This is a genomic window from Burkholderia sp. NRF60-BP8 (assembly GCF_001522585.2).
Lineage (GTDB): Bacteria > Pseudomonadota > Gammaproteobacteria > Burkholderiales > Burkholderiaceae > Burkholderia.
On sequence record NZ_CP013374.1, the window covers coordinates 402,237 to 631,405 of the forward strand.

210 protein-coding genes, 2 pseudogenes and 2 riboswitches (2 of these 214 cut by a window edge) are annotated in these 229,169 nt (G+C 67.2%); of the genes and pseudogenes, 91 read left to right on the plus strand and 121 right to left on the minus strand.

The features are described from left to right. The 7 genes from WS54_RS31400 to WS54_RS31430 all read right to left on the minus strand — a co-directional run. Positions 1-126, minus strand: the 5' portion of a protein-coding gene (locus WS54_RS31400; RefSeq protein ID WP_059781680.1) for a type II and III secretion system protein family protein. The gene continues 1,809 nt to the left of window position 1, outside the view; only the first 126 of its 1,935 coding nucleotides appear in the window; it begins with the start codon at positions 124-126; the stop codon falls past the left edge of the window. A gap of 103 nt (positions 127-229) precedes the next feature. Next, entirely contained in the window at positions 230-1,069 is an 840-nt protein-coding gene (gene cpaB, locus WS54_RS31405) for a Flp pilus assembly protein CpaB (protein ID WP_034209045.1), read from the minus strand. A 35-nt stretch (positions 1,070-1,104) separates the two neighbouring features. After that, the gene (locus tag WS54_RS31410) at positions 1,105-2,505 is read right to left on the minus strand and encodes a hypothetical protein (protein WP_059781682.1); all 1,401 of its coding nucleotides are present in this window, start codon (positions 2,503-2,505) and stop codon (positions 1,105-1,107) included. A gap of 43 nt (positions 2,506-2,548) precedes the next feature. Further along, positions 2,549-3,088 carry an A24 family peptidase gene (locus WS54_RS31415; protein ID WP_059781684.1) on the minus strand — a complete coding sequence of 180 codons (540 nt, stop codon included), beginning with the start codon at positions 3,086-3,088 and terminating at the stop codon, positions 2,549-2,551. A gap of 28 nt (positions 3,089-3,116) precedes the next feature. Continuing rightward, on the minus strand, positions 3,117-3,323 hold the full coding sequence (locus WS54_RS31420) for a Flp family type IVb pilin (protein WP_034209042.1): 207 nt from the start codon (positions 3,321-3,323) through the stop codon (positions 3,117-3,119). An 82-nt stretch (positions 3,324-3,405) separates the two neighbouring features. Further along, positions 3,406-3,597, minus strand: a complete 192-nt coding sequence (locus tag WS54_RS31425; RefSeq protein WP_034209041.1) for a Flp family type IVb pilin — start codon at positions 3,595-3,597, stop codon at positions 3,406-3,408. Between the two features lie 141 nt (positions 3,598-3,738). Then, positions 3,739-3,930 carry a Flp family type IVb pilin gene (locus WS54_RS31430; protein ID WP_059781685.1) on the minus strand — a complete coding sequence of 64 codons (192 nt, stop codon included), beginning with the start codon at positions 3,928-3,930 and terminating at the stop codon, positions 3,739-3,741. Positions 3,931-4,983: 1,053 nt separating this feature from the next. On the opposite strand from WS54_RS31430, the gene WS54_RS31435 reads away from it, so the two are divergent. From WS54_RS31435 to WS54_RS31460, 6 genes are all read left to right on the plus strand, one after another. After that, positions 4,984-6,222 (plus strand): glycosyltransferase family 87 protein, encoded by a 1,239-nt coding sequence (locus WS54_RS31435; protein WP_034209471.1) that lies wholly within the window; start codon positions 4,984-4,986, stop codon positions 6,220-6,222. Next, positions 6,219-7,598, plus strand: coding sequence for a glycosyltransferase family 87 protein (locus WS54_RS31440; protein WP_059781687.1), 1,380 nt, complete (start codon positions 6,219-6,221; stop codon positions 7,596-7,598). Before WS54_RS31435 ends, WS54_RS31440 begins: the two co-directional genes overlap by 4 nt. 24 nt (positions 7,599-7,622) lie before the next feature. Then, a complete protein-coding gene (locus WS54_RS31445; RefSeq protein ID WP_034209038.1) occupies positions 7,623-8,666 on the plus strand; it encodes a glycosyltransferase family 2 protein in 1,044 nt (347 codons plus the stop codon). 12 nt (positions 8,667-8,678) lie between these two features. Next, positions 8,679-9,062 carry a GtrA family protein gene (locus WS54_RS31450; protein ID WP_059781689.1) on the plus strand — a complete coding sequence of 128 codons (384 nt, stop codon included), beginning with the start codon at positions 8,679-8,681 and terminating at the stop codon, positions 9,060-9,062. Between the two features lie 293 nt (positions 9,063-9,355). After that, the gene (locus WS54_RS31455; protein WP_034209036.1) at positions 9,356-9,859 is read left to right on the plus strand and encodes an inclusion body family protein; all 504 of its coding nucleotides are present in this window, start codon (positions 9,356-9,358) and stop codon (positions 9,857-9,859) included. Between the two features lie 69 nt (positions 9,860-9,928). Then, on the plus strand, positions 9,929-10,447 hold the full coding sequence (locus WS54_RS31460) for an AidA/PixA family protein (RefSeq protein WP_059781691.1): 519 nt from the start codon (positions 9,929-9,931) through the stop codon (positions 10,445-10,447). A 136-nt stretch (positions 10,448-10,583) separates the two neighbouring features. On the opposite strand, the gene WS54_RS31465 is transcribed toward WS54_RS31460, so the two are convergent. Together WS54_RS31465 and WS54_RS31470 are read right to left on the minus strand one after the other, a co-directional pair. Beyond that, positions 10,584-11,525 (minus strand): ABC transporter substrate-binding protein, encoded by a 942-nt coding sequence (locus tag WS54_RS31465; RefSeq protein ID WP_059781692.1) that lies wholly within the window; start codon positions 11,523-11,525, stop codon positions 10,584-10,586. Positions 11,526-11,624: 99 nt separating this feature from the next. Further along, positions 11,625-12,746 carry a TauD/TfdA family dioxygenase gene (locus tag WS54_RS31470; protein ID WP_059781694.1) on the minus strand — a complete coding sequence of 374 codons (1,122 nt, stop codon included), beginning with the start codon at positions 12,744-12,746 and terminating at the stop codon, positions 11,625-11,627. A gap of 414 nt (positions 12,747-13,160) precedes the next feature. Here WS54_RS31470 and WS54_RS31480 point away from each other — a divergent pair, with 414 nt between their 5' ends. Continuing rightward, on the plus strand, positions 13,161-14,603 hold the full coding sequence (locus WS54_RS31480) for an MFS transporter (protein ID WP_059781696.1): 1,443 nt from the start codon (positions 13,161-13,163) through the stop codon (positions 14,601-14,603). 53 nt (positions 14,604-14,656) lie between these two features. Then, complete coding sequence (locus tag WS54_RS31485; RefSeq protein ID WP_034209031.1) at positions 14,657-15,925, plus strand: ATP-grasp domain-containing protein; 1,269 nt, start codon at positions 14,657-14,659, stop codon at positions 15,923-15,925. Positions 15,926-15,958: 33 nt separating this feature from the next. On the opposite strand, the gene WS54_RS31490 is transcribed toward WS54_RS31485, so the two are convergent. Then, positions 15,959-16,834, minus strand: a complete 876-nt coding sequence (locus WS54_RS31490; protein WP_059781698.1) for a LysR substrate-binding domain-containing protein — start codon at positions 16,832-16,834, stop codon at positions 15,959-15,961. 150 nt (positions 16,835-16,984) lie between these two features. Between WS54_RS31490 and WS54_RS31495 the strand changes: the two genes are divergently transcribed. Then, the gene (locus tag WS54_RS31495; RefSeq protein WP_059781699.1) at positions 16,985-17,929 is read left to right on the plus strand and encodes a hypothetical protein; all 945 of its coding nucleotides are present in this window, start codon (positions 16,985-16,987) and stop codon (positions 17,927-17,929) included. A 37-nt stretch (positions 17,930-17,966) separates the two neighbouring features. Further along, positions 17,967-19,217 (plus strand): ATP-grasp domain-containing protein, encoded by a 1,251-nt coding sequence (locus WS54_RS31500; RefSeq protein ID WP_059781700.1) that lies wholly within the window; start codon positions 17,967-17,969, stop codon positions 19,215-19,217. Between the two features lie 20 nt (positions 19,218-19,237). Here the strand turns inward: WS54_RS31500 and WS54_RS31505 are convergent, their stop codons facing one another. Continuing rightward, positions 19,238-19,852 (minus strand): NIPSNAP family protein, encoded by a 615-nt coding sequence (locus WS54_RS31505; protein ID WP_059781702.1) that lies wholly within the window; start codon positions 19,850-19,852, stop codon positions 19,238-19,240. 96 nt (positions 19,853-19,948) lie between these two features. On the opposite strand from WS54_RS31505, the gene WS54_RS31510 reads away from it, so the two are divergent. Together WS54_RS31510 and WS54_RS31515 are read left to right on the plus strand one after the other, a co-directional pair. Continuing rightward, entirely contained in the window at positions 19,949-20,854 is a 906-nt protein-coding gene (locus WS54_RS31510; RefSeq protein ID WP_059781704.1) for a LysR family transcriptional regulator, read from the plus strand. Between the two features lie 173 nt (positions 20,855-21,027). After that, positions 21,028-22,935, plus strand: a complete 1,908-nt coding sequence (locus tag WS54_RS31515; protein ID WP_082725096.1) for a DUF3857 domain-containing protein — start codon at positions 21,028-21,030, stop codon at positions 22,933-22,935. Positions 22,936-23,016: 81 nt separating this feature from the next. Here the strand turns inward: WS54_RS31515 and WS54_RS31520 are convergent, their stop codons facing one another. Next, complete coding sequence (locus WS54_RS31520; RefSeq protein WP_059781707.1) at positions 23,017-23,937, minus strand: LysR family transcriptional regulator; 921 nt, start codon at positions 23,935-23,937, stop codon at positions 23,017-23,019. An 81-nt stretch (positions 23,938-24,018) separates the two neighbouring features. Here WS54_RS31520 and WS54_RS31525 point away from each other — a divergent pair, with 81 nt between their 5' ends. The 6 genes from WS54_RS31525 (at position 24,019) to WS54_RS31550 (ending at position 29,290) form a co-directional block, all read left to right on the plus strand. Beyond that, positions 24,019-24,969, plus strand: a complete 951-nt coding sequence (locus WS54_RS31525; protein ID WP_059781709.1) for a ketopantoate reductase family protein — start codon at positions 24,019-24,021, stop codon at positions 24,967-24,969. After that, the gene (locus tag WS54_RS31530) at positions 24,966-25,358 is read left to right on the plus strand and encodes a VOC family protein (protein ID WP_059781711.1); all 393 of its coding nucleotides are present in this window, start codon (positions 24,966-24,968) and stop codon (positions 25,356-25,358) included. Before WS54_RS31525 ends, WS54_RS31530 begins: the two co-directional genes overlap by 4 nt. Positions 25,359-25,360: 2 nt before the next feature. After that, a complete protein-coding gene (locus tag WS54_RS31535) occupies positions 25,361-25,819 on the plus strand; it encodes a MaoC family dehydratase (protein ID WP_034209024.1) in 459 nt (152 codons plus the stop codon). Next, a complete protein-coding gene (locus WS54_RS31540; protein ID WP_059781724.1) occupies positions 25,819-27,042 on the plus strand; it encodes a CaiB/BaiF CoA transferase family protein in 1,224 nt (407 codons plus the stop codon). Before WS54_RS31535 ends, WS54_RS31540 begins: the two co-directional genes overlap by 1 nt. Next, a complete protein-coding gene (gene aroE, locus WS54_RS31545; protein WP_059781713.1) occupies positions 27,039-27,872 on the plus strand; it encodes a shikimate dehydrogenase in 834 nt (277 codons plus the stop codon). Before WS54_RS31540 ends, aroE begins: the two co-directional genes overlap by 4 nt. 185 nt (positions 27,873-28,057) lie before the next feature. Beyond that, positions 28,058-29,290, plus strand: coding sequence for an MFS transporter (locus tag WS54_RS31550; protein WP_059781715.1), 1,233 nt, complete (start codon positions 28,058-28,060; stop codon positions 29,288-29,290). Positions 29,291-29,598: 308 nt separating this feature from the next. Here WS54_RS31550 and WS54_RS31560 read toward each other — a convergent pair whose 3' ends face one another. Both WS54_RS31560 and WS54_RS31565 read right to left on the minus strand, forming a co-directional pair. Beyond that, positions 29,599-30,675: a PLP-dependent cysteine synthase family protein gene (locus WS54_RS31560; protein ID WP_236872821.1), complete on the minus strand. Its 1,077-nt coding sequence runs from the start codon at positions 30,673-30,675 to the stop codon at positions 29,599-29,601. A gap of 103 nt (positions 30,676-30,778) precedes the next feature. Continuing rightward, positions 30,779-31,645, minus strand: coding sequence for an NmrA family NAD(P)-binding protein (locus WS54_RS31565; RefSeq protein ID WP_059781719.1), 867 nt, complete (start codon positions 31,643-31,645; stop codon positions 30,779-30,781). A 210-nt stretch (positions 31,646-31,855) separates the two neighbouring features. Here WS54_RS31565 and WS54_RS31570 point away from each other — a divergent pair, with 210 nt between their 5' ends. Then, entirely contained in the window at positions 31,856-32,788 is a 933-nt protein-coding gene (locus WS54_RS31570; protein WP_059781721.1) for a LysR family transcriptional regulator, read from the plus strand. 132 nt (positions 32,789-32,920) lie between these two features. Here WS54_RS31570 and WS54_RS31575 read toward each other — a convergent pair whose 3' ends face one another. Next, entirely contained in the window at positions 32,921-33,883 is a 963-nt protein-coding gene (locus tag WS54_RS31575; RefSeq protein WP_059781722.1) for a helix-turn-helix domain-containing protein, read from the minus strand. A 41-nt stretch (positions 33,884-33,924) separates the two neighbouring features. Between WS54_RS31575 and WS54_RS31580 the strand changes: the two are divergent. Together WS54_RS31580 and WS54_RS31585 are read left to right on the plus strand one after the other, a co-directional pair. After that, positions 33,925-34,158: pseudogene (locus WS54_RS31580) on the plus strand (NADP oxidoreductase coenzyme); the annotation flags it as partial. Positions 34,159-34,527: 369 nt separating this feature from the next. Then, positions 34,528-34,761, plus strand: coding sequence for a hypothetical protein (locus tag WS54_RS31585; RefSeq protein ID WP_011549124.1), 234 nt, complete (start codon positions 34,528-34,530; stop codon positions 34,759-34,761). Positions 34,762-34,839: 78 nt separating this feature from the next. On the opposite strand, the gene WS54_RS31590 is transcribed toward WS54_RS31585, so the two are convergent. The 7 genes from WS54_RS31590 to WS54_RS31620 form a co-directional block, all read right to left on the minus strand. After that, complete coding sequence (locus WS54_RS31590) at positions 34,840-35,577, minus strand: transporter substrate-binding domain-containing protein (protein ID WP_059780706.1); 738 nt, start codon at positions 35,575-35,577, stop codon at positions 34,840-34,842. A gap of 206 nt (positions 35,578-35,783) precedes the next feature. After that, a complete protein-coding gene (locus tag WS54_RS31595; RefSeq protein WP_034209015.1) occupies positions 35,784-36,695 on the minus strand; it encodes an ABC transporter ATP-binding protein in 912 nt (303 codons plus the stop codon). Positions 36,696-36,740: 45 nt separating this feature from the next. Beyond that, positions 36,741-37,715, minus strand: coding sequence for an ABC transporter permease (locus tag WS54_RS31600; protein WP_050015417.1), 975 nt, complete (start codon positions 37,713-37,715; stop codon positions 36,741-36,743). A 64-nt stretch (positions 37,716-37,779) separates the two neighbouring features. After that, on the minus strand, positions 37,780-39,651 hold the full coding sequence (gene atzF / locus WS54_RS31605; RefSeq protein WP_059780705.1) for an allophanate hydrolase: 1,872 nt from the start codon (positions 39,649-39,651) through the stop codon (positions 37,780-37,782). Next, on the minus strand, positions 39,648-43,259 hold the full coding sequence (gene uca, locus WS54_RS31610) for an urea carboxylase (RefSeq protein WP_059780704.1): 3,612 nt from the start codon (positions 43,257-43,259) through the stop codon (positions 39,648-39,650). Before uca ends, atzF begins: the two co-directional genes overlap by 4 nt. Positions 43,260-43,458: 199 nt before the next feature. Continuing rightward, the gene (locus WS54_RS31615) at positions 43,459-44,115 is read right to left on the minus strand and encodes an urea amidolyase associated protein UAAP2 (protein ID WP_059780703.1); all 657 of its coding nucleotides are present in this window, start codon (positions 44,113-44,115) and stop codon (positions 43,459-43,461) included. Between the two features lie 11 nt (positions 44,116-44,126). Continuing rightward, on the minus strand, positions 44,127-44,882 hold the full coding sequence (locus tag WS54_RS31620) for an urea amidolyase associated protein UAAP1 (RefSeq protein WP_059780702.1): 756 nt from the start codon (positions 44,880-44,882) through the stop codon (positions 44,127-44,129). 57 nt (positions 44,883-44,939) lie between these two features. Then, a riboswitch (guanidine-I (ykkC/yxkD leader) is annotated at positions 44,940-45,071 on the minus strand. Positions 45,072-45,503: 432 nt separating this feature from the next. After that, positions 45,504-45,625: riboswitch (guanidine-I (ykkC/yxkD leader) on the plus strand. Positions 45,626-45,764: 139 nt separating this feature from the next. On the opposite strand from WS54_RS31620, the gene WS54_RS31630 reads away from it, so the two are divergent. Both WS54_RS31630 and WS54_RS34315 read left to right on the plus strand, forming a co-directional pair. Then, a complete protein-coding gene (locus tag WS54_RS31630) occupies positions 45,765-46,787 on the plus strand; it encodes an ABC transporter substrate-binding protein (RefSeq protein ID WP_034209009.1) in 1,023 nt (340 codons plus the stop codon). A 38-nt stretch (positions 46,788-46,825) separates the two neighbouring features. Further along, positions 46,826-47,044, plus strand: a pseudogene (locus tag WS54_RS34315) (alpha/beta hydrolase); the annotation flags it as partial. A 261-nt stretch (positions 47,045-47,305) separates the two neighbouring features. Here WS54_RS34315 and WS54_RS31640 read toward each other — a convergent pair. The 6 genes from WS54_RS31640 to WS54_RS31660 form a co-directional block, all read right to left on the minus strand. Beyond that, complete coding sequence (locus WS54_RS31640) at positions 47,306-47,740, minus strand: hypothetical protein (RefSeq protein WP_236872822.1); 435 nt, start codon at positions 47,738-47,740, stop codon at positions 47,306-47,308. Between the two features lie 300 nt (positions 47,741-48,040). After that, entirely contained in the window at positions 48,041-48,997 is a 957-nt protein-coding gene (locus WS54_RS31645) for a class I SAM-dependent methyltransferase (protein ID WP_236872823.1), read from the minus strand. Positions 48,998-49,513: 516 nt separating this feature from the next. Continuing rightward, positions 49,514-50,236: a hypothetical protein gene (locus WS54_RS33820; protein WP_159086716.1), complete on the minus strand. Its 723-nt coding sequence runs from the start codon at positions 50,234-50,236 to the stop codon at positions 49,514-49,516. 231 nt (positions 50,237-50,467) lie between these two features. Continuing rightward, a complete protein-coding gene (locus WS54_RS31650; protein ID WP_236872824.1) occupies positions 50,468-50,983 on the minus strand; it encodes a GNAT family N-acetyltransferase in 516 nt (171 codons plus the stop codon). Positions 50,984-51,628: 645 nt separating this feature from the next. Continuing rightward, entirely contained in the window at positions 51,629-52,240 is a 612-nt protein-coding gene (locus WS54_RS31655; RefSeq protein ID WP_059780699.1) for an ATP phosphoribosyltransferase regulatory subunit, read from the minus strand. Positions 52,241-52,793: 553 nt separating this feature from the next. Then, positions 52,794-53,915 carry a sensor histidine kinase gene (locus WS54_RS31660; RefSeq protein WP_059780711.1) on the minus strand — a complete coding sequence of 374 codons (1,122 nt, stop codon included), beginning with the start codon at positions 53,913-53,915 and terminating at the stop codon, positions 52,794-52,796. Positions 53,916-54,327: 412 nt separating this feature from the next. Between WS54_RS31660 and WS54_RS31665 the strand changes: the two genes are divergently transcribed. Then, positions 54,328-55,446, plus strand: a complete 1,119-nt coding sequence (locus WS54_RS31665; protein ID WP_059780698.1) for an extracellular catalytic domain type 1 short-chain-length polyhydroxyalkanoate depolymerase — start codon at positions 54,328-54,330, stop codon at positions 55,444-55,446. A gap of 42 nt (positions 55,447-55,488) precedes the next feature. On the opposite strand, the gene WS54_RS31670 is transcribed toward WS54_RS31665, so the two are convergent. The 6 genes from WS54_RS31670 to WS54_RS31695 all read right to left on the minus strand — a co-directional run bounded on the left by WS54_RS31670 (position 55,489) and on the right by WS54_RS31695 (position 62,179). Continuing rightward, positions 55,489-57,258 carry a histidine kinase gene (locus WS54_RS31670; RefSeq protein WP_059780697.1) on the minus strand — a complete coding sequence of 590 codons (1,770 nt, stop codon included), beginning with the start codon at positions 57,256-57,258 and terminating at the stop codon, positions 55,489-55,491. Positions 57,259-57,342: 84 nt separating this feature from the next. Further along, positions 57,343-58,755: an HD domain-containing phosphohydrolase gene (locus WS54_RS31675; RefSeq protein ID WP_059780696.1), complete on the minus strand. Its 1,413-nt coding sequence runs from the start codon at positions 58,753-58,755 to the stop codon at positions 57,343-57,345. A 121-nt stretch (positions 58,756-58,876) separates the two neighbouring features. Further along, complete coding sequence (locus WS54_RS31680; RefSeq protein WP_059780695.1) at positions 58,877-59,326, minus strand: GNAT family N-acetyltransferase; 450 nt, start codon at positions 59,324-59,326, stop codon at positions 58,877-58,879. A 396-nt stretch (positions 59,327-59,722) separates the two neighbouring features. Then, the gene (locus WS54_RS31685) at positions 59,723-60,127 is read right to left on the minus strand and encodes a hypothetical protein (protein WP_059780694.1); all 405 of its coding nucleotides are present in this window, start codon (positions 60,125-60,127) and stop codon (positions 59,723-59,725) included. Between the two features lie 167 nt (positions 60,128-60,294). Further along, positions 60,295-61,533: a dicarboxylate/amino acid:cation symporter gene (locus WS54_RS31690; RefSeq protein WP_082725049.1), complete on the minus strand. Its 1,239-nt coding sequence runs from the start codon at positions 61,531-61,533 to the stop codon at positions 60,295-60,297. Further along, positions 61,517-62,179, minus strand: coding sequence for a GntR family transcriptional regulator (locus tag WS54_RS31695; RefSeq protein ID WP_059780692.1), 663 nt, complete (start codon positions 62,177-62,179; stop codon positions 61,517-61,519). Before WS54_RS31695 ends, WS54_RS31690 begins: the two co-directional genes overlap by 17 nt. A 148-nt stretch (positions 62,180-62,327) precedes the next feature. Between WS54_RS31695 and WS54_RS31700 the strand changes: the two genes are divergently transcribed. The 3 genes from WS54_RS31700 (at position 62,328) to WS54_RS31710 (ending at position 64,960) form a co-directional block, all read left to right on the plus strand. Continuing rightward, positions 62,328-62,792, plus strand: a complete 465-nt coding sequence (locus WS54_RS31700) for a GNAT family N-acetyltransferase (RefSeq protein WP_059780710.1) — start codon at positions 62,328-62,330, stop codon at positions 62,790-62,792. Positions 62,793-63,408: 616 nt separating this feature from the next. Next, positions 63,409-63,699 (plus strand): hypothetical protein, encoded by a 291-nt coding sequence (locus tag WS54_RS31705; protein ID WP_059780691.1) that lies wholly within the window; start codon positions 63,409-63,411, stop codon positions 63,697-63,699. Between the two features lie 94 nt (positions 63,700-63,793). Further along, positions 63,794-64,960, plus strand: a complete 1,167-nt coding sequence (locus WS54_RS31710; RefSeq protein ID WP_059780709.1) for a porin — start codon at positions 63,794-63,796, stop codon at positions 64,958-64,960. A gap of 139 nt (positions 64,961-65,099) precedes the next feature. Here the strand turns inward: WS54_RS31710 and gcvA are convergent, their stop codons facing one another. Both gcvA and WS54_RS33885 read right to left on the minus strand, forming a co-directional pair. Next, positions 65,100-66,056 carry a transcriptional regulator GcvA gene (gcvA, locus tag WS54_RS31715; RefSeq protein WP_059780690.1) on the minus strand — a complete coding sequence of 319 codons (957 nt, stop codon included), beginning with the start codon at positions 66,054-66,056 and terminating at the stop codon, positions 65,100-65,102. A 36-nt stretch (positions 66,057-66,092) separates the two neighbouring features. Then, positions 66,093-66,275, minus strand: coding sequence for a hypothetical protein (locus WS54_RS33885; RefSeq protein WP_162499612.1), 183 nt, complete (start codon positions 66,273-66,275; stop codon positions 66,093-66,095). On the opposite strand from WS54_RS33885, the gene WS54_RS31720 reads away from it, so the two are divergent. The 5 genes from WS54_RS31720 to WS54_RS31745 all read left to right on the plus strand — a co-directional run bounded on the left by WS54_RS31720 (position 66,196) and on the right by WS54_RS31745 (position 71,787). After that, entirely contained in the window at positions 66,196-67,407 is a 1,212-nt protein-coding gene (locus tag WS54_RS31720) for an MFS transporter (RefSeq protein WP_059780708.1), read from the plus strand. The genes WS54_RS33885 and WS54_RS31720 overlap by 80 nt on opposite strands. A gap of 5 nt (positions 67,408-67,412) precedes the next feature. Further along, a complete protein-coding gene (locus WS54_RS31725) occupies positions 67,413-68,309 on the plus strand; it encodes an oxidoreductase (protein ID WP_059780707.1) in 897 nt (298 codons plus the stop codon). A 193-nt stretch (positions 68,310-68,502) separates the two neighbouring features. Further along, positions 68,503-69,237 (plus strand): ABC transporter substrate-binding protein, encoded by a 735-nt coding sequence (locus WS54_RS31730; protein WP_059780689.1) that lies wholly within the window; start codon positions 68,503-68,505, stop codon positions 69,235-69,237. 287 nt (positions 69,238-69,524) lie between these two features. Next, a complete protein-coding gene (locus WS54_RS31740) occupies positions 69,525-70,832 on the plus strand; it encodes a dicarboxylate/amino acid:cation symporter (RefSeq protein ID WP_059780688.1) in 1,308 nt (435 codons plus the stop codon). Positions 70,833-70,845: 13 nt separating this feature from the next. Then, the gene (locus tag WS54_RS31745; RefSeq protein WP_059780687.1) at positions 70,846-71,787 is read left to right on the plus strand and encodes an amino acid ABC transporter substrate-binding protein; all 942 of its coding nucleotides are present in this window, start codon (positions 70,846-70,848) and stop codon (positions 71,785-71,787) included. Between the two features lie 88 nt (positions 71,788-71,875). On the opposite strand, the gene uvrA is transcribed toward WS54_RS31745, so the two are convergent. Next, positions 71,876-77,770, minus strand: coding sequence for an excinuclease ABC subunit UvrA (gene uvrA, locus WS54_RS31750; RefSeq protein WP_059780686.1), 5,895 nt, complete (start codon positions 77,768-77,770; stop codon positions 71,876-71,878). A gap of 252 nt (positions 77,771-78,022) precedes the next feature. Further along, positions 78,023-78,238: a DUF3820 family protein gene (locus tag WS54_RS31755; protein WP_059504060.1), complete on the minus strand. Its 216-nt coding sequence runs from the start codon at positions 78,236-78,238 to the stop codon at positions 78,023-78,025. 212 nt (positions 78,239-78,450) lie between these two features. Here WS54_RS31755 and WS54_RS31760 point away from each other — a divergent pair, with 212 nt between their 5' ends. After that, positions 78,451-78,639 carry a hypothetical protein gene (locus tag WS54_RS31760; RefSeq protein WP_059504075.1) on the plus strand — a complete coding sequence of 63 codons (189 nt, stop codon included), beginning with the start codon at positions 78,451-78,453 and terminating at the stop codon, positions 78,637-78,639. A gap of 197 nt (positions 78,640-78,836) precedes the next feature. Here the strand turns inward: WS54_RS31760 and WS54_RS31765 are convergent, their stop codons facing one another. Together WS54_RS31765 and WS54_RS34485 are read right to left on the minus strand one after the other, a co-directional pair. Further along, positions 78,837-79,499 (minus strand): OmpA family protein, encoded by a 663-nt coding sequence (locus WS54_RS31765; protein ID WP_059780685.1) that lies wholly within the window; start codon positions 79,497-79,499, stop codon positions 78,837-78,839. 115 nt (positions 79,500-79,614) lie between these two features. Next, complete coding sequence (locus WS54_RS34485; RefSeq protein ID WP_108042048.1) at positions 79,615-84,171, minus strand: YadA-like family protein; 4,557 nt, start codon at positions 84,169-84,171, stop codon at positions 79,615-79,617. A gap of 1,476 nt (positions 84,172-85,647) precedes the next feature. Between WS54_RS34485 and WS54_RS31780 the strand changes: the two genes are divergently transcribed. Then, positions 85,648-86,481, plus strand: a complete 834-nt coding sequence (locus tag WS54_RS31780; RefSeq protein ID WP_034208986.1) for a response regulator transcription factor — start codon at positions 85,648-85,650, stop codon at positions 86,479-86,481. Next, positions 86,474-88,816: a sensor histidine kinase gene (locus WS54_RS31785; protein ID WP_059780683.1), complete on the plus strand. Its 2,343-nt coding sequence runs from the start codon at positions 86,474-86,476 to the stop codon at positions 88,814-88,816. Before WS54_RS31780 ends, WS54_RS31785 begins: the two co-directional genes overlap by 8 nt. A gap of 58 nt (positions 88,817-88,874) precedes the next feature. Here the strand turns inward: WS54_RS31785 and yjfF are convergent, their stop codons facing one another. Genes yjfF through WS54_RS31805 form a run of 4 tightly spaced genes read right to left on the minus strand, consistent with a single transcriptional unit; the run spans position 88,875 to position 93,531 of the window. Continuing rightward, positions 88,875-89,957, minus strand: coding sequence for a galactofuranose ABC transporter, permease protein YjfF (gene yjfF / locus WS54_RS31790; RefSeq protein WP_059780682.1), 1,083 nt, complete (start codon positions 89,955-89,957; stop codon positions 88,875-88,877). Then, positions 89,954-90,997 (minus strand): ABC transporter permease, encoded by a 1,044-nt coding sequence (locus WS54_RS31795; protein WP_059780681.1) that lies wholly within the window; start codon positions 90,995-90,997, stop codon positions 89,954-89,956. The genes yjfF and WS54_RS31795 overlap by 4 nt, the downstream gene beginning before the upstream one ends. Beyond that, complete coding sequence (locus WS54_RS31800) at positions 90,994-92,508, minus strand: sugar ABC transporter ATP-binding protein (RefSeq protein ID WP_059780680.1); 1,515 nt, start codon at positions 92,506-92,508, stop codon at positions 90,994-90,996. The genes WS54_RS31795 and WS54_RS31800 overlap by 4 nt, the downstream gene beginning before the upstream one ends. Before the next feature lie 60 nt (positions 92,509-92,568). Continuing rightward, positions 92,569-93,531, minus strand: coding sequence for an ABC transporter substrate-binding protein (locus tag WS54_RS31805; protein WP_059780679.1), 963 nt, complete (start codon positions 93,529-93,531; stop codon positions 92,569-92,571). 375 nt (positions 93,532-93,906) lie between these two features. Between WS54_RS31805 and WS54_RS31810 the strand changes: the two genes are divergently transcribed. Further along, entirely contained in the window at positions 93,907-94,935 is a 1,029-nt protein-coding gene (locus WS54_RS31810; RefSeq protein ID WP_059780678.1) for a DNA topoisomerase IB, read from the plus strand. A gap of 286 nt (positions 94,936-95,221) precedes the next feature. After that, a complete protein-coding gene (gene proP, locus WS54_RS31815) occupies positions 95,222-96,691 on the plus strand; it encodes a glycine betaine/L-proline transporter ProP (protein WP_059780677.1) in 1,470 nt (489 codons plus the stop codon). Positions 96,692-96,744: 53 nt separating this feature from the next. Here proP and WS54_RS31820 read toward each other — a convergent pair whose 3' ends face one another. The 4 genes from WS54_RS31820 to WS54_RS31835 form a co-directional block, all read right to left on the minus strand. Further along, positions 96,745-97,569, minus strand: a complete 825-nt coding sequence (locus WS54_RS31820; protein ID WP_059780676.1) for an alpha/beta fold hydrolase — start codon at positions 97,567-97,569, stop codon at positions 96,745-96,747. 150 nt (positions 97,570-97,719) lie between these two features. After that, positions 97,720-98,712: a LysR substrate-binding domain-containing protein gene (locus tag WS54_RS31825; protein ID WP_059780675.1), complete on the minus strand. Its 993-nt coding sequence runs from the start codon at positions 98,710-98,712 to the stop codon at positions 97,720-97,722. A gap of 617 nt (positions 98,713-99,329) precedes the next feature. After that, positions 99,330-100,190 (minus strand): diiron oxygenase, encoded by an 861-nt coding sequence (locus tag WS54_RS31830; RefSeq protein ID WP_034209463.1) that lies wholly within the window; start codon positions 100,188-100,190, stop codon positions 99,330-99,332. Between the two features lie 29 nt (positions 100,191-100,219). After that, a complete protein-coding gene (locus WS54_RS31835; RefSeq protein WP_059781821.1) occupies positions 100,220-101,167 on the minus strand; it encodes a fatty acid desaturase family protein in 948 nt (315 codons plus the stop codon). A gap of 420 nt (positions 101,168-101,587) precedes the next feature. On the opposite strand from WS54_RS31835, the gene WS54_RS31845 reads away from it, so the two are divergent. Genes WS54_RS31845 through WS54_RS31955 form a run of 23 tightly spaced genes read left to right on the plus strand, consistent with a single transcriptional unit; the run spans position 101,588 to position 125,313 of the window. Then, positions 101,588-103,351 carry a fatty acyl-AMP ligase gene (locus tag WS54_RS31845; protein WP_236872829.1) on the plus strand — a complete coding sequence of 588 codons (1,764 nt, stop codon included), beginning with the start codon at positions 101,588-101,590 and terminating at the stop codon, positions 103,349-103,351. Next, positions 103,348-104,058 (plus strand): ABC transporter ATP-binding protein, encoded by a 711-nt coding sequence (locus WS54_RS31850; RefSeq protein ID WP_059781824.1) that lies wholly within the window; start codon positions 103,348-103,350, stop codon positions 104,056-104,058. Before WS54_RS31845 ends, WS54_RS31850 begins: the two co-directional genes overlap by 4 nt. Further along, on the plus strand, positions 104,030-105,247 hold the full coding sequence (locus WS54_RS31855; RefSeq protein ID WP_034208973.1) for an ABC transporter permease: 1,218 nt from the start codon (positions 104,030-104,032) through the stop codon (positions 105,245-105,247). The genes WS54_RS31850 and WS54_RS31855 overlap by 29 nt, the downstream gene beginning before the upstream one ends. Next, positions 105,244-105,987, plus strand: coding sequence for an outer membrane lipoprotein-sorting protein (locus tag WS54_RS31860; RefSeq protein ID WP_059781826.1), 744 nt, complete (start codon positions 105,244-105,246; stop codon positions 105,985-105,987). Before WS54_RS31855 ends, WS54_RS31860 begins: the two co-directional genes overlap by 4 nt. Next, on the plus strand, positions 105,977-107,305 hold the full coding sequence (locus tag WS54_RS31865) for a hypothetical protein (protein ID WP_059781828.1): 1,329 nt from the start codon (positions 105,977-105,979) through the stop codon (positions 107,303-107,305). The genes WS54_RS31860 and WS54_RS31865 overlap by 11 nt, the downstream gene beginning before the upstream one ends. A 13-nt stretch (positions 107,306-107,318) precedes the next feature. After that, positions 107,319-108,422: a hypothetical protein gene (locus tag WS54_RS31870; RefSeq protein WP_059781829.1), complete on the plus strand. Its 1,104-nt coding sequence runs from the start codon at positions 107,319-107,321 to the stop codon at positions 108,420-108,422. Between the two features lie 58 nt (positions 108,423-108,480). Further along, positions 108,481-108,735, plus strand: coding sequence for an acyl carrier protein (locus WS54_RS31875; RefSeq protein WP_011350104.1), 255 nt, complete (start codon positions 108,481-108,483; stop codon positions 108,733-108,735). A 7-nt stretch (positions 108,736-108,742) separates the two neighbouring features. Next, positions 108,743-109,618: a hypothetical protein gene (locus WS54_RS31880; RefSeq protein ID WP_059781831.1), complete on the plus strand. Its 876-nt coding sequence runs from the start codon at positions 108,743-108,745 to the stop codon at positions 109,616-109,618. 1 nt (position 109,619) lies between these two features. Next, the gene (locus tag WS54_RS31885; protein WP_034208968.1) at positions 109,620-110,249 is read left to right on the plus strand and encodes a hypothetical protein; all 630 of its coding nucleotides are present in this window, start codon (positions 109,620-109,622) and stop codon (positions 110,247-110,249) included. Between the two features lies 1 nt (position 110,250). Continuing rightward, entirely contained in the window at positions 110,251-111,234 is a 984-nt protein-coding gene (locus tag WS54_RS31890; RefSeq protein ID WP_052100393.1) for a ferritin-like domain-containing protein, read from the plus strand. A gap of 1 nt (position 111,235) precedes the next feature. Continuing rightward, positions 111,236-112,225 carry a 3-oxoacyl-ACP synthase gene (locus tag WS54_RS31895; RefSeq protein WP_034208967.1) on the plus strand — a complete coding sequence of 330 codons (990 nt, stop codon included), beginning with the start codon at positions 111,236-111,238 and terminating at the stop codon, positions 112,223-112,225. After that, on the plus strand, positions 112,215-113,390 hold the full coding sequence (locus WS54_RS31900; RefSeq protein WP_059781833.1) for a PLP-dependent decarboxylase: 1,176 nt from the start codon (positions 112,215-112,217) through the stop codon (positions 113,388-113,390). The genes WS54_RS31895 and WS54_RS31900 overlap by 11 nt, the downstream gene beginning before the upstream one ends. Before the next feature lie 20 nt (positions 113,391-113,410). Next, positions 113,411-114,994: an acyl-CoA ligase (AMP-forming), exosortase A system-associated gene (locus tag WS54_RS31905; protein WP_059781835.1), complete on the plus strand. Its 1,584-nt coding sequence runs from the start codon at positions 113,411-113,413 to the stop codon at positions 114,992-114,994. Then, positions 114,991-116,082, plus strand: a complete 1,092-nt coding sequence (locus WS54_RS31910) for a hypothetical protein (RefSeq protein ID WP_059781836.1) — start codon at positions 114,991-114,993, stop codon at positions 116,080-116,082. Before WS54_RS31905 ends, WS54_RS31910 begins: the two co-directional genes overlap by 4 nt. Continuing rightward, positions 116,082-117,929, plus strand: a complete 1,848-nt coding sequence (locus WS54_RS31915) for an acyl-CoA dehydrogenase (protein WP_059781838.1) — start codon at positions 116,082-116,084, stop codon at positions 117,927-117,929. Before WS54_RS31910 ends, WS54_RS31915 begins: the two co-directional genes overlap by 1 nt. Before the next feature lies 1 nt (position 117,930). After that, on the plus strand, positions 117,931-119,169 hold the full coding sequence (locus WS54_RS31920; protein ID WP_059781840.1) for a citrate/2-methylcitrate synthase: 1,239 nt from the start codon (positions 117,931-117,933) through the stop codon (positions 119,167-119,169). A 28-nt stretch (positions 119,170-119,197) separates the two neighbouring features. After that, positions 119,198-119,860, plus strand: a complete 663-nt coding sequence (locus tag WS54_RS31925; RefSeq protein ID WP_027786439.1) for a class I SAM-dependent methyltransferase — start codon at positions 119,198-119,200, stop codon at positions 119,858-119,860. A 3-nt stretch (positions 119,861-119,863) separates the two neighbouring features. After that, complete coding sequence (locus WS54_RS31930; protein WP_059781842.1) at positions 119,864-120,937, plus strand: TauD/TfdA family dioxygenase; 1,074 nt, start codon at positions 119,864-119,866, stop codon at positions 120,935-120,937. An 11-nt stretch (positions 120,938-120,948) separates the two neighbouring features. Continuing rightward, entirely contained in the window at positions 120,949-121,962 is a 1,014-nt protein-coding gene (locus WS54_RS31935; RefSeq protein ID WP_059782027.1) for an ATP-binding cassette domain-containing protein, read from the plus strand. Next, the gene (locus WS54_RS31940; protein WP_059781843.1) at positions 121,955-123,034 is read left to right on the plus strand and encodes an ABC transporter permease; all 1,080 of its coding nucleotides are present in this window, start codon (positions 121,955-121,957) and stop codon (positions 123,032-123,034) included. Before WS54_RS31935 ends, WS54_RS31940 begins: the two co-directional genes overlap by 8 nt. 37 nt (positions 123,035-123,071) lie before the next feature. Then, complete coding sequence (locus WS54_RS31945; protein WP_034208960.1) at positions 123,072-123,614, plus strand: hypothetical protein; 543 nt, start codon at positions 123,072-123,074, stop codon at positions 123,612-123,614. Positions 123,615-123,616: 2 nt separating this feature from the next. Continuing rightward, complete coding sequence (locus tag WS54_RS31950) at positions 123,617-125,035, plus strand: FAD-binding oxidoreductase (protein WP_059781846.1); 1,419 nt, start codon at positions 123,617-123,619, stop codon at positions 125,033-125,035. Positions 125,036-125,067: 32 nt separating this feature from the next. Beyond that, positions 125,068-125,313, plus strand: a complete 246-nt coding sequence (locus tag WS54_RS31955; RefSeq protein ID WP_059781848.1) for a hypothetical protein — start codon at positions 125,068-125,070, stop codon at positions 125,311-125,313. A gap of 22 nt (positions 125,314-125,335) precedes the next feature. Here the strand turns inward: WS54_RS31955 and WS54_RS31960 are convergent, their stop codons facing one another. The 4 genes from WS54_RS31960 to WS54_RS31975 form a co-directional block, all read right to left on the minus strand. Beyond that, a complete protein-coding gene (locus tag WS54_RS31960; protein WP_059781849.1) occupies positions 125,336-126,427 on the minus strand; it encodes a lactonase family protein in 1,092 nt (363 codons plus the stop codon). A gap of 94 nt (positions 126,428-126,521) precedes the next feature. Beyond that, entirely contained in the window at positions 126,522-127,874 is a 1,353-nt protein-coding gene (locus WS54_RS31965) for a TRAP transporter large permease (RefSeq protein WP_059781851.1), read from the minus strand. A gap of 4 nt (positions 127,875-127,878) precedes the next feature. Further along, positions 127,879-128,451: a TRAP transporter small permease gene (locus tag WS54_RS31970; protein WP_059781852.1), complete on the minus strand. Its 573-nt coding sequence runs from the start codon at positions 128,449-128,451 to the stop codon at positions 127,879-127,881. Next, positions 128,448-129,434 carry a TRAP transporter substrate-binding protein gene (locus tag WS54_RS31975; RefSeq protein WP_059781854.1) on the minus strand — a complete coding sequence of 329 codons (987 nt, stop codon included), beginning with the start codon at positions 129,432-129,434 and terminating at the stop codon, positions 128,448-128,450. Before WS54_RS31975 ends, WS54_RS31970 begins: the two co-directional genes overlap by 4 nt. Positions 129,435-130,033: 599 nt before the next feature. Between WS54_RS31975 and WS54_RS31980 the strand changes: the two genes are divergently transcribed. Beyond that, positions 130,034-132,199, plus strand: coding sequence for a glycoside hydrolase family 28 protein (locus WS54_RS31980; RefSeq protein WP_059781856.1), 2,166 nt, complete (start codon positions 130,034-130,036; stop codon positions 132,197-132,199). A gap of 90 nt (positions 132,200-132,289) precedes the next feature. Further along, positions 132,290-132,484 (plus strand): hypothetical protein, encoded by a 195-nt coding sequence (locus WS54_RS31985; protein WP_034208952.1) that lies wholly within the window; start codon positions 132,290-132,292, stop codon positions 132,482-132,484. A 35-nt stretch (positions 132,485-132,519) separates the two neighbouring features. Here the strand turns inward: WS54_RS31985 and WS54_RS31990 are convergent, their stop codons facing one another. The 4 genes from WS54_RS31990 to WS54_RS34070 form a co-directional block, all read right to left on the minus strand. After that, on the minus strand, positions 132,520-133,494 hold the full coding sequence (locus WS54_RS31990) for a helix-turn-helix transcriptional regulator (protein ID WP_230624949.1): 975 nt from the start codon (positions 133,492-133,494) through the stop codon (positions 132,520-132,522). A gap of 391 nt (positions 133,495-133,885) precedes the next feature. After that, positions 133,886-134,137: a hypothetical protein gene (locus WS54_RS31995; RefSeq protein WP_034208950.1), complete on the minus strand. Its 252-nt coding sequence runs from the start codon at positions 134,135-134,137 to the stop codon at positions 133,886-133,888. A 338-nt stretch (positions 134,138-134,475) separates the two neighbouring features. Further along, positions 134,476-135,528: an ankyrin repeat domain-containing protein gene (locus WS54_RS32000; protein WP_082725103.1), complete on the minus strand. Its 1,053-nt coding sequence runs from the start codon at positions 135,526-135,528 to the stop codon at positions 134,476-134,478. A gap of 104 nt (positions 135,529-135,632) precedes the next feature. Then, positions 135,633-136,037, minus strand: coding sequence for a hypothetical protein (locus WS54_RS34070; protein ID WP_179950229.1), 405 nt, complete (start codon positions 136,035-136,037; stop codon positions 135,633-135,635). A gap of 248 nt (positions 136,038-136,285) precedes the next feature. Here WS54_RS34070 and WS54_RS32010 point away from each other — a divergent pair, with 248 nt between their 5' ends. Then, positions 136,286-137,344, plus strand: coding sequence for an NAD-dependent epimerase/dehydratase family protein (locus WS54_RS32010; RefSeq protein ID WP_179955229.1), 1,059 nt, complete (start codon positions 136,286-136,288; stop codon positions 137,342-137,344). On the opposite strand, the gene WS54_RS33825 is transcribed toward WS54_RS32010, so the two are convergent. Both WS54_RS33825 and WS54_RS32020 read right to left on the minus strand, forming a co-directional pair. Further along, the gene (locus WS54_RS33825; protein ID WP_159086717.1) at positions 137,308-137,604 is read right to left on the minus strand and encodes a hypothetical protein; all 297 of its coding nucleotides are present in this window, start codon (positions 137,602-137,604) and stop codon (positions 137,308-137,310) included. The genes WS54_RS32010 and WS54_RS33825 overlap by 37 nt on opposite strands. 6 nt (positions 137,605-137,610) lie before the next feature. Then, on the minus strand, positions 137,611-138,099 hold the full coding sequence (locus WS54_RS32020; protein WP_034208948.1) for a RidA family protein: 489 nt from the start codon (positions 138,097-138,099) through the stop codon (positions 137,611-137,613). Between the two features lie 227 nt (positions 138,100-138,326). Between WS54_RS32020 and WS54_RS32025 the strand changes: the two genes are divergently transcribed. Beyond that, positions 138,327-138,626: an H-NS histone family protein gene (locus WS54_RS32025; protein WP_034208947.1), complete on the plus strand. Its 300-nt coding sequence runs from the start codon at positions 138,327-138,329 to the stop codon at positions 138,624-138,626. Between the two features lie 172 nt (positions 138,627-138,798). On the opposite strand, the gene WS54_RS32030 is transcribed toward WS54_RS32025, so the two are convergent. After that, positions 138,799-139,131 carry a cupin domain-containing protein gene (locus WS54_RS32030; protein ID WP_059781858.1) on the minus strand — a complete coding sequence of 111 codons (333 nt, stop codon included), beginning with the start codon at positions 139,129-139,131 and terminating at the stop codon, positions 138,799-138,801. Positions 139,132-139,257: 126 nt separating this feature from the next. On the opposite strand from WS54_RS32030, the gene WS54_RS33830 reads away from it, so the two are divergent. Next, positions 139,258-139,632 (plus strand): hypothetical protein, encoded by a 375-nt coding sequence (locus tag WS54_RS33830; protein ID WP_155294496.1) that lies wholly within the window; start codon positions 139,258-139,260, stop codon positions 139,630-139,632. A 61-nt stretch (positions 139,633-139,693) separates the two neighbouring features. Here WS54_RS33830 and WS54_RS32035 read toward each other — a convergent pair whose 3' ends face one another. Next, positions 139,694-140,617, minus strand: a complete 924-nt coding sequence (locus tag WS54_RS32035) for a LysR family transcriptional regulator (protein ID WP_059781860.1) — start codon at positions 140,615-140,617, stop codon at positions 139,694-139,696. Positions 140,618-140,684: 67 nt separating this feature from the next. On the opposite strand from WS54_RS32035, the gene WS54_RS32040 reads away from it, so the two are divergent. Beyond that, positions 140,685-141,302 carry a LysE family translocator gene (locus WS54_RS32040; RefSeq protein WP_059781861.1) on the plus strand — a complete coding sequence of 206 codons (618 nt, stop codon included), beginning with the start codon at positions 140,685-140,687 and terminating at the stop codon, positions 141,300-141,302. Positions 141,303-141,335: 33 nt separating this feature from the next. Here the strand turns inward: WS54_RS32040 and WS54_RS32045 are convergent, their stop codons facing one another. Further along, a complete protein-coding gene (locus tag WS54_RS32045) occupies positions 141,336-141,968 on the minus strand; it encodes an FMN-dependent NADH-azoreductase (protein ID WP_059781863.1) in 633 nt (210 codons plus the stop codon). Positions 141,969-142,100: 132 nt separating this feature from the next. Here WS54_RS32045 and WS54_RS32050 point away from each other — a divergent pair, with 132 nt between their 5' ends. Continuing rightward, positions 142,101-143,024, plus strand: a complete 924-nt coding sequence (locus WS54_RS32050; RefSeq protein WP_059781865.1) for a LysR substrate-binding domain-containing protein — start codon at positions 142,101-142,103, stop codon at positions 143,022-143,024. A 6-nt stretch (positions 143,025-143,030) separates the two neighbouring features. On the opposite strand, the gene WS54_RS32055 is transcribed toward WS54_RS32050, so the two are convergent. Continuing rightward, the gene (locus tag WS54_RS32055; protein ID WP_059781867.1) at positions 143,031-144,293 is read right to left on the minus strand and encodes a saccharopine dehydrogenase family protein; all 1,263 of its coding nucleotides are present in this window, start codon (positions 144,291-144,293) and stop codon (positions 143,031-143,033) included. A 313-nt stretch (positions 144,294-144,606) separates the two neighbouring features. Between WS54_RS32055 and WS54_RS32060 the strand changes: the two genes are divergently transcribed. Then, on the plus strand, positions 144,607-145,014 hold the full coding sequence (locus WS54_RS32060) for a DUF3224 domain-containing protein (protein ID WP_034208940.1): 408 nt from the start codon (positions 144,607-144,609) through the stop codon (positions 145,012-145,014). Positions 145,015-145,023: 9 nt separating this feature from the next. Here WS54_RS32060 and WS54_RS32065 read toward each other — a convergent pair whose 3' ends face one another. From WS54_RS32065 to WS54_RS32085, 5 genes are all read right to left on the minus strand, one after another. After that, positions 145,024-146,589 carry a methyl-accepting chemotaxis protein gene (locus WS54_RS32065; protein ID WP_059781869.1) on the minus strand — a complete coding sequence of 522 codons (1,566 nt, stop codon included), beginning with the start codon at positions 146,587-146,589 and terminating at the stop codon, positions 145,024-145,026. Positions 146,590-146,779: 190 nt separating this feature from the next. Then, a complete protein-coding gene (locus WS54_RS34335; protein ID WP_059781870.1) occupies positions 146,780-147,190 on the minus strand; it encodes a VOC family protein in 411 nt (136 codons plus the stop codon). Between the two features lie 103 nt (positions 147,191-147,293). After that, positions 147,294-148,139 (minus strand): MBL fold metallo-hydrolase, encoded by an 846-nt coding sequence (locus WS54_RS32075; RefSeq protein WP_059782034.1) that lies wholly within the window; start codon positions 148,137-148,139, stop codon positions 147,294-147,296. Between the two features lie 18 nt (positions 148,140-148,157). Next, positions 148,158-148,484, minus strand: coding sequence for a hypothetical protein (locus tag WS54_RS32080; protein WP_034208937.1), 327 nt, complete (start codon positions 148,482-148,484; stop codon positions 148,158-148,160). Next, the gene (locus WS54_RS32085; RefSeq protein WP_034208936.1) at positions 148,477-149,007 is read right to left on the minus strand and encodes a hypothetical protein; all 531 of its coding nucleotides are present in this window, start codon (positions 149,005-149,007) and stop codon (positions 148,477-148,479) included. Before WS54_RS32085 ends, WS54_RS32080 begins: the two co-directional genes overlap by 8 nt. 170 nt (positions 149,008-149,177) lie before the next feature. Here WS54_RS32085 and WS54_RS32090 point away from each other — a divergent pair, with 170 nt between their 5' ends. Then, positions 149,178-150,071: a LysR substrate-binding domain-containing protein gene (locus WS54_RS32090; protein WP_034208935.1), complete on the plus strand. Its 894-nt coding sequence runs from the start codon at positions 149,178-149,180 to the stop codon at positions 150,069-150,071. Positions 150,072-150,159: 88 nt separating this feature from the next. Here WS54_RS32090 and WS54_RS32095 read toward each other — a convergent pair whose 3' ends face one another. Next, positions 150,160-151,065, minus strand: a complete 906-nt coding sequence (locus WS54_RS32095; protein ID WP_059781872.1) for a LysR family transcriptional regulator — start codon at positions 151,063-151,065, stop codon at positions 150,160-150,162. 117 nt (positions 151,066-151,182) lie between these two features. Here WS54_RS32095 and WS54_RS32100 point away from each other — a divergent pair, with 117 nt between their 5' ends. Beyond that, positions 151,183-151,773: a flavodoxin family protein gene (locus tag WS54_RS32100; protein WP_059781874.1), complete on the plus strand. Its 591-nt coding sequence runs from the start codon at positions 151,183-151,185 to the stop codon at positions 151,771-151,773. Between the two features lie 74 nt (positions 151,774-151,847). Next, the gene (locus WS54_RS32105; RefSeq protein WP_059781876.1) at positions 151,848-152,903 is read left to right on the plus strand and encodes an aldo/keto reductase; all 1,056 of its coding nucleotides are present in this window, start codon (positions 151,848-151,850) and stop codon (positions 152,901-152,903) included. A 206-nt stretch (positions 152,904-153,109) separates the two neighbouring features. Here the strand turns inward: WS54_RS32105 and WS54_RS32110 are convergent, their stop codons facing one another. After that, positions 153,110-153,811 carry a carboxymuconolactone decarboxylase family protein gene (locus WS54_RS32110; RefSeq protein WP_442861325.1) on the minus strand — a complete coding sequence of 234 codons (702 nt, stop codon included), beginning with the start codon at positions 153,809-153,811 and terminating at the stop codon, positions 153,110-153,112. Positions 153,812-154,053: 242 nt separating this feature from the next. Then, on the minus strand, positions 154,054-154,464 hold the full coding sequence (locus tag WS54_RS32115) for a (R)-mandelonitrile lyase (protein ID WP_059781878.1): 411 nt from the start codon (positions 154,462-154,464) through the stop codon (positions 154,054-154,056). Between the two features lie 130 nt (positions 154,465-154,594). On the opposite strand from WS54_RS32115, the gene WS54_RS32120 reads away from it, so the two are divergent. Further along, positions 154,595-155,503, plus strand: coding sequence for a LysR family transcriptional regulator (locus tag WS54_RS32120; RefSeq protein WP_059781879.1), 909 nt, complete (start codon positions 154,595-154,597; stop codon positions 155,501-155,503). A 61-nt stretch (positions 155,504-155,564) separates the two neighbouring features. Here the strand turns inward: WS54_RS32120 and WS54_RS32125 are convergent, their stop codons facing one another. Next, positions 155,565-156,248, minus strand: a complete 684-nt coding sequence (locus WS54_RS32125; protein WP_059781881.1) for a TetR/AcrR family transcriptional regulator — start codon at positions 156,246-156,248, stop codon at positions 155,565-155,567. 52 nt (positions 156,249-156,300) lie between these two features. On the opposite strand from WS54_RS32125, the gene shc reads away from it, so the two are divergent. Further along, complete coding sequence (gene shc, locus WS54_RS32130; RefSeq protein WP_034208929.1) at positions 156,301-158,337, plus strand: squalene--hopene cyclase; 2,037 nt, start codon at positions 156,301-156,303, stop codon at positions 158,335-158,337. A gap of 174 nt (positions 158,338-158,511) precedes the next feature. Here the strand turns inward: shc and WS54_RS32140 are convergent, their stop codons facing one another. The 13 genes from WS54_RS32140 to WS54_RS32200 all read right to left on the minus strand — a co-directional run bounded on the left by WS54_RS32140 (position 158,512) and on the right by WS54_RS32200 (position 171,665). Continuing rightward, positions 158,512-159,174, minus strand: coding sequence for an ankyrin repeat domain-containing protein (locus tag WS54_RS32140; RefSeq protein WP_034208927.1), 663 nt, complete (start codon positions 159,172-159,174; stop codon positions 158,512-158,514). Between the two features lie 90 nt (positions 159,175-159,264). Further along, positions 159,265-160,434, minus strand: coding sequence for a class C beta-lactamase (gene ampC, locus WS54_RS32145; protein WP_059781884.1), 1,170 nt, complete (start codon positions 160,432-160,434; stop codon positions 159,265-159,267). 397 nt (positions 160,435-160,831) lie between these two features. Beyond that, entirely contained in the window at positions 160,832-161,644 is an 813-nt protein-coding gene (locus WS54_RS32150) for an alpha/beta fold hydrolase (protein ID WP_059781885.1), read from the minus strand. A 70-nt stretch (positions 161,645-161,714) separates the two neighbouring features. Further along, positions 161,715-162,182 carry a hypothetical protein gene (locus WS54_RS32155; protein ID WP_059781888.1) on the minus strand — a complete coding sequence of 156 codons (468 nt, stop codon included), beginning with the start codon at positions 162,180-162,182 and terminating at the stop codon, positions 161,715-161,717. 372 nt (positions 162,183-162,554) lie between these two features. Continuing rightward, the gene (locus WS54_RS33890; protein ID WP_162499613.1) at positions 162,555-162,884 is read right to left on the minus strand and encodes a hypothetical protein; all 330 of its coding nucleotides are present in this window, start codon (positions 162,882-162,884) and stop codon (positions 162,555-162,557) included. A 5-nt stretch (positions 162,885-162,889) separates the two neighbouring features. After that, positions 162,890-164,077 carry a beta-propeller fold lactonase family protein gene (locus tag WS54_RS32165; protein WP_059781890.1) on the minus strand — a complete coding sequence of 396 codons (1,188 nt, stop codon included), beginning with the start codon at positions 164,075-164,077 and terminating at the stop codon, positions 162,890-162,892. Between the two features lie 123 nt (positions 164,078-164,200). Continuing rightward, positions 164,201-165,703: a M81 family metallopeptidase gene (locus WS54_RS32170; protein WP_059781891.1), complete on the minus strand. Its 1,503-nt coding sequence runs from the start codon at positions 165,701-165,703 to the stop codon at positions 164,201-164,203. Then, positions 165,700-166,989 (minus strand): Zn-dependent hydrolase, encoded by a 1,290-nt coding sequence (locus tag WS54_RS32175; RefSeq protein WP_059782038.1) that lies wholly within the window; start codon positions 166,987-166,989, stop codon positions 165,700-165,702. The genes WS54_RS32170 and WS54_RS32175 overlap by 4 nt, the downstream gene beginning before the upstream one ends. Before the next feature lie 34 nt (positions 166,990-167,023). Beyond that, positions 167,024-167,725: an ABC transporter ATP-binding protein gene (locus WS54_RS32180; protein ID WP_059781892.1), complete on the minus strand. Its 702-nt coding sequence runs from the start codon at positions 167,723-167,725 to the stop codon at positions 167,024-167,026. Then, positions 167,722-168,489, minus strand: coding sequence for an ABC transporter ATP-binding protein (locus WS54_RS32185; protein WP_059781894.1), 768 nt, complete (start codon positions 168,487-168,489; stop codon positions 167,722-167,724). Before WS54_RS32185 ends, WS54_RS32180 begins: the two co-directional genes overlap by 4 nt. Beyond that, a complete protein-coding gene (locus tag WS54_RS32190) occupies positions 168,486-169,529 on the minus strand; it encodes a branched-chain amino acid ABC transporter permease (protein WP_059781896.1) in 1,044 nt (347 codons plus the stop codon). The genes WS54_RS32185 and WS54_RS32190 overlap by 4 nt, the downstream gene beginning before the upstream one ends. After that, entirely contained in the window at positions 169,526-170,386 is an 861-nt protein-coding gene (locus WS54_RS32195) for a branched-chain amino acid ABC transporter permease (protein WP_059781898.1), read from the minus strand. Before WS54_RS32195 ends, WS54_RS32190 begins: the two co-directional genes overlap by 4 nt. Before the next feature lie 70 nt (positions 170,387-170,456). Beyond that, a complete protein-coding gene (locus WS54_RS32200) occupies positions 170,457-171,665 on the minus strand; it encodes an ABC transporter substrate-binding protein (RefSeq protein WP_034208916.1) in 1,209 nt (402 codons plus the stop codon). 227 nt (positions 171,666-171,892) lie between these two features. Here WS54_RS32200 and WS54_RS32205 point away from each other — a divergent pair, with 227 nt between their 5' ends. After that, positions 171,893-172,747, plus strand: a complete 855-nt coding sequence (locus tag WS54_RS32205; RefSeq protein WP_034208914.1) for a FadR/GntR family transcriptional regulator — start codon at positions 171,893-171,895, stop codon at positions 172,745-172,747. Between the two features lie 171 nt (positions 172,748-172,918). Here the strand turns inward: WS54_RS32205 and WS54_RS32210 are convergent, their stop codons facing one another. From WS54_RS32210 to WS54_RS32220, 3 genes are read right to left on the minus strand one after another with little or no spacing between them, the layout of a single operon-like run. Then, on the minus strand, positions 172,919-174,358 hold the full coding sequence (locus WS54_RS32210) for an aldehyde dehydrogenase family protein (protein ID WP_059781900.1): 1,440 nt from the start codon (positions 174,356-174,358) through the stop codon (positions 172,919-172,921). 30 nt (positions 174,359-174,388) lie between these two features. Then, a complete protein-coding gene (locus WS54_RS32215; RefSeq protein WP_059781902.1) occupies positions 174,389-175,786 on the minus strand; it encodes an aspartate aminotransferase family protein in 1,398 nt (465 codons plus the stop codon). Between the two features lie 50 nt (positions 175,787-175,836). Next, positions 175,837-177,225, minus strand: a complete 1,389-nt coding sequence (locus WS54_RS32220; protein ID WP_059781904.1) for an APC family permease — start codon at positions 177,223-177,225, stop codon at positions 175,837-175,839. Positions 177,226-177,476: 251 nt separating this feature from the next. Between WS54_RS32220 and WS54_RS32225 the strand changes: the two genes are divergently transcribed. After that, positions 177,477-178,571 carry an AraC family transcriptional regulator gene (locus WS54_RS32225; RefSeq protein ID WP_059781906.1) on the plus strand — a complete coding sequence of 365 codons (1,095 nt, stop codon included), beginning with the start codon at positions 177,477-177,479 and terminating at the stop codon, positions 178,569-178,571. Positions 178,572-179,053: 482 nt separating this feature from the next. Here WS54_RS32225 and WS54_RS32235 read toward each other — a convergent pair whose 3' ends face one another. Further along, positions 179,054-179,236 (minus strand): hypothetical protein, encoded by a 183-nt coding sequence (locus WS54_RS32235; RefSeq protein ID WP_059498731.1) that lies wholly within the window; start codon positions 179,234-179,236, stop codon positions 179,054-179,056. On the opposite strand from WS54_RS32235, the gene WS54_RS32240 reads away from it, so the two are divergent. Genes WS54_RS32240 through WS54_RS32255 form a run of 4 tightly spaced genes read left to right on the plus strand, consistent with a single transcriptional unit; the run spans position 179,235 to position 182,695 of the window. Beyond that, positions 179,235-179,951, plus strand: coding sequence for an ABC transporter permease (locus WS54_RS32240; RefSeq protein ID WP_059781908.1), 717 nt, complete (start codon positions 179,235-179,237; stop codon positions 179,949-179,951). The two genes, WS54_RS32235 and WS54_RS32240, sit on opposite strands and share 2 nt — an antisense overlap. Continuing rightward, complete coding sequence (locus tag WS54_RS32245) at positions 179,948-180,859, plus strand: glycine betaine ABC transporter substrate-binding protein (RefSeq protein WP_059781909.1); 912 nt, start codon at positions 179,948-179,950, stop codon at positions 180,857-180,859. Before WS54_RS32240 ends, WS54_RS32245 begins: the two co-directional genes overlap by 4 nt. A gap of 10 nt (positions 180,860-180,869) precedes the next feature. After that, the gene (locus WS54_RS32250; RefSeq protein WP_034208907.1) at positions 180,870-181,523 is read left to right on the plus strand and encodes an ABC transporter permease; all 654 of its coding nucleotides are present in this window, start codon (positions 180,870-180,872) and stop codon (positions 181,521-181,523) included. Then, the gene (locus tag WS54_RS32255) at positions 181,520-182,695 is read left to right on the plus strand and encodes an osmoprotectant ABC transporter ATP-binding protein OsmV (RefSeq protein WP_034208906.1); all 1,176 of its coding nucleotides are present in this window, start codon (positions 181,520-181,522) and stop codon (positions 182,693-182,695) included. The genes WS54_RS32250 and WS54_RS32255 overlap by 4 nt, the downstream gene beginning before the upstream one ends. A 336-nt stretch (positions 182,696-183,031) precedes the next feature. Here WS54_RS32255 and WS54_RS32260 read toward each other — a convergent pair whose 3' ends face one another. After that, the gene (locus WS54_RS32260; protein WP_442861326.1) at positions 183,032-183,523 is read right to left on the minus strand and encodes a sugar ABC transporter ATPase; all 492 of its coding nucleotides are present in this window, start codon (positions 183,521-183,523) and stop codon (positions 183,032-183,034) included. A gap of 168 nt (positions 183,524-183,691) precedes the next feature. Between WS54_RS32260 and WS54_RS32265 the strand changes: the two genes are divergently transcribed. Further along, a complete protein-coding gene (locus WS54_RS32265) occupies positions 183,692-184,672 on the plus strand; it encodes a bifunctional helix-turn-helix transcriptional regulator/GNAT family N-acetyltransferase (RefSeq protein WP_059781912.1) in 981 nt (326 codons plus the stop codon). 183 nt (positions 184,673-184,855) lie between these two features. On the opposite strand, the gene WS54_RS32270 is transcribed toward WS54_RS32265, so the two are convergent. The 13 genes from WS54_RS32270 to WS54_RS32335 form a co-directional block, all read right to left on the minus strand. Beyond that, complete coding sequence (locus tag WS54_RS32270) at positions 184,856-185,413, minus strand: hypothetical protein (protein WP_059781915.1); 558 nt, start codon at positions 185,411-185,413, stop codon at positions 184,856-184,858. A 42-nt stretch (positions 185,414-185,455) separates the two neighbouring features. Then, positions 185,456-186,703: an MFS transporter gene (locus tag WS54_RS32275; RefSeq protein ID WP_059781917.1), complete on the minus strand. Its 1,248-nt coding sequence runs from the start codon at positions 186,701-186,703 to the stop codon at positions 185,456-185,458. 278 nt (positions 186,704-186,981) lie between these two features. Next, positions 186,982-187,311 (minus strand): H-NS histone family protein, encoded by a 330-nt coding sequence (locus WS54_RS32280; RefSeq protein ID WP_034208901.1) that lies wholly within the window; start codon positions 187,309-187,311, stop codon positions 186,982-186,984. A 325-nt stretch (positions 187,312-187,636) separates the two neighbouring features. Next, positions 187,637-188,986 carry a reverse transcriptase family protein gene (locus tag WS54_RS32290; protein WP_059781919.1) on the minus strand — a complete coding sequence of 450 codons (1,350 nt, stop codon included), beginning with the start codon at positions 188,984-188,986 and terminating at the stop codon, positions 187,637-187,639. Positions 188,987-189,373: 387 nt separating this feature from the next. Beyond that, positions 189,374-190,129, minus strand: a complete 756-nt coding sequence (gene hutC, locus WS54_RS32295) for a histidine utilization repressor (RefSeq protein ID WP_059781920.1) — start codon at positions 190,127-190,129, stop codon at positions 189,374-189,376. Positions 190,130-190,179: 50 nt separating this feature from the next. Continuing rightward, a complete protein-coding gene (locus WS54_RS32300) occupies positions 190,180-191,673 on the minus strand; it encodes an HAL/PAL/TAL family ammonia-lyase (protein WP_059781922.1) in 1,494 nt (497 codons plus the stop codon). A 7-nt stretch (positions 191,674-191,680) separates the two neighbouring features. Continuing rightward, positions 191,681-192,472 (minus strand): ABC transporter ATP-binding protein, encoded by a 792-nt coding sequence (locus WS54_RS32305; protein ID WP_059781924.1) that lies wholly within the window; start codon positions 192,470-192,472, stop codon positions 191,681-191,683. Positions 192,473-192,501: 29 nt separating this feature from the next. Next, complete coding sequence (locus tag WS54_RS32310) at positions 192,502-193,248, minus strand: ABC transporter permease (protein ID WP_034208896.1); 747 nt, start codon at positions 193,246-193,248, stop codon at positions 192,502-192,504. Positions 193,249-193,260: 12 nt separating this feature from the next. Then, on the minus strand, positions 193,261-193,983 hold the full coding sequence (locus WS54_RS32315; RefSeq protein WP_059781926.1) for an ABC transporter permease: 723 nt from the start codon (positions 193,981-193,983) through the stop codon (positions 193,261-193,263). 89 nt (positions 193,984-194,072) lie between these two features. Then, positions 194,073-194,933: a transporter substrate-binding domain-containing protein gene (locus WS54_RS32320; RefSeq protein WP_034209453.1), complete on the minus strand. Its 861-nt coding sequence runs from the start codon at positions 194,931-194,933 to the stop codon at positions 194,073-194,075. A 215-nt stretch (positions 194,934-195,148) separates the two neighbouring features. Further along, positions 195,149-195,565: a hypothetical protein gene (locus tag WS54_RS32325; RefSeq protein ID WP_059781928.1), complete on the minus strand. Its 417-nt coding sequence runs from the start codon at positions 195,563-195,565 to the stop codon at positions 195,149-195,151. Positions 195,566-195,663: 98 nt separating this feature from the next. Beyond that, positions 195,664-196,623 carry a dTDP-4-dehydrorhamnose reductase family protein gene (locus WS54_RS32330; protein ID WP_059781930.1) on the minus strand — a complete coding sequence of 320 codons (960 nt, stop codon included), beginning with the start codon at positions 196,621-196,623 and terminating at the stop codon, positions 195,664-195,666. Positions 196,624-196,917: 294 nt separating this feature from the next. Continuing rightward, positions 196,918-197,331 carry a DoxX family protein gene (locus tag WS54_RS32335; RefSeq protein WP_059781932.1) on the minus strand — a complete coding sequence of 138 codons (414 nt, stop codon included), beginning with the start codon at positions 197,329-197,331 and terminating at the stop codon, positions 196,918-196,920. Positions 197,332-198,309: 978 nt separating this feature from the next. Between WS54_RS32335 and fliD the strand changes: the two genes are divergently transcribed. Next, complete coding sequence (gene fliD, locus WS54_RS32340) at positions 198,310-199,824, plus strand: flagellar filament capping protein FliD (protein ID WP_059781933.1); 1,515 nt, start codon at positions 198,310-198,312, stop codon at positions 199,822-199,824. Between the two features lie 123 nt (positions 199,825-199,947). On the opposite strand, the gene WS54_RS32345 is transcribed toward fliD, so the two are convergent. The 4 genes from WS54_RS32345 to rbsK all read right to left on the minus strand — a co-directional run bounded on the left by WS54_RS32345 (position 199,948) and on the right by rbsK (position 204,346). Beyond that, positions 199,948-200,595, minus strand: coding sequence for a hypothetical protein (locus WS54_RS32345; RefSeq protein WP_059781935.1), 648 nt, complete (start codon positions 200,593-200,595; stop codon positions 199,948-199,950). Between the two features lie 453 nt (positions 200,596-201,048). Then, positions 201,049-201,996 (minus strand): dihydrodipicolinate synthase family protein, encoded by a 948-nt coding sequence (locus WS54_RS32355; protein WP_059781936.1) that lies wholly within the window; start codon positions 201,994-201,996, stop codon positions 201,049-201,051. Between the two features lie 43 nt (positions 201,997-202,039). After that, positions 202,040-203,359, minus strand: a complete 1,320-nt coding sequence (locus WS54_RS32360) for an MFS transporter (protein ID WP_059781938.1) — start codon at positions 203,357-203,359, stop codon at positions 202,040-202,042. A gap of 60 nt (positions 203,360-203,419) precedes the next feature. Continuing rightward, the gene (gene rbsK / locus WS54_RS32365; protein WP_059781941.1) at positions 203,420-204,346 is read right to left on the minus strand and encodes a ribokinase; all 927 of its coding nucleotides are present in this window, start codon (positions 204,344-204,346) and stop codon (positions 203,420-203,422) included. A gap of 242 nt (positions 204,347-204,588) precedes the next feature. On the opposite strand from rbsK, the gene WS54_RS32370 reads away from it, so the two are divergent. Then, positions 204,589-205,659: a LacI family DNA-binding transcriptional regulator gene (locus tag WS54_RS32370; RefSeq protein ID WP_059781943.1), complete on the plus strand. Its 1,071-nt coding sequence runs from the start codon at positions 204,589-204,591 to the stop codon at positions 205,657-205,659. Positions 205,660-205,675: 16 nt separating this feature from the next. Here the strand turns inward: WS54_RS32370 and WS54_RS32375 are convergent, their stop codons facing one another. The 4 genes from WS54_RS32375 to WS54_RS32390 form a co-directional block, all read right to left on the minus strand. Then, positions 205,676-206,746 carry a lysozyme inhibitor LprI family protein gene (locus tag WS54_RS32375; RefSeq protein WP_108042050.1) on the minus strand — a complete coding sequence of 357 codons (1,071 nt, stop codon included), beginning with the start codon at positions 206,744-206,746 and terminating at the stop codon, positions 205,676-205,678. A gap of 130 nt (positions 206,747-206,876) precedes the next feature. After that, positions 206,877-207,101: a hypothetical protein gene (locus WS54_RS32380; protein ID WP_059781947.1), complete on the minus strand. Its 225-nt coding sequence runs from the start codon at positions 207,099-207,101 to the stop codon at positions 206,877-206,879. Between the two features lie 44 nt (positions 207,102-207,145). After that, the gene (locus WS54_RS32385; RefSeq protein ID WP_218929462.1) at positions 207,146-208,267 is read right to left on the minus strand and encodes a Fic family protein; all 1,122 of its coding nucleotides are present in this window, start codon (positions 208,265-208,267) and stop codon (positions 207,146-207,148) included. A 93-nt stretch (positions 208,268-208,360) separates the two neighbouring features. Then, positions 208,361-209,278, minus strand: coding sequence for a LysR family transcriptional regulator (locus tag WS54_RS32390; RefSeq protein WP_059781948.1), 918 nt, complete (start codon positions 209,276-209,278; stop codon positions 208,361-208,363). A 127-nt stretch (positions 209,279-209,405) separates the two neighbouring features. On the opposite strand from WS54_RS32390, the gene WS54_RS32395 reads away from it, so the two are divergent. Next, complete coding sequence (locus WS54_RS32395) at positions 209,406-210,131, plus strand: pirin family protein (RefSeq protein WP_034208884.1); 726 nt, start codon at positions 209,406-209,408, stop codon at positions 210,129-210,131. A 61-nt stretch (positions 210,132-210,192) separates the two neighbouring features. Next, the gene (gene wrbA / locus WS54_RS32400; RefSeq protein ID WP_034208883.1) at positions 210,193-210,795 is read left to right on the plus strand and encodes an NAD(P)H:quinone oxidoreductase; all 603 of its coding nucleotides are present in this window, start codon (positions 210,193-210,195) and stop codon (positions 210,793-210,795) included. Positions 210,796-210,884: 89 nt separating this feature from the next. Here wrbA and WS54_RS32405 read toward each other — a convergent pair whose 3' ends face one another. The 6 genes from WS54_RS32405 to WS54_RS32430 all read right to left on the minus strand — a co-directional run bounded on the left by WS54_RS32405 (position 210,885) and on the right by WS54_RS32430 (position 215,093). Further along, positions 210,885-211,190, minus strand: a complete 306-nt coding sequence (locus WS54_RS32405) for a hypothetical protein (protein WP_059781949.1) — start codon at positions 211,188-211,190, stop codon at positions 210,885-210,887. 223 nt (positions 211,191-211,413) lie between these two features. After that, positions 211,414-212,148, minus strand: coding sequence for an LrgB family protein (locus tag WS54_RS32410; RefSeq protein ID WP_034208881.1), 735 nt, complete (start codon positions 212,146-212,148; stop codon positions 211,414-211,416). Next, on the minus strand, positions 212,145-212,516 hold the full coding sequence (locus tag WS54_RS32415; RefSeq protein WP_059781950.1) for a CidA/LrgA family protein: 372 nt from the start codon (positions 212,514-212,516) through the stop codon (positions 212,145-212,147). Before WS54_RS32415 ends, WS54_RS32410 begins: the two co-directional genes overlap by 4 nt. Before the next feature lie 261 nt (positions 212,517-212,777). Beyond that, positions 212,778-213,818 carry an alpha/beta hydrolase gene (locus tag WS54_RS32420; protein WP_059781951.1) on the minus strand — a complete coding sequence of 347 codons (1,041 nt, stop codon included), beginning with the start codon at positions 213,816-213,818 and terminating at the stop codon, positions 212,778-212,780. Between the two features lie 58 nt (positions 213,819-213,876). After that, entirely contained in the window at positions 213,877-214,302 is a 426-nt protein-coding gene (locus WS54_RS32425) for an organic hydroperoxide resistance protein (RefSeq protein ID WP_034208878.1), read from the minus strand. A 224-nt stretch (positions 214,303-214,526) separates the two neighbouring features. Then, positions 214,527-215,093 carry a TetR/AcrR family transcriptional regulator gene (locus WS54_RS32430; RefSeq protein WP_059781952.1) on the minus strand — a complete coding sequence of 189 codons (567 nt, stop codon included), beginning with the start codon at positions 215,091-215,093 and terminating at the stop codon, positions 214,527-214,529. A 291-nt stretch (positions 215,094-215,384) separates the two neighbouring features. On the opposite strand from WS54_RS32430, the gene WS54_RS32435 reads away from it, so the two are divergent. The 3 genes from WS54_RS32435 to WS54_RS32445 all read left to right on the plus strand — a co-directional run bounded on the left by WS54_RS32435 (position 215,385) and on the right by WS54_RS32445 (position 219,239). Further along, a complete protein-coding gene (locus tag WS54_RS32435; RefSeq protein ID WP_059781954.1) occupies positions 215,385-217,238 on the plus strand; it encodes an ABC transporter ATP-binding protein in 1,854 nt (617 codons plus the stop codon). Between the two features lie 122 nt (positions 217,239-217,360). After that, a complete protein-coding gene (locus tag WS54_RS32440; RefSeq protein ID WP_059781955.1) occupies positions 217,361-217,873 on the plus strand; it encodes a DUF4262 domain-containing protein in 513 nt (170 codons plus the stop codon). A gap of 193 nt (positions 217,874-218,066) precedes the next feature. After that, positions 218,067-219,239, plus strand: a complete 1,173-nt coding sequence (locus tag WS54_RS32445) for a porin (RefSeq protein ID WP_059781957.1) — start codon at positions 218,067-218,069, stop codon at positions 219,237-219,239. Positions 219,240-219,451: 212 nt separating this feature from the next. Here the strand turns inward: WS54_RS32445 and WS54_RS32450 are convergent, their stop codons facing one another. From WS54_RS32450 to WS54_RS32465, 4 genes are all read right to left on the minus strand, one after another. Next, on the minus strand, positions 219,452-219,916 hold the full coding sequence (locus tag WS54_RS32450; protein ID WP_059782042.1) for a hypothetical protein: 465 nt from the start codon (positions 219,914-219,916) through the stop codon (positions 219,452-219,454). A 226-nt stretch (positions 219,917-220,142) separates the two neighbouring features. After that, positions 220,143-220,610 carry a hypothetical protein gene (locus WS54_RS32455; protein WP_059781959.1) on the minus strand — a complete coding sequence of 156 codons (468 nt, stop codon included), beginning with the start codon at positions 220,608-220,610 and terminating at the stop codon, positions 220,143-220,145. A gap of 58 nt (positions 220,611-220,668) precedes the next feature. After that, positions 220,669-221,337 carry a hypothetical protein gene (locus tag WS54_RS32460; protein ID WP_059781961.1) on the minus strand — a complete coding sequence of 223 codons (669 nt, stop codon included), beginning with the start codon at positions 221,335-221,337 and terminating at the stop codon, positions 220,669-220,671. A 220-nt stretch (positions 221,338-221,557) separates the two neighbouring features. Further along, on the minus strand, positions 221,558-222,535 hold the full coding sequence (locus WS54_RS32465; RefSeq protein ID WP_059781963.1) for a LysR substrate-binding domain-containing protein: 978 nt from the start codon (positions 222,533-222,535) through the stop codon (positions 221,558-221,560). A gap of 57 nt (positions 222,536-222,592) precedes the next feature. Here WS54_RS32465 and WS54_RS32470 point away from each other — a divergent pair, with 57 nt between their 5' ends. The 3 genes from WS54_RS32470 to WS54_RS32480 all read left to right on the plus strand — a co-directional run bounded on the left by WS54_RS32470 (position 222,593) and on the right by WS54_RS32480 (position 225,679). After that, positions 222,593-223,492, plus strand: a complete 900-nt coding sequence (locus tag WS54_RS32470; protein WP_034208871.1) for a DMT family transporter — start codon at positions 222,593-222,595, stop codon at positions 223,490-223,492. Between the two features lie 642 nt (positions 223,493-224,134). Then, on the plus strand, positions 224,135-225,289 hold the full coding sequence (locus tag WS54_RS32475; protein ID WP_059781964.1) for a branched-chain amino acid ABC transporter substrate-binding protein: 1,155 nt from the start codon (positions 224,135-224,137) through the stop codon (positions 225,287-225,289). An 87-nt stretch (positions 225,290-225,376) separates the two neighbouring features. Beyond that, positions 225,377-225,679 (plus strand): hypothetical protein, encoded by a 303-nt coding sequence (locus tag WS54_RS32480; protein ID WP_059781966.1) that lies wholly within the window; start codon positions 225,377-225,379, stop codon positions 225,677-225,679. A 96-nt stretch (positions 225,680-225,775) separates the two neighbouring features. On the opposite strand, the gene ydiJ is transcribed toward WS54_RS32480, so the two are convergent. Further along, a complete protein-coding gene (gene ydiJ, locus WS54_RS32485; protein ID WP_059781968.1) occupies positions 225,776-228,823 on the minus strand; it encodes a D-2-hydroxyglutarate dehydrogenase YdiJ in 3,048 nt (1,015 codons plus the stop codon). Between the two features lie 153 nt (positions 228,824-228,976). Here ydiJ and WS54_RS32490 point away from each other — a divergent pair, with 153 nt between their 5' ends. Further along, positions 228,977-229,169 carry the 5' end (the start) of a LysR substrate-binding domain-containing protein gene (locus WS54_RS32490; protein ID WP_059781970.1) on the plus strand. The gene runs 698 nt beyond the window's last position, so 193 of the gene's 891 nt are visible here — the first part of the coding sequence; it begins with the start codon at positions 228,977-228,979; its stop codon lies off the right edge, out of view.

Sequence of the window (229,169 nt, forward strand, 5' to 3'; positions counted from 1 at the left end):
GCCTTCCTGCGCGAGTGCGCCATACACGGTCAGCCATCCCGAACAAAGGATCGCGGCCATCGTCGTACCCCGTGCGACGCGTGTGCGTAGCGGGCCGGTACCTGTGCGTTGCGGTTTGATCTTCATTTCGTCTGATCCCCCGAGAGACCGGCGCCGTGCCGGTTATCGACTTCCAAGGCCGCCACGCGTTGCCGGCGGCCGATCTGTTGGTCTGTCTATATGGATGACTTCAGAAACATTCGACGCTGCCTTTCACGCCGGTCAGCACGCCGACGCAATCGCGCCGCGCTTCCGGCGCCGCATGCGACGCGACGTGCACGCGGACCGGCCGCGCGCGAACGGGCGCCGGCTGCGCTTCGGGTGCGGGCGCCTTGCCGAGCAGCGTCAGCTTGGTCGCGCCGTCCGTGTTCAGCGTCTTCTGGTCGACCTGATTGCGCAGCACGAGCGACAGCGTGCCGACGCTGCGTGCGACGTCGAGCCGTTCGGCCTGCTCGGGCGTGACTTCCAGCGTCACCGCGTTGACCACCTTCGGCGCCGTGTCGTCGCGGCTCACCTGCTGCGCGACGGCGAGCACGAGGATGTGCTCGAGCACGATCTTGGAGATGCTCTGCCCGTCGGTCTTGCCCTGCTGTTCCTGCGTGTTGACGATCACGTCGACGTAGTTGCCCGGCAGCGCGAAGCCGGCGACGCCGACCACGTCGTTCACGCGCACCGTGATCGCGCGGCTGCCGTCGGCGATCACCGCGGACAGCCCGCCCTTCGTGCCGACCGGCGCGAGCTTCGACTCGATCACCGGCTCGCCGCGCGCGAGGCTGGTGCGCACGACGCGCCCTTCGAGCGCCTTCGTATCGGTGAACGCGCCGGTCGGCACGCTGCCCGACGGCCAGCTCACCATGTGGATCTGGTTCGGGCCGAGCGGCTCGCCCAGGTTCAGGTCGGTGCTGGCGACCGCAACGGACGTGACCGAGCTCGTGGACGTCTGTACCAGCCAGTGGGACGCGAACACGACCGCGGCAAGACCCGCGATCATCGCGACGACCAGCATCATGAGCGCTCGACTGTTTTTCATGGCAATGCTCCTCGACGAATCGTGAAAGAAACCGCTCAACCGGTGACGAACGTACGGCCTCCGCGCTCGACGGGCGGCGGATGGCTGCCGTCCCGCTCGGGCGCCGCACCGAAGTAACTCGCCCATGCGTCGTACAGCGCGTCGTGCGTCACCTCGGGCGGATCGCCGCGATAACGCGCGCCGGCGGCCACGAGGCGCAGCAGGTCCGCCGGAAAGCACGCGAGAAACGCCTTGCCGGTCGGCAGGTGCAGCCGATGCAGCAGGAAGTCGAACGCATCGCTCGCCGACACGAGCCCGAGCGATGCGCAGGCCGCGTCGTACACCGCGCGGTAGTCGTCGATCGACATCGCGCCGACGTGCAGCTTCGAGCCGAGGCGGCGCATGAACGCGTCGTCGCAGAACTGCTCCGGCGCCAGGTTGCTCGAGAACACCGGCCAAACGTCGAACGGCAGCACGAAGCGGTTGCCGGATTCGAGCGTCATGAAATCGACGCCGCGATCGAGCGGACGCAGCCAGCGATTGAGCAGGTCCCGCGGCTCGACGCGCTGGCGGCCGAGATCGTCGACGACGTACATGCCCATGTTCGCCTTCATGTGCGGCGGCGCCTGGTAGAAGCCGGCCGCTTCGTCGCGACGCAGGTCGAGCTCGTCGAGCGTCAGCTCGCCGCCCGACATCACGACCGGCCGCCGGCACAGGCGCCAGCGGCGATCGACCGACTGGCCGCCGCCCGCGGCTTGCGCGTCGACGTGCACGAGCGGGTCGTAGACCTGGATCACTTCGCCGGCCGCGCAGATCGCGTGCGGCACCGGCACGCGGCCGTGCATCAGCGCGCCGAGCCGCTCGGCGAGAAAGGTCTTGCCGCTGCCGGCCGGGCCGTAGATCAGCAGCGGCCGGCCCGCGTTCAGCGCGGCGGCCGCCGCATCGAGCACCGCCGTGTCGATCACGACGCCTTCGAACGCCGCCCACACGTCGCTCTGGCCGATGTGCAGCTTGTGCACCGAATGCGCGGCCACGCTCGCGAGATACGCGTCGAGCGTCACCGGCGCCGGCCCGCTGTAGCTGCTGCGTTCCCGTTCCTCGAGTGCGAGCACGCGCCCCGCATCGGTCAGGCGGAACGTCACGTCGAGATCGGTCGCGCCGCGATGGGTCAGCTCGACGAGATGCTCGCGCACCAGGAACGCAAAGACCTCGTCGAGCACCGCGAGCGGCAGGCAGTGCCGCTCGACCAGGTCGCGGTACGACGGGCGGCCGAGCACCAGCGTCGACTTCAGCACGAGGCCGGCGACGAACGCCATGCCGAGCCCCGTTTCGGCGAGCGAGCGGGGCGCCGACGGCAACTGCGCGCCCAGCTTCGTATGGACCTCCCGCGACGGCGGCGGATCGGGCAGGCGTGTCACCTGCGCGTCGCGTCTCGGTTCGGTGTGGTTCGTGTTCATGATCGTTGCGTCCTCGTTGCGTCCTCGTTGCTCATCCACCGCGCTATGCGCACGACGCGAACAGCATGCCCAGCGTGCCGGCCGCGATCGCCACGCCGTACGGCAGCGTGCCGACCGAGACGATCTCGGCGGGGCCGTCGTCGGCCTCGGCGCGCGCCGCTGGCGAGCGCTGCACGATCAGCGTGCGCACGTTCGCCCACATCCGGCGCGTCCGCCCGCGCAGCAGCGCGTAGGCGACGGAGCCGATCCCGCCGGCCAGGAACGTGGCCAGCGCGATGTAAAACGTCATTTCCGCGCCGACCCACGCACCGATCGCGAGCATCAGCTTCACGTCGCCCGCCGCCATCCCGCGCAACAGGTAGAATGGCAGCAGCAGGCCGAAGCCGGTTGCGGCCCCGGCGAGCCAGCCGAGCACGCCCGCCGGCACGCCGTGCAACAGACACTGCGCAACCAGCGCGCCGGCCAGGCCTAGCAGAACGAGACGGTTCGGAATGCGACGGGTCGCGATGTCGGTGCTGGCCGCAGCGATCGCGAGCAGCGTCACGCACAACGGAACCGGGTAAGGCGGCGCAACGGGAAACATGGCGAACCTCGCGGATCGAATCGGTGGATCAGGAAGCCATCGCCAGCGCGGTGGTCACGGCGGCCGTCGCGGCCGCGGCGATCATCTCGTACGCGTCGCCGAGCGAGCCCTTCAGCGTGACGACGCTGCCCAGTACCGCGATCGCGAACATCGACGCGAGCGACGCATATTCGATCGACGTCGCGCCTCGTTCGTCGGCGATCCAGCCACGTGCGGCACGCATGACGGCTTGCATGACGGTCTCCGGTTTCCGGTTGATCGGATCGCCGGGGACGGCTCGAGCGCTGCACCGGCCGAGCCGTCCGCGGCACGCTCCATCAGATGGCTGCGACCGCCGAATCGAGGTCGTCGGCGATCGTGCTGAACACGGTCTTGAGGTCCTTGCCGACCGTCGACAGCGCGGCGATGATGCCGATGGCGATCAGGGCGGCGATCAGGCCGTATTCGATGGCCGTCACGCCGTCTTCATCGCGTACGAAACGGCTGACTTGCTGAACGAGCTTGGACATGATGATCTCCTTGCGTAGTCACTTTCAAAGCCCTCGCGTGCCGGCAGGATCGAATGATCCGGCATCGATACGTCGAGGCAGGTTGTTGATGCCGTGTGGTGTCGACGAACAATTCGGAGGAGCCGTTCGCCGTACCGTTCGTCAAATCGCTGCCACGATCGAATCCAGATCGTCTGCCACCGTGCTGAAGACGGTTTTCAGATCCGTACCGACCGTCGTCAGCGCGGCGACGATGCCGATCGCGATCAGTGCGGCGATCAGGCCGTATTCGATGGCCGTCACACCGTCCTGATCGTCGACGAACCAGGCGATCTTTTCGATGATTCTCGACATGAGCACTCTCCTTTCGGACTACTATGAAATACCCTTCGTCGGTCAGGACGTCGGGGGCTGGCACCACCGGCACTACTCTGGAAATCGGAAGCCGACGATCAGTCGCGGAAACGGGGCGGACCGCCCCTGTCCGTGCGAACAGGTACCGGCGAGACGGAGCACGAGAGACGCGTGTACGGTTCGACCGGCCGGACGAACCGGGCAGGTCGAGCGACCGGAGCGGCACGGCGGCCGTTCGACGCATGGAATTCGATTGAACGAGAGACGAGCTCCCGGCAAAGCAGCAATGTGTCTTTAACGCGGCTTGCGAACCGCGATGCGCTGTGGTCTTTCATTTTTATTCCCCATGTACTGCCATGCCGATTTCTTATTGCCCTGAAGCAACCGGGTCTCTCGGGCCGTTCGACGACGATTCCCGCGGGTGACCGAACTGGAGCGGCGTGTTCCCCGACGCGCTCCGGCCGGTCTTTTCCCCAGGTGATTCACGAACCGGTTGCGCGGCGTTTCTGTCTGAACCGTCCGGTCGTCAAATCGTCGACTGCCGTGCCAACGCTTACGCAAAGAGCGGACCATCCCGGGCGAAATCGAGGCGCGGCAAGGGTTCCGGCGATCCGCACGCCCTCCCGCCAAACGTCCGGCTGCCTAAATGTTTCAACTTTGATATATGCGGTTCGAGCGCATGCGGTCGGCGTGAAACCCCGTCGCCGCGCTGCACAAAGGGCCCAAAAAATTTTCTCGGGATTTTCCCGAACGCGGCGGGCCGCGCGTGCGGATCGGGTCCGGCGGCATGCACGGCCCGCAAAAATCGCGGAATGTTTCAAGCCGGAAACACGAATTCCGGCGGCAGCGTTTTCTCATACCAGAAATGGCGGTTTTCAACCGCATCGCTGAACACATTCAATGTCGGCCGGCCGTGCGCGGTTTGCATCGAGCGATTTTTTCTTCAACAATGAATTCACCGGACAACGCCGTTTCAGAGCGATCGATCCGCAGGGGCACGACAACATCAAACGGCTGCGACAGACCACGCGGCCACACGACAGACGGGGCATCATGTACACAGCCAATCGTGGAACGCGCGATCGCGCAATACGCTGTGCTCAATGGCTGACGGCCGACCGGATCATTCCGTACAGCTGCATCATGCTGATGCTCTTCGTGGCGCTGGTAATCGTCTGGGGCGTCGTGACCGACGGCTTCACGTCGAACGCCACCGCGCGCCCCGGCACCGACTTCTCGGTCTTCTGGACCGCATCGCATCTCGTGTTGCAAGGCCATGCCGCATCGGCCTACGACCCTTCGTCGTTCGCGCGGGCCGAGTTCGCGCACTTCGGTGCGTCGCTGCAAAGCCGGCCGCTTCCCTGGCTCTATCCGCCGACGATGCTGCTGTTCGTCGCGCCGGTTGCCCTCGTGCCTTTCCTGCCCGCTTACTTCCTCTTTTTCGCGGGCAGTCTTTTATGCTACGCGTTCGCCGTCTTGCACTTGTCGGGGCTGCGCGCGCATCTTCCCGTGCCGCGTGCCGCTGCGCTCGTCGTCGCCGCGTATTCGGCAGCGTGCGTGTCCGCGCTGTTCGGCCAGAACAGCATCCTGACCGCCGGCCTCGCCGCGCTCGCGCTGCATCTGCTCGGCAAGCGTCCGGTCGTGGCGGGCGTGCTGATCGGACTGCTCGCGATCAAGCCGCAACTCGCCGTCGTGTTCCCGTTCGTGCTGATCGCGACGCGTGCGTGGCGCACCTTCGCGGCGGCGGCGACCAGCGCGGCGCTGTTCGCCGCGGCCGGCGTCGTGCTGGCCGGCCCCGCCGCGCTGCACGGGGTGAGCCAAGCGATGTCGACGGTACGCGCGCAGCATTTCATGCTCGCGTCGTACTGGCTCGCGTCGCCGACGCCGTTCGCCGCACTGCGGCTCGCGGGCGCATCGGTCGCGGCCGCGCTGGCCGCGCAGGCGGCGGTCGCGCTGCTCGCGATCGCCGCGGCCGTCAGCGTATGGCGTCGCACGCACGACATGCGCCTGCGTGGCGCGGTGCTGGCGGTCGCCACGCTGCTGACGACGCCTTATCTGTGGCATTACGAACTCACCTGGCTCGGCATCGCGCTCTTCTGTCTGATCGCGCACGGTCTCGACGAAGGCTGGCTGCCCGGCGACCAGGGCATCCTCGTGATCGCGTGGCTGCTGCCGGTCTTCGAGATGTTCAATCGGCTGATGAAGCTGCCGCAAATCGGGCCGGTCGTGCTGCTCGCGGTGCTGTTGGTCGTCCTGCGTCGCACGGCACTGGCGACACGAGGCCAGCAATGAAAACGCCCTCGTTCGCCCGCCATGCGCATTCCGCCATCGACGTGCATCCGGAACTGCCGATCGCGGGCCCGCGCCGCCGTCCGCACTGGCTCAATCGCGACCGCGTGCGCCTCTATGCGGGCGCCGTGCTCCTGACGGAGCTGCTGTTCATTGGCATCTACCTGGTTCGCATGATCGTGTCGAACCACGGCGCACCCGAGCCGCTGTCGCCGGATTTCTCCCCAATCTGGAGCGCCGCGTGGCTCGCCGCGCACGGGCACGGCGCCGATGCGTGGCATTACGCCACGCTGTTCGCGATCGAGCAGTCGGCGACACCGACGATGACGCTCGCGGGTGGCACGCAACCGTGGCTCTATCCGCCGACGATGCTGCTGCTCGTGCTGCCGCTCGGCTGGCTGCCGTACACGCTGGCGCTCGCACTGTGGCTCGGCGTCACGCTCGCGCTGTTCGCCGCGGCGATCCGGGCGACCGTGCAGCGCGATGCCGCGTGGCTGTGCGCACTGGCGTTCCCCGGCGCGTTCCTCACGGTGATCGTCGGCCAGACGAGCCTCTTCGCGGCTGCGCTCGCCGCCCTCGGCCTGCTCGCGCTGAACCGCCGTCCGGTCGTGGCCGGCATCTGCTTCGGCTTGCTGACGATGAAGCCGCAGCTCGCGGTGCTGTTCCCGCTCGCGCTGCTGTGCGCCGGCCAATGGCGCGCGCTGGCCGCGTGGGCCGCGACGATCGTCGTCGGTGCCCTGCTCGCGACGCTCGCGTTCGGCGTCGGCCCGTGGCTCGCGTTCATGCACACGATCGCCGACGTCTACACGATCGTCGGCACCGGTCATGCGCAGCTCGCGCGCATGCCGACCGCATTCGCGCTCGCGACGCTGGCCAGCTGGCCCGCGCTCGTCGCGCGCGGCCTGCAATTGCTGTCGGCCGCGGCTGCCGCGATCGCCGTCGTCTTCGCGTGGCGCGGCGCCTGTTCGTACGCGCTGCGCGCCGCGACCCTCGCATGCGCGTGCCTGCTCGTCAGCCCCTATCTGTACGACTACGACCTGACGTGGTACGGCATCGTGATCGCGTGGTACGCGCGCTATGCATGGACGCACGGCTGGCGGCACTTCGATCGCGAATGGCTGATGCTGCTGTGGCCGATGCCGCTCGCGGGCCTCGCGATCGTGCCGCATCTGTCGTTCCAGTTCATGCCGCTCGTGACGCTCGCGTCGCTCGCGCTCCTCGTCGGCCGGATCGCCCGGGAACGACGCGACGCGCCGTCGATGCCCGATGCGCGCGACAGCTCGACCGAGACCGCATTCGCCCATCCCGTCCGACCGCATCACCGCCCGGCGCACGGCATGCGCCGCACCGGCCGCCCGACGTTCGGCGCCAGCCGGTAAAGCGACATCACAAGGGGAATCATCATGCGGGAATCCATCTACACGCCGCTCGTCTCGCTGGTCGTGCCGTTCTACAACGAAGGCGAAGCCGTCGAGCGCTTCTTCGACGTCGTGATTCCGTTGTTGAGCGCGATCGACGCGATCCGCTTCGAGATCGTCTGCGTGAACGACGGCAGCCGCGACGACACGCTCGAACGCCTGGTCCGGATCGGCGCCGCCGAGCGGCGCGTGCGCGTCATCGATCTCACCCGCAATTTCGGCAAGGAGGCCGCGCTGACGGCCGGCCTCGACGAAGCCGCCGGCGACGCGGTGATCCCGCTCGACGCCGACCTGCAGGATCCGCCGAGCCTGATTCCGGTGCTGATCGACCACTGGCGCGACGGCGCGGAGGTCGTCGCGGCCAAGCGCAGCAACCGCGCGTGCGATTCGTTCGCGAAGCGCACCGCCGCCGCGATCTACTACCGCGTTCACAACCTGCTGTCGGACGTGAAGCTGCCGGAGAACGTCGGCGATTTCCGGTTGATGGACCGCAAGGTCGTGAACGCGCTGCGCAACCTTCCCGAGCGGCACCGCTTCATGAAAGGACTGTTCGCGTGGGTCGGCTACAAGACCGTGATCGTCGAGTACCAGCGCGATCCGCGCAGCGCCGGGCACTCGAAGTTTTCCGGCTGGAAGCTGTGGAATTTCGCGCTGGAAGGCATCACCAGCTTCAGCACCGTGCCGCTGCGCAGCTGGACCTACATCGGCGTCGGCATCGCGGCGCTCGCGTTCCTGTACGGCACCTTCATCATCCTGCGCACGCTGCTGTTCGGCAATCCGGTGCTGGGCTACGCATCGCTGATCTCGGTCACGCTGTTCATCGGCGGCATCGAGCTGATCGGGATCGGCGTCGTCGGCGAATACGTCGGGAGAATCTACGACGAATCGAAGCAACGGCCCGTCTACCTGATCCGCCGCCGGTACCAGGCGCACGGCAAGGTGATCGAACTGCCGGTCGCGCGCGACGCCCGCCGCCAGCCGCCCCGCCGGCGCGCGCAGCCGGCCAGGGCGCGCATCGGCGCGCGCTGACGTGCGCTTGCCATGATCGGCCTGCTCCAGGCCGAGCGCACGCGGCTCGTGCGCTTCGGCGTGTCCGGTCTCTGCTCGACCGCGATCCACACGCTGGTCGCGACGGCGCTGTTCGCGCTGCTCGATGCGACGCCGGCGAGTGCGAATGCGGTCGCGTTCCTCTGCGCGACCGCGTTCTCGTATCTGGCGAATACGCTGTGGAGCTTCTCGTCGACGGTGCACGCCCGCAACGCGCTGCGCTTTCTCGCGGTCACGCTCGCCGGCTTCGTCGAAACGATGCTGCTCGCGCGCGCCGCCGAGGCGCTGGGTGCGTCGCGCGCGATGGGCGTCGTCGCGATCGCGCTGCTGATCCCGCCGACGACGTTCGTGCTGCACCGGCTCTGGACGTACCGGTAAGCGCCTTTTCCCGTTCCCGCCAATAATCGGACAATCAATTAACAGATTCAATGTCGCTATATTTATGTAACGCATCGATTCGATTGATTCCGATTTCAAAATTAACCCGATAAATTATTTTATCGACCTGTTTACTTTTACAGCTTCCACGTTCAATCAAACGGGATAACCTGCATTCGCCGTCGCTTCTGCATGCGTCGAAACCGGTGAAAACCCTTGCAGCACAATGCGATGGCGGCCGCACGAAGCAATTCGCGCAACGATAAGTTCCATTACTTTAAACGGGAGCTTCTATGTCACGCGTTACCGATGTGCTCGTCTCGTTCGATACCGAAACCATTCTCCAGAAATATCCGAATCCCAGCCGGGATCCGAAAAACCCGACGCTGATCGACTGGAAGCACGTGTACATGGTCACCAACCAGGACAACGTGGTTTCCGGGCAGGCGGGCGGCGAGCTCGACCTGAAAGCGCAGGTGGGCGACCTGATCCGCTGGCGCGAAACGAGCCTGTCGCTCGGCTTCGAAAAACAGGTCATTTTCTACGGCTTCATCGCGAATCAAGGCAAGGACCTGATCTCGCCGCCGACGCCGCGCAAGGCCACCGCGTCGATCCCGATTCCGAATCCGAGCTCGCCGTCGACGCCGACCTGCCAGAAGGTCGACAACTATTACTGGTCGTCGGAAACGCTGTCGGAGGGCCGCGTGACCTACCACTTCTACTTCCAGATCATCGATCGCAACTGTCAGTCGCTGGGCTGCTATCAGTGGGATCCGTTCATTTCGATCCACAACTGATCGTCGATCGCGGCAAGCGGGTGGCCGCGCGGCCGCCCGTGTCATTCCCTTGTTGCGGAGGAAGCGCTCATGTCTGGTCTTCGTTGCGATGTTCTCGCGATCGTCGACGCCGCCACGCTGCTGTCGGCCCATCCCGATGCGAGCCGGAACGCCGATACGCCAACCGTCATCGACGGCCGGCACATCTACGTGATAAGCCCCGTCGACAGTCGGCTCGGTCACAACGACAGCAAGTTCTTCGCCGGCCTGCAACCGGGCGACCAACTCCATCTACGCGAAACCGCGCTCGCGCTACGTGCGGAGGTAACCGTGCTGTTCGTCCGGTTCACGCTGAAGGACGCCGGCATCGTCGCGCCGATCGAAGCGGAAATCCGCGACGCCGCCATGCCGGTGCCGGACGGCGACGACCTGCTGCATCCGTCGTGTCGGCCGATGAAAGACCACTTCTGGCGCAGCGAGGTGCTCGCCGCGGGCGCCACCACGTGCACGGCCGATTTCGCCGTGCTCGATCGCGACGGCGCCGTATCGGGCTATTTCCGCTGGGAAACGGCGATCGAGATCGCCGCCAGCCGGCCCGACACGAAATAGCCGGGCGTCACGCCATAGCGGATCGCGAAGGCTATTTCACGCTGCCGCCGCGTATCGGCTTCAACGCGATCGGGGCGGAGGACGGCGCCGACAACGACTACGACGATGTCGACGTGGGCGGCGTCGCGTGCCGTGCTCAGGTGCGCGGCAACCCCGGCGGATTGGTCTGCGACCGGTCGATCGCCTCGGCGTCCAGCCGCCAGTGATCGAGCGCCTTCCGATAGCTGCCGTTGGCGATCAGCGCATTGATCGCGAGCGTCAGCGGCTCGGCGAGGCCGCTGCCCTTGCGGGTCGTGATCGCGATGTCCGCGGTGCGCGGCCAGCCGCCGCTGACGGTGCCGATCAGCTTCGCATCGCCACGCAGCGACGCCTGATACGCGAGCATCGAGTTCACGCTGAAGATCGTGTCGATGCGGCCCGACTGCAGCGCGACCCAGCGCTCGGCCGCATCCGCGTAATACTGGATCTCGACGGGCGCGAGACCGTGCGCGACGTTCTGCCGGTTCCATTCGAGCAGGATCTTTTCCTGGTTCGTGCCCGAATCGGTCACGACACGCAACCCGGCGACATCCTTCGGCTCGCGGATCGCCGCCAGCTTGCTGCCGATCTTCACGTAGAAGCCGAGCTGGTCCTTCCGGTAGGTCGAGAAATCGAATTTCTCCTTGCGCTGCTCGGTGACCGTCACGTTCGAGATCACCGCGTCGACCTTGCCGGACTGCAGCGCGAGCGGCCAATCGGCCCACGCGAGCGGCACGATCTTCAGCTTACGGCCGATACTGTCCGCGATCAGTTGCGCGAGATCGGGATCGAAGCCGACCACCGTGCGTGCGTCGGTCGCATAGGTGCTGAGCGGCGGCAGATTCGGTGCGATGCCGATCGTCAGCGTGTTCGCTTCGGCAAACCGGAAGCCGGCCGGCAGCGCCTGCTCGACCGCCGGGTTCACGGCGCCGCGCTGCCGGGCCGGCTGCTCGGGACTCAGGTCGAACGACGTCGCCTGCGCGGCGACGGCGCTCCCGGCAATCAGCGCGACGGCCAGCACGCGGGCGATGCGCGCAACGGGAAAAACGGTTCTTCTCATGTCTTGTGGAATCCTGTATTGATTCGACGATGCAGGAAACGAAGCGTGCGGGCAGCGGGCCGGCAACGTTCGGCGCCAGTCGCTGCCACGCCGGGTCGCTCACGCAGGCGCCGCTTCGAGTTCGACCGCGGCCGCGCGCGGCGGCGCGGCTTGCACGGCCGGCGACGGCTGCCTCGCCTGCGCCGATTCGCCCGCGTACAGCGCTTTCGGGTCGAACACGCGCGCCTGCAGCGGCGTGAACGCGCGGAAATTCCACAGGCTACGCGCGACGAACACGCGCTGCACCCAGCGGAACGCGCGATCGTTCTCGTCGTACTGCGGATCGAAGCGATCGCGCGAATGCAGCGTGAAGTGGTTGTTGATCAGCACCAGCTTGCCGGGCGACACCTGCACGCCGAACGACACTTCGCGCACCGCGCGATACAGGTTGGCCAGCGCTTCCTGCGCGCGCGCATTGACCGCCAGCACCATGTCCGGATAGAACGCGACCGTCACGCGCGGCGCATCGAGCGGCCCCGACAGCACGGCGCTCAGGTCGGTGTTGTCGCGCGGCGTCGGCGTCGCGCCGCGCCACCGGTACGGCACGCGAATGATGTAGTGCTCGCCGTAGAGTTGCGCAATATCGTCCGGCGACAGCAATTGAAGCGCGCGGCGCGCATCGGCGAGCCGCGTGTACGGGCCGCCGCCGGCCTCGCTGCGCACGCCGAGCAGCAGCAGCGCGAATGGCGACGTGTCGCCTTCCGGCATGTGCGCCTGCGCGGCGTTCTCGATATGGAAATCGAGTTCGACCTCGGAGCCGAGGCCCGTATAGTCGCGCGCGGTCGCCTTGTGCGGCGTCAGGTTGTTCACCAGCTCGCGGCCTTCGTGCGCGATCGAGTACGGCTCGCCGGCCAGCGTGCTCAACGCGACCAGCACGTTCTCGCTCAACACGCCGGCCTTGAAGGAGCGGCCGGTTTCCTCGAATCGCGGGCTGCCGGTCACGCCGTCGTCGATCGGCAGGTTGTCGATCTCGATCGAGCCGTGCGCGTCCGCGGTCGGCGCCTTCGCCCGATCGAATGCGTCGACGATCCGGTCGGGAAACGCGTTGTAGGCCAGCTTGCGGACCGCGCTGATATAGCCTGCGCCGCCGGCCGGATCGTAATCCAGCGCGCCGAGCGTCTTGCGGATGTGAGCGGATTCCACTGCCGTCAAAGCGATGCGTTCATCTGCGAGATAGGTCATAAGTCTCTCGTATAAAGATCTGGTTCGAAGAGCGGCGTGGCATCGCCGCCGCGCTCCGCCGTCCTCGGGGCGAAGCGCTCGACAAGACTAGGAGACCCGCATTGCATTGCGAAATGATATTAATTCGATTGCAAACGAACATTATCGATATAAGTTCAGCAATCCGGCCGGAACCGGTTCACCTCGCTCGAGCGGCCCTTTAACAGGAATACTTGTTAAAAAATCGCTGCTTATTATTTGTATTCGCTAACGGGTCGATGCTATTTTTCCGTCGGATTCGACGCCGCGACCGGCGCCCGACGGGCAGCCGGCTTCCCTCGTCCGCCTTACGGAAACCCGCCCGATGAACCGATACCGCCAGCCGTCCCACGCGCCCTATACGCCCTACACACCCCATACGCCCCGGGAGTCGCGATGAGCGATCGTGCCCCGGCGCTCGACCGCGTCGAGCGCACGCCGATCGCCGCCGCGGAATCGCCCCGCGCATCGCTGCGCGCCATCCTCCCGACCGTCGCCGCCGCGAGCCTCGGCTTCGCGATCGTCCAGCTCGACGTGACCGTGGTCAACGTCGCGATCCCGAGCCTCGGCCACGCGTTCGGATCGAGCGTCCACGGGCTGCAGTGGATCGTCGATGCCTATACGCTGTCGTTCGCCGCGCTGCTGCTGACGTCCGGCACGCTGGCCGACCGTTTCGGCAGCCGTCGACTGTTCGCGTACGGCCTTGCGCTGTTCCTGCTCGCGTCGCTCGGCTGCGCGCTCGCGCCGTCGCTGGCGGCGCTGGTTGCCGCGCGGATCGCGCAAGGCGTCGGCGCCGCGATGATCCTGCCCACGTCGCTCGCGCTCATCACGCATGCGTGCGCCAGCGATGCCGCCGCGCGCGTGAAAGCCGTCGCATGGTGGAGCGCGACGGGCGGCGCGATCAGCGCGGCCGGACCGACGCTCGGCGGCCTGCTGATCGATTCGCTCGGCTGGCGCGCGATCTTCTTCATCAACCTGCCGATCTGCGCGCTCGGGCTGTGGCTCACGCTGCGCCACGTGCAGGATTCGGCTGCCGCGCGCACGCGGCTGTTCGATCCGGCCGGCCAGATCGTCGCGGTGCTCGTGCTCGGACTGCTGACGGGCGGCATCATCCGGGCCGGGGCGTACGGGATCGGCGATCCGTATGCGGCCGGCGCACTGATCGCGTCGGTCGCGCTCGGCGCGTCGTTCGTCGCGATCGAGCGGCGCGCGAGCGCGCCGATGCTGCCGCTCGCGTTCTTCCGGATCGCGCGCGTGCCGAGCGTGCTCGCGATCGGCGCGATCACGAATGCGGCGTTCTACGGGCTGATCTTCTCGCTGAGTGTCTATTTCCAGAACGCGCGCGGCTTCACGGCGACCGAATCGGGGCTCGCGCTCGCGCCGCTCACGATCATCATGCTCGCCAACATCGCGAGCGCTCGGCTCGCGGTCCGCTACGGGTTTCGCGCGACCGTCATCGTCGGTCTCGCCGTGTCGCTCGCCGGCTATGTGTGGCTGTGGCGGACACTCGCCGCGCACGCGCCGTACGCGTTGCTGGCGCCCGGGCTCGCGGCGATGGCGATCGGCGGCGGCATCGCGATTCCCGCGCTGACGTCGACGATGCTCGGCAGTGTCGAGGCCGGGCGCTCGGCCACTGCGTCCGCGATCCTCAATACCGCACGCCAGGTGGGCGCCGCGATCGGCGTCGCGACGCTCGGCGCGCTGGTCGCCGGCCAAGGCGCGGCCATCGCGACCGGCGCGGCGCGCGCGTTCGCCGTGGCGGCCGTGCTCGTCGCGGCCTGTGTCGTGCTGGCGGTGCGCTGGCCCGGCGACCCGGCCGATACCGGCACGCGGGCCTGAGCACGCCGGCGCCCCGCATCCTTCACCCGATCCCCCATCCGAGCGAGGAATCCATGCAGCATCGCTTCATCGATACCGTCCTGATCGTCGACGGCGCGTCGACCGCCGCTTACCTGGCCCCCGCGTTTCGCGCATACGGCATCCGTTGCGCGCATGTGATCAGCGACCCCGATCTGCCGGCAATCTACCGAAACCAGTTCGTGCCGTCCGACTACATCCGGCAGGTCCAGCATCGCGGCGACATCGACGCGACGCTCGCGCAACTGAGCGACCTGCGCATCGGCGCGGTGCTGCACGGCCTCGACGCGGCGCTCGAGCTGGCCGATACGCTGGCCGAGCGGCTCGACGTGCCGTTTCGCAACCCGCTCGCGACCTCCGCCGCGCGACGCGACAAGTTCGCGATGAACGAACGCATTCGTCAGGCCGGGCTGCGCGCGCCCGCGCACTTTCACAGCACGTCGGTCGACGAAGCGCTCGACTGGGCGCGCGCGCACGGCACGTTGCCGCTCGTGGTGAAGCCGGCGCGCAGCGCGGGCGTGGCCGGCGTGAAGATCTGCCGGACGCTCGCGCAGGTCGAGGCCGCCGCGCGCGACGTGCTGGCCACCCGTTCGCTGTACAACCAGCCGAACGACGACATCGTGATCCAGAGCTATTCCGAGGGGCAGGAATACATCGTCGACTCGGTGTCGTTCGAGGGCCGCCATCGCGTGGTCAGCCTGTGGGAGGTGCATCGCGACCGCACGCACGCGCCGCGGCTCGACAAGATGCTGGTGCTGAACCACACCGATCCGCGCTACGCGCCGCTGCTCGACTATGCGGCCGACGTGCTCGACGCGCTGGACGTGCGCTTCGGGCCGACCCATCTGGAGCTGTTCGATACGGCCGACGGCCCGACGATCGTCGAGCTGAACGCCCGTCTGCACGGCAGCCTCGATCCGCGGCTGACGAGCGCGGTCAGCGGCGAGAATCACGTGTCGGCCGCCGTCGAAGCCGTGCTGCATCCGGAGCGGCTGTTCGGCGACGTCGCCGCGCCGACGGATTTTCGCGGGTACTGCGGGCACGTGCTGTTGCTGTCGTCGCGCAACGGCGTGCTGCGGCAGGATTTCACGTGGCAGGCGATCCAGGCGCTGCCGTCGTTCGTCGGGCTCAAGCAGTGGGTCAAGGTCGGCGACTCGCTGCGCGTGACCACCGACCTGCAGACGGCGCTCGGCACGGTCGGCCTCTACAGCCCGACCTTCGAGCGGCTGCTCGAGGATTGCCGGCGGATTCGCGAAATCGAGGCCGACTTCTTCGCGGACGAAGGCGCGGTCGCGCCGGCCTAGCGCGTGTTCACGCCAGGGCCGCGCAGTCTCGTATCAGCGTGCGAGCAGCGCACCGGCCTGCCGGCCGAGCACCGCGCGCAATGCGTCGAGTTCGGGCAGCGCAGGCGCTTCGTCGGGCGTGACGAGGTAGGTGGTCACGCTGCCGAGATCGTCGAACGCATGCGTGCGCAGCTCCTTGCGCGCCACGTGCTCGGCCGTGATCCGCTTCGGCAGGATCGCGACGCCCATCCCGGCCGCGACGCAGCCGAGGATCGCGCCGAACGTGCCGAACGACGACACCGATTCGATCGCGACACCGCGCGCCTTCAGCCAGTGCTCCGCGACCGCGCGATACGGGCAGCCGTCGTGAAACGCGAGCAAGCGCACCGTGTTGTCGGCCAACAGTTGCCGGCGCGTGACGGTCGCCGCGCTCGCCAGCACCATGTCTTCCGCGAACGCGGGCTCGTAACGCAGCCCGGGCCGCACGACCGCGCGCGCGGTGAGCGCCGCGTCGATCCGGCCGCGCAACAGCGCGTCGGCCAGGTCCGGCTCGCTGCCGATCTGCACCACGAGGCCGAGCGCCGGATCGCGTTCCTTCAGCGCGGCGGCCAGCGCCGGCAGCCGCGTGGCGGCCGTGCTTTCCATCGACCCCAGCCGCAAGCCGCGGGCTACCGGCGTTTCGCGCACCACCTGCGTCGCTTCGTCGACGAGACGCAGGATGCGGTCGCAATACGGAATCAGCCGGCGCCCGGCATCGTTCAGCACCAGCCGCTTGCCGTGTCGATCGAACAGCGGCGCGTCGAGCGACTCTTCGAGCTGGCGCAGCCGCGCCGTGACGTTCGATTGCGTGCAGCCGAGCCGTTCGGCCGCGCGCAACGCGCTGCCTTCCTGCACGACGGTCCGGAAAGTTTCGAGGAGAGGGATGTTCATATCACTTTCTCTTGTTACAGATTCAGTTTATATCATTTTACTTCTCCAATCATCCGGATTAGCCTAGGCTGTCCGCTTCCAGGGAATCCGCATGCCATCCGCCGCCCGCTTCGGCTTCACTCCGGCTCGCCACCGGCCCGAGGTTCGCCCGTGCGCGCACTGATCGCCGCGTTGGTGCGGCGCGGCCCGACCGTGCTCGCGTGCGGCGTCGGCCTCGGGCTGCTGGCGCCGCCGCTGGCCGACCTCGCGCGGCCGCTGATGCCCGCGACCGTGTTCCTGTTCGTGCTCGGCACGCTGCTGCGCGTCGAGCCGAGCGCCGTGCGCGCGGTGGCGCGGCGTCCCGCCGTGTCGCTGCTGCTGCCCGCCATGACGATGATCGCGTGCCCGGTCGCGCTCGGCATCGCCGCGCGGCTCGCCGGCCTGCCGTACGACTGGGTCGTGGCGCTGGTGATCGCGTACTGCGCGCCGCCGTCGAGCGGCACGTCGACGATCGCGCGCATGCTGTCGCTCGACGCCAGCGTCGCGCTCGTCGCGACCCTCGCGTCGATGGTGTTCGTGCCGCTGACCGCCCCGTTGCTGACGGCCTGGTTCAGCCACGACGCGGCGGTGTCGATCTCGCCGTCGAGCCTCGCGCTGCGGCTCGCGCTGCTGATCGGCAGCGCCGAAGGCGTCGCGTTGCTCGTGCGGCGCTTTGCCGGCGCGCGGCTCGCGCGCCACGCGACCCCGATCGACGCGATCGTCGTCGCCGCGCTGCTGATATTCGCGCTCGGCACGATGGCCGGCATGCAGCAGTCGATCATCGACGCCCCGCACCGCGCACTGACCGCGATCGCCCTCGCATTCGCCGTCAACGCGGGTTTCCAGATCGTCGCGTACGGGCTCACGCCCGGCGACGTCCGCACGCGCCTGAACGTCGCGCTGATCGTCGCCAATCGCAACGTCGGGCTGATGTGGGCGGCGCTCGGGCTGGCCGCGACGCCGACCATAGCGCTCGTGTTCGCGTGCGCGCAGTTGCCGATCTATACGCTGCCGCGCGTCGTCCAGCATCTGCTGCCGCGCCTCGAAGCGCAGCAGCTGCGCCGGCGCCCCCGCTAGCCGGCTTCCCTCTTCCGCCCTCGATCAAGGATTCGTCATGAAGCGACTCATCGTGATCGGCGCACGCGCCACCGGCAGCAGCGTCGCGCTGGTGCGCGCCGCCCTCGCACGCCAGGCGGCCGTGACCGTCGTCACCGCGCCCGGCCATCGTCTCGACGGCGTGTTTCCCGACGGCGTCGAGACGGTCAATCTCGCGCCCGACGCCAACCAGCTCGCCGGCTGGCTGCGCGCGCGCTTCGCGGACGAACTGGACACGCTGCGCGTGACGACCGCGCACGACACCTATGCACGCACCGCCGCATGGGTCGCCGATGCGCTCGGGCTGCCCGGCCCCGATGCACGCCACGTCGCGCACGCGGTGTCGAAGTCGAACCAGAAGGCATTGCTCGCCGCGCACGGGATCCCGGCCGCGCAGTTCGTCGCGGGCACGCTGGCCGCGCCGGCGGCGCTCGCGGCCGCGGCTGCCGCGTTGCGCTTGCCGGTCGTCGTCAAACCGTCGGAAGGCTCCGCGAGCGACGGCGTGCGCCGCTGCGAGGACGTGGCCGCCGTGCGCGCGCAGCTGGACGCGCTCGCCGCCATGCAAGCCGATGACGCTTCGCGTGCGACCGAACGCGTCGTCATCGAGGAATTCCTGGAGGGCAGCGAATACTGCGTCGAGTATTTCGACGGTCGATACGTCGGCGCGCTGCGCAAGCTGAAGCGGCACGGCGCCGGTTTTCTCGAGCGCGGGTATACATCCGAACTCGATCTCGACGCCGACACGCTGCATGCGCTGATCGACGTCGGCACGCGTGCGACGGCCGCCGCCGGGCTCACGTGGGGGCCCGTGCATCTCGACTGCATCGTGCACGACGGCGTGCCGCACGTGATCGAACTGAATCCGCGCATCGCGGGCAGCTTCATCTGCGACATCGTGCGCGACGGCTACGGCTTCAACGTGGTCGAAGCGTTGCTCGACAAGCTCGATGGACGGACGGTGACGATTCCCGAGCTTTTCGAGCCGCACGCGTATGCGCGCGCCGAATTCCTGCTCGACAGCGATCCCGGTGCGTGGCGGTTCGCGCAGGCCGGCGAGATCGACGACGGCGCGGTCAGGATCAGCTATGGGCCGCAAGTGCTGCCCGATCGCGAACGGCGCGCGTTTCTTTATGTGCGCGTTGCGTTGCCGGCTGTGCATGGTTCAGCGGACGACGCGGGTTCCGCGGCCGAGCGCCGAGCCGTCGTGCAGCCGACGCGGGCGGCGGCTCCGTCTCCCGCTCTGAATCCTTCCGCCGGAGAAATAGCGTGACACGCGCGCCGGCAGCGCATTCAGTGCAGCGGCGACCACGCCTCCGGCAAGCCGATCGTCGACGTCGCGCTTTCGATCTGCTCCGGACCGCCCGTCGGAGGCCAAAGACCCTCCGCATAGTGCCGCTTTCTCAACGCCATGCGTTCTTCCAGACTCGAGAATCCCCAAATGTGCGTGATGCGCGGCGGTCCATCTAGCGCGTACAGGTTGCAAACGAGATGCGACGTATAGGCGTGGGCCGGACCTATCGCACGCTCCCACGCGGAAATGGTCGGCGCAATACCGCCGGCTTTCAGCCAGTAGCGGCGAATCTCGTGGAAGCCGCCGAATGCCGCCGGTTCGACGTCGGGCAGAAAAGGAAACAGCGCATAGCTTTCCATCGCCAATCGAACGGACGCGCTTTCAATTCCGAAAGGTCGCTCGGCGCGCAATGCCCGATTGCGTTCATGCTGCAATTCATCCATCGTCTCGAAGCCACGCAGCACGACAATCCGCGACAGCTCGCCGATTTCCGTGCGCCATGCGCCCAGCAGGCGCCCTCGCGCGTCGGCATCCGACACCCAGCGATGCGCACGGCCGGACACCGTGTCCTGGTCCGTAAGCGGACACGCCAACGTCGTGAGTTCATACGGCATTTCAGTTCTCCTGTCGTTCGGATATCGCAATCTATTTCCAAACCGGTGGCCGATAAACGCGCGTCGCCTTGAAACAGAATCCAGTACCATTGCGCAATGGATCTCCTCAAGGCGATGGCCGTATTCGTCCGTATCGTGGAAACGGGTAGCCTGACCGCAGCCGCGCAAGCGTCCAACCTGTCGCCGACCATGGTCGGCAACTACCTTCAGGCTTTGGAAAATCGGCTGGGCGCGGTCCTCGTGCACCGCACGACCCGTAAGCAGAAAGTCAGCGCGTTCGGCCACGCTTACTACGAGCGATGCGTCGAAGTCCTCGGCCTGGTCGACGACACGGAACAGCTTGCGCTCGCTCACCTCCAGCAGCCGCGAGGGCGTTTGCGCGTGACCGCGCCCGTCGTGTTTACGAACGAGTGCCTGGTTCCCGCGCTCGCGGACTATTACCGGCGCTACCCCGAGGTCCAGCTCGATATCGTCGCAACCGACTCGCTCGCCGATCTGTTCGACGACGGTTTCGAGGCAGCCATTCGCATCGGTGCGCTCGCCAACCCGGATGTGGTGGCGCGGCCGCTGGCGCCCTATCGGCTGGTGCTGTGCGCGTCTCCCGCTTACGTTCGCGAACACGGTGCGCCGACTACGCCGCAAGCGCTTGCCGAGCATCAATGCCTGACGTATGCGTATCCGCCCCGATCGGAATGGCACGCGGCGCAACCTCGATGGATGCTGGAAGGTCCGGACGGGCCGACGAGCATCGCCGTGGACGGCAGGCTGAAAATCGACAGTGCGGACGCGTTGCGCCGGGCGACATTGAGAGGGCTCGGTATCGCGATGCTTCCGTCCATGTTGATACGCGACGACATTCGCGACGCGCGCCTCGTCGAGCTCATGCCGGACTTCGCCGGGCCGGAACGGCCGATGAATCTGCTTTATCTGCAGGAGAGGCGGAAATCGCCGAAGCTTCGTAGCTTCACTGAATTCGTGGTCGAACGGTTCGGCGCCGGATAGGCGAATCGTTTACGAGAGACCCGGCGATCAGCTGACAAAAACCTGTCGACGCAAGCAGGACTGGCAAATCGATGCCGAATACGCGCCGCGATCCGTAGCGGCATCCTCGTCGTCGTGGTAGTTTCTTGCGTCCTCCTCGCCGGAGGAAAACAACAATTCGAAGGGCTATCCACATGCTGATTACGCGAGACCGTCGATCCATTTCAATCGGCCGCATGATTCGGGCACACGTCGCCGTGGCGGCAATCGTCACGCATGCAACAGTCGCGTATTCCGCCGATTCCTCTCCCGCCTTCACCGTCCTGTCCGACGACAATGTCTACACCGTGAATCGCGACGGCTCGTCGACCCACGATCAAGCAAGATCGATCCGCGTCGAGACGGAACGGGGCGTCAGATCGTATGGTCAGGTTTCCTATCGATATAGCCGCGAGTTGCAGAAATTCGACGTGCTCGAGGCCTACACCACCACGCGCGACGGCGTGCGGATCGACGTTCCGGCCAGCGCAATCTTCACGCGTCAAAGTGCGTCGAGCGTCCACGCCCCCAGCTTCGACGACAACCTCGTCAAGACGATCGTCTTTCCCGGCGTCGAGCCCGGCGCGACCGTGACCATGCGCACGCGCGAGACGCAGGTCACGCCGCTGTTCCCCGGGCACTTCTCCGCCGACGACACGTTTCCGACCAACAAGCCGATCCAGAGCGCCAGCATCACGATCGACGCGCCCGCGTCGATGGCGCTGCATGCGGATGTCGTCGACATGCAGGGTGGACGGGAGGCAGCCGACGTCGACGGCCGGCAAATCTGGCGCTGGACGATCAAGGATGCGCGTGCGCAGCCATTCGAAGCGAATGCGCCGAGTATCGACGACCGCAGCCCGCGGCTCGCGGTCACGACGTTTCCGGACTACGCGGCGCTCGGACAGGCATACGCCGCCCGTGCGCACGCACAAGCGACGGTCACGCCCGACGTGCAGGCGCTGGCCGATCTCGTCACGAACGGAATCGTCGACCGGCGCGATCAAGCGGATGCCCTCTATCGATGGGTGAGCCGAAACATCCGCTACGTTGCCGTGTTCCTCGGTTTCGGCGGCGTCGTTCCGCACACCGCACAGGACGTCCTGCAGGCGCGCTACGGCGACTGCAAGGACCATACGACGCTGCTGCAGGCGCTGCTGGCGGCAAAAGGCATCTCGAGCGGCACGGTACTCGTGAATGCGGACAGTCGCTATTGGCTGCCTTCGGTGGCGAGCCCGCTGGCCGTATTCAATCACGCGATCACCTACGTTCCCGAATTCGACGTCTACCTCGACTCGACGGCCGGTACGGCCCGATTCGGCACGCTACCTTTCAACGAGGCAGGAAAGCAGGCGTTGCTGACGGGCATCGGCAATGCAGAGTCTCGCTTGATCGTGCTTCCCGTTGCACACGCCGATGCCGACACGGTGACGGTCACCACGCACACCACGCTCGACCCGTCCGGTACCGTTCGCGGCAACAGCAAAGTCGAAAACCGCGGCGAATACGACTGGACCGCCCGCTCCGTGTTCGCCCGGTTGCCGGCAGGTTCCGAACCGGTGTTTGCGCAAGCATTCCTTACCGCGAGCGGATCGGAGGGCACCGGCCGCTACCGTCACGGCGACATCGGCGATCTCCGAACCGCGTTTACGTTTTCCAGCGTATTCGAACTACCGGACTACACCCCGCTCCCCGGCCCCGGCGCGATGCGTGTCCCAAGAGGACTGGGCGGCTTCGACACGGTCGCCAGTGCCTTTGACTGGACAGGACCGACCAAACGCAACACCCCGCTCCTGTTCAAAGCCGGGCGCTTCAGCGAAATCACGAAACTGGAGTTGCCGACGTCGATGAAGGTGTTGGGCCTTCCGAAGCCCGTCACGGTGACTTCGTCGTTCGGCACTTATACGTCTTCCTATGCAATGGAAGGCAGCACCGTCAGCGTGACCCGGTCGCTCGAGCTGAATTCGCCGCGGCCGTATCTGCAGCCGGACGAGTACCCCGAATTCCGACGCATGGCCAGGTCGATCAAGCACGACCTCGCCGCGCAGATCGTCTATCGATGATCGGCTTTCGGGCGCGGCCGAATCGGAAGCGCCCGAAAGCCGCGCCGCCTCCGGCGTCCATCGCGAACGCCGAAGCCACAGTCAATGCGAAGCACCGAACAATCGAATCACGACACCTCGCAGCCACCGGTTGCCGGCCTCGTGGTGATAGCGCGCGTGCCAATGCTGCCGCACCGCGAACCCGTCGACCGGGATCGGGCATGCATGCACCGCCAGATCGTTGACCTGGGCCAGCGTCTCGCCGATATGACGCGGTAGCGTCGTGATCAGGTCGGTCGTCTGCACGATCGCCCCCAAGCCCAGAAAACCCGGCAATTCCAGCACCACGTCCCGCTCGATGCGCGCCTGCCGCAGCGCCTGTTCGAGGAGTTGCGCGCCGGTTCCGGCCGTAATCGCGACATGCCCTTCCGAACGATATTGCTTTACCCCGAGCCGGCCGCGAATCCTCGGGTGATGTCGATTCACCAGACAAATCCAGTCCTGGTCATACAGCTTCTGCTGATAAATGCCGCCGCCGAGCCACGGCACGTAGCCGATCGCGAGATCGGCTTCGCCCGATTCGAGCGCCCGCTCCGTATTGCCGTCGATCCGTGCGGCTTCCAGCCGGACGCCGGGCGCCTGCGCGCGAACATGGGCCAGCAGCCGCGGCAGCAGCGTGACGTGGCTCGCATCGGTCATGCAGATGCGAAAGCGCCGCTGGGCGGTCGCGGGATCGAAGGCGATTTCCCACGCGGTGAAGCGCCGCAGCGATTCGAGGATTTCCCGGCATGGCCCGATCAGCGCGTCGGCTTGCGGCGTCGGCGCCATGCCGCCGGGCGTGCGAATGAAGAGCGGATCGTGCAGGTGCTCCCGCAAGTGCCCGAGCCAGATGCTGACGGTCGGCTGGCTCTGGCCGAGCTGCTCGGCGACGCGCGTGACGCTGCGCACGTCGTACAGGAGATCGAATAGCTGAAGCAGTTTCAGGTCCGGCAGATCGGCTGGCATCGGCGCGTTATTGTTCATGGCAATGGCGCCATTGTATCCATTGCATTGTCGACATGAGCGCCGGCTTCTATCGTGAGGCCATACGTCAAGGAGACAGCATTGAAAATCGCGATTCTGGGAGCCGGCGCACTGGGTTGCGCGATCGGCGCCACCCTCACCGAAGGCGGTCACGAGACCTGGTTGATCGACCGCTCGCCCACGCACGTCGATACGATGCGTCGCGACGGCCTGCGGGTCGACGACGCCCGCGGCTCCCGGCACGTACGCGTTCATGCGACGACGCAGGCTGCCGAAGTCGGCGCGGCCGACCTGGTGGTGGTGCTGGTCAAGTCGTTCCACACCGACGCGGCCATCCGCGGCGCCCGGTCGCTCGTCGGGCCCGATACCGTCGTGCTGTCGCTGCAGAACGGCCTCGGACACGAGGAAATCCTGAGCGACGCCGTCGGCCGCGAGCGCGTACTCGCGGGCAAGACTTACGTCGGCGGCGTGCTTCGCGGGCCGGGCCATATCGAATCCGGCGTCATCGGCAAGGCCACTTACATCGGCGAACTCGACGGCCGCATCACGCCGCGCGTACGGGCGATCGCCGACGCGTTCGATACCGCCGGCCTCGCGACGACGATCAGCGACAACATCGTCGGCACGATGTGGGACAAGCTGCTCGTCAACGTCGCGACCGGCGCGCTGACCGGCGTCACCGGCCTCACCTACGGCCAGCTTTACGACGAGCCGCTGCTGAAGGCGACGTCGCTCGCGGCTGTCGCCGAGGCGATCGCGGCGGCGCAGGCGGCCGGCGTCAGGCTGTCGATGACCGATCCCGAACAGGCGTGGACGCTCGCCGCCGAGGGGCTGCCCGCGGCCTTCAAGACCTCGATGTTGCAAAGCCTGGAGAAAGGCTCGATCACCGAGATCGACTTCATCAACGGTTCGGTCGTGCGCGCCGGGCAGCGCTACGGCGTGCCGACCCCGGTCAACGCCACGCTCGTCGCCTGCATCAAGGGGCTGGAGCGCGCGATGGCCGATCGCCGGCGCGAGGAGGCTGCCGCATGAATGCCACGAAAGCCTATCTCGAACACGTTGCGATCTGGGTGAAGGACATCCGCTGGCACATCCGCTTCTTCGAGGACGTGCTCGGCATGACGCTGCGCGAAGTGGACGGCACGCTCGACGCGCCGCGACAGTACTGGACGCTCGGCGGCCTGCAGTTCATCCACGCGCCGGAACACGACGGCCCCGAAGGCAGGCTCGCGCATCTCGGCGTGATGTGCGAAGACCTGGAGGCCGCGCTGGCCACCGCGCGGCGGTTCGACGTGACGGAGATGCCGCAGGGACGCAACTGGCTTCGCCTGCCCGACGGGCTCGCCGTCGAACTGATTCAGGCCCGGCCGGCTTCCTGCGTCGCGCAGGCACTGGCGATCGACCCGCGCGCGGAGGCATGACCATGACGATCGTCGAGAAATACTGGGACGACGCCCGCGAGGGCGACACGTGCACGAGCCCGAGCTACGTCGTGACCAAGGAACGCATTCTCGCGTATGCCGACCTCACCGGCGACCATACGCCCGTTCACGTGGACGAGGATTACGCGAACGCCAGCCATTTCGGCTGCCTCGTCGCGCACGGGCTGTTCGGCCTGTCCGTCGCCGACGGCCTGAAGACCCAGAGCGACTATCGGTTCCTGCCGGGCATGTCGCTCGGCTGGACCTGGGATTTCCTGCTGCCGATCAAGGTCGGCGACGTGCTGCACGTGACGTTCCGCGTCGGTTCGATGCGGGCGAGCAAGAGCCGCCCGGACTGGGGCATCGTCGTGCTGCCGTCGGAACTGATCAATCAGGACGGGCAGGTCGTTCAACGCGGCGAACATCGTCTGATGGTGCCGCGCCGTCCGGAGGCACGATGATGCAGGCTCGTCCCCTCGAAGGCATTCGCGTCGTCGACTACAGCCACTTTCTCGCCGGCCCGTATGTCGGGCGCTGTCTCGCCGCGCTCGGCGCCGAAGTCATCAAGGTCGAGCGTCCCGGCGCCGGCGACGCCGGGCGCCAGCACGCGACCGTGCTCGACGACCAGCAAAGCGGCTACTTCCTGCAGCTCAACATGGGCAAGCGCGGCGTGAGCGTCAACATGAAGGACGCGCGCGGCAAGGCGTTCATGCAGCGGCTGTGCGACTCCGCCGACGTCTTCATCGAGAACTACCGGCCGGGCGCGCTGGACAAGCTCGGGCTCGGCTATGCCGAACTGTCGGCGCGCAATCCGGGCCTCGTCTACTGCTCGATTTCGGCGTACGGGCACACCGGTCCCGACGCGCATCGCGCGGGCTTCGGGCTGATCGCCGAAGCGAAGAGCGGGATCATGCAGATGGTCGGCACGCCCGGCGAGCGGCCGCCGCTGCTGCGCATTTCGCTCGGCGACATGTACACCGGCATTCATGCGGTCGCGGCGATCAATGCCGCGCTGCTCGGGCGCGTGAAGAGCGGCCGCGGGCAACACGTCGACATGGCGCTGTACGACACGCTGGTGTCGATGCACGAATACGCGGTGCAGTGCTACACGCTGCAGGGCGTGCTGCCCGAGCAGACCGGGCACGACATGCCGACGTCGACACTCTACGGCGTGTTCCGTGCCGCTGACGGCGATCTCGTGATCGCCGCGCAGGTCGACGATGCGTGGAAGCGCTTCGCACAACTGATCGCGTCGCACGGCGGCCCGGCGGGTTTCGGCGCCGACACGCGGTTTCACGACAGCACCGGCCGCAACGCACACCGCGCGGAGATCCTGTCGGTGGTCGAGCCGTGGGTGGCCGCGCGTTCCGTCGCGTCGGTACTGGACCTGCTGGACGGCATCGACGTGCCGTGCGCGAAGGTGCAGCGCATCGACGAGGTGTTGAACGATCCGCAGATCCAGGCCAGGGGCATGGTCGTCGAGCAACAGCATCCGCGCTACGGGACGCTGCGTCTGCCCAACCTGCCGTTCCGGTTTTCCGATTGCGATACGACGATTCGCGACGTCGCGCCCGATCTCGGGCAGCACAACGCGGAAGTCGCGCGTTCCCTCGGGTTCGATTCGGCCGAAATCGACGCGATGCAGGCCGATGGCGTCCTCTATTCGAAAGCGAGCCAACGATGACTGATCGATACGCGGTGATCGGCAATCCGATCGGACACACGAAATCCCCGCTGATTCACGGCCTCTTCGCGCAAGAGACGCGACAGAACCTCCGCTATACGGCGATCGAAGGCCCGCTCGAGCCGGCAGGTGCTTTTGCTGCAACGGTGCGTGCGTTTTTCGATGGCGGCGGCAAGGGCATCAACGTCACCGCGCCGTTCAAGCTCGACGCGTTCGCGATGTCGGACGAACGCAGCGAGCGTGCGCGGCTCGCGGGCGCGGCCAACGCACTCAAGTTCGACGGCGGCCGCATCCTGGCGGACAACTTCGACGGCATCGGGCTGGTTCGCGATATCGAAGCGAATCTCAATCTGCCGATGGCCGGCAAGCGCGTGCTGGTGCTCGGTGCGGGCGGCGCGGCGCGCGGCGCGCTGTTGCCGTTCCTCGAAGCCGGCCCGGCGGAACTCGTGATCGCGAATCGCGACGTCGACAAGGCGCGCGCACTGGCCGCGCAGGTGGCCGGGCGCGGTCCGCTCGTGGCCGGCAGCTACGCGGACCTCGCGCGGATGGGACGTTTCGACCTGGTCGTCAATGCGACGTCGGCCAGCCTGACCGGCGACCTGCCGCCCGTCCCGCCGAGCGTGTTCAGTCCGACGGGAACCGCCTACGAACTCGCCTATGGCAAGCGGCTCACGCCGTTCCTCCGGCTCGCGAAAAACGCGGGCGTGCACGGGATCGCGGACGGCGTCGGCATGCTGGTCGAGCAGGCGGCCGAGGCGTTCGCATGGTGGCGCGGCGTGCGCCCCGCGACCAGTGCGGTGATCGACCGGCTGGCCGTGCCGTTCGACTGAACACGCGATGGGGTGTCGGCATGCAGCCGATCCCGATGCGCGACGGCATCGAACGCGGCAGGGGCGGCAGGCGCGATCGGGTAGACTCGGCGCGTCCATACGAACGAGCCACGTCGCGCGACGTTGCGTTGCCGCCGCCCGCTTCCCCCGCCCCTTCCCCGCCCTAGACCGTGCCGAACCCCGTCATGCCGGACACCACGCGCCCCGCTCGCCTGAACTTCGCGCTCATGTTGCCGCTGTTGCTGGCGGCCCAGCCGGTGGCGACCGACAGTTATCTGCCTGCGCTGCCTGAAATCGCCGCGACGCTGGGCTCCGCCAGCGTCAGCCTCACGGTGTTCGCATTGATATTCGGTGTCGGACAGTTGCCGATGGGCAGTCTGTCGGACCGGTTCGGCCGTCGCCCCGTCTTGCTGGCCGGCCTGACGCTCTATGCGCTGACCGCATTGGCGGCGGCGCTCGCGTCGACCGCCGCGATGCTGGTGACCGCGCGTGCGATGCAGGGCTTTGCCATGGCCGCGATACTGGTATGCGCCCGCGCGACGGTGCGCGACCGGTATTCGGCGGGCGACGGCCCGTACGTGATGGCACGCGGCTTCATGGGAATGGGGATGATGGCGTTCCTCGCCCCGATCGTCGGGGCGTACGTCACGCAGCACGCCGGCTGGCGATGGGTACTCGCGGGGATGAGCCTGTATGCGTTCGGCTTGCTCGTCATGTGCGCGTACGGCTTCGAGGAAAGCGCCGCGAGAATCGCGCCGCGCCGGAACTCGGCCGGGGACGTGCGCGAGATATTCGGCAATGCTCCGTTCAGGGTATGGACGCTGCTGGCCGCGTCGACGTACACCGGCATGTTCTGTTTTCTGCTGCTTTCTCCGACGATCTATATCCGGCAGTTCGGCATCTCGCCGCAGCGATACGGCTGGATCCCCGCGAGCGGGACGCTCGTCTACGTCCTGAGTACCTTTGGCTGCCGGCAGTTGCTGCGACGTCAAAGCATGCTGCGCACGGTGCGTCAGGGTGCAACGTTGAGCCTGTCAGGGGCGGTGATCCAGGCTTTGGGGTGTGCGCTGCTTCCCGGCAGCATCTGGCCGCTGCTCGTCGGGCATGGCGTGTATTGCCTCGGCCACGGAATCCATCAGCCGTGCGGGCAGGCAGGCGCGGTCAGCGGCCTGCCTCATCTTGCCGGTCGCGCGGTATCGTGGTCCGGCTTCATCATGATGTTCTTCGCGTTCGGCGTGGGACAGACGGCGGCGGTTTTCACCGATCCGCGCTATCAGTCGGGCGCGTGGCCGATGGTGGCGCCGATGCTCGTCGTCGGCGTCACGCTGGTCGCGATCGCGTTTGCGTGGTTGCCGAAAATCGGCGATGCGACTTTGGTCGCGGCAACGGTTCCGGCGCGCGCGGTGGAGGGTCGCTGAGTTGCGGTGGAGAATCGGCGGGTGAAGATCGCACGGCAGCGCCAGCAGATGCCAGTCGAACGCGAAACCCGTCGCGCGATAATCGGCCACGCGCTCGTCGCCCCCACGATGCTGGAGGTAAGGTCGGTACCGCGTCGTCGCGTTCGGTGCCGCGCAGCGGATCTCGAACAGGCACGGCAACCGCGAACCAAAGCGCCGCGCCGATCAGCCGATCCGGCGCGGACGAAACGCTCTCGGCTATCGGGAAAGCGGGAGGTACTGCGTTTTTCATGCACGCGGATCTCGCCGACCCAAGCCCCCCCAAACCATCAGCCCATCGTTTGCGCGAACGACTTCAGATACTTCATGCCCGTGTCGCACATGATCGTCACGATCGTGGCGTCCGGGCCGAGCCGTTCGGCGAGTCGCAATGCGCCGGTTACGTTGGCGCCGGTCGACGTACCGCAGAACAGCCCCTCCTCGGCGGCCAGCCGGAACGCCATGGCTCTCGCGTCCTCCGTCGAGACGCGCTCGAGTTCGTCCGCGATACCGTCGCGCCAAAGCGGCACGACATAGCCCGCGCCGATTCCGTCGATCTTGTGCGCCCCGGTCGGCCCACCCGACAGCACCGCCGATTCGGCCGGCTCGACACCGGCGATCCGGATGCGTGCGTCATGCTCGCGCAAGCGCCGCGAAATCCCGCGCAGCGACGCAGCCGTACCGACGCTCTGGACGAAACCGTCGAGACGGCCGCCGGTCTGCTCCCAGATCTCGTCGGCCATCTTCGTATAGGCGCCGAGCTGATCGGTGTTTTCCATCTGTGCGGTGAGGTATGCGCCCGTCTCGCCGGCGATCCGATGCGCTTCGCGAATCATGTCCTTCGTCAGCTTCTCGGTTTGCTTGCCGTTGTCGCTCGGGACGAGCGTCAGCTTCGCGCCGAGCAGGCGCATGTGATCGAGCTTCTCCTTCGCGAACGCATCCGATGAAACCAGATGCAGCGGATGCCGCTTGACGGCGCACACCAGCGCGAGCGACACGCCCGTGCTGCCGCCGGTGTACTCGACCACCGCGCCGCCGGCCGGCAGACGCCCATCGCGCTCGGGCGCTTCGATCATCGCCAGCGCGATCCGGTCTTTCATGCTGCCGGTCGGATTCTGGCTTTCGAGCTTGACGAACAGACGCGCGCCGTTCTTCGGGACAACATATCGTAACGGGACGAGCGGCGTGTTGCCGATCGTGTCGAGGATGCTGCCGGGAGTCGATTTCATGTTGATCTCTGAAGTGAACGAACCGGTACGAGCAGGCGGATGGCGGTTGAACAGATCCGGGAATGCCGGAAATGCTTCGCAGTCTAGACGCACGACGAGGCCTTGCGCCATAGTCATAAATGACATTAATGGCGGCATTTACGACATCCCTTCGGCATGGAAACCGCTCTCCGCCTGATCGGAAATCCGATGCATGGGCGGGCGCGGCGCAAGCGCACCACGCGTCGCCCGCCGCATTCGTTCAGACCGTACGCGACGCCAGCTCGCCCAGCACCGTGTCCAGCGCGACATGGCCGCGCAAGATATCGTCAGGATTGCTGTCGAAATCGATCCAGCCTTCGTTGAAGCCATCCAGCATGCGCATGCGCGGGAGCGGATGCTTCATACCCTGCGCGCGAAACAGCGCTTCCCACGTTCGCCTGTCGACGGCTTCCGCGCGCACGTCCCGGCCCAACACGCGAGCGAAGGCCAGCGCGAGATCGTGGGGGCTCACCCGGCGCGGGCCTTCGAGCTCGACGACACGCACCCCGCTCCACGTCTGCTGCAGCAGTTCCGCCGCAACACGGCCCACGTCCGCGGTGGCGACCATCGGCACGGGCTTGTCGAGCGGCTGCAGGTAACTGGCGACGACGCCCCCGTCGCGCGCGGACGCGACATCCCACGCGGCGTTCTCCATGAACCAGCCGGGCCGCAGGAACGTCACCGGCATCGGCATCTCGCGCAGCGCCTGCTCCATCAGCGTGAGTTGCGTGAGCAGATTGGTCTCGTGGGCCTGCGCGCCGATCGTCGACAGGCAAACGACCTTTTCCGGACGCGCCGTCAGAAGCGCGGCGGATACGGCTTCGATCACCTTCCGCGCCTCGGGAAACCCGGGCGCCGGATCGAACACCGGCGGCAGCAGGATGAAAACGCCCGACGCGCCGGCGAACGCGGCGGCAAGCGACGCAGGGTCTTCCATGACCGCGGTCGCCATCTCGCACCCGCGCTCCGCCCATGCCCTTGCCCGCGTCGTGTCGCGTACGACCGCGCGCACCGGCCGCCCCGCGGCCAGCAGCTCGCGGGCCAGTGCGCCGCCGACCTGGCCGGTGATTCCTGTGATGGCATACATTGCTCGTTCTCCATGTGTGAATACGTGGGTCGCATTCTGGACAAACGCCGAAAGAAACAAAACGACATGGATGGCATCAGATCAGTGACAACGCGTCATCAATTGGGCATGATCGACGCGGACGCCCGGCGGCACCGCGCCGTACGGCGTTCGCGCGTCGGCCTTCCGTGGGCCGCTCGCCACCCGCTCCCCGTATTCACTCGAACGACGATGAGATCCAGTAGCGAAAAACTGTCCGGCAGCATCAGCGTGTTCGCCGCCGTGGTCGATGCCGGGACGTTCGCGGCTGCCGCCGACGTGATCGGCATGACGCCGCCGGGCGTCAGCCGAGCGATTGCCCGGCTGGAAAGAAGGCTGAACATCCGGCTGTTCAACCGAACGACGCGATCCGTGTCGCTCACCGAAGAGGGCCGCCGCTTTTACGAGCAGGTCATGCCCCATCTCGCCGGGCTGGAGGAAGCCGCCGCGGCGGCCGCAGGCGGCGCCTCCGCCGTGCGCGGAAAGCTGCGAATCAATCTGGATCCGGTCGTCTACCGGGCCATTCTCGGGCCACGGCTCGATGCGTTCATGGACGCGCATCCCGAGCTCGAAATCGAGCTCATCGCGCGAGACAGCCTCGGCGACCTCGTCATGGACGGCTTCGACCTCGCCGTGCGATTCGGCGAACCGCGGGCGTCCAGCCTGATCGCGAGAAAGCTGCTCGACACCGGCGTCGTGACGGTCGCGGCGCCCTCGTACATCGCGCGCCGGGGGCGGCCGGCAAAACCCCAGGACCTCGAGAACGGACTCCACCGCTGCCTGGAATTTCGCAACCCCGAGACAGGCAAGCCGTTCGCGTGGGAATTCCATCGCAAGCGCAAACGCATCGTGGTCGACACCCGCGGACGCCTCACGGTCAACGATCCGGGCGCGCTGCTCAATGCGTGCCTCGCCGGTTCCGGAATCGCGCAGATGCTGTTGCTCGGCGCCGAGCCGCTGATCGCCGACGGCCGGTTGATCGATCTCTTTCCCGAGTGGGCCGACGAGCGGTATCCGTTATACGCGTACTACCCGTCCCGGCATCACGTGCCGGCAAAGACGCGCGCGTTCCTGGATTTCATGATCGAACTGACGGGCGTTCACGCGGACGTCGGCACGCGCTAGCGCGGTTCCGGCGGAGCCCACGGAACCTTGCCTCGGCATGCGCGGCGTACGACGGCGCCGCGGTCGACGCAGCGACGGCGTTCGAGCCCGGTCGCTCGCGTTGGCGAAGCCATGCCGGCCGTATCGAGGACGCTACCGATTGTCGGCGCGCAATTCCCGCACCCCACGGCCGAGCCGACGCCGCAGCAAGGCCCGCAACGTCGCCGCATCCGCATAGCCGACCTCGCTTGCGATCGTCTCCAGGTCGTAACCCATCGACACGAGGTTCTGCGCCCGTTCGATCCGGAGATCCTGGAAGAACGCCAGCGGCGACTTCCCGAGTACCGCCTCGGTACGGCGCTGCAACGTGCGCGGTCCGACGGCCAATGCCGCTGCCGCTGCCTGAAGCGAGAAACCCAGGGAAAGATTCTCGCGAGCCCAGCGCTCGAATCGCGCGACCAACGGATCGGCGTGTGCAAGGTAATCCGGAATGATGTATTCGGCTTGCGACGATCGCTTGTCGATCAACATGAAGCGCGCCACGAGCGTGGCCAGCTCGGGACTGGCCTGACGCAGCAACCACAGCGCCAAGTCGAGATGGCCCATGGCCGATCCTGCCGTGATCAGGCGATCCGCGGCGACGACCATGCGTGACTCGTTCAGATCGACCGCCGGATAACGTTGACGGAAAAAAGGCGACAGCGACCACGTAGTCGTCGCCTCGCGATGATCCAGAAGCCCGGCTTCGGCCAGCACGAACGTACCGATGCAGGCGGCGGCCACGCCGATGCCGCCAGCATGCCATGCACGAAGGTGCGCCATCGCAACGCGCACGTCTCGACGCTCCAGCGCCTTGGCCAGGCGCTCCGGCTCCCGGATACCGGGCGCAGGCACGACCACCCAGTCCGGGTGGCGCACGCTGCTTGCCGATTCCACCGGCATCGACAATCCATGCGCGGTGCGAATGCGTTTGCGCACGCCCGCCACCGTCACGTCGAAGGGTGGCGCGGCAAAGCCTTGAGCAGCAGCCAGTTCGTTGGCCATCGCGAAGGTATCCAGCAGCACCGTGAGCCCTGTATCGAACAGACCGTCGAGGGCCAGGATAGTCAATCTCATGTCGCAAACGTCGCTGTGAATATCGTTTACGACTATAGCCCAACCATCTGGTCGCCGCCGTCCTTGGCCAGGATCCGGCCGTCCACGGTGGCAGGAGAGTCGTGTTTCTGGCGAGCGACGACGACGAGGCCGCGGCGGAGGTCGGTGCGCTTGCGGAACAACTCGGCTTCGCGCCGATCCGGCTCGGCCGGCTTTCGGAAGGCGGATGGCTGGTGCACGCGCGCAGAAAAAGCTGGGGACACCTGATCTTCAAGGACCTGATCAGCTTTGGCTGACGGAGCCCGGTTTCCACGTATTTCGCCGAGTCGAATGGATCGTTGCCGTGCACCGCCGACGCCCGAACGGCGACGTGCGCGAATGACCGAACGCGTCCGGCTACAGTCGGACGCGTTCGGCTGTTGCCGACCCAGAACGGCCCTTCAGATTTATCCAAAGCGGCCAATCGTTGTGACGTGCGGCGGGGTTTTATAGCCACGCTCGATGAGTATCTTGGCCTCGGCGCGACTGCGAAATCATTCCCGATTAAATCGCTTCTCCCGCAGCGTGCCGTTGGAACCTTCAACGGAGTCGTTCTGCCAAGGGCGGCAAGAACGGACACAGCGTGTACGATCTGGTCTTCAAGAAAACCATCCAAGGAGAGAGGAATGAATCCGGAACAGGCCCGAGCCGAAGAAACCCAGGCGATGGAGCGCATGGTGGCCGCCACGCTGCGCGTGCAGAGTACGTTCGCCTCGATGCAGAAGCAATTTCCGCCGCAAGGCAGCGGCGAGCCTTCGCCGTTCGCGCTGCAAACCTTTGATGCCGCTCTGCAGGAACTTGAAGACGCACAGGCCGCGTTCGATGCGCTGCTGAACGATCTGATCGACGGTAACCGCTAAAGGCTACGCCCTTATCCGCACCGATTGTCGACGATCTAAAAAGCTGTGTCGAACGGCCGTTCGCGGCCGCGTGCCGACCTACCCTGTCCGCAACACGGCCGGATCGATTTCGCGCGCGGTCAGCCCGAATTTCGCCATGCGGGCGCGATGATCCGGCGAGCCGAGATATGAACGAAGCCGTCGGTTAACCGCCGCCAGAAGATCCCGGTTTTCCCGGTTGAACGAAAACGCGCCCAGCGGAGGCGTCCGCTGGTTGCCGTTTACCTCCGGCTCGTGCGCGACGTCCTCGATCATCGCGCGGCCTATCCGGCTCGCAACGATCCGGTTTCCCAAAGCCGTGCTCGCGTAGGCGTCGATCACGCCGGAGAGAACGGCCGCGATCGCGTCGGCTTGCTGCTCGAAGACGACGATCTGCCGCCGACTCACGCCCGACGCGATCGCGGAATCATGCTGCACCTGCCCTGCAATGATGCCGAGACGCGCATCGGGACGTTCGGCGATCGACGCATAGCTGCGCAGCGCCTTCGGGTTGCCGGGCCGGACCAGAAAGCCGTCGTCGATCCCCCACACCGGCACGCTGAACGCGACGGTATCGGCGCGCTTCGGCGTCACGAAAAGCGGCACGTTCATGTCCCACCGACCTGCTTCGACGCCCGGCAGCAATTCGCCGAACGTCGTCGGGCAATACCCGATCCGGGTGACGCCTATCTGCCGGAGAATCGTCCCCGCGAGGTCGAGATCGGCGCCGGTGGCGGTGCCGTCCGCTTCGGTCCAGCCGAACGGCGGTTCTTCGATGTATGCAATGGTCAACTTCATCGCTTTCTCTCGCAAGCCGAAGAATCGATCGGGAATTCATCAGCTTACCGTGGGAAGTCGAGGTCCACTAAGGTCGACAAAATTATTCCGGGTGTATGCAGGTTGATGACATTTTCTTGACGCAACCGCCGATGACGTCATCGATCCGGACATCGCCCGCCTGATGCGACAGGCGTGCCGGCGTGGCGGAATGAATTGGCTCCACGCTATTCGACGTTATCCGCGACATCCGTCATCCGGATCATGTGAGGCTTGATGCCGTCGTCTTCCGCCGTCGCGGCTTCCTTCGGATGGATCAGCGCCTCGAGCCGCGCCTTCGTCGCGATGAACTCCGGCGTATTGACCTGCGAATAATCGCGCGGCCGCGGCACCGGCACCTCGATCAGCTCCTGTACCCCGCCCGGATTCGCCTTCAGCACCAGGATCCGGTCGGCCAGAAAGATCGCCTCGTCGAGGTCGTGCGTGATGAACAGGATCGTCACGTCGATGTTGCGCCAGATGTCGAGCAGGTGCGTCTGCATCCTTGCACGCGTCTGCGCGTCCAGCGCGCCGAACGGCTCGTCCATCAGCAGGATGCGCGGACGATTCGCGAGCGCGCGCGCAATCGCCACGCGCTGCTTCATGCCGCCCGACAACTGGTGCGGATACACGTCGGCAAAACGCGTCAGCCCGACGAGATCGAGCCACTGCAACGCCTCGCGCTCGGCCTCGCCGCTGCCGCTGCCGTTCATGCGCAGGCCGAACATCACGTTCTTCTTCACCGTGAGCCACGGAAACAGCGTATAGCCCTGGAATACCATCCCGCGATCGGCGCCCGGCCCGTCCACCGGCTTGCCGTCGAGCAGCACCTCGCCGCTCGTCTGCGCGTCGAGCCCGGCGAGGATCCGGATCAACGTCGACTTGCCGCAGCCGGACGGGCCGATCACGCACACGAACTCGCGCCGGTGCGTGCGGAAGCTGATGTCGTCGAGCGCGACGCACTCGCCCTGCGGCGTCGCGAAACGCTTGCCGACGTGCCGCACGTCGAGTATCACGTCGCGGGCCTTCAGGCGTGCGAAGCGCTCGCGTACCGCGTCGGATTGAATCAGGTAATCGGGAACGGCTTGCGGGTTCTGCATGATGCCCTCTGCGGAAATCGGTCGATGGATACGTGCGGGCGGCGCTCACGCTTTCAGCGTGCGGTCCCACGGAAAGAGCCGGCGGCCGAGCAGCCCGAGCACGATGTCGGTGCCGAGGCCGATGATCCCGATCATCAGGATTGCCGCATAAACGTTGTCGAAATGCTGGTAGCGCGCCTGCTGACTGATGTACCAGGTGATGCCCGAACTCGTGCCCACCAGCTCGGCGACGATCAGGTAAGTCCACGCCCAGCCGAGCAGGATCCGCTGATCGCGATACAGGTCCGGCAGCACGCCCGGAATCACCACGTGCGTGAGCAGTTTCAGCTTCTTCGTGCCGAGCGTCATCGCGGCCTCGAACAGCCCGTATTCGAGCTTGCGCGTGGTGTTCGCGACGATCAGCACCTGCTGGAACAGCGTGCCGATCACGATGATCGCGATCTTCGGCGCGTCGTAGATGCCGAGAATCGCGACCATCAGCGCGCCGAACGCGGGCGCCGGCAGGTAGCGGAAGAACTCCAGGAACGGCTCCTGCAGCCGCGCGAGCGCGCTGAACGTGCCGCAAACGATGCCGAGCGGCACGCCGATCGCGGACGAAATCACGAAGCCCCAGAAAATGATGCGGATGCTGTGCCACAGGCTTTCGTGCAGCCACACGCCGTCGCGCGATGCGGGCGGTGTCGTGAACGCCGTGTAGAACGCGCGCAACACCTGATGCGGCGCCGGCAGGTAGACCGGATTCGCGCGCACGCCCTCCGGTACCGCCGCATGCGTCGCACGCGCATGCGCGAGCTCGTCGTCGAACACGTCGCGGTCGATCTGCATGCCGGTCTGGAAATAGTCGACGCTTCCCGGGTTCGTGATGCGCATTTGCGGATGCCAGACGAACGGTACGTAGCTGATCAGGCACCAGACGGCGAACGGCAGCAGGAACGACGCCAGCCCGAGCGTCCATTTGCCGCGCGTCGTCAGCTCGCGGCGTACGGCGAGCCATCCGGTCGTGTTGCGGGTCGTTGTCATCGGAATCTCCGTATCGTTTCGGATGCCGGTCGCGCGGATACCGCGGCATCGCGCGACCGTGCGTTCATTGCAGTGCGCCGCCGGCGGCTTGCGCGCGATAAGCCCGCCAGCCGCCGTAGCGCGTGATGTCCTGCGCATCGTCGAGCGCCACGCTCTCGCACAGGAAGCCCTGCACGCGCGAACCGTCGGCGAGTGTCAGCGTGCCGATGCCGAGCGGGGCAGCAATCCCGGCGACGAAGCTGCCGTAAGCCTCGACCGGCATCTCCCAGACCTCGACCGCGATCGGCGCGCCGCCTTCCGGCACGCGCACGAGCCCCGGTTTGGCGACGCCGCCGCTTGCGTCGGCGGACAGCGCATAGAGGCGGTAGGCCGGCGCGGTCGTGGTCGCGGCGACGAAGCGCGCGCCACGCTGCGTGAGCTGCCCGTTCAACGGCTCGCCGCGCAGATGCGCGCCGACGACGGCTACCCGCACGACACCCGCGGCTGCGACACGCGCCGACATCGCGGCCGCAGGCGGCGGAACGTCGTCGACGGCAGCCGCGCCATCGCCCCACGCATGCGCGAGATCGAGCAGCCGCGCATCGTCGTGCGCGCGGCCGACGAACGTGATCCCGAACGGCAAGCCCGCATGCGGCCCGGTTGCGCACGTGCCCGCCGGCACCGCGATCGCCGACAGGTCGAGCAGGTTCACGAAGTTCGTGTAGTAGCCGAAGCGCGAATTGATCGCGATCGGATCGGCTTCGAGCGCATCGACGGTCGCGGTCGTCGCCGAGGTCGGCATCACGATCGCGTCGAGGCCGTCCCACGCGCGGGCCGCGGCGACGCGCAGTGCGGCAAGCCGGTCGAATGCGGCGAACGCATCGGCGGCGCTGAAGCGCGACGCACCGCCGACGATCTCGCGAATCACCGGATGCAGCGCATCGGGTTCCCGCGCGGCGAATGCGCCGATCGCGGCCAGCCGCTCGGCGACCCACGGGCCGTCGTACAGCAGCCGCGCGGCGGCCAGGAACGGGCCGAAGTCGATCTCGATGACCCGCGCGCCGGTCGTGCGCAGTCGCTCCAGCGCCGCGCCCCACGCCGCACGGTACGAGTCGTCGCCGAAGAATTCGAGCTGATCGGCTCGCGGCACGCCGAAACGCAATTGCCCGAGCGGGCGTGCCGGCTGCGCGCGCAAACCGTCCGCGCCCAACAGCGGCTGCCACGCGCGCCCGTACGGATCGCCTTCCGTCACGCCGTGCGCGGCGGCGAACACGGTGCGCGCGTCGTCCGCCGAACGCGCGAACACCGACACGCAATCGAGCGACCGGCAGGCCGGCACCACGCCGAGCGTGCTCAGCACGCCGCGTGTCGGCTTGAGCCCGACGAGCCCGTGAAACGCGGCCGGCACGCGCCCGGAGCCGGCCGTGTCGGTGCCGAGCGAGAACGTCGCGACGCCAAGCGCGACCGCTACGGCCGACCCCGAGCTCGATCCGCCCGACGCATAGCGCGGATCGAGCGCGTTGCGGCACGCGCCATAAGGCGAGCGCTGCCCGGAGAGCCCGGTCGCGAATTGGTCGAGATTGGTCTTGCCGACGGGAATCGCGCCGGCCGCGATCAGTCGCTCGACGACGGGCGCGCTGCGCGCCGGCGTGTACGCGTAAGCGGGGCAGCCTGCCGTCGTCGGTATGCCGGCGAGGTCGATGTTGTCCTTGATCGCGAACGGTACGCCGTAAAGCGGCAACGACGCGATGTCGCGCCCGGCGAGCGCGTCGGCATACGGTATCATCTCGTCGCGCGTCAGCGGCCGGATCCACGCATGGTGCGGGTCGCCCGCGTCGAAATGCGCGGCGATCGCGTCGACGAGCGCATGCGGCGTCAAACCACCGGCCGCGTAGCGCGCGCGCAGCGCGGCGATCGAGTGCAGCCCGGGCAGAATCGAGCGTTGTGTCGTGCTCATGCGACCTCCTCGGCAGCGCCCGCCTTCATCACCATCAACCGCTGGCCGGCCACCACCGCCGCGCCGGGCGCGCAATCGATCGTCTCGATCGTGCCGTCTTCCGTTGCCGTCACCGCCACCTCCATCTTCATCGACTCGACGATCGCGACGACCTGCCCTTCGGTCACGCGCTCGCCGGCTTCCACCAGCACCTTCCACACGCTGCCCGATACGTCCGCGGCAATCGCCCGCTGCGTGCCGTCGAGCGCGGCCGCTGCCCGGTCCGCTTGCGCGTCGCCCTGCTCCGCGTCGCCGACGTATTCCGCATGGCCGGCCGCACGCCACCGCTCGCGCTCCGCGTCGAATGCTGCCTGCTGCGTTGCCTTGAACGCGGCGATCGAATCCGCTTCATCGCGCAGGAAGCGGTTGTATTCGCGCAGATCGAACACGGATTCCTCGATCTTCAGCGTCGCGCGGCCCGCGATGAAATCCGCGCGCAACGCATTCAGCTCGGCCTCGCTGACTTCGTAGAAGCGGATCTCGTCGAAAAAGCGCAGCAGCCACGGCTTGCCGGCCTCGAATTCGCGCGTGGTGCGATGGCGATTCCACATCTGCACGGTTCGGCCGACGAATTGATAGCCGCCCGGCCCTTCCATCCCGTACACGCACAAATACGCGCCGCCGATGCCGACCGCGTTCTCCGGCGTCCAGGTGCGCGCGGGGTTGTACTTCGTCGTCACGAGCCGGTGCCGCGGATCGATCGGCGTCGCGACGGGTGCACCGAGGTAGACGTCCCCAAGCCCCATCACCAGATAGCGCGCGTCGAACACGATGCGCTTCACGTCGTCGATGCTCGGCAGACCGTTGATGCGCCGGATGAACTCGATATTGCTCGGGCACCACGGCGCATCGGGCCGCACCGACTGCATGTAGCGCTCGATCGCGACGCGCGTCGACGGGTCGTCCCACGACAGCGGCAGATGGACGATGCGGTTCGGCACGCGCATGTCGGCCACGTCGGGCAGCTCGCGTTCGGCGGCTTGCAGATGCGCGAGCAACGAGGCCAGCGGCAGCGTCCGTGCGTCGAACTGCACCTGGAGCGAGCGGATGCCCGGCGTCAGGTCGAGCATGCCGGGCAGCCGGTGCGCGTCGAGCCAGCACATCAGGGCGTGCACGCGAAAGCGCAGGTTCAGGTCGAGCACGAGCGGCCCGTATTCGACCAGCACGTTGCGATCGCCCGAGCGCCGGTAGACGACGCCGATGCCGCCGCCGGCCGATGGGTCGCGATGCAGCACGCAATCGCCGGATGCGGCAGCGGCAACGTCGCTCGCCGACTGCACGACCGCGGCGGCCGATTTCCCGTCCGGCATCCCGGTCGACACGCCCGCGCGCACGAACCGCACGGTGTCGCCCGGCCGCAACTGCCCGAGCTTCCACAGCTCGTCGCGCACGACCGTGACCGGACACACGAAGCCGCCGAGGCTCGGCCCGTCCGGGCCGAGAATCACCGGCATGTCCCCGGTGAAATCGACGGCGCCGATCGCGTACGCGTTGTCGTGGATGTTCGACGGATGCAGCCCCGCCTCGCCGCCGTCCGCACGGGCCCATTGCGGCTTCGGGCCGATCAGCCGCACGCCGGTGCGGCTGGAGTTGTAATGGACGGTCCACTGCGTGCCGTACAGCATCGCGATATCGTCCGGCGTGAAGAAATCCGGCGCGCCATGCGGACCGTCGAGCACGCCGAGCGTCCACGCATGCGTCAGCGCGGGCAGATCGGCCGCGGCCAGCGCCGCGCCGGCGTCGCCGCGCCCGGCGTCCGCGTGCAGATGCAGCACGTCGCCCTTGCGCAGCGCACGGCCGGCATGGCCGCCGAACTGGCCGAGCGTAAAGGTCGCCTTGCTGCCGAGATAGTCGGGCACCTGCAACCCGCCCTTGACGGCGAGACACGCGCGCACGCCCGCGCCCGTCACGCCGCCCAGCTTGAGTATCGCGCCCGGTCGTGCGCGCACGACCTGCCAGAACGGCGCCGGTTCACCGTCGAGCGTGGCCGCGAGCGGCGCGCCGCCGAGCACGAACAGCGTCGCGGTATTGAAGCGCAGCGTCGCGCCGACCATCGTGAATTCCAGTCCGGCCGCGTCGCGCGCGTTGCCGAGCAGCGCGTTCGCGAGGTCGAACGCGCGATCGTCCATCGGTCCCGATGGCGGCACGCCGACGCTCCAGTAACCGACGCGCCCGGGCGCCTGCTGCACGGTGGTCTGCACGCCGCCGTCGAGCACGTCGATCGTGTGCGGCGCGAACGCGAAACGCGACAGGAAGGCCGTCGTCGGCGCGCCGCGCGCGAACGTGTCGGAGCCGACGACGGCACGCAGGTAGTCGAGGTTGGTCTCGATTCCGTACAGCTCGGTACGGTCGAGCGCGGCACGCAGCGCGGCCAGCGCATCGCGCCGCGTGTCGCCGCGCACGATCAGCTTCGCGAGCAGCGGATCGTAATGTGCGCTGATCTCCGTGCCGGCCTCGATCCAGCCATCGACCCGCACGTTTTCGGGAAACGCGACGTGCGTGAGCAGCCCGGCGCTCGGCTGGAACTGCTTGTTCGGATCTTCCGCATAGAGCCGCACCTGGATGCTCGCCCCGCGCGGTGCGACGGCGAGCGTGTCGAGCGGCGGCAGATCGCCCTCAGCCTGCAGGATCATCCATTCCACGAGATCGACGCCCGTCACTGCCTCGGTCACGCAATGCTCGACCTGCAGCCGCGTGTTCACCTCGAGGAAATAGAACCGCCGCGCGGTCGCGTCGAACACGAATTCAACCGTGCCGGCCGACGCGTAGCCCACCGCGCGCGCGAGCCGCACCGCACTTGCGTGCAGCGCGTCGCGCTCGGCATCGGTCAAGTCGGGCGCGGGCGTTTCCTCGATCACCTTCTGGTTGCGCCGCTGCACCGAGCAATCGCGTTCGCCGAGCGCGATCGCGCCGCCGCGGCCGTCGCCGAAGATCTGCACTTCGATGTGCCGCGCGTGTTCGACGAACTTCTCGAGATAAACGCCCGCATGCGCGAAGTTCGCGCTGCCGAGCCGCACGACGGATTCGAAAGCCGCGGCGAGTTGCGCGGCATCGCGGCACAGCGACATGCCGATGCCGCCGCCGCCCGCGGTGCTCTTCAGCATCACCGGATAGCCGATCGCGTCGGCTTCGGCGAGCGCCGTTGCCACGTCGTCGAGCAGCCCGGTGCCCGGCAGCAGCGCGACGCCGTGCGCGGCAGCGAGTTCGCGCGCGGTGTGCTTGAGGCCGAACGCGCGCATGTGATCGCCGCGCGGCCCGATGAACCGCAGGCCCGCCGCTTCGCATGCGTCGGCAAAGCCGGCGTGCTCGGACAGGAAACCGTAGCCGGGGTGCACGGCCTGCGCGCCGGTCTCACGCGCAGCGGCGAGGATCGCCGCGACGTTCAGATAGCTGTCGGCCGCCGGTGCGGGGCCGACACGCACGGCTTCGTCGGCGAGCACCACGTGGCGCGCGTCGCGATCGGCATCCGAATAGATCGCGACCGATGCGATGCCGAGGCGCTCGAGCGTGCGGATCACGCGGCACGCAATTTCGCCGCGATTCGCGACGAGGACTTTAGCGAATCTCATGTTGCCTCCCGCAGGGCCGCGCCAAGGGGCGTAGCGGGGAATTCGCGGAGCATCGCTCCGCGCCCGCGCAGCCGGCCGGCTTTGCAAAGCCGGCCGTGGATGGCAACGGCGCCCTCTGGGCGCGGCGAACGAGTCGATCCGGCGTCGCGCGTCGGTGCGTGCTCCGGTCCCATGCAAAGCCGGTGAGCGTGACGATCATTCATTCGGCCTCCCAAATCATGAGGCGCACGGGCGTCGGGTTGTAGCCGTTGCATGGGTTGTTGAGTTGCGGGCAGTTCGAGATCAGCACCGTGACGTCCATCTCCGCACGCATCTCGACGTACTTGCCGGGCGCGGAGATGCCGTCCTCGAACGTGAGACCGCCGAGCGACGTGACGGGCACGTTCATGAAGAAATTCACGTTACCGACCAGGTCGCGCTTGGTGAGCCGCGCGCCGGCACCGCACGTGCAGTGCGCGATCGCGTTGAGGAAGCTGTCGCGGCAGTTGTGCATGTAACGCTTGTCGAGCGCATAGCGCACCGTGTTGCTCTCGGCGGCGCAAGCGCCGCCGAGCGTGTCGTGGCGGCCGCACGTGTCGGCGACGATCGTCGCCATCGGGTTGCCGCGGTTCGACACGAGCACGCTGCCCGCGCTCAGGTACAGGTTGCGCTGCGCGCGGATCGTGTCCTGCGCGCTGTAGCGCTCTTCCGTATCGTCGGTGCGGTAGAACAGCGTGTCGACGGCCTGGTTGCCTTCCAGGTCGAGAATGCGCAACGTCTGTCCGCGCTTCAGGTCGTGCAGCCACGGGTCGCCCGCATTCAGCGTGATGTCGTGGATCGCTGCGCGCGGGTCGAGCCGGCTTTCGATGATCGGCATGGTCTCGCTCCTCATGCGAACAGACGGTCGGTGTTGGCGAACCCGCGCGTGTTCTCCGCGCATGCGCGCCGGCACGGGTCGTCTTCTGGCGCCGCGCCATCGGCCGGATACGCGCGATACGCGATCAGCTTCACGGCTTTCGGCGCGTAGTCCGGACGCGGATCGAGCGGATGCGGCGCGGTAGAAAACGCCGCGAGCGTATTCATCTCGAAGCGCAGGTCGAACGTGCTGCCGGCCGGCGAATGTCCGGCGACGAATTCGAGCGTGCCGTCGTCGCGCGTGGCCAGCTTGCTGAAGAAGTTGACGTTCGCGGCGAGATCGCGCGCCGACAGGCCGTATTTCGCGAGCTCGAGCACGAGGCTGTCGCGGCCGTTGCGGATCATCGCGTTGCGGTCGGCCTGGTACGACGTCGTGCCGTACTTGTGCGCGAACAGCCGCGCATCGCCGACGCCGCCGAGCGGATCGTGCCAGCCGAGCGTGTCGGCCGTGATCGACGCGATCACGCGCCCCATGTCCGTATACAGCGCATGGCCGCGCGTGAGATGCGCGGTGTGCTGCGCCTTCAGCGTGTCGGCCATGTTGTAGCGTTCGAGCAGGTCTTCCTGGCGATGAAAGACCGCGGACAGGTTCGCGCCGCCGTCGACATCGACGATGCGCAGCGCGAGACCGCGGCGCAGGATGCCTGACCAATGGGTTCCGGCGGGAATCAGCGTTTCCCACGCGACGTGTGGCGGTGGGGCAAGGACGGCTTGGGGGCTCGGCGACATGGCGGCTCCGGGGTCGGTTGGACAAAGGGCGTGAGAGGGCGACCGAACGACATCGGGACCTCCCGGGCTTTTATCCCTCCGTGGAGCCTCGCCGTTTCCTCGTATCGAGGCGAAGGCAAGACCGGATTGCTCTCGGACCAGGCATCGCGCGGCGCACGCCGCACGACCGGAACCCTAGCGATCCTGAAGATGATGCAAATTGCTTCGCACCTCTCGAGCATCGAACAAGCGAGTTGCGTGCCAGCCGCCGTCCAATGACCGTACGACGCGGCCCGGCGGCGCGATGCCGCGCGAGATGCGAACGGCGGACGCATTCGCTTGCCCTCGCGGCGGGCGCGCGGCGCACCATGCGCACGCAACCGCGCACCGGCGCAGTGCGCATCGCGGGCTCGCGCACCGCGCGATCCGCGATGGCATGGGCATTGCTGAATCCGTGCACCTTCACCTCGTCGCCGATCCTTCATGAACAAGCTCGACCTGCTCCGGCGCGTACTGCACGCGCTGTTCGCCGTCCGCTTCATCGAACTTCAGCGCCCCCTGCGCCGCCGTTGAATCGCATTGCCGCGCGACGTTGGCACGCTTCTCGCTCGGCATGACGCCGAGAGGTGCGGCGGCGTCGCATCTTAGGGGTGCTAGGGTTCCGGTTCGTCGAACGTCTGGTCCGAGAGCAGCCCGGCACGCGTTCATCCTGTCGCGAGACCGGATGCGCACGTGCTACACGGCGGGACAAAAGCCCGGGAGATTGGCGATGGCAACGGCCGTCGCGCCTCTCCGTGGCCGCTTCGTTCGCTCCGCATCCGCAGGAACCGGTCACGCGGCCGGACCGTGTGCGCGCGCACAGTCCTATCGACGATCCCGATCCCGGTCTCCTGGAGAACAACGATGACCCGTCCCGCCCCGGCGTTCCGCCGCCTGCCGTCCTTCCGTTTCATCCGCCACGCATTGGGCGCCGCCGCCGCGGCTGCCGCGTTATGGGCGGCGCCTGCCGCGCAAGCGGCCGCGCCGCTGAAGATCGGCTACAGCGACTGGCCCGGCTGGGTCGCATTCCAGGTCGCGCTCGACAAGGGCTGGTTCAAGGAGGCCGGCGTCGACGTCGATTTCGAATGGTTCGATTATTCGGCGTCGCTCGACGCGTTTTCCGCAGGCAAGCTCGACGCGGTCGCGGCGACCAACGGCGATGCGCTCGTGACGGGCGCATCCGGCGCGAAGAACGTGATGATCCTGCTGACCGACTATTCGGCCGGCAACGACATGATCGTCGCGAAGCCGCCGCTGCGCACCGTCGAGGCGCTGAAGGGCAAGAAGATCGGCGTCGAGCTCGGTTTGGTCGACCACCTGTTGCTCGAAACCGCACTGCGCAAGCACGGGCTCAAGGACAGCGACGTCACGCTCGTGAATGCGAAAACCAACGAACTGCCGCAGGTGCTCGGTTCGTCGGCAGACATCGCGGCGGTAGCCGCATGGCAACCGAACGCCGGCGAGGCGTTGAAGCGCGCGCCGGGTTCGCGCGCGATCTTCACGTCGGCGGATGCGCCGGGGCTGATCTACGATGCGATCACCGTCGCGCCGGCGAGTCTCGCCGCGCGCCGGGCCGATTGGGCGAAGGTGGTCAAGGTCTGGTATCGCTGCGTTGCGTACATCAACGATCCGAAGACGCAGGCCGACGCAGTCAAGATCATGTCGGCGCGCGTCGGGCTCGCGCCGGCACAATACCTTCCGCTGCTGCAGGGCACGCACTTGCTCGACGAAGCGGCCGCGAAGCGTGTGTTCCGCAAGGGCGACGGGCTCGATTCGATCTACGGCTCGACGCGCAATGCGAATGCGTTCAACGTGCGTAATGCCGTGTACAAGCAGTCGCAGGACGTCGACGCGTATATCGATCCGCGGTTTACCGACGCGCGTTGACGGCAACACGTTCGCCTGCGCGGGGACGCGCCGCGCAGGGGGACAACTCCGGTGCACCCGCGTGGAAGAACAAGCCGTCGTGGTATCAGATTTCGAGCGAGGACCGGATGATCGCGCCTGCGAACCAGGAGCACATGTCGGGTCGGCTGGGTGCACGTAAAGTCATCACGCTTGCAACCAGTCATGCGTCGTCGGCATCGAAAGCGGTGGAGGTGGCCGATCTAATCGACGAAGCAGCAAGCGCTACGGCCGCATAAGGGCATCATCGCGACATAAAGGCATAGCCGACATCTGGCGCATCACATTGACTTGAACAGATGTCGGCGGCGAGCCGCCTAGATTTCCTGGACAGGGCCGAGCGTGAATGTTCGCTCTTTGAAGATGCAATTGTGAGTGTCTCTTCCTGGCCGAAGTCGAGCGCATCGCCGGGTGCCCGAACGCTTCGAATGTGGATGCTGCGTCATGCGTCAACCGACCGCCGAGTCAACAGAACGAGTGCCATCTACACTGACGCGTATTCAACGACGCTCCGTAATCGAACCCTCAGCGTCAACTGTCCCAACGGCGCCGATGGCGCCGCCAACGGAAATCGGTCCACGTGCTTCCAGATCCCCGTGCACGGTCAGCGGGCCATGCACGGTGAGCGGACCGTGAAACGTATTTTCTCCCTGACGTCTGCGTATGGCATGACCGTCGGGAGGAATCCGTTCAATCGAGGCCGCGGTGACCGGGCCGCTGGCGGAGATGTCGCCGGCCACCGTCAGCGAGCCGTCGACAGTAACCGGCCCGAGGACGACGAGCGATCCGTCGACGCTGAGTGGCCCCGTGACGACCGGCTCGGCATGCCCTGACGTGACGAAGACAGAGGACGCCAGCAGAACCGCGCCCGCCATCGCGCTCCCTGCCCGCCTCGATGCCATGCTCTTTCCTGGGGCCAGATTGAAGCATTTCACATGTCCTCCTGCCCGGTGTCTACTTACGCGAGCGCCAGCGGTCCACTGACTCGCGACGGGCGGCTGCCGCTGAAGCACGCCCGGGCGCTATTGATCCAGTCTAGTCACGGAGTTGGCGAGTACAAGCGGCATCGGCGCGATAGCGCGACGCGCGCGATCTGCGACTGAACGTCTGCAGTGCACCGGGAAGCGACCGGTTGAGCGTTTGCCGGCGCACGCCGACGAATGACGGATATGACCGAGCGAGCATCTACAGGCGACTGGCTCGGTGCTACCCTGAGCCGTCCTTCAAGCTCGCCTCTAGGCAGCAGTGGCCTGAACAAGACGCAAGCCCCATCCAGTTTGCAACGTACCGTCTTCGCTTTGCATGGGCGCGAACGCCGACAACAGTTCACTTTTGAACTGCGCGCGCGCCGCTTCCGACATCCGGTCGGCATCGTAGGTATCCAGCATGTCCAACCACAGCTGCTCGGGTGTAGGCGTCCAGTCGATTTCGATGTCTTCAAAAGCCACATCAACAAAATCGGGCGTTAGTAGTTCTTGCCAACCCGCTTCACTGCGTGTGCGCACGTCACCGAGTCGCAACTCCGTGAGCTGAGCCTTCGCGATTGGCCTGAAGATGTCCAAAAAGACTTCGCCGACCTTGCCAGTCAAAAAGCTCCGCCCGACGATAGCGGAAAAGCTGCCGCCGTTACGCAATACCCGGCGAATCTCTCGAACAACTTGTTCGATATCGTCCATCAACATGAGAGCCATGTGCGACAGCACGTAGTCTACCGAGCCGCTATCGAGCGACATTTCTTGTGCACGCTCGTTGAGCAACCGTATTTCGCGCGGCAATAATCCCCGAGCCACGCTTAACTCGCCATCGCTGATGTCTATGCCAATTAGCTTTGTTGCCGAATGTCCCCTGTCGTTCAGAATTTGCAGCAATGGCCCATCACCACATGCCAGATCGAGCACAGTCCGCGACATCGCTTCATTCGGTACACGATCCGCCAGTGCGTGATAGGAAGAGGGGTATGCTGCCTGCGCAGATCGTGCAGGTCGATTACCATAAGCTCGACGCGTTGCTCCTGCCCGGCGACGGTGAAAATCTTTCAAATATATTTCTGCATACGAGGTCATTCTTGCGCCATTTGATTGTTCGCTAGTTGGGAATACTCGTGACTCTGGAGCCTGAACTCCAGGCGGATTGTCGACGAACCAGACCACGATGTCGAACGTCTCAGAATGGCCGACTGTCGACGTAGACATTCGGTTGTCGCCAGCGCAGGGCGGGGCTTCCCCGCCTCCTCCCCAAAAACTCGGCCGATCGCGGATCTAGCGACTATCCAGCTTCTCTAGTCCTCGTGAATCGTACGTGTAGCGCAAACGGGCGATGCCGTAGCCTCTGCGGAAAACGTCGGTTCTCGGAAATTTCTCGCAGTATTTCGTCTATCTCGTCGTCAACGGCCAGGCCTTGCTCCAACCAACCGATCGCGAAGTCACACCAATATGGAGTTGCCCATCGTAGTCCAGCGACAGCGACGTCGCGCGCAGAATCGATGTTCGAAGCGAACGCCGACAAGGGATGTTCAAGTGGCTTGACTATTGAGGGTAAATTCATCTCGGATTTTGTTCAACTTGGCGGGGAGACGTCGCATGCAAGGTAATTCTGATCGATTGTCGTCAATATAGGTGTCCACGTCGGCCGACCGCTTCCATCGCCTACCAACTTCGGCCACTCAGATGTCCGCTCGGCAGAGGCATCAGTCTATCGAAAATCAAGTTTTACAGAGTATTTAACACTTCCTCTAAGCGTCCGTTTGCGAACGTTAGAAAGTTTCCGCGACCATAGATCCAACCATCGATGGAGCCTCTTGGTGATGGTGTGTGAAACACCGTGACTGGCTTCCCCCATTCTGATGCAAGCGCTTGTTGCTCGGTCATCCCGAAGAAAACATGGGATGGTTTGGTTGGGTCTGGCCCCAGTGACGAGCTTTTATTGGCACCTCCCTCTTTTTTCCCTTCCACATTTAATATGCGTGGATCTTCTTCGAAAATTTCGAAAGGCCGCTTCATCTCACCCGTAGGTTCATATTGATGGATATTAAACATCGTATTATCTAACCACTTCAATGTTCCGTCCGCAAAACGCACCTGATACGTTCCGTCATCGGAGTCAGGCTTCGCCGAGAGCTTAATCACCGTAAATCTCTCGGCGTTCTTTACCGTGATGCCATGCGCAATACTATCCGCCGTATTCTCGTTGGCAAACCGGACAAACTGATAGGTTGAGTTCGCCGCCGGACTCACCCAGTAAGTTCTTCCTACTCGGCTTTGCAGACGCGCTTGGCCCTGCTCGGTGGCACGATCTTGATGCTGTGCGAACATGTGTAGCCCGCGGAGTTGCAAGTAGTGACCAACTGCCAGCAGTACAAAACCAATGCCCAACCATTTATATTTGCGGCCCATCGCTACCCCGTCATTTGTCGGAAATCTATCGACCAGCATCGCAACGATTCTATCTACGAAAACTTACAATTCAGAGCGTATTGGGAGAGGCGGTTAGACGGCTATAAGCGGTCGTCCGGCGGATCGCGGTCCAAAGGACAGACGCGGGTCGCACTGCGTCAGTATGCTCCCCGATCTAACCGCTCGTAAGCAGTCGCCTGAATTCTGCGCCCTGAAAGCGGTCAGTCGGCAGTGGGTACTCCCGACCCGGAGCGGTCAATCCACCCTTTCCTAAAGTGGCCGCACGGGCGTTCCAGTCCGGCTCTTCCGGAAATCATCAAGTGTTCCGAGCTTCTCAGTGCAGGACGCCACTGTAGCGGCACGTCGAGCAGCGGGCTTTGAGGCCAATTCATCCACCGCAATTAAGAACTCGAAGGCCTTGTCATTCTCACGAGTCACACGGAATCCAAGCTTGCGATGGAAAGCGATAGACAATCGGTTGGTTTTGTAAACGTGGCTTCTAAACTCACCGATTCCTCGTTCGTTCGCAAGAGCGGCTATCTTTGCGAGTAGCTCGCTCATAACGCTGTACGTTCGGTGCAGAGGGTGCGTACCAAATGCGCCAACGAACCAGCACGCTTCTGCGTCTGGTCGAAGCATTGCATAAGCAACGAGCCTGCCCTCCCGTCGCACTGAACATACTTCATTGACCTCCAAGGCTTTTTGCAGCTTTACCCGGTGCTCGTTCATGTCGAAGGCATCGCCCGCCTGTTCTGTGTGGGCACGTAACGTCAGCGAGTCGAGCATGAGGAGTTCGTCAACAGACGGCAGCATGTTAGGAGATCCGTGCGATAAAGGGACATTCCAGGAGCGCCCTTCGAATCAAATTTGTCGCCAATTCATGTCGGTTCGTCGAATGCCCGCTTCTGGCCGACGTTGGACATTTCGATATGGATTGTGGCGCGGCGTAGTCGGCGTTGATCAAAAGTATGCTGGGTCGAAGAATTCGGGATCGGCTTCATCAGGCGGGGAACCCAGTCGATCACGAAAGCATTGGCCGTGGCAAAACCAAACCTGCGATTTTCGAGGTCCCTCAGCAGTTGTAACGCAGACCTCGCACGGATCAGTTTCGGTCTTCTCTATCGACTGCCCGCAAAAGCAGCATGGTCCCCAAACGATAGCCATAAGCGCTGAGAATCTCCGTAAATTAGCATTGACACTCCCAACGGAGAGTCGCGACCAAGGCAATGACAGGTCGATCGTCAACGATCGAGGCAACCCCGTCGACTGTCCGTTCATGGCCAGCTGCAGCCAGACGCGTTCCGCTGTAGCCCCACAAGGGACAGTCGAGATTGCAGAAAGCGGACGTTCGTGCCCTCGCCTGACTCCGCGTAGCCCGCGATATGGAGCTTGCGACTGTTCCTAGTCGCAAGCCGCGTCGGCATTGGAGCACTACACAAGCCCTTGAGCGGTCATCGCCAACAACAGTCGTTCAGCGCCGATGCCGAAACCGGCTCCCTCCTGATATGCACCGCCACCAACCACTTGCTGTTGTGCTCCGAGTTCGGTACAGCGCATTTCGAAGCCCCGACCATTCAGATAGTAGCTGAGGCCTCTGCGGGCCGAATCGTCGATTTCATAGCGAAGGCCGAGTGAATCGAAAAAGCCGATCGCTACTTCCTGGCTGCGTTTGACTGCGGCTTCCGGTTTGGGGCAGAGATACTCGAATCCCAGTTGGGAGAATTCGCGGTAGCGACCGGCTTGAGGTCGTTCATAGCGGTAGCATCGAGCGATATAAAACAACATCCGCTCCCGTTGTCGGCCCAGCAGCTCGCTGCATCGCTCCTGGAACAGGGCCGTGGCCTCAGGAATCAGGCAGCAAGCGCGTCCCTTCTTATCGGGAAAGGCCCACATCTGGCCGATGATCTCGCTACCCCCGGCTTTTTGAATGAATGTATCTTGCGACCACAACGCCGGGACAATCGCCTCCTCCGCTCCAACCTTAATGAAGATAGCTCCGGAATTGAGTTTCCAGAGCGCGAATTTGTGCGGCTTCCTTGCCAACGATGAAGCGTGTTCCGCGAATCATGCTCATGAGAGTCCTCCTCAAGGTAAAAAATAAAAAAGGCGCCGTAGGCGCCTTGGTCGTTTGTACAGGAAGGGGGAACTGCAATCCCGGAAATCCTCCTATGGACGTAACGAATCACGGCGCATCAAGTGACGACCGTGATGATGATGGGATGGGTTCGGGACGTTACGGAGTTCCATGCCGGCCATATTGGCACATTAATTCTGATTTGTGAACCGATCCACGAATCGACCTTTTCACTCGTTGCTCCCGCAACATTGTCATCAATCCAGTCGCAGTAGTCGAAGGGCAGTTCCTGGCAGGACAACAGCCTATCGCCATCCCCGATCGCAAGCCAGCTGACAAACCTCGAGCGATCGCATGCGGACCACCGCGAACTCGTCGGCAAAAGCAACTTTTCGCGGGCACTCGATCCCACCAGCAGCAAACAGCCACACCCTCCACCCGAAACGATCCAGCACCACCCTCCCACGAGCCTCCGAGCGGACCCGCCCGAAACCAATACATCCCCGGCCCCCGCTCCCCGCCTCACACACCTCTCGGCAGCCGCACCGCGAACACGGTTTCCGCCCGATCGGAACGCGCGTCGATCCGGCCGCGATGCGCCTTGGCAATTTCGTTGGCGATGAACAAGCCGAGTCCCAGGCCGGCATCGTCACCCGTCCTTTCCGAACCATCCGCTCCGCGCTGGAGCGGATCGAAGATGCGGTCCAGCGTGAGCCGATCGATGGCCGGGCCGTTATTGCCGACCTCGATGAGCACTTCCGCGCCGCTCGCCTCGGCCATCACCCGCACCGGTGTCCCGGCCGCGCCGTACTTGACGGCATTGCTCACCAGATTACTCAACAGTTGCTGCATTCGCTGATCGTCCCATTCACCTCGAAGATCGCCGCTCATATCGAGCGTAATTTCGCGATCGGGATGACCTGCCCGCAATTCGTCCACCACATTGACGAGCACGTGCGCGAGATCGATCTTGCGGGGAACGACGTTGATGCCCAGTCCGAGCTGGGTTCGATTGAAATCGCAGAGATCCTCGAGAAGGCCGTGCATGCGGGCGCCGCTTCTGATCAGGCGCGCGGCTGCTTCCGATACCTCCTCCCCTGCATTGAGCGCGGCGAGATACGACGCCGTGACCAGGATCGTCTGCAGCGGCGTGCGCATGTCGTGGCCCAGCATGCCGAGGAGCAAGTTGCGAGCCTGCTCGACTTCTTCGGTAAAAAAGGCGACGGATTCCGCCAGCGCTTGATCGATCGCCTCGTTGAAGCGAATCACGTCGTCCAGATGGGGCACGCCCGGCCGACACTCGTCGATCCACAGGCGCAGCACACTGGCGCGCAGCGCCCGATACTCGGCTGCCAGCTGGTTGATGTTGAAGCCCCGCCGGGCACGCAGGGTGGCATGAGTCTCGGCGGCCGTCTCTCCGGCATTCACCGGCTCGGGCGCGTGCCCTAGCGATTTTAGGCGTTGCGCTTCCCTCGTTTGCGGCGTCGCGATGTCCTTGGCGACGGCAGTCAGAATCTCACGCGCGTGATCGCGTAGCCCGATCGAGTTCATGTTCCTCGCGGCCGGTAACAGGGTGGCAGCGAACGCTTCCCACTGCACCAGGATCGGTTCCATGTTCCGTACGATGAAATCAGCAAGTCGCATGTCGCTCCTCACAACGGAATGAACGATGGACACTTCGGTCGAACCGCACGATATCACGTGAATATCGGTGTCAGCCGGCGATTCGATCGCCGTGGTCGTTTCCGCCCGCGCGGGCGGAGAGCGTCGAAGCAGCTTCGATCGATCGCGCGCCCGCCTGCCGCTGTCGAGCGCCGATATCCGGCGCCTTTGGACGATATGCTACTGAATGGCCGGTCGCAACAGGGCCGAAGCGACCTTCGATTCGCACACACGTCACGCCGGGCAGCTAGCATGACCGACGATCGGTGCGACGCCGTTCGATTGCCGCGGCACCGGCAGCACGAACCTTGCGCCGCGCTCGTTCGACTCTCATCCCGACGCCGGATTCGGCCGCATTTTCCTGCCACGGCCGGCCGCCGGCACGAAACTGCATATGCCCAGGAAAAAATCCAGCCTCTGGTTGCGGCCTCTCGACCTGTTTGCCATCGCGACCGGCGCGCGCCCGAAGAAGCCGGTCGGCAGGTCGCGGCCGGCCGTCAAGAAGGCGACCAAAAAGGCCACCCCGCGGACCGCCAAGCCCGCCGCCACCGTCCGTACCGCCGGACGGACCGGCTCCACGCACGGCGCGCGCGCCCCGTCGGCCAAGCCGCCGCCCGGCACCTGGCTCCGCTCGTTTCATTCCGCCGGCCCGAGCGCCGGCCGGCTCGTGAACCATCTTGCGTACGCGCTGTATCTCCCCGTCGCCCCGGCGGCCACAGCGGGCATGCCGGCCGTCGTGATGCTGCACGGCTGCAAGCAGACCGCCGAATCGTTCGCCGCGGGCACGCGCATGTGCCGTCTCGCGGAGCGGTCCGGGTTCGCCGTGCTGTTTCCCGAGCAGGCCAAGACGGCCCATGCGCATCGCTGCTGGCACTGGCATGGCGACGCGACCCAGTCCGAAGCCGCGGCCGTCGCATCGCTGGTCGACGCCATCGTGCGGCGCCACGGCTTCGATCGCGACCGGATCTACGTGGCCGGCATGTCCGCAGGCGCCGGACTCGCCGCGGCGCTGGCGATACGGTATCCCGACCGCTTCGCGGCGGTCGGCCTGCACTCGGGCCCGGCCCTCGCGCCGCCGTCGTCGACGATGGCCGCGATGAGCCTGATGCGTCGCGGCATCCGCGACGATCCGATCCAAGTGCTCGACGCGTGCGCCGACGTCGCGTCCTATCCCGGCATGCCGGCGCTCGTCGTGCACGGCGCGCTCGACACGGTCGTGACCGACCGCAATGCGACGCAGCTCGGCATCGCGTTCGCGCGACTCAACCGGCTCGTCGACGAACACGGCGCGATCCGCGTCGGCGAGCAACGCCGCTACGCGCAGGACGAGGCGGACTACATCGATTATCTGAAGCGTGGACGGCTGGTCGTCAGGGTGTGTGTCGTTCGCGGGCTGCGGCATGCATGGAGCGGCGGAGATCCGGACGAGCCGTTCCATTCCGCCACGGGGCCGGACGCGACCGCGATGTTCTGGCATTTCTTTCGCCGTCAGCGCCGCAAGCGATCGGCGTGACACACGGCGCCCGCGACCGCTCGCCGTCATGGCGTCGTGTCGTCACGCCCGTTGCGCCAGCGCGACCGCGTTCGTGCGGTCGGCCGCACGTCGAACCGGCAACCGTATCCGGAACGTCGTGCCGCGCCCCGGCTCGCTGGTCACGTCGATGGTGCCGCGATGACGCTCGACGATGCCGTGCGATACCGACAGTCCGAGCCCCGTGCCCTGCCCGACCGGCTTCGTGGTGAAGAACGGATCGAAGATCCGCCGCGCGACGTCGGGCGTCATGCCGGCGCCGGTATCGCTGATCGCGATCGACACGTGATCGCCGTCGCTCGACGTGCGGATCGTGATCACGCCGCGCTCCGGAATCGCCTGCGCCGCGTTGACCAGCAGGTTCATGAAAACCTGATTCAGCTGCGACGGCAGGCATTCGACGTGCGGGACATCGCCGTAATCGCGCACGATATCGGCCTTGTACTTGAGTTCGTTGTGGACGACGTTGAGCGTGCTCTCGAGGCCCGCATGGAGATCGACCACGCTCCATTCGTCGCTGGCCGGGCGCGAGAAATCGCGCAGGTCCTGCACGATGCGCCGCACGCGTAGCGCGCCGTCGATCGATTCGTCGATCAACATCGCGATCTCGTCCCGGACATAGTCGAGATCCGCCGCGCGGCGCACGGCCGTCAACGCGTCGCGGGTGGCGGAGTCGAGCTGCGGCAGCACGGCTTCATGTGCGGTGATCACGTCGAGCAGGCTGCGCACCCACGTCTTCAACGTATTGAGGTTCGCGCTGACGAAGCCGATCGGATTGTTGATCTCGTGCGCGACGCCGGCCGCGAGCTGGCCGATCGACGCGAGCTTTTCAGACTGCAGCAACTGGTCGTGCGTTTCCTCGAGCGCCTGCAGCAAACGCCGCTGTTCGTCCTTCTCCTGTTCGAGCAGCGCGTGCGCGGCCTTGCGTTCGTCGATCTCGGCCGCCATGTTCTCGCGCGTGCGTTGCAGCATCCGTGTCGTTTGCTCATAGCTATGCAGCGCGCGTTCGAGTTCGCTCGTTCTCACCCGCACGAGCCGTTCGAGCGTGTCGGTCATCCCGCGCAGGAAAGTCGTGCGCGCATCGAAACGGCACACCAGCAGCGTGACGACCAGCGTCGCCATCGTAAACAGCGCGACCGTCGTCGCGAGCCACGGCGCGTCGACCCCGTTCGCGGCGCCGCACCGCGCATCCGGCGCGAAATGCGCGGCCGCCATCGCCGTGTAATGCATGCCGGTAATCGCGATGCCCATGACGACGGCCGCGCCGATGCGTTGCGCGGTCGCATGGCGCGCCTGCTGCATGCGCAGCGCCTGCGCGATCCACAGTGCGGCCGTCGACGCGATCACCGCGATGCCGATCGATGCGGCGAACAGCGCGGCATCGTAGCGAATGCCGGGCTGCATGTGCATCGCGGCCATCCCCGTGTAATGCATGCCCGCGATCCCGCCGCCCATCAGCGCGCCGCCCGCGCACAGCCGCCACCAGGCGAGCCGTGCGCGCGTGACGACGTTCAGCGCGAAATACGATACGAGCACCGCGATCGCCAGCGATGCGCCGGTTTCCTGCCATGCATAGCCGAGCGGCACCGGCAACGAAAACGCGAGCATGCCGACGAAATGCATCGACCAGATTCCGGTGCCCATCGCCGCCGCGCCGCCGCCCAGCCATGCGCGCTTGAGCTTCGGATCGTCGAGCAGCGAGATGAACGCGGCGAGGTCGAGCGTCGTATAGGACGCAAGCGTCGCGATCGCGAGCGACAGCAGGACGAGCGGAACGTTGTAGATGCCATGCATGATCGGACGCCCCGAACGGGTTGAATGCATCGCCGCGGCGCGGGCGGTCGCGCGCCCCGCGGCGATCGGGCCGGCGTTTCGACGTCAGGCCGGCGGCGCGCCTGCGTGGGGTGCGTGCGGCTGCCCGGCCGGACGGGCCAGCACGAGAATGTCGAACGGCGTGCCCTCGCGCGTCTCGAAGCGGCGCACGAGCTCGATCTGGTGCGCGGACATCACGCTGCCTTTGGTCATCAACAACACGCCGCGATGCGTGCGCAGATCGTCGGCGAGCTGCATCCCCTCGCGCAGTTGAGCCGACCGGATTTCCGCGACGGACGCCGCGATGCCGAGACTCGCCGGATCCCGCATCAACTCGACGAAGCGCGCGACCAGTTGCGGGTCGTAACGCACGCTCGCCTGCGAGCGCAACACGTCGATCGCCTGTTCGATCGAATGCGGCGCACCGATTTCGCCGTTGCGCAGCCCTTCGAAGTCGCGCGCGATCGCGACGATCCGCGACCCGACCGGGATCGCGTCGCCGACCAGGCCGTCCGGTGTGCCGCGGCCGTTGAAGCGCTCGTACTGGTGCAACACGATCGACGCGACCTTGTGCAGCTGCGCGACCGGCGTGAGCACCATCTGCGCACGCAACGGATGCTCCTGAAACATGCGGTGCTCGTCCGTCGTCATCCGCGCGAGCGGCTTGTGCAGCAATTCGTCCGGCAGCGACAGCTTGCCGATGCCGTGCAGCAGCCCGGCGAAATAGACGTCCTGCGCATGCAGCTCGCTCATCCCGGCCGCCAGCGCGAGCCGTCGCGCGATTTCGCCGACCCGCATCGCATGCCCGCTCGCGGCCCCGCAGCGCAGCTCGATCATGCTCGCGCACACCTGGACCATCGCCGTGAAACTGCTTTTCAGGTCGCTTTGCGCCGCCTCGAGAAACATCACCGTCTGGCCAAGCTCTTCGGTGCGCGCGCGCACCTGCGTTTCGAGGTCCGTATTGAAACGGCGCAGCGCTTCGTTCTGCGCCTCCGTCAGCGCCGCCAGCCGGGCCGCTTCGCGACGCAGACGGCGCTGCTCCAGCGCCTGCTCGATGGTCAACAGCAGGTCGTGATCGTCCCACGGCTTGTTCAGGTAGCGATACACGCCGCCTTCGTTGACGGCCTGCATGACCGACGCGATCTCCGCATAGCCGGTCAGCAAAATGCGCATCGTGTCCGGGTACAGCCCCCGCGCGCGCGCCAGGAATTCCGCGCCGCTCATGTGCGGCATCCGCATGTCGGACACGATCAGGTCGATTTCGGTCGACGCCAGGATCTCGAGCGCGGCCTCGCCGCTGTCGGCGGTCACGATGTCGTAGCCGGTGGGCCGAAACACACGCCTGAGCGCCGACAGCACGTTCGGTTCGTCGTCGACCAGCAGGATCGACGGGGCACGGTCTGCGTCGCCGGATGCCGCCGCGCTGTCGGACGTTTCGAGCGGCACGGCATTCGCGTCGTTTGTTGCAGATGTCGTCATAATCGGCCTCGGATCAATTATTTACGCTCTCTCTGCAACATCGGCCGGCTCCGCATTTTCCGCATTGGTGGAAACGCTAATGCGCGCGTGTCTAGTTCAACCGGCCTGCATCGCGCGCACGCTATGTCGTCGACGCACCGGGTTCGCGCCGGTAGTAGATGTCCCACTCCGCTTCGTCGGTTCGCACGAAGCCGTGCTGTTCGTAGAAGCGGTTCGCGTCGCTGCCGCGCAATGCGCCGACGCGAACGGGCATCCGGTGTGCGTCGGCTTCGGCAAGGATCTCGCGCAGCACGGCGGCGCCAATGCCCCTCCGCTGATGCGCGGGCACGATGTACAGGTGATCGAGCAACCAGTGATCCGCCATCGGCCGAAGCGTGTAGAAGCCCGCACGCGAATGGTCGACTTCGATGAAACGGCAGAGCGCCGGATCGAACGACACGAGAAACCGGTCGCGCGCACGCTGCGGATCGAAACGGCCGATGCGTTCGAGGCTGTCGCGCATCGCGGCGATGCGGATCGCGACGAGGGTTTCGGCGTCGGCGTGCGTGACGGGGACGAAGGTCGGGGTCATGGTAATCAGGTTGGCGAAATGCACGGGAAGGCGAGCGCTCGGCTTGGCGGTGCGGCGCCACCCGGGCATCGAGGATGATGCGCTCTCCTTCGGGCGGCTCGATGCGTCGCGCTCGCGTGCCAACTCGCGGCGTCCTCGCTCGAAGGAGATCTCAGCGCCGCGCGCCTCTCCTGATCGGAGGGCGCGGAGCAAGCGAACCGATTCAATCGGCTCAATGAATAAAAAGCGCTGACCGATGAACTGGCCAGCAAATCGGTCCTGGCGATCCGAGGTTGAGTGTGCCAGGACCACATGCATCAGACGACGTACGCGTGCAGACAGATGGACATGTCGAACGATCGGTCACGCCGATCGTGGCGTTCCGGCTCGAGCCCGCGCACAAACTGTGATCGCAGTTCAGGCCGGGCTAACCGAAGCGATCATGTCTGCACCGACGTCCGTCAACCTGAACGCATCGACTGCCTTCGGCACGTCCCATGTTGCGATCATCGCGTCGGTCGGCAGATAGTCGGGATCGGCCGACGCGACCCCGGCCCACATGCCCTGAGACACCCGTCTGCCATGGAGATAAAAGTGCAGCTCCCGGCCGGCGCGCTCGCACGTACACTTGATTCTCTCCACCGATCGGCCCAATCCTCGAATCCGTGCGACCTGGTTGCGATCCAGCTCGAACGTGGCGCTCATCACCCCATCGCAATCGACAATGCCGATCATGTTGCTGTCATCGGTGAATGTCCACGACGGATGCGGCGTGCCTAAACGCAGCATGAAAAAATCTGCGGATTCCGAACCAACCATCATGTTTCTCCTGCAATGATACGTTGCTCTACCCACTACCACTCGATCAACACGCTCGTTCATCCAACCCGGTCCGCGCCGCGCCCGGATGCCCGAGCGGCCGCACGCCGGCGCCTCGCACTGGGCACGCGCAACGCCGAAACGCGCGGCGCCCGGCGGTTTCGACGCACCTACGCGCTGGCCTGACGCGTCACGGTCTCCGCGGCCATACTGTCCGAACCGGAAAGCCTCACCGCAACGGCCGCTGCCGCCGTGCTTCCGTAGACGTTGAGGGCGGTTCTCCCCATGTCGAAAAAGGCGTCGACGCCCAACAGCAGCAGTACCGCATCGGCCGGCAAGCCGATCGACGTGAGGACGATGGTGATGGCCACGATCGCCCCGGAGGGCACATTGGCCGCTCCGTCGATGGTGACGATCGTCAGGATCAGAATCGTGATCACCAGCGGCCAGGACCAGGCAAGGTGATAGGCGTCGGCCAGGTAGCCGACCGCGAGGGCCGTATAGAGCACCGCGCCGTCGCGATTGAAAATATATGCCAGAGGCAAGATCGTGGACGCCACGCCGTAAGGCACGCCCAGTTCGACCAGCTTCTTCAGGTGCAGCGGATAGGTAATTTCGGACGAACGCGTCGTGAAACCGAGGATCAGCGGTTCCCTCACCTTCCTGAGCACGGCAAGCGGCGACTGACCGGCGACGCGAATGACGATGGTGAGTACCACCGCCAGCACCGCCATGCCGAGATAGGCCACGCCCAGCAGCTCGACGAGCGAATGCGCGCCCGCGAAGCCCTTGGCCGACAACAACTGCGCGATCGCGGCGAAGATCGCGAGCGGCGACCATGCGATCACCCACTGGATCATCTTGAACAAGCCCGACAGCAGCGCCTCGAAAACGGCGATCGCGGGCTCGGCACGCTCCGGGGCAGCCGACAATGCCGCGCCGAAAATGACGCCGAACACGAGCACCGGGAGAGAATTCCCTGCGGAAAGCGCGGCGACGATGTTGGCGGGGATCAAATCGACGAGAAATTTCGTCCAGTCGATGCTGGACGCGAGCGCCGCGGGCATCGATCCGGAGTGCGTCATGCTCGCCCCGAGACCCGGTCGAAACACGAAGTTGAGCAGCAGCCCGAACGATGCGGCCAAGCCCGTCATGCAGACGAAGAAGCCGATGCTGAACAGTGCGACCTTGCCAAGCCGCTCGCGAAGCCTGCCCGCACGAAAGACCCCGACCGTGACCGACAGGAAGATCAACGGCATGACGACCATCTTGATCGCGTGGCCGAACATCGTGCTCAGAAATCCCAGCTTCGCGGCAAAGCCCGGCGCAAACACGCCGCAGGCAGCGCCCAGCACGAGGCCGCCAAGCATTTGCATCGGAAGAGAAAGCCCTTTATTTTTCGTGTTCATGCCGCGCCTTTAGCAGTTTTATCCGTGCCGGCGTACCGTCAACGATGTGATTCCACATATGCTGACGCGCAAGCTCGCCGTCGTTCGCTTCGATTGCGTGAAAGATGTGCAAGTGCTCGATCGTGCCGCGCCGGACGGTTTCGGCGTCGCCACGCGGGAGTTCGTTCAGGGCCAAGGTCTGAGCCCGCAATAGACCATACGCCGATGAGATTCGCGCGTTCCGTGCGGCAGCAAACAACTCTTGATGAAACACCCAACCGATACGCTGTTCGAGCATGATGTCCGAAACGTCCTGGTCGACCAGTTTCCGCATTTTTTCCGCCGCCTCGCGAAGACCTGCCGTGACACCCGATCTCGCGGCAAGAAACGCTGCGGTACTCTCCAGGGCCAGCCGCATTTCAAAAATTTCGCGCAGATCGCTGGTCGTCGGCGACGCGACATAAGTGCCGCTCTTTTCGATCACGACGACCAGCCCTTCGGATTCGAGCAAATGCAATGCGCTGCGCACCGGCATTTGGCCGAAACCCAGTTCGTCCGACAGGCCTCGGTGGGATACTTTCTGCCCAGGCGCAAGACGACCGTCGAAGATCCTCGATCGAATCTCGTCGTAGGCCAGTTCTGCATCTGTCGAGACTTTCGACGTCATCTGTGATCGCAGTTAGCGTATGATTCAAAAAAGAAACTGATAGGAAATTACCCTTACTGGGCGTGCCCGGCAACTGCTAATTTTGCGAGTGGGTATGCCGAAAGAGAATTGGAAGAAAATCTGCGTCACGAAGAGAGCCGATAATTATATGACTTCACAAGATGTGCGCTTTACCATCTGTGCCGTCCGTGCAGAAGAAACCTATCCCCTGAGGGCCGCAGTCTTGATGGCCGGAGATGAAGAGGGCAGCGCGCTGGACGGAGACCACGCCCCAACGACCCTGCATTTTGCCGTTCGTGACAACGACGATATCGTTGCCGTGGCATCGGTGTGTAAAGAAGCGCAATCCGGCGTTTCGAACGCTGACGCGTGGCGCCTGCGCGGCATGGCCGTCCATCCATCGGTACGCGGCCTGGGATTCGGACGCCTGCTGGTCAATCTGTCCATTCGCCACGTTCGCGAACAGCGCGGCACCCTGCTCTGGTGTACCGCGCGCGAATCGGCATACCCGTTCTACGAAATGCTCGGCTTTGAACGCGATCCGATACCGATTTCAATGCATGGCCGCGACGACATGAAATTCTATCTAATGCAACGCCAAATCGCGGGCTGATTTCGTCTGCGATCGAAGTTCGATCGCCGCCACCGGGGCCGATACCGGCGCTGACTGCCGGCCCGGAAATACCGGTTCGCCCGGCGTTCTCATTAGCCCGTTCGCCCGCGCGAAGATCGAGTTCGCGTGCGACGACGGCTGTCACAACGCTCGTCTCCTTCAGCGCACCGCCGCACGGTAGCATCATTCGCTCGTTTCGCGAGTTTCCGGCCAATACGGGCGGGTACTCGACGATCGCCTTTTCCGCTTCGATTATTGCAATCCGGGAGAAAATGGAACGGTTACCAAGGACTAACCTTGGCGACCGATTTTCGGCGGCGGCTCTCCGCTGGTCGAACGATCGAATTTGACTGATATTGCGCATTCGTCACCGCGAGCTGCCGACCGGTACTTTCCTTTCCGAGATCGTTGCTCTTCGTAGCGGTTCTTGCAGCCCGCTATCGCCCCCTCACCCGCATTCGCTTGCCGTCGCCGACATCATCAGCGTGATGGCGCGCACCTCGATAACACTTCGCTCTCGCGCCGCCCCTTATAGGGGAAACTCCGTAAGGCGCCAGGTCATCAAACGAGATTAACTTATATCAAACAAATTTTGACGAGAATTTATGTTCCTGATATGGTTTTTCCACTTGCAAAGCGCGACCACGTCTTATTGACGCTCGGCGAAACGATTGGCGCACGTCGCCAGTGGCTGAACCGGACGCTCGGTCCGTCCGCAAGGATCGCCGATATTTCCAGCTCGTCTTTCGTCGCAGGTGGAGCAACCTCCGATTTCGCCGCCGCCGGCCTCGCGCGCAAGTATGGCGCGGGCATGGCGTTCGACGGTCGAGCAGTTCGGCGGTTCTCCACGCATATTTTTAAGGATCACGAAATGATCGAACTCGATATGCCGCTTTGGCGAACATGACGCCGGCCGTCACGACCGAGACGACGCGCAAGCCGTGAATACGACAAAAGCCGTTTCAATCCATCCCGAAACCACCCCTGACCGTGAAATGCAGATGAAAAACAAGAAGATCAACATCAGCGTCATCGCCGTTGCCGCCTTCGCAGCATCTTCGGCAGCCATGGCCCAGTCGTCGATCACGCTGTATGGCATGCTCGATGCCGGTATCGGCTATACGTCGAACATCAATGGCCACAGCCGGTTCGGCCTCGACGGCGGCGCCTCGGGTTCGAACAAGTGGGGCCTCAGGGGGCAAGAAGACCTTGGGGGCGGCCTCCAGGCGGTATTCAAGATCGAGAATGGTTTCAACATCGCGACAGGCGGCATAGGCGGCCAAGGGCCCATCGGTTCCACGCGTTCGCTGTTCAACCGCCAGGCCTACGTGGGTCTCGCGTCCGATCAGTATGGCGCGCTGCGCATGGGGCGCCAGCTCGATGCCGTGACGGAAATGGTTCAGGTCCTGACGGGCGACGCCATTTCCGCGTCGACGTTCTCGACGCCGGGCGACGTCGACAACAACGACAACACGACGAACCAGAACAATGCGGTGAAGTACATTTCGCCGATCATCCACGGCTTCCAGGCCGAAGGTGCGTACTCGTTCGGCGGCGTTGCCGGTGCAATGGGCTCGGGTCAATCGTGGTCGGCGGCCGCGACCTACGCTCAAGGTGGCCTGACGGTCGCCGGCGGCTATTTTCACGCGGCCAACCAGGGCGAGAACGGTTGGTTGAACGCAACCGCTCAACCGAGTTTCGGCGGCGCGCTCGGCTATCCGAGTTCGGGCTACAACGGCGGCAATGCGTTCAAGAGTGCGGGCATCGCGCAAATCGCCGCCCAATACCAGGTGGGGCCGTACACGGCGGGCTTGCGCTACTCGAACGCTCAGTACCAGGGCAACGACGGCCAGCCGTCGATCCACTTCAACGTGCTGGGTGCGCTCCTGCAGTACCGGGTCACGCCGGCGCTGTCGCTGGCGACGGGTTACACGTATGTATACGGTTCCGCGGCCACGCCCAAGCAAGCTGCCGAAGGTCGCACGATGGCCTCGATCAACCAGGTGTCGCTGGGTGCGACGTACTCGCTGTCGAAGAGCACCGCGCTGTACGCGATGGGCGCCTACGTCCATGCCAAGGGCGCGCAGGCTTCGGCTGCCGACTTTGGCAACACCTCGTCGGGCGGCAACCAGGTTCAGGTCAACATCGGCATGTTCCACGGCTTCTGATCGCCGATCCGCCAGTCCGGGGTAGTGGCCGCACTACTCCGGCGAAGCACGCTGCCGTTGGTAAAACCGTCTCCCGTTTTCAATCTCGTCATCAGGAATCCAAAGAAACCCTTGGACTGCGTTCGCTCGCGGCGCAGCATCACCGCCCGCTCTGATCCGCGAGCCTGGCCCCCTCCTGATTCGCCATGCCTTCCATCCATGCGTCGAACGCGGACACGGCCGCATCGTCGGCGCGATCGGCGTTCGTCACCAGCATGTAGTCGTCGGCGCGCCATACAGGCGATGCGATGGGACACACGAGGCGCCCCTCGGCAAGATCGCGCGCGATCAGCGGCAGCGACGCCAGCGCCACGCCGAGCCCTTCGACGGCCGCGCCAAGCTGAAGATTCACGTGATCGAATTCGACATGGCGCGCGGCTCGCAGATCGGAAGCCCCCGCTTCCTTCAACCAGTGCGACCAGGCGGAGCGCGTCGTGGCCGAATGCAGCAGCGTGTGATGGCGCAGGTCGGTCGCACTCTGGATGGGATGCTGGCGCAGCAAGGCGGGATTGCAGGCCGGTACGCGCAGGTCGGGCATCAACGGGCGCGACACGACGCCCGCGCCTTGCTCCGGACCGGAGCGGACACCGATATCGAAGGCGTCCGCGACATAGCGCAGCTTGCGCGAGGTCGTCGACACCCTGACGTCGATGTCGGGATACCGCGAATGGAAATCGGCGAGCCGCGGCAACAGCCAGCAAAGCGCAAAGCTCATCGGCACATTCACCCGCACGACGCCCGATATCCGGTGCGCGAACGGGTTGTGGCGCAACCGCACCACCGCGGTGCCGAGGCGCTCGAACGCGTGGCTGACGTCGTTCAGCAACGCGGCCCCTTCGTCGGTCAGCACGACGCCACGCGGGCGACGATCGAACAACGGCAGGCCGAACCAGTCCTCCAGCAACCTGATCTGTTTTCCGACGGCCCAATGGGTCACGTGCAGCTCCGCTGCGGCACCCGCGAAGCTGCCGTGCCGCGCAACCGCGTCGAAAGCGCGCAGCGCATTGAGCGGGGGCAACTCGTCCCGGTGCTTCGCGGCGCCTCGGTTTTCGTTCATGACGTGACTTTTTCTCTCTGTTGACGGGATTTTAGCTCAATTGAAACGGCTGGCATCCCGGTCATAGAATTTACCCGTCGCGCCTGAAAACCAGACCACGAGCGGCCTTTCATCCACCGCTCGTCCGGAGAGAATGACGATGCGCTTGCCGGTTTTTTCCCCTCCCGTCGTGCGGGAGACGTCACCATCGCGGCCGCGCGTGCTGTGGCTATCCTGCATTGCCCATGCCATGCATGACGGCTATACCGACATGATTTACGCGTTGCTACCCGTGTGGCAGTCGGAATTCGGGCTCGACTTTGCGGCGCTGGCTATCCTGCGCGGCGTCTATGCCGGCACGATGGCGACGCTGCAGTTGTCCGCCGGGCGTCTCGCACAACGTCTGGGCAGCCGCGCGACGCTCGCAGTCGGTACGCTGCTCGCCGCGCTCGGCTATGCGATCGCGGGCCTGTCGGGCGGCCTGCTCGGCCTCGGCGTCGCACTGGCGATTTCGGGCGGCGGCTCCAGCACCCAGCATCCGATCGCATCGGGCGCCGTCTCCCGCATCTACGGGCGCAACGCGAGAGGCCCACTGAGCATCTACAACTTTTCCGGCGATCTGGGGAAATCGGCACTGCCGGCCGTCATTTCGCTGCTCGTCACGATGATGTCGTGGCGTCACGCACTCTGGATCGTCGCCGGACTGGGCTGCGTCGTGGCCGCCGTCATCGCGCTCTGGTTTCCCACCGTGCCGCGCGGCGCCGCAACGGCGCCGGCAAAAGCGCCCGCGTCCGCTCGACGCGGCGGCACGGGGAGAAGCGGATTCGCCGCGCTGTTTTCCATCGGCGTGCTCGATACGGCCGTACGCATGGGACTGCTTACCTTTCTGCCTTTTCTGCTCCAGGCAAAGGGCGTCTCGCCTCACCTGCTGGGAACGTCCCTTGCACTCGTTTTCATCGGGGGCGCGGCCGGCAAATTCATGTGCGGCTGGCTCGGCGCGCGCATGGGTATGGTGAGGACGGTGCTGCTCACGGAGGGCGGTACGGCTGTGTGCATCGTCGCGACGATGTATCTTCCGTTGACGCTGACCATGGTGCTGTTGCCGATCTTGGGCATGATGCTCAACGGCACTTCGTCGGTACTGTACGGAACCGTCCCGGAAATGTCTGCGCCCGAGCGCACCGAGCGCGCATTCGCGATTTTCTATACTGGGACGATCGCGTCGGGCGCGATATCTCCGGTTCTCTACGGTTTCCTGGGCGACAGGATCGGTGTGCACGGCGCCACGTATGCGACCGCGTTGACCGCGCTGGCAATTTTTCCGCTCGCCCTTGCACTGCGCCCCTATCTGGCAGATCACTCGACAGGATGAACACCATGACGAAGTCTGACTACCCGAGCGTCGCCCTCGTCGGTCCCGGTGCAATCGGCACGACCGTCGCCGCGGCCCTTCATGAAGCCGGCCGCACGCCGGTGATCTGCGGCCGCTCGGCGCACGCGCACCTGACGTTGCGCTTCGACGGCGGCGAGATCGTCGTGCCCGGGCCCGTACTGACCGATCCGCAAGCGGTCGAGAAAAGGGTCGACGTCGTGTTCGTCGCGGTCAAGTCGACGCAGGTGGCGAGCGCGGCGCCCTGGCTCGCCGCGCTATGCGATGCGCATACCGTCGTCTGCGCGCTGCAAAACGGCGTCGAGCAAAAAACCGCGCTCGCACCGCATGCGGCCGGCGCCGAGGTCGTGCCGTCGGTCGTCTGGTTTCCGGCACAGCGCGAACCGGATGCGTCGGTGTGGCTGCGGGGCAAGCCTCGACTCACCCTGCCCGACACACCCGCGAGCAACGTGGTGGTCTCGGCTTTGCGCGGCACGCGATGCTCGCCCGAGGTCGCGGCGGATTTCATCTCGCTCGCGTGGCGAAAGCTTTTGCAGAACGCAGTGGCGGGACTCATGGTGCTGACCGGTCGCCGCGCCGGCATGTTCTCGCGAAGCGACATCACCGAACTGTCGCTCGCGTACTTGCGGGAATGTCTCGAGGTCGCGCGGGCGGAGGGCGCGAAGCTGGGCAATGACGTGCCGCAGGAGATCGTCGACGGCTTCCATGGTTTTCCGCCCGATTTGGGTACGTCGATTCTCGCCGACCGGCAGGGCAACCACCCGCTCGAATGGGACTGCCGAAATGGCGTCGTGCAGCGATACGGACGAACGCATGGAATTCCGACGCCGATCAGCGATCTGGTCGTGCCGCTGCTCGCGGCCGCCAGCGACGGGCCGGGCTGATAGCGAGGAACGCTCTCGATCGAACGAGCAACGAGCCGGGGACGATCGCCCCGTGTCACGCGGCCGGCCCGACGTTTCGACACACGCAAGCCCGCGACACGCTCCACCCGACGTCCGGGTGATAAGCTCGGCATCGACGCGCTGTCGCGCAGCCCGTCACCCTATCGACCCTACGCCTCCCGCGAGTCCACCCATGCCCATCGCTCCTGCTGTCGTCGCCGCCTTCACCCCCACCGGCAAGCTCCGCGCATCGATCAACCTCGGCAACCCGATCCTCGCGAACCGCGACCCGGCAACGGGCGAACCGTTCGGCGTATCGATCGACCTCGCCCGTGCATTCGCCGAGCGCCTGTCGGCCGACCTGGAACTCGTGGTGTTCGACGGCGCCGCCAAATCGGTGCAGGCGCTGACCGACGAGCGCGCCGATTTCGGCTTCTTCGCGGTCGATCCGCTGCGCGGCGAAACCGTCGCGTTCACCGCGCCGTACGTGCTGATCGAAGGCTTCTATCTCGTGCCGGACGCGTCGCCGATCCGCACCAACGCGGACGTCGATCAACCGCACAACCGCGTGGCCGTCGGCAAGGGCAGCGCGTACGACCTGTTCCTCACTCGCGAACTGAAGGCGGCGCAGATCGTGCGCGCACCGACGTCGCAAGCCGTCGTGTCGACGTTCGTCGAGCAGCAACTGGAAGTGGCGGCCGGCGTGAAGCAACAGCTCGAGGCCGACGCCGCGAAAACGCCCGGCCTGCGCCTGCTCGACGAGCGTTTCATGGTGATCCGGCAGGCGATGGGCGTGCCGAAGAGTCGCGGCGACGCGACTGCCGCGGCACTGGCCGCGTTCGTCGAGGAGATGAAGGCGTCGGGCTTCGTCGCCGATTCGCTGCGCCGGCACGGCATCACGGGCGCGTCGGTCGCGCCGGCCGCCTGATCGGAAAAATCGCGCCGGAGGCGGTGAACGGCGCGGCGGCGCCCGGCGCCCGGCGCCCACCGCCATCCTACGGCCGCCGAACGGGCCGTCTGCTGCGCCGCATCAATCCGTATCCGGTTGCGCCCGCTGCCGCACGCACGAAGCGCCACCGGCGCAATCGCCGTCGCCCAGCCGGCCACGACCCGACGCTAGCGCAAACCCGGACCCGGTTGCACTGTTCATCGCCATTCTGGTCCTGTATCGTCCTCCCATCCCCGATTGCGAAACCGCTGCATGGGAGGCTCACGATGCGAAAAAAGAATGCTGCAGCCGTCTGGATCCTGATCGCGATGGCGGTAGGCATCGTGATCGGCTACATGATCTTCACGAGCTTTCCGGACAGGAAAGCCGCCGCCGAAATCGCCGGCTACATCTCGCTCGTGTCCGACGTGTTCCTGCGGCTGATCAAGATGGTGATCGGGCCGCTCGTCTTCTCCACGCTGGTCGTCGGCATCGCACACATGGGCGACGCGGCGTCGGTCGGACGCGTGTTCGCGAAATCGATCGGCTGGTTCGTCACCGCGTCGCTGGTCTCGCTGCTGCTCGGGTTGCTGATGGCGAACCTGCTGCGGCCCGGCGAGAACCTCGGCCTGCCGCTGCCGGACATCGGCGCATCCGCGAACCTCGCGACGTCCAAGTTCACGCTGAAGGATTTCGTCGGCCACATGGTGCCGAGATCGATCGCCGAGGCGATGGCGAACAACGAGATCCTGCAGATCGTCGTGTTCTCGATGTTCTTCGGCGTCGCGCTCGCCGCACTCGGCGAGCGCGGCAAGATCCTGATCGCCGCGATCGACCAGTTGTCGCACGTGATGCTCAAGATCACCGGCTACGTGATGAAGCTCGCGCCGCTCGCGGTGATGGCCGCGATGGCCGCCACCGTCGCGGTCAACGGGCTGTCGGTACTGCTGAAGTTCGCGGTGTTCATGGGCGACTTCTACATCAGCCTGTTCCTGCTTTGGGCATTGCTCGTCTGTGCGGGATTCCTGTTCCTCGGCCGCCGCGTGTTCAAGCTGCTCGTGCTGATCAAGGAAGCGTTCATGCTGTCGTTCGCGACCGCCAGCTCCGAGGCCGCGTACCCGAAGATCCTCGACGCGCTCGACCGGTTCGGCGTACGCCGCAAGATCTCGAGCTTCGTGATGCCGATGGGCTATTCGTTCAACCTCGACGGGTCGATGATGTACTGCACGTTCGCGTCGCTGTTCATCGCGCAGGCGTACAACCAGCACCTGTCGCTCGGCACGCAAATCACGATGCTGCTGGTCCTGATGCTCACGTCGAAGGGGATGGCCGGCGTGCCGCGTGCATCGCTCGTCGTGATCGCGGCCACGCTGCACCAGTTCGGGCTTCCGGAGGCCGGGCTGCTGCTGATTCTCGGCGTCGACACGTTCCTCGACATGGGCCGCTCGGCCACCAATGCGGTGGGCAACTCGATCGCCAGCGCGGTGGTCGCGAAATGGGAAGGCCAGCTGCTGTCGGAAGCGGAAGCCGACGCCAACGCGGCGCGCATCGAAGCGGAACAGGAAGCGACGATCGCACATCCGACGGAAGTCTGACGGAGGCCTGGCGATGAAGATGCAGCGATTCTGGCGTGCGCTCGCGCTCGCGGGCCTGCTCGCCACGGGCGCGACCGCGCGCGCGGAAGATGCGCCGTCGACGCCGCCGCGCGTCGAGCCGGTCGCGCCGGCTCAACTGACGGGCACGCTCGCGAAGGTGCGTGGCAGCGGCACGATCGCGCTCGGCTATCGCGACGCGTCGATCCCGTTCTCGTACCTGAACGCGCGCAACCAGCCGATCGGCTATTCGATCGAGCTGTGCAAGGCGCTCGTGTCGTCGATCGAGGATGCGGTCAACCGGAACCTGACGATCCGCTGGGTGCCGGTCACGTCCGACAACCGTATCGACGCGGTGGTCAGCGGGAAAGTCGATCTGGAATGCGGCTCCACGACCAGCAACCTCGAGCGCCAGAAACGCGTGGCGTTCTCGCCGATCATCTTCGTGGCCGGCACGAAGGTGATGGTGAAACGCGGCGCGCCGGTCCGCTCGTTCCGCGATCTCGCGGGGAAGAAGGTCGCGGTGACGGCCGGCACGACCAACGAGAAGGCGCTGCGCGACCTGAACGAGCGGTTCAGGCTCGGGATCCAGCTACAGGTGGTGCCGGATCATGCGCAGGGCTTCGCACTCGTCGCGAACGGCAGCGCCGACGCGTTCGCGACGGACGACGTGCTGCTGTACGGGCTGATCGCCGAGAACGCGAACAAGGGCGGCCAGTACGACGTGGTGGGCGACTTCCTGTCCTACGACCCGTACGGAATCATGTTCCGCAAGGACGATCCGCAGCTCGCCCAGCTCGTGAAGAGCACGTTCCAGGAGCTGGCCGCCGACGGCGAGATCGCGCGCCAGTACAAGCGCTGGTTCCTGCGTCCGCTTCCGTCGGGCCTGAGCCTCAACCTGCCGATGAGCCCGCAACTGGAAACCATCATCGAGACGATCGGCGTCAACGGGAGTTGAGCGGCGTCGACATGAGCGACGCATGACGAAACAAGAACGGCCCCGATGCGTCGCCAGGCACCGGGGCCGCTCGCCGGATGCAGCGCGCTCAGCCGACTCGCGCCGCGCCCTGCCGCGCCGCTTCGGCGCCTTCGACAGCCGTTCGCGCCAGCACCGGCTTCAGCGCCTGCCCGGTATGGCTTGCCTTCACCTGCACGAGCGCTTCCGGCGGCGCCGCCGCGACGATCGTGCCGCCCCCCACCCCGCCTTCCGGCCCGAGATCGATGATCCAGTCGGCTTCCGCGACCACGTCGAGGTCATGCTCGATCACGACGACGCTATGCCCGGCATCCACCAACCGGTGCAGCACGCGAATCAGCTTCGCGACGTCCGCCATGTGCAGGCCGACCGTCGGTTCGTCGAGCACGTACAGCGTGTGCGGCGCCTTCTGGCCGCGTCGCGTGACGTCGTCGCGCACCTTCGTCAGCTCGGTGACGAGCTTGATGCGCTGCGCTTCGCCGCCGGACAGCGTCGGCGACGGCTGGCCGAGCGTCAGATAGCCTAGCCCGACGTCCTTCATCAACTGCAGCGGATGCGCGATGTTCGAGATCGGCGCGAAAAATTCCACCGCCTCGTCGATCTCCATCGTCAGCACGTCGCCGATGTTCCGCCCGCGCCACGTGACGGCGAGCGTTTCCGGATTGAAGCGCTGCCCGTGGCACACGTCGCACGGCACCTTCACGTCGGGCAGGAAGCTCATGCCGATCGTGCGCACGCCTTGCCCTTCGCACGCGGGGCAGCGCCCGTCGCCGGTATTGAACGAGAAACGCGACGCCGTATAGCCGCGTGCGCGCGCTTCGAGCGTATCGGCGAACAGCTTGCGAATCGTGTCCCATACGCCGATGTAGGTGGCCGGGCACGAGCGCGGCGTCTTGCCGATCGGCGTCTGATCGACTTCGAGCACGCGATCGATCTGCTCCCAGCCGCTCAGCGACTCGCAGCCCTGCCACGCATGCGTGACGTTCAGCGACGGCCGCGGCGCGCTGCGCGCGAGCACGCTCGAGCGGCGCTCGGCGGCCGGTGCGTCCTGCTGCGCCGCCTTGCGCGCCCGCCGCGTAGCCGGCGACGACAGCACCGAGCGGCCGACCGCGTCGAGCAGGTTCGTCATCAGCACGTCGCGCGCGAGCGTCGACTTGCCCGACCCGCTGACGCCCGTCACCGCGACGAGCCGCGCGAGCGGAATGCCGACCGTGACGTCGCGCAGGTTGTGCAACCTGGCGCCATACACGGTCAGCCACGCTTCCGGCACCGCCGCCCCGCCTTTCTTGCCCGGCAGGCTCACGCTGCGGCGCGGCTGCAGCGGATGCAGCATCGGCTGCGCGAGCAGGCGGCCCGTCACCGATTCGGCCTGCGCGGCGAGATCGGCGACCGCGCCTTGCGCGACCAGCGTGCCGCCGCGCTTGCCGGCGCCCGGACCGACGTCGATGATGTGATCCGCGCGGCGGATCGTGTCCTCGTCATGCTCGACGACGACCAGCGTATTGCCCTTGTCGCCGAGCTTGCGCAATGCGTCCAGCAGGATCTGGTTGTCGCGCGGATGCAGGCCGATCGTCGGCTCGTCGAGCACGTAGCAGACGCCCTGCAGATTGCTGCCGAGCTGCGCGGCCAGCCGGATACGCTGCGCTTCGCCGCCCGACAGGCTCGGCGCCGCGCGGTCGAGGCTCAGATAGCCGAGCCCGACTTCCTCGAGAAACGCGAGGCGGCTGCCGATCTCGCTGACGATGTCGCGCGCGATCTGCGCGTCGCGCCCGGCGAGTTCGAGCGCGTCGATCCAGCGGCGCGTGTCCGACACCGTCCATTGCGCGACCTCGACGATCGGATGCGCATCGAACGTGACCGCGCGCGCGGTCGGGTTCAGCCGCGTACCGCCGCAATCCGGGCACGGCTCGTTGCCGACACCCTCCGGCTCCTGCTCGTCCGACGGCAGCGTCTGTTCGCGGCCGCGGCCGTCCTCGGCGAGCACCGTGTCGTCGTACGCGGCGCGCTGCTCGCGCGTGAGCGTGACGCCGGTACCGACGCAAGTCGTGCACCAGCCGTGCTTGCTGTTGTACGAGAACATCCGAGGGTCGAGCTCCGGATAGCTCGTGCCGCACACCGGGCACGCGCGCTTGACCGACAGCACCTTGACCGCGCCGACCCCGGCGGTCGAATGATCGTTGCGCATCGCATCGTGCAGCCCGTCGAGCGGCGCGAGCAGGTGCATCACGCCCTTGCCGAGCTCGAGCGTCTCGTCGAGCCTGCGCCGCAACTCGGCTTCGTTGTCCGGCGACACGACGATATCGGCAACCGGCAATTCGATCGTGTGCTCGCGGAAGCGGTCGAGCTTCGGCCACGGGTCGACCGTGACGAACTCGCCGTCGACGCGCAGATGCGTGCTGCCGCGCGCCTTCGCCCACTTCGCGAGATCCGTGTACACGCCCTTGCGGTTGACGACGAGCGGCGCGAGCAGCCCGACGTGTTCGCCGCGATGATCGCGCAGCAGTTGCGCGGCGATCGATTCGACGGATTGCGACGTGACCGGCGTACCGTCGTGGATGCAGTGCTGCAGGCCGAGCTTCACATACAGCAACCGCAGGAAATGCCACACCTCGGACGTGGTCGCGACCGTGCTCTTGCGCCCGCCGCGCGACAGCCGCTGCTCGATCGCGACGGTCGGCGGAATGCCGTACACCGCGTCGACCTCGGGGCGGCCGGCCGGCTGCACGATCGAGCGCGCATACGCGTTCAGCGATTCGAGATAGCGGCGCTGGCCTTCGTGGAACAGGATGTCGAACGCGAGCGTCGACTTGCCGGACCCCGACACGCCGGTGATCACGTTGAACTTGCCGTGCGGGATGTCGACGTCGAGCGACTTCAGGTTGTGCTCGCGCGCGTTGACGATCCGCACGACGTCCTCGCCCTCGACCGCACGGCGCGCACGCGCCGCGCTCAGCACGGCCTGCAGCGGCACGCCTTCGTCGGCAGCCGCCGCTGCGCCGTCCATCGCGCGGTCGTACTGCAGCAGCGCCACGCCCGTATGCGATTCGGCGCAGGCTTTCACGTCGTCGGGCGTGCCCGCGCACAGCACGCGGCCGCCGCCGTCGCCGCCTTCCGGGCCGAGATCGATCAGCCAGTCGGCCGCGCGGATCACGTCGAGATTGTGCTCGATCACGATCAGCGAATGGCCGGCCGCGAGCAGCTTGCCGAACGCCTGCATCAGCTTCGCGATGTCGTCGAAGTGCAGCCCGGTGGTCGGCTCGTCGAACATGAAGAGCTTCGCGCGCGCGATGCGCGCCTCTTCCGTCGCGACCCGGCGGCCGTTGGCCGCCGCCGCCGACTCGGCGAGGAAGCCGGCGAGCTTCAGGCGCTGCGCCTCGCCACCCGACAGCGTCGGCACCGGCTGGCCGAGCTTCACGTATTCGAGGCCGACGTCGACGATCGGCTGCAGCACGCGCAGCACCTCGGCATCGGTCGCGAAGAACGCGGCGGCTTCGCTGACGGTCAGGTCGAGTACATCGGCGACGTTCAGCGCGCGGCCGTCGCGCTCGATGCGCACTTCGAGAATCTCGGCGCGGTAGCGGCTGCCGTCGCAGTCCGGGCAACGCAGGTAGACGTCGCTCAGGAACTGCATCTCGATGTGTTCGAAGCCCGAGCCGCCGCAGGTCGGGCAACGGCCGTCGCCCGAGTTGAAGCTGAACGTGCCGGCGCCGTAGCCGCGCTGCAGCGCGAGCGGCGCCTTCGCGAACAGCTTGCGGATTTCGTCGAACGCGCCGACGTAGCTCGCCGGGTTCGAGCGCGTGGTCTTGCCGATCGGCGACTGGTCGACGAACACGACGTCGCCGACCTGGTCGGCGCCCGTGAGGCGGCGGAACGCGCCCGGCGACTCGGTCGCCTTGCCGTGGTGTCGCGCCATCGCCGGGTACAGCACGTCCTGCAGCAGCGTGGATTTGCCGGAGCCGGACACGCCCGTCACGCACACGAGCCGCTGCAGCGGAATCTCGACCGTGACGTCGCGCAGGTTGTGCTCGGTCGCGCCTTCGAGCACGATGCGCGGCGTGCTCGCATCGACTGGACGGCGCGCCCAGTTCGACGCATGCGCGACGTGCTTGCGGCCGCCGAGATACTCGCCCGTCAGCGTGTGCGCGGAACGGATGTCGCCCGGCGTGCCGTCGTACACGATCGTGCCGCCGCGTTCGCCCGGGCCGGGGCCCATGTCGATCAGTCGATCGGCCGCGAGCATCACCGACGGATCGTGCTCGACCACGACCAGCGTGTTGCCCGCGTCGCGCAGCCGCTGCATCGCCTCGACGATCCGCGTGAGATCGCGCGGATGCAGCCCGATGCTCGGCTCGTCGAGCACGAACAGGGTTTTCGTGAGCGACGTGCCGAGCGCGGTCGTCAGGTTGATCCGCTGCACCTCGCCGCCCGACAGCGTACGGCTCTGCCGGTCGAGCGTCAGGTAGCCGAGCCCGACGTCGCACAGGTATTTCAGCCGCGTGCGCACTTCGGCGAGCAGCAGCTTCAATGCATCGTCGAGCAGCGCGCTCGGCAGGACGATTTCGTCGAAGAAGCGCCGGATGCGCTCGATCGGCAGCAGCATCAGGTCGTGCACGGTCAGGCCCGGCAGCGCTTCGAGCTGCGCGCGGCTCCAGTCGACGCCGCGCGGCATGAAGCGATCGGCCGGCGCGAGCACGCTGTCGGCATTCTCTTTCGAGCCGAGCCGCCATTGCAGCGATTCCGTCTTCAGGCGCGCGCCGCCGCACACGTCGCACGGCGTGTAGCTGCGGTATTTCGACAGCAGCACGCGGATGTGCATCTTGTACGCCTTCGATTCGAGGTAGCCGAAGAAGCGCTTCACGCCGTACCACTGGCTCTGCCACTTGCCGTTCCAGTCCGGCGAACCGTCGACGACCCAGTCGCGCTCGGCATCCGTCAGCTCGGACCACGGCACGTCGCGCCGGATGCCGGCCTTCGCCGCGTAGCGCATCAGGTCGTCCTGGCACTCTTTCCACGCGGGCGTCTGCATCGGCTTGATCGCGCCGCCGCGCAGCGTCTTGCGCGCATCGGGAATCACGAGGCCGAGATCGACGCCGATCACGCGGCCGAAGCCGCGACAGGTTTCGCACGCGCCGTACGCCGAGTTGAACGAGAACAGCGCCGCTTGCGGCTCCGCGTAGCGCAGGTCGCTGTCGGGATCGTGCAACCCGGTGGAGAAGCGCCACACCTGCGGCTCGGCGACCGCGTTGTCCGCCTCCGGCGCCAGCACGTACACGTTCACGCGGCCCGCGCCGCGCTTGAGCGACGCCTCGATCGCCTCGACCACCCGTACCTTGTCGGCCTGCTGCACGCGGAAACGGTCGGCCACCACGTCGAGCACCTTGCGCGGCCCGGTGGGCGACGCGATTTCGCGCTGCGCCTGCACGCGCGTGTAGCCGCTCGCCGACAGCCATTGCGCGATTTCCTCGTCGGACACCGCTTCCGGCAATTCGACCGGGAACGTGACGACGACGCGCGGATCGCCCGCCTGCGTACGCGCGACGAGTTCCGCGTAGATCGTCTCCGGCGTATCGTGCCGCACCTGCCGCGCGGTCTTGCGGTCGAACAGCTCGGCCGCGCGCGCGTACAGCAGCTTCAGGTGGTCGTTCAGCTCGGTCATCGTGCCGACGGTCGATCGCGAGCTGCGAACCGGATTGGTCTGGTCGATCGCGATCGCGGGCGGCACGCCGTCGACGCGCTCGACCTGCGGGCGATCCATCCGGTCGAGAAACTGCCGCGCGTACGCGCTGAAGGTTTCGACGTAGCGCCGCTGGCCCTCCGCGTACAGCGTGTCGAACACGAGACTCGACTTGCCGGAGCCCGACGGGCCGGTCACGACCGTCATTTCGCCGGTGCGCAGGTCGAGATCGAGATTCTTGAGGTTGTGCTGACGTGCTCCGCGAATGCGGATCAGATTGCTGGATGACAATTTGCCTGCCCGTCTGAATGAGTTAGCCAGAGTTCACGGTGCCGGAACGCTGCGGCGGATGCCCGCAGGCGCGGCGCGGACCGCGACGAGGGATGCTGCGCGCGGTCCGGTTCGACGCATACTATACTGTATATTCATACAGCTTTCCATGAACGGGCCATGACCGGGCATTTGTCGCCGGAGCGCGAAAGTGCACGACCGCGCCGCCCCGCCTTCGCCGAATCGGGCGGCCGACCGGGCACGACGCTCGCGCTACGCGGGTTTGCGCAGCGGTTCCAGCAGGTGCCGCAAGCCGTTATGGTCGATCTCGTGCATGAGCGCGAGCTGTCGGCCGAGTTCGCCGCGCGGGAACCCTTCGCGCGCCAGCCAGTTGAGGTAAGGTCCGGGCAGGTCGGCAATGAGTCGGCCCTTGTATTTTCCGAAGGGCATCGTGACGGCGACAAGACGTTCGAGATCGGGGGCATGCATGCGCGTATTGTGCCCGGCTTTCCGCTCTCCCGCGCGTCGCGGCCGCGCCGCGCGCCTCGCCGCTCCATGCCGGCCCATGGCCGCGAATCCGGCCCTTCGCAGCAGCCGAATCGACCAACCGACCCCGGATGGCGGCCGGGACTCGCATCGGCCGCCGACTTCCTTCGTGCCTGCTAGACTGGAATTTCCCCCTGCACACCCTGGAGGGAATCATGATGTCCACCTACGTCGTGAAGACCGGCGAGCAGTTCCTGTGCACCGCCGAGGACGGCGATATCGGCATGGCGCCGGCCATCGAGGATGCCGCATCCTTTAGTTCGTACGACGAAGCGGAGAAAGCCGCGAGCGCGCATGCCGACCCGGGATACGAGATCGTGGCCGTCTGCATGATCAGGCACTGAACGCCGATCCGCGGGCTGGTGCGGATAACGGTCCGCGGGCCGGGCGCAACTCGCCGTGCGGGCGGCGTCCATGCGACCGCCGCACGCGCACGCCGCGCCGGGCCTGTCCCGCCGCCTTCGTCCGCACCGGGCATCCTTGCCGCAAGCGAGCCGTCCGGCTTCGACGGCCGCGCTTGCGGCGACCCGGTCACGGCGTCCTACTTCTGCAGCGAGATTTCCACGCGACGATTGCGCGCGCGCCCTTCGGCGGTATCGTTCGATGCGGCCGGACTGGCTGCCCCGTGACCGGCCGCGGCAAACGAATCCGCCTTCAGCCCGTGTTCGCGCAAGTAGGCGGTAACGGCATCCGCCCGGCGCTTCGACAGCGCCTGATTGTGCGCATCGGAACCGGTCGCGTCGGTATAGCCGTCCACTTCCACGCGGGAGAAATGCCGGTCGGCCTGCTGGTTGAGCAGCGTGTCGAGCGCGGCGGTGGCCGCGGGCGTCAGCACGGCCGAGTCGGTCGCGAAGTACGCATCGCCGGTCAAGCTCACCTTCTCGACCGGCGCGGGCGCCGGCGCAACGGCCGCGGCGGCTGGTGCGGGCGCCGCGCCGCACTGGAACACGATCGAATGCGGATCGGCGCCGTCGCGGTACGGCGTGGTGGTGTCGACGAGGCGTACGGGCTCGTTGCCGCACATGCGTGTCGCGACCTTCATGCAGGTCTTCGCGGTCGACAGGATGCCGTGGCAGTCGACCTGGAACGTGCGGATGCCGTTGCGCGACTGCAGTTCGTACGCGTTGTACGTCGGCCCCGACGCACTCGAACAGGCCGCGAGGGAAACGACGGACGCCAGCAGTGCAAGATGGATGTTTTTCACTTGATTACTCCGAGAATGCGATGGGCGCAGCGTGCGGCGCGGCCGCACGCGCATGCGTTTGCGTTCGGCGCGGCCCGCCCCGGCAACGCGTGCCGGAACGAGCCGCTGCGCGCGATCACTTCCACTGATACAGCATGCCCGCGCCGACGACGCGCTGGCTGCCGGCGAAACCGCCGTTCAGCGTCGCCTTCAGGTTCTCCGTGATGCGCGCCTGCATGCCGACCGCCATGGCCTTCTGGCCCTGGAACGTCGCCGTGCCGACCCCCATCGCGAAGTTCGAATCGCGGTCCATGTGCGGGATCGACGCCATCGCGGCGGTCGCGGCGATCCCCTCGCGGGCCATCGAATCGGTCTGCTGGATCTGCTGCTGCATCTGCGTGAGCTGGTTGTTGACCGTGTTCAGCGACTGCGTGAACTGGTTCGATACCGCATTCAGCTGGTTCACGTTCACCGCGTCGGTGCCTTGCGTGCCGGCCGCGACGTTCACGACCTGACGCGCCGAATCCGCCGAGCCGACCGCGACCACGTTCGAGCGCCCGCCGTCGTTGCTGCCCGTGCCGAGCGCGGTCGAGTTGTTGCCCGATGCCGTCGAACCCACGCCGATCGCCGTGGAGCCGTTGCCCGACGCGAGCGCACTATTGCCGACCGCCGTGCTGTTCGAGCCCGATGCCACCGCCCCCGACCCGCCCGCCGACGAATTCGGCCCGGTCGAGCCCGGCGGCACGTTCGCGCCGGTCGGGTTCGTCGTGTACTGCCCGCCGAGGTTGGTCGTGCGCTGGTCGATCAGCGTCGTCAACTGGTTCGCGACCGAATCGAGCTGCGACACGTTCACCGCGTCGGTGCCGTTCTTGCCGGCGGCCAGCCCGGTGATCTGGCGATTGCCGATGTTCACTTCGCCGGCCGACGATTGCGGGCTGCTCAGGCCATATGCGACGTAGTTCGTCAGCGCGCCGACCGTGGTCAGCGAACCGGCGCCGAGCGCCACGCTGTTCGCGAACGTCGCCGATGCGCCGGCGCCGAGCGCGAGCGCATCGGTCGCCGTGCTGTGCGCACCGGAGCCGAGCGCGACGCTGCCCACGCTGACCGCCACCGCATTCGCACCCTGCGCGACCGACTGCGCGCCCGTCGCCGTCGCGCCGCTGCCCAGCGCGATCGCGTCGGCCTGCGCGGAACTCGCCGCCTGCCCGATGGCGACCCCGCCCGGCGCCGTCTGGTCGACGATCGCGCCGTTGCCGATGCCCACGCCGTTGTCGCCGTTGACGACCGTCGTCGGTCCCACCGCGACCGATTCCGCGCCGACCGCGAGCGAATCCGCCGCGGTCGAGTTCGCGTGGAAGTACTTCTGGGCCGTGACCGCGAACGACTGCAGCGCGCCGGTCAATTGCCGCACCGTCACCGCATCCTGCTGGCCGGTGCCGTCCGCGACGTTGGTGATCTGGCGGTACGTCTTGTTCGTCGCATCGCCGACCGATACCGCACCCAGCAGCGTCTGGTCGGTCGTGTTGAACGGGATCGACGCGGTGCCGTTGCGGATGATGCCCGAGGACGGCACCACGGCGCGGTCGGCCACCGAACCCGAGCCGAGCGCGATGCTGCCGTCCACCTTCGAGATCGCGTTCGGGCCGATCGCGACGCTGTCGACGCCTACCGCCTGGCTGTCCGGCGCGGTCGAATTCGCATGGAAATACTTGATGCCGTGCGCGTTGATGTTGTCGATCGCGGAGCCGACGTTGTTGTTGATCGTCGTGGAGCCGTCGCTGTTGTACGTCACGTACGACGGCGCCGAGATCGCGCCGGTGGTCGGATCGTAGGTGGCGCCGCCGCCGATCGCGCCGGCCGTGCTGTTGCCCAGGTTCGTGTTGTTGTTCGCGATCGAGCTCAGGCCAGTGGACAGCGAGCTCATGCCGGTCGACGTGGCAGTCGACAGCGAAGTCAGGTTGCTGTTCGTCGAGCTCAGGCCGGTGGACAGCGAACCGACGATCGTCGAGGTCGACGTGGACAGCGACGTGATCGAGCTGTTGGTCGAGCTCAAGCCGGTGGACAGCGAGCCGACGACCGTCGAGGTCGACGTGGACAGTGACGTCAGGTTGCTGTTCGTCGAGCTCAGGCCGGTGGACAGCGAGCCGACGACCGTCGAGGTCGACGTGGACAGCGACGTCAGGTTGCTGTTCGTCGAACTCAGGCCGGTGGACAGCGAGCTGATGCCCGTCGACGTCGACGTCGACAGCGACGTCACCGTGCTGTTGGTCGAACTCAGGCCGGTGGACAGGGAGCTGATGCCCGTCGACGTCGACGTGGACAACGACGTCACTGCGCTATTGGTCGAACTCAAGCCGGTGGACAGCGAACCGACGACCGTCGACGTCGACGTGGACAGCGAGGTGACCGCGCTGTTGGTCGAACTCAAGCCGGTGGACAGCGAACCGATGCCCGTGGACGTCGACGTGGACAACGACGCGATCGAACTATTGGCCGACGACAGGCCCGTCGACGTGGACGTCGACAGCGACGTCACCGTGCTGTCGGTCGTGCTCAGCCCCGTGGACAGCGAACCGATACCCGTCGAGGTCGACGTGGACAACGACGCGATCGAACTATTGACTGACGACAGGCCCGTCGACGTGGACGTCGACAGCGACGTCACCGTGCTGTCGGTCGAACTGAGACCGGTGGACAGCGAGCTGATACCCGTCGACGTCGAAGTCGACAACGACGTGACCGCGCTGTCGGTCGAACTGAGACCGGTGGACAGCGAGCTGATACCCGTCGACGTCGAAGTCGACAACGACGTGACCGCGCTGTTGGTCGAACTCAGGCCGGTGGACAGCGAGCCGATGCCCGTCGACGTCGACGTGGACAGCGACGTGACCGCGCTATTGGTCGAACTGAGGCCCGTCGACAACGACGAAACCCCGGTCGACAGCGACGTGATGCTCGACGCCGTCGACGTCGACAGCGAATCGAGTGCCGTGTTCGTCGCGGCGAGTTGCGAGCCGTTGATCGCATCCGTGCTCGACGAATCGATGCGCCCGGCCGCGACGTTGGTGATCTGGCGCTCGCTGCCCGCCTTGCCGACGCTGACGACGCTGGTCGGGTTGATGCCGTTGAAGTTGTACGTGACGCCGCCGATGACCGCGCTGGCCGTCGGATTCGGCGCGGCCGTCGTCGATCCCGAGCCGAGCGCGACATCGTTTGCGTTGTTGGCCACGGCCGATGCGCCGAACGCGACCGCTCCCGCCGCCGCCGCGGTCGACGTATTGCCCAGCGCCAGCGAACCCGTGCCCTGCGCGTTGTTGGTATTGCCGATCGCCACCGCGCCGTTGCCGTTCGCTGTGTTGTTCGAACCCATCGTGACCGCGCCGGTGCCGATCGCGCTGCTCGGATCGCCGATCGCGACCGCGCCGTCGCCGCTCACCGTCTGGCCGAAGCCGAGTGCGACGGCGCCCGTGCCGCTGAGCACCTTCGACGCGTTGCCGCCCGCGATCGAACCCGCACCGGCGGTTGCGGCAACCGAGTTGGAATCGCCGATCGCGACGGTCGAGCCGGCAGCCGCGACGCTGTTGATGCCGACCGCCGTCGCATTCGTCGCCGACGCCGTCGCCCCGGGCCCCAGCGCGCTGGAGGAAACGCCGGTCGCCAGCGCCAGATTGCCGAGCGCGGTCGCGAACTGCTGCGTCGCGGTCGCCTGCACGCCCGTCGCGATCGAACTGAGACCCGACGCATTGGCGTTCAGGCCGAATGCCACCGCATTGTCCGCGCCGGCACGCGTGTTCGAGCCCATCGCGATCGAGCTCGTGCCGATCGACTGCGTGCCCGAGCCGGGCACGCCCGCGGTGCCGCCCCAGCCGATCGCGATCGACGAGGTGCCCGTCGCGCCGCTGTTGACGCCCATCGCGACGCCGGAATTACCGGAAGCCAGCGCCCCGCTGCCGACGGCCACGCCTGCCGCGCCCGAACTCGTTGACTGGTTGCCGAGTGCGACGGACCCGGTGTCCGTGGCGTGCGACGCATAGCCGAGCGAGACGCTCTGCGCGCCCGCCGCGCTGGCACCGAGCCCCATCGCCGCCGCGTACTGGCCGGATGCCAGCGCGTTGTTGCCCAACCCGACGGCGGACACGCCGGTCGCCGCGGCGCCGCTGCCCATCGCGACCGAACCGCTTTGGGTCGCGCTCGACAAATTCCCGATCGCGACCGAATACGGGCCCGAGCCGATCGCCTGCACGCCCATCGCCACGCTGTTGACACCGTTCGCTTGCGAGTTGATGCCGACGGCCGTCGAACCGTCGGCCATCGCATGCGCACCCGGGCCCAGCGCCGTGGCCGACAAGCCCTGCGCCGTCGACAGGTTGCCCACCGCGGTGGAATTCTGTTGCGCGGCGGTCGAACCGAGGCCGATCGAGATCGCCGTCACGCCGCCCGACGCGGTACCGCCATCCGGTGCGTACTGCGCATGGGCGCCCGCATGGAACAACGCCAGATATGCGGACGCCATCAGCATGGCGAGCCGTCGCGGCGAAGGCAGGCCCGCACGCGTCGCGCCGCTCGCGCTCGCGGCATGCGCCGCCGTGCGCCGCGACGACGCCACACGCTTGCCGCGTGCCCGGTCAAGCTCCGAAGCCGCAACCCAGGCTCCCAATGCTTCGTTCCAGATCGACTTGAACGACTTGTTCATCTTGTGTTCCCTCGGTTCTCATGTGCTGGATGACGCAACGGCGAACGCGGCACCAGGCGAAGCGCGGACCTTCTCCGCTTTCGCCCGGCTCGCGACGCCCCGCTTTTCACTTCGCATTACTAATCAAAACTACGAACAGCGTTGCGCAAAACGCTCGACCCACATCGCGACGGCACGACCGACCGTCGCGCGTGCCCGTTCGGCACGATGCGCGACGGCGATCGCCGGTTATCGATTCACGGAAGTCGACATCGCCTGCCCGGCGGCGACAGGCCGCACGACGCGTCGCGAATCCGCACGCGCGTACCCCGTCGCACCTGCCGAAGGGCGACTTCGAGTCTCATTCGGAAAAGCGTCGCTCGGACGCTGGATGAACGGACGCCGACCCGCATCGCGGGCGGCCCGTCATCTTTCATTCAGGCGGCGAAAGGCGCCATCCTGTCCCCGGGTTTGCGGCATGCGCCGCCGGATCGCTGACGCTGACAGCCGGCGCCGGATCGATCGATCCGACACCCCGACCTGCCATGCTTGTCGTATTCATATTTTTCGTATCCGCCTGATTCGATAGAGCACCGCGCGCGGCCTCCGGCTCGATCAGACGCCCGGCGGCGCACGCGAAGTCACTCACCCCTTTCCGTCCGGCCGGCAACCGTTTTTTCCGGATTTCCGGAAAAAACCGGCCACTCGCCGAGCGACCCCGGCATCGAATTAATCGATCGAATTTTCCTGACGATTTTCCTCGCCCGATGCCTCACCAACTAGCCCCATCTCGTCATTTCGCGGCGCATCTTGTATATCTAAAAATTCCGCGAATTATGACGCCTTCATTACCCTCGTGCCCGTGATTCTTTTGTTACCGCCATCTCATTATCCGGGAATACCATTATTCAATGTGACATTGGATATTGGCTACCCGAAGAATCGGCGGCGACTGCCATTTCGATGGCAGCGGGAAGCGTTCAAAGAACCGATTCCAGCCGCGCTGGGGCTAGTGTGCCGACATTTGTCCAAACAAACCTTTTCCGTAGCGGAAAAATACTTTTCCGTAGCGGACGGCATTTACATTCATACATATTTGCAGGAAATCCGATTTTTCCGTAAACATGAATACCCACCGGCATTACGTCGAATTCAGTCGACCGACAAGGAATTGGATAATTCATTTACGCGGCCTCCAGCAAATTTCGACACCGCAAGCGCCAATTCATCAGACGGGCCATTTTCATCCATGAAATCATTAAACCGGAAATAACGACTGTAACTTTACGAATCGATTCGGCACATTTTTCCGATTCATTTTCCGGGAAAGCGGGCCACACAGCCACGCACCTTGCGATGCCCCTGCGACAAGCCCACACGCGCCGCACGGAATCCCACCTTCGACGCTGTTGCCGACATATAATTTTTTGCAACAATCGTACAGATTGCGATGCCTCCGACCTGACAGGCCACTCCCCTCCCAACGCGTTCGCAACCATGTCATCCCGCTTGTCCAGCTCGGCGTCGCCACGCACCACGCCGGATCTCGCCGGCGCCCACATCCTCATCGTCGACGACCGCCCGAACGACCTGCGGCTCCTGACCGAAATCCTGCGCACCGCGCAGTGCCGGATCAGCGTCGCGTTCGACGGGCTGCAGGCCTATCACCGTGCGCAGGCCATCGCGCCCGATCTGATCCTGATGGACGTGCGCATGCCGCGCATGGACGGTTTCGCCGCGAGCCGGCTGCTGGCGTCCACCCCGTCGACGCAATCCATTCCGGTGATCATCCTGACGGCCGCCGGCGATCTCGAGGACCGCATCGCGGGGCTCGAAACGGGGGCGATCGACTACATCGTCAAGCCGTTCGAACCGGCGGAAGTCATCGCGCGAATCCGCAATCACCTGAAGCGCGTGCGACGCAGCCAGCCGTTCGCGCACCTGCCCGACTTGCCCGACAACCGCGACGCGGCGCTCGTGCGCGCGGCAAGCGACGTGCTGCTGCGCGACCTGCGCCATCCGCCGGCCCTCGAGGAGCTCGCGAAGCAGGTCGGCACGCACGAAAAACGGCTGTCGCGCGCGTTCCGCGACCATCTCGGCCAGACCGTATTCGAGTACCTGCGCGACACGCGGCTGCGCGCCGCGATGCATTTCCTGTCGGAAACGTCGATGGGGATCGGCGACATCGCCGAGGAAATCGGCTTTTCCACCCCCGGCAATTTCGCGACGGCGTTCCGCGAACGCTTCGGCGTCACGCCGTCCGACTGGCGGCGCCAGCGCCACGCGGTCGACGCGCCGGCCGCACCGGGGGGGCGCCACGGCGATGCATAGGCACTGCGCGGCATGGGCGGCGGGATGTCGCACGTTGCTCCTGCTTCTGGCGGCGCTGGCCGTCACGTGCGCGACGGTCCGTGCCGCAACGGCGCCGAATCCCGCGCAACTCGAAGCCGTATCGGTTTTCGAAGACGCCGGCACGACGCTGTCCGTCGACGCGGTCGCCGCCCAGCTCGCCGAGCCGTCGCGTCGTGCAGCCGCCACGGCCCGCACTGCATTCAACGTGACGTTTTCGCGCTCGGCCTGGTGGGTCCAGGCGACGCTGATCAACCGCGACGGCGACACGCGTGCGCTGGTGCTGGCGATTCGCGACGCGCGCGTCGACCGGGCCGATTTCTACGTCGACCGGCACGGTCAATGGACGCTCAAGCGCAGCTTCCCGACCGACCGCGGCGACGCGCGCGACGCGCCGTCGCGCTACCCGACCCTCGACGTCACGCTGCGCGCGGGCGAACAACTCCCGGTACTGATCCGCATCACGTCGCGCAAGGAAATGCGCCTTGCGCCGGTCGCGTTCACTCGCGACGCGTGGATCGCGCAGGAATTGCACGCGTCGATGTGGAACTTCGGCTTCTTCGGCGGGCTGCTCGCACTCGTGTGGTGTGCGCTGCTGATCGGCTTTTTCTCGCGCAGCGGCGTGTTCCACGTGCTGGCCGCACTGGCCCTGAACACCGCGCTGTTCGAAGCGGCGTACCGCGGCTATCTCGCGATGCTTCTGTCGCCCGGCGCGCGCGAGTGGTCGACGCGCGGCGAAACGATCTTCGCGTACCTGTCGATCGCGTGCTTCATCGCCTTCATCCTGATGGTCGCGCATCGCGAGAAGGCGAAGATGCCGATGCGCGCGGTGTACGTGGCGTTTCTCGCGCTCGAATGCGTGGGGATAGCCGGTGCGGCGTTCGGCGATCTGGCGACCTTCGCGTGGTTCTGCCTGTGGCTGAACACCGTGCTCGCGATGGTGAACATCAGCCTGGCGCTGATGCTCGTGATCCGGCGCACGCCGACGGCCCGCGTGATGCTGATCGCGGTCGCGTTCGCGACGTTCAACATGCTGATCCGCATGCTCGACGGCCGCGACGCATTGCCGCCCGTGCTGTCGTGGATCCGGTCCGACGTCTATCCGAACCCCGTCATCGCGATCATCGGGCTCGCGACGCACCTGCTGGTGCTGGCCGCGTGGATTCACCACGTGGGCCGTCAGCGCACCGAGGCACGCAAGCGGCTCGAACACTGGCAGCTCACCGAGCAGGATCGGCTGCGCGACGAGGTCGCGCGGCGCACGGTCGCGCTCAACGATGCGTTGCAGCAGTCGAAAACGCACATGCAGCAGAAGATCGAGACGCTCGGCTACGTCAGCCACGACCTGCGCGCGCCGCTGTCGACGATCAACGGCTATGCGAAGCTGCTGCTGCAAGGCGCGACGCGCAGCCAGGCGCGGCTGATCCGGTCGATCGACCGCAGCATCCGCTACCAGCTCGCGCTGATCGACGAATTGCTCGCGTTCACGAAGGCCGAACTCCAGCCGCTCGGCGTCGCGCCCGACCGCACCGACCTGCCCGGGCTGCTGGACGACATCGGCCACTACGCGCTCGCGCTGTGCGCGCAGCAGGACAACCGGTTCGTCTACCGGCCCGTCACGTCGCTGCCGCGCACGGTGCTGATCGACGGCATCCGGCTGCAACAGGTGCTGCTGAACCTGCTGTCCAACGCATCGAAATTCACGCGCAACGGCACGGTCACGCTGTCGGTTCACGCGTCGCGCGAAGGCGATGCATGGCGCCTGCTGTTCGAGGTCGCCGATACGGGCATCGGCATCGACATCACCGCGACCACCGACATCTTCCGCGCGTACCAGCAGGTGCAGGCGGTCAACGGCGGCACCGGGCTCGGCCTGTTCATCGCGCAGCGCATCGTCGCGGCGATGGGCGGCGAGCTGGCCGTCGCAAGCCAGCCGGGGAGCGGCACGACGTTCTCGTTCGCGGTCGCCGCGCCAGCCCTCGGCCATGCGCTCGCGCCGGTGTCGGGGCTCGTCGGGCGGTTTCATCCCGCCGACGAAGCGGAACCGGCCGGCGCGGCGCCTGCGATGCGCAGCCCGCCCGCCGATGCGCTCGCCGAGCTGATCGTACTCGCCGGCGAAGGCCGGCTGACCGATATCGAGGAATGGCTCGGCCAGTATGCGGACGAGCCGGACCATGCGTCGTTCGTGCAGGAAATGCGCGAGCACCTCGATGCGCTGGACCTGCACGCGATCGAGAAACTGGCCGACTCGCTGAAACGCACGCGCGTCGCCGATACGCCGTTCGACACCGAGGCGGACGCGGCCGGCCCGACCTGACGGCGCCGCGCCGCGCGCATCGTTCCACCGCGGTTCGCCCGCGCGGCCGAACGGCCCGCTACGATCGCCGCATCGTCGATACCAGCGCGATGTCCTCTTCGGGCGGCGCCGGCCGCGCGGGCGCATGCGTCGGCCGCTGCGCGCCGAGCCCCGTGCCGCCGGTGCGGCGCCGCGCCGCGTGCCGCTCGATGACCCGCTGCAGCACGCAGAACACGCACAGCAGCGCGCCGATCACGATCCGCGTCCACCACGAGCTCAGCGTGCCGTCGAACGTGATCAGCACCTGAATCGTGCCGAGGATGCCGACCCCGAACACCGAGCCGATCACGTAGCCCACGCCGCCCGTCAGCAGCGTCCCGCCGATCACGGTCGCGGCGATCGCGTCGAGCTCCATTCCCTGCGCCTGCAGCCCGTAGCCCGACAGCACGTACAGCGTGAACACCACGCCGCCGAGCGCCGAACAGAAGCCGCTCAGCGCGTAGACGCCGATCTTCGTGCGCGCGACCGGCAAGCCCATCAGCAATGCCGAACGTTCGTTGCCGCCGACCGCATAGACGTTGCGGCCGAAGCGCGTGAAATGCGCGACGTAGATCGCGACGGCCAGCGTCGCGAGCGCGATCAGCGCACCGGCGCTCAGCGTGCCGCCGCCGACCGGCACGCTGATGCCCGCAATCGCATGGAACGCCGGCTCGTTGATCGTGATCGACTGCGTCGTGATCAGGAAGCACGCGCCGCGCGCGAGAAACATCCCGGCGAGCGTGACGATGAACGGCTGCAACCGGAAATAGTGGATCAGCGCGCCCATCGCCGCGCCGTACAGCGCGCCGAACGCGAGCGCGAGCGGCACGATCGCCCACACGGGCCAGTGCAGCCGTTCGGCGCCGACCGCGCAGAAGATCGTTGTCAGCGCAACGACCGAGCCGACCGACAGGTCGATGCCGCCCGACACGATCACGAACGTCATCCCGATCGCGACGATCAGCAGGAAGGCATTGTCGACGAGCAGCCCGGTCAGCACCTGCATCGAGAAAAAACCCGTGTACATCACGGACCCGAAGCCGAACAGCGCGACGAACAGCACGATCGTCACGACGATCGGCAACGTGCGCGGATCGGCGAGCCGGCCAAGGAAACGATTCATCGCGGCGTTGCTCCGGTGGGGGTGGTGCGCGATCGCGCGGAAGGCAGCAGCCGCGACGCATGCCGGACGAGCAGCGCACGCGCCGCGTCCGACTGGATCAGCGTCACGACGATCACGACGACCGCCTTGACGACGAGCGTCGCCTCCGGCGGCACGCCGATCGAATAGGTCGTGTAGGTGAGCGTCTGGATGATCAGCGCGCCGAGCACGGAGCCCGCGAGACTGAAGCGGCCGCCGAGCAGCGACGTGCCGCCGAGCGTGACCGCGAGGATCGCGTCGAGTTCGAGCAGCAGCCCCGCGTTGTTGCCGTCGGCGCTGCGCACGTTCGAGCTCGCGAGGATGCCCGCGAGCGCCGACATCACGCCCGAGCACAGATACACGCCGAACACGACCGCGCCCGAGCGCAGCCCGACGAGCCGCGTCGCGACCGGATTCACGCCGATCGCGCGAATGAACAGCCCGAGCGCCGTGCGGTTCACCAGCAGCGCGGTCGCGCCGATCGTCGCGAGCGCGATCCACACCGCGCACGGCACGGTCGCGAGATAGCCGCCGCCGAGCGCGAGGTAGCCCGGCGCGCCGATCGGGATGATCTGGCCGCCCGTCAGCAGTTGCGCGACGCCGCGCCCGGCCACCATCAGGATCAGCGTCGCGATGATCGGCTGCATCCCGACGAACGCGACGAGCAGCCCGTTCCACGCACCGGCCAGCAGCCCGACGCCGAGCGCGGCGGCCAGCGCCGCGCCGACCCGCGACGGGTCGGCCTCCAGCACGGTCGCGGCCGCCGCGCCGGCGATCGCGACGATCGCGCCGACCGAGATGTCGATCCCGCGCGTCGCGATCACGAGCGTCATCCCGAGCGACACGATCACGAGCGGCGCCGCGCGGTTCAGGATGTCGATCGGCGCGCCGAACAGATGGCCGTCGAGCAGCGCGATCGACAGGAAGCCCGGACGATGCGCGACGTCCAGCGCGAACAGCAGCGCGAGCGTCAGCACCGGCCACGCGAGCGAATGACGAAACAGCGTGCGTAACCACGTCATGACTGGCCTCCCGCGATCAACCGGTAAACCCGCTCCTCGGATGCGTCGGCGCCGGACAGCTCCGCGACCTTGCGCCGGTCGCGCAGCACAGCGATCCGGTGGCTCACCCGCACGACCTCGCCGATCTCCGACGAGATGAACAGGATCGCGAGCCCCTGCGCGCACAGCGCGAGCACGCGCTCCATGATGTCGAACTTCGCGGCGACGTCGATGCCGCGCGTCGGCTCGTCGAGAATCAGCAGCTTCGGGTCCGTCGCGAGCCAGCGCGCGAGCAGCACCTTCTGCTGGTTGCCGCCCGACAGCAGCCCGATCGGCTGCTCCGCGTCGCGCGCCTTGATGCCGAGCCGGGCGATATACGTGTCGGCGATCTCGCGCTGGCGCGCGCGCCCGATCAGCCGCCACCAGCCGCGCCGCGCCTGCAGCGCGAGGACGATGTTCTCGCGGATCGACAGCGCGGCGACGATGCCCTCCTTCTTGCGGTCTTCCGGGCAGTACGCGATGCCGTTGCGCACCGCATCGTGCGGCGACGCGAGCCGCTTGCGCGCGCCGTCGATCTCGATCGCGCCGGTATCCGGGCGCGCCGCGGCGAACGCCAGCTGCGCGGTTTCGGTGCGGCCCGAGCCGAGCAGTCCGGCCAGCCCGACGATCTCGCCGGGGCGCACGTCGAGATCGAGCGCGCTCATCATCCCGCGCCGGCCGACCTGCTGCATCGACAGGAACGGCGCGGCGGTCGCGGCGGTGCGCTCGACCGCAGCCGCGCCGGCCTGCAGCGTGTCGGACATGCGCTCGCGGCCGGTCATCTTCGCGACCAGCGCGTCGACCGGTAGGTCGCGCGCGAGGTACTCGCCTTCGCGCTCGCCGTTGCGCATCACGGTGATTCGGTCGGACACCGCATAGGTCTGCTCGAGAAAATGCGTGACGAACAGAATCGCGATGCCCGACGCCTTCAGCCGGCGCAACACGTCGAACAACCGCGCGACCTCGCCGTCGTCGAGGCTCGAGGTCGGCTCGTCGAGAATCAGCACGCGCGCGTCGACCGACACCGCACGCGCGATCGCGACCATCTGCTGCACCGCGATCGGATACGCGTCGAGCGAGCGCGTGACGTCGAGCGACAGGTCGAGTTCGGCAAGCGCCGCCCGCGCGCGCGCATGGATCGTGTTCCAGTCGATCGCGCCGCGCCGCATCGGCTGCCGGCCCGCGAAGATGTTCTCCGCGACCGACAGGTTCGCGCACAGGTTCACTTCCTGATACAGCGTCTGAATGCCGGCCGCCTCGGCCTCGCGCGGCGCGGCAAAGCGCACGGGCCGGCCGCCGACGCGAATCTCGCCCGCATCGTGCGCATGCACGCCGGTGAGCACGTTGATCAGCGTCGACTTGCCCGCGCCGTTCTGGCCCATCAGCGCGTGGATCTCGCCCGGAAACAGCCGGAAGTCCACGCGCTGCAGCGCGCTGACGCCCGGAAACGACTTGTCGATGCCGATCATCTCGACCACCGGCGCACTCTCCATGCATCCTCCGTCGAAGCGTCGCCGGACGGCGGCCGTCAGGCCGCCGCCCGTGCGGACAGGTCAGTACTTGCGGGTCGGCAGCACCTGCGCCGCGACATTCATCGGGAACACCGTCTCGTTGGTCACGATGCGCTTGGGCAACTGCTTGCCGGCGACGACGTCCTTCACCGCGCTCATCAGTTGCGGGCCGAGCAGCGGACTGCATTCGACGTCGACGTTGATCTTGCCCGCGATCATCGCCTGGAAGCCGCCCTTGGTCGCGTCGAACGACACGACGCTCACGTCCTTGCCGGGCTTGATCCCGGCCTCTTCCATCGCCTGGATCGCGCCGAGCGCCATGTCGTCGTTGTGCGCGTAGACGACGTTGATCTGCTTGCCGTAGGTCTTCGCGAACGCTTCCATCACCTGCTTGCCGCCGGCGAGCGTGAAGTCGCCGCTCTGCGACGCGATCACCTTGAATTTCGGGTTGTTCCTGATCACTTCGAGCAGGCCCGCGCGGCGGTCGTTGGCCGGCGCGGAGCCGACCGTGCCCTGCAGCTCGACGATGTTGATCGGGCCCGCGTCGTTCTTGTAACGCTCTTCCATCCAGTGGCCGGCGCGCCGCCCTTCCTCGAGAAAGTCGGAGCCGATCATCGTCACGTACAGCGACGGGTCCTTCACGTCGACCGCGCGGTCGGTCAGGATCACCGGGATATGCGCGGCCTTCGCTTCGGTCAGCACCGGCTCCCAGCCCGATTCGACGACCGGCGAGAACGCGATCACGTCGACCTTCTGCGCGATGAACGAGCGGATCGCGCGAATCTGGTTCTCCTGCTTCTGCTGCGCGTCGGAAAACTTCAGGTTGATGCCGGCGTCCTTCGCCGCGCTCTTCACCGATACGGTGTTCGCGGTGCGCCATGCGCTTTCGGCGCCGACCTGCGAGAACCCGAGCGTGATCGGCTTTTGCTGCGCGTGCGCGCCGGTGGCCAACACCGCCGTCGCCGCGACGATCGCGGTGGCCGCCAGCTTCCTGATGAATGTCATGGTCCGTCTCCGATGATGTCGTTGTGTGCCGCGGCGCTGTTGTGTTTCTACGTGGCGCTGGCGCGGATCGGGCGGCGCCGGCCGGCGTGTCCGGTCGGCGCGGTATACAAGCCCCGCATCAGTCTAGGAACAAGTCCGATAACCTTCCAATGAAATATTGGATTGAGGCGATACCGGAATCGGCATACGTATAAACACCTAACCCCGGATCGGCCGCGCGCGTGCGGCGCACGGTTCTTGCTCCGTCGCGCTGGCGGTTCGCACCCCATGCCGGGCGCCCGCTCTTCACGCGAACCGAAAGGAGACGAGCATGATCGCCGCCCATGAGCGCGGGTCGCCGCGCACCGACGTCGCCGCCGGCCGGCGGTCGTCGACATGAAGCAGCCCGCTTCGAGCGCCGTCGCGGCGCTGCGCCATGTCGACGACCGCCGCCCGGGCTACACGCGCCGGCGGCTTCGCAACGGCTTCGCGTATTACGGGCCGGACGGCGTGCGGGTTCGCGATGCCGACGAAATCGCCCGCATCGACGCGCTCGCGATTCCGCCCGCGTACACCGACGTCTGGATTTGCATGGACCCCCTCGGCCATCTGCAGGCAACGGGCCGCGACGCGCGCGGCCGCAAGCAGTATCGCTATCACCCGCAGTGGCGCGCGACCCGCGACGCGAACAAGTACGCGCGGATGGCCGCGTTCGCGCGGGCGCTGCCGCGCATCCGCGCGCGCGTCGCGCGCGATCTGGCATTGCCGGGCATGCCGCGCGACAAGGTCGTGGCGACGATCGTCCGCTTGCTCGATACGACGCTCGCGCGGATCGGCAACGCGGAATATGCGCGCGAAAACGGCTCGTACGGGCTGACGACGCTGCGCAAGCGCCATTTGAAGATCCAGCCCGGCCAGGTGCGGCTGCGCTTCGCCGGCAAGAGCGGGATCGAGCACGACGTGACGGTCGACGACGCGCGGGTCGCGCGCATCGTGCGGCGCTGCGCGGAGCTGCCCGGCCACGAGCTGTTCCAGTATGTGGACGACGACGGCGTCCGCCATCCGGTCGGGTCGTCCGACGTGAACGACTATCTGCGCGAGGCCGGCGGCGCCGATTTCACCGCGAAGGATTACCGGACCTGGGCCGGCAGCGTGCACGCGCTCGCATTGCTGCGCCGCGTGGAGCACCGCGGCGTCACGCATGCCCGCAAGCAGATCGTCGAGACCGTGCGCGCGGTGGCCGACCTGCTGCGCAACACGCCGGCCGTGTGCCGGCGCTGCTACATCCACCCGGCCGTGCTCGATGCGTTCGAGGCGGGCACGCTCGCCGCGCTCGCGGTCCGGCGAACGCCGCGCGGCCTGCGGGCGGACGAAGCGGCGTTCGTCGCATTGCTGGTATCCGCGCGCCGGCGAATGGCGAAATGACTGGCGAGACGACCGCCCCCGGCGCGCGTGCGACCGATGGGGCGCCCTCGACGCCGCGCCTCCGGCGTGTCGTTTACCACCGGTTTCCGGGCGCATGACCGATAGCCGCTCGCACCCGTTTCTCTAAACTGGTTCGCACAACACACCTGCCCGGTGTCGTCCGCTGCGCGCGTCACGCCACCGGCATCGAGGCATCCCCGAGACATCCGCCTTCGCTGTCCGTCGGTCCGCACGACCCCGCCGCATTCCCGCCGGCCGGTTGCCAAGGCAATTCCAGGAGAGTTCATTGAGCCCGTCGCAAGCGCACTCCGCGAAAGCCCGGTCTTCGCGCCAGTCCGTCAAGCTGGACGACATCACGATCGTCGACCCTGCCGTCCTCAAGCGCGCGGTCGGCGCCATGGCGTTCGGCAATGCGATGGAATGGTTCGACTTCGGCGTCTACAGCTATATCGCCGTCACGCTCGGCAAGGTGTTCTTCCCGTCCAGCAGCCCGTCCGCGCAGTTGCTCGCCACCTTCGGCACGTTCGCGGCCGCGTTCCTCGTGCGTCCGCTCGGCGGCATGGTGTTCGGCCCGCTCGGCGACCGCATCGGCCGCCAGCGCGTGCTCGCCGCCACGATGATCATGATGGCCGTCGGCACCTTCGCGATCGGCCTGATCCCCAGCTACGCGTCCATCGGCATCATGGCGCCCGTGCTGCTGCTCGTCGCCCGCCTCGTGCAGGGCTTCTCCACCGGCGGCGAGTACGGCGGCGCCGCCACCTTCATCGCCGAGTTCTCGACCGACAAGCGCCGCGGCTTCATGGGCAGCTTCCTCGAATTCGGCACGTTGATCGGCTATACGCTCGGCGCGGCCACGGTCGCGCTGTTGACGGCCACGCTGTCGGAGGACGCGCTGCTGTCGTGGGGCTGGCGCGTGCCGTTCTTCATCGCCGGCCCGCTCGGCCTCGTGGGCCTCTACGTGCGGCTCAAGCTCGAGGAAACCCCGGCATTCAGGAAGGAGGCCGAAGCACGCGAGGCGGACGAACGCGCGCGGCCGAAGCAGCGCTTCGCGACGCTGCTCGTCGAACAGTGGAGGCCGCTGCTGCAATGCGTCGGCCTCGTGCTGATCTTCAACGTGACCGACTACATGGCGCTGTCGTACCTGCCGAGCTACCTGTCGGCGACGCTGCACGTTCGCGAATCGCACGGGCTCTTCATGGTGCTGCTCGTGATGGTGCTGATGATGCCGATGACGCTGTACGCCGGGCACCTGTCGGACAAGGTCGGCCGCAAGCCGGTGATGATGGCCGGCTGCGTGGGCCTGCTTGCGCTGTCGGTGCCGGCGCTGATGCTGATCCGCACCGGCGGCATGCTGCCGATCTTCGGCGGGATGCTGATCTACGGCGTCCTGCTGTCGACGTTCACGGGCGTGATGCCGTCGGCGCTGCCTGCCCTCTTTCCGACGCGCATTCGCTACGGCGCGCTCGCGATCGGCTTCAACGTGTCGGTGTCGCTGTTCGGCGGCACGACGCCGCTCGTCGCCGCATGGCTGGTCGATCGCACCGGCGACCTGATGATGCCCGCGTACTACCTGATGGGCGCGTCGTTCATCGGCATCGTGTCGGTGCTCGCGCTGCGCGAGACTGCGCGCCAGCCGCTGCCCGGCTCCGGGCCGTGCGTGGCGAGCCGCGCGGAAGCGCTGAGCCTCGTGCGCAGCGGTGCCGACGAAGCGCGGGTGCGCGACCGGAAGTTCACGCCGGTCGGCGAGCGCGCATGACGCGAGTCGATGCGACGCCGCGCGGCCTGCGCGCGTCGCCGTTCGCGTGACCGTCAGTTCGACGGCAGTTGCTGCGCGTCGAACCAGTCGAGCAGCGTGCGCGTGACGAACGCGGGATTCTCCAGGTTCGAGATATGGCCGGCGTCGGGCACCAGCGCATGCGCGCAGCCGATCACGCTCGCCATCTTCACGGTTTCCGACGGCGGGCGCGCCATGTCGCCCGCGCCGCACATCAGCAGCGTGTGTGCGGCATCGAGTTCGGCGAGCGCCGGCAGCGTGTCGGGCCGGCCGAAGATCAGCCGGCCGAGCGGCGCGATCGATTGCCGCAGCCGGTCGGCGGGCAGGTTCGCGAGCGCATGGCGAAACGCCGTCGGCACCGGGCCGTCGAGATCGACGTCCGGGCGGAAGAACAGCGGCACGATCGCGTCGAGCAGCGGCGGCGCGATGCGGCCCGCGGCCTCGATCGCATCGAGCATCCCGAAATAGCGCGTACGCGTCGCATCGGGCTCGGCCTCGAGCGACGCGTCCATGATCACGAGCGAGCGCACGCGCTGCGGCTCGCGCAACGCGAGCCGTGCGCCCCACATGCCGCCGACGCTGAGCCCGACGATCGCGCACTGTTCGATGTCCAGCGCGTCGAGCAGCGCGCTCGCGTGCGCGGCGAGATCGTCGAGCGTGTGCGTGCCGTCCGGCAGCGCGCCCGATTCGCCGTGCCCCCACAGGTCCGGCACGATCACGCGATACTTGCGCGACAGCGCGTCGATCTGCGGCGCCCACATCGTCGCGTCCCACAGATAGCTGTGCCCGAGCAGCACCGGAAAACCGGCGCCGTGATCGTGGTAATGCAGGGTACTGCGCTGGATGCTGTGTGCGGGCATGCTGTCTCCGGAATGTCAGGACTCGGCGGTGGCCCGGAAACGGGCGCCGCGGTCGGCGGCGTTCTGCGACGAACGCGAAGCGGCGCATCATCGCACAGGTGCAGGTACCGCGCATGACGGCGCGCACGGCGCTGTCGCGCGCCGCGTTCGTCATCCGACGCGATACATCGGCACCACGTTGCTGCCGGCGGTGTCCTGCTCCGTCGCGAGCGGGTGACACGCTTGTTCGAGCAACCAGTTGGTCAGCACCGCGATGTCGAATTCGTTGCACGCATCGGGGTTCTGCACGAGCACGTAGCTGCCCGATGCAACGGTGCAGTGCGGGAACAGCTCGACGAGCCGCCCCTGCTTCAACAGCCCGTCGACCAGCGGCCGCCTTCCGATCGCGATGCCGTGCCCGTCGACCGCGGCCTGGACCAGTTGGTCGTACTGGCTGAAGTGCAGCGCGCCGGCCGGCCGCAGCCGCGGCACGCCGAGCTCCTTCAGCAAATGGCTCCATCCGTGCCACGGCCATTCGCCGCGCGGGTCGTCGAGATGCAGCAGCACGTGCTTGTCGAGGTCGGCCGGCTTCATCGACGCGGCGTCGCCCGCCGCCGTCATCAGGCTCGGGCTGCACACCGCCACGACACGCTCGCGAAACAGCACCTCCGTATCGTCGGTCGACGTATACGGGCTCGCATAGCGCACGGCCAGGTGCAAACGTTTGCGTTTAAGATCTTCAATTTCGCTCGTTGCCGACACGCGCACGTCGATGTCCGGATAGCTGGCGCGGAATGAACCGAGGCGCGGAATCAGCCACAGCGCGGCGAACGAGACGGTGGTCGACAACGAGATGGCGCGCTGGCCGACACTCGACGACAGCTTGCCGACCACCGATTCCAGGTCGGACAACGCGAACGAGATCGCGTCGTACAGCTCGCGCCCCTTGTCGGTCAGCGTCAGCGAACGAATGTGCCGATGGAAAAGCTCGATCCGAAGCTGCTCTTCGAGCGCCTTGACCTGCCGACTCACGGCCGATTGCGTGACGTTCAATTCCTGCCCCGCACGCGTGAAGCTCAAATGACGCGCCGCGCATTCGAAGCCTCTCAGGAAATCCAGCGAAGGCAGACTTCTCAATCGCTTTGCCAATCTCACATTAGCCATACCGCCGCCTCAAAGTTGCACCCATCGACAGGCAAGTTGCCGTTCGTCTCCCTGACTCGTCTCTCCTATTTGGATTCGGAAACGATTTTATATTGAAGCATGGATGCATATCATTCTTATTTTCAATCGTGACACTTGTATTTATCTATCGATTTTCATCGCATCAGTACGCTTACACGAACATTATCCGGTTGTGATTTTGTAAATTAATATGCGAACGAATCGAGGGCTCGACAGGTTCGATAAATTCCCGTAGAAACAACCGGTTTCCAGCCAAATTCGCCGCTATCGCAGCGCTTTATCCGCATAGACGGAGGCGAAACACAATGCCTACAATTCAATTTCAATTTGCCGACTTTTCCATTTTATTTTCCGGATTGCGAAAAACAAACTGTCTGCAACAGACACGGAAAATCCCATTAAATCCGGAATTAGGCGTTTATTAAAAAATACTAAACGCATGAAATTCAAGCTTTCCATACGGTTTCATAAACCGATGAAGCGATTATTTCCGGAAATGAATAATTCGCCGGCCGGCAGCGCCGGTCGGCGTCGGCGCGTTCGCCGGTCGGCCGGCATCCGGCCGGCACCGCGCGACAGCCGGATGTATCGATCCGCTACGGGCTGTCCACCGCGCCACTTACCCGCGCCGTCACTTCGCGGCGGTAGCGGTTCAGCTCCTGCGCGGTCGCGAACGTGCGCTCGAACAGGATCGACAGGTTGTGCAGGATCCGCTCGACGACCTTCTTCTCCCACTCGCCGTCGAAACGGATCTGCTCGTCGAGCCAGCGCTCCAGCCATTCCGGATCCGGCAAGCGCGACTGCACCGTGTCGCGCGGGAACAGCGCCTGGTTCACGTGCAGGTTGGTCGGGTGCAGCGGCTTCTCGGTGCGGCGCGCCGACGCCATCAGCACGCCGATCTTCGCGAATGCGGCACGCGCGACGTCGCCGCAGTTGTTCAGCGCCTTCTTCATGTAGCGCAGGTACGCGCCGCCATGACGCGCTTCGTCGCGCGAAATCGTTTCGTAGATCTGCTTGATGACGGGCTCGGTGTGCCAGTCGGCCGCGCACCGGTACCAGTGGTTCAGGCGGATCTCGCCGCAGAAGTGCAGCATCAGCGTCTCGAGCGGCGGCGCCGGATCGAACTGGAAGCGCACCGCGTGCAGTTCCTCTTCGGTCGGCACCATCTCCGGCTTGAAGCGGCGCAGGTATTCCATCAGCACCAGCGAATGCTTCTGCTCCTCGAAGAACCACACGCTCATGAACGCGGAAAAGTCGCTGTCGTGCTGGTTGTCGCGCAGGAACATTTCCGTCGCGGGCAGCGCCGACCATTCGGTGATCGCGTTCATCTTGATCGTCTTCGCCTGCTCGTCGGTGAGCAGCGAAGCGTCGAACCTGTCCCACGGAATGTCCTTCTCCATGTCCCAGCGGACGGCCTCGAGCGACCTGAAAAGTTCCGGATAGAGCATCGTCGTCATCGTCGTCGCAACGCATTCGGCGCCGGTAATCACGCCGATTGCGTGGATGCGGGCGCGACCGCTTCGGCATCGGGCTCGCGGTCGTCCCGATCGTCGTCCACCGAGCGCGGCGACAGCCGGCCGCGCAGCAATGCGTAGTAGAACTGCCGATAGGTGCGGTGGTAATAGCGGATGCGCGGCGCGATCGCGCCATGCAGGTCGTGCAGCCGCTCGATCGGCAGGCTCGGCATCATGTGATGCTCGACGTGATAGTTGTTGCCGTTCGTGAACCACGTCATGAACGCGTTGCTCTCGATCGTCCGCGTGTTGCGAAACGGGTCGGTGCTCGTCAGGTCGCAGCGGTAGTGCTCGGGCATCTCGACCAGTGCATGCACGGGCGCCGCGACGCATACGAGCGGCACGACCCACACCCAGACGGCGAACCACGTGTGCAGCGCGAACGACAGCGCGGCGAGCAGCGCGATCGCCGTGGCCATCAGCAGGTAGTCGCGGCGGATCGCACGCGACACGAGCGCGTTGTCGCCGAAGCGCGCGCCCGGCACGACGAGCTTCGCGACGTTCTTCGCGAACTGGATATAGTGCGCGGCCATCGACAGTCGCCACGCCCACAGCCCGACATTGACGACGGGGCTCGCGCCGTACTGGTCGCCGTAGTCGAAGAACTCCTTGTTCTCCGGCGTGCCGAGCAGCCGGTGATGGCGCAGATGGCTGTCCTGATACGCGTGGAACGACACGAGCATCGGCATGCCGAGCAGCACGCCGAACACCATGTTCAGGCGCTTGCTGCGAAACCCCTGGTAATGCAGCGCCTGGTGCTGCAGTTCGACGCCGTGCGCATACATCGCGCCGATCAGCAGGATGCCGACGATCTTCACGATCACGAGCGCCGACAGCGCGAACATCATCCCGTGCGCGACGAGCGCGACGTACACCGCCAGTTTCAGCGAGAAGACCACGCCGCTCGGGCGGCTCTTCATGTCGGCAACCGGTTTCGAGCGGGCAACAGGCGATGAGGTGACGGACAAGACGCTCTCCTTGAGCCGGACCCTGCCCGGCACGATGACGCGGCGACGCTGGCGCGCTGCCGGGATGCAATTCTTCTGTGAGTCGATGCTTCGGACAAACGAATTTTCCGAACGCATTGCATGACGCCTGCGCATGAGCGAACCACATCGTGAACTAGACGACCGGTCGAATGAGACCGACCAGTCACCTCGCGTCCGGGCACGCTGATAAGGAACCTGCGCCGGCCCTCGTGGATGCGCTGCGCTCATGCATAGCCTGCATAGATTCCGTTTGTCGCAGCGGATCGATCCGGCAAGAATCCTCCTCACTCGACGAACGGCGCCGCCGGCACCGTGGCGCGAGCGGCCGTGTTCCTCAAGGGGAGAACCCTCGTGACGAAGTACGCATCCACCATTCATCGCCTGATCGAATCGCTCGAGGACGTCGCGGGCGCCATGCATCGCATGACGTTCGTCGACGACGCAGGCCGCGAAGCGAGCATCACGTACCGGCGCTTCGCGGAAGAGGTGTTTCGCCAGGCCGGCGCGCTGCGCGAGCTCGGTGTGCGCGAGAACGATCTGGTGATGCTCGCGCTGCCCGCATCGGTCGAGCATGCGGTCGCGATGATGGCCTGCGTGATGACGGGCGCGCTGCCCTGCACCGTGCCCGTTCCCGCGCGGCGTGCAACGGCCGGACGGCAGGTGGCGGACGTCGCGTGCGAGTTGTACCGGCCGCGTATCGTCGTTGCCGCGGATGCGCAGGCCGCGGCCTGGCACGATGCGGCGTTTCCCGTGGCGTCCACGCGCGTCGTCGATCTCGCGATGCTGTCGAGCGCCGCGGAGGCCGGCACGCGAGCGCTGATCAGCGCGAAGAGCGGCCGCGATCCGCATCATGTCCAGCTCACGTCGGGTTCGACGTCGCATCCGAAGGCCGCGGTGCTCAGCCACGAGAACGTGATCGCGAACGTGCTCGGCATCGGCGGGTCGGTGCGCTTCGACGTCGCAGCCGGCGACGGCACCGCGTCGTGGCTGCCGCTCTATCACGACATGGGGCTGCTCACGCTGCTGTCGAATCTCCACTACCGCGCCCCGCTGCTGATGATGCAGCCGAACAGCTTCATCCGGAATCCGCTCGGCTGGCTCAAGCGCATCGCATCGACGCGCGCGACGACGACGTCGGTGCCGACCTTCGCGTTGCGCTACTGCGTGCGCCGCTTCAATGCCGCCGCGATGGACGGCGTCGATCTGTCCGCGTGCCGCAACATCTTCATCGGCGGCGAACGCGTCGACGATGCGACGCTGCGCGATTTCGCCGCGACGTTCGCGCCGTACGGCCTGGCGGCGTCGGCGCTGCAACCGTGCTACGGGATGGCCGAATCGACGCTCGCGGTATCGATGCACCGTGCATGGCACGAAGGCGCGGTCGACGGCGCACCGTACGTGATCGCCGACACGCTCGACCGGCGCGCGCTGATCGAGCGCCGCGACGCGCAGCCGGCCGCCGCGAACGACGGCCACGAGACGGAAACCGAAACAGTGCTCGCGATGGGCGCGCCGATCGAAGGGATGGCGTTCCGCATCCTCGACGACGGCGACCACGCGCTGCCGAATCGCGCAGTCGGCGAAGTCGCGATCCGCGGCACGTCGGTGATGCTCGGCTACCTGAACCCCGACGACGGCACGATCGCCGCGCCGCTGACGGCCGACGGCTGGTTCCGCACCGGCGACATCGGCTACGTCGCGGACGGCCAGCTGCATATCCTCGGCCGCAAGAAGGAAGTGATCATCATTCGCGGCAGCAACTATTTCCCGCACGAGATCGAGGAAGCGCTGGCGTCGCACGGCGCGCTGCGCAAGAGCACGTGCATCGCGTTCGGTCTGCCCGATCCGGAAACCGGCACCGAGCGGCTGGTCGTCGCGATCGAGGCACGGCCCGTCGACGCCACGGCGCAAACGCGGTCCGAGTGCCAGCAGCTGCTCGCGTCGCGCATCGGGTTCGCCGCGCAGGATCTGTGTTTCGTCGAGCCCGGCTCGCTGCCGCGCACGACGAGCGGCAAGCTGCAGCGCCTGAAGTGTCGCGATCTCTATGCGAACGGCGCGTTGCCCGTGATTCCCGCATCGGCCGCCGTCGAAGCGGGCCAGGGAGCGTTCGCATGACGGCCGCGTCGCTGGGCCCCGTGCTCGAACTGCGCGACGTCACCCGCGTGTACGAGGGCGCGGGACGCGTCGTCGCCGTACGCGGCGCGACGATCTCCATCGGCCGGCGCGACGTCGTCGCGCTCGTCGGCCCGTCGGGCAGCGGCAAAAGCACGCTGCTCAACCTCGCCGGCTTTCTCGACATGCCGAGCAGCGGCGAACGCTGGCTCGAAGGCCACCGGATCGACGACGCGCCGGACACGCTCGAACGGATTCGCCGCGAGCGCATCGGCTTCGTGTTCCAGCAATTCAACCTGATTCCGGTGATGTCGGCGCTCGAGAACGTCGAACTCGGCTGCTTCGCGTGGGGCACGCCGCGCACGCGGCGCGAACGCGCTCGCGCGATGCTCGACGCGGTGGGGCTCGCCGCGCGCGAACGACACCGCCCCGGCGAGCTGTCGGGCGGCGAACAGCAGCGTGTCGCGCTGGCCCGCGCGCTCGCCAAGGAGCCGGCGATCGTGATCGCGGACGAGCCGACCGCGAGCCTCGACAGCGCCAACGCGCGGGCGGTCGCCGAGCTGATCCTCGACACCAACCGCACGCTGGGCACCGCCTTTCTGATTGCGTCGCACGACGATCGTTTGTGCGCGCACCTGCCGCGCCGCATCGAGATGCGCGACGGCGTACCGGGAGTGAATCGTGAACTGGTCGACGTTTGCGTGGCGTAACCTCTGGCGCAACCGGCGCCGCACCGTGCTGACGATGGCGATGATCGGCGTCGCCGCGTTCGCGTCGAGCCTCGCGCTCGGCTACGTGATCGCGACGTTCGACGCGGTGCGCGAAGGGTCGATCGACAGCGGCGTCGGCCATGTGCAGGTGTTGCATCGCGGCTATCTCGACCTGATCGGCGAACGGCCGCTGCAGTACGGGCTGACCGCCGACGAGCAGGCTGCCGCGACGCGCGCGATCGCCGCGCTGCCCGGCGTCGCGACGACCGCGCGCGGCATCGACTTCGACGGGCTCGTGTCGAACGGCGATCTGAGCTACGGCTTCGTCGGCGAAGGGATCGAGCCGAACCGCGAGCCGGCCGGCTTCTTCGACTATCACACGGTGCTGTCGGGCCGCTATCTGTCGCCGACGCATGCGGGCACCGAAGTCGTCGTCGGCGCCGAACTCGCGCGCAAGCTCGGCGTGCACGTCGGCTCGGTCGTGCAACTGATGGCGTCGACCGCGCACGGCGGCATCAACGCGACCGACGCGCAGATCGTCGGGGTGATGAGCACCGGCAACAAGGACGTCGACGAACGGATCGTCGACGTGACGTTCACGGCCGCGCAGGCGCTGCTGCGCACCGACCGCGCGTCGCGCATCGCGGTGTTCCTGTCGAATACCGCGCATACGCCGGCCGCCGCCGCGACGCTGCGCGCCGCGCTGCCGACGCTCGACGTGCGGACCTGGGACCAGCTCGTGTCGCTCTATCATCAGGTCGTCGCGCTGTACAAGAACCAGTTCTCGGTATTCGGCGCCATCCTTTGCGTGACGATCCTGCTGTCGATGAGCAACTGGATCCTGATGAGCATCGTCGAGCGGCGCCGCGAGATCTCGACGCTGCGCGCGCTCGGCGTGCCGGCCGCCACCGTGCGCGGCGTGCTGATCCAGGAAACCGCGCTGCTCGGCCTGCTCGGCGCGGCCGCCGGCATCGCGCTCGCGCTGCTGACGATGGTCGCGCTCAATCACGCGCAGATCCACCTGCCCGCGCCGCCCGGTCGCGTGAAACCGATCCTGCTCGAATTCACCGTGTCGCCCGTGGCCGTGGCCGCCGTCGAAGCCGCGTTCGTCGTGCTCGGCGTGGCCGCGGCGCTGCTCGCGACGCTCGGGCTCGCGAAACGCAACATCCTCGAAGGACTCGCCCCATGAATCGCATTCGCGTTACGTTCGCCGCGCTCGTCGCGTGCGCGCCGCTCGCCGCCCTCGCAGCCGACGTGCCGACGGCCCAGACCATGCTCGCCCGCGCCGACGCTTACCGCAGCACGGCCGCCGATACGCAGACGAACATCCGGATCACCAACGAGGTCGGCGGACAATCCGGCGACGCGACCCGCTATCTCGTCTACACGCGCGGCAACGGCGACACGCTCGCGCTCACGCGCAGCGGCGAGAACGACGGCCAGAAATACCTCGCGACCACGCGCGGGCACTGGTTCTACGTGCCGAACACGCGCAGCGCGGTGCGCATCAACGGGATGCAGCGACTGCAAGGCGAAGTCGTGATCAGCGACATCACGCGCACGCACTGGGCGGACAGCTATCGCGCGACGGCAGCCCCAGGCACGACGCCGATCGACGGCAAGCCGGCCACCGAGCTCGACCTGACCGCGACCGACCCCGACAACGTGTACCCGACGATCAAGCTGTGGGTCACGCCCGATACCGACGTGCCGGTGCGCGCGCAGTTCTTCCTCGCGAGCGGCCTGCTGTTTCGCAGCGCGGATTTTTCCGCGCCGGTCGACGCGAACGGCCGCAAGGTGATCCGCAAGATCACGTATCGCAACGAGGTCGAGAAGCAGCGCGCGAGCGTCGTCGACATCCTCGACGGCCAGCCGCGCAAGATTCCGTCGGGCTGGTTCAACCCCGACACGCTCGCCGATGGCCAGTGAGTACGACGCCGATGCCGACGCTCATCGTGATTGCCTCCGTTCGTCGTCCGGCCGGGCCAGCCGCAACTGGCCGGGTATCGCGCTCGCCATTCCGCTCGCGCTCGGCTGCACGCTCGCGCACGGAGAATCGCTGATGGACCAGCTCGGCACGCTCAACGGCATCGGCTACGCGCGCTCCGTCGACAGCATGGACGGCCGCGCGCTGCTCGGCCGCCTGATCGGCGACTCGCCGCGCAATCTGCAGGAAGCCGGCCTGCTCGCACGCATCGACGGCGAGAACCTGTTCGCGAATGCGCGCGTCGTCGCCGGCAATCATTCGCTCGGCGCGCAAGCGAGCCGCTTCAACGAAGCCGGCGTGCGCTACGCGTTCGACAACGGCATCACGCTCACGGCCGGCAAGCGGATCGACGCGCTCGACACGTCGCAGGCGTTCTTCCCGCTCGGCTTCTTCCAGAAACGGGCCGCGACGGCCGACATCTACGACCGCTACGGCGACGTCGAAGGCACGCCGCTCGTCGAAGCGAAATGGGCCGGCGAGCAGACCACGCTGCAGTTCATCGCCGGCGAGAACCGCACGCTGCGCAACGACGTCGACAACCGCGACGTCGAAGGCGCGACGCAGCTCGTGCGCGGCGCATACAACTGGTCGGGTGGCTCGGCCGCCCTGCTCGCCGGCCGTCACGCGGGCCGCGGCGGCGCCGGCGCGACGCTGTCGTTCGACGTCGCGCGCTCGAACACCGTCTATGCGGGCGCCTGGCTCGAACGCGGCACGACGCGGCCGCTGCCCGCGTTCATCGCGAACGGCACGCCGCTCGATTCGGCGGCTGCGTACGACGCCGTCGATCGCCGCAACGATCGCCAGATCATGTGGCGCAGCGCGGTCGGCATGCAGAGCGCGCTGCCCGGCAACCTGTCGCTGATCGTCGAGTGGTCGCACGACGAAGCGCGTTACGACGCGAGCCAGTGGCGCAGGATGGTCGGCGCGGCGCAGGCGAACAACGCGCTGCTGCCCGTCGCGCCCGGCGCCGCGCTGGCCGGCCTCGGCGGCACGGCCAACTTCGTGAGCGTCGACGGCAGCCTGCGCGACTACCTGTTCGCGCGGCTCGGCAAGAAAATCGGCCGCGTCGAGTATTCGCTGCGCGGCGTCTATTCGCCGCAGGACAAGGGCCTGCTCGCGACCGCGCAGGTCGTCGCCGACGTGAACAAGCGCGTGAGCGTCGACGTCGCCGTCACGCGCGCATTCTCCGACAGCCAGTCCGAGTACCGGATGGTCGGTCTCGGCACCCGTATCGACGCCGCCGTGCGCGTGCGTTTCTGACAGGAACCCTGCCATGTCCACGCTTTCCGTTCCCGCTTCGACCGCCACGCCGCCCTCGCCGCTGCTGCTGCGCGTGGCCGACCAGGCCGCGTATCCGGTGCTGCGCCACCTCGACAACCTCGACACGCTCGGCACCCCGCCGCGCGCGGCGGCCCGGCTGGTTGAAGCCGCCGCCGTGCGGCTGCTCGACAGCGAGATGGTGATCGCGCTGCGCGCGTCCACGCCGGACGTGCTGCCCGATGCGTCCGCGTCGACGCCGCTTCGGCACGACGAGGCGCCGCTCACCGAAGCGCTGCTCGAACAGATCGGCCGCGAAGGGTTTCATCACCTGTTCAAGCCGTTCATGCGCGCGTTCATCCGCATCATGTTCGGGTTGTTCTTCTCGGACGATCAGAACCGCCGCGCATGCGAGTGCATCGACGCCGGCCACAACTTCGCGTTCCTGATGAGCGACGGCGGCGGCCCGACGCTGGCCGCCTGGCGCACCGTCGCACGCAGCGACGACAACGGGCTCGCGCTCACGGTCGACAAGGTGTGGGGCATCGAGGCGCACCGCGACTGCATGGCCGTCGTCGCGGCACGCCTGCCGGGTGTGATGTTCCCGGCCGCCTATCTCGTGTGGCCCGACGAGTACCGCAAGCTGACGCGCGCGACCTGCGGCGCGCCGTTCCTCGCGGGCAACCTGCAGCTCGCGAACGTCGGCGGCCAGGTGCGCATCGCCGCCGAGGATCGCCTGCGGATCGGCGGCCCGACCGTGTTCAACAAATACCTGACCGTCGTGCGGCCGTACTTCGTGCGCGCGCTGATGGCGCACGTCGGCTGGCTCGAACGGACCGGCCGCGTCGAGCTCGACGCCGACGCCCGCGCGGTGCACCGCTTCATCGCGGACGCCGCGCGCAACCAGACCGACGACGCGCACTACAGCTTCGGCAAGGTGCAGCGCGTGCTCGCGATCAAGCTGCTGTCGAACGAGTTTCTGAGCGCGCTCGTCCGCGACGGCAAGGTGCCGCTGTTCGACGACCAGCGCGACCTGCTGGCGTTTTCGAAGATGGAAGGCAGTTCGTACCGTTGTTATCACGAGCTTCGCAAGAGCCTGCGCTGCGAAGCCGGCAGTTGACCCACGCGACAGGCCGATCGATCCCGATCAATCCAACTCAACTTCAGGAGCTCCCCTCATGACGACCCAGAACGTTCCGGCCGACGCGCTCGACATCCTGTCCCGCGAAGTCGCGAAGATCCTCAACGTCGAAACCGTCGACACGGACGCCGGCATCGGCGAACTCGGCATCGATTCGCTGAACATCGTCGAGCTGATCGTGTTCTGCGAACAGCTTTACGGTTCGATCGATCCGGAAGCGCTGAACATCACGCAATACACGACGCTGCAGCAGCTCGACGCGCAGCTGCGCCGCCAGCAGCACGCGGCCTGATACGACGATGCTCGCGCCCCTTGCCCCCGTGGCGGCAGCCGCCGTCCAGCCGGCTCCGGCGACCGCGCTGACCGTGCAGGCGCTCGCGTACCGGCGCGTCGCGCCGTCGCGCGACGGCGCGGCCGTGCCGCTCGACGACGCGGCCCGCTCGATCGGCGCGCTGGCGTGTGCCGAACGCGAGCGGCTGTGCGGCGCGATCGGCGCGGACGACTACGTGGTCAGCTCGACGATCCTGTCGATGCTGCTGATGAACGACTCGCCGCAGCATCGCGTGTTCGCGCAGGCGCTCGCCGGTACGAACGACTACACGCCCGACTGGATGACATGCTCGTACGAGTGCGCGGGCTGGGGCTACGTGCTGCGCCGCACGCTCGCGACCGCCGCCGAGACCGGGCCGCGCACGCTGCTGCTGCAGATCGTCGACATCGACGTGCACGGCTATACGTACTGGCACGGCAATCCCGCCTGGGGGCGCTCGGGCTTCGGCGTCTGCACGCTGCTCGTCGACGTCGGCCGCGAACCGGCGCAGTCGGTCGTCGCGGACGCCGCGCCGCCGGCCAGCGCGGTCGTGCGGCTCGGTCGCGCCATCCGCACGTTCTGCGCGGCGCGCCCCGGGCTGCACGCGGCGCTGCCGTTCTTTCCGGCCACGTCGCGCCGCGCGCTGCTCGCGTCGGTCGGCAAGACGCCGCTGCTGCCGGACGGCCACGGCCTGTTCGGCCATGCGTTCGGCAGCGACCCGTGGCTGTCGGTGCTGCTCGCGCACCGCGACGGCGACACGCCGCGCCGCGCGGCCGTCTGCTCGCTCGCGCTGAACGGCTATTACGCGATCGCCGACGTCGCGTTCGCGCCGGACGCGACGTTCTCTCTCGACGGCGAGGCGTGACATGGTGCGACCCGTTCACTTCACGTACCGGATCGCGCGCGACGTGCGCCAGCCGGTTGCGGTCGCGGCCAGCGCATACCGGATGCCGCTCGACACGCCGGCCGACTATGCGCGCGCCGCGCTCGCGGAGGCGGCCGGCGACGCGTACGACGCGGGCAATACGTACGACGTGGCCGGCGGCGAACGACGCGTGCTGCTCGACCACGTCCAGTATTTCGCATTCCTCGCGGAAATCGCGGCGCGGATTCGCGGCGCCGTGCATCCGGACGCGCGCCTGTTCATCGAAGTTTGTGCGCCGTATTTCGGCGCGCTGCCGGCCGAACTGCTCGCGCCGCACGTGCTGCTCGGCGTGCACCTGTACGACGAAGCGTTGCGTGACGCCGCGCGCGGCGCGCCGGTCGTCTGGATCGGCGACCGCATCCTGCGCGATGCGGAATTCGCCGGCGACAACCGCGTGTGCTGCGCGATCTGGCCCGCGCGGCTCGCCGATGCGTTCGACGCGCAACTGCGCGGCGCGTGGCCGGCCTATGCGATCCGGCTCGACCCGCACCCGGGCGCGTCGCGCGCCGCCGCTCCGTTCATCGATTCCGCCCATCATTCCGGCGCCGCCGCGCGGCCGGGGAGACCCTGACATGAATGACACGCTTACCGTGATGCAGGACACGGCCGATATCCGCTGGTCGATGCCCGTCGATGCGCTGATGTCGAACGACTACGCGCTGCGCGAAGAGGCGCTGAACCGGCTGTACGAGAAGGCGAAGGCCGCGCAGTGGGATGTCGCGACCGACGTCGACTGGCGCCACGACCTCGACCCGGCGAATCCGCTCGGCATGCCCGACCCGACGCTCCTGATCTACGGTACCGAGCTGTGGGGCAAGCTCGCGGACGCCGACAAGCGCGAGGTGCGCCATCACGCGCAGGGCTGGCTGCTGTCGCAGATCCTGCACGGCGAGCAGGCCGCGCTGATCTGCGCGTCGAAGCTCGCGTCGGCCGAGAGCGGCCTGAGCGCGCGCCTGTGCGCGGCCGCGCAGATGATGGACGAAGCGCGCCACGTCGAGGCGTACGCGAAGCTCGTCAACGAGAAGCTCGACGTCAGCTACCCGATGAGCCGCTCGCTGAAGGGACTGCTGCACGACACGATCACGAGCAGCGCGCTCGACATGACGAACCTCGGGATGCAGGTGCTCGTCGAGGGCATCGCGCTGTCGATCTTCCAGAGCGTCGTCGCGTACAGCACCGATCCGTTCGTCAAGGACCTGTTCTTGCGGATCCAGCGCGACGAGGCGCGTCACTTCGCGGTCGGCCGGATCACGCTGTGCCGCGTGTACGCGGAAATGAGCGCGCACGAGCTGCGCGAGCGCGAGGAATTCGTCTGCGAAGGCGCGGCCGTGCTGTACGAACACCTGTGCGCGGACGACATCTGGGAACCGATGGGGCTGTCGAAGCGCGAATGCAGCGCGATGGTGCGCGAATCGCCGGTGTCGAGCTCGATCCGCCGCTCGATCTTCCGGCGCCTCGTGCCGACGATCCGCGAGATGGGCCTGCTCACGCCGACCGTGCAGGCGACCTTCGAAAAGCTCGACGTCCTCGACTACGCGGCGATGCCGCTCAACTGACATGACGATGCCCTCCTCCCACGCATCCCGCGACGCCGGCTTCTGGATCGGCATCGACGCAGTGGCCTACGAGCTGCCGGGCCCGCCCGTCGATATCGAGGCCTGGGCCGCCGAACGCGACTATCCGGCGCAGCGGGCGGCCGCGATCGCGCAGTCGGGTAGCCGCTATTTCCATATGGCGCTCGACACGAGCGAGACCGATCTCGCGATCGCGGCCGTCGGCCGGCTGCTCGACACCGCGCGCGTGCATCCGTCCGACGTCGGCGCGATCGTGCACGTGCACACGCAGCAGTTCAGCGTGCCGCCGGCGCCGCGCAGCCTGCCGCATGAAGTGGCCGCGCAGTTCGGCATCGAGCCGCTGTGGCTCGGCTCCGTCGCGCAACTGAACTGCGTGTCGGTCGCGGCCGGCATCGAGACCGTGCGCGCGCTGATGCGCCGCCATCCGCAGCTCGATGCGGCGCTCGTCGTGTCGTCCGACCGCGTGTACGGCGAGGATTACCGGATGCGGCAGATGACGGGCGTGCAGTGCGACGGCGCGGCCGCGATGCTGATCGCGCGCAACAGCACGAAGAACCGGCTCGGCGGCATCGCGATCGAGACGCACGCGAAATGGCATCGCGGTTCGGACACCGTCGCCGCGAACGAGGCCGACCTGATCATGATGGAGTGGCCGTACACGCGCCGCGCGATCGACGCGGCCGTCGCGCTCGAGCCGCATGCGCTCGACGCATACGATCTCGTGCTGCCGCACAACGCCGACCTGCCCGGCTGGAACGCGCTGTGCCGCGCGATGCGCGTGCCGGCCGAGCGGCTGTATGCGGAAAACATCCATGCGCGCGGTCACGCGTGCTGTTCGGACTTTCCGATCAACCTGGCCGACGTGGGGCTCGATGCGGTCGCGCGCGGCCGGCGCGTGCTCGGCGTGATGCAGTCGAACTGCGGCGCGTATGCAGCCGCCACGCTTCATCCGGTGGGTCGCCATGACGCCTGAACGCCCGCTTCCGCCCGCCGGCGATCACGCCTGGATCGCCGACCTGCGTACGCCGTGCTACGTGTACGAGCCGGACGTCGCGATCGCCCGCTACCGGTCGCTGAAGGCGCGGCTCGGCACGCGGCTGATCGTGTCGCTGAAGGCGAACCCGAACCAGGACATGCTCGCGCGCTGCGCGCATGCGTACGAGGACGGCGTCGAACTCGCGAGCCGCGGCGAGCTCGACGCTGTGATCGGCCGGATCAAGACGCCGCGTTACCTGAACAATCCGGCGATGGACGAGATGTTCATGCGCGCGGGGCTCGCGTCGCGCTGCCATTTCGTGCTCGACAACCCGGACGCGGTCGCGCGTTTCGTGCCGCTCGCGCACGAAGCGGCGGCGGGCGGCAGCACGCCCGGCGCGGTGCTGCTGCGCGTGAATGCCGGCGCACTGGCGGGCGTCCACGCGCGCTCGCTGTGGCACGACCACTTCGGGATGACGCCGAACGAGGCGCACGACGCGGTGCGCACGCTCGCGGCCGCCGGCCTGCCCGTGGCCGGGCTGCACGTGTTCTCCGGCCCGCATTCGTTCATCCGCCAGGACGCGACGCAGCCCGACACGCTCGTGCTGCCCGAATTGCTCGCGGCGCTGGCCCGCGATCTCGCGCCGGCCAACGGTGCGCCGCTCGGCGCGCTGAGCCTCGGCGGCGGCTTTGCCGACGATCATCCGGGCGATGCCGCGTTCGAACGCTATGCCGCCGCGCTCGCGCCGCTGGCCGGCCGGTATTCGCCCGCGCACGAATCCGGCCGCGCGATCTTCGCCGATGCGGGCGTGTTCGCGACGCGCGTCGTCGCGGTGAAGGCGTGGCAGGACCGCACGATCGCCGTCTGCGACGGCGGCCTGTCGCATGCGTTCCTGCTCGCGCAGACCGAATCGGTGATGCGCCGCCTGGCCACGCCGTCGCTCGTGCGCCTCGCACCCGCGCCGGTCCCTCGCGGCGTGCCGACGCTCTACGTCGGCAGCACCTGCAGCCGCGCGGACGTGATCGGCCGCGCCGACACGGGCGCGCCGCCCCAGGTCGGCGACATCGCCGTGTTCGCACGCTGCGGCGCGTATCACCGCACGTACTCGATGGCGCATTTCCTGTCCCACGAAGCCGCGCACGTGTACGTGCGGCCGGCCTAGACCTTCCAGAGGAGCCGATCATGAATGCATTGATCAGCGTCGCCGACCTGCTCGAACACGGCGCGCAGCGCTGGCCGCAGCATCCGGCGTATGCCGACGGCGGCGGCACACTGACTTACGACCAGCTCGCCCGCGCGGTCCGGCGCGCCGCCGCCGTGCTTGCGGCGCGCGGCGTGCAGCCCGGCGAACGCATCGCGATCTACGCGCCGAAGCGCATCGAAACCGTGGTCGCGATGCTCGCGGCCAACGCACTCGGCGCGATCTTCGTACCGGTCAATCCGCAGTTGAAGGAAGCGCAGATCGAACACATCGTCGCCGATAGCGGCGCCGCGCTGTTCGTGACCGGCGCGCAGCGGCTCAAGCGCCTGCCGGCGCTCGCCGCGCTCGTCGGCGAACGCGTGATGCTGATGGAGGCACTGGCCGATGCGATCGACTCGCCCGGCACCGACACGCCGGCGTCGGCAGCGGCCGCCGCCGGCCGCCCGGTCGACGACGATCCGGCCGCGCTGCTCTACACGTCCGGCTCGACCGGCAAGCCGAAAGGCGTCGTCGTGTCGCACCGCAACCTGGTGTCGGGCGCGTTCAGCGTCGCCGCGTACCAGGGGCTCGCCGAAGACGACGTCGTGCTCGGCGTCCTGCCGCTCAGCTTCGATGCGGGCCTGAGCCAGCTCACGACCGCGCTGGCGTCCGGCGCATGCTATACGCCGCTCGACTTCCTGCAGCCGGCCGAAGTGCCGCGCCATTGCGACGCGTTCGGCGTCACGTCGATCACCGGCGTGCCGCCGCTGTGGATGCAGCTCGCGTCCGCCGGCTGGAGCGATGCCGCGCGCACGCGGATCCGCCGCTTCGCGAATACCGGCGGGCATCTCGCGACACCGCTGCTGCACCGCCTGCAGGCGCTGTTCACGCAAGCGTCGCCCTACCTGATGTACGGGCTCACCGAGGCCTTCCGCTCGACGTACCTCGCACCGGCCGACGCGGCACTGCGCCCGACGTCGATCGGCAAGGCCGTGCCGAACGCGGAAATCCTCGTGCTGCGCGCGGACGGCAGCGAATGCGCGGCCGACGAACCCGGCGAACTCGTGCATCGCGGCGCGTTCGTCACGCTCGGCTACTGGAACCGGCCCGAGCTGACCGCGCAGCGCTTTCGCCCGCTGCCGCGCCGGCACGGCGAGATCCCGCGCCCGGACGTCGCCGTGTGGTCCGGCGACATCGTGCGGCGCGACGCGGACGGCTATCTGTATTTCGTCGCGCGCGGCGACGACATGATCAAGACGTCCGGCTATCGCGTGAGCCCGACCGAGGTCGAGGACGTGCTGTTCGCGTTGCCGCACATCCGCGAGGCCGCCGTGTTCGGCGTGCCGCACCCGGCGCTCGGCGAAGCGATCGCCGCGTGCGTCGTGTCGACGCTCGACGCCGACGCGTGCCGCGCCGACATCGCGCGGGCGTGCCGCGACGCGTTGCCCACCTACATGAACCCGCTCGTCGTCGAGCCGCTGCCGGCGTTGCCGCGCAACCCGAACGGCAAGATCGACCGACCGGCGCTGAAAGCGCAGTATCGCGACGCATTCGCGCGCCCGAACCTCGAGGAGACCGCCGCATGACCTTGTCGACGCTCGATGAAACCTGTATCGGCGCGCCCCGCGTCGCCGCGCCCGGCACGCTCGCGTTGTCCGGCGGCGTCGTGGTGTTGCCGCCCGCCGTCGTGTTCAGCGCGATCCAGGCGCAGGAGCGCCATCCCGGCTACCGGCACCTGCTGCTGCCGCAGGCGCGCTTTGCGCGGCCGCGCGGCACGGGCGCGCTGACGCCCGACGAAGGCACGCGCCTCGCGCCGGGCGGCCGGCCCGTGCTGCGCGTCGCGCCGCCCGGGCGCAGCCTCGCCGATCTGGCCGCCGATGCCGCGCTCGACCTGCGCGATCAGCTCGGCTCCGGCGCGCTTGCGCGCACGACGCACGTGATCGTCGCAAGTTGCGCACTCAACGAAGGCATCGGCGATTCGGTCGTCGGCCGCATGCAATACGAACTCGGGCTGCAGCGCGTGACGCCGTTCGCGCTCGGCCAGAACGGCACGCTCGGCTGGTATTCCGCGCTGATGCTGCTCGACGGGCTGCTCGACGAAGGCGACCAGGCGCTCGTGATCCTCAGCGACAAGTGGCTCTACCCGTTCTTCCGTCAGTTCGGCGACCTGGTCGGCTACGGCGACGCGGCCGCCGCACTGCTCGTGTCGCGCGCGGGGCGGGCGCCGGAGCCGGTCGCATGGGGCGGCGTGCGGGCGGTCGCGCTCGAATTCGGGCCGTCGATCGCCGATCCGTGGGCCGATGCGCCGGTCGCGCTGCGCGACACGCTCGCGCCGGTCGCCGCCCGCGCGATCCGCCGCGCGCTCGAGCAAGCCAACCTGCGCGCGAGCCAGATCGACTGGTGCGTGCCGCCCGGCTTCGATCCCGGCTTCGCGGCGCGCGTGGCCGACGCCGCGTCGATTCCGGTCGCCGCGCGCATCCAGCACGACGGATCGGGCCATCTGTCGTCCGCCGAATCGGCCGCCGCGCTGATCCGGCTCGCGGGCGCGCTGGACGAAGGCGAACGCCGCACGGTGCTCGTGTGGGATGCGGCGCTGCACGGCGCGGCGGCGGCGGCCGTCGTCGATCTGGCCGGCGGCCTCGACGCCGCGCTCGATATCGAAGGAGACGCATGATGAGCGCATACAAGGTCAGCCTGCGCGAACTGCGCTTCTTTCTGTGGGAACTGTTCGAGGCCGACCGGCACTTTCTCGAACATGGGCCGTACAGCGCGCACGATCGCGCGTCGGTCGATGCGCTGCTCGAACGCGCACGCGATTTCGCGCTCGACCTCGGCCGCAGCTACCAGCAGGCCGACGTCGAGGGCTGCACGCTGCTCGACGACGGACAGGTACGGATTCCTTCGCATTTCCACGCGCTGTGGGCGCGCTTTCGCGACGAGTGGTCGAACACGCTGTTCGGCACCGCGCACGGGCTGCCGCCGATCGTCACGCAGATGATCTACGAGATGTTCATGGGCGCGAATCCGTCGTTCATGACCTACGGCGGCTTCACGCGCCCCGCGATCAAGCTGCTGCAGATGCACGGCACGCCGCACCAGAAAGCGCTCGTCGCGCCGCTCGAAGCGTACCGCTGGGACGCGTGCTTCTGCGCGACCGAGCCGCAGGCCGGCACCGACCTCACCGCGGTCGCGCTGCGCGCGACGCCGCTCGAACGCGACGTCTACGCGATCGACGGCGAGAAGGTCTATATCTCGGCCGGCATGCACGAACTGACGGAAAACACGCTGTACTTCGTGCTCGGCCGCATCGACACGGCGTCGCCGGATTCGTTCTCGCTGTCGTGCCTCGTCGTGCCGCGCTTCTGGCCCGACGAGGCAACCGGCGAGCTGCAACCGAACCACGTCGACTGCATCGGCCTGCCGCGCAAGATGGGGCTGAAGGGTTGCGCGAACACGCACCTCGTGTTCGGCGCGAACGGCACAACCAAGGGCTGGCTGCTCGGCGGCCGGCGCAACGTCGGGTTGCTGCAGCTGATGCCGCTGATGAACCAGGCGCGGATGAGCACCGGAATGTTCGGCGTCGGCGTCGCGTCGAGCGCGTACCTGCACGCGGTCGAGTATGCGGGCCGCCGGTTGCAGGGCCGGCCGATCGAGCGCGCGTCGAACACGAACGCCGCGCGTGTCGCGATCGTCGAGCACGCGGACGTGCAGCGCATGCTGGTCGACATGAAAAGCCGCGTGGACGGCTGCCGCGGGCTGCTCGGCAAGCTCGCGGCGACCGCGACGCGCGCGGCGATGCTCGAAGCGACGCCCGACGCCGACCCGGCCGAGATCGAACGCCATCGCAAGCTGCAACTGCTGCTGACGCCGATCTGCAAGGCGTTCATCTCCGACCAGGCGTGGCGCATCTGCGAGACGGCGATCCAGGTGCACGGCGGGCTCGGCTACACCGACGCGAGCCCCGTCGAGCAGAACGCGCGCGACGTGAAGATCCTGTCGATCTGGGAAGGCACGAACTACATCCAGGCGCAGGATCTCGTGCGCGACAAGCTGGGCTTCGGCCGTCACTCGCGGCTGATCCAGTACTACCGCGACGAACTCGACGCGTTCCTCGCCCATCAGCATCAACCCGGCACGCATGCGGAGCTGCGGCCGCTGTTCGACGCGCTGCGCGCGGGCGCCGACCGCATCGCCGTCGCGCTCGACGACATCGCGCGCGACGTGCAGGACGGCCACACGCATCGCAGCAGCCAGTTCTACACGCGCTTCCTGGAGATGTTCGGCGTGGTCACGTCGGCGTGGGTGCTGCTCGAATCGGCGACGATCGCCGCGCGCCGGCTCGACGCGCCCGAAACGGCCGACGCGCCGGCCGAGCTCGCGTTCTATCGCGGCAAGCTGAAAAGCGCGCGCTATTACTTCGCGAACGTGCTGCCCGTCGTCGACCAGCACGCGGCCGTGATCGCCGCGATGGCGCACGCGGCGATCAGCGTCAGCAGCGACGAACTTGCCGCGGCGGAATGACATGGACACGACACTCGATTCCCGCACCTCCATCCCCGCGGCCGGCGATGCGCCGCGCAACCTGCTGGGCCGCGCGGCGACGCGCCATCGCGGCACCGACATCGACGGCGCGACGCTCGACCCCGAAGCGCTGCGCGTGCGCGACCTCGACCTGAACGCGCTGATCGGTGCGACGACGTTCGAAGGCGCGCTCGCGCATCTGTGGTTCGACGTCGCGCCCGGCAGCGCCGCGCATCGCGCGCACGAGGCGACGCTCGGTGCGCGGCTCGCGGCGTTCGCCGACGCGCTGGCGCCGGGCTCGGTCGGCCAGTCGGTCGCCGCCGATCTCGGCGCGGCAGGCGTCGCGCCGGTGTTCGCGGCCGCGTCCGGCCTGCTGCGCGGCCTCGACGACGTGACCGGGCGCGTGCGCGGCCCGGCGCCGGACGATGCCGATCTCGACACGATGCTGCTGTGCGCGGCCGCCGCGCCGTTCCTGCTGCACGCGGCGATCGAGGGCCGGCCGTTCGCCGCCGGCACGGCCGGCCGCGTGTCGCTCGACGCGGCCGCGACGCAAGCGCAACGCATGCTCGTGCTGACCGGCGCGACGCGCGGCGATGCGCCGGCGCAAGCGGCCATGGACATGCTGCTCGTCGCCTGGCACGCCGGCTTCGGCTACATCACGCCGACCGTGCTCGCGCCGCGCGTCGCGATCGGCACCGGCGTCACGCTGGCGCAGGCGATCGCGTCCGGCTTCCTCGCCAGCGGGCCGTCGCACGTCGGCGCGGCGCTCGAAGCGATGCAGTGGCTCGCGGCGCTCGCCCGCTCGGTGCCGGGCGGCGCCGGCGCGCCGCCGGCCGCGCTCGACGCGGCCGGGCGCGGGGCGATCGATGCGGCGCTCGACGCGAAGCGCACGCTGTACGGCTTCGGCCATCCGCTGTTCGTCGCCGATCCGCGTCCGCCGCACCTGCGCGGCCGGTTCGCGGCATGCGGCTTCGACGGCGGCTACGTGACGCTGTTCGACGCGTGCTGCGCGCAGGCCGACGCGCGCCGCGCGCTGCGGCCGAACATCGATTTCCTGACCGCCGCGACGCTGCTCGAACTCGGCGTCGCCGCGCCGTCGTGGGGCGTCGGCGTCGGGCTCGGCGCGCGCATCGCGGCGATGGCCGCGCATGCGGTCGAACGGCGCCGCCGCCCCGCGTTCGGCGTCAACAGCGCGACCGCGCGACGGCTCCTGGCCGCCGTGCCGGTCGGCTGGCTGTGAACCCTCACCCTTTCGCACAAGGAACGTCATGCTGCTCAAGAACCTGCGCCCGGCGAACGACTACGATCGCTTCGCCACCGAAACGCTCGAACCCTGGGACCTGCTGTTCATCAGTCGCATCCGCCAGCTGGCGCGCGGGATGACGCCCGGCACGATCGCCGACATCGGCACGGCCACCGGCGTCGTGCCGGTGCGCCTGGCGACCGATCCGGCGATGCGCGGCTGGCGTTACGTCGGCATCGACCTCGATCCGGCGATGCTCGACGAAGGCCGCCCGCGCATCCGCGAACTCGGGCTCGACGACACGATCGAGATGCGCGTCGGCGACGCGCTCGCGCTGCCGTTCGACGACGGCACGCTGACGATGGCGGTCGGCCGCGCGACGCTGCATCACCTGCCCGACAAGGCGCTCAGCCTGACCGAGATGTATCGCGTGCTGGAGCCGGGCGGCATCGCGCTCGTGCACGACATGCGCCGCGACGCGCCGCAGCACCTGCTCGACCGCTTCACCGAGATGCGCGCGGCCGCCGACTATCCGCCGACCCACGTCGAGGAAAAAATCACGCTCGACGAAGCGCATGCGCTCGTCGCCGCGGCCGGCCTCGCGGCGGTGGCGTCGATCTACAGCCCGAGCGCGGGGCTCGGCGCGCTCGGCTTCGAAATCCTGCTGAAGAAACCGGCGCTGGCCTGAGCGATGACCGATCTCGCCTTCCTCGCCGCCCATGCCGCCGCGCGGCTCGGCGCCGACGACGTGCATTGCGCGGCGGTCGCGCCTGGCGCGACGCTGCCGCTGTGCGTGACGCCGCGCAGTGCCGAACTCGCGACGTCGCCGGAGATGTTCGTCGCGTGGTACCGCTCGCGGCTCGACACGATCGACACGCTCCTCGACGCATGCGGCGCGCTGCTGTGGCGCGGCTTCGCGGTGCCCGACACCGCCGCGTTCGGCCGCCTCGGCGCGCTCTATCCGGCGCACGCGAACGGCTATACGGCCGGCGCCGCCCCGCGCCGGCAGATCGACGGCCAGGTCTACGAGTCGACCCGCATGCCGCCGCCGTTCAGGATCGGGCTGCATCAGGAGATGGCTTACATGCCCGCGTTCCCGCGCCTCGTCGCGTTCTACTGCCGGCAGCCGGCCGACGCGGGCGGCGAGACGCCGATCTGCGACATGCGCCGCGTGACCGCGCGCGTGCCGGCCGCGCTGCGCGCGCGGTTCGCCGAACGCGGCGTGATGTATCTGCGCAATTTCGCGGCGCCGGGCGACCGCGCTGACGACCTCGCCGCGAACCCGAACCTGCCGTTCGCCGCCTACCACCGGCCGTGGGACGACGCATTCGGCACGACGGATCGCGACGAGGTCCAGCGACTGTGCGCGCAACGCGGTGTCGGCTGCCGCTGGCTCGACGACGGCAGCGTGACCGTGTCGCACGTCGGCAGCGCGCTGCGCACGCATCCGCGCACCGGCGAGACGGTGTGGTTCAACCAGGCGAGCGCGCAGCACCCGAATCCGCGTTCGATGGGCGAGCTCAGCTATCGCTACCTGCAGCGCATGTACGGCACACGCGCCGCGTTCCCGTACGAGATCCGCTACGGCGACGGCACGCCGATGCCGTTCGACGATCTGGTAGCGATCTACGACGCGCTCGACGTCGAGGAGCGGGCGTTCCCGTGGCAGGCCGGCGACGTGCTCGTCGTCGACAACATGCTGGTCGCGCACGGCCGCAACCCGTACCGCGGTGCGCGCGACACGCAGGTCATGCTGTTCGACTGAGGATGCCCACGATGAGCGTTTCGTTTCTTGCGTCGGTGCGCGCGATGTTCGGCGCGCCCGCCGCGTTCGACCGGCCGCAGCGCGCAGGCCTGCCGCCGCTGCCCGATGCGCATGCGCCGGGCGCGGCGCTCGGCGCGCGCGCGATCGACGTCACGGCCGGCGATTTCCGCTTCCGCGCGCGCCACGTGCGGTTCCGGCTCGGCGCGATCACCGCGATCGTCGGGCCGAACGGCTCGGGCAAGACCACGCTGCTCGAAACGCTGCTCGGCTTCCGGCGCGGCGGCAGCGACGTGCGCGTGCTCGACGTGCCGGCCGAGCGCTTCATGCGCGATTCGCGGTCGCTGCAGCGGATCGGCGCGCAATTGCAGAAGGTCGAGTATCCCGATCATCTGCGCGTCTCGGAGATCGTCGCGCTGCACCGCGCGATGTACGCGCACACCGATGCGGTGATCGTCGATGCGCTCGGCATCGCCGAACTGCTCGACAAGCCGTGCCGCGCGCTGTCGAAGGGGCAGCGCCAGCGCGTGGACCTGTACGTCGCGCTCGCGCACCGGCCCGAGCTGGCCGTGCTCGACGAGCCGTTCACGGGCCTCGACCGCCGCTATGCGGGCGTCGTGATCGACCTGCTGCGCGATCGCGCGCGGGGCGCGAGCGTCGCGATGATCTGCCATTCCGAGGAAGAGCTGAGCGTGGTAGACGATCTCGTCTGGGTGCGCGACGGCGGCGTGCGCTACCAGGGCGACCGGGACACGCTGCGCGCCGAGCTCGTCGGCGACGCGCGCGCGGTCCTGCATTGCCGCGACGAAGCCGACGCGCGCGCGCTGCACAAGCGGCTCGCGGCGCTGCCCGGCGTGACCGGCGTGCGCGTGTCGGCCGCGCACGTGGTCGAGGCGTTCGGCGATGCGACGCTGCATCCGAACGTGCACCGGATCGTCGGCGAACGCGGCATCCAGCATCTCGCGCTCGCGCCGAGCACGCTGGGCGACCTGCTGCGCCTGTGCACCGAGGGCCCGACCCATGACTAAGGTGTTCCTGATCCTCGTGCGCAACGAGTTGCTCGGCTATCTGCGCAGCCGCTCGTCGTTGTTCTGGACGCTCGTGTTCCCGGTATTCCTGCTGAGCGTGATGCTGTTCGCGTTCGGCGGCTCGGGCTCGCTCGGCACGGCCGACATCGCGTTCGACGCGCCCGGCGGCGCGACGCCGTACAGCCGCGCATGCGAAGCGCAGATCGTCGACAGCCTGTCGCACAGCGACACGGTGAAGGCGACCTTCGGCGGCCGCGGCGCGCCGGCCGATCGCGTGACCGTCGTGCTCGGCGCCGACGAACGCACGCCGGCGACGATCCGCTACGACTTCAACGGCCCGCTCGCGGTCAAGGCCGCGTCGCGCGTCGTCGAGATCGCGCTCGCGCGCTGCGCCGCGCAGCGGCTCGGGCTGCCGGCCGCGCAGGCACGCTTCGAGAATGCCGCGCCGGCGCGCCGGCCGTTCGACTACGGCGCGTTCTTCGCGACCGGCATCCTGGTCATGGCGTTCATGGCGATCGGCCTGAACTCGACGACCACCGCGATCGCCGCGCTGCGCGAGCGCAATACGTTCAAGCTGTACGTGTGCTTCCCGGTCTCCCGCGGCGTGTTCCTCGCCGCGCTGATCGTCGCGCGCATGGCGATGATGGCGCTGTCGGCGCTCGTGCTGCTGACGGTCGCACGCGTCGCGTTCGGCATCGCGCTGCCGATCGCGACGCCGGACGGGCTGCGCGCGTTGCCGATCGTGCTGCTCGGCGCGGCGATGGTGCTGAGCATCGGCGTGCTGCTGGCCAGCCGCACCCGGTCGCTCGCGGCGGCCGAACTCGCGTGCAACGTCACCTACTACCCGCTGCTGTTCTTCAGCGACCTGACGATCCCGATGCACGACGCACCCGCGTGGCTGAAAGCCGGGCTCGCGTTCCTGCCGACCAACCAGTTCGCCGTCGCGCTGCGCGGCGCGCTGGTCGACGGCGCGCCGTACGCGCAGCTCGCGCCGCAACTGCTCGGCATGACCGCGTGCACCGCGCTGTTCCTGTTCGCCGCCGCGCGACTGTTCCGCTGGCACGACGCCTGACGCGTCGCCACGCCGTTTCGACGAAGGAGAGACACCGATGAAATCGAACCATCCCATAACCGACTACCTGCTGCATGCGAGCAACTTCCTGCCGGCGATCGTGTTCCTGTTCTACGGCCGGCTCGGCCCGGAGCAGCCGGGCCTGCGCTGGACCCACGCGTTCCTGATCGGCGGCGTGCTCGCGCTCGTGCACGGCGCGTGGCTGATCCGCCGCGCGGAGCGCAACAGCATCGCGATCGGCGTCGACCTGTTCCTCGTGATCGGCGCGGTGCTCGCGCTCGTCTCGCCGACAGGTAGCCGTCTGTGGGGCGAGGAACTCGGGCCGGCCGCGATGCTCGTCTGCGTGCTGGTAGTCGGCATCGTCCATACCGCCTGGTCGGACGGCGGCTTCGTCGACGGCGCGTTCGTCGACCACGCGCGGGCGCGTTCGCTATCGCTCGTGCTGCTCGCCGTCACCGTCGTCGCGCTCGCGGTGTCGATCGCGATGCGCCACAGCCCGCTGTGGGGCGGCGTCGTGCCGCTGATCGCGCTGGTCGTCGTGCGCGGCCGGCTGCGCAAGCAGCTCGCGCGGGCAAGCTGACGATGAACGCGCTGCCCGCCCATGCGGCGCACGCCGCGCAGCGGCACGCGCTCGCCGCGGCGCTCGGCGACGGCTGGCTCGACGGCGCGGCGTGTGAGCCGTATGCGACCGACGTCGCGCGCTACGGCGGCGTGCCGCTCGGCGTCGCGCGGCCGGCCTCGACCGCCGACACGCGCGCGCTCGTGCGCGTCGCCGTCGCGCACCGGATCGCGCTCGTCGCCCAGGGCGCGCGCACCGGGCTCGTCGGCGCCGCCGTACCCGATCGCAGCGGCACGCAATGCGTGGTGTCGTTCGAGCGGATGCGCGCCGTGCGCGCGTTCGATCCGGCCAATCGCAGCATCACGGTCGAGGCCGGCGTGCGGCTGTCCGATCTCAATCGGGTGGCGGGCGAAGCCGGGCTCTGCTTGCCGATCGATCTCGGCAGCGATCCGGCGGCCGGCGGCCTCGTCGGCGCGAACGCGGGCGGCAGCCGCCTGATCAAGTACGGCGACGTGCGCCGTCACGTGCTCGGCGTCGAAGTCGTGCTCCCGGACGAAGCCGGCACCGTGATCGACGCGCTCGCGCCGCTGCGCAAGCGCAACGCCGGCTTCGACGTCGCGCAGTGCTTCATCGGCGCGAATGGCGCGAACGGGCTCGTGACGGCCGTGTCGTTCGCGCTCGCGCCGCTCGAACGGTCGTCGTGCGCGGCGTTCGTCGCGTTCGCGTCGTACGACGCGGCGCTCGCCGGCCTGCTCGCGTTCGAGCGCGCATTCGGCGAGATGCTGTCGGCGTTCGAATTCATGTCGGCGGCGGCGATCGGTCGCGTCGCCGCCGTGTTTCCGGCGTTGCGGGTGCCGTTCGAGGCCGACGCCGCCGCATGCTACGCACTCGTCGAGATCGCGACCGGCATGCCCGGGCTCGATGCATTGCTCGAGGAACGCGCGGTCGCGACGCTCGACGCGCTCGCGCAAGAACGCGCGGTGCTCGACGCGGCGTGCGCGCCGGCCGAACGGTTCTGGCGGATTCGCGACGCGCTGCCGGCCGCGGTCGCGCAGGACGGCATGCCGCTGTCGTTCGACGTGTCGTTTCCGCGCGGCGCGCTGGCCGGATTCGTCGCCGATGCCGAGCAATGGCTCGCGGCCGCGCATCCGTCGCTGCGCTGCCACGCGTTCGGCCATTTCGGCGACGGCGGCTGCCATCTCGTCGTGTCGATTCCGCATGCCGACGCGCAACGCTACGGGCCGCTGCAGCAGATGGCGCTGCGCGGCGCGCTGTACGACCGCGTCGCGCGCGCGGGCGGCTGTTTCAGCGCCGAGCACGGCGTCGGGCCCGTCAATATCGCGTACTACCGCAAGCACGTGCCGGCCGCGCAACGGCAGGTCGCCGCCGCGGTCCAGCACGCCGTCGACCCGCTGGGCCTGATCGGGCGGGTTCGCTACTGACGCGTCGCTGCGCGGCGCCACGGAGATTTCGCATGATGTTTCGACACTCGCCCGGCCCGCACGCCGCGGCCGAACCGGACACCGACGAGCGCTCGTCCTCCGGCATCCCTGGAACGTTGCCCGACTCGGGCGTCGTGGTAAACGTGCGCGGCGTCGCTCACGTGATCCGGTTGCCGCCGCGCGACCATGCGCGCCCGGCGCTGTGGCGCGCGCTGGCGGACTGGCGCGACGAACGGTCGGCCGACGGCGACGTCGAGCCGGCGCCGCGCCGGGACTGACCGCCTGCGGGGCGGCCGGCCGTCAGTTCGTCCCGTCGTACGTGACGATCTCGACCCAGTTCGCGCCCTTGCCGACCGGATACTTGCCGATCGCGTCCAGGCGCCCGGTGCGGCCGTCGATCCGGTACACGGCCAGCGTCGGCGACAATTGCCCGGCCGCGAGCAGATACCGGCCCGACGGATCGATCGCGAAGCCGCGCGGCTGCTGCTCGGTCGCGAACGTGCCGATTCGCGCGAGCGTGCCCGACTTCGCGTCGACGCGATACGCGGCGAGCGTGCTCGACGTGCGCTCCGATGCGTACAGGAAGCGACCGTCGGGCGTCAGATGCAGGTCGGCGCCCCACGGCTTGTCGCCGTGAAAATCGGGCGGCAGGATCGATACGGTCTGGATCGGCCGTGCATCGGCACCGCCGTGCGACAGCGCGATCGCGTGCAGCTTGCCGTCGAGCTCATCGATCAGGTACGCGAACCGCCCGTTCGGCGAAAACACGAAATGGCGCGGACCCGACTTCTCCGGCAGCCGATACGCGGGCTCGCCCGTGTCGGTCAGCCTGCCGGTCGACGCATCGAACGGCAGGCGCAGCCACGCATCGGCGCCGAGCACCGACGCGAACGCATGGCGGCCGTCGGGCGACTGACGGATCGCATGCGCCATCGGGCCGGTCTTCACCGTCTGCAGCACGTCGCCCGCGACGCCGTCCGCGCCGATCCGGTTCACCGCGAGCAGATTGCCGCCGTACGACGCCGAGAACAGGTAGCGGCCCGACGCATCGGTCGACACGTACGCCATGCTGTCCGCGAGCGGTGCACGGCCCAGCTCGAACAGCCGCCCGTCGAGCGGATTGATCGCGAAGCTGACGACGCGATACGGCGTCGAGCGCAACGCCGCGTAGAGGCGACGATGATCGGGCGACAGCGCCATCGGCATCACCGCGCCGCCGACCGGCACGGTTTCGATCGCGGTCAGCGCACCGTTCGACGTGTCGACGCCGAACACCGAGATGTCGCGGCTGTCGCTGTTCGATACGTACGCATACGTCGCCGCGTGCGCGAGCGAGGCCGCCATCGTCAACGCGGCCGCCGCAACGGCGCGCCGCACGAGAGTCGTTTTCATGGAAGTGACGGGAAGTGCAGAAAGGGAGCCGCGCATGCGAGCGCGGCGCCGGACCACCTCGGTCGTCCGGCGCCGCGACGCGCGAAGCACGCCGTCAGAACACCGCGTGCCCGCTGATCAGGCTCGGCAGCCACGTCGAGAAGAACGGCAGGTACGTGACGATGTTGATCGCGCTGAAGATCGCCAGATAGTAGGGCCACGCCATCTTCGTGGTCTCGCCGATCGACACGTTGCCGATCGCGCAACCGACGAACTGCACCGACCCGATCGGCGGGTGCACGAGACCGAGCGAGCAGTTCAGCAGCAGCATGATCCCGAACTGCACCGGCCCGACGCCGCACGCCATCGCGATCGGCAGGAACAGCGGCGTTGTGATCAGGATATGCGCGGCCATGTCGACGAACGTGCCGAGAAACACCTGGATGATGTTGATGTACAGCAGCATCAGCCACGGCGCCGCGGTCGACTGCTTCAGCAACCCTTCGATCGCATCCGGAATCTCCAGGTACGACATCTGGAAGCGCAGCATGTTGGACACCGCGATCAGCAGCAGCACGACGCCCGTCGTGCGCGCCGCATGCGACAGCGCGCGGCGCAGCTTCTCGGCGGTGAGCGTCCGGTAGACCACCGCGGTCAGCACGAGCGAGTAGACGACGGCGATCGCGGCCGCTTCGGTCGCGGTGGCGATGCCCTTCGCGACGCACACGAGGATGATGGCGATCACCATCAGCCCGGGCACCGCGCCGACGAAGCTGCGCAGCACCGCATACCAGCCGGGAAACCGCGGCAGCGCGGACGAGCCGTCATCGCGGCGCGGATAGCCGTGACGCACGGCCTGCCAGTATGCTGCGGCGAGCACGAAGCCCATCACCCACAACACCGGCAGGAGCCCCGAGAACAGCAAGTCGCCGATCGACACGCCGCTCACCGGCTGGCCGTGCAGCATCCCGGTGATGCCCTGCGCGGCGAACGCGTAGATGATCATGTTGGTCGACGTCGGCATCAGCGCGCCGGCGAGCGACGCATGCGTGGTCACGTTGACCGCGTACGCGGCGCTGTAGCCTTCGCGCTTCATCAGCGGAATCACCACGCCGCCCATCGCCGACGTATCGGCGGTCGGTGAGCCCGACACGCCGCCGAACAGCGTGCACGCGACGACGTTCGCCATCCCGAGGCCGCCGCGGAAGTGGCCGACGCTCGCCTGCGCGAAGCGCAGGATCCGGTCCGCGATGCCGCCATGCAGCATCAGTTCGCCGGAGAAAATGAAGAACGGCACCGCGAGAAACGAGAACGCGTTCATCCCCGAGATCATCGCCTGCATCGCGGTCGCGATCGGCAGGCCTTCGACCATGTAGGTCAGCACGCACGCAATGCCGAGCGCGAACGACACGGGCACGCCGAGGACGAGAAATATCAGAAAACTGACGGACAGGATCGCGAGTTCCATGGCGTTATTGTCCCGACGAAGAACGACGAAGCGCGAGCAGGTGCTCGAGCGAGAAGAGGACGATCGCAACCGCCGCGGGCATCGCGATCAGGTAGCGCACGCCTTCGGGCAGCCCGATGATCGGAATGCGGTCGCCCATCGTCTCGGCGGCCATGCTGCCGCAGCCGATCATGATCATGATCGCGAACGCGATCAGGCTCAGGTGCTGGATCGCGACGACGACCGTGCGCGCCTTCGGCGACAGCCGGCGCACCAGCGAATCGAGGCCGATATGGCCGCCGTCGCGCACCTTCATCGCCGCGCCGAACATCGCGATCACGATCACGAGCAACAACGCGATCGGCTCGACGAAATCCGGCGCGTTGTCGAACGCGTAGCGCATCACGACCGCATAGAACACCAGCACCGTGAGCACCGCGAGGCACGCCGACGCGATCACGGCCAGCACGCGAAACAGCACGTCGTTCACGCAGCGCAACAGCGGCGCGGCGTGCGGTCGCGCCGGCGCCGCGCCGTCCGGGGCAGCGGCCGGCGAGCCCGCGGCTGCCGCGCCGTTCAGGGAAGTGCGACGCGTCACTTGGTGGCCTCGATCTCGTCGACGATCTGCTTCATCTGCGGCGTCTTTTCATACTTGGTCCACAGCGGCTGCATCGCCTTCACGAACGCCGCGCGATCGATCTGCGCGGCCGGCAGGATCTTCGCGCCGCCCTTCGTCACCATCTGTTGCGCCGAGGCTTCGCGCGCGGTCCACAGCTTCTGGTAGTACGGCACCGAATCGGCCGCCGCCTTCCTGATCGCCGCCTGCTCCTGCGGCGACAGCGTGTCCCAGATCTTCTTCGAGAACACCAGCACTTCCGGCGTCATCGCGTGCTGCGTCTCCGAGTAATCGGGCGCGACTTCGTAATGCTTGGTTTCCTCGTACGACGGCAGGTTGTTTTCCGCCGCGTCGACGAGCCCCGTCTTCAGGCCCGTGTACACCTCGGCGAACGGCATCGGCGTCGGCGTGCCGCCCATCGCCTTGATCTCGTCGACCATCAGGTCGGACGGTTGCACGCGCACCTTCAGCCCCTTCATGTCCGCCGGCGAGCGCACCGGGCGCTTCGCGTAGATCGAGCGCGCGCCGCTCTCGTAGAACGTCAGCGCGATCATCCCCTTCGCGGTGAACGCGTCGAGGATCTTCTGGCCGGCCGGGCCGTACATCGCCTTGCGGAAATGGGCGACGTCGCGGAACAGGAACGGGAACGACGGGATCAGCGATTCCGGCACGATCTCGTTGAACGATGCGCCGTTCACGCGCGCCATGTCGATCGCGCCGATGCGCACCTGGTCGACCGTGTCCTTCTCCGAGCCGAGCGCGCTGTTGCCGAACACCTTGATCGAATCCTTGCCGCCCGTCTGCTTCGACAGCTCGTCGCCCATGAACTTCACGGCCATGTTGGTCGGGAAGTTGTCGCCGTGCACGTCCGCCGAGCGGAACACGCGCGCCTGCGCGGACATCGCGAAGCCGGCCAGCAGTGCGACGGCCAGCGCGGTACGGGAGCCGGTGAATCGGTGCTTCATGGTGAGTCTCCTTGATGGTCGATCGTTGTTGTGCGGCGATCCGTCGGCCCGCGCGGGCGTCGCCGATGCGCTTCCTCGAACCGCAGAGTCATACGTCGTATGACGTGTTCAGCGAATGTACGTCGGTTAACCGTTTAACTCACTTGGTGCATACCCCTATAACCGCTGCCATCAAAGGATTTTGGCAGGAAACGGGGAATCGCATTCTCTGGCTTCGCGCTTTTTCGCGAAACGTTTTCCGGAAACCGGCCGACAGGCGAATCGGACGCCGATGACGCGCTTTCCCGACATCCGACGGTCTTCTTTCGCTTCGCTTGCCATCGTTATAGGATGACTGATCACAACACAGTCACGCCGTCGCGATGCCACGAGCATGCGCCGGCCGCATTGCACGCGACGCATTCCGCACGACGCGATTCGCGCCCGTGGCGCCCGTGGCACCCGACCGACGACCCGCGCCGGCGGCCGCGACCGCCCGTTTCGATCTTGCCGGCAACGCGTCTATCGCCCGCCCGCTGGCGCCGCGGGACACGCGCCGCCGAACGCCCCGATACCAACCCGACATCGCGCAACCGATGCCTCTTCAGGAGATCTCCGTCATGACCTTTCCCGTTTCTCGGCCGCATGCCCGGCCGAACCGCCGCCCGCGCGCGCTCGGCCTGCTCGCCGCGCTGCTCGCCACCGCTGCGGCACTCACTGCCTGCGGCGGCGACGACACGCGTGCCGGCGGCGGCGCCGCGCCCACCGCGCCGCCCGCGACCAGCGTGTTCCAGGTCGGCACGACGACCGTCGACCCGAACCTGCCGCCCGAGCCGGCGCTGCCCGCCGATACGCAGGTATGCAGCACGCTCGAAGCCGCCAATACGCTCGTGAGCCGCCCCGACGGCTCGCTGCCGCCGGAGGCCGACCCGTCGACGGCCGGCGTCGGCAAGGCCGTGTCGACCGCGACGGCCAACCCCGACCAGGCGCGCATCCAGGCCGCGCTCGACGCCTGCGGCGCGGCCGTCGACGCCGAAGTCGGCGCGACGATCGCGGCGGCGGACGCCGCGGCCACCGCCGCGCAGAAGACGGCTGCCGCGCCGAACGCGAACGTCGCCGGCGCGTCCGGTGAGGCGCTCGCGAAGCCGAAGTACCGCGCGAGCAAGTTCGCAGTGCGGCTCGTCGTCAATCGCGCGGGACCCGGCAACGGCTTCATCAGCGGGCCGCTGACGCTGCCGTCCGGCGTCACGCTGTGGATCGACAAGGGCGTCACGCTGTATGCGTCGCGCGACGTGAAGGCGTATTCGCCGAACGCCGCCGGCCCGTACTGCGGCAACACGGCCGTCAGCGCGACGAAAGCCGGCAGCTCGTCGAACTGCGCCGCGCTGATCACGGGCACCAACCTCGTCAACGCGGCGGTGGTCGGCGACGGCCGGATCGACGGCCGCGGCTACGCGGAGCTCGTGACGTCCGACGCGAAATACCCGCTGATGAAGGTCGACCTGACCTGCTCGAACACCTACGCGGCCTACAAGAGCGGCACCGTGGCGCCCGACGGCACCGCGTGCGACGACGGCGGCACCGTCGTCGATTCGAAATCGACGGTGCGCAACATGACGTGGTGGGATCTCGCGTATCTCGGCAACATGGTGCAGAACGGCACGACCGGCTTCGGCTCGCAGTCGAATTTCCGGCTGATGGTGTTCAACTACGCGAAGAACCTCACGCTGTACCGCATCACGCTGAACAACAGCCCGAACTTCCACGTGGTGCCGAGCGGCGTCGACGGGCTGACGATCTGGAACGTGAAGGTGCAGACGCCCACGCTCGCCGCGTTCGCGAACCCGGCCGGCAACGGCAACCCGCTGTACAACGGGCAGACGTTCAATGCGGACAACGTGAAGAACACCGACGCGTTCGACCCTGGCTCCGCGGCGAAGCCGACGTCGGTGGCGCTGTCGACCGGCAGCACGACGACGTCCGCCGCCGCGATCTCGTTCGACGGCTACCTGAAGAACTTCGTGTTCGCATACAACTACGTGAGCACCGGCGACGACGACATCGCGCTCAAGGGCAGCAACAACCCGGCGCCGGCCGGCTCGGGGCTGTTCGGCATCGACGGCAATCGCGACGTGCGCGCCGACCGCAAATGGGGCGTCGCGATCGCGCACAACCATATCTACTGGGGGCACGGCATCTCGATCGGCAGCGAAACCAACGGCGGCGTGACCAACGTTCAGGTGTACGACAATTCGTTTCGCGATTCGGAGGAAGGGCTGCGCATCAAGTCCGACTATGCGCGCGGCGGCGAAGTGAGCAACATCCACTACGCGAACATCTGCATCCGCGACGCGAAGAATGCGCTGCTTTTCACGCCGTACTACAGCACGAAGGCCGTGCCCGCGAGCGGCCCGCTGTATCCGAACTTCCACGACATCTCGCTTGCGAACGTCGTGATCGAGGGCGCGGCCGGCGTGAAGCTGCAGGGGTTCGAGGCGAACACCGGGGGCTATGGCGAACCGGCGTTTCCGCTCGCGATGTCGCTGACCGACGTGGTGGCCGATACGCCCGACGGCATCGCGACGATCGCGTCCGACGCGAACCTCACGCTGCGTAACGTGAATCTGCCGGTGTTCCCGTCGGCTGCGAACCGGGTGGTCGTCGACGGCGCCGCGGTCCATGCGATCGATCCGGCCAGCGTGCTCGACTGCAGCAAGGCGTTCATCGACTTCCCGGGCATCGACCAGTCGAACCCGTTCGGGTCGACGTGGGCGCCGGCGCTGTAACGCGTGGTCGTTCCGTCGCCGTCGCGCGTGCCGCCCGGCGGGCACGCGCGATGCTCGCCGCGACATCGTGCAATGAAAAAGGAGCCTGCGATGTCGACCACGAAGCCATCGGCGCCCCACGATCCGCCTACCTCGCCGAATGCCGGCGACGAAGGCCCGGCCGACGCGCCGGGCATCGGCGAGGACACCTGCCGCGTCTGCCGCGGCACCGGCCGCGTGGAGGGCCAGCCATGCACCGTCTGCGGCGGGACCGGCAAGATACTGCAGGGAATCGGCGGCGGCTAGGTAAAAACGCAGTCCCGGCGGCGCGCGTTGGCCGCTCAGGTCTGCATGACCAGCGACGTGAGCTGGGCTGCGCGCGCCACGTCCGTTTTCGTGTAGATCGACTTGATCTGCGCGCGCACCGTGCCGATCGATACGCCGCGCAGCGCCGCACATTCCTGCGGCGAGCGCCCGTCGCAGCACAGCAGCACCGCGAGCTCGGCTTCCGCCGACGACAGCCCGTAGAACACGCGCAGGCGCTGCGCACGCGCCGACGGCGAACGCAGGTCGGCGCCCGTCATCAGCACCGCGACGCCGGGCCGTTCGCGCGCGAGGCGCGACTGTTCGGGAACGGGAATCAGCGCAAGCGGCAGCGGCTCGCCGGTCGCACGACGCAGCAACAGCCCGCCGCGTGCGAATGCATGCCGCCATTGCGCGTCGTCGACGCAGCCTTCCGGCACGAAACGGCCGCTCACGATCCGCAGCGCCGGTTCGGCGGCGATCAGTCGATCGGCCGCGCGGTTCGTATAGCGCAGTTCGCGCTGCGCGCCGAGCAGGAACACCGGCACCGGCACCACGTCGAGCGCCGATTCCGCGGCGGCCACGCGCGCTTCGAGCTCGCCGATGCGCGCGTGGATGCGCAGCGCGCGGCTGATGTGCGCGCCCATGATTTCGATGGCACGACGCTGCTCATCGGCCAGCCCGTGCGATTCGGGGCCGCTCTGCACGCTGAGGAAAGCGCCCGCACCGTCGCCGCGATGGATGTACAGGCCCGAGATGCCGCCAAGCCCGAACGGCTGCATGAATTCCCGATAGAACACGCCATGTGTGCGCTGCCGCACCGACAGATGCTTGACGTCCTCGAACCAGCGCCCTGCCGGCCAGTCGGCAGCCACCGGCACGACCGGGTCGTACAGGTAGAACTCGGTGTTGTAGCGGTGGTGGCACGCGGCGACCCATGACGGATCGTCGCCGGCCGCCTGCTCGATCGCCGGCAGCCTTGCCGCATCGTCGAACGACAGCAGTGTGGCCATGCGTACGCCGACCGACCGACGCAGCCCGTCCAGCACCGTTTCCCATCGTTGGTCGCCCAGTGCCGCAGCGTAGACGTCATCGATCCATGCCGACGAAACCAATCCGTTCATCTGCATCTGGCCACCCCGCGCCGTGCGTTTTTGTCGAACGCCGTTTGGGCATCTTAGTCAATCGGCCTCATTGTTCAAATCGCCGATGCGGGTTTGGTCGAAATACCACATTCGTTACCGTTTCTCGTCAGACGTAATGGCCGTTTCCGATAGCGCAACGCAACCCGCGTCGACGCACGCGGCGGCCTGCGCGGCGTCGATCGACGCGAGGGCATCCGGCTCGAAGGACGCAGCCGGCGGCGCGATGAAACGCGTGTCGCGGCCCGACTCGACGATGCACTTACTTCATCGTCGCGAACCGCACTTCCATCTCGTCGATCTTCGCGAGCACCGCTTCGCTCAGCTTTCTGACGTGACGCGGCACGTCGGGCGTCGACATCAGTTCCTCGATACGCCCACGCCAGTATCGCGGATGCCTGACGCGCCCCGCCCCCGACATCGACACGTCGTCGATGTCCGTCTCGCTGTCCAACAGCGCCACCATGCGCTGAATGTGCGAGAGCTCTCGTTCCACATAGTCTCGTGCGAGCATAGTGATTGAGATTCCCCGAAATACGACATCAGGCCTTCCGTCATCGACGCGCCGTCGTTCGCGGTGCCAACGACGCACCGCATACGTTGCGCATCAGCGTATGCGACGACTGTGTCAATCGACTGTGCGGACGTTCACGGCGACCGACACGGAACGACAGGCCTGCTCGATTGTTCTGGTGATATCCGGTCCCCGGTGCCTCGCTGATCATCGTAGGCGTACCGCCCGGCGCCGGCATCCCCAAAAGTGGGGATGCCGACCGATATGGGTCGGGTGATGACTTCCGGAAACGCCGGGGAGCCGTAACGGCCGGCTCCGCAAGGCGACGGTGCCGCGCGCTACCGACGATACGACGGCGGCGCGAGTTCGAGCGGATCGGGGTTCAGGCGCACCCACGCCACCGCGAGCCGGCACAGTTGTGCCGGGTCGCCGGATTGGCGCTTGACGTCCTGCACGACGGCCTCCATGTCCGCCAGATCGGCCGCCGGCAGCGACGTGCCGGTGCGCACGATCGCCGCGAACGCATCGGCCATCTTCCTGAAATCGGCGTCCCAGTTGCAGCCGCCGTTGTGTTCGAGTTCATGCGCGATGCGGCCCGAGATCCGGATGAGTTCGCCCTGCACCGTCGCCGCGTGCCCCGTTCCCGGCACCAGTTGCGTCCACAATGCCTGATGCTGTTGCTGCCAGGTTCCGGCCGCGACGACGATCGGCGAGCGGCCGTCGTGCAGCCGGCGACGCGGCGCCGGGGGCACGTCGAACAGCGTGTAGAGGCGGTCCAGCGCAGCGCTCGCCGCGTCGACCTCCTGCGGGTTGTAGCGCTCGCGCATGAACTCGAAACGCTCGCCGATTTCGGCGACGCTGGCCTGCATCTGCGGCGTCCTTGCCGCACCGGCGCCGAGCAGCACGTCGGCGAGCGCCGCCATGTGCACGAGATCCGCATTGCCGCAGGTGCGCAAGGCGCGCTCGAGCGGCGTCTGGCCGTCCCGGTTCAATGCATCGACGCGCGCGCCGTGCTCGAGCAGCAGGCGCGCGGACAACGCATGACGCGAGTCGGCCGCCGCATGCAGCGGCGTGCCGATCGACGCGCCGTCGTCGTGAACGTCCGCGCCGAGTTCGAGCAGCACGTCGAAGCGGCTGCGCCGGCTGCGCACACGCACGTGCAATGCCGTGTTGCCGTACGCATCGGCTGCGCCGATATCCGCGCCGTGCGCGACGAGCCAGCGTGCGAGCTCGTCGGGACACCGGTCGAACGACAGCGCGGTCCGCTTGCTCGGGCCGCCGCGCGCATTCACGTCGCAGGTGTCGAACACCGCCTGAAGCTTCGCAATGTCGCCTTCGTCGAGCAGCGCGTCGAAGTCCTTCGGCAGCAGCTTCTTTTTTGCTTTCGGCATGGCGGCTCTCCTGCCTTCGATCGAGTCCGTATCGTCGGCCATTCGTCAAAGTGATAACGCGGTTTTGTATCCGTCATCGGTGCGCATGCAACCGACCGCACCCGTCAGTCCAGCGGCTCCAGCGCCTCCAGCCCGTCCGGGAGCCCGGATGCGCCGCCGAGCTTCGTGATCTTCCAGCGTGCGGCGTCGTTCCAGTCGTAATCCATTCGATAGGAAAACCGGGCATTGGCACGAAACAGCGCGGCGCGGAACGTCCTGCCGTCGTTCGCGAGCGCGTCGCGCAGTTGCGGCCCAATGCGCATGATCCCGCCGATGAAATCGCGGTGCTCCATGGTCGAAACCAGCTCGACGCCGGCCGCCGTCGCATATGACGCACGCACGCCGTACTGCCCGTCGCCCGGCGCGCTGAAGCAAACGTAAACTTCGCGCCAGCCGGGAAAAGCGGATTGCATGTAGCCGATTACGTGCCTGGCGAATTCGATCACCTTTTCTGTCGCGTCGTCGCTCATCGATCGGCCCCGAAATGAGATCGGAGACGAGCGTAATCGGACCCGACGCGGCGCGTCAATGGCCGTCGGCAAACCGGCGCGCGGCCCGTCCGCCGGATCCGGAACCGTCAGCGATCCCGAACATCGCCGCGGGCCACCGGTATCGTGCCGCCCGTCGCGCCTTGCATGTCGATCGACGCGCCTGGCGCGTGAAGCGACGCGCAAAAGGCGGCATCATGGCGCATCTCCCCTGCAACGGAATCCCGCCCATGGACATCGATACCGACCGCCCCGTCATGGTGACGGGCGCAACCGGATACGTCGCCGGCTGGCTCGTGCAGCGTCTGCTCGAGGCCGGCCTGACGGTCCATGCGGCCGTCCGCGACCCCGACAGCCCGGACAAGCTGAAGCATCTCCAGCGCATCGCGGCCGGCAAGCCCGGCACGATCCGCTATTTCCGCGCCGACCTGCTCGAACCCGGGTCGTACGAGGACGCGATGGCGGGTTGCGCGATCGTGTTCCATACCGCGTCGCCATTCACGGTCACCGTTCGCGATCCGCAGAAGGAACTGGTCGATCCGGCGTTGCTCGGCACGCGCAACGTACTCGAGACGGTCAACCGCACGCCGTCGGTGCGGCGCGTCGTGCTTACCAGCAGTTGCGCGGCGATCTACGGCGACAACGCCGATCTCGCTGCGACGCCCAACGGTATGTTCACCGAAGCAATCTGGAACACCAGTTCGTCGCTCGCCCATCAACCCTATTCGTATTCGAAGACGGTCGCCGAGCGCGAAGCGTGGCAGATCGCCCGCCGGCAGCAACGCTGGGATCTCGTCACCATCAATCCGTCGCTCGTGATCGGGCCCGGCATCAATCCGTACGCGACGTCGGAGAGCTTCGAGATCGTGCGGCAGATGGGCGACGGCACGATGAAGGCCGGCGTGCCGGATCTCGGCATGGGCGCGGTGGATGTCCGCGACGTGGCCGACGCGCACCTGCGTGCGGCGTTCCTGCCGAGCGCCAATGGCCGCTACATCGTCTCGGCGCACGACACGAACCTGCCGGCGATGGCCGCCACGCTGCTGGAACGGTATGGCGCCGACTATCCGATTCCGCGACGCATCCTGCCGAAGTGGCTGGTGTGGCTGGTCGGCCCGCTCGTGAACAAGAGCGTGACGCGCCGCGTGATCGCGCGCAACGTCGGGCTGCCCTGGCGCGCGGACAACAGCCGCAGCCGCAACGAACTGGGCATCCGCTATCGCCCGCTCGCCGAGTCGATGAACGACTTCTTTCAGCAGCTCGTCGAAACCGGGCAATTGCGGCGATGAACCGCTTCGCGCAGCGTCCGCTCGGCGACGAGGGCGCGAACTTCAAAATCCTGCCGGCAGTAGTTCGCGCGAAGCTCGCGCGGCATGACCTCGATCGCTCGAACCTGCCCTCCGGTCAGATCGCCTTCCTGCCCGACTACCGGGATCCGGATTCGTTCTTCCGTGCATTCGATGAACGGACCGGGACGACGCCCGAAGCCGCCCGCTCGCGCTCGGCGCGCCGATCGACGCAAGGCGGCCCGTCCGATCGGCGCGGCCATTCCCGGTCAACCGGCGGCGCCGCTGCGATTCAGCCCGAAAATGAAATCGGCTTCGACCGACGCGCCCTTCGGCAATTGCAGCACGCCGACAGACGAGCGCGTATGGACGCCGGCGTCGCCGAGCACGGCATACAACACGTCCGACGCGCCGTCGGCCACCTCGCTTTGCATCGTGAAGCCGGGCGCGCTGCGCACGTACACGGTCATGCGCGGCACCGTCGCGATCGCATCGAGCGTGCCGCACTGCTTGCGGATCAGCGCCAGCGCGCGCAGTGCGGAAATGCCGGCCGCGCGGCGGCCGTCGTCCAGCGAAACGGATTCGCCCACGATGCCGACGAAATGCACGACTTCGCCGATTCGCGGAATCTGGCCGGCGACGTAGGCCGTCCTTCCGTCGACCAGGACGGGCGTGTACTTTCCGCCGATCCTGATCGTTTCGTCCGGATCGAATCCGAATTCGGCTGCGACATGTTTCAGTTTGTCATCCCTGTTCATCAGTGAATTCCCCAATCCTTCTGAAAAAAGATAAAGAATAATTGAGTCTCCGAAGCTTGTCCCGCATGAGAAGATCGGACGCAAACGATCCAATCAAACGACTTCTCAGGTGTTCGAAGCAGTCGTGCATTGCCATATCCGCAATGCAATTCGTAGTCGGCGCAATTTTCTTCGTCATTTCCGGTTGAAACCGCTATCATGTATGGACACAACCTGAAGAGTGATATATGGCAACTTACAAGGAACTGAAAGCTCAAATGGATGCTTTGGCCGAGAAAGCCGAAGCAGCGCGCGTCGCTGAATTCCAGGCGGTCGTCGACGACATCCGCACCAAAGTCGCGGAATACGGCATCACCGAAAAAGACATTTTCGGTACGCGTCGCGGTCGGCCGGCCAGACAGGCGGGCGCTCCCGTGCAGGCGAAGTATCGCGATCCGAAGACCGGGGCGACCTGGTCGGGCCGCGGTCGCGCGCCCGCATGGATCAAGGATGCGAAGAATCGCAATCGATTCCTGATCCAGGAATAAGATTGCCCGCCTGGGCCGGCGCGTGATTCAACACGCTGTCCGGCAATTTGGGCATGGATTGGCGCATCGATACCGGCGGTATTCCAAAGCCGCTCCGGTAGACGAGGTTTTGCCCGCTCGGCGTGTCGCGCACAAGTCCATTCATCGATCGTGCCGCACGCCCATCCTTTCTTCAGCGTTCGTAATAGATGGCAAGCCAGACGGTTTGCACTTCGTCATGCGTCCATGCGACACAATGACGGCAATGCGGCTCGATCAGCACGTAATCTCCCGCGCGCATATCGAGCCGCGTTGCATCCTCTTCGAATTCGAGCACGGCCGCGCCGGACAGCAGCACGACCCATTCGGCCCGCGGGTCGTCATACCAGAACCCGTCCGGGCTCGCATGCCCCATCGATACGATCCGCTCGACGTTTACACGCGGGCCCGTGACGAGCCTGTCGATTCGCTCGTCGCCGCCGCGCCGCCCGTCGACGGCGAATAAATTACCGGTTTGAAGTTGCATGGCTTCGCCTCGTCGTCGATCTTCGGGTAAAGGATGCGGATTTAAAGGCAACGGGAAATATTCGCTGCAGCCTGACGCGCCCTGGCTTGCCCCGCGTCGTTAAAAGCCATGTCAAAAAGATGAAGAATGGCGACGATTTCATCGGCGCTCATTCGTTGCAACGATAAAGCACGCATCGGCTTTCTTTTAGCGACGCGCGCACCATCACGCGTCATTTCCGGTAAAAGCCGGCCGACATCCTGCCGGCCCCGGCAGCATCGGGCCCAGGCAATCAGGCGCAAACGTAGGCTCGGCAGTTCGGCAATCCTGCTTGCAGCGCGCTGTCCCGATCGATGCATTTTCCGTTCGCTGGCCGGCATGAGCAAGCATCGGGAAGTCCATTCACGCTTTATTTCGATTCGAGGTGGCGTTTGCCCGACGAGCGGCGATATTGCCGGGAGCGTCGATATCGATGCGAGCGCCGATGAGGTACCGGCCTTCGCGGCGCGCGGGATCGCTTGATGCGTCGCGCATCCGGGCACGCGCTTGGCCGGTCATTCGAAAGCGCGCCCGACAGCCGTCGTCAGACCATCGCCCTCAACCATCCGAGCAACGCCGCGTGCGCGCTCCCGTCCATCGCCGGCGTCGGCGTCAACAGGTAGTAATCCGATCCATCCTCGACGAACCCCATCGGCGCAACCAGCACACCGCTTTCGATGTCGTCGCGCACCAGGTGCCACGGTCCGATCGCGACTCCCAGCCCCGCGACGGCCGCCTGCAGACTGAAGTAGAAATGATCGAACCGCTGCCCGCGCCCGTTCGCGGCCGGTTGATTCGCCGCCGCCGCCCAGGCATGCCATGCGTCCGGCCGGGTGCGTGTATGCAGTCGCACAGCGTCGGGCTTCAACGCGCGGGCACCGCGACGCGACGCAAACCACGCACCGACCTTGTCCGGCCGGCAAACCGGCCCCACGCGTTCGGCGAACAGATGCTCGGCGTGATACGCCGCCGGCCACGCGAAATCGTTGCGACGAATCGCCATGTCGATACCGCTGTCGAACGAGAACGGGCCGCCCGCGGCGGCCAGATGGATGTCGACGCCCGCATGCCGCGCCTGGAAATCCGGCCAGCGCGGCATCAGCCAGCGCATCAGGAGCGTCGGCTCGCACGACAGGACCGAACGCCGCGCACGGGCGGCGTCGGTACGCAAGGCGTGAGCGGCGTGACGCATCAGGCCCAGGCCGTCACGAACGGCCTGGGCGAGGGTGCGGCCCGCCTCGGTCAGGAACACGCGACGGCTGCGCCGCTCGAACAGCGCGACGCCCAGATCGTCCTCGAGCAGACGCACCGCGCGACTGACCGCGCCATGGGTCAGGCACAGCTCGTCGGCCGCGCGGCTGAAATGCTCGTGACGCGCCGCCGCCTCGAAACAACGCAGCGCCATCAGCGACGGCAGGCCGGCACGGACCGATTGTGATTCAAATTCACCATTCTGGTCAGAAATCATCGTTTTTCCTGATGAAGCACGATCAATAGGATTGTGCCATCAAGACATCCACTGCAGGAGCGACACGATGACCGAATTGATAGTCGTAGTCACCATCACGCTGCTGGCCGTCATCAGCCCGGGGCCGGACTTCGCGATGGTCACGCGCAACAGCCTGATGCTGTCGCGTCGTTCCGGCGTACTCACCGCATGCGGGATCGGGCTCGGCGTCATCGTTCACGTGAGCTACACGCTGCTGGGCGTCGGGCTGCTGATTCGTCAGTCGGCGTGGCTCTTCGATACCGTCAAGCTGATCGGCGCGATCTACCTGGTCTACCTCGGCGCAAGGATGCTCATGACGAAAGCCGGCGGCGTGCAAGCCGACACCGCCGTGGCGCCGCTGTCCGATCTCGCCGCGCTGCGCACGGGCTTTCTGACCAATGCGCTGAATCCCAAAACCACGGTGTTCATCGTCAGCCTGTTCATGCAGGCAGTCCGGCCCGACACGTCGTTGATCGTGCAGATCGGCTACGGCGCGTTCATCGCGGCCGCCCATGCCGGCTGGTTCAGCCTCGTGGCCTGCTGTTTCTCGGCCACGGCTGTCCGCGATCGCCTGCTGTCGCTGCGGCACTGGATCGATCGTACGTTCGGATGCCTGCTGGTGGGCTTCGGCGTCGCACTCGCCATCGCCCGGGGCGGGCGCTGACGCCACCCGCGCCGGATGCGCGGCGCCGGCACGTCAGAACGTCCGCGCGATCGCCCGTGCGTCGTCGATCGCCCGGCGCCGATCGACCTTCCCGTCCGCACCGAACAACGTGCGCTCGACGACGATTCCGGTAACGTCCGTCACGCCCACGAACTTGAGCCACGTTTCCATGTAAGGGCGCTGCAGATCGAACTCGGCGGCCGGCGTAAACGACCCCGGCGACTGGTAGGCGAGCCCGCGTGCGTAGACCACCGCCGCCTTTTTGCCGGCCAGCTTGCCGGCAAACCCCGCTGCGTCGAACGTGAACAACACGTCCTTCTGCGAGATCACGTCGATCAGGTGCTTGAGCTTGTACGGAATACTGAAATTCCACAGCGGCACGCCGAACAGGAATTTGTCCGCTTCGTGAAACGGCGCCGCAAGCCGTTCGATCTGCTGCCACGCCGCCGCCTGCTCCGGCGTCAACGCCGTGCCGCCCAGCCCCGCATATTTCGCGGCCAGCGCGGCACCGTCGAATTCGGGCATCGGCAGATCCCAGACATCGAGCGTGCGGATCTCGTGATCGGGATGGGCATGCCGGTACGCGTCGAGAAACGCATCGCACACCTCGATGGACGCCGAATGAGCCTTGTTGGGTGAGCCTTCGATATAGAGCACGCGTGTCATGGCGCCGGTCCTTGCCAAGGGTGACGACGGCGCGCCCGATGCGCGCTCGCCCACCGCGCTTCACAGCCTATCCGGCCGGCCTATAATCCGGAAACGATATTAATTGATCGAATTAACCCGGATTAGTGATGAATGAACCCTCCTCTCGATACGGCGCTGCTTCATACCTTCGTTGCGGTTGCCGACGTACGCAGCTTCACCCGCGCCGGGCGGCGGCTGAACCTCAGCCAGTCCGCGGTCAGCGCGCAGATCGTTCGCCTCGAGGACCAGGTCGGGCAGGCGCTGCTCGTGCGCAATACGCGCAGCGTGACGCTGACCGCGCATGGCGAGACGCTGCTTGGCTACGCGCGGGCGATGCTCAATCTGAGCGAGGAAGCACGGGCCAGGCTGGGAACGGGTGACACCGTCGACGTCAAGCTGCGGATCGGCGTGTCGGAGGACTTCGCAGGCGGCTGGCTTGCGGATTTGATGCGCCGCCACGGCGCCGCGCGGCGCGGCCTGCGGCTGGATCTGGTCGTCGACATCGGCGACAGTCTGTTTCGACGGCACGCCAACGGCGAATTCGATCTCGTGATCGGCAGCCGGTGTTCGCACTCGGGCCACGGCGCGACGTTGTGGCGAGAGCCGCTCGCCTGGGCGTTCGCGCGCCACGAGCCGCTTCCGGAAGGCGACGTGCCGCTCGCGTGCTTCCCCGATCCGTGCCCGTACCGCGGCGCCGCCATCAAGGCGCTCACACTGGCCGGCATGCGCTACCGGATCGCGTGCGAAAGCCCGAGCGTGACCGGCATCCGGACCTTCGCACGGGCCGGCATCGCGATCGCGCCCGTGCCGCGCAGCGCGATCGACGACACGCTCCGCGAATTGGGCTTGGCCGAAGGTTTGCCGGCGCTGCCGGAGATGGAATTCGTGATGATGCACGACGCGCGGATGCCCGCGGCGACCGAATTCGCCGCGACGATTCTGGACGAGACGGCTGCCCGTACGGGCGCGGGCAACGGCAGCCGCAAGCGTCGCCGCCGGGCGTCCACGACGACGACGCCCGGCTCGAATGGCTGACGCGAACTACGGTCGAATCACCTCGAAACGCAACCCGGCATGGCGAACCAGACACTCGATATAGCGTTCGTCGAACATCGTCGCCGGCGTCCAGAAACCGCCGCCGCGCCCGGTCTTCACGCCGTCGCTGTGGCAATCGAGCGCGAGACCGATCGCGGCCTGACCGAGCATCTTGCCGGTGGAGCCGTAGCCGGGATCGCGATCGCCGGTGACTTTCACACGCAAGGTACGCCCGTCTTCGGCGCGGCCGAAGAAGCGCAAATCGTAGCGGCCGGCCTGTTGGGCGTCGATGCTCGGCCCCTCGCCCGGCTTCGGCAGCAGGAAGCGCGCCATCAGGCCGCGCACCGGCCCGACGAGGACGCCGACCATGAATGCGCCGAGGCCCGCCACCATTGCCAGCGCGATCATGCGCCCCTTCAGGCCCGTGCCCGTCATCACGGCTTCGTCGTAGGTGAAGCGGTTGCCGTACGCATCGTCCGCCAGCGCATTGGAGCGGTGAACGACGCGCTCGTTGATCGCCGCCATCACGAACGGCGCGATCCACGTATCGCAGTCGCGATCGAATTCGGCGGACCGGACCGCATGCTGCCGCACCGTGAAACCATGCCGTTGCGGACACAACGAATAAGGATCGAGCAGCTCCCGACGCAATGCCGGATCGGCCGCCGCTTCGCGCACGACGTTGATCACGCTGGCCACGGTGCCGCCCGACGCACCGCCCTTCAACGTCTTGACGCGCATCTTCACGTGCGCGGCCGGTTCGCCCCACTGTCGCCGCGCCTGCTGCTGCAGGAAGAAGACGCCCATGTCCGACGGCACCGAATCGAAGCCGCAGCAATGCACGATCCGCGCGCCCGATTGCCGGGCTGCGGGCTCGTACCTGTCGATCATCCGCCGGATCCACTGCGTCTCGCCGGTGAGGTCGCAGTAGTCGGTGCCGGTTTGCGCGCAGACCCGAACCAGCGGCTCTCCGTACAGCGCGTAAGGGCCGACGGTGGACACGACCACCCGCGTTTGCGCGCACAGCGCCCGCAGCTGCGTTTCGTCGGCCGCGTCGGCAACGATGATCGGCACGGATTGCCCGGCCGCGCCGAGCGTATCCCGGACCTGCCTGAGCTTCGCGTCGGACCGGCCCGCGATCGCCCAGCGCAGCGTGTCGCCGGCACCGGCGGCCGCGCCGGACAGATAATCGGACAGGTAACGGGTCAGGATCTGCCCGACGAAACTGGTGGCGCCGAATACGACGAGATCGTAGGTCGGTTGGGGCATGGACGACTCCTTCCGTGCGCGCACGTCGCACGTATCCGTATCGTTAGACCGCGGCACGCGAGATCCGAAGCCTGCCGCTGCCGCCAGCAAGCACTCTAAGCTTCAAGTCGGCTTCAAGGTCAAGGTGACGAGTAGAGGAATATGTCGGACGGCGGTGGCGCGGCCCGATGGCCGCAGCGGTTTCGTCGCCGGATCATCAGGCGGTAGGCGTGGCCAGTCGGGCTCACGAAGGACGACTGACGCACCGCGATCGGCCCACCGTCGACGGCGTTCGCTTATAGTGTCGACTGCCCATTCGACGAGGAAAACAGTCATGAAACTGCAGGCCAGCGGTCCGTTCGAAGTGAAGCTGAATCCGGAACCCTTGAGTCGCGTCGCGGAGAACAGCGGACTCGGCCGCCTGTCGCTGGACAAGCATTTTCACGGCGATCTGGAAGCCGTCAGCCACGGAGAAATGCTCGCGTTTCGCAGCAGCGTTCAGGGGTCGGCCGGCTACGTGGCGATGGAAACCGTCGAAGGCGTGCTCGGCGGACGCAAGGGCAGCTTCGTCCTGCAGCACAGCTCCACCATGACGCGCGGGCAGCCGACGCAGTCGATCACGGTCGTGCCCGATTCCGGAACGGACGAACTGCTCGGCCTGTCCGGCGCGATGCGCATCGACATCGACGACGGCCGGCATGCGTACCGCTTCGACTACGCGTTGCCGGACGCGCCGCAATAAACGCGCACGTCACGCGAGCGCCGCGTCGCGCAGACGGAACTGCGCAACCGCCGCGCTCAACCGCGCGCCCTGTTCGTCGAGCGACAGCGCCGCGGCCGCCGCTTCCTCGACCAGCGCGGCATTGCGCTGCATCGTCTGCTCCATCTGGATCACCGCGGCGTTCACCTGCTCGATGCCCGACGACTGCTCGTCGAATGCCTGGCTGGTTTCGCCCATGATCGCGTTCACCCGCTCGACCGCCGCGACGAGCTCGGCCATCGCCGAGCCGGCCCGCGCGACGAGGCCGCTGCCGTCTTCGACGCGTCGCACGGATTGGCCGATCAGGTCGCGAATTTCCTTCGCCGCCGCGGCACAGCGCTGTGCGAGCTCGCGCACCTCGGTGGCGACCACCGCGAACCCGCGCCCCTGCTCGCCCGCACGCGCAGCTTCGACGGCGGCGTTCAACGCGAGGATGTTCGTCTGAAACGCAATGCTCTCGATCACGCCGACGATGCCGGAGATGCGCGTGGAGCTGTGCGAAATCTCCGACATCGTCTCGACGACGCGCTGCATCGCTTCGCCGCCGCGCGACGCGATGCGGGCCGCGCCCTCGACGTACGTGCGCGCGTCGCGCGCGTTGTCCGCGTTCTGGCGCACGGCCGCCGTCAGTTGCTCGACGCTCGCGGCCGCCTGCTGCAGCGACACGGCCTGCTGCTCGGTACGCGTGGACAGGTCGACGTTGCCGCTCGCGATCGTGCGCACGTCGCCGACGATCGTCTCGGTGCTCGCGCGCACCTGGCTCACCGTATCGACGAGGCCGTCCTGCATCCGCTTCAGCGCATTCAGCAGATACGCCATTTCATTCTCGCCCGGGACGACGACCGCGCCGGTCAGGTCGCCTTTCGCGATTTTTTCGAACTGCTCGACCGCGACGTTGATCGGCTCGATGATCGCCTTCGCGAGCACGCGCTGGGCCACGAACCCGACGACGAGCGCCAGCACCGCGACCGCCCCCATCCCCCACACGATCCGGTGGAAATGCATGCCGGCCGCATCGTAGCGAGCCTTCTGGCGCGTGACCTGGAACGACTCGAGCGCGTCGATCGCCGTCTGGTAGGCCGCGAACAACGCCGGCGGCGCGGTGCGCTGCGTGTCGAGGAAGTTGAATGCGTCGTCGCCGTCGAGCTGCGACAGCGCCTTCAGGAACACCCGGTCGAGCAGCGTGCGCCGGCGCTCCTGCAACGTGTCGAACAGTGCCTGCTCGCCGGCGTCGCGCGCATGCAGGCGTGTGTACGCATCCAGTTCGTCGTTGCTCTGCTTGAGCAGCGCGTGAAGTTGCGCGATCTCCTCCTTCGCGGGCTGGCCGGCGCTGATGATCTGCGCGACGTCGCTCATGCGTTCGCGCAACACCAGCATCCGCTCGGAACTGGTCTTCAGGTGCAGCAGCGACGCGGTGTCGTCGCGGTACATCGCCTCGAGCGAGCCGTTGCCGATGTAAAGGGCCGCGATGCAGGCGCCGACCACCAGCACGAGCAGCACGGTATAACCGGCGATGGTCGCGACGAGTCCACCACGGATAGTGAGTTGTTTTCGCATGACGTTCCCTTGAGCCGGCCGGGCACGGCCAGCGGCGGAGGTGAATTCCGGAACACGAACGACGCGCGCCGTGGCGCAATACCGGACGCGGGGCTGCGAACGGGTTAACGACGCGGGGAACGGGCGGCTTTTACCCGCATGCGACGCGAATCTTGACGATTGCGACAGAGGGAGAACCGAGGTAGCGCGACTAGCCGCCGTCGCCGAGCCTCGCGCGAATCTCGTCGGCCGACAGGTCACGCTGGTGCGTGGCGATCTGCCAGACGTTTCCCCACGCGTCCCTCACCATCGCCCGCCGGTCGCCGTACGGCATGTCGGCGGGCGCTTCGAGCGGGATCGCTTGCGCCGCGAGCGCCCGTCGATAGGTGGAGTCCGTGTTCGGAACATACACGTACAGAAACGCCGGCATCGGATCGCGCAGGCCGCCTCCGTCGCTGACCATCACGACGGAGTCGCCGATCCGGATCTCGGCAGGCAAGCCGGCACGGCATTCGCCTTCTGCGTCGAACACCGCGCGGATGAAGGCGATCAGGTTGCGCGGATCCGGCACGACGATCCGCGGCGTGACGGTATGCCATCCATCGGGTTGGAACGAAGCCATGATGTGTGACCTCCGGCGAGATTTCAGGCTGGATTGTCCTCCTCGAACGGCAGCCTGCAAAGCGGGCGCGCGGTATCGATCTCGAACGTTTCCGTGCCTCGCTTCACGCGTCGGTCTCGTAAATGAGGCGGTATTCGCCGTTGGTTCGCCCGATTCGCGCGAACCCGGGTTCCCCCAGATGCATGCCGGCGATCAGCAGCCCTTCCGAGCTGGCCCGGTCGAGCAGCCGTGCACGCGTCGTCGCCGCCTGCGACGCATCCTGGTCGAACGCAATCGAGACGTCCGGCCGCTTGATCTGGATGTGCGGGAAATGCACGATGTCGCCCCACACGAGCAGGCCCCGATCGCCGGATTCGAGCACATAGCCGGTATGCCCGTCGGTATGCCCCGGTAGCGGGATGGCAGCGATTCCGGGCAGCACCTCGCCTGCGTCGAAGGTCCGAAGCGCGTCGCCGTAAGCGTCGAATGCCTGACGCGCGATCCGGAAATTGCCGCGGGCGCGCTCGCTGGCGCGGCTCAGATTGCCGTCGTCGCGCCAGAACGCGACCTCGCGTCGATGCGCGAGCAGCTCCGCATTCGGAAACGCAACGTGTCCGGCGGCATTCGTCAGCCCGCCAATGTGGTCGGGATGGGCGTGCGTGAGCAGGACGGTGTCGATCGCGCCGGGATCGATGCCGGCCAACCGTAAGTTGTCCTGCAGACGGCCGCCCCATTGCCTGATGCCGCCGGCCCCTGCATCGACGAGAATCGTGCGGCCCGCGCCGCGCACGACGTAGCAGTTGATATGCACGGCGGACGGCGCCTGCTGCCCGGCCGCGTGCTGCATGCCGGCAGCGTCGGCCACGTCGATATTCGACAGGAAATCGAGGCTGGCCGTGAGATAGCCGTCGCTGATCGCGGTGATCGTGAAATCCCCGACACGCTGGCAGGGAAACGTAACGTTGGACATCATGCTGCTCCGGTGCGGCTAGTTTCGCGCGTGAAGGTTCGGCACGGCATGACCGAAACAGCGGATGCGCGCCGTCAGCCCCGTGCGGCGAACGACGGCGCGATCCAGCGCTTCCATGAACGCGTCCATGACCGCGGGCGGACGGAACGATTCCACGCGATACCGGATTTCCGCGAAAACGGGATGCCCGCATCCGTGCCGAACCGCCACGTAAATGACGTGGACGTTCCTGACTTCTGCCTGAAGGACACGCGTACAGAGTTCGATGCAGTCGCCGGAAAGTTCGGCGAGGCGCGCGTCGGGCGGCATGCGTTCCGCATCGATATGGAAAGTCACGTTAGGCATCGCCCCGCCTCTTCGTCAGTTGCACCGTCATCGGTTCGTACAGGTCGAGGCCGGCCGGCACGTCGTCGTCGAGCGGGGCATCGCTCCGGGGGAGGACCGCGAGCCAGCGGCGCGCCGGAAATTGCTCCAGTGCAACGGCCTCCATGGCCAGCGGCTTCAGGCCCAGTTCGATCAGCGGGCCGGGGCCGCTGGCGCTCAGCGCGAGCAGCTCGTCGGCATCGACCGCCGGCGCGCGACCGATATCGCTGTAGAGATTGCGGTGCCAGTCGGTGATGTGCTGCTGCCACCGCGCGAAATTGCCGCCGCCTTTGCGTCGATATTCATCGCCGGTCAGCACGTCGAGACCGTCGATCGTGTGAACGGCGAGATAAACGGGGCAACCGTCGCTTATCGCCCTGAAGCGCTGCGACGTGTGAAAGCCGGCGACCGAGATGAGGGCCGGCAGCTTGTCGTCGCTGTAGAAATCGTTCCATTCGGCTTCGCTGGCAGCGTCGGCGAAGCTGCATTCGACGGTATAGATCATCGGTTCGTCCTTCGTGACGAGTGAGCATCCTGCATCTCGAATACCGGATATTCAGTGCAGTGACGTAATGCTAATCTGCTGTTTTCCCCACAGATATCGACTTAAAGTCAGCCTTCAGTGATATTTGATCAAGCTGACCGTCGAACGCACCCCGACCGGCAAAACCCACGATGCGACGCAAGATCCCCAGCAATTCCGCGCTCCTGGCCTTCGACGCGGCGGCCCGACACGGCAGCTTCGCCCGCGCCGCCGACGAGCTGGCGCGCACCGAAGGCGCCGTCAGCCGTCAGATCGGCCGGCTGGAGGCGTTCCTCGGCGTGACGCTGTTCGAGCGCATCGGCAACCGCGTGCGGCTGGCGCCCAACGGCGCGCGATACGCGGTGCAGGTGCGCGAGATTCTTGACCGGCTGGAACGGGACAGCCTGTATCTGATGGGGCAGCCCGTCGAAGGCGCGAGCATCGACATCGCCGCGATCCCGACCTTCGCGACCCGCTGGCTGATTCCCCGGTTGAAGCGCTTTCAGGCGCGCCATCCGAACGTCACCGTGCACATCGCCGAACGGATGGAACCCTTCCTGCTGGCCGGCAGCGGATTCGACGCCGCCATTCATTTCGAACATCCCGCGTGGGCCGGCATGCATCTGCATCCGCTGCTGGAAGAGGTGCTGGTGCCCGTGTGCAGTCCGGCGCTCGTCGAAGGTGTTGGCGCGAGGCCGTCGCTGGATGCGCTGCCTCGCCTGCACCGGCGGCAGAATCCGGACGCGTGGCAGCGCTATGCGCAGGAAACCGGCATCGAGCTGACCAATCCGGCGGTCGGCCCGCGATACGATCTTCATTCGATGCTGATCGAGGCCGCGCTGGCCGGCCTCGGCGTCGCGCTGGTGCCGCGGCTTTACATCGGGACGGAGCTCGAACAAGGGCGGCTGGTCGCGCCCTGGCCGGACGGCAAGGCGATTACGAAAAACTTTTGCCTCGTGCTGCCCGAGCCGATCGAATTGAGCGCGGCGCCGGTGCGGGCGTTTGCGGAGTGGCTGCTGGACGACGCGCGGGACGCGGCGCGCTGATGCCGCGGTCGTGGATTCCGGCAAGTATGCGTCACGCAAAGGGACCGCAACGTAGGAACCGCATGCGCCGACACGTCGAACCGTTCCGCTAATCCAGATACGGCTTCAATACGCCCCCGATCCAGTCCATGAAAGCCCGCACGCGCGGCGACAGATTGCGCCGATGCGCGACGACGAGCGACGCGGCAAGCGGCTCGGGACGCAAGTCCGGCAACACCTCCACGAGCGCGCCGCTTTCGAGGTGATGCGCGAGCGCCGAATAGCCGGCCTGGATCAGCCCGATGCCCGCCAGCCCCGCCGCGTGATAGGTCTGCACGCTGTTCACCTGCATCGCGCTGGGCAACGGCAACCACGCATAGCCGTCGCCATCCGGGTATTCCCATCCTGGATGCCGCGCGCCGAGCGTCAGCGTGTAGTGGATCATCTTGTGCCCCTGGCTATGCAGATCGGCGAGCGTATGCGGCACGCCATGCCGCGCGAGATAGGCGGGGCTCGCCGCATTCGTCATGCGCAGCCTGCCGAGTGGCCGGGCAATCAGCGTCTCGTCGGCGATCGGGCCCAGCCGGATCACGCAATCGAACCCTTCCCGAACGAGATCGACACGCCGGTCGGTGCTGGACAGCTCCAGCTCCAGATCCGGATGCGCGGCCATCAATTGCGGTAGCGCCGGCACTACGACGCTGCGCGCGAGTTCCGTGGGCATGTCCACGCGCAACCTGCCGCGCAGCGACGCGCCGCGCCCCGAGAACATCGACTGCAATTCCTGCACTTCGGCGAGCAGGTCGGTCGCACGCGCATAGAACGCGCGGCCGTCCTCGGTGAGCTGCACGCGCCTCGTGGTCCGATGCAGGAGTGCGACACCCATGTCCCGTTCGAGCGCACGGATGACCGTGGATACCCGCCCTTTCTGAATGCCGAGGCTTTCGGCGGCACGCGTGAAGCTCGCCATTTCGGCGACACGGGCAAAAATCAAAAGCGCGTCAAGGTTCTGCATTGTTCATCCGGAAAGTAACGGAGCGTTCAATCTGTCGTCGTTTATAACCCGATTGCGGCTCGGTAGAGTGGCTTCCCACGTCGTCTGAACGACAAACCCGAACGAAAGGAAACCATCATGGATCAACTCGCCCCGCCGGCAAAAACGGTCGTCGTCTACCACTCCGGCTACGGCCATACGCAACGGATGGCCGCCGCCGTCGCGGACGGCGCCGGCGCCGCACTCGTCGCGATCGACGCCGACGGCAACCTCGCCGACGACGCGTGGCACACACTGGCCGACGCCGACGCGATCCTGTTCGGCTCGCCGACCTACATGGGCGGCCCGAGCTGGCAGTTCAAGAAGTTCGCGGATGCGTCGTCGAAGGTCTGGTTCGAAAGCGGATGGCGGAACAAGATCTTCGGCGGCTTCACCAATAGCGCAAGCCTCAACGGCGACAAGCTCAATACGCTCGAATACTTCTTCCTGCTGGCCGCACAGCACGGCGGCATCTGGGTCAGCATGGACATCAAGCCGGCCAATCTGAAAGCGTCGACGCGCGACGACCTGAACCGCATGGGCGCCTACATCGCGCCGATGGCGCAGACACCGGCCGATGCGTCGCCGGACGAGATGTCGCCGGGCGACCTCGAAACGGCGCGCCGCTATGGCGCACGCGTCGCGGCGATTGCCGGGCAGTTGCGGGCCGGCACATCACGCTCCAACTGACATTCCGACGTTCGTGCGGGGCGCCACCGGCCGACGCCTCGTATTGTGTCCGGCCGATTCCGAAGGGCGCAACAATGAAATACAAGCAATTGGGCCGCACCGGCCTGTACGTCTCCGAGCTGTGCCTCGGCACGATGACGATGGGCGGCAACGCGGATGCCGGCATGTGGGCAACAATCGGCGCGGTCGGCCAGGACGACGCGAACCGTCTGATCGCCCGTGCGCTCGACGCCGGCATCAACTTCATCGATACCGCCGATATTTACTCGTTCGGGCAGTCCGAACGCGTGGTCGGGCAAGCGCTGCGCGAGCTCGGCGTCCCGCGCCACGAGATCGTGCTGGCGACGAAGACGGCCGGCGTGATGGGTGCGGGCCCCAACGACCAGGGCGCGTCGCGCGGTCACATCATGGATTCGGTGCAGCGAAGCCTGGAACGGCTCCAGGTCGATCATATCGACCTGTACCAGATTCACGCGAGCGACCCCGTCACGCCGATCGAGGAAACGCTGCGCGCGCTCGACGATCTTACGCGGCAGGGGCTGATCCGCTACGTCGGCGTGTCGAACTGGCGCGCGGGCAAGATCGGCAAGGCGCTCGGCCTGAGTGCCGCGCTTCACGCCACGCGCTTCGAGACGCTCCAGGCCTACTACTCGATCGCCGGGCGCGACGTGGAGCGCGAGCTGGTTCCGCTCGCCGTCGACGAGCGAATGGGGCTGCTCGTCTGGTCGCCGCTCGCCGGCGGATTGCTGTCGGGCAAGTTCGGTCCCGGCGCGTCGACCGAAGCCGGTTCACGGCGCGGTCATTTCGATTTTCCGCCGGTCGATCCGGATCGGGCCTGGCCGTGCGTGGCGGAGATGCGCGCGATCGCCGGCGCGCACGGCGTCTCGGTCGCGCGGATCGCGCTCGCGTGGTTGCTCGCCCGGCCGGCCGTCACCAGCGTCATCATCGGCGCCAAGCGGATCGATCAGCTCGACGACAATCTCGGCGCGGTCGACGTCGTCCTGACCGACGAGGAACTGGCGCGCCTCGATGCCGTGAGCGCGTTGCCGCCCTGCTATCCCGGCTGGATGATCGCGCGTCAGGAAGCGGGCAGGATTCCCGGGCCGTTCACACGCACGACGGCGCAATAGGACTAGCGGCGCTTCATCGGCGGTTCGGCACGGGCGGTGGCGAAACCGTCCGTGTCAAGCAGGCCATGCCTGCGATGCGCGCTTGCATCCGGTAGCCCGGTTTCTTGTACGGCGTTGCGGAACGCGCCTCAACGTCCGGACGATAGACTGACATCGATGTTGTCGGTCATGATGTTCCTCTCTTCAGGTTGCGCGCGCGTCACGCGTCACGCCTCGCGCCGCGAAAATACGTCCTTGAACACGGGCATCGCCGAAAAGACGTTCGGCCATCCCGCGTAGAACGCCAGTTGAGTCAACGTCTCGGATGCCTCGGCCTGCGTGAGCCCGTTGTCCATCGCACGGTTCAGGTGATACGGAATCTGCGCCACCTGGCCGTTGGCGACGAGCGCACTCACCGTCACCAGGCTGCGGTCGCGCGGCGCGAGCCCCGGGCGAAGCCACAAGTCGCGAAACAGCGCGTCGGTCGTGTACTCGACCACGCCCGGCGCGACGGCGCCGAAGTTTTCCGCGACCGTCCGTGCGCGCTGCGCTTCGGCCGCCTCGTTCAGCGGAAGCGGCGTGACGTCCGCCGGTGCGAGCTGATCGGGGCCGATGCCGCGTTCGTCATAGACGTGCTTGACGACGATCGACGCGGCGCTCGCATTGGCCCATCCCGCGTAAAAGGCCAGGTGCGCGATCGTTTCCGATATTTCCGCGGGCTTCACGCCGTGATCCAGCGCGAGGCGGACCTGCAGCGGCATCTCGACGGTCTGGCCGCGGGCGATCAGCGCCGACAGCGTCACGATGCTGCGATCGCGCGGCGACAGGTGCGGCCGCTTCCACAGGCCATCGAACACGGTGTGCGTCGTGTATCGCTCGAAGGCCGGGGCGACCGCTTTCAAATCGGGGGAAGACAGGGGTTCCTGCATGGTGTCGGTCCTTTGCATGTGAGTGCACGCGGCGGCGAGCAGGGCCAGCGCCATGGCGGCGACGGGCCGCAACGGGCGACGCGTGCGATCGTCACCGTGTGCCGTACTGCGCATCGGTGACTCGTTCGAGGATCGCGTGCCGCTGTGCGCAACCGCGATGCCCGTGCTGGCCGTGTCGTCGGCCGACGCGGCGAGCGACACGCAGGCCGGCATCGAGGCCAACGCAGCGGCAGCGGGCGCGTTCATTGCGGTTCGCCGCTGCCGAGGTATTGCTCGTCCGTCACCTTGTCCAGCCAGTCGACGTTCTTGCCATCGAGCGCTTCCTGAATCGCGATATGCGTCATCGCGGTGGTCGACGTCGCGCCGTGCCAGTGCTTGTGGCCGGGCGGGCACCAGATCACGTCGCCCGCGCGGATCTCGACGCGCGGCTCGCCGTCGCATTGCGTCCAGCCGCAGCCGGCGGTCACGAGCAGCGTCTGGCCGAGCGGATGCGTGTGCCACGCGGTGCGTGCGCCCGGCTCGAACGTCACGCTGGCGCACGATACGCGCGCCGGCGGCAGCGGTGCGTTCAGCGGGTCGATGCGGACCGTGCCGGTGAACCATTCGTCGGGGCCTTTGATCGAGGGCTGCGAGCCCGCGCGCTTCAGTTCCATGATGTCTTCCTCTATCGAAAAGGGTGCCGCATGGATCGCTCCAGCGGTCGGCCATCCCACTTTAACGACTCGCGATTCATGCGACTAGATGGCAAAATCGGCATGAACCTATGCCGTGGCGCATTAATCAATGGAAGACTTCAACGATCTGGTGGCGTTCATGGCCGTCGCGCGCGAGCGCAATTTCACCCGTGCGGCCGCGCAGCTCGGCGTGTCTCAATCGGCGTTGAGCCGAACGGTGCGCGCGCTGGAAGCGCGCATGGGCATTCCGTTGCTGACGCGCACGACGCGCAGCGTGTCGCCGACCGAGGCCGGCGAGCGGTTGCTGGCATCGATCGCCCCGCGCTTTCAGGAAATCGAGGCGGAACTGGAATCGCTGCGCGCGATGACGGACCAGCCGGCCGGCAACGTCCGGATCACCGCGACCGACTATGCGGCGAACGAGTACGTGTGGCCGCGGCTGCAACCGCTGCTGCGTCGATATCCGGCGCTCAAGGTCGAGCTGGTGAACGACTATGGCCTGACCGACCTCGTCGCCGGCCGCTACGACATCGGCGTGCGACTCGGCGACCAGATTGCCAAGGACATGATCGCGCAGCGTATCGGGCCGGACATGACGATGTCGATCATCGGTTCTCCCGATTACCTTGCGTCCCGCCCCACGGCGAAGACGCCCCAGGACCTGACCCGGCACAACTGCATCAATCTTCGGCTGCCGACCAGAAACGCGCTGCTGTCGTGGGAGTTGAGCAAGGGGCGCCGCGACTTGCAGGTCCGCGTCGAAGGGCAGTTGACGTTCAACAACGTCTATCAGATGGTCGACGCGGCGCTTGCCGGCTTCGGGCTCGCCTATGTGCCGAAGGACCTGGTCGCGCATCACGTCGAAGCCGGACGGCTCGGCTGGGTGCTGGAGGACTGGTTTCCAACGTTCGTCGGGCACCACGTCTTTTATCCGAGCCGGCACAAATCGTCGCGAGCCATGGAACTCGTGGTCGACGCGCTCAGGGCCGGGTATCGACGCACCACACGATCGGCATGAGCCGTGACGCCGATGTATCGACAGCGTCCCGCCCGTGACGACATCGCTCCCGCGTCGCGCATCACTTCGGAAACACGCCCCGGCTCATCGCATCGAGTTGCCGAACGATCTCGGCGCGCAATTCGGCCGATACGTCGACGCTGTCGAGCAATTCCGAAATCCACAACCCGTCGGCCGCGAGCCGGCAAATCATCAGCGTCGCGGCCTGCTCGAGCGGAACCGGGTCGGGCCGCGTCCATTCGCGCATCGGCACCGACCATCGCGCGCGCGTGTCCGTCTCGGTGATCATCGACGCGACCAGCACGCGCAGCACGTCGGTACTCGCGGCCGGATGGGCCGCATCGAGCACCGCATGCAGATACGCGCGCGCCGCCGCGCCGTCGCCGTCGAAATCCGCCGCCATCCGCGCGGCCAGTTGCGCGCCGAACCGCTCGGTCGCCTGCCCGAACAGCGCGTCCAGCAACCCCTGCTTGTTCGCGAAGTGATATTGCAGTGCGCCTTTGGTCACGCCGGCACGCTCGGCCACCGTATCGAGCGTCAGCGCGGCCACGCCGTGATGCGTCGCGATCTCCGACGCGGCCGCCAGCAATTGCGCACGCACCTGATCCGGCGCTTTTTTTCGCCGCACGCCGGTCGCGGCTGCCGCCGGCGCCGATGATCCTTCAAGCGCCGGTGCAGCGGGCGTTTCAGCCGGTTCGACGGGCGCGGACACGTCGCGCGGCGCGGGTTCGAGGCGTTTTTTCATGGTGCGGATGGTAACACCGCGCGTCTCGATATAAACATTCCGTCTGGATGGTATGATCCGCCGCATGAACAAATCGGCCCCCTCCCCCTGGTCCGCGCTCGACACTGCCATCGCCCGTGGACGCGACGCACTCGTGCGCCTTCAGCAGCCCGACGGCAGCTGGTGTTTCGAACTCGAATCCGACGCGACGATCACCGCGGAATACATCCTGATGATGCATTTCATGGACAGGATCGACGACGTGCGCCAGGAGAAGATGGCGCGCTACCTGCGCGCGAACCAGCGGCTCGACACGCACGGCGCATGGGCGCTGTACGTCGACGGCGCGCCGGACGTGTCGTGCAGCGTGAAGGCGTATTTCGCGCTGAAGGCGGCCGGCGACAGCGAACACGCGCCGCACATGATCCGCGCGCGCGACGCGATCCTGAAGCTCGGCGGCGCGGCACGCTCGAACGTGTTCACACGCATCCTGCTCGCGACGTTCGGGCAAGTGCCGTGGCGCGCGACGCCATTCATGCCGGTCGAATTCGTGCTGTTCCCGAAGTGGGTGCCGATCTCGATGTACAAGGTTGCGTACTGGGCGCGCACGACGATGGTGCCGCTGCTCGTGCTGTGCTCGCTGAAGGCGCGGGCGCGCAATCCGCGCAACGTCTCGATCCGCGAACTGTTCGTCACGCCGCCGGACGAAGAGCGCCGGTACTTCCCGCCCGCGCGCGGCATGCGCCGGCTGTTCCTCGCGCTCGACCGCACGGTCCGCCATATCGAGCCGCTGATACCGAAGCGCCTGCGGCAGCGCGCGATCCGGCATGCGCAAGCGTGGTGTGCGGAACGGATGAACGGCGAGGATGGGCTCGGCGGCATTTTCCCGCCGATCGTGTACAGCTATCAGATGATGCAGGTGCTCGGCTACCCGGACGACCATCCGCTGCGGCGCGACTGCGAAAACGCGCTGGAGAAGCTGCTGGTCACGCGGCCGGACGGCAGTGTGTATTGCCAGCCGTGCCTGTCGCCGGTGTGGGACACCGCGTGGAGCACGATGGCGCTCGAGCAGGCGCGCGGTGTCGCGGCGCCGGAAACCGGCGAGTCGGCCGGCGCGCTGCGCGAACTCGATGCACGCATCGCCCGCGCGTACGACTGGCTGGCCGAGCGGCAGGTGAACGACCTGCGCGGCGACTGGGTCGAGAACGTCCCGGCCGACGTCGAGCCGGGCGGATGGGCGTTCCAGTACGCAAATCCGTATTACCCGGACATCGACGACAGCGCGGTCGTCACCGCGATGCTCGATCGGCGCGGCCGTACGCACCGCCATGCGGACGGTACGCACCCGTATGCGTCGCGCGTCGCACGCGCGCTCGACTGGATGCGCGGGCTGCAATCGCGCAACGGCGGCTTCGCGGCGTTCGATGCGGACTGCGACCGCATGTACCTGAACGCGATCCCGTTCGCCGATCATGGCGCGCTGCTCGATCCGCCGACCGAGGACGTATCGGGCCGCGTGCTGCTGTGCTTCGGCGTGACGAAGCGCGCGGAAGACCGCGCATCGCTCGCGCGCTGCATCGACTACGTGAAGCGCACGCAGCAGCCCGACGGCAGCTGGTGGGGCCGCTGGGGCACGAACTACCTGTACGGCACGTGGAGCGTGCTGGCCGGCCTCGCGCTCGCCGGCGAGGACAAGTCGCAACCCTATATCGCACGCGCGCTCGACTGGCTGCGCGCGCGGCAGCATGCGGACGGCGGCTGGGGCGAGACGAACGACAGCTACATCGACCCGAAGCTGGCCGGCACGAACGGCGGCGAAAGCACGTCGAACTGCACCGCGTGGGCGCTGCTCGCGCAGATGGCGTTCGGCGACTGCGAATCCGATTCGGTGAAACGCGGCATCGCGTATCTGCAGTCGGTGCAGCAGGAAGACGGTTTCTGGTGGCACCGTTCGCACAATGCGCCGGGCTTTCCGCGCATCTTCTACCTGAAGTATCACGGCTATACCGCGTACTTCCCGCTGTGGGCGCTCGCGCGTTACCGGCGGCTGGCGGGTGCCGCCGCTGCTGCGCCGGCGGTCGTCGAAGCGGACGGCACGGCTATCGCTTGAACGACCACGCGCTCGACCGCGCTGCGCGCGTCGAAACCCGGCGGAAACGAGACGAACGATGCGTCGCGCAGGTCGGCCGGCCGCGCGCCGCACTTGTGCGCGCGGCAGGATGCGGGACGGGATCGGCGTCTTCGACGTGGTGCGGTCTTGCGCCCGGCGAGACGATCGGCCGGATCAGACGAAGCCCTCTTCGACCAGCGTGCAGCCGTGGGCCGTGATCTCGTGCCGCTGGCCCGAGCCGCCGACCACGCGGCTCCAGCTCTCGGACACGAGCACCGCGGCATCGCCGTCCGTACGCAGCGCGTAACGGAATCCGCCATACATGCCGGGCACCGCGAACCACATGCGCCCGGCTTGCGCGTCGAATTCGAGCAGCGTTTCGAGTTCGGGAAAACGCAGTGCGTCGACCCGCAGATGCGCGATGCGGCCACCGATCATGTCGTGGAAATGACGCTGGATGGCGCACAACGTGCCGTCGGGCACGACGCGCCGCGGCTGCGGCGTCAACAGCGCGACCAGATGCCGATGCCCGCGCGACGCGGCAATGTCGACCGCGCGCTCGCCTCGCGCGTCCCGCAGCATGCGCCACGCGCCGAGCCGCAGCAATTCCGCGACGACTTCCTGCGGCGCGCCGCCATACGCGGCCTGATGCAGCGGCGCGTATAGCGACGTGCCGCCCGGCCGCGTCGCGTTGACGAGCGCGGGCTGTTGCGCGACACGCTCGATCAGTGTCGCCCATGCGCCGTCGCGCGCCGCATCGGCCAATGCGTGCCTGCTCGCCAGTTGCGCGTCGTCGAGCACGTCGGCGCCCGTGATTCCGTCCCATGCGATGCTCAATCGGTTCTCCTCCGTCGCCCGGTGCGTCGCTCGCCGCGCACCGGATTGCCCGCCATCATAAGCATTTCCCGACGGGCGCGCGCGGCGGCGTTACCGCCCGTCGCCGAGCGATCCGAGGATCCGGTACGCGACCTTCACGCGGTCCTCGATCGGCACGTTGCCGTTCGCGAGCATCACGATCGCGATCCGCTTCGCGGGCACGAACGCGACATACGTGCTGAAGCCGCCGGTCGAACCCGTCTTGTTGATCCAGGTCGCGGGGTTCGGCGCGAGCGGCGGCTGGATCGCGCTGGCCGGCACCGCATCGAACAGCATCTTCGGCGCATTGCCCGCGAGCAGCGTGGGCAGCGCGACCGGGTACGGATACTGTTCCCAGATCAAATCCTGCGTCAGCGGGCCTGCGCGGAAGTAGCCGGTGTGCGTGCGTTCGATCGCGCGCTGCAGGCGCGGCGCGGTCTGGATCATCCCCATGTTCGCCTGCACGAAGCGCAGCAGGTCGGCCGCCGTGGTCCGCACGCCGTACGCCTGCTGCCACAGCATGCCTTGCGTCATCCGGGTCGGCTTGCCGTCCTTCGTGTAGCCCTGCGCATAGTCGGCCATGCGCGCGTCGGGCACGTCGATGTAGGTGTGCGTCATCCCGAGCGCGGGAAAGAGCCGCTGCTCCATCAGCGTCGCGAAATCCCGGTGCATCGCCTTCGCTGTGAGCCAGCCGAGCATGCCGATCGCGACGTTCGAATACTTGCGGTGCGTGCCGGGCGCATAGTCGGGCCGCCACGCGCCGAGATAGCGGATCAGGCCCGCGTCGTCGCGGATGCCGTCCGGTACCTGCAGCGGCGTCCCGCCGGGCGTGTGCGTGCCGAGCTGAAGCAGCGTCACGACGCCGAACGGCTTGCCCTGCACCTCGGGCAGATATTTGGCCGCGGGGTCCGCGAGCGACAGTTCGCCGCCCTCCTGCGCGTCGGCGGCGAGCGTCGCGGTCAGCGTCTTGCTCACCGAGCCGATTTCGAACAGCGTGTCGCCGGTCACCGGCTTGCCGGTTTGCTTCGACATCACGCCGTAGTCGAACACGTAGGGCTTGCCGTCGGCGACGATGCCGACCGCCATGCCGGGGATTGCGTACTGCTTCATCAGCGGCGCGATATGACGGGTGACGGTGTCGTGGAGGTCGTCCTGCGTGACGGCGGCCGCACGACCGGCCGCGGCGGTCGCGCATGCGGCGACGAACAGGGTCGCGGCGAAGCGTGTCGCATTGAATCGCATGAGTGCGGTTCCTTTCGATTCCAGATGGTTGCATGGACAACAGATCTGGCCGCGCTGCGCGGAGCGGGCGGCGGCCGGCCTGTCGAAGCAGGACTATCCGCTACCGCCCGGTCGCCAACAATCGACGATATGTTGCGCGAGCCGAAAGAAAAACTTATGAAGTGCGCGACATGCCGGACGAGGCCGCGACGACGTCGGCGGCGCATGCCTGTTTTTTTCAGGAAAACCGGCCGGGTTTGACGGCATCGAATCCGGGCACATGCAGCCGATCGCCCGCGAACGCGTGCGCGCCGGCACGCGGCTCGCCCGGCAACTGCAACGCGTCACCTGCGCGATGGCGCTCGACATGCGAAAACGCGGCCGCCGCACGCCTGCGCATCGCCGGCCCGTGCGCGCATCACCCCGGCAGCCGGTCGAGAAACGCCAGCATCGCCGCGTTGAACCGCACGGGCCGCTGCAGCGGCGCAAAATGGCTCACGCCGGGCAGGATCGTCAGCGTCGCGCCGGGAATCGTTCGCGCGAGGTACGCCGCATGCTCGGGCCGGATGAATTCGTCGTGCTCGCCCTGCACGATCGCAACCGGCACGGCGATCGCCGCGAGATCCTGCGCGGTGTAATTCGGTTGCGTGCGCATCATTTCGCTGACGGCGGCCACGAACGCGTCGAACTGGTCCGGTGTCGCGGACAGGTGCGCATAGTCCTTGCGATGTCGCGCGAAACAACGGTCGATCAGCGGGCTCGGCACCATGTCCTTCGTGCCGCCCGGATCCATGTTGCACGCGAAGAAGAACACGCCGGCCGCGCGTTCCGGCGCACGGGCGGCCAGCACGAGCGCGATGCATGCGCCGTCGCTCCAGCCGACGAAACGTGCACGGTCGACCCGCAGCGCGTCGAGCACGGCCAGCACGTCCGATGCCATGCGTTCGTACGAGTAGGGTCGGTCGTCGCGCGTGCTGCGGCCGTGGCCGCGGCTGTCGATCACGATCGCGCGGTAGCCGGCCGCGCGCAGCGCCGGTACCTGGTTGCCCCAGTTGCCGCCATGGCCGAGGCCGCCGTGCAGCAGCACGACCGCCGGCCCCTGGCCGAACGACGCGTGCCAAATGCGCGCGCCGTCGTGGTCGAGCCATCCTTCGGCATCGGCCACCGGCAGCGGCGTGCCGCCGTGCGCGTCGAAGCGGACGAGTTCGTCGTCGTCGAATTCCGCATTCATCGTTCAGTCGTCCTCGAGAGGGAGACGCGCTTGCGATTGTAATGCGTGCGGCCGACGCCGCCGTCGCCGCTCAGGCCTGCGTCGACACCAGCCCGCCCGACGGCGAGCCGCCGGATTTTTCGAGCGCCGCGGCAAGTTGCGAGATCGCCGTCGCCAGCGCGGCTGAAATCGCGCTGGCTTCCGCACTCAGCGACTGCTGTTCGACGGCCGCGGCCGGGTCGTCCTTCGCGCGCTGGGCCGCGGTGGCCATCTGCCGCTCCAATGTCGCGAGCTGCTTCTGCAGCCGCTCGATCAGCGCCTTCAACTGGGCAACCGCCGGGTCTTCCGACGATGCGCCCGCCGCGCCGGACGTGGCGCCGGCGGCACCCGTCGAATCCTTCGTGCCGGTAGTGCTGGTGGTGCCGGTGGTGCCGCTCGAACTCGTGGCGCTCGCGGCATCCGTTGCGCCGCCGGTGGACGACGTCGCGGCGGGCGGGTTCGCGGTCACGCCGCTGTCCGCGAGCGGCGATCGCGGGGTCGTGGAGAAATCGATCTGCATCGTGTCGGTCCGTGAGTCGTGTCGGTAAACCAAATGACAGGGGCGGAAATCGCCTTTCAATTGTTTACGGCATTCGTCACACGAAACTTGAATATCGGGGGTCGGGTGGATTGCCGGACGATGACCGCCATTGATCGCGAAAGGGCCAGATTGGCGGCACGATGGCGCTGGTAAAATCGCCGCTTCGCCGGCCGGGATGCGCATGTCGGAGTCCTCTTTCCAGGCCCGATCGCCGATGCCGCCGGCTGCGACTCCGGGCCGGCATGCAACGTGTGCCGACACCGGCATCGCGGCTTCCCGGAGCGCCTTTTCCGTTCGTCTGCGTGCGTGCCCCGCTCACTGCTCGAGCGGCGAACGCCGTGCGGCACACATTCACTTCATCACGCATTCGAGGAACACACGATGGCCCGCATCGGCGCCTTCTGCATCACGACGTGGCTCGCCGCCGCGATTCTCTACTTCGGCCAGCACTCCGTCGCGATGATCGTGCTCAGCGGTGTCGTGGTATTCGGCGGGTTCGATCTGCTGCGTCCGTAACCGCGCGGCCTTGCAAGCCGGTGCGGGCGTACCGGGCGCTTCCGTCCTTGGCATCCTCGCGTGCGCGTCGCCGACTTGCGCGATCGACAACGCTTCGCCGAGCCGCTCGATGATGTTTTCCGCCATCTCATGGCTGATCGACAAGCCGCGAACGGAGCCCGCCACGCCCGTCAGCGCGGCAACGTCCTCAACGAAGACGGCCCGGCCGTCAGCGCGATCCGCTTGCCCGTGTCGCGCAGCTTGCCGCCCTCGACCGCATACAGCGCAAGCTGCCGTTCGACGTTGAACTGCACGATCACGTGCCGGCTGTCGGCGGTAAACACGATGCCCTGCGCGGCTTCGCCGCCCGGCGCCTCGCTCACCTTCACCGCCTGCCCGTCGCGGATTTCGAACAGCAGCACCCTGCCGAGCTTGTGGCGACCCGGGTTGTCGGCCGTCAGGTTCGAGCCGTCCATCGCCTGCACGGCGATCCACTTGCCGTTCGGAGAAATCGCGACGCCTTCCGGCAGCGACGGCACCGTCAAATACTGGACCGTGCGAAACGGCACGCGCGATACGTCGATCAACGCGACCGAATCGGCATCGCCCGCGAGCGTGCCGGTGTAACCCGGCAGCCCGGCGAGCCCGACGTTGCTGACGACGGCCCAGCGGTTGTCGCTCGACACGTCGATCGTGTACGGCGCAACGCCCGTGCTCAGGCGCGTGCCGCTGTCGGTCACGTTGCCGTCGTCGACGTTCAGCACCGCGATGCCCTGCTCGTCGCGCAGCGACACGAGCGCATGCTTGCCGTCGTGCGTGAAGCTGATCCCGGCCAACCGCTTCTTGCCGATTTTCAGGGTGCCGTCGAGCGTCACGTGCGTGCCGTCGATGCGCAGGATCGACACGCTACCATCGACGTTGGCGACGAGCGCGAGCCGGCCCGAGCGGTCGATCGCGATCCCTTGCGGATGCGTGCCGAGCTCGACGCGCGTAATCGCGGGCGGCGCGGTGTCGAGATTCACGACCTGCAGGAACGTGTCGAACATGAGCTGCTTCGCGGCCGTGTCATAGCGCGTCGGCGCACCGACGAGCGCGAGCTTCGCGTCGGGCGTGATCGCGACGGCCTGCGGCGGCCCCTGGATGCCGTTCTCGACGTCGACCTGCAGCGCGACCTTCGGCGGAAAGATGCTCGCGTCGAGAAGCGTCAGCGTATCCGCGGGCGGGGACGGCAGATAGGTGTCGCGACCCTCGACGCGCTGGTACTTGCCGTCGTTGCCGGACACGATCCAGTCGGCGGCGTGCACGGCAACGGCCGTCGTGGCGAAGGCCAGCGCGGCGAGCAGGCGCGCGCTGCGCGGGCGGAAGGGATTCGAATGCATGGCGGTCGGTTCTCCGGATCGGGTGCGGACGCAATGGATTGCCCGACCCTGCTGCCCGACGGGCCGGCGCCATCGCATGATGCCCGAAAGCGCGCGCGACCGGCGTCTTGCGCCCCGTTTCCGTCAGCCCGTCGAACGCGCGCCCGGCTCCCACCGCTCGATGTCGTCGAGCGGATACACCGGCCGCGCGAGCCGCTCGTAGCGGAACAGTCCGAAGTCCGAGCCCGTCACGCCGCGACTGTCGCATTCGACCAGCGCGGACGAAATCGGCACGAACACCGGCCGGCAATACATCCGCGACTTCAGCAGCAGGAAGCGCGCACGGCGTGGATCGACGCCGACGCTCTCGAACACGCCGAGATCCCACGGCTCCTGCGTGCGCTCGGTGACGACGAGCGTGGCCGTGCCGATGTCGAGCACCGCCGCGCGGCCCATGTACGCACGCTGCCCGGTATACGTCGGCCCCGTGATCACGTATTCGCCGTCGGTGATCGCGCGCACGATGCCCGTCGCGCGGAACGGTTCGCGCCGCACGCCGCCGTGCGACGGCAGCCGGTTGCCGACCGGCACCGTGACGGTGGCGCCGACGCCCGCGTCGATCAGCGCCGCGACGGCTTCGGGATCGCACAACGGCCCGCTGACGATCCCGTCGAGCCCGTGCGCGAGCGCGGCTTCGAGCAGGTCCATCGTGTCGCACGGGCCGCCCGACATGCAGTTGTCGCCGTGATCGAGCATCAGCACCGGGCGATCCGCGCCGTGGGCGAGCGCCGCGGCCCGCGCGACCGATTCGGCGAGCGGCGCGCTGCGATACACGAATTCGTCGCGCGCGTCCCAGATCTGCCGCGCAATGCGTTCGGCTGCGGCGTCGGCGGCAGCGCGATCGCCGTCGGCCACCACGACCACGCTGATGCACGGCGCGGGAATATCCGCGAGCGAGAAACCGGGCAGGATCGATACCGCCAGCATTCCATCCGCCTCGGCCGCGCACGCGGCCTCCACCGCGCGCCGCATCGCGCCTTCGGCGCTCGCGCTGCGCAGCGTCGACGTCATCAGCGGCGGCTGCCGCCACGCGAGCACGGGCCGCGCGCGGCCGTGAAGCCGGTCGAGCAGCAGCCGCGCCGCATGCTCGCCGGTCTCGTACATGTCGACGTGCGGATACGTCTTGAAACTGACGATCACGTCCGCGTGATCGATCATCTTCTGCGTGACGTTCGCGTGCAGGTCGAGCGCGACCGCGATCGGCGCACCGGGCAGCGCCGCGCGCACGCGCGCGAGCAGGTCGCCCTCGCCGTCCACGCTCTGCTCGGCGACCATCGCGCCGTGCAGGTCGAGCATCACCGCATCGCAGCCGGGCGCGGCGGCGACGATCGCATCGCAGATCGCCGCATACGCGTCGGCCGCGACCGGCCCGCTCGGGTTCGCGGCCGCCGACACGGGCGTCACGATATCGGCGCCTTCGCGCTCGGCCGCGTCGATGAACGCGGCCATCGCGGTGCGCATCCCGCGATTCGCGCGATACGCGTCGTCGCCCCAGTCGGGGCCGTTGCGGCCGAACGCGGCAAGCGGCGTCGGCACCGGCGAGAACGTGTTGGTCTCGTGGTTCATCCGGGCGATCAGGATCTTCATCGCGCACGGCCCTCCGCGATCCCGGCCGCGCCCAGCATCGCATGCAGCAGCACGTTGCAGCCGGCTTCCAGATGCACCGGATCGGCGTCTTCGATCTCGTTGTGACTGATGCCGTCCTTGCACGGCACGAAGATCATCGCGGTCGGCGCCACGCGCGCGAGATACACCGCATCGTGGCCCGCGCCGCTGATCACGTTCATCGACGACAGCCCGAGCGCGTGCGCCCCGGCGCGGACCTGCTCGATCAGCGCCGGATCGAACGGCTGCGGCGGAAAATACACGACCGGCTCGATGTCGATCCGCATCCCGGCCGCCGCGCCCAGGTCGGCGCATGTCGCACGCAGTTGCGCGTCCATCGACGCCAGCGTCGCGTCGTCGGCCGCGCGCAGGTCGACGGTCAGCGTCACGCGGCCGGGAATCACGTTGCGCGAATTCGGGTGCACGTCGACCCAGCCGACCGTGCCGCGTCCGTGCGGCGGATGCGCACGCGCGATGCCGTTCACCGCACGCACGAGATCGGCCGCGACCAGCAGCGCATCGCGGCGCAGTTCCATCGGCGTCGGGCCCGCATGCGCCTCCATGCCGTGTACGGTCACGTCGTACCAGCGCTGCCCGAGCGCGCCCTCGACCACGCCGATCGTCGTGTCGTGCGCCTCCAATACCGGCCCCTGCTCGATATGCGCTTCGAAATACGCGCCGACCGGATGCGCACCGTGCCCGTCGTCCGCGCCGCCCGCATAGCCGATCGCGGCCAGCGCATCGCGCACCGACACGCCATCGCGATCGCGTTGCGCGAGCGCATGGTCGAGCGTGAACGCGCCCGCGAACACGCCGGACCCCATCATCACCGGAACGAAGCGCGACCCTTCTTCGTTGGTCCAGACGACCACCTCGAGCGGCGCGCGCGTACGCACCCCGGCGTCATCGAGCGTACGCAGCACCTCGAGGCCGGCCAGCACGCCGTAGTTGCCGTCGAACTTGCCGCCGGTCGGCTGCGTGTCGATATGGCTGCCCGTCGCCACGGGCGGCAGGTCGTCCCGTTCGCCCGCGCGCCGCGCAAAGATATTGCCGATCGCATCGACGCGCACGGTGCAGCCGATTTCCTTGGCCCAGGCGACGAACAAGTCGCGTGCCTGGCGATCGAGGTCCGTGAGCGCGAGACGGCACACACCGCCCTTGTCGGTCGCACCGATCCGCGCGAGGCGCATCAGGCTGTCCCACAGCCGCGCGCCATCGACGCGCAAGCCGGACGCCGCGACGCCCGGAGTCACATCCTGTACTTGCATCGTTGCCATTCCTCGCATTGAAAGGGCCGTGCGCTCATGCGACACCGACGCCCAGGTAGCGGTCCTTCACGTCGTGATCGGCCGCGAATGCCGCGTTGCTGCCTTCGTAGACGATCACGCCCTGTTCGATCACGAAGTGGCGGTCCGCGAGCTGCGTGCACACTTCGAGGTTCTGTTCGACGAGCAGGATCGCGACGCCGGCCGCCTTGATCTGCTTCAACTGCGCGACGATTTCCTCGACGATCACCGGGGCGAGCCCCTCGACCGGCTCGTCGAGCATCAGCAGCCGCGGATGATTCATCAGCGCGCGGCCGATCGCGAGCATCTGCTGCTCGCCACCCGACAACTGAGCGCCGCCGTTGCGGCGGCGTTCCTTCAGGCGCGGAAAGATCCGGTAGATGTCGTCGAGCTGCCACGGCGAATCGCGACGCGCGCCGAGCCGCAGGTTTTCCTCGACCGACAGCAGCCGGAAAATCCCCCGATGCTCGGGCACGAAGCACAGGCCGCGCGCGGCGATCCGGTGCGCCGGCTGCCCGGACACCGGCCGGCCCGCGAACGTCACCGTGCCGCCGGTCGGCGCGACGACGCCCGCGATCGTCTTGAGCGTCGTCGATTTGCCCGCGCCGTTGCGGCCGAGCAGCGTCACCGTCTCCCCTTCGCTCACGTTCAGCGAAATGCCCTGCAGCACGTGGCTCTTGCCGTAGCAGGCGTGCACCTCCTTCACGTCGAGCATCATGCGCGGCCTCCCGTGATCATGTTGCCGAGATAGGCGCTGCGCACGCGCGCGTCGCCGCGAATCGCGTCGGGTCGGCCTTCGACCAGCACGCGCCCTTGCTGCATCACCGTGATCGTGTCCGAGATGTCCATCACGATGCCCATGTTGTGTTCGATCAGCACGACCGTGTAGTCGTCGCGCAGGCCGCGGATCAGCGTCTTCATGTCGTCGAGATCGTCGATGCCCATGCCCGACGTCGGCTCGTCGAGGAAAATCGCGCGCGGCCGGGCCGCCAGCGCCATCCCCACCTCCAACCGGCGCTGCTGGCCGTGCGACAGCACACCCGACGCCGTGTCGGCGAAGCGCTGCAGGCCGAGCCGCTCGAGTACGTCGTCGATGATGCCGTCGTGCGCGAGCGCGCCGCGCGGCGGCGCCCACGGATTGAGCGCCCGGCGCGATTCGACGCCCTGCGCGGCAACGCGCAGGTTCTCGCGCACGCTCAGGTTCGGAAACAGGCTCGTCACCTGGAACGAGCGGGCGATGCCGCGCCGCACGCGCTTGTGATCGGGCTCGTGCGACACGTCGTGACCGTCGAACAGGATCGAGCCCGACGTGATCGGCAGCGTGCCGGTCAGCGTATGGAACAACGTCGTCTTGCCCGCGCCGTTCGGGCCGATCACCGAATGCACGGTGCGCGGCATGATGCGCAGATCGACGCCGCCCAGCGCCGTGAACTTGCCGTAGCGCTTGACGATGCCGCGCGCTTCGAGAATCGCTTCGCTCATTGCCGCTCCTTGTCCGTGGCCGCCGTGCGATCGCTACGCCGCAGCGACGCCACGATGCGTTCGCCCAGCCCCCACAACCCGCGCTGCATGAACAGGCTGACCGCGATCAGCACGAGGCCGAGCAGCAGCAACCACCGAGGCCACAGCGTCGACAGCCAGTCCGCGAACAGTACGTAGAACGCCGCGCCGAGCACCGACGCGAACAGGTTGCCCGTGCCGCCGATCACCGTCATCACGAGGATCATCTCGCTCGTGTGATAGTCGATGTTCGACAGCGGCGCGATGCCCGTCATCAGCGCGTGCAGCGCCCCCGCCAGGCCCGTGACCGCGCCCGAGATCACGAACGCCGCGAGCTTGAAGCGCTTCACGTCATAGCCGGCCGCCGCCGCGCGCGCCTCGTTGTCGCGAATCGCGAGCAGCGTCCGGCCGAATACCGAGTGCGACACGCGCAGCAGCAGCCAGAACAGCGCGACGAACAGCACCGCGACGAAGCCGTAGTAGCGCCACGGCGAATCGAGCGAGACGAGCGGATGGCCGAGCGCGGACAGCGCGGGGCGCGGGATGTCGAGCAGCCCGTTGTCGCCGCCCGTCACATCCGGCGTCGTATACGCGAGGAAGTAGAACAGTTGCCCGAACGCGAGCGTCAGCATCACGAAATACGTGCCGCGCTGCCGGATCGAGAACCAGCCGACGAGCGCGGCCGCGATCGCGCCGAGCACCGCGGCCGCGACCAGCGCGGCCGTCACGGACGCGACGCCGCGCGTCAGCACCAGCCCCGCCGCGTAACTGCCGAGCCCGAAGAAGATGCCCTGCCCGAACGACAGCAGCCCCGTGTAGCCAAGCAACAGGTTGCAGCCGAGCGCGGCGAGCGCGAACACCAGTACTTCGGTCGCGAGCGAGCCCGAACTCAACACGAGCGGCAACACGCACGTGGCCACCACCGCGAGCCAGCCTTCCGGCCGCTGCAGCACGCCGCGCCACGGCTGCGGGCGTTGCGACGCCGCCGCGCCCGGCGGCAGCGGTTTCGACGATTCGATCATGCAGCCCTCCCCAGCAAACCGTTCGGACGCAGCAGCAGCACGGCCGCCATCGCGACATAGATCATCAGTCGCGCGCCTTCCGGCCACAGCGTGCTCATCAGGCTCTGCACGACGCCGACCAGCAACCCGCCGACGAGTGCGCCGAGAAAATTCCCCATTCCGCCGACGACGACCACGACGAACGCGACGCCGAGCGCCTCGATGCCCATGAACGGATCGACGCCGCGAATCGGTGCGGCGAGCACGCCGGCCAGCGCCGCGGTCGCCGCGCCGAGCGCGAACACGAGGCTGAACACGCGCGTCACGTTGATGCCGAGCAGCGACACCATCTCCGTCGACTCGCTGCCCGCGCGCACCGTGCTGCCGAGCCGCGTGCCTTCGAGCACCCACCACAGCAGCGCCGCGAGCACGGCCGTGAACCCGATCACGAACAACCGGTACTTCGGATAGACGAAGCCGCCCCAGATCACGACGCCGTTCAGTGCGTCGGGCGGCGGCACGTTGTCGCCGAGCGGCCCCCACGCGAGGATCGCGCACTCCTGCAGCACGAGCGCGAGCCCCACCGTCGCGAGAATGTGGAATTCATGCTGCTGCGCGTACACGTGGCGCAGCACGAGCTTTTCGACGCCCCACGCGAACGCGCCGACCACGAGCGGCACGATCGCGAGCGCGACCCAGAAATTCGCCGACCATTGCAGCGCCTGGTAGCAGAGATACGCACCGAGCAGGTAGAACGCGCCGTGAGCGAAATTCACGAAGCGCAGCAGGCCGAACACGATCGACAGGCCGACGGCGAGCAGGAAATACAGCATGCCCACGCCGATGCCGTTGACGATCTGCAGCAGATAGACGTTCATGGCTTCCGTGTCGGAAAGGAAGGTAACGGACGCCCGCGGCGCGCGATGCGCCGCGAACGCATGCACGGCGTCACGCGAGCTTGCAGCCCGTCTTGTCGAGCGGCAGGAACGACTGGCCCGAGCTGACGATGTCGGCGTAGTCGTCCGCGTTCTTCATCCGGCCCTTCGGCTTGCCTTTCAGCAGGTAGTAGTTCTTCAGCACCTGGTGGTCGCCCTTGCGGATTTCCTCGGGCCCCGTCAGGCCGTCGTACTTCAACCCTTCCATCGCGGCGACGACCTTCTTCGGATCGGCGCTGCCGGCCTTCACCATCGCGTCGATCAGGATCTTCGAGCAGATGTACGAACCCGCGAGGCTGTAGTTCGGGTTCGCGTTGAACGCGGCGTTCGCGCGTTTCACCAGGTCGCGGTTCAGCGGCGAATCGATGCCGTGCCAGTACTGCGCGCCGAAATACACGCCGTCGCAGATGTCCGGGCCGAGCGCCTCGAACTGCTCGAGCCCCGACGCCCATGCGAGCAGGATCGTGCAGTTGCGCTTCATTCCGAAGCTGACGGCCTGGCGCAGCGTGTCCGACGATTGCGAGCCGAAGTTCAGGATCAGCAGCACGTCGGGCTGCGCGGCGGCCGCATTCGTCAGGTAGCCGCTGAACTCCTTTTCGGCGAGCGAGTGGTAGCTGTTGCCGACGTGCTCGATGCCCTTTTCCTTGAAGATCGCCTTCGCGGCCGACAGCAGCCCGTCGCCGAACACGTATTGCGGCGTGATCGTGTACCAGCGCTTCGCCTTCGGCAGCATCTGGATCAACGGGCGGACCGTCTGCTCGATCGCGCCGAAGGTCGGCACCGACCAGCGGAAGGTCGCCGCGTTGCAATCCTTGCCGGTGATCTCGTCCGCGCCGGCCGTGGTGATGAACACGCCGCCCGCCTTCTGGACTTCCTTGCCCATCGCCAGCGATTCGGACGACAGGATGCCGCCCGCGAAGAAGCGCACGCCCTTCTGTTGCGCGATCTCCTGCACGCGCCGCACGGCGGTCGCGGGCTTGCCCTCGGTGTCGAGCGCCGTATAGGCGAGCGGCGCGCCGAGCACCTTGCCGTATTGCTTGACGACCAACTGCATGCCGAGATCGGCGTACTTGCCGTTGGCGGCGAACGGGCCGGACATCGGCACCGGGCAGGCGAGCTGGATGGGCGAGCCCTGCGCGAACGCGACACGGGACGACATGCTGCCGAGCGCGCCCGGCACGGCCGACAGCGCGGCCAGTTTCAACAGTTCTCGGCGATTCAAGTTGACGCTCCTCATGATGGGGACACACGCGATACGACCGACTGCCAAACCGCGCCCACGCCCCTGCCGGATGCGCGCCGCCGGTTGATCCTATTTATCATGATAAATAGGATCAACCTGATGCTAGAGTTGATCAAAATTGGTGTCAATCAGGCAAAATTCCGTACCCGCGCGGGGCCGATCGTCGACGATGACGCGGCGCGCGGTCAGACAAAGGAGTCGTGAAGATGGTCATGGACCGAGCCAGGGCGGGCCTCGCGGTCGAAATCAAGCAGCCGAAGCGGGCCGATCTCGTCGCCGAGGAGATCAAGCGGCTGATCACCGAGAAGGACCTGAAGCCGGGCGACCGCCTGCCGCGCGAAGCCGAGCTGCAGCAGTTGTATGCGGTGAGCAAGAGCACGATCCGGGAAGCGCTGAAGTCGCTCGAGGTGCAGGGGCTCATCAAGGTCACGACGGGGCCGTCGGGCGGCGGGATGGTCGTCGAGGTGCCGCTCGACCGCACGCTTCAGCTTCTGCAGAACTATCTGTTCTTCAAGGACGTGACGATCGACGACATCTATACGGTGCGCAAGCTGCTCGAACCCGAGCTGGCCGCCGGCGCCGTGCCGCACCTGACCGAGCGCGACTTCGCGGCGCTGGAAGCGAACATCGCGTGCTGCGACGGCGCGTCGGGCGTGCACGATCGCGGTCACATGCTGCGTCAGCGGCAGGAGGACACGACGTTCCACGACATCCTCGCGGCCGCGAACCCGAATCCGTTCCTGCGCTTCAGTTGCGAACTGATCAACGAGATGATCCGGCAGTTGATCGAGTTCCGGAACGATACGCCGCTCGTCGAGCACAAGCGTTTCGGCGAAGCGAACGTGTCGATCCACAAGGCGATCCTGCAGGCCGCGCGCGAGCGCGACACCGAGCGTGTCCGCGCGCTGATGGTCGAGCACATGACCGAGGCGCCGAAGCATGTGAAGCGGATGAAAGGGAAGCTGCGCGGGCGGTTGATTCTCGATTCCGAGATCCGCAGGCGGGCCGCCGCTTCCGTTTCGGGATTCGATGCGGCCGCAACGGATCCGGAAGAACGCTGAGCGGCGGCAAACGCGGCGTGAACGCAAGGCCGACCGTTTCGCGGCGGTCCACGGCCTTCCGCCGCGCCAAGGTGACGGCGATGCGCCAGGCCGTCGCGTCCGAACGCCGCGAGCAGCGCTAGTACTGGCGGTGACGCGTTCGCCGCGCCGCTCTCCCAGGCGCTCAGGACGTCATCGCGCGTCGCCTTCCGTGTACCCGGTCGTCCCCTTCGTCTCCAGATACTCGACGAGGCCGAACTCCGCATACTCGCGGCCGTTGCCCGAACGCTTGTAGCCGCCGAACGGCGCGGCCGGGTTCCATGCCGGGTAGTTGATGTGGACGTTACCGACGCGCAACCGCGCCGCGATCCGCCGCGCGCGTTCGAGATCCTTCGACTGCACGTAGGCCGCGAGCCCGTAGACCGAATCGTTCGCGAGCGCGACGGCCTCGTCCTCGGTCCGGTAGGTCATGATCGACAACACCGGCCCGAAGATTTCCTCGGTTGCGATCGCCATGCCCGGCGCGACGTTCGAAAACACCGTCGGCCGCACGTAGAACCCGTCCGCGAGCCCCTCCGGCCGGCCGGGACCGCCGGCGACGAGTGTCGCACCCTCTTCGATCCCGAGGCGGATGAAATGCTGGATGCGATCGAACTGCGTGCGGCTGACCACCGGCCCGATGCCGGTTTCCGTCGAACGCGGATCGCCGACGACCGTGCGTTCCGCTTCCCGGCGCGCCGCCTGCTCGGCCCGCGCCAGATGATCGACGTGCACCAGCATGCGCGTCGGCGCATTGCACGACTGGCCGCTGTTGCTGAAGCAACTGCGCACGCCGCGCGTGACGGCATCGTCGATGTCCGCGTCGGGCAGGATCAGGTTCGGGCTCTTGCTGCCGAGCTCCTGGTGCACGCGCTTCACGGTGTCGGCCGCCGCCTTCGCGACCTCGACGCCCGCGCGCGTCGAGCCCGTGAACGACACCATGTCGACGTCCGGATGCCGCGACAGCGCGTCGCCCACTTCATGTCCGTAGCCGTGCACGAGGTTGAACACGCCGCGCGGCACGCCCGCTTCGTGCAGGATCTCCGCGAACAGGATCGCGCTGAACGGCGCGATCTCGCTCGGCTTGAGCACCATCGTGCAACCGGCCGCGAGCGCCGGCGCGACCTTGCACACGATCTGGTTGATCGGCCAGTTCCACGGCGTGATCAGCGCGCACACGCCGATCGGCTCGTGCGACACCAGCAGCGAACCGGTCTGCGTGCTGAATCGGAACGACTGCAGCGCGCGGATCGTGTGCTCGAGATGCGCGGTGCCGACCGCGGCCTGCATCGCCCGCGCGAACGCGATCGGCGCACCCATCTCCTGGCTGATCGTCTGCGCGACTTCTTCGTAGCGGCGCCGGTAGATCTCGAGCACGCGCGTCAGCAACGCGACGCGCTCGTCCACCGACCAGCGCGAGTACGTGTCGAAGGCCTGCTTCGCCGCGCCGACCGCATGGTCGACATCGGCCGCGCCGCCGATCGCGAGCCGTGCATACGGCCGCGCGGTGGCCGGATCGATCACGTCGATCGATCGCGCATCGGCCGGATCGCGCCACTGGCCGTCGATATAGGACTGTTGTGACGTTCGCATCGAATGCTCCTGAAATGAAGGATGCCGCACTCAGCGCGTCGCCCGCGCGTAGGTCTCGACGAGGATGTCGCGGATCCGCGCGACGAACCACACGATCTCGTCGCGCGACATCACGAGCGGCGGCGAAAACTGCACGATCGGCGTGCCTTCGTGATCGACACCCGCGCGGCACAGCAGCCCCGCGTCGAAGATCGCCGGCGCGAGCATCGTCGACACGAACGCCTGTGCGCCGATGCCGGCCGCCCAGCGGCGCGCCGCCTTGTCGGTCACGAGTTCGAGCGAGTAGTGATAGCCGTCGCCGCGCACGTCGCCCACGCACGGCAGCTCCAGCAGCTCGTCGAGCGTCCGGCGAAACACCGCTTCGTTGTCGCGAACGTTCGCGAGCACGCCTTCGCGCTCCATGATCGCGAGGTTCGCGAGCGCGGCCGTGCACGCGACCGGATGGCCGCCGTAGGTCGCGCCGTGCAGGAACATCTGCTGCGGCCCGTCGAGCACCGTGTCGACGACCGCATCGCTCGCGATCACGCCGCCGAGCGGCACGTAGCCCGACGCGATGCCTTTCGCGAACGTGATGATGTCCGGCTTCAACCCGTAGCGCGCCGACCCGAAGTACTCGCCGAGCCGCCCGAACCCGCAGATCACCTCGTCGGCCACGAGCAGCACGCCGTGCCGGTCGCAGATGTCGCGCAGCCCGGCCGCGTAGCCGGCCGGCGGCGTCAGGCTGCCGCCCGCGTTCTGCAACGGCTCGACGACGATCGCGGCGACCGTATCCGGCCCTTCCTGCACGATCAGCGATTCGATCTCGTCGAGCAGATGGCGTGTGAACTGCGCTTCCGTCTCGCCGGCCGGTCGGCCGTAGCGCTTCGTGTTGCCCACGTGCCGCACGCCTGACATCAGCGGCTCGAAATGCTTGCGGAAATTCGTCATCCCGTTCAGCGCGAGCGCGCCGAACGACGTGCCGTGATACGCGACGCGCCGTGCGATGAACTTGCGCCGCTGCGGCTCGCCGCGTGCCTGGTGATACTGGCGCACCAGCTTGATCGCCGATTCGTTCGACTCCGAGCCGCTCGACGTGAAGAACACGCGGTTCAGTCCTTCCGGCGCGAGCGCCGCGAGCCGGTGCGCAAGCCGGATCGCCGGTTCGTGGCCGACGCCCCAGTTGGTCGCGAACGGCAGCCTCACCATCTGCTCGCGGATCGCATCGCCGATCTCCGCGCCGTGGCTGTAGCCGACCTGCACGCAGTAAAGCCCGGCCAGCCCGTCGAAATAGCGCTTGCCGTTGCGGTCGACGAGCCAGCAGCCTTCGCCGCGCTCGAACACGGTCAGCGCGTTCTCGCGGTATGCATCGGCATGCGTGAAGTGCATCAGCAGATGGCGCTTGCCGAGCGCCTGCAGGTCCGCATCGAGATTGACGTCAACGGCATTCATGGATCACTCCTCCTTCAGGGTTTCAAAACCGGCATCGCGCAGCCGGTCATTCAGTTCATCGACAACGTCGGCGCCGGGCGCGTAAAGCCGCGCGTCAGCCAGACGAGCTGGCAGAGCCCGAGCGCGAGCCAGCCGATGCCGACGTAGAACGTCTGGCGCGACAGCCCGGACCAGAGCCACACGTTCATCGCGAAGCCGATCGCCGGCATCAGGCCGTATGCAATCCAGCCCGCGGCATGGCGATGCTCGGGCCGGCCCAGATAGCTGCGCATCACGCACAGGTTCACGATCGCGAACGCGACGAGCGCGCCGAAGCTGATCATCGTCGACGCGAGATCGAGCGTGATGAACAGCGCGGACAACGACACGACGCCGACCGCGAGCGTCGCGCGCACCGGCGTGCGCAGCCGCGCATGCAGATGGCCGAACACGCATTCGGGCAGCACGCGGTCGCGGCCCATCGCGAACAGCACGCGCGTCACGCTCGCCTGTCCGGCCATCGCGCTCGCGAAGCAGCCGGCCACGTATACCGCGACGAAGAACGCCGACAGCGTGCGGCCGCCGACCCGCCGCATCAGGTCGAGGCTCGCCGAATCGAGATCCTTGAACGCGTGCCAGTCGGGAAACACCAGTTGACCGACATACGCGATCAGCATGAACAGCAGGCCGCTTACGAGCGTGCAGAGCAGGATGGCGCGCGGCACCGTGCGCCGCGGCTCGCGCGTTTCCTCCGACAGCGTGGTGACCGCATCGAAGCCGAGGAACGACAGGCACAGGATCGCGGCGCCGGCGAAGATCGCGCGCGCATCGCCGGACGACGGCAACGCGATGGCCGTCGATAGTCCTTCGCCCGCCGCGACGTGCGCCGACGCGATGACGAACACCGCGATGAACACGAGCTGGCTGGCGATCAGAATCAGGTTCACGCGATTGACGAGCCGGATGCCGACGATGTTCAGCCCGGTGATCAGCGCGATGCTGCCGACGATCCACACGCTGGCCGGCACCGTCGGAAAGATCTGCTTCATGTAGATGCCGATCGCGAGGTAGCTGATCATCGGGATGAACAGGTAGTCCATCAGCAATGCCCAGCCGACCATGAAGCCGGCCGACGTGCCGAAGTTGCGGCTCGCGAACGTGTAGGCCGACCCGGCGCTCGGCATCAGCCGCGCCATGTGGCCGTAGCTGCGCGCGGTGAACAGCATCGCGATCAGCGTGATCGCATACGCGGCCGTCAGATGCCCGTTCGTCTCGCTCGTGACGAGGCCGTAGGTCGTGAACACCGTCATCGGCAACATATACGCGAGGCCGAAGATCACCAGCGTCACGAGTCCAAGCTGGTGAGGCTTGCGTGCGTCCGTGTGGCCGCGCTCCACGTACGCCTCGAACACGTGCGTCGCGGCGGCTGATGCGGTTCGACCTGGCCTGTCGTTGTCCATGCTGTCCTCACGTGGGTGGCGTCCATGACTTCAACACGCGTGCGTCCGGCGCGGCCGGCGGAGCACGACTGGAAGAAAGTGTGGTGCGCCAAAAAATCGACGACGAATGAGAAAAGCGGACGTAATCGAGGGATATTTCCGGACACACGGTCGGGCATCGTGCCGCGCCGCCCTGCATGCTGCTGTGCGGCACTGGCGTTTCGCGGACAATCCGGCTATGTTCGGTGCGACCCCGTCACCGCATCGGCACCATGAACAGTCGTTCCCAACGAAACCAGAGCCGCGCCGAACGCAGCCTGCGTTCGGCGCTCGGCCTCGCGCGCCCGGCCGGACGCCAGGAGGACATTCCCGCCACGGTTCACGCGATCGCGGTCGCGCTGGACGAGTGCCGCGTGCGGCACATCGACGGCGCCGCGCTGCTCGAAGGCACCGGGCTCGGCGCGGACGAAGTCGCATCGCCGAACCTGCACGTGAATCGGGGCCAGGAGCAACGTTGCTTTCGCAACCTGTTGCGCTGCAGCGGCGTGCCGTCGATCGGGCTGTCGATCGGCGCGCGGCTGCATGTGTCGACGCTGGGTCTCGCCGGCTACGCGATGCTGATCAGCGGCTCCGTGATCCAGGCGTTCCGCTGCATGGGCCAGTTTCCGCTGTTCATGGGGCTGTATTTCGACGTGCGCATCGACGCGCATGCCGGCGGCATGAGCGTGACCATCGGCCGCTACAACGGCGAGCCCGATCTCGAGGTGTTTCAGGTCGACATGTGCCTGTCGAGCCTGCGCCTGATCGTGTCCGATCTCGTCGGCAAGCCGGTGTGGCCCGAGCAGGTGCAGCTCGCGCGCCGCACGCCGCGCAATGCGGCCGACTACGCGCGCCACTTCGGCTGCCCGGTCGTCTTCAATGCGGCCGACAACCGGCTCGTGTTCACGTCGGTGAACGGCACCGAAGCGCCGCGCCTGGCGAACGAAGTCAGCTTCAATGCGCTGCACGGCCAGTGCGAAGTGCTCGAACGGCAGTGGGCCGCGTCGGTCGGCACGCGTTTCGCCGATCGCGCGAAGGAGTTGATGGCGCGCGACCTCGCGCGTTTCAAGTCGATGACGGCGCTCGCCAGCGCGCTGCATCTGACCGAACGCACGCTGCGCAGGCGGCTCGACAAGGACGGCATCACGTTCCAGTCGCTGCTCGACGACGTGCGTCGCGACGAAGCCGTGCGGTTGCTCGACGATCATGCGTTGACCGTCGCCGCGATCGCCGAGCGGCTCGGCTACAGCGAGCCGCGCAGCTTTCGTCACGCGTACCGGCGCTGGACCGGCAAGACGCCGCGGTCGGCGTCGGATGTCGACGCGTGACCCGATGCGCTACCGCTTCGCCCGGCTTTCGAGGATTCGGCATCACGCTTCGGTGAACGCACTGCCGGCCGCAGCGACGAGCCCGGCATCGCGCGATAACGATTTCATGTAGCGAAACCGCTCGCGCATCGCCCGTCGCTACGCAGGTTTCGCCCACTGATTCGGTCTTCGAATCAATTTCCATGCACGTCGCGCCACCCTATCGCACGACCGGCGACGCATCGCCGCGATCGTTCCCCACGGTAGACGCAATTATTTGATTGCTCTATACTCGCCTCAACTTCATCACAAAACGCATGATCTCGTGCGCAACGTGATGTCATTTCGCACTTCGTTGCGCATGCATCCGTTTCGCCACGTCAAAAGGGGCCACCGGCCCCAGCGGTCGGCATCGAGCCGCCCGCATCCATGCCGCCTTCACGAGGCGGCGCCCTGCTCGAACGCGCCTCGTCGTTACGGCGCCGCCGGGCTGAACCTGACAATCAGACGAACGCGTCGTCGCGTTCACCCGACCGCCAGCCGCACCTCGGTGCAGCCGGCAGCACTGTTTCCGTCAGTTCAATCGCGGCCATGCCGGGATCACGAACTTCCATCGCGACGCCATTCGGCGTCATCGCGGCGTGCGCGTGCGCGCGCCGCACCGGATTGAGGAGGCGTATCTTCATGACTCGACGCACTGTCCAGCTGGTGGGCAGCCTGGTGGCAATCATCGCAGCGGGATGGGCATTGGCGCGCGGCATCGGCGCCGACACGTTCCATCAGCGCTCGGACGATCTCGCCTACTACGCGGGCCAGCACATGCTGCTGGTCGCCTATTCGATGACACTGGCCATCGCCGTCGGCGTGCCGGCCGGCGTGCTGCTGAGCCGGCCGCGATTCCGGCATCAGGCCGAGCGTTTCATGCAGGTCTTCAACATCGGCAACACGATCCCGTCGCTCGCCGTGCTGGCCATCGCGCTCGGCATCTTCGGCATCGGCGACGTGCCCGCGATCGTCGCGCTGTTCCTCGCGTCGCTCCTGCCCGTCACGCGCAATGCGTACGAAGGCATGAAGAACGTGCCCGCCGCGCTGCGCGAAGCCGCCAAGGGCATCGGCATGACCGGCTGGCAGTCGCTGATTCGCGTGGAACTGCCCCACGCGCTGCCGATCATCGTCGGCGGCGTGCGCACCGCGCTCGCGATCAACGTCGGGACGGCGCCGCTCGCCTATCTGATCGGTGCGGACAGCCTCGGCTCGCTGATCTTCCCCGGCATCTACCTCGACAACCAGCCGCTGCTGCTGCTCGGCGCGTCGCTCACCGCGATCCTCGCACTGGTGCTGGACGGCGTCGTCGCGGCCGGCAGCCGTCACTGGCTCGCACGCCACGGAGGCGCCGCATGACGCTTCGACGCATCCTTCGATCGCTCGCGCGCCTGGGCATCGCCGGCGCGCTGTGCGTCGCGGCCGGCACACCGGCATTCGCCGCGAAGCTCGTGCTGGGCGCGAAGAACTTCACCGAGCAATACGTGCTGGCGGAACTCACGTCGCAATACCTGCGCTCGCGCGGCTATGACGTCGAAGTCCGCGCCGGCCTCGGCAGTACGCTCGCACGCAGCGCGCTGGAGAACGGCCAGTTCGACCTGATGTGGGATTACACGGGCACCGCGGCGCTCGTTTACAACAAGATCCAGGACAAGCTGTCGCCCGACGAAATGTACCGACGCGTCAAGGCGCGCGACGTGCCGCGCGGGCTCGTGTGGCTCGATGCGTCGCCGCTCAACGACACCTACGCGATCGGCCTGCCGAGCCGGCTCGCGCAGGTTACCGGCATCCGGACGGTGTCGCAGCTCGCCGAGCATCTGAAGCACGATCCGGCCGCGAAGCATTACGTATTCGGCATGGACGCGGAATTCGCGAACCGTCCCGACGGCCTGAAGCCGCTGCTCGCCGCCTACGGCATGCAGTTCAGCCGCGCTCAACTGAAACAGATGGATCCGGGGCTCGTCTATACGGCCCTGCACAACGACCAGTTGCAGATCGGCCTCGTCTACACGACCGACGGACGCGTGAAGGGCTTCGGCATCGTGCCGCTCGAGGACGACAGGCACTTCTTCCCGCCGTACAACGCGACGCCCGTGGTCCGCCAGGCCACGCTGGAGCGCAATCCGAAGCTCGCGACGCAACTCAACGCGCTGTCGGCCGTGCTCGACAACGACGCGATGCAGGCGATGGCCAAGGCGGTCGATCTCGACGGCCGATCGCCGCGCGACGTCGCCGATGCGTTCCTGCGCGCCCACCCGCTACCTTGAAGGAGGACCGATGAGCGTATTCGACTATCTCGCTTCGAGCTGGCCCGAGCTGCTGCAGCTCACGCTGCAGCACGTATGGCTCGTCGCGATCGCCGTGGGCTGCGCGATCGTCGCCGGCGTACCGCTCGGTATCCTGATCAATCGTCACGACTGGCTCGCGGGCCCGCTGCTCGGCCTCGCCACGCTCGTGCTCACGCTGCCGTCCATCGCGCTGTTCGGCCTGATGATCCCGTTCTTCTCGCGCTTCGGCCAGGGTATCGGCGCCGCGCCCGCGATCACCGCCGTGTTCCTCTACTCGCTGCTGCCGATCATGCGCAACACCTACCTCGCATTGCACAACGTGGATGCGGGGATCAAGGAAGCCGGCACCGGCATCGGCATGACGTCGTGGCAGCGCCTGCGTCTCGTCGACTTGCCGCTGGCGGTGCCCGTGATTCTCGCGGGCGTGCGCACCGCCGTCGTGATGAACATCGGCGTGATGACGATCGCCGCCGTGATCGGCGCGGGCGGCCTCGGCACGCTGATCCTGCGTGCGATCGGGCAGAGCAGCATGATGAAACTGCTGGTGGGCGCGGTGCTCGTGAGCCTGCTCGCGATCGTCGCCGACCGGCTGCTGCAGATGCTGCAACGTGCATTGACACCGAAGGGAGTGCAGAAGACATGATCGAACTCGACAAACTGACCAAGACTTTCACGCGCAAGGACGGCCAGGCCGTGCGCGCGGTCGACTCCGTGAGCCTGTCGGTGCCCGAAGGGGAAATCTGCGTGTTCCTCGGCCCGTCGGGCTGCGGCAAGACCACCACGCTCAAGATGATCAACCGGCTGATCCCCGCGACGTCGGGCCGCGTGCTCATCAACGGCGAGGATACGGCGCAGCTCGACGAAGTCGACCTGCGGCGCCACATCGGCTACGTGATCCAGCAGATCGGGCTGTTCCCGAACATGACGATCGAGGAGAACATCACCGTCGTGCCGCGCCTGCTCGGCTGGGACAAGAAGCGCTGCGCCGAACGCGCGCGCGACCTGATGTCGATGGTCGCGCTCGATCCGAAGCTGTACCTGAAACGCTATCCGCGCGAGCTGTCGGGCGGGCAGCAGCAGCGCATCGGCGTGATTCGCGCGCTGGCCGCCGATCCGCCCGTGCTGTTGATGGACGAGCCGTTCGGCGCGGTCGATCCGATCAATCGCGAATCGATCCAGAACGAGTTCTTCCAGATGCAGCGGCAACTGAACAAGACCGTGATCATGGTGAGCCACGACATCGACGAAGCGATCAAGCTGGGCGATCGCATCGCCGTGTTCCGGCGCGGCCAGCTCGTTCAGTACGATCACCCCGACACGCTGCTCGCCCGCCCGCGCGACGAGTTCGTCGCGCAGTTCGTCGGTCAGGACAGCACGCTCAAACGCCTGCTGCTCGTGAAGGCCGGCGACGCCGCCACGCAGCCCGAAACGGCGCGCGTCGATACGCCGCTCGCGCACGCGCTGGCGGTGATGGACGAAACCGACTGCCGCTACCTGACCGTGCTCGACGATGCGGGCCGGGCGCTCGGTTACGTGACGCGCCGCGCGGCACGCACCGACGGCGGCGTGTGCGGCGAACGCGTGACGCCGTTCCCTGCCGGCGTCGCGGCGGACGACAACCTGCGCATCGTGCTGTCGAAGATGTACCAGTACAGCATGTCGTGGATGCCCGTGCTCGACGCCGACGGGGCGTGGCTCGGCGAGATCACGCAGGATTCGATCGCCGCATACCTGAGCTCGGGCCGGTCGCGCCGGCAAACCGGCCAGCCGCCGGGCAGTCCGGCCGATGCGGCGGCCGCGGTCGCCACGTCCTGAGTCGCGCCGGGGCCGGCGCTGCGTCGCACCGGCATCGGGAAACGAACCGAATCGATGCCGCCCGTTGCAGAAAAGGACGGTCGTATTCGTTCGGATCGTGCAATCGAAAATCTGCAGCCCGAACGAATCGCGAATTGAATTGAATCGACACGGGCGATCGGCTGTCGTACGGCCCGACGCCACCGCGCAAACCGGGCGAACTGTGCGAGCCGTGCTGCCGTGCGTCGATGCGGCGTGGGTCGTGCGCAAAGTGCGGCTCAGCGACGGCCGGCTGACGCGGGTCGAACAGGCGCGCATTGGCAAGTTGAAGGCGCCGGCGCGCCGAATCGGCAAACGTCAGCGCAGCGGCGCGCGGATCTTTCCGTCGACCTTCAACGTGCGCCGCTCGCGCGCGGCCTCGTATTCGACCGTCTGCGCGGGCGTGACCGCGCCGTAGGATCGTCCGTTCACATAGACGACCCCGTCGCGCAACTCGACCCGGTCGCCGTCGACGATCGCGGTGGCCCGGCCGCCCTGCAACACCGCGCCCGAACAGCCGGCGGTCGAGAAGCTGCGGATCGACGCGCCCGGCATCGCGACGTTCCCGCCACCGCGATCCGCCGCATGCGCGGCGCTGCACGGCGGCGCATCCATGGTGCCGGCCGCGTGGAGCGGCGGCGCCCCGATGCCGCCCCCGGCAAGCAACGCGATCATCGTCGGCAACAGCTTGTTCATGGCGATCTCCGTAGTCCGCGGTCGTCGATCGACGATCGGCCGGCGATCCTGCCCGCAGATCGACCGGTCCGCCCAGTATGCGGCCGCTTCTCCATGCCCGGCCATCCGCTTCAATACCAGTCGCGCCCCGCCCCGGTTCGCCCCCCGCGCCTCGTCCGGTTGACCGTCGACCGCACGGAAGCACCGCCCCCGAAACACCGGCGCGCCCTCAAAATCCGCCTTGCCAAGGTTGCGACCCGCAACTATTATTGATTGCGATACGCAACCTTTCAGGAGCCGTTCATGGACCTCATCGACGCGCCGGCCAAGCCGCGCGACGCGACCATCCTCGAGCTGCGCGACTTCTCGCGCAAACTGGTGCGCGAGCTCGGCTTCATGCGGGCGACGCTGGCCGACAGCGACTGGGCGCCGTCGGCCGTGCACGCGATCCTCGAGATCGGGATGGCGCCCGGCATCAACGCGAAGGATCTCGGCGCCATCCTGCGGCTCGACAAATCGAACACGAGCCGGCAACTCGCGCGGCTCGAAGCGGCCGGGGTCGTGGAGCGGCGCGTGTCGAGCGAGGATGCACGTGCGATCGAGCTGTACCTGACCGCCGAAGGCAAAAAGCTCCGGAAACGAATCGACACGTTCGCGACCGACCAGGTGTCGAATGCGCTGCGCCGCATGATGCCGGCCGACCAGCAGGCGCTGCTACGTTCGCTCGCGCTGTATGCCGACGCGCTCGCCCAGGACAACGCGGCCAGGGCGCCCGTCGCGCCCGCCGACGCGCCGTCGATTCGCGAGGGCTATCAGCCGGGCTGCATCGGCGACATCGCCAGCCTGCATGCACGCTTCTACGCGGAACACTGGGGTTTCGGCGCCTTCTTCGAACAACGCGTGGCGACCGAGCTGGCCGCGTTCGCGGGCGCGCTGCCGGCCGACGGCAAGGCGCTGTGGCTATGCCAGGAAGACGGTCGCACGCTCGCGTCGCTCGCGATCGACGGCGACCCGGCGACGGGCGTCGCGCACCTGCGCTGGTTCATCGTCAACGACGCATTGCGCGGCTCGGGCGTCGGACGCCAGCTGATGACGCTGGCGATGCGCTTCGTCGACGATCACCGGTTTCGCGAAACCTATCTGTGCACCTTCAAGGGGCTCGATGCCGCGCGCCATCTGTACGAGTCGTTCGGCTTTGCGCTGACGAGCGAGTGCCCGGGTACGCAGTGGGGGACCGAGGTGGTCGAGCAGCGCTTCAGCCGGCCCGGGCCGGCTGGAGATTGAGCTCGGCGGCCAGCCATCGCGTCGCCTGTCGCCGTCGTTCCCGCACCGCGTGACCGGATTCGACCCGCGACTCGCCGGAACAACCGGAAACATCCATGCAGCGATTTACCCGACGGAGCCGCTAGGCACGCCGGTCGCCGCATACGCGTATCCCGACGAAAGCAATCGCGGCGATCCCGTGAACTACCGGCCCGCTTGCGCCTGCTCCACGGCGAACGTATCGCCGACGAACCGGATCACGTCGTCGAGCGACGACGTGCACACCGCGTCCGCGGCAAGCGAGCGAAACGCACCGTCCGGCCCGAAGCAGACGAGCGGCTTGCGCCAGCGCTGCGCGAGCGCAATCTCCTCGGCCGTACCGTGCCCGCCCGGCAGCGCGACGATCAGGTCGCTGCTCAGCACGTTCACGTAGTTGCGGTTGATCGTGTGCGGGGCCGCGCCCGGTTCGCGGCGCGGCAGCGGCGTGAGGACCGGAATGTCGACGAACGGATGCGGATAGCCGTCGAGCGGCACGAAGCCCGCGACCGGATCGGCCTGCGTCGGCAGGATGCCGATCGATCGGCCGGCCCGGCCGGGCACGCCGGCGAACGCGCGCGCGACCGCCAGCATCACGCCCTGCCCGCCGCCCGTCAGCAGGTTGAACCCGGCCTGCGCGAGCCACACGCCGAGCGGCTCCGAAAACGCGAGCCACGGCTCCTTGCCCGAGCCCATCACGCCGATCGTCCTGTTGTGTCGTTGCATCGTGGTTTCCGGTGAAATCGTGGCGGCGCGTGCGCACCGTGCTCATTCGAGCTCGACGCCCTTGAGCTCGGGGATCAGGGACAGCGTCGCGACCATGTCGAGCACGTAGAGGCCGGCGAGCAGCGCGATGGCCGTCTGGAACGAATAGTGCGCGGCGAGCGCGCCGACCGCGACCGGACCGAAGCCGCCGACCGCACGGCCGATGTTCCACAGCACGTTCTGCGCGGTCGCGCGTGCGGCCGTCGGATAGCCTTCCGACATCAGCGTCCCGTAGCCGCCGACCATCCCGTTGACGAACATGCCCATCAGCGCGCCGGCCCACAGCATCGCCGTCGGGTCCGACAGCCGCGCATACGCGACGACCGTCACGACCGAGCCGAGCTGATACAGCAGGAACGTCGGCTTGCGGCCGATGCGGTCGGCCAGTTGGCCGAACACCCAGACGCCGATCATCATCCCGACGACGGTCGCCGCCGTCCACAGCCCCGATTTCGTCAGCGAGAAACCCATCTGCTTCGACAGGAAGGTCGGCAGCCAGATCATGATTCCGTAGTAGCCGAAATTCTGGACCGAACACAGGATCACGATGCCGAGGCTCGTGCGCGCGGTGCGGCCGTCGGCGACGAGCATGCGGAACGCGTTGGGCTTCGGCTGCGTCGCGCGCTGCACGAACGCTTCCGGCTCGTGCAGCTTGTTGCGCATCGCCCAGGCGAGCAGCGCGGGCAGCACGCCGACCACGAACATGCCGCGCCAGCCGATGTGCAGCAGCAGAAACGGCGTCAGCAGCGCGGCCAGCAGCACGCCGGCCTGCCACCCCAGCGCGACGTAGCACGACACGCGGGCGCGCTTGTTTGCCGGCCACGCTTCGGCCGCGAGCGCCATGCCGATCCCGAACTCGCCGCCGAGGCCGATGCCCGCGATGGTGCGATAGACGAGCAGATCCTGGAAGCCTTGCGCGAATGCGCACAGGCCGGTGAAGATCGCGAACAGCAGGATCGTCCAGGTCAGCACGCGCACGCGCCCGTAGCGGTCGCTCAGCGCGCCGAACACGATGCCGCCCGCGACCGCGCCGATCAGCGTCCACGTGACCAGCGCGCCGCCCTGCCCGGGCGTCAGGTGCAGCGCCGCCGTGATCGCCGGCAGCATGAAGCCGAGGATCAACAGGTCGAAGCCGTCCATTGCATAGCCGATCGCCGACCCGGCCAGCGCTTTCCACGCGTACGCGCCGACCCGCTCCACGCGCGGGGCCGACGGGCCGCCGAGCGTCGAAGATTTCATGTTTGCTGCCATGGTGTCCTGCCACGAATGTCCGGCGACATTCTAAGGCCTGTGCCCGCGAACGACGGAGGCGACGCGTCGTGCCCGCGCTGGCCGGACGGCTGGCGGGAAAACGGCGGAAAATGCGTGGAAAAGGGAAAGGGAAAACGTGGATCCGGTGCGGCGGCGAGGCCGGCGATGTCGCGATCGGGCCGGACACCGGATGAAAGACGGCCGGCCGGCGGGGAATTGCCGGCCGGCCCGCGTGCGCGAACCGGACGGCGCCGGATGGCCTTGCGGCGCGGCGGGCTTCAGCCCTGATCGTCCCCCGGCCACCAGGTCTTGGCCCCGCGGTCGACGGCGAGCGCTTCGAGATCCTTGCCATCGAGCCATTTCGGCCGCGGGCCGCGCCCCGACCATGAGCGGCCGGTCGACGGATCGTAGTACTTGGCAGGCGCCTTGCGCTTGCGCTGAACGATGTAGCCGAGCGCGCTCAGCACTTCCTGCTGCGAAATTCCCAACAGCTCGACCTGTTCCTTGAAAGCCGCGAGCGCAGCTTGCTTCTCCTTCTGCTTTGCCTCCGACAGCTTGATGTTCAGGTCCCGAAGTTGTGCTTCGAGTTCCTGCAGGGCCTGGGTCATGTATTCATCCTCTTTGGGCATGTTTTTGCAAAAAGCTCCGATGGCCGAACCTACCACGAAGTTACGCCGATCGGGGCTGTCAAATAGGTGAATCGTCCACCTGAGCCGGCATGATTTGCGCGATGCGCACGAAACGACGTCGTGCGTCACCGACAGACAGGACCAGACCGGCAGCGGGCGGCACGCCGCGACGCATGCACGGGCGAGCGGTGGCGGCAAATGATTCGCCGCGCCATGGCACGGGCGCGGCATGGCGCGAATGATAGCAGTGCGCGGCGTCGCGATGCAGAAGTCGCCGACCGGAATCGACGCGAGCGCCGACGCTTCAGCGGTCCGCGCCGCCGGGCTCCCACGCGATCCGGTCGAACAGCGCGCGCAGCTTCGCGCCGCGCGCCGCATTCAGCGCCGTCGCATGCGCGACGCGCCCGGCCAGATGCGCACGAAAATCCGGATGCGCGTCGCGATTCTGCGACGCCGGGCCGAGCCGGATGCAGTTGGTCAGGATGGCCTTCAGGCGATCGAACGCGTCGCGCGGCAGGTTCGGATGACGATTGACGACCACGCCGGCCAGTTGCTGGCGCGTGCCGCGCCGCATCACGCGGGTCTTGCGCAATTGCAGCGCGAAGCCTTCCTCGAGTGCGATCGCGGCGACCCGGACCTGCAATCGCTCGATGTCGCGCGCGAGCGCGCCGCCGCCGGAAAACGCGAGGTCGTCCGCATAGCGCGTATAGGTCGCATCGAGCGAACGCGCGAGCGCGGCAAGCCGCATGTCGAACCGGAACGCGCACAGGTTCGCGAGCGCCGGCGACGTCGGCGCGCCCTGCGGCAGATGCCGTTCGCGATAGCGCTGGCGGCCGATCCAGTCGAAGCGGTCGCGCAAGTCCGGCGCGAGCAGCCGCGCCGACGGCACGCGATTGGTGCACAGCCCGGTGAGCGCACGCGCGACTTCGGCCGGATACCCGAGCGTCGCGAACAGCGCATGGACGCGCGCGGCGCGCACCGACACGAAGAAATCCGCGAGATCGAAGCGCACGACGACATCGCGATCCGCATGCGGCGCCGCGAACGACACGATCCCGTGCCCCTTGCGAAAACCGTGTACCGCGCCGTGCGGCGCGATGCGATCGAGCAGCCCGTGCAGGATGCGGCGTTGCGCTTCACGCAGCCGCCCCTTCGGGATTTCGACGAGGCGACACCCGCCGCTGCGCTTGTCGACCGCGACGTACGTGTAGTGATGCAGCGGCGAGGCGCTGCCGCGCGCGTCGACGCGCCAATGATCGGACAGCCAGTCGAGTTCCGGCGTGCTCACCCCGAGCCAGCCGGCGAGATCGCCGGGCGTCGGCCATTGCGGCACGTCGCAGCCGGCGAGCGGCGCCGGCAACGGTCGCTGCACCAGCGGTCGCCGCACGATGCGGATCACCGCCGGCCGGCGGTCGCCATACCATGCGCGCACGAACGCGGGCGCCTCGGCCAGGGTCGCCGCGAGCACGTCGGTGTCGGTATCGGCCCAGTTCGTGCCGAAGCGCACGAGTGCGAGGCTCGCGCATTCGTGCGTCCACGGTGGCGCTTCGCCGAGCACGGCGGCCAGCCGGGCGACGACGCCGTCGCGTTCGGGCGGACCGGCGAGCATCGCCTCGGCAATCGTGCGGGTGGTGTCGCGCAGGGATGAGTGCATGGCAAACGAGAGGCGGGACGATGAGTCAACGTGGCTGGTGCTGCGAGAGCAGTCGTTGCGCAACGCGCAACCCGCGCGCTTGCGACGCATCGGCGTATCGATCCGATCCACGGGGTAGCCCCGTGGTCCTGGAACATCGGCTGCCTGTTCCGGGCGTGTGCTTGACCCACCGCCCCGCGTCGGCGACTTTAACGGCCGGCGCCGCCCGGTGTCAAACCGAGCCGGACGATGCGCGGTGGCGCCGCGCTTATGGCCGCCGGGAACTCGCGCAGTGTATCGCCTTTCGATGCAGGTACGGCAGGGTTCCATCACGACCCATGCGACTGCATCGGCCATCGCCGGCTGAAACGGCATACGGTCCGCTCCGCCCGGATCCGCCCCGCTTTCCTACATCGTGCCCGCCAGATGAAACCGCGACGCCGGATGCCACAGCCTGACCGACGTGGCGACCTGCTCGCCGACCCACGTACGGCGTCGCAGCAGCAAGCACGGTTCACCGATTTCCATCACGAGATGCCGACGCACCTGCGCATTGGGCTTCTCCGCGTAGATCCGGAACTCCGCACGCTGGATCGGCGCCAGGCGCACCATGTAATGATTCGGCGTCTCGATCGTGAAGTCCTGCTCCAGATACGCGGGAAACAACGCCGGATTGACGTAGCGATCCTCGAACTGGATCGGTTCGTCCTCCTCGTAATGCACGATACGCGAATGAAACACGGGCCCGGTGCGCAGGCCGAGCGCATCGATCGCGTCCGGGTCGACGCTGCGCTCGATCAGCAGGACGCGCGCACTGTGCCGATGGCCGCGCTCGGCGATCTCGTCCGCGATGTTGCGGATCTCCAGCACCGTCGACTCGTAATGCCGGCGCTCGACGAACGTGCCGGCCCCCTGGATGCGCGTCAGCACGCGCTCGGACGTCAGTTCGCGCAGCGCGCGCGACACCGTCATCCGGGCCACGCCGAATTCCTTGACCAGTTCGGCCTCGGTCGGGATCGCGGCGCCGGGCTTCCAGTCGCCCTTCGCGATCCGCTCGACGACGTAGCGCTTGATCTGCTGATAGGCCGGCAACGCCCGCGCCGGTATGGTGTCGGCCGACGTCAACGCCGGCCGTGCGGAAAGTTTGCGTTCCGTTTCGCTCATGCGCCCTCGACCGAATGAATGGTGGGTGATCGGCCTGTCCTCGACCGTCGTCACTGCAACGGCGGCGGCACACCGGCGACGATGCCGGCCGCGATCGCGATGTCGTCCGCGAGCGGCCGGTCGTCGTGATAAGCCGGCACGCGGGCGCGCACATGCCGCCACAGCGCGTCGGTCGATGCGGCCCGCCCCGTTTCGTCCGGCTGCAAGTCGTACGCCTGCGCGGCGGCCAGCAGCTCGATCGCGAGCACGCGCGTCGTATTCTCGATGATGTCGAGCGCCTTCAGCGCGGCCGGCGTCGCATGGCACAGGTGATCTTCCTGCAGCCCCGACGTGATGCCGCCGTCGAGGCTCGCCGGCGCGGCAAGCCGCTGATTCTGCGCGACCAGCGCGACCGCCGTGTACTGCGCGATCATGAAACCCGAACAACTGCCTCCCGGCGCGGCAAGAAACGCCGGCAGCCCGCTGACCAGCGGATTCACGAGCCGGTCGAGACGCCGCTCGGCGATCGCCGCGACCTGGGCCATCGCCGCCGCGAGGCTGTCCATCGCGAGCGCGATGCCCGCGCCGACCGCATGCGCCTGCGAATGCACGGCCGGCGCCTCTCGCGTGCCGGCCACGATCGGATTGTCGGTAACGGACGCGAGTTCGCGATCGACGACCTCCGCCGTGACGTCGAACACGTCGCGCGCCGCGCCGTGCACGTGCGGAATCGTGCGCAGGCTGAGCGGATCCTGCGTATGCCGGCCGCTCGCCGCGGCAAGCATGCCGCTGTCCGCCAGCAGCGCGCGCAAACGCGCGCCGACCTGCCCGATACCGGGCGAAATCCGCAACGCGAGCGAAGCCGAATCGAATGCGGCGAGTTGCCCGCCCAGGTTCTCGAAGCTCATCGCCGCGATCCAGTCAGCCCAGTCGAGCAACCGCTCGGCGCGGGCCAGCGCCAACGCCGCCAGCCCCGTGACGCACGGCGTCCCGTTGACCAGGCTCAACCCTTCCTTCGCGCCGAGGACCAGCGGTTCGCGGCCGATGCGCCGCAGCGCCTCGTCGCCGCGCACGCGTTCGCCGCGATGGCGCGCATGGCCGTGCCCGACGCACACGAGAGCGACGTGCGCCATGTGGGTCAGATACCCGACCGAGCCATGCGCCGGCACTTCGGGGAGGCAATCGTGCTCGAGCAGCGCGACGAGCTGTTCGACGACGTCGGCGCGGACGCCCGAATGCCCGTGCGCATAGTTGTTGATCGCGGCCGCGATGATCGCGCGCGTTTCGGCTGCGCCGAGCGGCATGCCGACGCCCACCGCGTGACTCATCAGGATGTTGTGCGACAGCGTGCTCTGCTGTGCCGGCGACACGATCACGTCGCATAGCGCGCCGACGCCGGTATTGACGCCGTATGCGCGAATCCCGCGCGCGACGATCTCGTCGACGAGTTCGCGAGCGGCGGCGACGCGCGTGCGCGCATCGTCGGCCAACGCCAGCGGCTCGCCGGCCGCCACGGCCGCGACCTGTCGCCAGTCGAGCGGCTGCGCCGCACGGAATAGGGTCATGGCAGCCTCAGTTCGCGGTGCGGTCGTGATGGCTCGACACGAATTGCCGGAAGCGCTCGGAGGTCTGCCCGCCGAACACGTGGTCGGGCGTCCCGTCCGTATCGACCTCGCCTTGATGGAGGAACATCACACGATTCGACACGTGGCGCGCAAAACCCATTTCGTGCGTGACGACCAGCATCGTGCGCCCCTCCTCCGCCAGCGAGCGCATCACGCGCAGCACCTCGCCGACCAGCTCGGGGTCGAGCGCCGACGTCGGTTCGTCGAACAGCATCACCTTCGGATGCATCGCCAGCGCGCGGGCAATGGCGACCCGTTGCTGCTGGCCGCCCGACAGGTGCGCGGGATAGTAGCCGCGCTTGTCCGCGAGACCGACGCGTGCGAGCAGCGCCTCCGCTTCCTCCACCGCTTCCGCGCGACTGCGCTTCTGCACGCGCAGCGGCCCCTCGACGAGGTTGTCGAGCACCGTCATGTGCGACCACAGGTTGAAGTTCTGAAATACCATCCCGAGCTGCGAGCGGATCCGGTCGACCTGGCGCCGGTCGCTCGGATGCAGCTTGCCGTCGCGCGCGCGCTTCATCGCCAGCGCTTCGCCCGCGAGCGCGACGGAGCCGTCGTCGGGCGTCTCGAGCAGGTTCAGGCAGCGCAGGAACGTGCTCTTGCCCGAGCCGCTCGCGCCGAGGATCGAGATGACGTCACCCTCGTGCGCGTCGAGCGAAATGCCCTTCAACACATGATGATCGCCGAACGACTTGTGGATGTTTCTGACCGACAGCGCAACGGGAGCAGGGGTGTTCATCGGATTCTCTCTGAAAGGACGGGGAACGCTCAGGATGCGGCGCGCCGGGGATTGGGCGTCGCCGCGGCGGGCGCACCGGACGGCTTCGGCGCACGCAGGTGCGCGGAGAGCCGCCATTCGAGCGCGCCGAGCAGGCGCACGACGATGAAGTTCAGGCACAGATAGATGATGGCCGCGCAGACGAACACCTCGGTCGTCCGATAGGTTTGCTGAATGATTTGCTGCGCGACGCCCGTCACTTCCCACACCGTGACGAGGCTCGCGAGCGCGGTCGACTTGACGAGCAGCACGGCCTCGGTCGAGTACGCCGGCAGGCACTGGCGCAGCGCGATCGGGCCGATCACGCGCCGCAGCAGCGAGAAACCCGACAGGCCGATGGAATACCCGGCCTCGATCTGCCCGACCGGTACGGCCATCAACCCGCCGCGCAGGATTTCGGCCGTGTAGCCGGCGGTGCACAGCGCAAGCGACAGCACCGCGCATACGTACGGCTCGCGCAGCACCGGCCACATGAAGCTCTCGCGGATCACGCCGAACTGGCCGAGCCCGTAATACACGAGGAACATCTGGATCAGCAGCGGCGAGCCGCGAAACACGAGGATGTAGGCGCGCGCGAAGCGGTTCGGCAGCCAGTGCGGCGACACGCGCATCGTGACGATCACGAGCGACAGCAGGCCGCCGAGCACGAGCGACGCGAAGAACAGACCGAGCGTGGTCGGCACGGCCGCGAGCAGCTGGCGCAGCGTATCGACGAGAAAATCGAAATCGATGGACATGCCCGTTCTCCGTCAGTTGCGCGCGAAATTGCGGCGGAACGACCGGCCGACGAGCGCTTCCGCCCGGTTGAACACGCGGTTCGACAAGCCCGTCATCAGCAGATACAACGCACCGCCCGCGACGAAGAATACGAAGTACTGGTGCGTCGAATTGGCGGCGATCTGGCTCGTGCGGAGCAGCTCGGCAAGACCGGTGACCGAGATCAGTGCGGAGTCCTTCAGGCTCAGTTGCCACACGTTGCCGATACCGGGCAGCGCGAAGCGCAGCACCTGCGGAACCAGGATACGCCGCAGCACCATCGCGCGCGGCATGCCGATCGAGCGTGCCGCTTCGAGCTCGCCTTTCGCGACGGCGAGCACCGCCGCGCGATAGACCTCGGCCTGATAGGCGCCCGAGATCATCCCGACCGCGAGCGCGCCGATCACGAACGGCGGCACGCCGATGAACCCTTCCGCGCCGAACCACTGGCCGACGGTCGTCACGAGCGTCGAGCCGCCGAAGTAGAACAGATAGATGACGAGCAGTTCGGGCACGCCGCGAAATACCGTCGTATATAGATCGCCGAGCAGCCGGGCGGTGCGGTAGCGCGACAGCTTCGCGGCCGCGATCGCCGCGCCGATCGCCGCGCCGACCGCGAGCGCGGCAAGCGTCAGCGCGACCGTCATCAGCGCGGCGAGCAGCAGCACACCGCCCCAGCCTTCGGATCCGAAGCCGAGCATTTCAAGAATCGCCATGCGTGCCTCCCGGCATGCGTTGAGTGAATCCGCTGGATGCGTGCCGCCGCGCGCCGTTCGACGAACTTACGCGGCGGCCGAACGCGCGCTTACGGCGTGACGTCGGTCTTGAACCACTTGTCGGCGAGCTTCTTCACGGTGCCGTCCGCGAGCGCCGCGGCGATCGCCGTATCGAACTTCGTCTTCAGGTCGGCATCCTGCTTGCGAAACGCGAGCCCCTCGCCCGGCCCCCAGATCGGGCCGCCGAGCTTCGGCCCCGCGAGCACGATCGATGCGTTGTCCTTCTTCGCGTTGTTCGCCGCGTAGTACGTGACATCGTCGAACGAGGCATCGATGCGCCCGGCGACCAGGTCGAGATCGCGCTCCGGCGACGTCTTGTACACGCGGATCGACGCGATGTCCTTGAAGCTGTCGTTGATGAATTTCGTGTAGACGGTGCCCGACTGGATCCCGATCGTCTTGCCCTTCAATTGCTTGCGCAGCGTGTCGACGGTGGGCTTGTCCGTGTTGGCGTCACCCGTCAGCTTGACGATCGGCGCGCCGGGCGCGGCCTTCGGCAGGATCTTCGTATCGGTGACGGCGAACGTCGCCGGCGTCGCCGCATACGGACGCGAGAACAGCAGGATCTTTTCGCGCTCAGGCGTGATGGAAATCGCATCCATCAGGATATCGAACTTGCCGGCCTGCAGGCCGGGAATCATCCCGTCCCAGTCCTGCGCGACCATGTTGCACTGCACCTTGATGCGCTCGCACACGTTGGCGAGCAGTTCCGGTTCGAAACCGCCCAGCTTGCCGCCCGGCAGCGTGAGGTTCCACGGCGCGTAGCCGCCTTCGAGCGCGACCGTCACCGTCTTCCATTCCTTTGCCTGCACCGGTGCCGCAAGCGTTGCCGCCGCTGCCGCGATGACGCCGATCGTCCTGATTGCCCATTTGATGCGCTTGCCGTTCACGAGCTTTCTCCTTGCGTTGAGGTTCGCCATCCCTTCGGTGCCAGCAAGCCGCCTCAGGAATTTGTCTATACAAGCATGCAAGAAGAAAAACAGCGAGACAAGCAGCGATCAATAAAAACCGGGGAAACGCGGGAAATCCCCTAATTCAAGGGCTCTGGCGCGCATCGTTGCAGGGAATTTCGGCACACGTTTGGTGCAGCTCGGCAGGCCGAATCTCAAGGATGACTAGACAAATTCTGAATTCGATCGCCAGGTGGGCCACGTCGTTTGCGTTTCTCGCCCGCGTCGATGTCCGCCGGTTCGTCCGGGACGGATGGCTGTATCCACCCCGGCCGACTCGTCGCGACGTTCCCGTCGAGGTGGCACATCGACGGCTGCACGATCGCGCAGTCGTCGTGAGGCATGACGATCGCGTCGTCGCCGTCGTTGGCTATCTCGGTGCCCGCCTTCGCGCTCACGCCGAGCCCCGTGAACGGCCGCGGGAACCGAAAATCCATCGGGCGCGCGGCGACCGGCTCCGTGATCTCGACGAACTTCCGCCGCACCGGCGCGGCTTGCGTCGGAAACGCCGCGACATCGTCGCGCGCGACGACGCCCGCGTGCAGCGGGAAGCGCGCGGCGCTGTCGAGCACGGCCTGGCCCCCGAGCGAGCGGTGAACGGCTGTACGATCCTCGGCGAATGGGCTCGTCGATGTCGGCGGGACGCCGCGAGCCGCGCGCGGTATCGATCCTACGGCGACTGCGGCGCATCGCGCAGCACGGTCCGCAGCGCCGTATCGAACGGCGTCGCGTAATCGATCCCGAGCGCGCGCACGCGCGCCGCGTCCAGATGGCAGTCGTACGGGCGCGGCGTCGCGTCGGTCGGCTGGTCGATCGGCGCGAGCGACGCGGCGATGCCGAGCGCGGCAGCGATTCGCTGCGCGATCTCGTACTTCGTCATCGGCTCCTCGCTCGACCAGTGGCGGATCCCCGTGACGGTTTCACCCGCGAGATGACGCAGCGTCAGGTCGCGGATGACCTGCGCGACGTCGGGCGTATAGGTCGGGTAACGAATCGCCCATGCGTCCATGCCGACCGCATCGGCGCCCGGTCGCGCCGACGCGACGACGGCCGGCGCGAGGCTCGTGACGGCCGATTCGCGCCAGTCGGCGATCGGGCCGAAGAGCAGCGGCAGGCGCAGCACGCACGACAGCGGCGACGCGGCGAGGAGCGCGGCCTCGCCTTCCAGCTTGGTACGGCCGTATATGTTCAGCGGATTCGGGATCGCGTCTTCGCGGTAGGGGGCGGCCCGGCCGTCGAAGACGTAGTCGGTCGAGATGCCGAGCGTCCAGGCGCCGTATCGCGCGGCGAGCGCACCGATGCGGGCCGGTGCGGTGACGTTGATCGCGCGGGCCGCGGCCGGGTCGCGTTCGCAGACGTCGGGGCGGCGCTCGGCGGCGCAGAGAATCACCGCTGCGGGCCGGTGGGTTTCAAAAACGCGTTCGAGCGCCGGCTGGTCGAGAACATCGAGTTCGGCGATGTTCTCGGCTGGCAATGCGAGCAGCTTCGCGCCGGCGGTTTGCGGGTTCCGGATGGTGGCGAGCAGCGTCAGCGACGGTTCGCGGAACAAAGACGCGGCGACCGCGCGGCCCAGCAGGCCCGAGGCGCCGATGAGGAGGATGGTTTTGCGTACCGACGATCGATTTGGCATGGTGGCGATGAATCACGGAAACGCATGGATTATCGGGCTTATTGGATGACATGAGCGGCTCGCGTCCGGTCGGGAACAGGATCGACTCCGTTCTTCGCCCAGTTCGTCGTCCATATCGCGCCGACCAACGGCTTCGTGCAGTACGCGATCGGCGATGCGGATTCCGGCCGCGAACGAATGCGCTGCGCGCCGCGCTTCGGCACACGCCCTCACTCCACCGTCGCCCGCAAAAACAAAACCCGGCACGCGTACGCGCACCGGGCTCCCGATACCGAACGGAAACGCCGTCCCGCGTTACTTCCGGTCTACGGAATACCGCCCCGGCCCGACCAACGCGAGCAACAACAGCCCGCCGATGATGCTCACGTTCTTGTAGAAGTTGATCATCGCCATGTACTGCTCCATCCCCTGCAGCGCCCAGTAGCGATGGCCGATCAGCGCGGTCGCGAGCGTATAGGCGGCGAACGCCAGTGCGAGCGGACGCGTATAGAAACCGATCGCGATCAGCACGCCGCCCACCAGTTCGACCGCCACCGCGATCGCGGCCGCCAGCTCGGGCGCCGGGTTCCCCGTCGACGCCATATACGCGACCGTGCCCGAGAAACCGTTCAGCTTCTGCCAGCCGAACAGCACGAACAGGATCATCATCAGTACGCGAGCCGCCAGCAGCAGCTCGTCCTTCTTCGACTCCAGCGAAACGTAACGCATAGCAATCACCCTTGAATTGACGGTTTGATGCATCCGGTGCCGCGGCGCGCCCAATCGGCACACCATGACGGCTACGGACCACTCTTCGCTCGATCGGACGGCAAGCCACGCGGCCTGCCGCCGAAGAATCCGTCCGGTAACGCCGCGAGTGGCGGCGGGTTCGGGATCGGTTCTGGCGAAGCACGGGTGCAGTCTACTGTCCCGCAGCAAATCATCAATCCATCGAAATATGATTCGCCGTCTCGAATGAGTTGACAATCACGGAAGGCCGCCCCGTTATGCGGCGCCCTGGGCGGCCATGTAAACCACCGGCCTCCCTGTTTCGGCAACGCGAAAGAGGCTCGTTTCTTTACGTTACGGGAATCAGCAATATTTCCGAATTGAATTGGAACGCAACCATCAAAACGGCGCATTGCGCCCGTGACTCATCCGCATCCGATAGCAAGCATCGACTCAACGCAATCGTCATTCCGGTTAATCACGCGCCTTTACCTGCGTCGCCCGTATCATTTTTCGAGTTCAAGAACATGGCGCCGAAATGCGCTTTCCGCCCGAAACGCATGGAATCTCGTCTTTACGTGTGTTATCCGTCTTCCGTTCAGCGAAATCGACGAAAAAGCATGTCATCAAACATTCCTGCTTCTGCAAACTTCTACTCTGCCAAAAATCCTTTAATAAATACGACAAATATTATGTGTTGAGAGGAAACGGCACACATTCCCAGCACACTCTGCACCTTCCACTCGCCCATTCACGCTTCCCCCAGGAATCGTTACAAAAAATGACTAATTAATATCGATTTGAGAATACGATGGCGCACCGATTCGTTCGTCCGTTTTCCCGACACTTCCGCGATCCACGCCCCGCGCCATACGAGAAAGCGGCATGCACGCGAATCGCCATGCGCGCCGCCCCGATCGCCGCGGGCCGGCTCGACCGCCGTTTGCCACTGAATCGTCTTTCAACCGGAGCTCACCCATGCCAACGAATACGCCCGTCAACAGCGGCGCGAACGCGAACAGCCTGATGCAACAGGCGGCGCAATCGATCATCAACGGCTCGACCGGCAATCCGGCGATGGACGTCGGCTCGCTCGTCAAGACGCTCGTGAACGCGAAAACGGCCGGGCGGGCCGCGGCGCTCGCCGCTTCGCAAATGAACGGCAACACGCGGATCTCCGCATTCGGCGCGTTGTCGTCGGCGCTCGGCGCGCTGGAGGCGGGCCTGACGCCGCTGAAGAATGGCGCACTGCAGTCGACGTTCAACGCCGTCGCGAGCGGCAAGGGCCTGACGGCGACAGCCGGCGCGGGCGCGGTCGCCGGCACCTACACGGTCGGCGTCACACAGATCGCGACCGCGCAGGCGCTGTCGTCCGCCGGCTTGAACGGCAGCAAGGCGCTCGGCACCGGCACGCTGACGCTGTCGCTCGGCAACCAGTCGTTCAAGGTCGAAATCGGCAGCGCCAACAACACGCTGGCGGGCGTCGCGGCGGCAATCAACGGCGCGTCGGGCAACCCGGGGATCAGTGCGACGGTCATCAACGGCACGGATGGCGCGCACCTCGTGCTCGCGTCGTCGAAAACGGGCGCGGCGAATGCGATCAGCGTCGCGGTCGGCAACGTGTCCAACGACGGCGGCCTGTCGAATCTCGGCGTCACGTCGACGGTCGCCCCGTCCGGCGGCGCGTCGACGATCGATTCGGCGAACGGCGCGGCCGCCTGGCGGCAGAGCGCCGTCGCACAGGATGCGAAGTTCACGCTCAACGGGATCGCATCGACCAGCGCGAGCAACGCCGTGTCGGGCGTGCTGACCGGCATCACGCTGAACCTGTCGGCGGCCGCGGTCGGCGCGACCGATACGCAGACGCTGACGATCAGCACCGACACGAAGTCGCAGGCCGCGACGATCACGCATTTCGTGAGTCTGTACAACACGGTCGTCAAGACGATGGGCGCGCTGTCGAGCTACACGGCAGGCGCAAGCTCGCAGGGCGCGCTGATCGGCGATTCGACGCTGAACACGATCCGCAACGCGCTGGCGTCGATCGTCGCGCGCGGGGTGGACAGCGGCGGCGTCGCCGAGAAGGGCAACGGACACGCGAACCTGTTGTCGATCGGCATCAAGCTCGAGCGAGACGGCACGCTGAACGTCGACGGCGCGAAGCTCGACAGCGCGCTGTCCGCCAACCCGTCCGGGGTCGCGCGCCTGTTCAATCCGGAGAACGGGATCGGCACGCGCCTGGCCGAGCAGGTCACGCAGTTCACGAAGAAGAACGGGATGATCGACGTGCGCACGACCGCACTGAGCGCCGATCTGAAACGTGTTGCGCAACAGCAGTCGGATCTGTCCGACTATGCCGCACAACTGACCAGGCAGTATCAGGCGCAATTCACCGCGCTCAACACGCTGATGACCCGGATGAACACCCACTCGCAATACCTGACGCGATTGTTTGGCGGTGCGAACAGTAGCGGCACGCTGTCCAGGAAGTGAGCGGGTCGCGCGGTGTGCGCGGCCCGGCGACATCGTTCACGCCCGGCAGCGCGCCAGCGCCCGCCGGCTTCGCCTCGTCGCGGCCGGCAACCGGGCCGCAGTCGTCCTTGAAACAGGCACGCGTCAGCCGAGACCTTCGATGCGGTCGGCGAACCAATCGATTGCACGCGATACCCGACGCCCGAAATAGCCGGCGCGTTCGTGCTCGTACGCGCGCAGCAGCGACGTGCATTCGCGCTCGGCCCAGCGCCACACCGGGCCCTGCTTGGCGAATACCGGATGGTCGTGCAATTCGGCAGGTACCGTGTGCTCGTCTTCCCAGCCCCAGAAATAAGCTTGGTAGGCACGCGCGAACGGCATGCCCAGCTGGTTCGCAACGGCCTCGTCGTGGCGCGTCGTGAAGTCGACGATCTCCTTGCGCGTGCGCCCGCCCACGTCGTCGTGGCGCGCTTCGACCCAACAGTGATACCGCGCGAGTTGCGACAGATGCCGCGCGGTGCGGCGCCGCGCGCGCGTCGTGCACAGCGCATACAGGTTGCCGCCGCCGAAGTCCATCACCTCGCCGCCCGCGAACGGCCGATAAGGCTTGCCGGTCAGCAGCGTCAGCACCTGCGCGCCGACGATCGCATAGTCGGCGCAGCGCATGTAGCCGCTGCGCGTCGTCGCCTCCGACACGCTCCGATGGACGACCTCGTCGATCACGGCGCGCAGCATGGCATCAACCGGCGCCGCCAGGATCGGCGGCTGGCTTGTCGTCGTCACGTGTTGCATGGGCGAATGCGGCTTCCGCGGTTCGTCGGTAAAAATCACTCCGCGGCATGGTATTACGGACCGCTATGACGGACGGCCGCGAAATTGCGCAGATTTGTGCGCTTTTCTCGCCGTGTGAGAAAACATGTCGACGGTCCGCCAGACATCGTCGATGCGACGCGCGGCAGGATGGCCGGACGCGCGTCGACACCGCGCTCGCGGATCGCGGGCGGTTCGAGTTCGTGACGTCGTGAATGCCGCCGAATGACGGCCGGACAGCGCGGCGGCACGTGTTGCCGCCATCGACGGGATCGGGCGTCGCGACGATTTCGCCGCAATCGCATGCATCGCGCAACGCGGATCGTTTCAGCAGAAGCCGGCGTGCCGGCCGCACGCACGGCACGGCACGGCACGGCACGGCACGGCACGCGATGCGATCACGCGCCGCGCTGCCGGCGCGGCGCGCGTCCTCCGTCACGACGCAGCGATCCGCCGGCGGAAATGTTCGGTGCCCGCCACGATCTTGTCGAGCACCGCGTCGAGCGCCCAGAATCGTTCGCGCACGTCGTAGTCGATCGCACGGCATTTGATCGATCCGAATGTGCCGATCCGCTGGTGATAGAGCTTCGCGAGCGCCGGGTAGCCCAGCGCCTCCGATACCGCCGAGACGACCAGGAACGTCGACAGTTCGTCGGCGAGCGCCGGATTCGACTCGCCCCGCGTACGCAGCCACCGATAGAGATCGGGATGGAAGTTCGTGAACACGCCGTTGAAACCGGCGGACCCGGCCTTCATCGCGTCCCACGCAATCGCGGCGTTCGCGTTCAGGATCTTCAGCGGCGACCCCGCGGCAAGCGCGACGCGCCGCTTCACCGTGGCGAGCTCGCAACTCACGTCCTTGAGCATCACGAACCGGCCGGTATCGATACACGCGCGCAGCTCGTCGTCCGACAGAAGCCGCCGGTAAGGCGCCGGGCATTCGTACAGGCCGAGCGAGAGATCCGACGGCAGTCGCGCGAGCAGTCTGTGAAGATGATCGAGCAACGCGGCGCTGCCCTTGCGTTGCGGATCGAGACGATTGGTCACGAGCACGACGCCCTGCGCGCCCGATTCGGCCGCCGCGCACAGTTCGACGACCTGCGCGTCGATATCGTCGCTGATGTGGCCCGACGCGACGACCGGTACGCGCCCGGCCACCCGCTCGACCACGAAGCGCGCGAGTTCCGCGCGTTCGGCCAGACTCAGGAATTGCATCTCGCTCGATTGCGCGACCGCGAACAACGCATCCGAGCCGTGCGCCAGATACCATTCGATGAGCCGCTCGAGCCCCGCGTAGTCGATCGAGCCGGCGTCGTCGAACGGCGTCAGCATCACCGGCACGATCCCCTCGATGGTCACGTTCGATTGCTGCGAGTGTTGCATCGGTTTCTCCTTCCTTCAGTGAATGCGAATGCAGGCTGCACGATTACGCCGGCAACGGTCCGGGCGCGGCGTTCGCGGCCTGTTCGGGAATCGGCTTGCGCACGAGCAGCAGGTAGGCCATCGCACCGGCGAACGCGATCGCCGCCGCGGTGAGCAGCGCGGGCACGAACGACCACTTCTGCGCAATGACGCCGGTCAGGATCGGGGCAAGCGCGCCGCCGATAAAGCCGCCGAAATTCTGGATCGCGCCGAGCGACGCGATGCGGCTCGGCGGCGCGGCCGCCGTCGCGAGTGCCCACGAGCATGCCGATGCCGCGTTGGCGAGAAAGATCACCACCGAAATGCATGCGAGCGCAATCGTATTACTCTGCACGAGTGCGGCCGGAATCGTGAACGCGACCATCCCGAGCATCGCGGCCACCACCGCATTGCGCCGGCTCACGACCGGCGACCGGCTGCGGCGCGTGACGAAATCCGACAGCCAGCCGGCGGCCAGCGAACCGACGAACCCGCACAGGAACGGCACCGATGCGGCAAACCCCGTTCGGATCAGGCTCATGTGCCGCTCCATCGTCAGGTAGCCGGGCAACCAGGTCAGGTAGACCCAGTTCAGGTACACGGATCCGAAGAAGCCGATCAGCATCCCCCACGTCGTGCCGTGCGAGAACAGGTTGCGCCAGTCGGCGAAGGTCAACTTCGGCGCCGCGACGACGCTTTGCGCATCGGCATCGAGGTAACCGCGTTCGGCGGCGGACAGTTGCGCGCGCACCGGATCGCGATACAGCGCGAACCATACGACGGCGACGACGAGGCCGAGCGCCCCGGTCACGATGAACGCCCAGCGCCAGTTGAACGACGCAACGAGAACCGACAGCAGCAGCGGCGCAAGCGCGGTACCGAGCGGCGACGCGGCATTGAAAATGCCCGTCGGCGTGCCGCGCGCGCGTAGCGGAAACCAGTTGCTCACCACGCGCGCGGCCGACGGGAATTGCGGCGCCTCGCCGATGCCGAGCACGATGCGCGCGACGATGAACCAGCCGAAGCTGGACACGACGCCGCCGGCCGCCTGCGCGAACGACCAGACGATCAGCCCGATGCCGAGCAGCCGGCGCGGGCCGATGCGGTCGACCAGCCCGCCGACCGGAAACTGGCACAGCGCATAGCTCCATGAGAATGCCGACAACAGCAGCCCCATTTGCGCGAGCGACAGGCCGAGATCGCCGCGGATCGCCGAACTCGCGACGGCCAGCGTGCCGCGATCGAGATAGTTGACGATCCCGCTCGCCATCAACAGCGCGAGCGCGATGCGTTGACCGCGCCGAATCCGTGGCGGCGCGTGCGGAACAGGTTGGTTGTCGTTCATGTCGATTGTCTCCATGTCACTGGTCTCGGCCGGGTTCGGCCGTTCCGTCGTGTGCGGAATTCAGGTATCCATACGGTTTACTTCGTCGAGCGTCGGAATCGACGTCTGCGCGCCGTGACGCGTGACGCTGATCGCGGCCGCACGCTGGCCGAAGCCGATCGCGTCGTCCATCGACGCGCCGCCGGCCCGCGCGGCCGCGAACCCGCCGACGAACGTGTCGCCGGCCGCGGTCGTATCGACGGCCACCACCGCCATCGCACGATGGCGGCCGCTCCCTGCGCTGCCGCGCCAGCAAACGCCGCGCGCGCCGAGCGTGACCAGCACGTTGCCGACGCCTTTCGCGCACAGCGCATCGGCGGCGCGCGCGGCCGATGCATCGTCGCCCACGGCGATGCCGGTCAGCGACTCGGCCTCGGTTTCGTTGACGACGAGATAGTCGACCCGCGCCAGCAGCGCATCGAAGAGCGGCTGTGCGGGTGCGGGATTGAGCAACACCGGCGTGTGGTGCGCGCTGGCGCAGGCAATCGCGCGCGCCACGCTGGCGATCGGTATTTCGAGCTGGCACACGAGCAGCGCGGCTCCGACGATCGTGTCGCGCGCCGCGTCGATCCGGTCGGCGTCGACGCACGCATTCGCGCCGGGCACGACGACGATGCTGTTGGCGCCGCCGTCGTCGACCGTGATCGTCGCGACTCCGGTCGCCGTGCCGCCGATCCGGTGCAGGTGCGTCACGTCGATGCGCTCTGCCGCCAGCGCGCCGTGCAGGCGCGCACCGAACGCGTCGTCGCCGACGCAGCCGATCATCGCGACCGATGCGCCGAGGCGCGCGGCCGCGACCGCCTGGTTCGCGCCCTTGCCGCCGTGAACGGTCTCGAACGTCGTACCGAGCAGCGTCTCGCCCGGCACCGGCAGGCGCGGCGCGCGCGTGACGAGATCGATGTTGACGCTGCCGACGACGGCGACACGCGGTGACCGGAGACCGTTCATGGCTTGATGTAATCGCTTACATTCGCGGTCGACAAAATGACCGGATAGGTCGTCGTCTCGGAAAATTTGGCCATACGGATCGAGAAGGTGTCTGACATAATAGGAAGGCTGCAGCAAGATAGCGCTTACATTCTCGCAGGCTCGCTCGAGAATGCAAGCGGGGCCATCACGAATCGAGGGTAAACAATGACGCTTTTGACGGCACACGGCAGCGGCACGGCCGCCACGCGCGGAGACGGCCGATGAGCACGTCCCGGGCACGCCGCGGCAGCGGCCGCTCGGTGCTCGGCGACGTCGCGAAACTGGCCGGCGTATCGACCGCGACCGTCTCGCGCGTGTACAACGATCCCGGCAAGGTATCGGCCGACGTGCAGCAGCGCGTGCGCGACGCGGCGCTCGCACTGAACTGGATCCCGAATGCGGCCGGTCGCGCGCTCGCATCCACGCGCACTCACATCACGGGCGCGATCATTCCGACCCTCGACGACCAGGTGTTCGCGTCGCAGGTCGCCGGCATGCAGACGGTCATGGCCGAGCACGGCATCACGCTGTTCCTCGGCTGCTCGAACTACGATCCCGCGCAAGCGCTCGCGCAGGTACGCGCGATGCTGTCGCGCGGCGTGGAAGCCGTGTCGCTGGTCGGCGAAGCGTATCCGCCGGAATTGTTCGAACTCCTCGCGATGCATCGCGTGCCGTACGTCGTCACGTATGCGTACCGCGACGACAGCCCGCATTGCTGCATCGGCTTCGACAACCGCGCGGCGTTCGCACGGCTCACCACGCACCTGCTCGACCTCGGCCACCGCGATTTCGCGATCGTCATGCAGCCGTCGACGGACAACGACCGCGTGCAGGCCCGCCTGCGCGGCATTCACGACACGCTGGCCGCGCACGGGCTCGCGGTGCGTCCCGTGCATCAGCACGAAGGCGCGGCCACGATCGCGTTCGGGCGGGCGAGCCTGCGGGCGATCGTCGGCAGCGATGCGGCGACGCGGCCGACCGCCGTGATCTGCGGCAACGACGCGCTCGCGCTCGGCGCGTTGCTCGAAGCGCAGGCGCTCGGTATCGGCGTGCCCACGCAGTTGTCGATCACCGGCTTCGACGACGTCGCGCTCGCGCGCGAGATCCGGCCGTCGCTGACGACGATGTGGGTCGACACCGACGCGATCGGCCGCCAGGCCGCGCGTGCATTGCTTAACGCGCTCGAGAACGGCGCAACGGGGCCCGGCCATGCCGTCCTGCCCGAGCTGCGCATACGGGAATCGGCGGCGCCGCCCACGCGGACGCAGGCGCACGCGACGCGCAAGAAATAGCGGGCCAGCGCCCCGTTTACTGCATCACGTCGATCGGCAGCGTCTTGTCGAGCGTGTCGTGCCACGCGTTGATCGTCTTCGGCACGGTTTTCTTCCACGCGGGCACGTTCGAGTAGTAACGCATCCGGACGTGGTTCTTTGCATCGAACACGAGCAGCCCGATCCACAGATCGGTGCCGCGACGCATCACGATCGCCGCGTTCGTCGTCGCGATACCGCGCACCCAGTACGACGTCACGTGCGCGCCGAGGCCGTCGAGATCCTTCTCGTCGGCGCTGGAGTTGACCATGTCGACGAGCGTCTGATAGTCGGCGCCGAGCAGCTCGTGCGCGATCGCGTTCTGCCGCGCGTCGGCGACGACCTTGAGGCTCAGCAGGTCGGCTTTCGGTTGGGCCTGCGACTGCGCGGCGGCCACGTAGTTGCCCGCGTACGTGACGCCCGCACCCGCGCCGCAATCGAAATCGGCGCCCTGTTGCGTGACGCGAATGCGCCCGCCCTTCCGGTCGAAGTCGAGCCGGCACTTGTCCTGGCGGAAGACGCCGCTGTCGCCGTGCAGCACGATGTCGCCGTCGAGGCCGCCGGTATTCGCGCCGTTGTTGGCGCTCAGCTCGAAATGCAGGCGCGGCACCGTGCCGGTGAACGTCAGCACGCCGCCGACCGATGGGTTGTCGCTCGTCAGGTACCACGTCTGCTGCCAGCGGTCGGCGGCGAGCGGCGTGCCGTTCAGGCTCGCGAGCCGTTCGCGGTAGCGGTCGCCGAGGCATGACGCGTCGCTGCCGCACTGGTCGCGCTGCTTGAGCCACTTCAACTGCGCGGCCTTCGGCGCGGCCGTATCGCCGCCCTTCGCGAGCGTCCTCTTCCACGCGGCCGACAGATCGCCGTCGAGCTTCGATAATGCGGGGTTCGCGCAGATCGTCTTCTCGGTGGGCGATGCGGCCTTCCCGCAGTCGAAGCCGGCCGCCTGCGCGGCGACCGGCACCAGCATCAGCAGCGCGGCCGCCGCGATGAATGGCAACTGCGTGCGCGACGTTTCACATGCAGACATCGCGGCTTGGCCGCGCGCATTCGATCGGTTCTGGGTTGTCATCGGCTTGATCGTCGCTGCGTCGCGCGCCTGTAGAAGCGACCTGCACGCGACATTCGAGGTAAAAACGCCCGGCCCGGCATGCAGCGCATGCCGCCGCCCGCCGAAGCGTAACCCGGATGCGCGACGCCGATCAATCGACGTTCGATGTCGTCGCAACCATGTCGGCGGCGGTGCCGCGGTGCACGATACCGTCGTGCAACGCAGCTTTCGTCGCGCGACCGACGATCCCGATGAACACGATCGCCCGAGCGCCGTCACGCCCGGTCGGCCCGTCGTCTTCCATCGACCGGAGCCGGATGCGCCGCGCGGCGACCTGCCCCACGCGTGCCGCAATCGCACTCGCCGCATCGGCCATACACGGCGCCTTCGCGCGCAGGACGAGACGAGCCGGCAATGACGTCAGCCGTCGAACGGCACCAGCTCGTAACTCGTGCTCCGCCCACCGGACGCCGAGCGACGCAACATGCCCTGCTCGACGAGCTCCGTGATATCGCGCAGCGCCGTGTCTTGCGAGCATTTCGCGAGAGCGGCCCACTTGGTGGTCGTCAACTTCCCTTCGAAGCCGTCGAGCAAGCGATTCATGACCTTGACCTGGCGTTCGTTCATCGCGACGCCCGCGCATCGCTGCCAGAAGCGCGCCTTGATCAGCACCGCATCGAGTGTCGTGTGCGCGTGATCGACGGCCTGGCCCAGCGTGTTCAGAAACCACGCAAGCCACTCCGTGACGTCGAGCGAACCGCGCTGCGTGCGCTCCAGCGCGTCGTAATACGCGTTGCGCTCGCGCTGGATCTGCGCGGACAGGCTGTAGAAACGCTGCGGGCTTCGGTCCGCGCGTGCCAGAACCAGATCGCCGAGCGCGCGCGCGATGCGACCGTTGCCGTCGTCGAACGGGTGCAGCGTGACGAACCACAGGTGGGCCAGGCCGGCCCTGATCAGCAAGGGCTCGGCCGGCGGCGCGTTGAACCACGCGAGAAAGCGCCCGATCTCGTGCGTCAGGCGGGTGGCCGGCGGCGCCTCGAAATGCACGCGCTGCCGGCCGATCGGCCCGGAGACGACCTGCATCGGCCCGCTCGCATCCGAGCGCCACCCGCCGACCGTGATCCGCGACAGCCCCGAATAGCCGGTCGGGAACAGCGCGGCATGCCATCCGAACAACCGCGCTTCTGTGACCGGTGCGGCCGCATGGGTCGTCGCATCCAGCACCATGTCGACGACGCCTTCGACATGGCGATCGATCGGCGCGAGCGCGCCGATGTCGACGCCGAGCCGGCGCGCGATCGACGACCGGACCGACGCGACATTCAGGTTCTCGCCTTCGATCGCGCTGGTCTTGACGACGTCATCCGTCAGCGCGGCCAGGCTCGCTTCGTCGCGCAACGCCAGGCCGACATCCGCCAATCGCCCGGCCAGCATGCCTTGCGCACGGCTGACGTCGGCGAGCGGCATGGCGAGGGTCGCAAGATCGAAGCGCCATGCCGGCCAGTCGGCCGATTCCCAGATATAGGTGTAATCTCCGCTCATGATGCGGAGATTATCCACCGATACACCGCACGACTCAACAATCTCCGCAAAATTTGCGGAGATTAATCGCCTCATTCACCGCAAAGCGGCCGGCTACCGTGCCCGGCCCGCCCCGCTCGCGTCCGTCGGCGCCGGCTGCCCGAGCCGCTCCGCGAGAAACCCGATGAACGTACGCAGCGTGACGAACCCCTCGCGGTGCTGCGGAAACACGGCATTGAGCGTGATCGGCGGCGGCACGTACGCGTCGAGCACCGGCACGAGCGCACCGCTGTCGAGCGCCGCGCCGACGATGAAGTGCGGCAGCAGCGCGATGCCGAGCCCCGCGATCGCGGCGTCGCGCACCACTTCGCCGTTGTTCGCGACGAGCGGCCCCTGCACGTCGAACGTGCGCGCCGCGCCGTCGACGCGGAATTCCCAGCCGACCCGCCGCTCGCGTCCGTACAGCACGCACGTATGGCCGGCCAGATCGGCCGGCGTCTGCGGCGTGCCATGCCGCTTCAGGTACGCGGGGCTCGCGCACGGGATCATCCGCCACGCGCCGAGCGGTCGTGCGATCAGCGTCGAGTCCTCGAGCGAGCCGATCCGCAGCACGAGGTCGAAGCCCTCGCCGATCAGGTCGACGCGCCGGTCGGTCAGGTCGAGGTTCAGCCGCACGGCCGGGTGCGCGGACAGGAATTCGGCGATCAGCGGCGACACGTGCGTGATCCCGAACGACAGCGGCGCGCTGATCTTCAGCGAGCCATGCAGCTCCGTACTGCGCACCGACATCGCCTGCTCGGCGTCGGCGATCTCCGCGAGGATGCGCTGCGCGCGCACATAAAACTCCTGCCCCGACTCGGTCACCGCGAGATTGCGGGTATTGCGATGCAGAAGCCGCACGCCGAGCGACGCCTCCAGCGCCATCGTGCGGCGACTGACGAACTGCTTGGACAGCATCAGCTGGTCGGCCGCCGCCGTGAAACTGCCTGCGTCGACGGTCGCGACGAAGATCCTCAGGTCGTTGAGTTCCATATTGTCCACTCCATAGCGACAGTCATTATCTTTACAGCGATTTATTTGTCAAATCGATTGACCTAAGATTCATCTCAACGAACGGCCGGGCCCACTTCCGAGGTCCGGCGACTTGAAGGAAAAAATCATGATCGACATCCGTGCAGCAAACCAACGCGGCCGTGCGGAGCATGGCTGGCTCAGCTCCCGTCATACGTTCTCGTTCGCGAATTACTACGATCCGAAGCAAGTCGGCTTCTCCGATCTGCTCGTGATCAACGACGACCGCGTCGCCCCGGGCCGCGGCTTCGGCACGCACCCGCACCGCGACATGGAAATCCTGTCGTACGTGCTCGAAGGCGCGCTCGAACACAAGGACTCGATGGGCACCGGTTCGGTGATCGTGCCGGGCGACGTGCAACTGATGAGCGCGGGCACGGGCGTGCGCCACAGCGAGTTCAACCACTCGCCGGACGCGCCGGTCCACTTCCTGCAGATCTGGGTCGGGCCGGCCGAAAAGGGTGCCGAGCCGCGTTATCAGCAGACCAATGTCGCGGCCGACGACAAGCGCGGCAAGCTCGCCCTCGTCGTGTCGCCGAACGGCGACGCCGGTTCGCTGAAGATCCGCCAGGACACGCGGATTTACGCGGGCCTGTTCGACGGCGACGAAAGCACTACGCTGGAACTTGATCCGAACCGCTTCGCTTACGTGCATGTGGCGCGCGGCAGCGTGACGGTCAACGGCGTGACGCTCGGCGAAGGCGACGGCGCGCGCATCCGCGGCGAGCAGGCGCTGACGATCGCGAACGGCAAGGATGCCGAAGTGCTGGTGTTCGACCTGCGTCCGGTCGAAGTGACGGCCGAATGGGCGTGACGCCCGTTCGGGAAACCGGGCTCCGCTGACCGCGGGGCCCCTTTAATCGGAGATTCGCAACATGGCCAAGGTTCTCGTTCTTTACTACTCGTCCTACGGGCACGTCGAAACGATGGCGCAGCACGTCGTGGAGGGCGCGAAATCGGTGCCCGGCGTCGAGGTCACGCTCAAGCGCGTGCCGGAAACGATCCCCGTCGACCAGGCCCGCGCGATCGGCGTGAAGGTCGACCAGGCCGCGCCGGTCGCCACGGTGGACGAACTCGCCGACTACGATGCGATCATCTTCGGCACGCCGACCCGCTTCGGCAACATGGCCGGCCAGATGCGCACGTTCCTCGACCAGACGGGCGGCCTGTGGATGAAAGGCGCACTCGTCGGCAAGATCGGCAGCGTGTTCGCGTCGACCGGCACCCAGCACGGCGGCCAGGAAACGACGATCACGTCGTTCCACACGACGCTGCTGCATCACGGGATGGTGATCGTGGGCGTGCCGTATGCGTGCAGCGGGCTCGTCAACATGAACGAAATCACCGGCGGCACGCCGTACGGCGCGACCACGCTCGCGGGTGCGGACGGCAGCCGCCAGCCGAGCGCGAACGAACTCGACATCGCGCGCTACCAGGGCAAGCACGTGGCCGAACTCGCGAGCAAGCTCGCGTCGTAACGCGGCGGCTCCGCGGCCCCGCAGTTCCGCACAGGACGAACGGCGCCGGGTCGACCGGCGCCGTTCGTCCTGTGCAACGCGTTCGACCGTTACTGGCCCGAAGCCGGTGCGGCCGGCGCCGCGTTCGTCGCGGGCGCCTTTTGCACGGCGTTCTGCGGATAGTTGCTCTGGTCGTTGGTCAACCGGTAGCCGCTGCCGGTGCCGATCGCCTTCAGGTCCGACGCGTGCCGCGCGCGGGCCGCCTTGCGCGCCGCTTTCTTCTGCGCCTTGTCGAGCTGCTTCTGCGCCGGCGCGGACGCCGGGTCCTGCGCGTATGCCGCCGGCGCGGCGGTCAACAACAGACCGAACGACGCCGCTACCGCTACTGCCACCGAAACCACGCGAGACTGCTTCATGGCCGATCTCCTTGTCGATTGTTGAGTGTGGGTCGGACACCGGCGTGCATGCGACGGCTTGCGACAACGGCGCCGATGCAACGTTAGCCGATCGCTGCGCAAATGTCCTTGGGCGTTCCTGAATTCTCCTGATAACGCCGACGATACATGCGCGCCGCGAGCGCCGCCCTGTCGGCCTGTCGTCCGCGCCATCGGGGAAACCGATACCCCGGCGGCCGCGCGCTCAGATCCAGCGCGACAGCACCGGCAGCAGGATCGGCACGACGAACGCCGTCAGCACGCCGTTCAACCCCATCCCGAGCCCGGCAAACGCGCCGGCCTCCTCGCTCACCTGGAACGCGCGCGCGGTGCCGATCCCGTGCGACGCGACGCCGAGCGCGAAGCCGCGCACGGCCGGCTCGTCGACCCGCAGCAGATTGAGGATCCCGCGCGCGCACACCGCGCCGAAGATCCCGGTCGAGATCACGAGCACGGCCGTGAGCGACGGAATGCCGCCGATCTCGGCGGCGACGGCCATCGCGATCGGCGTCGTCGCCGATTTCGGCGCGAGCGACGCGATCGTCTGATGCGACGCCCCGAACAGCGCCGCGATGCCGACCGCCGACACGATCGCGGTCAGCGAACCCGCGAGCAGGCCGACGAGCAACGGCAGCGCGGTGCGCCGCAGCTTCGACCACTGGCGGTACAGCGGCAGCGCGAGCGCGACGGTCGCGGGGCCGAGCAGGAAATGGACGAACTGCGCGCCTTCGAAATACGTCGGATATGGCGTATGCGTGAGCGTCAGCAGCACGACGATCACCGCGACCGCGATCAGCACCGGATTCGCGAGCGGGTTGAAGCGTGCCCGCGCATAGACGGCCTGGGCGAACAGATACGCGACCAGCGTGATGGTCAGGCCGAGCAGTGGGCTCGCGGCGAGATAGACCCAGATCGCGCCGAGCTTCGGGAAGGCCGTCATTGCGCACCCTCCGCGGTGCCGCCCGCGCGGCGCTGGCGTCGCAGCAACGCACGCGTGACGAGCGCCGTCACCGCGATCGCGAGCGTGGTGCTGACGGTCAGCGCGACGACGACCGCGACCGCGTCGCCGCGCACGCGGTCGGCCGACACCATGATGCCGACGCCGGCCGGCACGAACAGCAGCGACAGGTGACGCAGCAGCTCGAGCGCGGTCGGCTCGATCGCATCGGCCACCTGCGGGCGCAGCATCACGAAGCCGAACAGCAGCAGCATGCCGATCACCGGGCCCGGCACCGGCAGGCCGAACAAATAGGACACCCCTTCCCCGAGACACTGGAAGATCAGCAAGACCGCGAACGCCTGCAACATGAACCGCTTCTCCCGAACGTGGCCGCGCTGCCGTGCAGCCGCACGGCCGATAAGCCGGCGAATTGCGACGCCGGCGTGAACGATACGCGCGATCGTACCAACAATGCCGGCGGCCGGGCGCGATCGTGCGATTGCGCGATCGCCGTTCGACCGTTTCGACCGACGCGCGGCCGGGCATGAGCGGGACGCCCTCCTTCATGCGAAAACGGCGGGCACGTGCCCGCCGTCCCGCCGTTCGGGTTCGAACGACCGTCGATCGCGTTACTTCAGCCGCGTCGCGATTTCATTGGCCATCGCCTTGATCGCGGCCTTCGTCGGTGCATCGTCGGCCAGCGCGTTCAGCAGACCGAAATCATGGATCGTGCCGTCGTAGCGCGTGGTCGTCGCGTCCACGCCGGCCGCGTCGAGCTTGCGACCGTATGCTTCGCCTTCGTCACGCAGCACGTCGAACTGCGCGACCTGGATCAGCGCGGGCGGCAACCCCTTCAACTGCGCGAGGCTCGCGCGCAGCGGCGACGCGTAGATCTCGTTGCGTTGCGCTTCGTTCTTCGTATAGGCGTCCCAGAACCACTTCATCATCGGCCGCGTCAGGAAGTGGCCCTGCTGATACGCACGGTACGAACCGGTGTCGAAGTCGTGATCCGTGACCGGCCACATCAGCCCCTGGAAACGGATCGCAGGGCCGCCCTTGTCCTTCGCCATCAGCGCGACGACGGCCGACATGTTCCCGCCGACGCTGTTGCCGACCACCGCGAGGCGGCTGCCGTCGACGCCGATCTCCGCGCCGTGCGCGGCCACCCACTTGGTCGCCGCATACGCCTGATTGATCGCGACCGGGTAACGCGCTTCCGGCGACGGCGTGTAGTTCACGAACACCGCGACGGCGCCCGACTGCACGACGAGATCGCGCACGAGGCGCTCGTGCGTCGGGAAATCGCCGAGCACCCAGCCGCCGCCGTGGATGAACACGAATACCGGCAGCGTCCCCGTCGCGCCTTGCGGACGCACGATCGTGACCGGCACCGACAGGCCGTCCTGCTCGATCGTGCGGTTCGACACGTCGATGCCGGACAGATCGACCTTCACACCATTCTGCGCGTCGACCAACACCTGGCGCGCCTTCGCGGGGCTCAGCGTTTCGAGGCCCGGGCCCTTCTGGCCGTTCAGCGCGGCGAGGAACGCGCTCGTCTTCGCATCGGGACGGACGGCGTCGGCGTCGGTGCCGGCGGCGAACGCGGCAGGTGCGGTGGACAACGCGGCTGCAACGGCGGCGGCGATCAACAGCGGCTTGACGATCTTCATGGTGCGACTCCTTGGTTGACTTCTTCGAATGGCGATGAATGTTTTGCAGTGCGATCGATCAGACGAGCGTAAGCGTGACGTCGATGTTGCCGCGCGTCGCGTTCGAGTACGGGCAGACGACGTGCGCGCGATCGATCAGCGTTTGCGCGATGTCACGATCGAGGCCGGGCAGCGAGATCTTCAGTTCCACTTCGATGCCGAACCCGTTCGGGATCGCGCCGATACCGACGCTGCCTTCGATCGCGGCGTCCGCGGGCATCGCGATCTTGTCGCGCGCCGCGACGAACTTCATCGCGCCGATGAAACACGCGCTGTAGCCGGCGGCGAACAGTTGCTCGGGGTTCGCGCCCGCCCCGCCCGCGCCGCCGAGCTCGCGCGGCGTGGTCAGCTTCAGGTCGAGACCGCTTTCGGGCACCGTCGCACGGCCGTCGCGGCCGCCGGTGGCTTTTGCATGGGCGCGGTACAGCACTTTTTCGATCGACATGACAGACTCCTTTTCAGCAAATGAATGAAACAGCGTTCGAACCGGGGACCGCGTGCCGGCGGTTTCTCCGCCGACCTCGCGTCAATTTATCTACTCATAGATAGATAAACATCCCCAAAAAATGCAGATGGTCGATCCATCTGCGCCAGCCATCTATCTACTACATGATAGATAGCAAAATCCACTAAAAGGGCGGCGAACCGCCCCACTGCTTGCGCCGCCCGTCAGGACCGCGTTTTCCAGACGGCCTCGACGTCCTCGAGACGCGCCCGCGTGTGAAACAGCCGGCTGGCCAGCACGCTGCCCTGAAACGCCGCGTACAACGTGCGCGCCGCCGTGTCGGGCTCGCCGCTGAACTGCAGCGTGCCTTCCTTCGCGCCTTGCGCGAGCAATTCCGCGAGCCAGCGCTCGTTGGCCGTGAAGAACGCCTGCACGGCCTGCCGCACGTTCTCCGGCAGCGTTTCGATGTCGGCCGCGAGCATCCCGCACAGGCAGATCAGATTGCCGTCACCGAGCGTGCGACCGAACATCTTCGTGTACAGGCTCAGCCTCACGTCGGCCGGCAACGCCGGATCGATCGCCCGCACCGCCGCGAGGACTTCGTCGCTGTACGCCGCCACCGCTTCCAGCACGAGATCGTCCTTCGACGGGAAGTAGTAGTGGATGCTCGACGTCTTCACGCCCACCAGGTCGGACAGGTCTCGATAGCTGAAGCCGTTGTAACCGCGCTGCATCATCAGCGTGATCGCGTGGTCGAGAATCTGTTCGCGGACGGTCGGTTTCGTTTCCATGGATCGAACTTTATCTACTCGTAGATAGATAGTCAAGGGGTTTTTTAAGGGGCGCGATGTCCATTCCCGGGAGCCCGATGCGCGAGTACGGCGCCGTTCGCACGGCCGGCGACGGCTTACAACCCGCCTGCAGCGCGGTCGAATCGATGCGACACTTCGAGCCGGGCCACGCGATCGCGGCGTAACGTCCGTCGGCCGAAAGGAACGTGCCGGCACACGATGACCGCAGCGCATCCGGTCCGGCACCATCGGCCCGCCCGTCGCGTCGGGCCGTATAAGGAGAACAAGTCAATGTATTCGTGGTTTGAACGGCGCCTGCCGACTTTCCCGCTCGAAGATCCCGTCACGCCGCCGAAGGGATTCTTCTCGTTCGTCTGGGCGTGCACGAAAGGCGCGCGCGGCTGGATCCTGCTGATCGCGCTGACGTCGGCCGCGCTGGCCGCGTACGAAGCCGCGCTGTTCGCGATGATGGGGCACGTGGTCGACTGGCTGTCGTCGTCGACACCGGCCGAATTCGGCGGCCGCCACTTCGCCGCGCTCGCCGGTTTCGCGGCGATCCTCGCCGGCAGCGCGCTGCTGATCGCGCTGCATACGATGGTCAAGCACCAGGTGCTCGCGATCAACTTCCCGATGCGGCTGCGCTGGCTGTTTCACCGGCTGATGCTCGACCAGAGCCTGTCGTTCTACGCGAACGAGTTCGCGGGCCGCGTGACGACCAAGATCATGCAGACCGCGCTCGCGGTGCGCGACGCGCTGTTCATGTCGGTCGACGTCGTGATCGGCGTCACGGCCTATCTGATCGGCATTCTCGTGCTCGCCGCCAGCTTCGACTGGCGGCTGATGATTCCCCTCGCGCTGTGGGCGCTCGGCTACGGCGCGGCGTGCGCGTATTTCGTGCCGCGCCTGGGGGCGATCGGCAGCCGGCAAGCCGACGCGCGCGCGCTGATGACGGGCCGCATCACCGACGCGTATTCGAACATCACGACCGTGAAGCTGTTCTCCCATACGCGGCGCGAAGCCGACCACGCGCGGCGCGCGATGGAAGCGTTCAAGGCGACCGGCGACGCGCAGATGCGGCTCGTCAGCGCGTTCGAGATCGTCAACCACCTGCTGTCGACGCTGCTGCTGGTCGGCTCGGCCGGGCTCGCACTCGCGTTGTGGATGCACGGCGAGGCGAGCGCGGGCGTGGTCGCGGCCGTGATCGCGATGGCGCTGCGCCTGTCGAGCTACTCGCACTGGATCATGTGGGAAATGACCGAGCTGTTCGAGAATGTCGGCACGATCCAGGACGGCATCAGCACGTTGACGAAGGTGCGCAGCGTGGTCGACGCGCCCGATGCGAAGCCGCTCGTGGTGCAGCGCGGCGAAATCGTGTTCGACAACGTGCAGTTCGCGCACGAGGACAACGATCGCGCGGTATTCGACGGGCTGAACCTGACGATCCGGCCCGGCGAGCGGATCGGATTGATCGGCCGCTCGGGCGCCGGCAAGTCGACGCTCGTGAACCTGCTGCTGCGCTTCTACGACGTCGGCGGCGGCACGATCCGGATCGACGGGCAGGACATCGCACACGTGACGCAGGACAGCCTGCGCGGCGCGATCGGGATGGTCACGCAGGATACGTCGCTGCTGCACCGGACGATGCGCGAAAACCTGCTGTACGGCCGCCCCGACGCAACCGAGCGCGAGATGCAGGACGCGGCCGTGCGCGCGGAAGCGGCCGAGTTCATCGACCGGCTGCGCGACCGCCACGGCCGCAGCGGCTACGACGTCGAAGTCGGCGAGCGCGGCGTGAAGCTGTCGGGCGGCCAGCGGCAACGCGTCGCGATCGCGCGCGTGATGCTCAAGGACGCGCCGATCCTCGTGCTCGACGAAGCGACCAGCGCGCTCGACTCCGAGGTCGAAGTCGCGATCCAGCGCAGCCTCGACAGTCTGATGCACGGCAAGACGGTGATCGCGATCGCGCACCGGCTGTCGACGATCGCCGCGATGGACCGGCTGATCGTGCTCGACGAAGGGCGCATCGTCGAGGAAGGCACGCACCAGCAGTTGCTGCAGGCGGGTGGCATTTACGCAGCGCTGTGGGCGCACCAGAGCGGCGGATTCCTCGGCGAAACGGCGGAAGCGGAAGACGTGGCGCAATAGACCGGCCGCCATGGCAATATGGCGGCCATCGATCGGCGGCGAATGTCGCCGACGATCGCGTTCCGGCTGGCCGGGGCCATCGCCCGGTTTCGTACCGACCCACGCATACCCGAGGAGCTCCCATGACCACGCGACCGGATATCGCGACCGCGCTCGATGCGCCCGATTCGGTGCTCGAGGAAGACGAGCAGCGCTTCGTGCATCAGATTCGCCAGCACGGATGGTTCCGCACCGAAGTATTCGCGGAAGGCGACGCACCGGGCTTCTCGTTCACGACCGGGCTGTGGGTCAACCACGGTTTCCCGGAAATCATCGTTTTCTCGTTGCCGACGCGCATCGTCCATGACGTGCTGTGGGACGTCTATCGGAAGGTCGCGGCCGGCACGCCGCCGCCGATCGGCGAAGTCACGGCCGCCGTCTACGGCAACGCGAATGCGCTGTTGATGCCGGTCGAGAAGGAACACTACGAAGCCCATCTCGGCTGGAACCGCTGGTTCTACGGCAACGACGACTTCCCGTGCGTGCAGTTGTTGTGGCCGGACCGCAACGGAATTTTTCCGTGGCAGCCCGAGGCGGACGACGCCTTGAACGCGGCGCAGCCGCGCCTGTTCGCATCGGGCGACGCGCGCCACTGACCTGGCGCGCCGAAATCGCGCGGCACGCGTGCGATGCACACACTATCCGCGCGCCGCTCGCCGATCCGTTGCGCGCGCATCCATCGCCGCGCCGCCTCATAACGATCCGACAATTTATTGGTTCCCTTGGCGATACGCCATCCGTATCGTTCACCGGCTCGTCAGACCAATCGACCAACGGGGGAATCCAACCATGAAACAGATCCGGTCATTCGCACTGCTCGCGCTGCCGGCCGCGCTCGTCGCCGCGGGCGCCCACGCACAAAGCAGCGTCACGCTGTACGGCATCGCCGACGCGGGCATCGCGTACGTCCACAACGCGCAGAACGCGAACGGCAGCAACGCGTCGAACCTCGTGAAGTTCAGCAGCGGCAACCTGTCGGGCAGCCGCTGGGGGCTGCGCGGCATCGAGGATCTCGGCAGCGGCCTGTCCGCGCTGTTCCAGCTCGAGAACGGCTTCAACATCGGCACCGGCGCGCTCGGCCAGGGCCAGCGCGAATTCGGCCGCAAGGCCGTCGTCGGCCTCGCGAGCAGCACGTACGGCACCGTGACGCTCGGCCGCCAGTACGATCCGGTCGTCGATCTCGTGCAGGGCCTCACGGAAGACAACTACTTCGGCGGCGTGTTCGCGACGCCGGGCGATCTCGACAACTACGACAACAGCCTGCGCGTCAGCAACTCGGTGAAATACACGAGCCCGCTGATCTCCGGCTTCCAGTTCGCCGCGCTGTACGGCTTCGGCGGCGTCGCGGGCGCGACCGGCAGCGGCCGCACGTACAGCTTCGGCGCGAGCTACGCGAACGGCCCACTGTCGCTCGGCGCCGGCTACTTCTACGCGAACGGCGGCACGACGGTCGCGGGTGGCGTGCGCACGTGGTCGAGCAGCTCGGACACGCTGTTCAACACCGTGATCAACCAGGGCTTCTCGAGCGCGAAGTCGATCCAGATCGTGCGCGTGGCCGGCCAGTACGTGGCCGGGCCGGCGACCTTCGGCCTCGCGTACTCGAACACGCAATACGGCGCGGACACGCTGTCGGCATTCAACCGGAACGCGAAGTTCAACAACGGCTCGGCGTTCTTCAACTGGCAGTTCACGCCGGCGCTGCGCGCGGGCGTCGGCTACAACTACACGTCGCTGACGGGCCCGGCTTCCGCGCACTACAACCAGGTCAACCTCGGCGCGGACTACGCGCTGTCGAAGCGCACCGACCTGTATGCGCTGTTCGGCTATCAGAAGGCGAGCGGCAATACGCTCGACGCGAGCGGCAAGACCGTGAAGGCCGCCGCGTCGGTCGGCTCGTACGGCGTGAACGCCGGCACCGATACGCAGGAACTCGCGATCGTCGGCATTCGCCACAAGTTCTGATCGCTACGTCGCACGACGATCGTCGTGTCGGGCGCGCACCGCGGTGCGCGCCTGCGGCGTTTACACTGTCCACCTTCACGTTCGTCACGACACGAGGAGCCCGGCATGCCGACGGTATGGGGACGACGCAACGCGTTCAATGTCCAGAAGGTGAGCCCGATGCCGACCTTTCAGAGTCGAACAGGCGTCGCAACACCGGTCCAATCATCGGCCTAATGTCGCCGCATGCCACCCAACCCGTGGCCCGCACCCACCGGGAACGGGCCGTGATGGAATCCCGCGCCCATCGGCACGCCGAAGCGGCGATGTCCGATCGGATTGAAGTGATCGACGTGATCGAAGTGGTGAAAACGACGGAAGCGATCGACGAAGATGAAGCTCACGCCCGCGCCGATGAACAACGGCGGCCCCCAGTACCACGGATCGGCATACGGATAGGCTGCCACCGGGTACCACAGCACGCTGCCGTCGGCGTTTTGCACGATCTGCCACGTCCCGTCGTCTTGCAGACACGCGCGCCCCACGATCTGCTGCTCCGTGCCGTCGATGTCCGCCTGCGCGACGACCGCACGGCAGTTCGTGCCGTTCGCCGCTGAATCGTCAGTCGTTTGCGCGAAGACGGACGCGGCAAAGCCGAGACAGACGATGGCTGTCAAGGATCGAAACGAGATGCACATGATCGGCTCCTGCGTCGTTGCCCCCGACCCATTGATCCCGAGCGTCGCCAACGACGCCCGCACACCGTTTTGCTTGCGCACGATTCGTCGCGCGGCGATCGCCGCTCGCCGCCGCTTCGCGTCGTACAGGGGTCTCCTGACGGCTAAACGACCCAGCGCGGCCGGTTATTCCAGGGGTCGGGATACGGATGCCCGTCGCGGACATCCCGGGCAATCGATGCCGGGATCAGCGCGTGGCGCGACGTCGGGCCACGCAATAGATAGAGGCTGCCGTCATCCCGAATACCAGATGGGCGATCAGCGTGATCGCGCCGCGCACCGGGATGAACCACGGAAAGATCGCCGTGAAGCCGTAGAGGTTCACGCCGTACAGCAGAAGCCCGAACGCGCCGCCCGCAAGCAGCGCGGCCACGTACGACAGACGGTGGACCAGCCGTGCCAGCATGGCCGCATAGACGAGCGAAAGCGTCGCATGCACGAACGTCGCCACGCCCATGACCAGCGGATCGAAGCCGCCGGACGTATCGAGCACGCTTCGCCCCATCACGATCGCGGCCGTGAGGCGTGCGTCGCGCAATAGATTTCGGACGGCGTCGTCGCCGGCGATTGCCCAGAGCAGCAACTCGACGACGGTCGATCCAACCGCCGCGCCGAACGCCGCCCAGAGCATCGGGACCACACTCGCTCGTTTCAATGGTCGTCCTCGTGGCGGGCCGGTCGATGCATCGAGCGAACCGCCGTGCAAACCCGGCTTACGACGCCCCTTCGCAGTCCGACCAGTACGCAAACGGGTCGCGATGTTTCGGATAGTGCTCGTCGAGCCATTTCAGCAGCGTCGCCCGCGCATTGTCCGTGTCGGCCTTCAACGACGACGTCGTCAGCTCATGCACTTCGACGGACTTTTCCCGATCGACCACGAAGCAGTTCCAGTCGGGGCCGTCGAGATCCGGATCGTCGGATGCCTTCGACGACTTCGTCCAGCCGAAACGCTTGCGCGCATCGATGTAGTAGCGCGGATGCACCTTCAGATACGACATCTCGCCGCCCTGCAGGCTGCTCTCGGCGCGCAGCACGTCGCGTTCGTCGACGATCTGCGTGACCTCCGGAAGCCGGCGGGAGCGCCATCCGGCGGGCAGCGTCGCCACCGCGCGGACGCTGTCGTAGGTGCCCCACTCGAGGCCCCACGCTTCGGCCATGCGTTTCATGAACGCGTCGGCGCTCGGATAACCGCGCAGCTGGATGCGGGTCGACAGCGTGACTTCCACCCCGCCGCGACCGCCGGATGCACTCGACACCTCGTCGTCCGCTTCGAACGGATTGCCCGGACGCGGCGATGCGCGCTTCGCGTCCGCAGGCGCCAGGCCGGAAAAAAGTTGATCCAGCGCCGCACGCGCTTTCGACGATTTGTCTGGTCTATTCATCGGTTCCCTTTTGTGCAAATTTGAACCCGTACTGCAATGGTTGGTGATTGCCCTGCCGTCGGGCAAAGGCGCGATTCCGCTTCACTGCGGCGATCTCGCCGTTTTCCGCGGCTGCATTGTAACGATTCGGCGTCCTCGGCCGAACGAACGGAACGGGCGGCCCGTCGCATGCGCGACGCGCGTGCCGAAGCGGCCGCCTGCGCGAACCGCCGGGTGCGCGCTAGCGCAGCGCCTTCACCATCCGTTCCATCAACGCGAGAACCTCCGGCCGATTCTCGCCCTTCGCGTGCACGAAGTGATAGCTGAGCGGCGAATCGACCTCGTGACGGCTCACGCGCACGAGCGCACTGCGCTGCAGATACGCATCCGCAAGCGGCGTTCGCGCAAGCGCCACGCCCAGCCCCGCTTCGGCCGCCGCCAGCACGAGGTTGTAATCCTCGAACCGGCGATCCTGCGCGCGCGGCTTGAACGGAATGCCGAGCGCATCGAACCACGTGCGCCAGCCGGTCACGTCGGAATCGTGCAGCAACGGCATGTCGAGCAGCGCGGCGTCGCCCGTTGCGCGGCGCATCCTGGCCAGTTGCGCGGCGAGCCGCGGATGCGCGACCGGATACAGCCGCTCCGGCATGAATGGGCGAGTGTCGAGCCGACGCCAGTTGCCGCGCCCGTACCGGATCGACAGATCCGCTTCGCCGCCGGCGATATCCACGTTGCGCAGCTCGATACCGAGCTCGATGCGCAACGCGGGCGCTTCATTCTCGAGCGCCTGCTGCCGCTCCAGCAGCCACAGCTGCGCGAACGCGGGCACCACGCTCATCCGGACCAGCCGCGGCGTGCGCGGCGTGCGCCATTGATCGGCCGCGCCGTCGATGATCGCGAACGCCTGCTCGATCCGGCCGACGAAGCGCTGCCCGTCCGGCGTCAGGCGCACGCCGCGCGCATGCCGCTCGAACAGCGCCATCCCGAGCCAGTTTTCCACGGCGGCCACCCGGCGGCTGATCGCGCCGTGCGTGACGCCGGAAACGTCGGCGGCCGCGAGAAACGAACCCTCGCGCGCCACCGTGCAGACCGTCTCCAGGCTCGCGAGCGGCGGCCGCGGGCCCGGCATCGGCGCGGCGGCCGACAGCCGGACGGCCGCCTGACGCGCACGCGCCGAGCTGCCGGCCCGCCGCGGCCCCGAGCTGTGAGCCATATTCATATCCGGGTGTTGATCTGTGCGCTAGCTTAACATCTCGCCACGCTGCACCATGGCCGCATGAATACGCTTTCGTCACCGACGTCGCGCGGCGCGCGACAACCGCTCGTCGCGGCAGCCGCGGTCGCGTTCACGATCGTCTCGTGGGCGTCCGCGTTCCCGTTCATCCGGATCGGCCTGCATGGCCTCGCGCCGCTGCAGCTCGCGGCCGCGCGCTTCGCGACCGCCGCGTTGCTCGTGATCGCGTGGCTCGCCTGGCGACGGCCGCCGCTGCCGGCGAAAGGCGATGCGTGGCGCTTTCTCGCGTGCGGCCTGCTCGGCATCGCGCTCTACAACGCACTGCTCAATACCGGCGAACGGACCGTGTCGGCCGGCGCGGCGAGTTTCATCGTGAACACGCTGCCGATCTTCACCGCATTGCTGGCCGCCGCGTTTCTGCGCGAGCGCTTCAATCGCTGGGGCTGGCTCGGGTCGCTCGTCAGCCTCGCCGGCATCGCGGTGATCGCGCAAGGGCAGCCCGGCGGCCTCGTCCTCGGCTCGGGCAGCACGCTGATCCTCGGCGCGGCGCTGTGTTCGGCCAGCTATTTCGTGTTGCAGCGGCGGCTGATTCCCGTGTACGGCGCGCTGCCGTGCACCGCGTACACGCTGCTGGCCGGCGCGGTGTTGCTCGCGCCCTGGCTGCCCGGCGCGCTCGTGTCGCTCGGCGACGGGTCGCGCGACACGGCGCTGGCCGTCATCGTACTCGGCGTCTTTCCCGCCGCGCTCGGTTACGCGACCTGGACCTTCGCGCTCGGCTACTTCGGCGCGGCGCGCGCGGCCAACTTTCTCTACCTGACGCCGGCGGTCGCGACGCTGCTGTCGGTGGTGCTGACCGGCGAGCGGCCGGGCATCGCGACGGCGTGCGGCGGCCTGCTGGCGATCGTCGGCGTGGTCGTCGTCGCATGGCGCGGACGGTCGTAGGGTCGAGCGCGCGGCGAATGGCGCGGCCGACGCGACGATCCGGATTTGCCGCGACGCCGGCCCCAAAACGGCCCCCGTCTCTGCCGATCTCGAGGGACGGTTCGATCGGTGTAATCGGCACCCACTCGCCGGCGCGGCCGAACTTGACCGTTAGTTGCATAACGACGGCGATCGCGCTCGATGGAGCATGACCATGAAACCCGATACGCCATTCGCCGTTGACCAAACTGTGCAGACAAATCGACCGAACAGTTCCCGATTGACCGGGCGCCAGTGTCCATGGCTTCGCCGAGGCAACCAGCCGAATAATGGATGCGGCCGTAAGGCCGACGACAGCGAACCGCAATCCGGGGGCCGCCGCGGCGCATGATCTGCGGTATCCGGAAGCCTCGACATCCGCGCGCCGGCGCATGCCGCAGCGGTCCGCCATGCAGTGCGCCGCAGCACACGGAAGCGGGTTCCGATATATTCATACGAATTGCATGGCGCGCGGCACCCGCCCGCTCGCCCGGGCGGCAGGTCACTCGGCCGGACACCATGCAAGCGACGCCCGTGACGGGTATGGAAAATCGTCCGATCGCCCCGGCCCGCGGCCGGCCGGTCGAGACGTCAATAGAAAGACATTCAATTCGGAGATGGCAGATGGAACGAAGCACTGTCGGCATGCGCTGCAAACCCCTGATCACCGTTGCACTGGCTGCCGCCGCGTTCGCGGCCGCGTCGAGCGCGATGGCCGACCAGGTCGTGAAGATCGGCAGCGTCGAACCGACGACGGGCGGCGTCTCGCACCTCGGCAAGGACAACGAGAACGGCGCGCGCCTCGCGGTCGAGGAAATCAACGCGAAGGGGCTGACGATCGGCGGCAAGAAGATCACGCTGCAACTCGACGCGCAGGATGACGCGGCCGACCCGCGCCAGGCGACGCAGGTTGCGCAGAAGCTCGTCGACGACAAGGTCGTCGCCGTCATCGGCCACCTGAATTCGGGCACGTCGATCCCGGCCTCGAAAATCTACAGCGACGCGGGCATCGTGCAGATCTCGCCGTCGGCCACGAACCCGACCTACACGCAGCAGGGCTTCAAGACGACCTACCGCGTCGTCGCGACCGACGCGCAGCAGGGCCCGGCGCTCGCGAGCTATGCGCAATCGAAGGGCGTGAAGAGCGTCGCGGTGATCGACGACTCGACCGCGTACGGCCAGGGCCTCGCGAACGAGTTCGAGAAGAAGGCGAAGGCGCTCGGCCTGAAGGTGCTGTCGCACGACGCGACCAACGACAAGGCGGTCGACTTCCGCGCGATCCTGACGAAGGTCAAGGGCGAGAACCCCGACGCGATCATGTACGGCGGCATGGACGCCACCGGCGGCCCGCTCGCGAAGCAGGCGAAGCAGCTCGGCCTGCGCGCGAAGATCCTGTCCGGCGACGGCGTGTGCACCGACTCGCTGGCCGAACTGGCCGGCCCGGCGGCCGACAACGTGCTGTGCTCGCAGGCCGGCGCGGCGCTCGAGAAGATGCCGGGCGGCGCGGACTTCCTCGCGAAGTACCAGAAGCGCTTCAACCAGGGCATCAAGTTCGACGCGCCGTTCGCGTATGACGCGGTCTATATCGCGGTCGACGCGATGAAGCGTGCGAACTCGACCGACCCGGCGAAGATCCTCGCGGCGATGCCGGCGACGAAGTACGACGGCGTGATCGGCACGACGACGTTCGACTCGAAGGGCGACCTGACGCACGGCGTCATCTCGATCTACGGCTACAAGAGCGGCAAGAAGACCTTCCTCGACCAGGTGAAGATGTAACCCGACGCGGCGCCGGCACGACGGGAACGCCACCCGTCGGCGCCGGCGCCACGCGGGCCGAATTCTGATTCACGGAGACGAAGCATCATGTGTGCAATGGCGTATGCGGAATTCCAACAGGAGTTGAAGAAGGCGCAGTTGACGGCGCGCGAGTTCGCCCGCCTGATCCGGATGAACGAAAGCTCCATCACGAACTATTCGAGCAAGGGCACCGTCCCTTCCCACCTCGCGGTCATCGCGAAACTGATCGGCACGCTGGCCGCGCACGAGATCGACTTCCGGCGCGTGATCCGGCAAATGCGGATCGAGCCGAAACGGCCGCGCGGCGTCGGCGTGCTGCCCGCAGCGGACAAACCGCGGTCGCGGAAGACGGCGAAAGCCGACGCCTGACCCGCGCCGGCGAAGGTCGACAGCGGCACGGGGATTGCCGCTCGACGCTCGATCGACGCCTCCTCGGAGGGCCGCTCGGCCCGCACCGCCCCGTCGTCACCCCACCGCCCGCACATGATCGAGCAGCGCCTGCAACGGATGGCGCACCTGTTTCGACGACAGGCGCTTCACCTGGCTGCGGCACGAATACCCGGTCGCGAGCGCTTCGCCTTCCTCGTCCGGCGCATCGACGTGCGCGGCCCACGACTGCGCATAGATCGTCTTCGACGTCGCGAGATTGCGCACCTCGTGCCCGTACGTGCCCGACATCCCGCAACACCCGGCCGGCTGAACCTGCAAGCGCAACCCGCGACGCGCGAACACCTGCGCCCATTGCCTGCCGCTGTCCGGCGCATTGGTTTTCTCGGTGCAGTGCGGCAACAACCGATATGAAACCGTCGCCCCGCCCGCACCGGCTTCCGGTAGCGCATCCAGCAGCCACTCCTGCGGCAGTGCGACCTTCGGCACGTCGGCGAGCCCCGTCACCTTCAGATATTCCTGCCGATACGTGAGCGTCATCGCCGGATCGAGGCCGACCAGCGCGACGCCCGAGCGCGCCAGCGCGGCCAGTTGCGTCGCGTTGCGGATCGCCGCCTTCGCGAAGGCTTGCAGAAAGCCCTGCACGTGCAGCGCCTTGCCGTTCGGCGCGAGCGGCGCGAGCCACACCTGATAGCCCAGGCGCGCCGCCAGCTCGATCAGCGTCGCCAGTTGCTCGGTATCGAAATAGCGCGTGAACGTATCCTGCACGATGACGACGCTGCGCGCGCGCTGCGCATCGCTCAGCGCGGCGAGCGCATGCGGGTCGGCCGGCTTCACGCGCCACGCGCGGATCACGGCCGCGAGATCGAAGCGGCTCAGCAGCGGGCTGTCGACCATGCCGACCTGACGCTCGAGCAGCGCCCGCACCCAGCCGGATCCCATCAGCCCGTTGTAAAGCGCGGGCACGCGCGCCATCCACGGCATCGTGAATTCGAGCGAGCCGATCAGGTAGTCGCGCAGCGGCCGCCGGTAGCGCTGGTGATACAGCTCGAGAAAGCGCGAGCGGAACTCGGGCACGTTGACCTTGACCGGACACTGTCCCGCGCACGACTTGCATGCGAGACATCCGGCCATCGCGTCGTACACCTCGTGCGAGAAATCCGTGTCGCCACGACGGGCGTGGCGGCTGTTGCGCCAGCGCTCGACCAGACCGCGCAGGAGCGGCTGCCGCGTGCGCGCCGCCGCGACGACGTCGACGCCGGCCTGCCCTTGCAGGCGCAACCATTCGCGCATCAGCGACGCACGCCCTTTCGGCGACTGCACGCGTTCGCGCGTCGCCTTCCACGACGGGCACATCGCGTCGTCCGGATCGAAGTTGTAGCACGCGCCGTTGCCGTTGCAATGCATCGCGGTGCCGTAGCTCTGCCACACGCGCTCGTCGATCTGCCGGTCGTGATCGCCGCGCGTCGGCACTTCGTCGATCTTCAGCAACCGCAGCGTGCGATCCGGCGGCGTCGCGATCTTGCCCGGGTTGAACTGGTTGTGCGGATCGAATGCGGCCTTCAACTGCTGCAGCGACGGATACAGCTCGCCGAAAAACGCCGGCGCATATTCGGAGCGCACGCCCTTGCCGTGCTCGCCCCACAGCAGGCCGCCGTGACGTTGCGTGAGTTCGGCCACCGCGTCCGACACGGGCCGCACCAGCGCCGCCTGCTTCGGATCCTTCATGTCGAGCGCCGGACGCACGTGCAGCACGCCCGCATCGACGTGGCCGAACATCCCGTACTGCAGCCCGTGGCCATCGAGCAGCGCGCGGAATTCGGCGATGTACGCGGCGAGGTTCTCGGGCGGCACCGCCGTGTCCTCGACGAACGGTTGCGGGCGCGCCTCGCCCTGCACGTTGCCGAGCAGGCCGACCGCGCGCTTGCGCATCGCATACACGCGCTTCACCGCATCGTCGCCGGCCGCCAGCGTATGGCCGAGACGCGTCACGCTCGTATCGGTGCGCAGATGCTCGACGAACGCGCGCACGCGCGCATCGACGTCGTGTTCGTCGTCGCCGCTGAATTCGATCAGGTTGATGCCGAGCGTCGGATGCGCGTCGTCCTGCGGGAAATACTCGGCCACGCTGCTCCACACGAAGTCCTTCATCGCGAGCATCAGCACTTTCGAGTCGACCGTCTCGATCGACAGCGGCCGGTGTTCGAGCAGCGCGCGCGCGTCGCGCAGCGCGTCCATGAAGCCTGCATAACGCACGTTGACCAGCACCGAAAACTTCGGGATCGGCAGCACGTTGAGCTTCGCCTCGACGACGAAGCCGAGCGACCCTTCCGCGCCGCACAGTACGCTGTTCAGGTTGAAACGGCCGTCCGGTTCGCGCAGGTGCGCGAGGTCGTAGCCGGTCAGACAGCGGTTGAGCTTCGGAAACTTCGCGTCGATCAGCGCCGCCTTGTCGTCGCTGATGCGCCGCGCGGTGCGATACACGTGGCCGACGCGATCCTGCCGCGCACAGCGGCGTTCCAGCTCCTCATCGTCGAGTGCGCCGCTGTGCAGCCGTTCGCCGCCCATCAGCACGAAATCGAGCGCGATCACGTGATCGCGCGTCTTGCCGTACGTGCAGCTACCCTGCCCGCTCGCGTCGGTGTTGATCATCCCGCCGACGGTCGCACGGTTCGACGTGGACAGCTCCGGCGCGAAGAACAGCCCGTGCGGCTTCAGCGCCGCATTGAGCTGATCCTTGACGACGCCCGCCTCCACGCGCACCCAGCGCTGCGCGACGTCGATTTCGAGGATCCGGTTCATGTTCCGCGACAGGTCGACGACGATGCCGTCGGTCAGCGACTGCCCGTTGGTGCCGGTACCGCCGCCGCGCGCGGCCACCGCGACGTCGCGGTGCGCGGGCTCGGCCAGCAGCCGGGCCAGTAACTGGACGTCATCCGCATGCGCGGGGCAGATCACCGCCTGCGGCAGGCGCTGGTAGATCGAGTTGTCGGTGGCCTGCACGGTCCGGTTCGCGTGATCCGCGCGGATTTCGCCGGCGAAGCCGGCCGCCTGCAGCGCGGCGAGAAAATCGCGGTAGACGTTCGCGGACGGGCTGGCGGGACGAGGCAACGGGACGATCGACATGGGGCGAAAACGCAATGTGGGTGGAGCAGGCCGGTTCGCGCGCACCAAAACATGATTTTTTGGCAAGTTTCCGCGCAACCGGGAATTCCAGTATCTTTCGATAATCCTCTATAAACAAACGAATTCTTCCCCGGCTAAACTTGCATAAAACTCATGAATTACCGCCGCCTCACCCCGTCGATGTCGCTGCTGCTCGTGTTCGAGGCCGCCGCGCGGCATGAAAGCTATACGCGCGCGGCCGAGGAGCTGTCGCTGAGCCAGAGCGCGATCAGCCGGCAGGTCCAGACGCTCGAGGATCAGCTCGGCGTGCCGCTGTTCCGGCGCGAGGGTCGCTCGGTCAAGCTGA

Excerpts from the sequence above, each read along its gene's own strand:
- WS54_RS31805 (WP_059780679.1), bottom strand. The coding sequence starts at position 93,531 with ATGACATTCATCAGGAAGCTGGCGGCCACCGCGATCGTCGCGGCGACG.
- WS54_RS33820 (WP_159086716.1), bottom strand. The coding sequence starts at position 50,236 with ATGCTGGTCGATAGATTTCCGACAAATGACGGGGTAGCGATGGGCCGC.
- WS54_RS32020 (WP_034208948.1), bottom strand. The coding sequence starts at position 138,099 with ATGAACAGGGATGACAAACTGAAACATGTCGCAGCCGAATTCGGATTC.
- WS54_RS31870 (WP_059781829.1), top strand. The coding sequence starts at position 107,319 with ATGTCCACGCTTTCCGTTCCCGCTTCGACCGCCACGCCGCCCTCGCCG.
- WS54_RS32000 (WP_082725103.1), bottom strand. The coding sequence starts at position 135,528 with ATGCCGAAAGCAAAAAAGAAGCTGCTGCCGAAGGACTTCGACGCGCTG.
- WS54_RS31895 (WP_034208967.1), top strand. The coding sequence starts at position 111,236 with ATGACGATGCCCTCCTCCCACGCATCCCGCGACGCCGGCTTCTGGATC.
- WS54_RS31620 (WP_059780702.1), bottom strand. The coding sequence starts at position 44,882 with ATGTCGCCGAGCCCCCAAGCCGTCCTTGCCCCACCGCCACACGTCGCG.
- WS54_RS32120 (WP_059781879.1), top strand. The coding sequence starts at position 154,595 with ATGGAAGACTTCAACGATCTGGTGGCGTTCATGGCCGTCGCGCGCGAG.
- WS54_RS32255 (WP_034208906.1), top strand. The coding sequence starts at position 181,520 with ATGATCGAACTCGACAAACTGACCAAGACTTTCACGCGCAAGGACGGC.
- WS54_RS31780 (WP_034208986.1), top strand. The coding sequence starts at position 85,648 with ATGTCATCCCGCTTGTCCAGCTCGGCGTCGCCACGCACCACGCCGGAT.
- WS54_RS32380 (WP_059781947.1), bottom strand. The coding sequence starts at position 207,101 with ATGGCCGATGCGGCGAGTGCGATTGCGGCACGCGTGGGGCAGGTCGCC.
- WS54_RS31880 (WP_059781831.1), top strand. The coding sequence starts at position 108,743 with ATGCTCGCGCCCCTTGCCCCCGTGGCGGCAGCCGCCGTCCAGCCGGCT.
- WS54_RS32060 (WP_034208940.1), top strand. The coding sequence starts at position 144,607 with ATGAAACTGCAGGCCAGCGGTCCGTTCGAAGTGAAGCTGAATCCGGAA.
- WS54_RS31875 (WP_011350104.1), top strand. The coding sequence starts at position 108,481 with ATGACGACCCAGAACGTTCCGGCCGACGCGCTCGACATCCTGTCCCGC.
- WS54_RS32185 (WP_059781894.1), bottom strand. The coding sequence starts at position 168,489 with ATGAGCGAAGCGATTCTCGAAGCGCGCGGCATCGTCAAGCGCTACGGC.
- WS54_RS31490 (WP_059781698.1), bottom strand. The coding sequence starts at position 16,834 with ATGAACATCCCTCTCCTCGAAACTTTCCGGACCGTCGTGCAGGAAGGC.
- WS54_RS31710 (WP_059780709.1), top strand. The coding sequence starts at position 63,794 with ATGAAAAACAAGAAGATCAACATCAGCGTCATCGCCGTTGCCGCCTTC.
- WS54_RS31755 (WP_059504060.1), bottom strand. The coding sequence starts at position 78,238 with ATGCATGCCCCCGATCTCGAACGTCTTGTCGCCGTCACGATGCCCTTC.
- WS54_RS31910 (WP_059781836.1), top strand. The coding sequence starts at position 114,991 with ATGACCTTGTCGACGCTCGATGAAACCTGTATCGGCGCGCCCCGCGTC.
- WS54_RS31530 (WP_059781711.1), top strand. The coding sequence starts at position 24,966 with ATGAATGCCACGAAAGCCTATCTCGAACACGTTGCGATCTGGGTGAAG.
- fliD (WP_059781933.1), top strand. The coding sequence starts at position 198,310 with ATGCCAACGAATACGCCCGTCAACAGCGGCGCGAACGCGAACAGCCTG.
- WS54_RS32030 (WP_059781858.1), bottom strand. The coding sequence starts at position 139,131 with ATGCAACTTCAAACCGGTAATTTATTCGCCGTCGACGGGCGGCGCGGC.
- WS54_RS32025 (WP_034208947.1), top strand. The coding sequence starts at position 138,327 with ATGGCAACTTACAAGGAACTGAAAGCTCAAATGGATGCTTTGGCCGAG.
- WS54_RS31865 (WP_059781828.1), top strand. The coding sequence starts at position 105,977 with ATGGCCAGTGAGTACGACGCCGATGCCGACGCTCATCGTGATTGCCTC.
- WS54_RS31830 (WP_034209463.1), bottom strand. The coding sequence starts at position 100,190 with ATGACGACGATGCTCTATCCGGAACTTTTCAGGTCGCTCGAGGCCGTC.
- WS54_RS31835 (WP_059781821.1), bottom strand. The coding sequence starts at position 101,167 with ATGAAGAGCCGCCCGAGCGGCGTGGTCTTCTCGCTGAAACTGGCGGTG.
- WS54_RS31745 (WP_059780687.1), top strand. The coding sequence starts at position 70,846 with ATGAAGATGCAGCGATTCTGGCGTGCGCTCGCGCTCGCGGGCCTGCTC.
- WS54_RS31480 (WP_059781696.1), top strand. The coding sequence starts at position 13,161 with ATGAGCGATCGTGCCCCGGCGCTCGACCGCGTCGAGCGCACGCCGATC.
- WS54_RS32460 (WP_059781961.1), bottom strand. The coding sequence starts at position 221,337 with ATGAATAGACCAGACAAATCGTCGAAAGCGCGTGCGGCGCTGGATCAA.
- WS54_RS32095 (WP_059781872.1), bottom strand. The coding sequence starts at position 151,065 with ATGCAGAACCTTGACGCGCTTTTGATTTTTGCCCGTGTCGCCGAAATG.
- WS54_RS32045 (WP_059781863.1), bottom strand. The coding sequence starts at position 141,968 with ATGACACGCGTGCTCTATATCGAAGGCTCACCCAACAAGGCTCATTCG.
- WS54_RS32065 (WP_059781869.1), bottom strand. The coding sequence starts at position 146,589 with ATGCGAAAACAACTCACTATCCGTGGTGGACTCGTCGCGACCATCGCC.
- WS54_RS32370 (WP_059781943.1), top strand. The coding sequence starts at position 204,589 with ATGAGCACGTCCCGGGCACGCCGCGGCAGCGGCCGCTCGGTGCTCGGC.
- WS54_RS31630 (WP_034209009.1), top strand. The coding sequence starts at position 45,765 with ATGACCCGTCCCGCCCCGGCGTTCCGCCGCCTGCCGTCCTTCCGTTTC.
- WS54_RS32210 (WP_059781900.1), bottom strand. The coding sequence starts at position 174,358 with ATGCGAACGTCACAACAGTCCTATATCGACGGCCAGTGGCGCGATCCG.
- WS54_RS32115 (WP_059781878.1), bottom strand. The coding sequence starts at position 154,464 with ATGGAACTGAAGCGCGCGGGCTCGCAGCCCTCGATCAAAGGCCCCGAC.
- WS54_RS33830 (WP_155294496.1), top strand. The coding sequence starts at position 139,258 with ATGGCGACGATTTCATCGGCGCTCATTCGTTGCAACGATAAAGCACGC.
- WS54_RS31590 (WP_059780706.1), bottom strand. The coding sequence starts at position 35,577 with ATGAAGTTGACCATTGCATACATCGAAGAACCGCCGTTCGGCTGGACC.
- cpaB (WP_034209045.1), bottom strand. The coding sequence starts at position 1,069 with ATGAAAAACAGTCGAGCGCTCATGATGCTGGTCGTCGCGATGATCGCG.
- WS54_RS32475 (WP_059781964.1), top strand. The coding sequence starts at position 224,135 with ATGGAACGAAGCACTGTCGGCATGCGCTGCAAACCCCTGATCACCGTT.
- WS54_RS31440 (WP_059781687.1), top strand. The coding sequence starts at position 6,219 with ATGAAAACGCCCTCGTTCGCCCGCCATGCGCATTCCGCCATCGACGTG.
- WS54_RS32170 (WP_059781891.1), bottom strand. The coding sequence starts at position 165,703 with ATGAAGATCCTGATCGCCCGGATGAACCACGAGACCAACACGTTCTCG.
- WS54_RS32250 (WP_034208907.1), top strand. The coding sequence starts at position 180,870 with ATGAGCGTATTCGACTATCTCGCTTCGAGCTGGCCCGAGCTGCTGCAG.
- WS54_RS32220 (WP_059781904.1), bottom strand. The coding sequence starts at position 177,225 with ATGGACAACGACAGGCCAGGTCGAACCGCATCAGCCGCCGCGACGCAC.
- WS54_RS31680 (WP_059780695.1), bottom strand. The coding sequence starts at position 59,326 with ATGACCCCGACCTTCGTCCCCGTCACGCACGCCGACGCCGAAACCCTC.
- WS54_RS32335 (WP_059781932.1), bottom strand. The coding sequence starts at position 197,331 with ATGCGTTACGTTTCGCTGGAGTCGAAGAAGGACGAGCTGCTGCTGGCG.
- WS54_RS32290 (WP_059781919.1), bottom strand. The coding sequence starts at position 188,986 with ATGCACTCATCCCTGCGCGACACCACCCGCACGATTGCCGAGGCGATG.
- WS54_RS32165 (WP_059781890.1), bottom strand. The coding sequence starts at position 164,077 with ATGCATTCGAATCCCTTCCGCCCGCGCAGCGCGCGCCTGCTCGCCGCG.
- WS54_RS31810 (WP_059780678.1), top strand. The coding sequence starts at position 93,907 with ATGAAGCAGCCCGCTTCGAGCGCCGTCGCGGCGCTGCGCCATGTCGAC.
- WS54_RS32155 (WP_059781888.1), bottom strand. The coding sequence starts at position 162,182 with ATGCAGATCGATTTCTCCACGACCCCGCGATCGCCGCTCGCGGACAGC.
- WS54_RS31800 (WP_059780680.1), bottom strand. The coding sequence starts at position 92,508 with ATGGAGAGTGCGCCGGTGGTCGAGATGATCGGCATCGACAAGTCGTTT.
- WS54_RS31905 (WP_059781835.1), top strand. The coding sequence starts at position 113,411 with ATGAATGCATTGATCAGCGTCGCCGACCTGCTCGAACACGGCGCGCAG.
- WS54_RS31650 (WP_236872824.1), bottom strand. The coding sequence starts at position 50,983 with ATGCTCGACTCGCTGACGTTACGTGCCCACACAGAACAGGCGGGCGAT.
- WS54_RS31965 (WP_059781851.1), bottom strand. The coding sequence starts at position 127,874 with ATGGAACTCGCGATCCTGTCCGTCAGTTTTCTGATATTTCTCGTCCTC.
- hutC (WP_059781920.1), bottom strand. The coding sequence starts at position 190,129 with ATGAGCGAAACGGAACGCAAACTTTCCGCACGGCCGGCGTTGACGTCG.
- WS54_RS32390 (WP_059781948.1), bottom strand. The coding sequence starts at position 209,278 with ATGGAACTCAACGACCTGAGGATCTTCGTCGCGACCGTCGACGCAGGC.
- WS54_RS31990 (WP_230624949.1), bottom strand. The coding sequence starts at position 133,494 with ATGGCCACACTGCTGTCGTTCGACGATGCGGCAAGGCTGCCGGCGATC.
- WS54_RS31500 (WP_059781700.1), top strand. The coding sequence starts at position 17,967 with ATGAAGCGACTCATCGTGATCGGCGCACGCGCCACCGGCAGCAGCGTC.
- WS54_RS32275 (WP_059781917.1), bottom strand. The coding sequence starts at position 186,703 with ATGGCAGCAAACATGAAATCTTCGACGCTCGGCGGCCCGTCGGCCCCG.
- WS54_RS31985 (WP_034208952.1), top strand. The coding sequence starts at position 132,290 with ATGTCGACCACGAAGCCATCGGCGCCCCACGATCCGCCTACCTCGCCG.
- WS54_RS31660 (WP_059780711.1), bottom strand. The coding sequence starts at position 53,915 with ATGCGACTTGCTGATTTCATCGTACGGAACATGGAACCGATCCTGGTG.
- WS54_RS32195 (WP_059781898.1), bottom strand. The coding sequence starts at position 170,386 with ATGAACGTCTATCTGCTGCAGATCGTCAACGGCATCGGCGTGGGCATG.
- WS54_RS33885 (WP_162499612.1), bottom strand. The coding sequence starts at position 66,275 with ATGCAGGATAGCCACAGCACGCGCGGCCGCGATGGTGACGTCTCCCGC.
- WS54_RS31565 (WP_059781719.1), bottom strand. The coding sequence starts at position 31,645 with ATGTATGCCATCACAGGAATCACCGGCCAGGTCGGCGGCGCACTGGCC.
- WS54_RS32085 (WP_034208936.1), bottom strand. The coding sequence starts at position 149,007 with ATGATCTATACCGTCGAATGCAGCTTCGCCGACGCTGCCAGCGAAGCC.
- shc (WP_034208929.1), top strand. The coding sequence starts at position 156,301 with ATGATCCGCCGCATGAACAAATCGGCCCCCTCCCCCTGGTCCGCGCTC.
- WS54_RS32315 (WP_059781926.1), bottom strand. The coding sequence starts at position 193,983 with ATGGCGATTCTTGAAATGCTCGGCTTCGGATCCGAAGGCTGGGGCGGT.
- WS54_RS32405 (WP_059781949.1), bottom strand. The coding sequence starts at position 211,190 with ATGAAGCAGTCTCGCGTGGTTTCGGTGGCAGTAGCGGTAGCGGCGTCG.
- WS54_RS31510 (WP_059781704.1), top strand. The coding sequence starts at position 19,949 with ATGGATCTCCTCAAGGCGATGGCCGTATTCGTCCGTATCGTGGAAACG.
- WS54_RS31935 (WP_059782027.1), top strand. The coding sequence starts at position 120,949 with ATGAGCGTTTCGTTTCTTGCGTCGGTGCGCGCGATGTTCGGCGCGCCC.
- WS54_RS32330 (WP_059781930.1), bottom strand. The coding sequence starts at position 196,623 with ATGCCAAATCGATCGTCGGTACGCAAAACCATCCTCCTCATCGGCGCC.
- WS54_RS33825 (WP_159086717.1), bottom strand. The coding sequence starts at position 137,604 with ATGGCCGCGCCGATCGGACGGGCCGCCTTGCGTCGATCGGCGCGCCGA.
- WS54_RS34070 (WP_179950229.1), bottom strand. The coding sequence starts at position 136,037 with ATGAGCGACGACGCGACAGAAAAGGTGATCGAATTCGCCAGGCACGTA.
- WS54_RS32010 (WP_179955229.1), top strand. The coding sequence starts at position 136,286 with ATGGACATCGATACCGACCGCCCCGTCATGGTGACGGGCGCAACCGGA.
- WS54_RS32075 (WP_059782034.1), bottom strand. The coding sequence starts at position 148,139 with ATGTCCAACGTTACGTTTCCCTGCCAGCGTGTCGGGGATTTCACGATC.
- WS54_RS32465 (WP_059781963.1), bottom strand. The coding sequence starts at position 222,535 with ATGAATATGGCTCACAGCTCGGGGCCGCGGCGGGCCGGCAGCTCGGCG.
- WS54_RS32360 (WP_059781938.1), bottom strand. The coding sequence starts at position 203,359 with ATGAACGACAACCAACCTGTTCCGCACGCGCCGCCACGGATTCGGCGC.
- WS54_RS31930 (WP_059781842.1), top strand. The coding sequence starts at position 119,864 with ATGACCGATCTCGCCTTCCTCGCCGCCCATGCCGCCGCGCGGCTCGGC.
- WS54_RS31535 (WP_034209024.1), top strand. The coding sequence starts at position 25,361 with ATGACGATCGTCGAGAAATACTGGGACGACGCCCGCGAGGGCGACACG.
- WS54_RS31520 (WP_059781707.1), bottom strand. The coding sequence starts at position 23,937 with ATGAACAATAACGCGCCGATGCCAGCCGATCTGCCGGACCTGAAACTG.
- WS54_RS31675 (WP_059780696.1), bottom strand. The coding sequence starts at position 58,755 with ATGACGACATCTGCAACAAACGACGCGAATGCCGTGCCGCTCGAAACG.
- WS54_RS31960 (WP_059781849.1), bottom strand. The coding sequence starts at position 126,427 with ATGAAAACGACTCTCGTGCGGCGCGCCGTTGCGGCGGCCGCGTTGACG.
- WS54_RS32280 (WP_034208901.1), bottom strand. The coding sequence starts at position 187,311 with ATGACCCAGGCCCTGCAGGAACTCGAAGCACAACTTCGGGACCTGAAC.
- WS54_RS31915 (WP_059781838.1), top strand. The coding sequence starts at position 116,082 with ATGAGCGCATACAAGGTCAGCCTGCGCGAACTGCGCTTCTTTCTGTGG.
- WS54_RS31595 (WP_034209015.1), bottom strand. The coding sequence starts at position 36,695 with ATGCAGAACCCGCAAGCCGTTCCCGATTACCTGATTCAATCCGACGCG.
- WS54_RS32035 (WP_059781860.1), bottom strand. The coding sequence starts at position 140,617 with ATGATTTCTGACCAGAATGGTGAATTTGAATCACAATCGGTCCGTGCC.
- WS54_RS31460 (WP_059781691.1), top strand. The coding sequence starts at position 9,929 with ATGTCTGGTCTTCGTTGCGATGTTCTCGCGATCGTCGACGCCGCCACG.
- WS54_RS32410 (WP_034208881.1), bottom strand. The coding sequence starts at position 212,148 with ATGACGGCCTTCCCGAAGCTCGGCGCGATCTGGGTCTATCTCGCCGCG.
- WS54_RS31795 (WP_059780681.1), bottom strand. The coding sequence starts at position 90,997 with ATGACGTGGTTACGCACGCTGTTTCGTCATTCGCTCGCGTGGCCGGTG.
- WS54_RS31700 (WP_059780710.1), top strand. The coding sequence starts at position 62,328 with ATGACTTCACAAGATGTGCGCTTTACCATCTGTGCCGTCCGTGCAGAA.
- WS54_RS32225 (WP_059781906.1), top strand. The coding sequence starts at position 177,477 with ATGAACAGTCGTTCCCAACGAAACCAGAGCCGCGCCGAACGCAGCCTG.
- WS54_RS31665 (WP_059780698.1), top strand. The coding sequence starts at position 54,328 with ATGCCCAGGAAAAAATCCAGCCTCTGGTTGCGGCCTCTCGACCTGTTT.
- WS54_RS32190 (WP_059781896.1), bottom strand. The coding sequence starts at position 169,529 with ATGATCGAATCGTCGAAACCGCTGCCGCCGGGCGCGGCGGCGTCGCAA.
- WS54_RS32205 (WP_034208914.1), top strand. The coding sequence starts at position 171,893 with ATGGTCATGGACCGAGCCAGGGCGGGCCTCGCGGTCGAAATCAAGCAG.
- WS54_RS31975 (WP_059781854.1), bottom strand. The coding sequence starts at position 129,434 with ATGAAGCACCGATTCACCGGCTCCCGTACCGCGCTGGCCGTCGCACTG.
- WS54_RS32180 (WP_059781892.1), bottom strand. The coding sequence starts at position 167,725 with ATGATGCTCGACGTGAAGGAGGTGCACGCCTGCTACGGCAAGAGCCAC.
- WS54_RS31425 (WP_034209041.1), bottom strand. The coding sequence starts at position 3,597 with ATGTCCAAGCTCGTTCAGCAAGTCAGCCGTTTCGTACGCGATGAAGAC.
- WS54_RS31470 (WP_059781694.1), bottom strand. The coding sequence starts at position 12,746 with ATGACCTATCTCGCAGATGAACGCATCGCTTTGACGGCAGTGGAATCC.
- WS54_RS31550 (WP_059781715.1), top strand. The coding sequence starts at position 28,058 with ATGCCGGACACCACGCGCCCCGCTCGCCTGAACTTCGCGCTCATGTTG.
- WS54_RS32240 (WP_059781908.1), top strand. The coding sequence starts at position 179,235 with ATGACTCGACGCACTGTCCAGCTGGTGGGCAGCCTGGTGGCAATCATC.
- WS54_RS32050 (WP_059781865.1), top strand. The coding sequence starts at position 142,101 with ATGAACCCTCCTCTCGATACGGCGCTGCTTCATACCTTCGTTGCGGTT.
- WS54_RS31455 (WP_034209036.1), top strand. The coding sequence starts at position 9,356 with ATGTCACGCGTTACCGATGTGCTCGTCTCGTTCGATACCGAAACCATT.
- WS54_RS31705 (WP_059780691.1), top strand. The coding sequence starts at position 63,409 with ATGGTTTTTCCACTTGCAAAGCGCGACCACGTCTTATTGACGCTCGGC.
- WS54_RS31995 (WP_034208950.1), bottom strand. The coding sequence starts at position 134,137 with ATGCTCGCACGAGACTATGTGGAACGAGAGCTCTCGCACATTCAGCGC.
- WS54_RS32215 (WP_059781902.1), bottom strand. The coding sequence starts at position 175,786 with ATGAATGCCGTTGACGTCAATCTCGATGCGGACCTGCAGGCGCTCGGC.
- WS54_RS31690 (WP_082725049.1), bottom strand. The coding sequence starts at position 61,533 with ATGAACACGAAAAATAAAGGGCTTTCTCTTCCGATGCAAATGCTTGGC.
- WS54_RS32355 (WP_059781936.1), bottom strand. The coding sequence starts at position 201,996 with ATGCAACACTCGCAGCAATCGAACGTGACCATCGAGGGGATCGTGCCG.
- WS54_RS34485 (WP_108042048.1), bottom strand. The coding sequence starts at position 84,171 with ATGAACAAGTCGTTCAAGTCGATCTGGAACGAAGCATTGGGAGCCTGG.
- WS54_RS31540 (WP_059781724.1), top strand. The coding sequence starts at position 25,819 with ATGCAGGCTCGTCCCCTCGAAGGCATTCGCGTCGTCGACTACAGCCAC.
- WS54_RS31730 (WP_059780689.1), top strand. The coding sequence starts at position 68,503 with ATGCCCATCGCTCCTGCTGTCGTCGCCGCCTTCACCCCCACCGGCAAG.
- WS54_RS31955 (WP_059781848.1), top strand. The coding sequence starts at position 125,068 with ATGATGTTTCGACACTCGCCCGGCCCGCACGCCGCGGCCGAACCGGAC.
- WS54_RS31450 (WP_059781689.1), top strand. The coding sequence starts at position 8,679 with ATGATCGGCCTGCTCCAGGCCGAGCGCACGCGGCTCGTGCGCTTCGGC.
- WS54_RS31945 (WP_034208960.1), top strand. The coding sequence starts at position 123,072 with ATGAAATCGAACCATCCCATAACCGACTACCTGCTGCATGCGAGCAAC.
- WS54_RS32100 (WP_059781874.1), top strand. The coding sequence starts at position 151,183 with ATGGATCAACTCGCCCCGCCGGCAAAAACGGTCGTCGTCTACCACTCC.
- WS54_RS32375 (WP_108042050.1), bottom strand. The coding sequence starts at position 206,746 with ATGACAACCCAGAACCGATCGAATGCGCGCGGCCAAGCCGCGATGTCT.
- WS54_RS32420 (WP_059781951.1), bottom strand. The coding sequence starts at position 213,818 with ATGAAGATCGTCAAGCCGCTGTTGATCGCCGCCGCCGTTGCAGCCGCG.
- WS54_RS32055 (WP_059781867.1), bottom strand. The coding sequence starts at position 144,293 with ATGCCCCAACCGACCTACGATCTCGTCGTATTCGGCGCCACCAGTTTC.
- ampC (WP_059781884.1), bottom strand. The coding sequence starts at position 160,434 with ATGCGATTCAATGCGACACGCTTCGCCGCGACCCTGTTCGTCGCCGCA.
- WS54_RS31600 (WP_050015417.1), bottom strand. The coding sequence starts at position 37,715 with ATGACAACGACCCGCAACACGACCGGATGGCTCGCCGTACGCCGCGAG.
- WS54_RS31420 (WP_034209042.1), bottom strand. The coding sequence starts at position 3,323 with ATGCAAGCCGTCATGCGTGCCGCACGTGGCTGGATCGCCGACGAACGA.
- WS54_RS31445 (WP_034209038.1), top strand. The coding sequence starts at position 7,623 with ATGCGGGAATCCATCTACACGCCGCTCGTCTCGCTGGTCGTGCCGTTC.
- WS54_RS31695 (WP_059780692.1), bottom strand. The coding sequence starts at position 62,179 with ATGACGTCGAAAGTCTCGACAGATGCAGAACTGGCCTACGACGAGATT.
- WS54_RS32385 (WP_218929462.1), bottom strand. The coding sequence starts at position 208,267 with ATGAGCGGAGATTACACCTATATCTGGGAATCGGCCGACTGGCCGGCA.
- WS54_RS32265 (WP_059781912.1), top strand. The coding sequence starts at position 183,692 with ATGGACCTCATCGACGCGCCGGCCAAGCCGCGCGACGCGACCATCCTC.
- WS54_RS31505 (WP_059781702.1), bottom strand. The coding sequence starts at position 19,852 with ATGCCGTATGAACTCACGACGTTGGCGTGTCCGCTTACGGACCAGGAC.
- WS54_RS32040 (WP_059781861.1), top strand. The coding sequence starts at position 140,685 with ATGACCGAATTGATAGTCGTAGTCACCATCACGCTGCTGGCCGTCATC.
- WS54_RS31920 (WP_059781840.1), top strand. The coding sequence starts at position 117,931 with ATGGACACGACACTCGATTCCCGCACCTCCATCCCCGCGGCCGGCGAT.
- WS54_RS32415 (WP_059781950.1), bottom strand. The coding sequence starts at position 212,516 with ATGTTGCAGGCGTTCGCGGTCTTGCTGATCTTCCAGTGTCTCGGGGAA.
- WS54_RS32150 (WP_059781885.1), bottom strand. The coding sequence starts at position 161,644 with ATGAATGCGGAATTCGACGACGACGAACTCGTCCGCTTCGACGCGCAC.
- WS54_RS32105 (WP_059781876.1), top strand. The coding sequence starts at position 151,848 with ATGAAATACAAGCAATTGGGCCGCACCGGCCTGTACGTCTCCGAGCTG.
- WS54_RS31760 (WP_059504075.1), top strand. The coding sequence starts at position 78,451 with ATGATGTCCACCTACGTCGTGAAGACCGGCGAGCAGTTCCTGTGCACC.
- WS54_RS31900 (WP_059781833.1), top strand. The coding sequence starts at position 112,215 with ATGACGCCTGAACGCCCGCTTCCGCCCGCCGGCGATCACGCCTGGATC.
- WS54_RS32110 (WP_442861325.1), bottom strand. The coding sequence starts at position 153,811 with ATGCAGGAACCCCTGTCTTCCCCCGATTTGAAAGCGGTCGCCCCGGCC.
- gcvA (WP_059780690.1), bottom strand. The coding sequence starts at position 66,056 with ATGAACGAAAACCGAGGCGCCGCGAAGCACCGGGACGAGTTGCCCCCG.
- WS54_RS32245 (WP_059781909.1), top strand. The coding sequence starts at position 179,948 with ATGACGCTTCGACGCATCCTTCGATCGCTCGCGCGCCTGGGCATCGCC.
- WS54_RS32440 (WP_059781955.1), top strand. The coding sequence starts at position 217,361 with ATGACCACGCGACCGGATATCGCGACCGCGCTCGATGCGCCCGATTCG.
- WS54_RS32425 (WP_034208878.1), bottom strand. The coding sequence starts at position 214,302 with ATGTCGATCGAAAAAGTGCTGTACCGCGCCCATGCAAAAGCCACCGGC.
- WS54_RS32270 (WP_059781915.1), bottom strand. The coding sequence starts at position 185,413 with ATGCAACGACACAACAGGACGATCGGCGTGATGGGCTCGGGCAAGGAG.
- ydiJ (WP_059781968.1), bottom strand. The coding sequence starts at position 228,823 with ATGTCGATCGTCCCGTTGCCTCGTCCCGCCAGCCCGTCCGCGAACGTC.
- WS54_RS32395 (WP_034208884.1), top strand. The coding sequence starts at position 209,406 with ATGATCGACATCCGTGCAGCAAACCAACGCGGCCGTGCGGAGCATGGC.
- WS54_RS31415 (WP_059781684.1), bottom strand. The coding sequence starts at position 3,088 with ATGTTTCCCGTTGCGCCGCCTTACCCGGTTCCGTTGTGCGTGACGCTG.
- WS54_RS32175 (WP_059782038.1), bottom strand. The coding sequence starts at position 166,989 with ATGCAAGTACAGGATGTGACTCCGGGCGTCGCGGCGTCCGGCTTGCGC.
- WS54_RS32450 (WP_059782042.1), bottom strand. The coding sequence starts at position 219,916 with ATGTGCATCTCGTTTCGATCCTTGACAGCCATCGTCTGTCTCGGCTTT.
- WS54_RS32470 (WP_034208871.1), top strand. The coding sequence starts at position 222,593 with ATGAATACGCTTTCGTCACCGACGTCGCGCGGCGCGCGACAACCGCTC.
- WS54_RS32235 (WP_059498731.1), bottom strand. The coding sequence starts at position 179,236 with ATGAAGATACGCCTCCTCAATCCGGTGCGGCGCGCGCACGCGCACGCC.
- WS54_RS31940 (WP_059781843.1), top strand. The coding sequence starts at position 121,955 with ATGACTAAGGTGTTCCTGATCCTCGTGCGCAACGAGTTGCTCGGCTAT.
- WS54_RS31825 (WP_059780675.1), bottom strand. The coding sequence starts at position 98,712 with ATGGCTAATGTGAGATTGGCAAAGCGATTGAGAAGTCTGCCTTCGCTG.
- WS54_RS32305 (WP_059781924.1), bottom strand. The coding sequence starts at position 192,472 with ATGAACACCCCTGCTCCCGTTGCGCTGTCGGTCAGAAACATCCACAAG.
- WS54_RS31820 (WP_059780676.1), bottom strand. The coding sequence starts at position 97,569 with ATGCCCGCACACAGCATCCAGCGCAGTACCCTGCATTACCACGATCAC.
- WS54_RS31575 (WP_059781722.1), bottom strand. The coding sequence starts at position 33,883 with ATGAGATTGACTATCCTGGCCCTCGACGGTCTGTTCGATACAGGGCTC.
- WS54_RS31615 (WP_059780703.1), bottom strand. The coding sequence starts at position 44,115 with ATGCCGATCATCGAAAGCCGGCTCGACCCGCGCGCAGCGATCCACGAC.
- WS54_RS31850 (WP_059781824.1), top strand. The coding sequence starts at position 103,348 with ATGACGGCCGCGTCGCTGGGCCCCGTGCTCGAACTGCGCGACGTCACC.
- WS54_RS31410 (WP_059781682.1), bottom strand. The coding sequence starts at position 2,505 with ATGAACACGAACCACACCGAACCGAGACGCGACGCGCAGGTGACACGC.
- WS54_RS31435 (WP_034209471.1), top strand. The coding sequence starts at position 4,984 with ATGTACACAGCCAATCGTGGAACGCGCGATCGCGCAATACGCTGTGCT.
- WS54_RS31560 (WP_236872821.1), bottom strand. The coding sequence starts at position 30,675 with ATGCCGCCATTAATGTCATTTATGACTATGGCGCAAGGCCTCGTCGTG.
- WS54_RS31980 (WP_059781856.1), top strand. The coding sequence starts at position 130,034 with ATGACCTTTCCCGTTTCTCGGCCGCATGCCCGGCCGAACCGCCGCCCG.
- WS54_RS32090 (WP_034208935.1), top strand. The coding sequence starts at position 149,178 with ATGCGACGCAAGATCCCCAGCAATTCCGCGCTCCTGGCCTTCGACGCG.
- WS54_RS32445 (WP_059781957.1), top strand. The coding sequence starts at position 218,067 with ATGAAACAGATCCGGTCATTCGCACTGCTCGCGCTGCCGGCCGCGCTC.
- WS54_RS31885 (WP_034208968.1), top strand. The coding sequence starts at position 109,620 with ATGGTGCGACCCGTTCACTTCACGTACCGGATCGCGCGCGACGTGCGC.
- WS54_RS31570 (WP_059781721.1), top strand. The coding sequence starts at position 31,856 with ATGAGATCCAGTAGCGAAAAACTGTCCGGCAGCATCAGCGTGTTCGCC.
- atzF (WP_059780705.1), bottom strand. The coding sequence starts at position 39,651 with ATGAGCACGACACAACGCTCGATTCTGCCCGGGCTGCACTCGATCGCC.
- WS54_RS32125 (WP_059781881.1), bottom strand. The coding sequence starts at position 156,248 with ATGAAAAAACGCCTCGAACCCGCGCCGCGCGACGTGTCCGCGCCCGTC.
- wrbA (WP_034208883.1), top strand. The coding sequence starts at position 210,193 with ATGGCCAAGGTTCTCGTTCTTTACTACTCGTCCTACGGGCACGTCGAA.
- WS54_RS34335 (WP_059781870.1), bottom strand. The coding sequence starts at position 147,190 with ATGGCTTCGTTCCAACCCGATGGATGGCATACCGTCACGCCGCGGATC.
- WS54_RS31465 (WP_059781692.1), bottom strand. The coding sequence starts at position 11,525 with ATGAGAAGAACCGTTTTTCCCGTTGCGCGCATCGCCCGCGTGCTGGCC.
- uca (WP_059780704.1), bottom strand. The coding sequence starts at position 43,259 with ATGAGATTCGCTAAAGTCCTCGTCGCGAATCGCGGCGAAATTGCGTGC.
- aroE (WP_059781713.1), top strand. The coding sequence starts at position 27,039 with ATGACTGATCGATACGCGGTGATCGGCAATCCGATCGGACACACGAAA.
- WS54_RS31890 (WP_052100393.1), top strand. The coding sequence starts at position 110,251 with ATGAATGACACGCTTACCGTGATGCAGGACACGGCCGATATCCGCTGG.
- WS54_RS31725 (WP_059780707.1), top strand. The coding sequence starts at position 67,413 with ATGACGAAGTCTGACTACCCGAGCGTCGCCCTCGTCGGTCCCGGTGCA.
- rbsK (WP_059781941.1), bottom strand. The coding sequence starts at position 204,346 with ATGAACGGTCTCCGGTCACCGCGTGTCGCCGTCGTCGGCAGCGTCAAC.
- WS54_RS32310 (WP_034208896.1), bottom strand. The coding sequence starts at position 193,248 with ATGTCCATCGATTTCGATTTTCTCGTCGATACGCTGCGCCAGCTGCTC.
- WS54_RS31670 (WP_059780697.1), bottom strand. The coding sequence starts at position 57,258 with ATGCATGGCATCTACAACGTTCCGCTCGTCCTGCTGTCGCTCGCGATC.
- WS54_RS31785 (WP_059780683.1), top strand. The coding sequence starts at position 86,474 with ATGCATAGGCACTGCGCGGCATGGGCGGCGGGATGTCGCACGTTGCTC.
- WS54_RS31685 (WP_059780694.1), bottom strand. The coding sequence starts at position 60,127 with ATGATGGTTGGTTCGGAATCCGCAGATTTTTTCATGCTGCGTTTAGGC.
- WS54_RS31485 (WP_034209031.1), top strand. The coding sequence starts at position 14,657 with ATGCAGCATCGCTTCATCGATACCGTCCTGATCGTCGACGGCGCGTCG.
- WS54_RS32480 (WP_059781966.1), top strand. The coding sequence starts at position 225,377 with ATGTGTGCAATGGCGTATGCGGAATTCCAACAGGAGTTGAAGAAGGCG.
- WS54_RS31720 (WP_059780708.1), top strand. The coding sequence starts at position 66,196 with ATGCGCTTGCCGGTTTTTTCCCCTCCCGTCGTGCGGGAGACGTCACCA.
- WS54_RS31740 (WP_059780688.1), top strand. The coding sequence starts at position 69,525 with ATGCGAAAAAAGAATGCTGCAGCCGTCTGGATCCTGATCGCGATGGCG.
- WS54_RS31860 (WP_059781826.1), top strand. The coding sequence starts at position 105,244 with ATGAATCGCATTCGCGTTACGTTCGCCGCGCTCGTCGCGTGCGCGCCG.
- WS54_RS32345 (WP_059781935.1), bottom strand. The coding sequence starts at position 200,595 with ATGCAACACGTGACGACGACAAGCCAGCCGCCGATCCTGGCGGCGCCG.
- WS54_RS32300 (WP_059781922.1), bottom strand. The coding sequence starts at position 191,673 with ATGACCCTATTCCGTGCGGCGCAGCCGCTCGACTGGCGACAGGTCGCG.
- WS54_RS31645 (WP_236872823.1), bottom strand. The coding sequence starts at position 48,997 with ATGTCTACGTCGACAGTCGGCCATTCTGAGACGTTCGACATCGTGGTC.
- WS54_RS32435 (WP_059781954.1), top strand. The coding sequence starts at position 215,385 with ATGTATTCGTGGTTTGAACGGCGCCTGCCGACTTTCCCGCTCGAAGAT.
- WS54_RS31515 (WP_082725096.1), top strand. The coding sequence starts at position 21,028 with ATGCTGATTACGCGAGACCGTCGATCCATTTCAATCGGCCGCATGATT.
- WS54_RS31430 (WP_059781685.1), bottom strand. The coding sequence starts at position 3,930 with ATGTCGAGAATCATCGAAAAGATCGCCTGGTTCGTCGACGATCAGGAC.
- WS54_RS32080 (WP_034208937.1), bottom strand. The coding sequence starts at position 148,484 with ATGCCTAACGTGACTTTCCATATCGATGCGGAACGCATGCCGCCCGAC.
- WS54_RS32430 (WP_059781952.1), bottom strand. The coding sequence starts at position 215,093 with ATGGAAACGAAACCGACCGTCCGCGAACAGATTCTCGACCACGCGATC.
- WS54_RS31950 (WP_059781846.1), top strand. The coding sequence starts at position 123,617 with ATGAACGCGCTGCCCGCCCATGCGGCGCACGCCGCGCAGCGGCACGCG.
- WS54_RS31925 (WP_027786439.1), top strand. The coding sequence starts at position 119,198 with ATGCTGCTCAAGAACCTGCGCCCGGCGAACGACTACGATCGCTTCGCC.
- WS54_RS31585 (WP_011549124.1), top strand. The coding sequence starts at position 34,528 with ATGAATCCGGAACAGGCCCGAGCCGAAGAAACCCAGGCGATGGAGCGC.
- yjfF (WP_059780682.1), bottom strand. The coding sequence starts at position 89,957 with ATGAATCGTTTCCTTGGCCGGCTCGCCGATCCGCGCACGTTGCCGATC.